The following is a 190,289-nucleotide window of genomic DNA, read 5'->3' as shown; positions in this document are numbered from 1 at the left end:
CGCCAAACTCGCCAAACTCGTCAAACTCGTCAAACTCGCCCAATCAGCCCAATCAGCCCAATCAGCCCAATCAGCCAAACTCGCCAAATCAGACAAACCCACCCAGGAATCGTCATCTCCTGCGCAACCAAGTCTTCCAGCCAACCCCAAACTTTGTCATCACCCCTTGGCTCAACCATTGAGCATCCCACCTTCAAGTCGCATGACATATAAGCCATTGACAACCTACCTTTGGTAAGTTACCAATGGTAGGTCAATCAATCTCGGAGATGATTCCCATGCATACGCTTATCGTTACGGCCCATCCTGACAGCCATTCGCATACGCACGCTGTGGTCACACACCTTGCAGCAGGTATCACGGCGAGTGGTTTGCACAGTGTTGAAATCGCCGATTTAGCCGCTGAGCAATTCGACCCGCGCTTCAACCAGGCGGATTTCGATCAGTTCAAATCAGGCACTGTTTCACCTGCGGATGTGTTGGCTGAACAGCAACGTCTGAACCATGCAGATGCGCTGGTATTGGTGTATCCGATTTACTGGTGGTCGTTTCCGGCACAATTGAAAGGATGGATTGACCGCGTATTTACCCAAGGCTGGGCGTATGACGATACCGGTGAAAAGGTGATAAAGAAGTTGAGGCATCTTCAGGTGCATCTGCTGGCGCTGGGGGCGGCGAATACGCGCACGTATTTGCGACGCGGTTATTTCAGCAGTATGCGCAATCAGATCGATGAGGGGATCTTCGGCTACTGCGGCGCGCCCGTGATCACCAGCGAACTGTTGTTGCCGTCCGATGAGGGTTATCCTGATGCGCATTACGCGCTCGCCCGGCAGTTGGGACAGCGACTTTTCACTTTGAAGGAACCTGCATGAACTCACCAACGCGCCAGCGTATGACCTTTGACGAACGCCGCGAGCAGCTCATCAGCACAGCGTGGAACCTGGTGCGCTCGCACGGCAGTGATGCGCTGACCTTAGGACGGGTGGCGGTCGAAGCGGGTGTCAGTAAGCCCGTGGTGTATGAGCATTTTGGTACCCGCCATGGTTTGCTCGCTGCGCTGTATGAGGACTTTGATGTGCGGCAAAACGCTGTGATTGATGCGGCGATGGCAAAGGCGGGGAGCGAACTGACGGAGCGTGCCAGCACGGTGGCGGCTTGCTACGTAAACTGTGTACTCACGCAGGGGCGCGAGATCCCCGATGTGCTGTCAGCGCTCAACAGCACGCCCGAATTGGCCGAAGTGAAGCGCAAATACCAACTCGATTTCATGGCGAAGTTTCGTCTGTGGTTTGCTGAGGCGAAGCTGCCGCAATCCAGCTTGTGGGGCTTACTGGGCGCGGCAGACGCCATCTCAAATGCCGTGGTGTGTAGCGATATTCGGCAACTGGATGGCGTAAGGGAACTGCAGGGACTGATTGAGGCGCTGGTGCAACGCCATCTTATCTGATGCTGTTCACCAGCCAACTGGCCAATTCGTCGAGTTCCTCCTGTTGCTCCGGAAACGCCGCAATCAGTTCTTGCATGGCAGCCTGCAGGGATTCCGGGCGATACACCACACCTTGTATCCTCATCGCCAGCGTTTCTAACGGTGCGGGGTTGAGGCTGTCGGTGAAAATCTGGCTGCGGGTAATGGTGCCACGCTCAACATCAAAGTGCATTTCTACGCCGCCCCAGACAAAACGTTCCTGCAGCAGGTGCGAGAAATCCGGTGCCTGGCCAAAATTCCACTCCCAGCTGCTCTGTCGGGCAAACTGCTCCTTAAAGCCGGGAAGGTCTGGCAGCGCTTCAGGTGAAATATATTCGGGCTCGCAGGTTTCGTGGTAATGCGTGAAGTAGGCCGCAATCACCTCGCGACACACGTCGGTAAAACTAATATCCGGGATAAAATCCGCGATATTGGCAACGCGTGAACGCACCGACGTGATCCCTTTGGCCTGAAGTTTTTTGATGTCCGGGTTCAGGTAATCAGCAAGACGTGATAGATCGGCGCTCATCAGGAAAGTGCCGTGGTGAAAACCGCGGTCGGGGGTTTCGCGATAGGCGGAACCGGAAATCTTACGCATTTCGCCCTGCACGTTGACCACAATATCATTGCGCCCAGAAGCTTCCGCGTGCATGCCCAGTTTTTCCATCGCCTGCAAAATAATCGCCGTCGAGACGGTTTTATCGTACTCCGGTTTGCCGGCCATAAAGGTGAAACAAGCGTTGCCCAGATCATGAAACACCGCACCGCCGCCGCTGCTACGTCGCGCCAGTTTGATGCCATCTTCTGCCATCCTGCGCGTATTGCACTCTTTCCACGGATTTTGTGCGCGGCCAATGACCACCGTTTCGGCGTTTTGCCATAAAAACAACACGCGCTGGGTAGTGGGCATCTGGCGGAAGATGCACTCTTCCACCGCGAGATTAAACCAGGATCGTGTGAGTCAGAGATCAGCAAACGTAGGGTGGACATGTTTCCTCCAGTTCCTTGAGAAAGAGACATAGCTTACGCGTTACGGAATGGAAAGGTAAGAAAAACGCCCTTCCATTGAAGCGCGTTTTTTACCTCTTATGCCACCACTAAATCACTTAATGGCTGGCAAGAGCAGGCCAGCACATAGCCCTCGGCAATCTCTTGTTCGGTTAGGGTCAGCGTACTGCTGACGCGGTATTCACCGGCAAGCACCTGGGTTTTGCAGCAGCCACACACGCCTTCGCGACAGGCGGCATTTACAGCTACCTGATTGCTTTCCAGCGCCTGCAACAATGAGTCGCCATGGGCTGCAAAGAAGGTTTTCGCTTCAGACAGTTTGCTCACCTTCACGCCTTCACTCGCCGCGGGCGCCGCAGGGGTGAAGAAGGACTCTTTAAAGACGTGTAAAACCCCCATTTCTCGCGCTGTGTTTTCTACCCATTCCATATAGGGTGCAGGACCACAGCAGAAGAGGGTCCGTGCGGTAAGATCCGGGACGGCACTCAGCATCGCCTGTGTTAAGCGCCCAGCCGCAAATCCTGCGCTTGCCTGATTCTCCGCCACCAGCGTGACGGGATAGTTCTGCCACTCATCTGCGAAAATCACATCCTGCGGTGAGCGCACGCTGTAGATCACCTGCACATCCACGTCAGGGCGATGAGCAGCCAGCCAACGGCGCATCGACATCACCGGCGTGACGCCGCAACCTGCTGCCAGTAATAGCAGTTTGTTGCTGGCGAGGGTGTCACAGGTAAATGTGCCCTGGGCATCCGATAGCCACAGGTAGTCACCGCGTTTCACCTGCTGTGTGAGCCAGTTTGACCCAGCGCCGTTTTCAATACGTCTGACGGTCAGTGTGATGTATTCGCTGACGCCCGGTGTTGACGACAGTGTATAGGCGCGCAGTGTCTCCTTTTGATGACCGATATTCACGAGGGCGTATTGGCCTGCGCGGTAGGGATAGTAATCATGGCAAATCAGCGACAGCGTCCAGACATCAGGCGTTTCCTGGTAAATATGATGGACTTGCATGCGCCATGGGCACAGTGGGGTTGGCATGGTCATGGTGTCTCCTATGCGCTCAGCATCTGTTGCATATCTTGCTCAACGGTGGTGACCTGGCGCAGGCCAAATTTCTCATTCAACACGGCAAGCAAGTCCGGTGTCAGGAAGCCGGGCGCAGTGGGGCCGGTGACAATATTAGTGACACCCAGAGACAGCAACGTCAGCAGAATCACAATCGCCTTTTGTTCAAACCAGGACAGCACTAACGAGAGTGGCAGTTCATTGACGCCGCAGCCCAGTTTCTCTGCCAGGGTTACGGCCAACATGATGGCTGAATAGGCATCGTTGCATTGTCCGGCATCCACCAGACGCGGTAAGCCTTCAATGTCACCGAAATTGAGTTTGTTAAAGCGATACTTCCCGCAAGCCAGCGTTAAGATCAGGCAATCTGCCGGCACCTGGGTGGCAAAATCCGTGAAGTAATTGCGTTCACCGCGTGCACCGTCGCAGCCACCGACTAAAAATACGTGGCGCAATTTTTCCCGGCTGACGAGGTCGATCAGCGTGTCGACCGCGCCGAGCAGTGTTTGTCGGCCAAAGCCCACGGTGATGAGATGTTCAATCTCACTGTAAGGGAAACCGTTGAGCTGCAAGGCTTGTGAAATCACAGGGCTGAAATCGTCACCTTCCAGATGATTGACGCCAGGCCAGCCAACGATGCTGCGCGTCCAGATACGATCCTGATACGAGCCAACATGCGGATCGATGATGCAGTTGGATGTCATCACAATAGGGCCAGGGAAGCGCGCGAATTCAACCTGCTGGTTCTGCCAGCCGCTGCCGTAGTTACCCACCAGGTGTTTGAATTTACGCAGTTCAGGATAGCCATGCGCAGGCAACATCTCGCCATGGGTGTAGACGTTAACGCCTGTGCCCTCGGTTTGTTGCAGCAGGTGATAGAGATCTTTCAGGTCATGGCCGGAAATCAAGATGCTTTTACCCGCGACCGCTTTGACGTTGACCTGAGTGGGGGTGGGATGGCCATAAGCATGGGTTTCACCTGCATCGAGGATTTGCATCACGCTGAAATTCATCTGGCCGATATCCATCGCACATTCAAGCAATGCATTCATCTCCGCTGGCCAGGTGCCGAGCCACGCCATGATGGTGTGATAACGTGCGTAGATGGCGTTGTCATATTGACCGAGGACATGCGCGTGTTCCATGTACGCCGCTGCACCCTTCAGTCCATAGAGACAAAGCAGGCGCAGGCCGAGAATGTTGTCACCGATGGCAGCTTTATCGCGGTTGGGGATAAAGGCCGCCGCTTGCCTTTGCAGATCGCCGAGGTCGTCACTGACCAGCTGTAAGTCGGCCATCGGATGTTCGACCTGCGCATGGGCATCGAGCGCCAGGCACAGCGCTTTTAGTGCTTCACGTTTGGCTATCGCTTCACGCGCGTAACCGACGATGCGGATCGGATCAAAGTTGACGTTAGTGAGGGTGGAAAAGAAGGCGCGCGGGGCGAAGCTGTCGACCGCGTGGTCAATCAGGTCATATTCGCGCGCTTTGCAGGCCCATGCAGAAAGTCCTTGCAGCGTTGCAATCAATAGATCCTGTAAGTCGGAAGTTTCAGCGGTCTTGCCGCACATTCCCTGCGCGTAAGAACAGCCGTTAGCCACGGGAGTTCGAATGGTTTGCTCACATTGCACACAGAACATAATCACACCTTGCGTATAAGTTGTATTTTAAATGCATCTTTAAGCTAGGCTTGATTTTGCTGACTGACCAGCGGATTTGCAGGTTACTTAAGGGGAGATTGATTTAGCGCAATTTTGTGCAAGGACATTCTAAACGAGGTTTATTCGCGTATTGATGTGAGTGGCGAAAAGTGCGCATAAAAAACAGGTGCGCAATGCGCACCCGGTATCGGCATCTGTAGGGCCGCCAAGGCGGCGACCGCTGGTTACAGAAGAGATTTCGCGGTGTTCACCACGTTTTCAACGGTGAAACCAAACGCTTTGAACAGCAGCTCTGCTGGAGCAGACTCACCGAAGGTGGTCATGCCCACGATAGCGCCATTCAGGCCAGTATATTTGAACCAGTAATCTGCGATACCCGCTTCGATGGCCACACGCGCTGCCACCGCTTTTGGCAATACTGATTCACGGTAGGCTGCATCCTGCTTGTCGAAAGCATCGGTAGAGGGCATCGACACCACACGTACTTTGCGGCCTTCCTGGGTAAGTTGCTCGTAGGCGGCAACGGCCAGTTCGACTTCTGAACCGGTGGCGATCAGGATCAGCTCTGGCGTGCCTTCGCTGTCTTTCAGCACATAACCACCGCGCACTACGTTGGCCAGTTGCTCCGCGCTGCGATCCTGCTGCGCCAGATTCTGACGCGAGAAGATCAGCGCGGTAGGGCCGTTGACACGCTCGATAGCGTATTTCCAGGCCACGGCAGACTCAACCTGATCACACGGACGCCACAGACTCATATTGGGCGTCACGCGCAGGCTGGCCATCTGTTCTACTGGCTGGTGCGTTGGTCCATCTTCGCCCAAGCCGATTGAGTCATGGGTGTAGACCATAATCTGACGCACTTTCATCAACGCCGCCATACGTGCCGCGTTACGTGCATACTCCACGAACATCAGGAAAGTTGCGGTGTAGGGCAGGAAACCACCGTGCAGCGCGATGCCGTTGGCGATGGCGGTCATACCGAATTCGCGTACGCCGTAATGAATGTAGTTACCGGCAGGATCTTCATTGATGGGTTTAGAACCCGACCACATGGTCAGGTTGCTGGGCGCGAGATCCGCCGATCCCCCCAGATATTCCGGCAGGATCTTGCCAAAGGCTTCAATCGCATTCTGCGACGCTTTACGGCTGGCGATTTTCGCTGGATTAGCCTGTAGATGCTGGATAAATTGTTGCGACTCGGCTTCCCAGTTATCGGGTAATGCATCATTGATACGACGGTTAAATTCCGCCGCCAGCTCCGGGTGAGCCTCGGCATAGGCCGCGACTTTAGCCTCCCACGCGGACTCTTTCGCCTGACCGGCTTCTTTCGCATCCCACTGGGCATAGATTTCTGAAGGGACTTCGAACGGCGCGTGGTGCCAGCCCAGATGTTGGCGGGTCTGGGCAATTTCGTCATCGCCTAACGGTGCGCCATGGACATCATGGGTACCGGCTTTATTCGGTGAGCCAAAACCAATCACGGTTTTGCACATCAGCAGGGAAGGTTTGTCTGTAACCGCTTTGGCTTCTTCAACCGCTTTCTTGATGGCTTCGCCGTCATGACCATCTACGCCGCGCACCACATGCCAGCCGTAGGCTTCGAAGCGTGCTGCGGTATCATCCGTGAACCAGCCATCCACATGACCATCGATGGAAATACCGTTGTCGTCATAGAAGGCCACCAGTTTCCCCAGCTTCAGAGTCCCGGCGATCGAGCAGACTTCGTGCGAAATCCCTTCCATCATGCAGCCGTCACCCATAAACACATAGGTGTGGTGATCGACGATGTCGTGACCAGGTCGGTTAAACTGCGCGGCCAGCGTGCGCTCGGCAATCGCGAAGCCAACCGCATTTGCAATCCCCTGACCCAGCGGCCCGGTGGTGGTTTCCACGCCCGGCGTATAGCCGTATTCCGGATGACCCGGGGTTTTTGAATGCAGCTGGCGGAAATTCTTCAGTTCGCTGAGTGGCAGGTCGTATCCGCTCAGGTGCAGCAGGCTGTAGATCAGCATCGAGCCGTGGCCATTCGACAGGACGAAGCGGTCACGGTTAGCCCACTTAGGATTGTTTGGATTGTGCTGTAAAAAATCGAGCCACAAAACTTCGGCGATGTCCGCCATGCCCATCGGGGCACCCGGATGACCTGACTTGGCTTGTTGAACGCCATCCATGCTTAAAGCACGGATGGCGTTGGCTCTTTCCCGGCGTGTTGACATAAGGTTCTCCAGAGGTAAGAAGTCGGTGATTATTTAGTATGTGAAACTTGTTCGTAGTAACCGATCTTCTCGACTTTGGCGGTGGAGCCGCCACCTTCAAACTCGGAGGCCAGCCAGGCATTGACGATATTTTTCGCCAGTTCAGGTCCGATAACGCGTGCACCCATGGTCATAATCTGGGCATTGTTGCTTTTACGCGCGCGTTCGGCGGAGAAAGTGTCATGACACTGTGCCGCACGTACGCCTTCCACTTTATTTGCCACGATTGCTACGCCGATACCGGTACCGCATAGCAGAATTCCGCGTTCAAATTCATTCTTCTGGATAGCCGTCGCCAGTGCAAAAGCCACATCCGGATACATTGGACGGTCGTTTTGCGCGTCATTGGTGTAATCCGTCACCTGATAATCTTTCTCTTCAAGCAGTTTTTTAATGATGTTTTTCAATTCGATAGCCGCATCATCGGCGCCGATTGCGATTGTTTTCATCGTCATTCTCCAGCAGGGTTTTGTTCTGACGCCTGAACGTTTGTTACGTAGGCGAGAAGATGTTCACTGACAGCCTGCCATAAATACAATCATATGTTCAATGGTTGTTCATATGTTTTGCGTGCTGTTTGGGTGATGAACCCCGTGGCAGGGGCTGATGCCACGCGGATTGCACCGCATTTCTGCGTATTTTTCCGATTCAGGGCCAAAATCAAATCTCATGAGCAGGCTCACATTTTCAATCATTGCAGTTGAGAGATGAGCATTTATACGTGTAGTGTTCATTTGTTCGCATAACGATACCAATGTACAAGAAGACCCCTTGAGGACTCGAACATGTGTCATTTACACCGTACCTCTCAGTACACCTGCAGCCAGCGCTCTTTTGGCGTCTGGTCAACACCAAACAACCGTTTTAACCACGCACGTCACGGAGGTGCGTTATGAGTCAGCAAAACATGACGGCGATTGAGAAATCCGCTATCAGCAAAATCTCCTGGCGTCTGGTGCCTTTCGTGGCACTGATGTTCTTTATTAACTTCCTTGACCGCACCGCAATTTCTTTTGCTGGCCCCAATGGCATGACTCAGGACCTCGGTCTGACAGGTGTGCAGTTTGGTCTGGCATCCGGCATCTTTTTTATCGGTTATATCCTGCTGGAAGTGCCGAGCAACCTGGCGTTGCATAAGTTCGGCGCACGTCGCTGGCTGGCACGCATCATGATCAGCTGGGGTATTGTCTCGCTGCTGTTCACCTGGGTGAGCAGTGTCGAAGGCCTCTATACGCTGCGCCTGCTGCTGGGTATTGCTGAAGCGGGCTTCTTCCCGGGCGCGATTCTTTATCTGAGCATGTGGGTACCGGGACGTCATCGCAGCAAAATCCTGTCCTTGTTCTATCTGGCACAGCCGCTGACCGTGGTATTCGGTGCGCCTCTGGCGGCAGGCTTGATTGAGCAACACGGTCTGTTTGGTCTGGATGGCTGGCGCGTGATGTTTCTGGGTGTTTCCATCCCGGCGATTCTGATCGGTATCGTGGCGCTGTTCTGGCTGGTGGATTCACCGCGTCAGGCGAAGTGGTTAACCGCAGATGAGAAGACCTGGCTGACCAACGAGCTGGAAGCGGAGCATCAGCAGAAGCAGGGCCATAAGAAACACAGCCTGCGTTCAGTGATGGGCAACGGTCGTGTGTGGACGCTGTGCCTGATCTACTTCGGCTTTATCTATGGTTTGTATGCGCTGGCCTTCTTCCTGCCAACCATTATCGGCGGCTTCCAGCAGCAGTTCGGAACCACCTTTAACGTGATGCAGAAGGGCTTGATTACCGGTGTGCCATACCTGATTGCTGCCGTGGTGATGTACTTCTGGTCAAAAGATGCCACCCGTCGTGGTTGCAAAACCTGGCACATCGCGATTCCAGCGCTGGCCGGTGGTATCAGCGTGCCACTGGCGCTGTATATGGATTCACCGTTCACCACCATCATGGTGATCGCGATTACGGCCAGCTCCATCTTTGCTGCCTTGCCTAACTTCTGGACGCTGCCAACGCAGTTCCTGACCGGCGCGTCAGCCGCAGCGGCTATCGCACTTATCAACACCTTAGGAAACGTGGCGGGCTTCTCCGCGGGCTACATCACTGGCGCACTGCATGACGCCACCAACAGCTATGTGTTACCGATGTTCGTGGTCGGTGGCTTCATGCTGCTGTCAGCCGTCCTTATGCTGTTATTGAATCGCCAGCGCCCGCAGTCTCAGCCGACCTCTATCGCACAGGAGCACTAAAATGACGTACCTGTTTAACCAACCTTCAGCCTTTGCTGCTGAACTCATTGAAGGCTTTGTCGCCGCCAACGCCGATAAAGTTCGTCAGGTCACCGGTGGTGTGGTGCGCAGCACGCGCAGCCAACCTAATACGGTTGCGGTGATTGTGGGCGGCGGTTCCGGTCATTATCCGGCCTTCGCCGGGTTGGTTGGACAAGGTCTGGCACACGGCGCAGCTATGGGGAACCTGTTTGCTTCGCCGTCTGCTCAGCAGATCTACAACGTGGCCAGAGCGGCGCATAACGGCGCGGGCGTGTTGCTGATGTTCGGAAACTATGCGGGCGATGTACTGCACTTCGGCCAGGCTTGCGAACGCCTGCGCGCCGAGGGCATTGCCTGTGAAATTCTGGCGGTGACGGATGATATCTCCAGCGCCAGTAAAGACGAACGGGCAAAGCGCCGTGGTGTGGCGGGTGATTTATGTGTGTTTAAAGCGGCGTGTGCAGCGGCGGAAGCGGGCGATGATTTAGCCACCGTGCTTAAGAAGTCACAGCATGCTAACGATCGTACGCGAACTTTCGGTGTGGCATTTGGCGGATGTACCTTGCCGGGGGCCACCCATCCACTGTTTGAAGTTGAAAAAGGGCGCATGGCGCTGGGGCTCGGCATCCACGGTGAGCCGGGCATCAGTGAAACCGATGTGCCCAGTGCCGACGAACTGGCCGAGCTGTTTGTTGAACGTCTGCTGAGCGAAGTGCCTTCCGATGTCAGGCAGATTGAGGGGCAGCGCGTTGCGGTGATCCTCAATGGTTTGGGTTCCGTAAAGTATGAAGAGTTGTTCGTGGTGTATCGCCGCGTGGCACAACTGCTGGCCGCCGCAGGATTGCAGGTGATTCAGCCGGATGTCGGCGAGTTTGTCACCAGCTTTAATATGGCGGGCGCATCGCTGACGCTGATGTGGTTGGATGATGAGCTGGAGACGCTGTGGTGTGCCCCAGCAAACGCACCCGCCTATCGCAAAGGTAGCGTGTTGATCGCGGAACCGTTGAGTGCCGAAGAGCGTGAAGAGAGCACGGAAGAAGCACTGCCGCAGGCTTCTGCAGAGTCACAGCAGAGCGCACAGCGCGTGTTACATATTCTGGAATCAGTGGCCGATTTGTTACAGCGTAACGCGGAAAAATTAGGCGATATCGATGCCGTGGCCGGTGACGGTGACCATGGTATCGGTATGGAACGTGGCGTGCTGGGCGCGGTAGAGAAAGCGCGTGAAGTGGCGACGCGCGGCGCAGGTGCAGGCAGCCTGTTGTGCCGCGCTGCGGATGCCTGGGCAGATAAAGCCGGGGGCACGTCGGGTGCACTGTGGGGCGTCGCACTCACGGCGCTGGGGACGGCCATTGGCGATCAGCAGTCACCGAATGCGCAACGCGTCGCAACCGGTGTACGTGAAGCTAAAGAGGGCATTATGCACTTTGGCAAAGCGAAGGTAGGCGACAAAACCATGGTCGATGTGTTGGTGCCGTTTAGCGACAGCCTTAACGCTGCAGTCGCAGAGGGTGCTTCACTGACCGATGCCTGGTTGGCGGCGGCGCAGGTGGCCGATAAGGCCGCACAAGACACCGCTCAGCTGGTGCCGAAAATGGGTCGTGCGCGTCCGCTAGCCGAGAAAAGTGTCGGTACGCCAGATGCGGGTGCGATTTCACTGGCGATGATCGTCAATACCGTTGGCGATCTGCTAAAAGAACACAAAGCCTCTCAGCAAGGAGCGTAATGATGTCTCAGCCCAAAATCTGGCTCGGCGTCAGCCTGAAAATGTATTTCGGTTACCAGCAGACACTGGACTGGTGCCGCAAAGTCGCCGGATTGGCACAGTTGCCGGCGGTGAAAAACGGTGATGTTGGGTTGTTTGTACTGCCCGCTTATCCGGCTATTCCCGCTGTGGCTGACATTTTCGCAAAAACACCGGTGCGCTTTGGCGGCCAGGATGTGTGTCAGGCTGAGAACGGCGCCTGGACCGGTGAGGTCAGCGCCAGCATGTTGCAGGAACTCGGTTGCTCACTGGCCGAAATCGGTCACGCTGAGCGTCGTCGCCACTTCCATGAAGACAAAGCGCAGATTGCTGCCAAAGTGGCGATGTCGCTGCGACACGGATTAACACCGGTGCTGTGTATCGGCGAAGAGCAGCAGGCCGGGCCGGATCAGGCTATCGCACTGTGCGAACAGCAACTGGCGGAGGCATTGGCTGATGCAGTGCAACAAGGTCTAAAAGGCGAGGTGTTTTTTGCCTATGAGCCGCAGTGGGCGATTGGTGCGCCACAACCTGCACCGGATAGCTATATCCGCGCGGTCTGTTCAGGCCTGCAACAGCTGAAAACGCCGGAGGGTATCACCTTGAAAATTATTTATGGTGGCAGCGCCGGGCCGGGGCTGATTCAGCGTCTGGGGACTGACGTTCATGGTCTGTTCCTGGGCCGTTTTGCCCACGACCCGAATGCACTGGCGCAAATCATTGAAGAGGCCAGCGTGCTGGCGAAGGAGATCCGTTAATGAGCCGTATCGGACTCAGTACTTATGCCTTTTTCTGGCGCATGTCCAGCAAAGTGCCCAACCCGCTGTCGCTGGAGCAGATGCTGCAGCAGACCGCTGAACTGGATATCTCGGTATTCCAGATTTGTGATTATCCGGCGATTGAAAGTTGGTCAGATGAGCAGTTGCAGGACCTTCGCCAACTGGCCGACAAGCTGGGAATTACGCTGGAGCTAGGCACACGTGGCTTAGGCACTGCGCACCTGCGCCGCTATCTGCATATGGCGAATATTCTCGATGCCCATGTCGTGCGTTCAATGTTCTACACCGCCGATCACCGTCCTTCCCTGGATGAAGCCGCAGAACTGATTGCTGCGGTGCTGCCTGATTTCGCTCGCCAGCAGGTACGTCTGTGTCTGGAGACGTATGAGCAGGTCAACAGCGGCGCGATGATGTCGGTTATCAATAAGTTCCTCTCGCCGTGGTTATGTGTGTGTCTCGATCCCGCTAACTGCGTAGCAGGGCTGGAATTGCCTGAACAGGTGATCGCCAATACGGCGGCGCGCGTCGGTAACCTGCACATCAAAGATTTTGCCTTTACGCGTCGTGATGGCTGGGTCGGCTTTACCTTTGCCGGCTGCCTGATGGGCGAGGGCCTGCTGGACTATGACCGGATGATCGCCAGTGTGCGCCCGGCAGAAAGAGAGATTAATCAAATCGTTGAACACTGGTTGCCGTGGCAGGACGATGCCGTGCTGACCTGCGAGCGCGAAGCCGAATGGACGCGCCGCACCGTTGAATTCTTACGTAGTAAACAAGATCAGGAGTTATACAAATGAGCAATGCATTGAAAACCATCACTGTAATTGGCGCAGGCGGCAAAATGGGTATGCGCATTTCTGCCAACTTCCAGAAAAGCGATTACCAGGTGTTTTACGTTGAGAACTCACCGAAGGCGCAGGAACAAGTGACGGCGCAAGGCCGTGAGTTGTCTGATGCTGCTTCCGTTGTGCCGGTCAGTGACGTAGTGATTCTGGCCGTACCGGATATCGTTCTGGGCAAAGTGTCTGAGGGCGTGGTGCCGCAGATGAAGGCCGGTGCGATCCTGCTGACGCTGGACCCGGCTGCGGCTTACGCAAACCTGATCGCGCATCGTGACGGCATCGAATATGCGGTGGCGCACCCTTGCCATCCGTCAGTGTTCCTGGAGCGCTACACCAAAGAAGAGCACGCGGATGCCTTCGGTGGCATCGCGGCTGTACAGCACGTCGCGGCTTCGTATGAAACCGGCTCCGATGCGCAGAAAGCCCAACTGAGCAAAGTCATCAGTGTGATGTACGGTCCGGTAGAGGAAGTGCATTGGGTCACGGTGACGCAGCTGGCCTATCTGGAGCCAACGCTGGTGGAAACCGTGGCCTGCATGGTGGGTGCTTTTATGAAAGAAGCGCTGGATGAGACCGTCAAGCACAGCGGCGTGCCGGAAGAAGCCGCCAAAGCGATGCTGTATGGTCATATTCAGATCGCACTGGCCGTGGCCTTCCGCGCCACCAACCCGTTCTCTGATGCCTGCATGATCGCCATGGAATACGGTCGCGAGAAGATTGTTAAGCCAGACTGGAAGCAGATCTTCGATCAGAAAGAGCTGGATATCGTCATTGCCCGCATGCTGAAAATCGACGCCATTAAGCGTTAAGCGTGATGCAACCTGCGACTCGCCTTGCTGCTGTCTGGCGAAGCGAGTCGTATCAATGATATAACTCCTTCCTTAAATCAGGTGTCACGATACAAGACAGGTAACGGATGGAAAAAAACACGCTTTCTCAGGACTCCGAGCTGCTGACAGAAATTGCGGTGGCCTATTATCAGGACGAAATCACCCAGGAGGAGATTGCGCGTAAGTTTGGGATATCCCGCATTAAGGTTGGCCGACTGCTCAAACGTGCGCGTGAAGAGGGCATCGTCGAAATTAATGTGCGCTACCATCCGGTGTTCAGTACGCGCCTTGAACAACAACTGCAAAGCCGTTTCCCCCAACTACAACGTGCGCTGATTGCCCTGGATTCGCCGGACGATGAAGAGCAGCGTCGTCAGGTGGCGGCGTTAGTTTCAGCCCATCTTGCGCAATCATTAAAAGACAATGCGATTGTCGCTGTGGGTCAAGGGCGCAACGTCGCCGCGGTTGCCGATTATCCCGGTCAGGTGCCGACGCGTAATTGTCTGTTTATCAGTAGTATCGGTGGGACACATCGTCCCGGTGATGCGATTAACGCCGATCATATCAGCCGTCGTCTGGCTAAGAAGTTTGGCGGTATCAGCGAAACCCTGTATGCCCCGGCCTATGTTGAGAACCGCGCACTCCGTGACGCCTTTATGCAAAACGGCACCATCAAAGAGACGCTGGACCGGGCGCGTAAGGCCGATGTGGCGATAGTGGGCATCGGTGATATGAATGAAAACAGCTATATGGTGAAACTCGGCTGGTTTACGCCGCATGAGATCATTGATGCGCACGTGAATCAGGGCGTCACCGGGGATGTTGCGGGTTACGACTTCTTCAATGCCCAGGGGCAACACGTGGATACGGTGATGAATGACCGTGTAATTGGCCTCAGCATCGAAGAGTTACGTAAGATCCCCTGCGTGATCGCTATTGCTTCAGAAAATACCAAAGCCATGGCCATTCTCGGTGCATTGCGCACGGGTGCCATCGATATTGTGGCGACGACAGCACAAAATATTCGGACGATTTTGAGTATGTCGCAGTAGGGTATTATTTCATGGCGGCACCACGCGGTGTCGCTCTTTTATCACCCTCCAATTTTCTTACTGCGCATACTATTACGCCCATTCTCAGCTAACACTCCTTTACTGTCATGTTATCTGAGATTTATTTCAGTCACCCAACCGTCACCCCAGCAACATAAATCCTTCATTTCCCTGAGCTAGCTTACCGCCATTCTGTTTTCAGGACTGCGGATGCATGAGCCACCTTTCGCTACATCACATCACTAAAGCCTGGGGGGAAAAAATTGCCCTCAATGACATTACCTTTGATGCCGCAGAAGGGAGCTTTGTTGCGCTGCTTGGGCCATCAGGCTGTGGAAAATCCACACTACTGCGCACCATTGCCGGGCTGGAAACCGCCGATCGCGGCGAGATCCACTTTAAACACGCTGATATCACCCATTTGCCACCCTCGCAGCGCAAACTCTCGATGGTTTTTCAATCCTATGCGCTTTTTCCACATCTGAATGTCCGCGAGAATCTGCTGTTTGGCTTAAAAGCGCGTGGGGAAGACAAGCAGACATTTGCGAGCCGACTGGATGACGTCAGCAAGCTGATGGAACTGGATAAGTTGCTCGATCGCCTGCCATCTCAGCTCTCGGGGGGCCAACAGCAACGTGTGGCGTTGGGAAGGGCGGTTATCGCGAATAACAACCTGTGTTTGATGGATGAACCTCTGTCCAACCTTGATGCCAAACTGCGCCAAAGCATGCGACGTGAGATTCGTGCCTTACAGAAGAAACTGGGGCTCACCATGCTGTATGTCACGCACGATCAGACCGAAGCGATGAGCATGGCGGACAGTATTATTTTGCTGAATGACGGTCATATCGAGCAGCAAGGCACACCGAACGATCTCTATAACAACCCCGCCACGGTTTTTGCCGCGCAGTTTATCGGCGCGCCACCCATGAATATCCTGCCGTTGCACAACAAAGAGAACCGTCATTACCTGAGCCACTTACAGGCGCCGGTGGTTGAGCATTGCGATGAGGTGGCATTGAGTCTCGGTTTACGAGCGGAAGATATTCAGCTGATTTCACCTGAACATGCGGCGCTTAAAGCCCGGGCAATCAGCTACGAATACATGGGTGCTGATACCTTGCTGGTGTGCCAACTCGCGGGCCTGGCCGATGCCATCACCGTGAAAGTGCCCGGCATGCAGCATTTTGCCGAGGACAGCCAGGTCGGCTTGCAGTGGTCCGCAACCCGTCAATATCTGTTCTCCACCACGACCGGCAAGCGCTGTTTGTCTGCCGAGCAACAGATGTTTGTTTCACAGAAAAAATACGCTGTTTAACCGTTGTTTTTCGCCCAAGGGATAATCATGTCTGCGATTCGTTACTCACGCCTGGCCTCTGCTTTACTGCTCTGTACTACGCTTTCCGCTTTTGCCGCCGATCCGGTTAAATTGCAGATGTACTATCCGATCGCGGTCGGTGGCAAAGTCAGCCACACTGTTGACACGCTGGTGGCTGATTTCGAAAAAGTGCATCCGGAAGTGAGCATTCAGCCGGTGTACACCGGTGATTATGCGACAACAGTCACCAAAGCCCTGACGGCGTTCCGTGGTGGCAATGCACCGCAGCTGGCGGTCATTGGTGACATTGAGGCTTATTCCCTGATTGATGCGGGCGCGATTGTCGCCGCCAGCGATCTGGCAACAGGTGATGAAGGCAAAAAATGGATCGACGGCTTTTATCCTGCCTTCCTGCGTCATATTGACGGCAAAGTGTGGGGCGTACCGTTCCAGCGCTCTACGGTGGTGATGTACTGGAATAAACAAGCATTCGAAAAAGCGGGGCTGAATGGCGACACGCCGCCGGCTAACTGGCAGCAAGTGGTCGAGTTCAGTAAAAAACTGACCATCAAAGATGCCAATGGTGTCAGCCAGTGGGGGATTGAGATTCCCTCAACACCTAACGGCTACTGGAACTTCCAGGGATTGTCTGCCACCAATGGCGGCCGTCTGGATAACGGTAAAGGCACGGCCGTGCATTTCAACACGCCAGGTAACGTTGAGACACTGCAATGGCTGACCGATCTTGGGCAGAAAGAAGAAGTGTCACCGAAAGGCGCTATCGCCTGGGGTACCACACCACAGGACTTTATCAGCGGTAAAACCGCCATGATGGTGACCACCACCGGTAATCTGACCAACGTGCGCGATAACGCCAAATTCCCGTTTGGTGTGGCAATGCTGCCAGAGAAGACTCAGCGTGGCAGCCCAACGGGCGGCGGTAACCTCTATGTCTTCAAAAATGCTTCACCGGAGCAGCAAAAAGCCGCGATGGAATTTATCCGCTGGGTGACGTCACCGGAGCAGGCCGCGCGCTGGAGTATCGCGACCGGCTATGTGGCGACGTCTCCAGCGGCATGGGATACCACGGTGATGAAAGACTACGTGAAAGAGGTCCCTCAGGCGCTGGTCGCCCGTGAGCAGTTGAAGTATGCCCAGCCAGAACTCTCGACCTACAACAGCGTACAGATTCAGGATGCGTTGAACCATGCTGTCGAAGCTGCGGTGACCCAGGCAAAAACCCCGGCAGAAGCGCTTGAGGGTGCGCAGAAGCAAGCGGATCGTCTGTTAAAGTCCTACCAGTAACGGAAGCGCGATGAGCACGATAATTGCCAGTACGCCGCAGCGGCGTCCCGCATTCTGGTCGACGCAGCTTTATGGTTACCTGCTGATTTTGCCAGCACTCAGTTTTTTACTGCTGTTTACGCATTATCCCGCGGTGGCGACGATCTGGGAGAGTCTGTTCAGCGCTTCCCGTAATAATCATCCGGCCCACTTTGTTGGGCTGGATAATTACATGGCGTTGTTGGATGACGATATTTTCATCCAATCGCTCTGGAACAACGTGTTGTATGCACTGATCACCATTCCAATGGCCGTCACGCTGGCTTTGATGATGGCGCTGGCCGTGAACCGACGATTGGCAGCGAATTCGCTGGTCCGCGCGGCGTTTTTTATCCCATCATTGCTCCCCATGATTGCCATCGCCAATCTGTGGCTGTTTTTCTACACTCCGCAGCTGGGGCTGTTGAATAAGTTGCTGGCGCTGTTCTCGCTGCCTGCTGTGAACTGGCTCGGTGAGCCGGGCACATCCCTCTATTGCCTGATGGCGGTTTCTGTCTGGCGTGAAGCGGGCTTCTTTATGATCTTCTATCTGGCTGCCTTGCAGCAGATCGATCCCCGCCTCAATGAAGCGGCAGCGATTGAAGGGGCTTCACGCGGCTACTTTTTCCGTCGTGTGCAATGGCCGCTGTTGATGCCAACGACGCTATTTGTGTTGATCAATGCTTCGATGAACGCCTTCCGCATTGTCGATCAGGTGATTGCCATGACCAACGGAGGCCCCAACAACAGTAGTAGTCTGCTGTTGTTCTATATCTATCGCACCGCATTCAGTTTCTGGGATATGCCTGCTGCTGCGGCCATGACCGTGGTGTTGTTGGTGATCCTCGCGGCGATTGCGCTGATCAAATTTACGTTGCTGGACAAGCGAGCCCATTATCAATGAATAAGACAAACTCGTTGGCTGGCTGGTGCCTCAATCTCATCATCTGGCTGGCGGCGCTGCTCTGGCTGCTGCCGATTCTGGTGGCACTGTGGGTGGCGATCCATCCCGCATCCGATCAGGCCAGTTTTTCGCTTTTCTCGCCGCTGACCTTCGATAATTTTATCAAGGCCTGGCATGCCGCGCCTTTTGCCCGCTACTTCCTCAATACCACGTTGCTGGTGCTGATGATTGTGGTGGTGCAGTTGATTTTAGCGACCATGGCGGCCTATGCGCTGGTGCGTTTCAAAATGAAATTCTCAGGGGTTATCTTCGCGCTGATCCTGCTGCAATTGATGATTAGCCCGGATGTTTTGATTTTGAACAATTACAAAACCATCGGTGCGTTTGGGCTGCGCGATACCTTAACGGGGATAGCATTGCCGTATTTCGCCTCTGCTTTTGCCATTTTTCTGCTGCGTCAGACGTTTAAAAGCATCCCGCTGGTGCTGGAAGAGGCCGCTATTGTCGAGGGCGCCAGCCGTTTTTATATCTTACGTAAGATCTACATCCCGCTAGCCCGGCCGATCTACATCGCTTTTGCCCTGGTGTCGATTAGCTTCCACTGGAATGATTTCCTGTGGCCGCTGGTGATTACCGATTCCGTCAACGTGAGACCGCTCACCGTCGGATTGCAATTGTTCTCGGCGCCAGAGCAGGGCGTACAGTGGGCGCTCATTGGTGCCGCTACCTTGATGACCACCTTGCCGTTACTGGTGCTGTTCCTGATTTTCCAGCGCCAGTTTATTCAGTCGTTCATGCGTGCTGGTATTCGCTAAGGAGTGTTTTCCGTGACTCATCCGCATCCATTGACATTCTTGCAGCGAGAACTCCTCGGCGATGTGGCCGAGCTTTATGCTTTGCCTGATTTACGTCCTGCGATGAGAGATAACGTGCTGCGTTTCGGTGTGATTGCTGACCCGCAGTATGCCGATGTCGAAGCTAATATCGAAAATAACCTCTACTACCGTCATGCTCTTGATAAGTTACCGCAGGCAATTGAAGCCCTGAATCAGCAGTCGCTGGATTTTGTTGTCACGCTGGGGGATTTGGTTGACCGCGATTGGGCCAGCTATGCCGCCATTCTGCCGCTGTATGACCAGTTGGTGCATCCGCATGCGGTGGTGTTGGGGAACCACGATGCGCAAACCCTCGCTCAGCATCTGAATAATCGTGCGGCACTCCCCAAAAGTTATTACGCGTTTCGTTTAGCGGGGTGGCGGTTCATCGTTTATGACGGTAACGATGTCAGTTTGTACTGCAATGCGCAGAATGGTGACGACTACTACCAGGCGGAGAACCTGCTGGCGGAATTAAAGGCGCAGCGACAGCCGCAGGCTCAGCCATGGAACGGTGCCGTAGGGCAGCAGCAGCTGAACTGGATTGAACAGCAATTGATTGAAGCTCAGCAACGGGGTGAGAAAGTGGGGGTGTTTGGTCATTACCCGCTGGCGCCTCACACCTCGCATATACTGATGAACGCCAGTGTGCTGGTGGATCTTCTATCTAGTTACAACATACAATTTTGCTTTTCAGGACATGACCACCGCGGCAACGCTGCATACATCGGTCAAGCAGGGTTTTATACCATGAAGGGCATGCTCGATGGTCCAAGCGAAGTGCCCTTTGCGGTGGTCGAAGTGGATGATAATGGTGTAAGGATTCACGGCTTCGGCGGGGAGATAAGCCGAGGTCTGTGTTAATGCGGTCAGCAGGCGAGACTCATATCGCCTGCGATTTAACTGGCGCGCTTCAGGGGCTGTGGCGGTAACTGTTGCCGGCGACGTGCAATCTCTTCAGCGCGCTGTAACAACTGCTGCAAATCATCCTCGTCAATGTCGAGAAGCTGGCCGTTCTCGAGTGCCTGATGCAAATCATCGCGAGTGATTGGCACTTCAAGCGCCACTGAATTCGTTTTAGGTTCGTTTGCAGCCAGCGGGTGCGGGTAGCGGCGACCCGCAAGATTATTAAAAATGATTGCCAATACAGCAAGACACACGGAATTCAGCAGCACGGGGGAGAGAATAAACTGATATCCCAGTTGCTGAACGCCACCGCCACCCAGAATCGCTGTCAGCGCCACCGCACCGCTAGGAGGATGCAAGCAGCGCAGCTGAAACATCACGGCAATCGCCAGACAAGCCGCAATGCCGCACGCGACGGCGGGATAAGGCACATACTTCGCGGTTGTCACGCCTACCACGCCTGCGACCAGATTCCCGCCAACAATTGACCAGGGCTGCGCCAACGGGCTATTGGGTAAGCCGAAAAGCAGCACTGCAGACGCCCCCATCGGTGCCACAAACCATAAGTTGACCTCACCAAGCAGCCAATGGCTGGTCAGGCTGGTGATCATCAGGCCGAGGCCCGCACCGATGCTGGCCATCACTCTCTGCTTTTTGGCGACCGGCAACGGATGCGGCCAAAGACGGGCAAGGAAAGTCCGCAGCGATGTTATCCAGCTGGCGCGACGCAGGTGTGTCATGAAGGTCATACTCTGTCATAAGAAAACGCGATGGATGGCGATTGTCGCTGATCGATTCCTGAGGAACAACCACAATGTTATTGTGCTGTTACCAAACGGTGATGGGGTTGCAAGCTGGAACAATGATGTTTAACCGTGTCTTACACAACGTCTAAGGTTGTTGTATAGTCCGTTTTTTTTCGGAGGAACCATGCTGCCCAACTCATCCACGCGCCTGAACAAATACATTAGCGAGAGCGGAATCTGCTCACGACGTGATGCCGATCGTTACATCGAACAAGGCAACGTTTTTATTAACGGCAAGCGCGCGACCGTTGGCGCACAGGTCTTTGCCGGGGATGAAGTGAAAGTGAATGGGCAGTTGATCGAGCCGCGTAACGAAGAAGATTTAGTGCTGATTGCGCTCAACAAGCCCGTGGGCATTATTACCACGATGGAAGAGGGGGAGCGCGATAACATCGGTGATTTTGTTAACCATAGTAAACGCGTGTTCCCGATCGGCCGTCTGGATAAAGACTCACAAGGTCTGATTTTCCTCACCAACCACGGTGACCTGGTCAATAAGATCCTGCGCGCCGGTAACAACCACGAGAAAGAGTATGTGGTGACCGTGGATAAGCCGATCACCGACGAGTTTATCGCCGGAATGGCGGCGGGTGTGCCGATGCTGGGTACCGTGACCAAAAAATGCAAAGTGAAGAAAGAGTCGACCTTTGTGTTTCGTATCATCCTGGTTCAGGGGCTAAACCGCCAGATTCGCCGAATGACCAAGCATTTTGGCTTCGAAGTCACAAAGCTTGAACGTACCCGCATCATGAATGTCAGCCTGAAAGGCATCCCGCTGGGCGAATGGCGTGATTTAACCGATGACGAATTGATTGAGTTGTTTAACTTGATCGAGGATTCTTCATCCGAAGACCAAAAAACGCAGCAAAGCCAGGCGAAAAAGAAACCGGCAGCAGCGGCGAAAAAAGTCGCATCGAACGGTGCAAAGATTCCAGAGAAAGCTGCGGCTAAACCCGCAGGTCGTCAGCGTTTCACACAGCCTGGCAGGAAGAAGAAAGGGCGCTAATCGCCATTGCTTCGCCATCACTGATTAAACCCGGAACAAATTTTATAATCTTCTCACTATTTGTTCCGTGTTTATCCCTCCATACTTTTCTTAACAAAGGAGGGAACAATGAACAACGCAAACTGGTTATATGAAATGCAGCATCTCTATGTAGCTCAGCCGCGTCCGGCATGGGTTCCACGCATGTTTTGGCTGACCAAAACGCAGCGTCATAAAATTTTGACGGAACTCTTGCTGCCGCAGGTTAAACAGCGATAGCGCCGCTATTAAGCCGGTTATTGAATGTTCAGAATAACCGGCCCCCATCACTCTTCTTCAGCCACTTTGACCACGGTTTTACCAAAGTTTTTGCCCTTCAGCATATCGAAGAACGCCTGCGGTGCGTTTTCCAATCCATCAATCATGTGCTCGCGATAATGTATTTTCTGCTGTTCGACCAACGGCGTCATCGCCTGCAGGAATTGCGGATATCGATCACCGTAATCCTGGAAGATAATAAATCCCTGCATACGGATTCGGCGCTTCAATATCCCACTCAGGATTTGTGGCGTACGGTCAGGGCCAGCGGGAAGGGTTTTGCCACTATTATAGGTTGAGACCAGCCCACAAACCGGTACGCGTGCGGCGGTGTTCAACAGCGGGAATACGGCATCAAACACTTTGCCGCCAACGTTCTCGAAATAGATGTCAATCCCGTCCGGGCAGGCATTCGCTAACTGTTCAGCAAAATCCTCGCGATGGTGATCGAGACAGGCAGAGAACCCGAGTTTTTCAATCGCGTAGCGGCATTTCTCTTCACCACCGGCAACGCCAACCACATGACAGCCTTTTAGCTTACCCAGTTGTCCGACCGTGGCACCCACCGGGCCCGTCGCGGCGGCGACCACCAGGGTTTCGCCTGCTTTTGGCTGCCCAATATCCATCAGCCCCATGTAAGCGGTGAAGCCGGGCATTCCCAGAATACCCAGCGCCCAGGATGGGTGGGGCAGATCGCCGATTTTCGCCACGCCGCTGCCATCCGAGACGGCATAACGTTGCCAGCCACTGCCAGCCAGCACCCAATCCCCGGTTTTAAAATCGGGATGCTGCGATTCAACTACCTGAGAGACGGTACCACCGACCATCGGCTGATTGAGTTGTGCCGGAGGCGCATAGGATTTACTGTCATCCATGCGTCCTCGCATATAAGGATCCAGTGAGAGGTAAACCGTGCGGAGCAGTATTTCACCCGTTTTAATGGAGGGAATAGGTTGTTCAACAAGCTGAAAATTCTCTTTAACCGGTTCGCCATCCGGGCGCGATGCCAGTAGCCACGCTTGATTGCTGTCAGGTGATTGCGTCATGTAAACCTCTTTACTCAATTGAATCAGGCAAGTGTAGTTGAAAGCTGTTTAAAAGTTTGTCGCAATCTTAAAATGTTGCTATATAATAACAATGAGGTCTTTTTCATATGAATGTTGCTATATAACAACGTCTGGAGGCGTATGCTGCCCGGCATGCAAGATATCGGCATAAAGTGCCAGGAAAAACGTAAAGCGAAAAGGTGGACGCAAGCCACCGCAGCCTTACATTCAGGTGTGCACCGCACAGTGATTTCACAGATTGAGAACGGCCTTTATTCAGGGTCGCTCAAAGTATTGACGTTGTATCTCAATGCGCTGGAATTAAAACTTTCCGTGCAGTCAGCGGGCATACCGCAACTGGATGAACTGGAGGCGCTGTTTAACGATGACTGATTTTAACCAACTGGCAAAACCGCTCCGTTACATTGACGTGTTTAGCGGAGGGCAATACAGCGGCAGATTGCTGCATGAACGGGGGAGTTATAACTTCAGTTATTTTTCTGAAAGGGCGCGCCCCGTATCGCTAACCATGTTGGCGGACAATCGCATCAGCTATAACGGGAGTCGATTGTTTAATATTTTCGAGATGAACATACCTGAAGGTTATGTTCGCTACCATATCGCTGAACGTTTACGCCGTTATGTGGGGAGCGTGAGTGATATGCTTTTTCTCGCATTACAGCAGGATACTGGAATTGGCGCATTATCGTATAAAAGTGAGATCGATTTCCCCCGGCCTTCACCCGAAAAACTGGACGATTTGCTGCGCTGGGATCATAAAGAAAGTGCTTTTCAATATTTGCTGAATAAATACCTACTACAAACCTCCATTTCGGGTGTGCAACCTAAAGTGATGATCAGTACTGAGAATCGCGGCACCGTTTTGTACCCCAATCTTATAGCGAAAACGGGTGATGACGAGTATCCACGATTAGCCGAAAATGAATTTATTTGTATGTCGCTCGCGAAGCTTTGTGGCTTGCCAGTTGCCGATTTTTGGCTTTCTGATAATAAAGAACTTTTTATTATGGAACGCTTTGATATTCAGCATGATAGTCGTCTGGCTATGGAGGATTTCTGTGTGCTATCGGGGAAAACATCAGACCATAAATACAGTGGTTCTTATGAAACCGGTGGGAAAATTGTGAGTTTGTTTACGCGCGATCAGTCCCAGGTTGAGTTGTATTGGCGCTACGTCCTCTTTAGCTGCATGGTAGGAAATGGCGACGCGCATTTAAAGAACTTTTCATTACTGTATGCCAGTGAAAATAATGGATCACCCAAGTTGTCCCCACTCTATGACGTGGTCAATACAGATATTTACCCAACAACAGACAAAGAACTGGCGCTTAAATTAAACAAAAGCAAATCATTCCCCAATCGAGATGCTTTACTGAAATTTGCGCGTGAACTTAAAATCATCAAGCCTGCTGATGTCATTGAACAATTCGCAGATGTCATCAGTGACCAAATAAATAATAACCCGATTTTCGATGATTTCCCTGAACTCAGGGATTCCATCGCCCATTCTCTGACTCGCAGCGTGGCGACTAACGATGTATTTTTAACCACTGACGTCAAACGACCTAAAAAACGAAAAACTGACTCGTTACTTTGATAGCGTTGGGAGGAATATGTCTCCCCAGTGAGCCAGCGCACAAACCCAGACAAAACTTTACGCTGGGAAAACCGCTAACGCATTGAACATAAAACTCCCTTCAACATTTGCACAAACGGTCTCGGGCATTCTCACATAACCGCTCTTTAATCGACTGCGTATACCTATAGCGATGCTATTAACCCAATAGGTGACGCATGACGGTTCAACAATCTTATGATTTAGCAGCAGATCACGACGCGCATATCGCTTCCGCAATCGCTAAGTTTTTCCGCCGTATTATTCCAATGCTGGCGCTGATGCTGATTGTTAACCAGATCGACCGAGCCAACATCGGATTCGTCAAAGCTGAATTACAAACTGATGCGGGTATCAGTGCTGCTGCATTTGGTCTGGGCGCCGGCCTGTTCTTTATTGGCTACGCGCTGTTCGAAGTCCCCAGCAATATGATGTTAAAAAAGCTCGGGGCACGCGTGTGGCTGACGCGCATCATGATCACCTGGGGCATCGTAGTGGTGTTAACCGGTTTTGTGAGCACACCGCTACACTTCTACGTACTGCGATTTTTATTAGGCGTGGCAGAAGCCGGGTTCTTTCCTGGCGTGCTGTTCTATTTCCGCCAGTGGGTACCTAACGCATGGCGAGGTCGTGCCACCGCGATGGTGTTGAGTGCCACCGCTAGCGCCTTCTTGTTTTCCGGTCCGCTGACCGGCGCGATTCTGCTGCTGCATGAAGTGAATGGACTTGCCGGTTGGAAATGGGTGATGTTCCTGGAAGGAGGCGGCTCCATTGTGATTGGTTTGCTGGCCGCGCTGGTACTGGTCTCAAAACCTCAGGATGCCAAATGGCTTAACCCAGCAGAGCAACGTGCGCTGCAAGCACAGTTAGCGTTAGAAGACGCAGCACGTGACGTACATGCTAAAGAGTATGGCCGCTGGGGTTTATTGCGCGATCGCAGCTTGCTGTTCTATTGCCTGATTTTTTTCACCATGACCATGACCGGTTACACCCTGGTGTTCTGGCTACCGCAAATTATCCAGCGCATTCAGGGTTACAACAGTTTTGAGATTGGTTTGCTGACCGCCGTTCCCTGGTTATGTGCCATTGTTGCCTTATTCCTGCTGGGTAAAACCACCGATCGCTATCGCGATAAGCTGGACAAAGGGCTGGGCATTGCCATGCTGATTGCTGCGTGCGGCACCTTTATGGCGACCACCGGGACACCCTGGTTTGGGTTTGTCGCGATGATCGTTGCCTGTATTGGCTCGAAAGTCAGCGCGGCCTTTTTCTGGCCGATGCCGCAAAGCGAATTGCCTGCTTCGATCGCCGCGCCCGGCATTGCCCTGATCAACTCCATCGGCAACCTCGGGGGCTTCTTTGCACCCACCGTGTTTGGCTATCTTGAACTTCATACCGGCAGCACCACCGGTGGGCTGTATGCGCTGACCAGCGTGTCGGTTATCACCGGTGTCTGGCTGCTGCTGCGTCGCAAACCTGTTCCCCCTGCATTCGGTCACACGGAGAGAAACCATGTCCGACACACCAGTCATTAAATCAATGCGCATCGTTCCGGTTGCCGGATACGACAGCATGCTGCTGAACATCGGCGGGGCGCATAACTGCTACTTCACCCGTATTCTGGTGCTATTGACTGATTCAGCGGGCAACAGCGGCGTGGGGGAAACACCGTGCCACGCTTCAACGTTGCAACTGCTGGAACAGTTTCGCCCTCTGATCATTGGCAGCTCGCTGATGCGCGCTAATGCTACGCTCAGTCAACTCTTTGCCAGCGACACGCGGCAGCAGCAGACTTCGCACACCAACGACATTCATATTCCGCAGATGAACCCAGAGAAGTTTTACAACGCGGCAGCGGCCATTGAGGCAGCGTTGCTCGATCTGCAGGGTAAATTCCTCGACCTGCCCGTGGCAGAACTGCTCGCCAGTGGTAAACAGCGAGAGCGCATTCCGGTGTTGGGATATCTGTTTTATATCGCCGATCGTCAACGCACGAATATGCACTACCGTTCGGGTGATGACGAAGCGGATGGCTGGTTCCGGTTACGTCATCAACCGGCAATGGACAGTGCCGCAGTGGTGCGGCTCGCAGAGGCCGCAGTAGAACAATACGGTTTTCGTGACTTTAAGCTAAAGGGCGGCGTCCTGCATGGCGAGCAGGAAGTCGAAACCGTGGAGGCCTTGCTGGCACGGTATCCACAATCTCGCGTCACCGTTGACCCGAATGCCAGTTGGTCGCTGGATGAAGCGATTCGCTTTGGTAAGCAGTTGGCAGGCAAAGTGCCGTATCTGGAAGATCCTTGTGGCGCAGAGCAGGGATATTCCGGGCGTGAAACGCTAGCCGAGTTCCGTCGCGCCACTGGCGTGCCGGTGGCGACCAACATGATCGCCAATGACTGGCGGCAGTTGCAGCATGCTCTGCAGCTCAACGCCATCGACATCCCGCTTGCCGATCCCCATTTCTGGACGATGCGCAACGCTAACGTCGTCGCACAACTGTGTAACGAATGGGGCCTCACTACTGGTTGCCATTCCAATAATCACTTTGATGTTTCCCTGGCGATGGTGGCCCATCTTGGTGCCGCAGCGCCTGGCGATCGTCAGACCGCCTTCGATACACACTGGATATGGCAAGATGGCCAGCAACTCAGCCACCAGCCACCGCAAATCCGTGATGGCTACCTGGAGCTGCCGCCAGGCCCAGGATTGGGCATCGAACTGAATATGGCGCGCGTCGAACAGGCGCATGCACTCTACAACGCACTGCCTGATAAGAACCGCAACGATGCACTTGGCATGCAGTTTTTGATTGATAACTGGCGTTTTGACGCAAAACGTCCGGCTCTGGTTCGCTGAGGAAATTAAATGAAGAAAACCTTTCAGATAGCCACATTACTCACGGCGATGGCGCTCAGCGCACCATTGCTGGCAAAAACCTTTGTTTACGTCTCAGAAGCCGATGACGGCACCATCGCGCGCTACGTACTGGATGAACAATCCGGTGCATTGCAACTGCTAGGTCGTACCCAGGCCGGCGGCAAAGTGATGCCACTGGCGCTGAGTGCCGACCACCAGCATTTATATGCGGCCATTCGCAGCAAGCCACTGCAACTGGTGAGCTGGCAGATCGATCGCGCCACCGGCGATCTTCATCAGAGAGCTGAAGTCCCTGCTACCGCCAGTTATCCGTACATCAGCACTGACAAGCAAGGGCGATTCCTGTTGGGCGCCTCCTACGATGGCGATGTGGTGCATGTCTATCGGCTGGCCAAAGATGGCAAGGTGATAGCGCCGCCGGTTGGCAGTTACAAGACGGGTCATGCGGCACATTCGGTCATTGTTGATGATGCCGGTAAAACCGCCTACGTCGGTAATCTCGGCACTGACCGCGTGTTACAGCTGAAATTGAATGAGGAGGGGGAACTCAGCGCGCTGGGTAACGGTTATGTGAAAACCGCCGATGAAAACGGCCCGCGTCATTCGGTCTTATCGCCGGATCAGCGCTATCTGTATAACGTCGGCGAGATGGGCGGCATCATCACTCAGTTCCGCCGTGAACCGAGCGGCGAACTGGTCAAAGTCAGTGAAACAGCCAATGCAGTAGCCGAGGAATATAAATTGCAACATGGGCGTGAACGTCCAGCGGGCTATAGCGATACCACGCCACGGATCTGGTCAGCCGATATTCATCTGACGCCAAACGGTCACTTCCTGTATGTTACCGAACGGACCAGCAGTACGGTGAGTGGCTACCGCGTTGATCCACACAGTGGCAAACTGACGCTGATTGGCAGCTGGCCGGTTGAGAAGCAGCCGCGCAGCATTGCTATTACCGCAGACGGAAAATGGTTGATTGCCAGCGGTGAAAAAAGCGCGGTGACAGGAAGCTATGCCATTGATGCCAAAACTGGATCATTGAAGCGTGTAAGTGAAGCGCCTGCCGGCAAAGATGCGAACTGGGTAACAGTGGTGAGTAACTGAGTTTCACCCTGCGATGATCTGGCGCAACACTGTGCGCCAGATTGCGCGAAATGTTTTTATGGAGCTGTTGTAATCATTGAGGTTATTTAGAAAAGTGTGATCCAGAACACATTTATCTGACTGATGACAGGCTGTGAAGCAATAGGCTTATAAATCAGAGAGATTCTGTAAAAAAGGGCTGAATTCGTAAATAGTCCATTAGTAACCCTTAATAATTACCCTGTTATTGATTACCTGCCAATATCACCAATTTTGATGCTGTAACAACCTGACATATTTATCGCCGTGAGTAGATTAAATATTCTGGCAGGATACGCCGCACTTAGTGCCGTCTGGTCTCAATACTGTCATGCAGTGGTTTTCAAAAAACGCCGTTTTTTTTGCTGTAAAAACCTGTCTGGCTGCCTTTTTGGCATTGTACTTCTCACTGGAACTCAACCTGGATAAACCCGCCTGGGCCATTACCACGGTTTTCATTGCCTCTCAGCTTTACTCTGCGTCCACCATTTCGAAATCACTGTTTCGTATGCTCGGCACCTTGTTAGGCGGCGTGTTTATCTTCTTTGTTTTTCCCGTCACTGTTGAACACCCCTTACTTTTTAGCTTTGTTATCTCGCTGTGGGTCAGTGTGTGCCTGTATCTCTCCCTGCACGATCGCACGCCGAAAAGCTATGTGTTCATGCTGGCAGGTTACAGCGCTGCCATTATGGGGTTTCCCGAGGTGATGACGCCGCTGTCGATCACCAATACCGTGTTATCCCGTATTGAAGAGATCGCGGTAGGCACAGTGTGTAGCAGCCTGGTGCATGCGTTATTGTTCCCAGTCTCGATGCGTAGTTTGCTGGAACAGAGTGTCAGCCAGTGGTATTTGAATGCGCGCAAGCTGTGCCACGATTTGCTGTCAGGTATTCCGGGCGATAAGTCTCCCGAGCGCGATGACATTCTGACGCGTATGGCGACCAATCCACAGCAAGTGGAAATTCTGATTACGCACTGTGTTTACGAGGGTGATGCCGCGCGCCGTTTGATTCGTCTGGTCAGCGTGCAGTATCAACATCTCTCTTATTTGATCCCCACGCTCACCGCCATTGAGCTGCGTCTGCAGCGTTTATCGGCATTGCAGATTACGTTCCCGGACAACGTCGCGGTGGCGTTTCGTCTGTTTTTGCACTGGCTTAACGATGGTGAAGCCGTTGGCGAAACCAGCGGTATCCAGCTGGAATTAAGCCGTTGTCAGAGTGATATCAACCAGGCCTGGCGTAGCGGGGAGCTGCCGATTGAACACTGCCTGCTGTTTACCGGTTTGCTGGAGCGTATGGCCGACTTCGTGCGCATTGCGGGCGCGTATCAAAGCGTCGGCGGGTTGGTCAGCGATCTCTCGGGTGACACCACACCCGCACGCGGTAAACGCACTCATCGTTTCTATGACAAAGGGCTGATCAGGCTTTCTGCTTTAACCGCCTTTTGCGCGATTTTTGGCTCCTGTTTGCTGTGGATGGGCACAGGGTGGCACGATGGTGCCTCAGCACCAGTGATGGCCGCCATCCTGAGTTCACTTTTTGCCAGTATGGATACGCCACTGACTTCGATGAAATTGTTCGTGCGTGGTGTGATTGTCGCCATTGTTATCAGCGTGATTTATGTGGCGTTGCTGTTGCCGCAGGCGACCTCATTTGAAGCGTTGATTATTTGTCTGGTGCCGGGCTTGCTGATACTCGGCCTGATGATTGCACGTCCCTCAACCAATATGATTGGCATCAGCGTGGCTATCCAGATTCCTGGCTTTATCGGTTTGGGCCATCATCTGAAACCCGATTTGGTCCTGCTCATTAACAACGCCATTGCATCACTGACGGGCGTACTTTTTGCCGTGATAGCCACCGTGCTGATGCGTAACAAACGTCCTTCATGGACGGCGCGGCGCGCGGTTCGTCAGGGCTTACGTGAGCTGTTGCGTTTTATTAAAGAGCTTGAACGTACGGGGTCGTCACTGCTTGGCAGGCAACGTTTTATCAGTTTGATGCTGGATAAGGTCAACGTGGTGTTACCCCGTTTACGGCTCGATCCACAGCCGGATATGTCGACCGCCGGGATGTTATTAACGGAGGTGTGGCTGGGCGTGAACAGCTTTGATTACTACGCCCGACACAAAGATCTGCTGGCAAAACATCAGCTGGACAGTGGACAGATGTTCCACGAGCTCGCCTTGTTCCTGAAACGGCGTCTGAAATCGTTGCAAACCCGACCACACCAGGATTTGCTGGATGAACTCGACTGGCTGTTGCTGCTGCTGGAACGGCTGGCAAAGCAGGATGACGGGTTACTCACACCGCTGTTTCATCTGTTTAGCATTCGTCTTTACCTGTTTCCGCAGCAAGCGTGGCCCGTTGCCACGCCGCGCCAGCTGGAAAGAATGCAGCTGCAGGATTATCGTCAGCGCGCTTATTAACCGTACCAACTGTAACCTTTGGGGACACGGGAGAAACCCGCCTCTTTTAACGCTGCGAGCAGGTTGGATTGTCCGACGGGTCGATCGTTAATCCATTCCAGCGTGAAATGAAGATGCTTTTCGCGGCTTAACGCCTGGCCCAGCGCAACCAGTGCGGCATGAAGATCTTCGTCGCTGTCCTGCGCATGAAAAGTCATCAACTCTTTGCCACCGGGCGGCAGGTAAAGCATGACGCGACCCCTGACGATCACCGCGAAAGCACCCGCGCGGCGCGTGGGTTTGGTTCCCGTGATACTGATCGGCCATGGCAGTGTTAACCCGAAGGGATTGACAGGGTCAATGGCTGATAGCACAACGGGGGCATGCCGCGCTGACTTGTCGGCATCGAGTTGACGCAGTCGATCGATAGCAGAGTTATCAGCAAACTGCGCGGCGCCCATGCCTGCAATAAAACGCCCGCGCAACAGTCGGCCCGCATCTTCCATAGCGCGCAGCACCGGTTGTAGCGCCGGAAAACCACCGGGAATCTGTTCGGCGATTGCGGCACCTCTTGTTATGACACCAAATCGGTCGAGCATATTTTCTGCCATTGACAGCGCGCGTTCGGTGTCGGCAATCGGCTGGCGAGGAATCAACGACCAGCGACCGGCCATAGCGTGAAGTGAGAGTCGTGATTCGACCGGGCGGCTGGCGCCAAAACTGGATCGATTGTGCCGTCCGTGACGTGCACGAACAGGGCGTGGTTTGGGCGTGCTGGCAATCTGGCTGAGATTACGCAGTGCCGACCAGGTATCGATGGTCAGGACTCCGCGCCAGATAAGTTGCCAAAGAGCCTGATACACGTCTGTCGGCTCAATCAGTTCATTGCTATCCATGGTTTCAGTGATGCGAGGCATCAGTTGTTTGACGAACCAACCCGCGCCGTCCTGCATCAGCGCCACTAATCTGCTTTCAATAGGTGACAATGTCACTGAATGATCCATGGCAGGCAAGGTTTCGCTGGCGAATTCACTTAAATGCAGGGAAACCAAGCCGTCCTGTAGGTTTGATGAGGGATGACCGACCCAAATAACCTCTCCCGATGAGAGCAATTCATCCAGCATGGCTGGCTGATAATCCCGAATGCGTGCAGGGAAGATTTGCGATTCCCATAGTGTTACCGGCAGCACCACGCCTGCCAGTTGTTCAACGACGCTCATTACGCCATTCAGACCGGAGAAAGCGCCTTGTGTCTGACGCGCGTTCGCATCACACAACAGCCCCTGGCGCTCAAGCAGAAACGCCACGTATGCGGCCGGTGCAACGGGTTGAGTGGCGTCGCGTGCGGACTGTAACGATCGTACACGCAAGCGGCGAAACACGCTTTCTGCTGCCCACTCCGCGGACTCATCAGCTCCAGAGGCGAGAAAATCGCCTTTAAGTAACTTATTTTGCTGGCGAAGCTGATCCAAAGCTTCATCCACAACGGCGCGGCCGAGGCCAAAGCGTTGAGCCACCTGCAAACTGGAAAATACGGCGTGGGTGCGGGCGTAGCGCCCCAATAGATCCTGCAATGGACGGACGACCGGTTCGAGCAGTGCAGCCGGGAGGCCTACAGGTAACACGCAACCCAGCGCATCGTGCAGACGCACCGCATCTTCAGCCACTGCCCAGCGTGCGATACCCGCAATTGTCACACTGACAATCCGCTGCGCCTGTTGCAGCGCGTGTAAGCCGGGCTCAAGGGGCTCATCGCCATTGAAGCGTGCAACAAGTTCTTCGGTTGATAACGGACCCAGTTCGCGCAGCATATCCACCAGAGCCTCAATACTGCGCGCCTGATACTCCGCCACGCAACGCTGTAACTCCTGTTCAACACGTGCAATCACGGCGGGTTCCAGCAACTCACGCATCTCCGCCTGACCCAGGAGATCACTCAGCAGATTGCTGTCGAGCGCCAGCATTGAAGCGCGTCGTTCTGCCTGCGGTGCATCACTGGCATACATGAACTCGGCGACGTAGCCAAACAGCAGCGGTGCGGCAAACGGCGAGGGCGTTTCGGTGGTGACTTCTGTCAACCGCACATCACCCTGATGTAATCGCGCCATCAGGTGATGCAGCGCAGGCAGGTCGTATACGTCCTGCAAACATTCCCGTGCCGTCTCAATCAGGATCGGGAAGTCTGCAAACTGACGCGCCACTTCCAGCAACTGGCTCGCGCGTAAACGTTGTTGCCAGAGAGGAGAACGTTTGCCGGGATTGCGGCGTGGCAGTAGCAGGGCACGGGCAGCACATTCACGAAAACGAGCGGCGAACAGTGCCGAATGCCCGACTGATGCCATGACGATGCGTTGCAGCTCATCCGGTTCGAATAAAAAGAGCTCGGCACCCGGCACCCGACCGTCGCTATCGGGGAAGCGTGCCACGATACCATCGTCGCTGGCGACCACAGCCGGATCGATCCCCATGATGCGTCCAATGCGTTCTGCCACCGCCAGCGCCCAGGGAGCGTGCACGCGCTGCCCATAAGGGGAGTGCAGGATCACGCGCCAGTCGCCGGTTTCATCCCGACAACGCTCAATCAACAAGCTGCGGTCGGTGGGCAACTCGCCGGTTGCCTGAATTTGTTCTGCGATCAGGTTTTTAATGTTGTGTCGGGCATTGGCGTCAAGACTGTCGCCGGGCAGTGACACCTCATGACTGGCGTGTCGTAAATAGCCGCCAATCGCTTCCCCCAGTGTCGCTGAACGGCCGAGGCTGTCGCCATGCCAGAAGGGCAAACGTGCTGAACGGCCCGGTGCAGGCACCACCACCACCTGATCGTGGGTGATTTGCTGAATGCGCCATGATGTCGCGCCCAGGGTAATGATGTCGTTAATCCGCGACTCATAAACCATCTCTTCATCCAGTTCCCCGACGCGTCGTGCCCCCGTCTGTTCTTCACCTTCAGGCAGCATAACGCTAAACATGCCGCGATCCGGAATGGTGCCACCGCTGGTGACGGCCAGATGCTGCGCACCAGGCCGCCCGGTGAGGGTATTGTTCTGTCGGTCCCAAATGACGCGGGGGCGCAGGTTGGCGAACTCATCGGAAGGATAACGCCCGGCTAGCATATCCAATACGGCGTCAAATGCGTTACGCGGTAACGTTTTGAATGGTTCTGCGCGCCGCACCAGCTCAAACCAGCTGTCGATCTCCAGCGTGTCCATTGAGGCGGCGGCGACCGTATGCTGAGCCAGCAGATCCAGCGGATTGTGTGGCAGCGTTATCGCATCAAGTTCACCCGCCATCATTGAGTCGACGATGACGGCCGCATCCACCAAATCACGTCGGGTTCGCGGCCAGATGATACCTTTGGGTGTGCCACCAACCTGATGACCTGCGCGGCCCACGCGCTGGAGGGCACTGGCAACCGAAGGGGGTGCGCCCACCTGAATCACCAGATCGATATCGCCCATATCAATACCCAGCTCCAGGCTTGATGTGGCGACCACGCAACGCAGCTCGCCCGCTTTGAGCGCGTTTTCAATTTCCAGCCGTTGTTCTTTAGAAACAGAACCGTGGTGGGAGCGAGCCAATAAGTCATTCGGTGTGACAGTGCGTTTCTCTGTGCCGCCGGTAAAGGAACCGTAGGCAAAGGATGCTTCTGGCGCAGTGGGCTTTTCTCCGAGACGACGCGTGTAGAGCTCATTCAGCCTCGCGGTAAGTTTTTCAGCCAACCCGCGAGAATTGGTAAACACCAAAGTGGCGCGATGGCGTAACACCTCATCCAGAATCCCGGCTTCAATATGTGGCCAGATGGATCCCGCGGACAGTGTGGCATCCTGTACTGAACGGCTATCGGGCCGCTGCTGAATATCCGTCATATCTTCAACAGGGACCCTAATGGTTAACGCTAATGGGCGCTGAGCGGGAGGATTAACGATCAGTGTTTCGCGACTTCCGCCAAGAAACTGTGCGACAACTTCAGGTGGTTTTACCGTGGCGGAGAGGCCGATACGCTGCGCAGGGTGCGTTAGCAGCGCATCCAGCCGTTCAAGGCTGAGCGCCAGATGCGCGCCACGTTTGCTGCCTGCGATGGCATGTACTTCATCAACAATCACCGTAGAGATGCCACGCAGCGTGTCGCGGGCTTTTGATGTCAGCATCAGAAACAAAGATTCGGGCGTGGTGATCAAAATATCCGGTGGGCGACGCTGTAATTTTGCCCGCTCGCTGCTGAGCGTATCGCCAGATCGCATGCCCACCTCCAGGGTGATCTCGGCTTCACCGCGTTTGCGCCGCTCGTCAGCCACCCCCGCTAAAGGCCGTTGCAGATTACGCTGAACATCCGCCGCCAGCGCTTTCACCGGAGAGAGGTAAAGAATGCGTGTTCTGTGGCTTCGTTCGGGGAGATCTCCGGCGCTGCGTTCACGAAACAGGGCATCAATTGCATAGAGAAATGCCGCCAGCGTTTTACCAGAACCCGTAGGTGCAATCACCAGACAGTTTTTACCGCTCGAAATGGCTCGCCAGGCTTCCTGCTGTGCGGGCGTCGCCGCTCTAAAGGTGTCGCGAAACCATTGCTGCGTGGCAGCGGTAAACAACGCGAGTGAAGAGGCTGGCATCCAATGTTCCTGCGTTTCAAAGAGGACTTTCAGCAGTGTAGTCTGCGGCATGAATGTGATCAGGTTATATACTTGATGTTTTGGCTGATTTTTTCATCAACAGGAGTGAGAAATGGTGATGTTCAAACGCGCACTATTATTGGCGCTGCTTCCGGGAAGCGTGTTGGCTGCCCCGGTATTTACGCTGCAATCTTCGGATTTTAACGACAGTGCCATGCTGAATAAAACCTTTGCAGGCAACAACAAAAGTAACCCGTCATGCACCGGCGACAATGTGTCGCCAGCTTTGAGCTGGTCGAATGCACCCGCCGGCACCCGCAGTTTTGCACTGATGCTGACCGATCCCGTAGGGGGAAAAGGGTTAGGCGTGACACATATGGTGGCCTATAACATCGCGGCGGATCGCACGCAGTTTGCGCAGGGCGAGTTGAGTAAAGGCGAAGGTTACATCGGAGGTAAGAATTCACCGGGCACCACAAGTTACTACGGTCCTTGCCCGCCGGTGGGAAGTGGCATACATCATTATAACTTCGTGATGGTGGCAACAGATTTGCCGGTAAATCAATTGCCTGGCGGACTGACACATGATGAGTTGATCGCCAAATTGAAAGGCCATACCTTGGGGGCTGCCACCATTGTGGGGCGATTTACTAACGATAAGTAAGTGATACGGCCGCCAGTTGAGGCGGCCGTGACAACGTCACTCCGCAGGGTGGATCGATCTTTCCAGCGTGCCACGGCGATCCCACCGACGTGCAGCTAACCACAGCAATGCGGTGACAAACCAACCAATAATCCACGACACATCATTACCCGCAAATACCCAGGTTAATGAGCCATGGTGCAGCGGATTATCAATAAACGGCAGCTGCACCCATACGCCCAGGCAATACACCACAATCCCAACCCAGTTCCAGCGACCGTAACGGCCATCAGGTTGTGAAAGTGCCGGAATATCGACGCGTCCTTTGGTGATCAGATAAAAATCGGTCAGGCTGATTGCGCTCCACGGAACAAAGAAGGCCAGCAGGAACAACAGGAAATGGGTAAACGACTTGAGGAAGGCCGGTTCGCTGATCAGTGCGATGATGCAGGCTATCGTCACCATCAGCACCACAAACAGAATACGACCACCACGACTGAGAGACGTTTGCTGCCGGAACCCTGACACAATAGTGGTGAGTGACATAAAGCTGCCGTAAGCATTCAGGGTAGTGAAAGTAATCTTGCCAAAACAGATAGCGAAGTAGATCACCATTGCCATGGTCGCGCTACTGCCCAGACCAACGATATATCCCACTTCATTGCCGGAAAACGCCTTTCCTGCAATAGCCGCCACAATCACGCCCAACGTCATTGAGGCCTGTGTGCCTAATACGGTGCCGAAAAACACCGAGCTGAACAGCTTGTTCGCCGATACGTTAGCCGGCAGGTAGCGTGAATAATCAGAGACATAGGGGCAAAATGCTATCTGCCAGGAAGAAGATAGCGAAACGGCCAGCAGGAAATTGGCAATCGTGAAGTGCTGATTTTGCCATACGGCGGACAAATCATGCGTGGAAAGCAGGGTGATAAACAGGTAGGCAAAAGCCAGCACCCCGATGACGCTCGCCACTTTACCCAGCTTGTGAATCACCCGATATCCAAGCACCGCAATCACGACAATGATGGCGCTGAACAGGACCATCCCGGTCGCGTTGCTAACATTAATCAACTTTGCCAGTGCCTGACCAGCCAACACGGTGCCGCTGGCCGAAAATCCGACATACATAATACATACCAGTACCAGCGGGATCACCGCACCATACACACCAAACTGCATGCGGCTGGTGATCATCTGTGGCAAGCCAAGGCGCGGGCCTTGAATAGCATGCAACGACATGATGGCGGCACCAATAATCTGGCCCACCAACAGACCCACAAGCGACCACACCACATCGCCGCCCAGCACCACGGCAAGGGCTCCGGTGACAATGGCGGTGATTTGCAGGTTACCGCCAAACCAGAGTGTGAACTGGCTAAAAGGGTGGCCATGGCGTTCGCGGAGCGGAATGTAATCGATGGAGCGGGTTTCAGACAGGCGCTGGTTTTCACTGCCTGAATAATCGGCTGCAGGTGATTCGGCTGACATAGTTTCCTCGCTGAAACAATGAACGCAGTGCGTTATGTTATTTTTGTTTATCAGTTGTGTTTGCAATGGGCGATACATGTATATACATGTATCGATATTGTCACGCGAGAAACGAAGTTACAAGGCAGCCTGTCATTGGAAAATGTGATGACGCTGGCAAGGTTGTCCAAAAGGAAGGGGCGAGCAGAGCGTCAGCCGCTGTGGTTATTTGTGGCCCTGGGTCCAGGGATTAAAGCCACTTTCCACCGAATCTTGTTTGGCGGGCTCCTCAAGAGAATCGAGGTAGAGCGCTTCCACTTCAGCACGCGCCCAGGGTGTGCGACGCAAGAATTTGAGGCTGGATTTTACGCTGGGATCGTTTTTAAAACAGTTGATATTGATGAGTTTACTGAGTTCGACCCAGCCATATTGTGCCACTAACGCATTAACAATCATCTCGAGCGTCACGCCGTGCATGGGATCTTTAGAAGAGTGAGTCGTCATATTACGTCCTAATTGGCAGGCGGATGATTGGCGGGCAAGATTACAAGAAAGCCGCGCCGGCAGCAATGGTGTAGACTTGAGCTTAGCCATTTACTGAGGAAATAACGCGATGAGCGATAAGAAAATGATTTCAATCGATCAGTTTAATGAAGCCGAACGAATTGAAGTGGATGAGATCTTCAAAGGGTTAATGGAAAAACATCGCCAGCGCAGCGGTAAAGAGCCTGATGCGAAGAAAGAGAAAGAATATACCGCAGACGCGCGTCAGCAAGTGATGACCATTAAGCTAGCCAAAGAAAAAGCCAAAGCGGACAAAGCCAAAAAAACACCGACGCGCCGCAAGAAACCTGAAGCGCAATCTGCCAGCGAAGTCAGTGACTTCAACTGGTCTGCCTCAATTAATAAAGGGCGTCGTTAAGGGTTAACTCAGCAATCCGGCGCCGACATTCACTGACAATCCCAGAATGGCCAGATTGAAAATAAACGATATCACCGATTGCAGCAGCGCCAGCTTGCGCATTTCGGTGGTACCGGTTGCCACATCAGCGGTCTGCGATGCAACTGCGATGGTGAATGAGAAATAGAGGAAATCCCAGTAAGCCGGTTCGTCCGGTTTTTCCGGGAAAATCATGGGTGTGACATCCTGAGTGCGACGCAAATAGTGTTGGTGTGCGTAATGCATGGCAAATGAACTTGGCAGTAATGCCCAGGAGACAATCAACGTCATCGCGGTTAATAGCAGATGTAATACGCGCGGCGTGCCATTGAGAGTTTTTAGTGCCGGGAGTTCGCTCATGATCGCAACGATGCTGATCATGCAGGCCACAATAACCATGCCCAAGACCAACGCGGCGCTCTGATCTTGCATCTGGGCGATACGCTTGATCTCGCCAGCATCGGTACGCAGCATGCGAAACCAGATAAACCACAGATAAAGCCACGCCAGTACATTCCATCCAATCAATACGCGTTGCAACTCGCCCAGTTTTGCAGGCAGTAAGAAATAACAGACGACACCGGCAACAATCGAGATTAACAGACGTAGCCGCGCGAACAGATTTGTGGTGAGAGAAAAGGGCATGATGTCTTTTTTGCTGGGGTTTGAATCAGTTAACTGTAGTTGATGGCAGGAAAAACGCCTGAGATAGCTGTTACGAATCCTATCGGGATTTGAATGCTTGTCGGTTTAAGACGCTGGCTGAACGCTGCATTCTCAGACGTCGCTATGTGAATTCTGAGATTTCATGTGAGGGATTATTGCTAAAGATTGGCGTAGCGACGCCTTAATTTGATGGTGTTTTATACGATTTTTGAAGGCGGATTGATATCTCGCTTAGGCTGGACAGTATCAGCGATCAATAACTAAGTATACGCGAAGGCTACATTAATGGTGTTTTCATGTTTACTTGACGTTTTGGAAATGATTATGTTTACATATAAACTATATTTTATTGGTTTTTATGTAGACTTAATGATGAACAGAATGACCGCCATTACGCAGTTAAACATGTTTGATAAGAAAGGACGTTATGTCTTTACTCTTAGGGATTTAGCCAAAATTTTTTATGAAGATAGCGCGAAAACCCTTAAAGCAGGTTTAAATCGACTAGTAAAAGACGGCATCCTCACACGTGCTATCCGGGGGGTTTACGTTTACGCCTTAGCCAGAAGTAAAGATGCCTACACGCTTGAAAGGGTGGTATTAGCGCTGCGTAGAGGTGAATACAACTATCTTAGTCTGGAATCAGCGTTATCTGCTTATGGTGCTATCTCTCAGATTCCAATGAGCAGAATTACAGTGATGACCACTGGACGTTCTGAAGAGCATAAAACGCCCTATGGCGTTATTGAGTTTACCCATACCAAGCGTTCTCCCGAGCAGATTTTGCAAGACACATACATCGGTGACTCGCCTTTACGACAGGCCACGATGAAGACAGCACTCAGAGATTTGCGGCGGGTAGGGCGTAACCTGCATCTGGTCGATACAACGGAGCTTCAGGATGAATCAGAAGGTTAATTTTGCCGACTTAGTTGGTCAAGCCATGGAGTCAGCTGAACTTGATGGCATGCGAAATGTCGTTGAGAAAGAGCTACTGCATTACGACATTCTATTTTGCCTGGATAAAGAAGGATTACTACAGGACCTTACATTTCAGGGCGGAACATCGCTGAGACTGTGCTATGGCGGCAATCGCTTTAGCGAAGACCTTGATTTTGCGGGTGGTATGGGTTTTTCCAGCGTAGACCTTAAAAATCTCAGGAGTTGTATTGAGGACTACCTCGGCTCCCGATACGGCTTAGAAGTAACGGTAAAAGAACCAGCCGAGCTGAGGAACGAGCCAGGTTATGAAGAGATTAGAATTGATAAGTGGCAAGTATCGGTAACAACAGCACCAGAAAGAAGGGATATGCCAAAACAGCGTATCAAGATCGAAATCGCCAATGTACCCGCATACACCAGAAAACCCATGTCACTGACACGCAATTACAGCGTTTTGCCTGATGGTTACAGCGATACGCTGGTTATGTGTGAATCTCTCAACGAAATTATGAGTGACAAACTTATCTCTCTTGCTGCAACCACAAGGTATATTCGTTACCGCGATCTGTGGGATTTGCCTTGGCTACTGCAACAGAATGCTGTTTATGAAATTGATTTAGTTAAGAAAAAAATTAATGACTATAAAATTCCGCATTATGATGAATTGCTGGCACAACGTATTCAAAGCATTGGTGCAATTGTAGGTGATGGTCGCTTTTACAATGAGATGAAAAGATTCCTGCCACAGCAGGTTTTTGACCGTACATTGGGGCGCCCAGAATTCATCACTTATGCCAGCGGTCGGTTATCGTCGCTACTCGTGTCTCTACAAAACGAGTTGAGAGGTAAAGTCCATGATGAGTCATTTACTCTGTGAGCCATCGAACAGCATGAGAGGTTTGATGGCTTATACGCAATTGAAGCCGGTTAGGTCAGTGCGGGGAAATAACCATTTCCTGTATTGCCATAAACGATCAGCAGGATGTCGATTGGCAGTCGAGACACTCTGGCAGGACAAGACAGTGGAGAGCGGGTGAGCATGGTGTACAGCTTCTGGTGCGCCTTCAGACTCCTTATTTAACATAATATACATTATGCGCCATTTAGTCATCTGGCTAAGATAAGATGACCGCCTCTAATATGCGTGTGTTTTGTTGAGCTGTGCGTTCTACTGGCGCTGCTGGTTCAAGCGCTGAACATTTATGTGAGATGAAATTGAAGGATTTAAACCAGATTGGATTTCCCGTCCGCTACACGTCAGCGATGATGACCTGCCACCGACGGGAAATGATGAATTACTTCTTTCCGTTGCCAGCTTCCCGCGCTTTCAGACGACAGGCTTCGACAACCCAGGCTGAGAAGTTTTGAATGTTTTCGCTCTTCATACTCTCTTCGATTTGATCAATCAGCAGATGTGGGAAACGAATATGTTTTCGTCGGGTTTTGGAGTTTGTCATTTTATCCATGGTGATCCCTGGTCAGTTGTCTCACAAGTTTATTTTTGTATTGATTAAGCATCTGCTCAGGTTGACCCTAAGCAGATGTAAATAAACCAAAAAACAGATCCCTGCTCTTGTTATTGTTTATCGAGCAGTAACCGACTGTCCGCGAGGGAAAGTGGCTGGATCTGATGGGTCACCAGCAGCGTGGTTTTACCCTTAATGAGTTCTTTCAAGCAGTTAAGCACTAATTCGGTATTTACTGCGTCTAGCCCTTCGGTGGGCTCGTCCAGCAACACGATCGGCGCATGGGAAAGATACGCGCGGGCAATCCCAATCCTGCGGGCCTGACCACCAGACAGACGCCCTCCTAACTCTCCCACCAGGGTGTCGAGCCCCAGCGGAAATGCGCGGACTTCGTCGTCTAAAGCGGCGCGCGCCAGTGCATCCCATAAAGCCTCGTCATCCGCATCCGGTGCAACCAGGCGCAGGTTGTCTCGAATCGATGCGTTGAAGAGATAGGTTTTCTGGCCAACCACCGAGATCATCTGACGCAGTGTATCTTCAGAAAGCGTCCTGACCGGACAACCGCCAATAGTGACATCTCCCGCTGTCGTTTCCCAGAATCCCTGCACCAGATTTAATACGGTGGTTTTACCCGCTCCGCTGGGTCCCAAAATCGCCAGGCAATGGCCGACGGGCACGGTAAAACTCAGTTTATCCAGTACGTTGGGAGCATCAGGTGAATAACGCATCGTGACTGAATTAAATGACAGCTCACTGCTTTCCGGTACTGAGCTGGTTTCAGGCAAGACGATCGCCGGTGTCAGTTCGGTCATCGAGAACAATCGGCGTGCCGCTGCGCGCGTAGTGCCAAGGGCGGCAAAGGCAGCGGGCAACCCAGCCACCGCTTCAGTACTCGCCAGTATGGTGAACAGCAACATCACGATTTCACTGGCAGAAATGCCGGTTGCATGGCCAGTGTTAAACAACAGGATAAAGGCAAAAAATAACCCGAGCTGCCCCATTAAGGCGCAAAGCGCCCCGCCGCTGGCGCTAATCCAGGCTTGCCGACGCTGTGCGCTAATCAGTTGCTGAGACAGCTGGCGCAGATGATCGGTTTGATGGCTAACAGCCCCAACCAGCTGTAACTCTGCTAATCCCCGCACCAAATCGGTGGATGCTGCCTGAACGGATGAGCGCACGGTAGTAATCTGGTTGCCACTGGCTTGCGTCAGCGATGCCACAATCCAGGGCACGATCACGCCCGCAAGCATCAGCACCACGGCATCAATCAATGCCACTGAAGGTGAGAACCAGCAAATTCCTGCCAAAATGATGAGCGACGAAATCAGCCCTGCAATGGCCGGCGTCAGAATACGCAGATAGAAATTGTCGAGGCTATCAATATCAGCGCGAAAACGTGCCAGCACATCCCCATCGCGGAAATCCTGCAGTCGCGCAGGCGCAAGATGCGCTAATTGTTGATAGAACCAGACACGTAAAACCGACAACAAGCGCAACGTTGCATCGTGCGTGACTAATCTTTCCAGATAACGCGCGAAAGTACGTAATACCGCAAGGCCACGAATCGCCGCAGCCGGAGTGAAGAACTCCAGTGCCAGAGAGCCTACGCCAGCCAGCGCCATGGAGGTGATAAACCAGCCTGACAAGGCAAGCAGTGCAACGTTGGAGAGAATCACAATCACAGAGAGCAATATCCCCACCGCCATGCGGAAACGCCATGGGCGCGCCAGGCGCAAGAGATGGCAAAGATCCTTCATGCAAGGTCTCCTGTTTGCAGACGCTCGAGTTCAGCGAATACCCCAGCCTGATCGCGCAGTGCCTGCGGCGTTCCCGACTCGACCACACGCCCTTTCGCCAGCACGATAACCCGGTCAGCCGTGGCAGCGATCTCCGTATCGTGGGTGATGATCAAGCGTGCGCTATCCGGTAATGTGTCACTCAACGCGGCAATCATTTGCTGTGCTGTCTGACGATCCAGCGCCACCGTGGGTTCATCAAGAATCACCACCGCTGGCGCACTCAATACGGCGCGCGCCATCGCAATACGCTGGATCTGCCCACCGGACAGCCCTTTCCCACCGTCGCCCAGCCGGTATTCATAGTGCGCCGGCAGTAACTGGATAAACGTGTCAGCCTGAGCCAGCTTTGCTGCTGCTTCAACCTCTGCCTGGCTGATACCTGAACGCGACAACAGGATATTTTCCGCAATCGAACCGGCAAAGAGGGTCGGCCGCTGCGGGAGCCAGCCAATCTGTTGCTGCCATGCGGGAAGATCTAATGATGAAAGATCGCTGCCATCAATGACGATGCGTCCAGAGTTTGGGGTAATAAAGCCCAATAACAGGCGCGATAACGTCGTTTTACCGGCGCCGCTGGTGCCGACAATCGCCAGTGTTTCCCCGCTTCGCAAAGTCAACGAGACATCCGCGACTCCGCCGCCCTCTTCATACTGATAGCTCACGCCTTCCACGTTGATTTCACGCGGTTTTGCCGGGAGTTCGGCGTGGCCTTGCGACGATGCAGGCACTTCAGCATTCAGGATCGCCAGTAGACCTTCCGTCGCGCCAATGGCATCCATTCGGGCATGATAGTGCGTGCCCAAATCGCGCAGCGGACGGAAAAATTCCGGTGCCAGCAACAAGGCAAACAGCCCAGGCAGGAAGCCCATCTCGCCATAGAACAGACGGAATCCAACATACACCGCCACCATCGCGGTGCTGATGGTGGCAAAAAATTCCAGCACTAATGAGGAAAGGAATGCCAGTCGCAACACCTTCATGGTGGTCTGACGATAGCTGTCCGAGATCGCCGCGATAATGTTCGCTTGCCGGCGCGCCGCATTGGTCTGACGAAGCGTTGTCAGGCCAGCAATTACATCAAAGAAGTGGGCACTCATCAGACTGAGTTTGTGCCACTGCTTCAGGCTCATTTTCTCTGCGCCCTTTCCTACGACGATCATGAACAACGGCACCAGCGGCGCGGTGATCAGCATGATCAAGCCGGAGACCCAGTCAAAAGGAAAAAGCGCCACCAGAATGGCTAGCGGCACAATGCCGATGATAATTTTTTGCGGAAGAAAACCGGAAAAATAGGCTTCGATAGCTTCGACGCCTTCGCCAAGGGAGCTGGCGATACTGCCCGTACGTTGATGCTGGCTCCAGGCTGGACCCAACGCAGCGATACGATCTAACAACATGCCGCGCAGTCCCTGGCGGATACGTGCAGAAGCTTCAAATGCAAAGCCCTGACGCAGGATATCGATCCCTGCGCGCAGCAACATCACCACCGGGAGCCACAAGAGATAAGGCAGGAGTGCAGTAAAGTTTTTACCGCCGAGCACAGCGTTGCTGATCAGCCAGGCTAACAGCCAGCACTGTGCAATCATCAGTATGGCATTGAGCGCCGCCATACTGATGGACAGTGAAAATAAACCGCCCGCCTGGCGACGCAGGCTCGAAAGCCAACGTTCCGCCAGGCGGGCTGCCATTCCACTTGGAGGGGAACTCGCAGACATAATGTCTTAGTGTCCCCCGTGACCAACCAGCTTGGAGATACGGCCGCGGAATACCCAGATCTGATACCAGTTATACATCAGCATCACCGGCACAAAACCACCCATGGTCATGGTGAAGGTAATCAGCGAAACCTGTGGGCTGGCGCCCGCCCAGATGGTCCAGGTGCCTGGCACGATCCATGGGAACATGGTCAGTAACATACCGAAGCCCAGAATGAATGCCGCGCCATTGAACCACATCACCGCTGCAAAATCTTTGTCCTTCAGAGTGTCACGACGCACCTGATCAATACAGACCAGTGCGATTAAGCCAAACAGGCCCCAGATCCAGAAATGCGGACCAAACCATTTCGCACGTGCCCAGTCGAAGATCACCGCACTCCACACCCAGGTAATCACCACGGCAGCAATCGCTAACCAGAAAATCACTGCAGTCCAGCGAGCTGCATCCTGACGAATCGGTTCATTTTTCTCGAAGCGAGCACGCACGAACAGTACGCCTGCCAGCGTCATTGCCACACAGGAAGCCACACCGGTCCAGATGGAAAACGCTGAAATAAAGTTAAATGCGCCGCCCACATAGGTTGGAACCCCTTGAGCTGGCGAATCCATCTGGAAACCTTGCAGCAACGCGCCAACGCTCATCCCACCAAAGAAAGTGACCGCGAGGCTGGCGACACCGAAGATGCCGTCAGAAAACTTCTGCCAGAATGGCGAGGCCAGATGACGGAACTCCAGGGCAACCGCACGAGACATAATGCCCCACAGTACCAGCGCCATCGGCACCATCAGATAGCTAAACGCCGAACCGTAAACAAACGGGAAGGTGCCGAACATAATCCCGCCGGCGACGATCAGCCAGGTTTCGTTGGCATCCCAGGTGCCGGCCATTGCCGACATGATCGCGCCACGTTCATCATGGTCGCGGACGAAGAGCGAGAAGATCCCTGCCCCCAGGTCGGCGCCATCCAGCGCGATATATAAAAGAACACTGATACCAAAGGCTAACCACCAGGCGATGATCAGGAAGTGCTGAGTCGAATTAAGCATGTCCATGGATTTCTTCTCCCATCAAACCGGACGGATATATTCAGGATGGTCAGCATGGCCACTGGCAGGCATTTCAAGGTGACCCAAATGCTCATGCCCCTCGCCCGGAATTTTGCTGGTCAAATCAGGACCAATACGCACCACTTTCGCCAGGAACCAAATGGTGCCAGCGACCACCGCAGTTTCAAAGATGGCAAAGCCCACCAGCCAGAAGATCGCCAGACCCAGGGTCATTGGACTCATACCGTCTTCGGTGCGCATCAGGCCATAAACGATCCACGGCTGACGGCCAATTTCGCGCGTCCACCAGCCCGCAATCACGGCGATATAAGGCAGGACCACCATAATAACGGCCAGCGCCAGGAACAGCTTATTGCGCGGAGCCCGCTCAGCGGTCATGCGACGACGTGCAATCAGCCAGACGCCCCAGAGGCTCACCAGCAACATGGCACCAGCAGCGCCTGACATGGCGCGGAAAGCGTAGAACGGCAACACCACAGGCGGTTGCTGATCTTTCGGGAAGCTGTTCAGGCCCGTTACCGTACCGTTCCAGGTTTTGGTTTCAATCAGGCTTAAACCGTGCGGGATATCGATAGACCATGCGAGGCCAGTGCCTTCTTTGTTTGGCCAACCCAGAATATGCCAGGCACTGTTGACGTTACCCGCTGAATCATAAGTATCGTAGTGCCCTTCCATTGCCGCCAGCGCCGCCGGTTTATGTTCCAGCGTTGCTTCACCCAGCACGTCACCCATATAAATCTGAACGGCGGCGACCACGGCCAGCGCCATCAGTGAATACTTCAGGGGTTTCAGGAACAGGTCCACATGACGTTGTTTCAGCACATACCAGGCACAGGTTGCCACCACGAAGCAGAGCGACAACTCAAAACTCGCCAGCAGCATGTGCGGGAAGGCACTGCGCGCATTCGGGTTAAACAGTGCGGCCAGCCAGTCGGTCACAATGAAGATGCCGTTATGCAGTTCAACACCGGTGGGTGTCTGCATCCAGGAGTTAGCCACCAGGATCCACATCGCAGAAAGCGTCGAAGAGAGCGCCACGTTAAAGGTCGCAAACAGGTGCATCCCTTTACTGATCTTGCCCCAGCCAAAAATCATCAGGCCGATAAAGCCCGCTTCGTACATAAAGGCGGTGATGGTCTCATAGCCGAGCACCTGACCAAAGAACGGGCCAGCAGCCTGCGAGAAGCGGCCATAAAGAATACCAAAGGCCATTTCCATGGTGACACCGGTTGCCACGCCAGCACCGAAGTTAACGATAAACAGCTTTTCAAAGAAGCGACACAGGCGATACCACTGCTCATCTTGCTTCCTGACCCACATCAGTTCAGAAATGAACAACAGTGCAGCCAGTCCGATGGTTAGCGGGGGGAAAATGATGTGAATGGATGAAATTAGCGCGAAGTCAATACGCGTGATCAGCGATGTAAGATCGTTACTTAGCATGACTATCTTCTTTTTTTGAGTGACCGAATTAGTTAACGGCAATCCAGCGCCATTTCACGAGTTATGAAGTGAGATTGGTGCATAACAAGTTGAAATCGGTGCCGCACTGTCGTCTTTCTCTTAACTACGAGCAACAACCACAGTATATTTTCCAGACAGATGACGACTGGAGAATAGGTTATTCACTTCGGCGTTCGTTCCGGAGAAAGAACGGGGAAAATAAATCATGATTGTTAACGAAATGTCTGTCGATAACACTTGCAGGCGTAGGTATCGACACCGCTCGTAATAAGAATTTTTCTGTAAATTATTCTATATTTTCGTTTACACAAAGGCATCCTAATTAAAGGGGTAACTTGTAACAAAAAGCAAAAAATCGCGCTATAAATGAATGATTTTCATGTGAATTAAATGTAGCGACACAGTTAACCCAGAAATAAACTTTGATTTTTATCAACTTAATTCAAGGTTTTAGCTTGGTTTTGAGCGTTAATTATGTTGCATTCAAAGGAGAAATCATCAGTGTTCATCCCGTAATGATGCGATTATCTTATTATTTAGCAGGGTTACAATTACCGTAGACATACGGTCAACATCAATAATACGGAATTTTAACAAGCATTGAGTTATTGTATTTTAATAACAGCCAGAATGATTTAATTTAACAAACCAAAAACAATTGTCACTTTTAGAACACTTTATTCCTGCGCCATTAAATCTTTAAAAATCTCTCTATTAAATATACCGACTCGTAACATTAAAGACACACCGTGCGCACACTTGTCACATTAATAATGAATCAGGCGACATTTATTTATGGCAAATAAAGGGCTGGCGAGGCAGAGTGAGTGGGAGCAAGAAATCACGCGCAGAAACGAAAATTTTTGAGAGCGAATGGAAAATGCCGGCAACCCATAAGGTTGTCAGCATAGGAGAACGTCAGCGTGCAGGGTAGTTCGTGTTTTAGCGTGAGGCTGGAATGGCGACCCGTCCGTCAAATAACAGTCGTGCCGTGCGTATCAAGCCGCTTTGCGTCACCTTCCCTGCCTCATCACAGGTCAGCATCACGCTAAACTCACCGCTTGGATGTTCCACCGCCAGACGCTGCTGCCTGTCATCGGTAATCTGCGCGATTCCCTTCGTCACGGAACCGGGGATCAGGCAGGCCGTGGCCACACTCACCGCACCCAATACACCAATAGAAGCGTGACAGCGATGCGGAATAAACGTCCGCGTCGATAGCGCACCGCCATTAACGGGCGGAGCAATAAGGGTCAGTTTCGGCACAGTTCGTTTGGTCACGTCTCCGAGGTTCATCAAAGGACCCGCTTGTAAGCGGATGGATTCCAGACGGGCTTTTAACTCAACGTTGCTTTCAAGCTGCTCGCGGGTCTCCTGGCCAGTGCATCCCACATCCTCAGCACGCAGGATCACCACCGGCATACCGTTATCAATGCAGGTCACCTCAATCCCGTCAAACCGATTACGCGCCTCACCGGTCGGTAACAGCGATCCGCAGCTGGACCCTGCAATATCCTCGAATTGCAGAATTTGCTCTGCACCAAAACCTGGTACGCCGTCTATCTGCGTATCGCCCTGATATTCCACCGTGCCATCGGGCGTGGCAAGTTGCGCCACCGCGATTTGCCCGGTGTTAACCATAAAGATGCGCACGCGCGTGATGTCATGCTGTGCGTTTATCAGGCCTTTCTCGATGGCAAACGGCGCCACGGCGGCAAGAATGTTGCCGCAGTTCTGTCCATAATCGACCACCGCTTGATCCACGTTAACCTGTGCAAACAGGTAATCGACATCGGCATCACAACGCGTGGACGGAGAAATAATCGCCACTTTACTGGTCAGCGGATCGGAACCGCCGATGCCGTCAATTTGACGTGGATCCGGTGAACCCATGACGGCCAGCAACACGCGGTCTCGCTGCGTTCCCGCTTCCGGCAGATCGCTGGCAAGGAAACACGCGGCTTTGGAGGTGCCGCCTCGCATCAAAACACAGGGTATCAGCGTCTGTTTCATAGTGAACTCTTTTGCAGAGCATCCAGAGACTCCACGTAGCGCAATCCCTTCTCCGCTAACGTGCCACGCATCTGATAAATATCCAGTCCAAGCTCTCCGGCAGCCAGTCTTACTCGCTTACTCTCCTCATTGGCGACCCGCTGCTGGGTTGTCCCGGCAACAGTTATCGCCTCTGCTCGCGGCACAATCACTACGCCATCATCATCGGCAACCACCATATCGCCAGGATAAACCAGCTGACCGGCACAGATAATCGGCACATTCACCGAACCCAGCGTGGCTTTTACCGTTCCCTGGGCGAACACCGCACGTGACCAAACCGGGAAACCCATCTCACGCAGAGTCTGGCTGTCACGGATACCGATATCGCCGACCAGCGCCACCACACCGCGCGCTTTAAGCGAGGTGGCCAGCAGATCACCAAAGAAGCCATCATGGCAATCCGAGGTCGGTGCCACCAGCAGTACATCGCCAGGCTGACACTGTTCGACGGCAACATGAAACATCCAGTTATCCCCGGGAGAAACCAGCACCGTGACCGCACTGCCGGCTATCGATACGCCCTGCTGGATCGGTCGTATCCGGACATCAAGTAGACCTTGTCGCTGTTGCGCTTCGTGGACGGTTGCCACTCCGGCACGGGCGAACTGCGCGATCAGAGCGGAATCGCCCCGCTCAATCTTCGTAACAACAATGCCTTTCTGGTTCACCGCGATCATGAGAGATCCTCCGTTACCCGTGGGAACAGGCTCTGATAGCCTTCGCCGTGTGTGATGACGCGCGTCGAAGCAATCCCCGTATTACGTTTGGCCTGCACGCCCCGCTGTAGCGCCACGCGCGTGTAGTATTCCCACAAATGTTCCTGCCCGGCCATGCACTGAATCGCCTGGTATTTCTTTTCCCAAACTGAGGTGATATCCAGCAGCACATCCGGTTTCCACAGGCATTGTTCAGGTTGATGCGGTTCAAAACAGTAAACCGGCGGCGCGCCGATAATCGGTTCTCCCGGACGATACCCTTCTGCCTGCGCAATGATGCGTGCTTCCTGCGTAAGATTCGCCGCCAGCGGATGATCGTAGTTATAAGGATCGGCAATCGAGTGCGTCAATACAAAGTGTGGCTGCACGCGGCGAAACACATCGGCCAGGCGGAACAGCGTATCCTTATCTGCGCGTAGGGGATAATCGCCAAGATCGAAGAACTCAATGCTCGCTCCTAACACATCCGCGGCCCGTTCGGCCTCGGCCTGCCGGTGCTGCTTAACGGTCTGCTCGGTCATGTTGCCTTTGCGCCACAGTTTTGCCGACTCACCGCGCTCCCCGTAAGAGAGGCAGACAACGTGCACGTCATAGCCGCTCGCACTGTGCAAAGCGATAGCACCGCCTGCGCGCCAGACAAAGTCAGCGGAATGGGCACTGACCACCAGGGCACTCTTTTTCACTGTGTTTTCCATTGTGTTCCCCTTCTGTTGCGTTTTTTTCATCCTGACACGCAGCATCCAGACCGAATAATGCCTTTCGTTGTGCGAGCTATGATTTTTATTTATGTTGTGATCATTATCAGAGGCTCAGGAGCAGAAGGCATGCTGGCAAGTGAAGACGCTAACCACATTAAAATCATGCAGCTAAGATCACTTTGTATGATTGCCGAACGGGGAACTGTCTCGGAGGCTGCAGGAGATTTATTTCGCACGCAATCGGCAGTGACGCGATCGATACGTGATCTGGAACACACTCTGGCGACGCCTTTGTTTGAACGTCATGCCAGCGGGATGCTGCTCACCGAGAAGGGAAAATGCGTGCTACCCCGCGCCCAGCGCGCCCTTCAGGAACTCAAACAGATACCCGCACTTCTCGCCCGATTTAAACAGCGCGAATCTATGCGTGATGAAGCCGAACCGATTTGGTTGTTCAACGTCAGACGCCTGCAGATATTTTTACGGCTGTTTCATCTGCAGCACACGCAAAGCGTGGCCAGCTCGCTGGCTATCAGCCAGCCCGCCGTCAGTGCCGCGTTAAAGGTGCTGGAGAAAGGGGCCAATATCGTGCTGTTCCAGCGATCCCCGCGAGGCATGCAGCCGACGTCCGCCGCACGTGAAATGGCGCCACATATCAGCCGCGCCCTGAATGAAATTCGCCATATCCCGGAAGATCTTGCCGCTCAGCAAGGGGTTTTGCAGGGCACCGTTCATATTGGTGCCCTGCCATTGTGTCGCAGTGTGTTATTGCCCCGCGCGATCACCCGCTTAGTGACGGCACATCCGGCAATCAAAGTCGTGACCAATGAAAGTGCCTTTAGCACGCTGATTACCGAACTCCGTGCAGGTGACGTTGATCTGATTGTCGGTGCCTTACGTCATGACAGCAACGTTAATGATATCGATAATCGCCGGCTGTTTAGCGAAGAGCTGGTGCTGCTCGCCAGGCCACAACATCCATTAGTGGGTCGAGCATTAAGCGCTGCCGATCTCGTTGACACACAGTGGATTTTGCCGCGTGAAAACAGCCCGGCCCGCCATCTGTTAGAACACGCCTTTGCCACATTGGACATTCCGGCACCCAAACCGGTGGTGGAGAGCGGTGACCTGGCGATCGTGCGCGGTTTATTAATGGACTCCGATATGGTGGCAGCCGTGTCATGGCACCAACTGGAGTACGAATTGAAGTCGGGCACGCTCAAACCTTTATCCTTTCCTCTGCCCGATACCCGTCGTGATATTGGTATTACATTGCGCGCGGGTGCGCTGCATTCCCCGGCCACGCTGGCACTGATTAAGTGCATCAACGCCGAAGCTCATACAACAGCGACCTAAACGAAATTCATACAATGTTGGTACGCCGTTCACTCATATCCCCCTTTCCAGCGGTCAGCACAAACCCGAATTTAGACCGTGGATTATGACAGCTCGCTCACAATATAAACGTAACTCATACCGCTAAAAGCCTTTTTTGACAGACAGTCTGCGGCACGGTGCTTACCGTTGAGTTGGATGAGTTAATCATGACTCGTCATTCAATAGACTTTGCGTGCCCGTAGAGAGAGCGAACGTATGAATACAAATAAGCTGGTCGACATCAAAGCCTGGATTGATTCACGACCCATTTCCGCCTTTCAATGGCGCGTGTTATTTCTCTGCCTGATCATCATTATGTTCGACGGTTACGATGCCGCCGTGATGGGATTTATTGCGCCGGCGTTGATAGAGCAGTGGCATATCTCACGCGCCGCAATGGGGCCGATTCTGGGGGCAGCGATGTTTGGCGTGGCGATTGGCGCATTGATCGCCGGTCCTTTGTCCGATCGCTTTGGCCGTAAAAAAATCATCCTGCTTGCGGTACTGATGTTCTCCGCTTTCAGTCTGATCTGCGCCTTCGCCACCACGCCGCTGCAAATGGCGATGATGCGATTCATTGCCGGGCTCGGGCTGGGCGCAGTCATGCCCAACTGTGTCACGCTGCTGGCAGAATATATGCCTGAGCGCCGTAAGGGCGTGATGATTACCCTGATGTTCAGCGGCTTTAATATCGGCTCCGGGCTGGGTGGATTTATTGCGGCGGCGTTGCTGGCGCACTATCACTGGAATGCTGTGCTCATTTTCGGCGGTGCACTGCCGCTGCTGCTGCTTCCCTTGTTAAGTTATCTGCTGCCTGAATCTGCGTTGAATTTGGTGGTGCGCCGGGCGCCACGCGCGAAGATTGCCGCGTTGCTTAATCGCATGGGCGGCCAGTTTCAGCAGGATGCGGCGTTCGTGCTCAACTCTCCTCGGATCCATCGTAACAGCACCATTTCACAGCTCTTCCACCACGGTTTTGCCCGCGGCACGATCATTTTGTGGGTGACCTACTTTATGGGATTGTTTGTGATTTATCTGCTTAACGGCTGGCTGCCGACCATTATGCGCTCGGGCGGCATTTCCCTTGAACAGGCGGCCATTCTGGCGGGATTGTTCCAGTTAGGCGGTCCACTTGGCGGTATTCTGGTGGGTGCATTGATGGATAAGTGCAACGCCAGAGTGGTGATTGGCGTGGTCTATCTGCTGGGTTGTCTCTGCTTGTTAGCACAGGGCATCTTCGCGTTTTCCGGGGTGGCTCTGGGCGTATTCATTTTCGTTATCGGCACGTGTATTAATGGCGCACAGAATGGTCTGCAGGTTTATTCTCCTGCGTATTACCCTACTGAAATACGCGCCACCGGCGTGAGCTGGATGCACGGCATTGGCCGCACCGGTGCCATCCTCAGCTCTTCGATTGGCGGATTGCTGATGGGTGCGTTCCCGGCGCAGTCGGCGATTTTCTATATTCTCGCTCTACCCGCTTTACTGGCCGCGATCAGTATTGTGCTTCATCGTAACGTTTCTCTGTCTCTGAAAATAAAGGGCGCAGCGCTGGATGACCTTCCGGCGCTGTCACAAACTCTCAATAAATAGGATTGGCATCATGACATCTCAATCTTCTGAACCCTGCTTCGATATTGCGCATCTTGCTCACGTGGAGCTTTACACCGACAAGTTTGAAGAGAGCCTTAACTTCTTTGTGAATGTCTATGGCTTAACAATCACCGCGCAGGACGACGAGCACGCCTGGCTGCGCGCCTGGGATGATTATGAGTTTCACAGCCTGAAACTCACGCGTCATCACACTACCGGTGTGGGGCACATTGCTTATCGCGCCGCTTCGCAGGCTGCGCTGGAACGGCGTGTTGCGGCGATTGAAGCGAGCCCCTATGAAGTGCTCGGTTGGGTCAACGACGATCAGGGCCACGGCCAGGCATTTCGCTTTACCGATCCCTTTGGCCACATTTTTGAGATCTATTACGACACGGTCCGATATCAGGCACCTGACGATCAACGTCCGTCGCTGAAAAACCTGTCCCAGCGTTACCATGCGCGTGGCGCCTGTCCGCGCCGTCTCGATCACCTCAATCTGTTGGCTGCCGATGTCAGTGAATTCAAGCGCTTTATGGAAATTTGTTTAGGCTCCCGCGTAACAGAGATGATTCAGCTGGATAATGGCCGCATTGGTGGCTGCTGGTTCACCATCAATAATAAAACCTATGATTTGGCCTGTACCGAAGAGCACGGTGGCGGCAACGGGCGACTGCATCATGTGACCTACGCCACCGACACGCGGGAAGACATTCTGCGCGCGGCCGACATCTTCCTGGAAAACGGCGTGCACATTGAAACCGGCCCACACAAACATGCCATTCAGGGCACATTTTTCCTCTATGTCTGGGAACCGGCAGGAAATCGGGTTGAGCTGGCCAATTCCGGCGCACGTCTGATTCTGGCGCCAGACTGGCAGACCGTGGTCTGGACGGAGAGCGAGCGTAAGAAAGGCCAGGCGTGGGGCCTGAAGACCATTGAGACCTTCCATACTCATGGCACACCGCCGATGCCCACGCAAAATCATTAACCCTTCAACAGAACATCGGATAGCGATGCTGTCCGATGCGTCATTACTTTTCTCCATAGTTATCAGTGGAAAAAATCACAGCACAGCGCTTATCGCTCCTCTAGGGTAAATCTCCCCTACAAGGAGAAAATAACGTATGAGCCTCATGACTTACGGCAACCGCCGTGACTTTCTTTCCGCTGGCATCAAACTGACGGCGGCAGGCACGCTGCTCGGCGCCGGATTAAGTGGCCGCACAGCTGTAGCGGCAGCCTGTGCGCCTGAAAACCTGACGCATATCGATGTTAGCCACTATCTGTTGCGCAATGTACGCCTCGAAGAAGGCTTTGTGCGCCATAAGGGCGTCATCACCGCCACGCGCACCGGTTTGTACGATATCGAAATCAACGGCGCGCAAATCACGGGCATCCACGCCGCGGGATTCAGCAGCACCCTCCCCGCCTGGGATGCGGCGGGACACGTCCTGCTGCCCGCAACGCGCGATATGCACATTCACCTCGATAAAACCTTTTATGGCGATGGATGGCGCGCTCCGCTGCCGCGCAAAAGCGTTATCGATATGATTCATCAGGAGGAGCAGATTCTTCCTGAGATTGTGCCGACCTCCGAAATGCGTGCCGAAAAGCTGATTGGCTTACTGCAGTCCAAAGGCAGCACCGCAGCGCGCAGCCATTGTAATATCGACCCGATCAGCAAGCTGGATGGGTTGGCGCACTTACAACAGGCGATTGAAAAGCACCGTCAGGACTTTACCGCGAAGATTGTCGCCTTCCCGCAGCATGGGCTGTTGCGTTCAAACGTTGAAGGCATGATGCGTGAAGCGATGAAAATGGGGGCCAATTTTGTCGGTGGCCTGGATCCGACCAATGTCGATGGTGCGATGGAGAAGTCACTAGATACGATGTTCAGCATCGCATTGGATTTTGCTGCGCCGGTGGATATCCACCTGCATGAAACCGAGCCGCACGGCGTAGCCGCGATACGCTATATGCTGAAAACGGTGCGCGAGAATCCGCAGTTAAAAGGAAAAGTCACCCTCAGCCATGCGTTTGCGCTGGGCACGTTATCGGGCAGTGAACTGGATGCGATGATTGAGGAACTCAAAGCGCAGCAGTTTAGCATCGCGACAACCGTGCCGATTGGTCGCGTGATCATGCCATTGCCGCAACTGCGTGCGGCGGGTGTTCCTGTATGGTCCGGCACGGATACCATTGCCGACCACTGGCAACCCTTTGGCAGCGGCAGCATGCTGGAAAAAGCCAATGTCTATGCGCAGTTGTATCGTGGCCCGGATGAATTCTCATTGAGTCGTGCTTTGGGTATTGCCACCAATGAGGTGCTGCCGCTGAATAGCCAGGGAGAACTGCAGTGGCCGAAGGCACAGGACAGCGCAACGATGATGCTGGTCGCGGCGAGTTGTTCTGCAGAAGCCGTGGCGCATATTGCACCGGTGATGGCGACATTCCATAACGGCAAACAGGTGTTTGGCCAGTTAAAGAAAATCTAATGGAAGAATAAAGACGATGTTATAAAAGAATTTATTTCGCCGCGCATTCATTGCGCGACGAAATAGATCAGCAGAATGAATCAACGGCTCACTTCATGACCAATCAAACCACCGATGGCCGCACCACCCAGCGTACCAAAGGTACTGCCGCCGGTTAATACCGCACCACCCACTGCACCGACACCCGCACCAATCGCCGTATTACGACCACGATGCGACATGCCACAAGCGGTAACCGATAAACAAACTAAAGCGACAATGGCAAAACTGCAGCTGCGTTTTAAAAGCATCGAAATCCTCATTACCATTAAAAAATGGAATGCAATTGTTTTTAATTTGATTGTTGTTAAGACACCAAATCGTTGGCGACTTGCACTGCTCGTCGGCGCTAATTTAAGAGGATTTGTGAAACGGCGAAAGGTAAAAATTCCTATTTTCGGGCGGTACTGGCGAAGCGGTGGGAAACCAGCCGATGCAGCCTTTTCAGGGCATTGAGAGGCGTTTAAACCTGCGGTGCTTTACTGAGAATCCATCCCTTGACTGCCAGCCTACCAACTAGTAGATTAATGTTTATTCAGCTGACTTTAGCGACATATTTCAGGGGGCAATGTGAGTGTGATTCATTTTCCTAACCAACATCCTGTTTGCCGTTCTTCGGCTGCTGAATCAACGGAATCGGATAAACAAACCCTTCGCGACTTTGCGTTAAATATTGCCGCGCAGTTACGCGATGACCCTGAATTAAATAAACAGGCGCCTTATCTGGTGGATAAAGTGATTTTGTTGCTGATGAAAGAGTCGCGAGGCTAAATCTCCGCGAGGCAATTAGGCGGTAATAACCAGATTGTTCAACACCGGTTTAATCATGGGTAAAAACAGTTCGGGGTTATTAAACGCGCGCGCGGCTATCATGGCACCGTGCACCGTGGCCATCAGCGATTTGGCTTCCCTTTCCGCTCCTTCACGCAGAATAAACACCCCACGCTTTTCCCCCTTCTGCAACACACCGGCCAGCCACGCGGACAGATCGGCGAAATGTCCGGTCACTTCAGCCGCCACTTCTTCCGGTAAGGTCGGCAGTTCCACTGCCAGCATCACGCAAATACAGAACGGCGAGCTGTTTTCCTTAATGCAGGTAGCCCAAAAATTCACATAACCGTTCAGCTCAGCCAGCGGATCATCACTGAAATGCTCACTGGTCGCGGCCATTCCGGCTCGCGCCTCCTCACGATAATCATTGACCACGGCCAGCACCAGATCGGCTTTGCCAGGAAAATGATGATGAATACTGGCTTTACGGATTTGCACGCGTTCTGCCAAATCGGCATAGCTGAAACTTTTATAACCACCCGCAGTGAGCAATTCTCGGGTGTGGTTAATAATTTCAGTGGCTTTAGGCGAACGTTCAACGGTCATGCAGGGCTCCAGCAGCAAAGATGAAATGGCTGCAAATCAGTAAATTGGCACTGAACCTACTGACCTGCAACCGGGATGTCAAGGCGCTTCAGAACGCTTACGGCGGCCGGTCATACTCCTGAATACGCCATCACGCAGAATCAGCGCATGGAACAACGCGGCAGCAAGATGCAGCATGACCGTTATGAACAAGGCTAAGGCCACCCAGCTATGCAGCGGGCGCAACCAGGCATAGAGATCATTACTGATCGGCGTGATGGGTGGCAGCACCAGACTGCCTCCCAGACTGATCGGATAGCCTGCTGCCGACAGCATCGCCCAGCCGATTAGAGGCTGCGCCAGCATCATTGCGTACAATGCCCAATGCGAAAGGTGTGCCAGCGCTTTTTGCCCGTTTGATAACGTCTCCGGCAAGGCCGGTTTAGCGGTGGTAAAACGCAGCCACAATCGCACCACCACCAACAGCAATATCATTAAGCCCAACGGCTTATGGATCGCCACGAGCAAGCTGTGCAGTGACGATACGGTGGCGACCATGGCCACACCGATAAACAGCATGGTCATAATAGCGGCAGCCATCAGCCAGTGAATCGCGCGCAACGCCGGATGGAAAGTCTCTGTGTGTTTCATCAGTGTGCTCCTGCCTGTTCACGGGTACGGGCGTTGTAGGATTTGGCATAAGCCGATGAACGTGCATTGAGGATCGGATCGTCTGAAGCGGTGATACCCTCTGGCAGAATCAGCGGATCGTAATTGATGTCGTTACAGGCGCCCTGCTGCTGTGGCGTGGTTTGGTTGATGGTCAGGGTTCCCGCATTGATGGTCTGCCGGTCCGCTGGCCAGGCAATCGAAGCATCTCTACTGCTGTCCTGCGCATCAGCGACGGTGATAATCAGATCCCATTGCAGCGCCCCTTTAGCAAGACGTTGTTGCAGATCGCTCTGCAGGAAGTTGCTGTCATTCTTATCCGCAGCACTGATTGGCTGATACTCGCTGTGCGGTACCATGCTCCAGCGAACCACGTGGCTCTTACCGGCCGAATCAACAAAGTTAAAGGTATTGAGGCTGTTAAAGCGATCGCTCGCCCAACTCGATGAAGGCACATACTGTTGCGCCCAGCCGAAGAATGGTTTGATTTCGGGATGTTTTTGAACGAAGGCCTGAATTTTCGCGGGATCGGGCTTACCTGTTTTCGCATCGGGCAGCGTGGCGATTTGCAGATCGTAAAACCCTTCCACGCTCTTCACCGGAAACATCGGCATGGCATTCATCCCAGTACGCCACTGCTGACCATCTTTTTGGTAAAACGCTAACGCCATGCTGCGCACCGGCACGGCATAATCCGGGGCGTTCGGATTGCCACCGGCAATAGCAAAGCGCCCGATCACCGGGGTTTCGCCCGGTGCAAACAGCCCGGCACGCGACAGCACGCTGGCTTTGCCGTTAGCGGCAAAGCTGCCGTTTATGCAGACGCCTTTGGCATGATTGCGTCGGTAGCCGGGATGCTCCCCGCCTGATTTTTGTAGCACGGTAATGAGCTTATCGGAGGTCAACTTATCCGGTGTTAACCAGCCGCCAGCCCAGAGAAATAATGCGATGACTATCAATGGTACCACTGCAATAGCGGCCAGACGGATGAGTGTCTGGCCGGTCGAAAGAGAAGGCTTGTTCATAGGTTCGCTCAACATTGCATAAATTAAGACAAGGCACTTACCCGAGCCGAATGAATAGCGCGTGGTAATCAACTGCGCCGTCCTGGTTGACGGTGGCAGGTGCAGAGCAATCAATCTACTAGTAGGTAGATTATATTGTCAAACGCATTTGCACAGGCAGAAGCCCCACTGTCGCGGCCGACAGTGAGCACCTCCGGTTATCTGAGGGAATAAATTCGCAGGGGTAATCAAACTTCTTCGCGTGGGGTTGTGTGGATCTTCATGGGCGCAACCACGACGTTCACGCCCAGATCCTGCATCCGTCGCAGCACAGGCACCGGCGTACCCTGGTTAACAATCACCACATCGAACTCGCTGAGATGGGCAAAACGATGCAGCGCCCGGCGTTCAAATTTGGTGTTATCCATCATCAAAATACGTTTCTGTGCAGCATCAAACATCGCTCGTTTGGTTTCGACGGTTTCAGCTGACTGATGAAAGACGGTGTCATCAATGATCGCAGACATACTGACGAAGAACACATCGGCGCGCAGACTGGCAATCTCTTCTCGCGTCATGCGGCCCATAAACGCATTGCACCAGTGATAAAACTGACCGCCTAATCCCATCAGCGTGATATCGCGCCCGTTGCGTAACTCATTCATCAGCGTCAGTGAGTTGGTGATCACCGTTAACGGGGCGCGCGCGTGTAGCAGGCGAGCCATCTGCAATACCGTGGTGGAATCATCAAGGAAAATCGCCTGTCCTGGCTCCAGATAAGTGGCAGCCACTTCAGCGATGGCTTGCTTCTCTTCCAGTTGACGCGTCGCACGGTAGATATCGCTGGACTCGACCAGGCTGGTAGGCGTAGCAGAGACCACCCCACGCGACTTATGCAGCAATCCGCGTTCGACCATCTCATCAATATCACGGTGCGCGGTCATCAGACTGATGCCGAAACGATCGGTGATATCTTCAATGCGAATTGCGCCTTCTGCCATCACGGCTTCCGCGATCAACTGGCGTCGCGCCAACTGCCGCGCCTGACGACTGTCGCTGGGTAAGGGTTCGGCCATGAAGACGTTAAGAGAAGAGTCCTGCGGGTTGTGCGCCATATTTCGTCCAGAAAGTGATGCAGAAATGCGGGTTCCAGGTGATTACAACGCGGAAACGCGCCTTTTGCAAATGATGTGGTGTTTGGACTCACGAGAAGGGTTACAGCGACGCACCGGAGTGCGTCCGTTGAGCAGTGTGCGGCCCGAAAGCCGCACGTCATGCATTACTGCTTCAATACAAACGGTGATACGAAATTGCCCGCGTTCTCTTTGGTGATCAAAATGCAGTCAAACAGCTGTTTTTCCGATGCTGCGCCGGTTTTACCGGTTTTCAGGAAGCTATCCGCCTGCTCTACCGCTTTCTGCGCGAACTGCGCCACGGGCTGCATCACGGTATACGCCAGCGTACCGGCTTTTACGGCATCAACGGCATCCGGCGAGCCATCAAAACCACCCACTTTGATCTGGTTCAGCTTGCCGGCTTCTTTCAACGCGGCAATCGCCCCCAGCGCCATTTCATCGTTGCCGCTGATCACGCCTTTGATATTCGGGTTAGCCTGCAGCAGTGACTGCATCTTGTTGAAGCCCTGGGTACGGTCCCAGTTGGCGACTTCCTGACCCACTTTCTTCAGCGTCGGGTACTGTGACAGCACGGTATCAAAACCATTGGCACGCGTTGCTGCGTTGTTATCGGATGGCGGGCCCACTAATTCAACATAGTTGGCGGTATCGCCCACCTGTTTCACCCACTCCATTGCGCCCACCGCCGCGCCCTGCGCATTGTTAGAAACCAACTGCGCTTTGGCCAATCCGCTCTGATTCAGCTCGGCGTTAATGATAAACACCGGGATGTTCGCCGCGATGGCTTTTTTCACTGAACCGACAGAACCGTCGGCGTTAGCCGGATCAAGAATGATGGCCTTGGATTTGTTGGTGATCGCCGTATCAATCAGCTGGCTTTCGGTGTTGGTATCACCTTTGTGCGCGCTGACTTTTGCGCTGTAGCCAAGTTTTTCAGCCGCTTTTTGCGCGACCTGGCCTTCTGTCAGCCAGTAAGGGTTGGAAGGATCGTTGACGATGATGGTCATCAACCCGTTATCCGCCCAGGTCGGTGCAGCGAAGGTGGTGATAGCCATCGCTGCGGCAGCAATAAACAGACGTTTTGTGAACATAGGTGCTCCGTTATTATTTAGGGTACAGGTTTTACGGATAACCGCGCGCTGCCAGACAGCGCGCGTGAGTTAGCGACTGCGTTTGCCGTATTGCAGGGTGTTGAGCAATACCGCCAGCACAATCACGGCGCCAGTGAACACCGTCTGCCAGTAGGCAGAAACGCCGATAATCACTAAGCCATCAGAGAGAAAACCGATTACAAAAGCGCCCAGCAGCGTGCCGCGCACATTACCGCGACCACCGGTCAGGGCCGCTCCGCCAATCACCACCGCAGCAATCGCGGTCAGTTCATAGGTGGTACCCGCCGTTGGGCCGGCAGAGGTGAGCTGTGAAGAGAGCACCAGTCCCGCCATCGCGGCACAGATACCCGACAAAACGTAAACGCTGATCTTGATGCGTTTCACCGGCACGCCGGAAAGATCGGCAGCGCGCTCATTACCACCAGAGGCATAGAGCCAGCGGCCAAACGCCGAACGACTCAGCAGGAAACCACAGGCCAGTGCTACCACACCCAGCACCAACACACCGACGGGGATATTGAAGATGCGATTGAAGCCAAGCCAGTCAAAGCCGGTGTTGCCCAGCGCATCACTTCCAGAGAGTTTGTTGTAGGTCAGACCATTGGTGATCAGCAATGCGATACCGCGTGCCACATACATGGTGCCGAGCGTGGCAACAAACGCCGGAACGCGGAACCAGGCAATCAGCACGCCATTCACCAATCCCACCAGCGCGCCAATCACCAGCGTTAATATCGCCACCGCCCACACCGGCAGATACAGCACCACGCCCAGCGCTTCAAGGTTGATGCCCTGCATCATAAAACCGGCCATCACCCCGGCCAGACCCAGCGTCGAGCCCACGGACAAATCAATCCCGCCATTGAGGATCACCAGCAGCATGCCAATCGCCGGTAAGCCAAAAATCGCCACGTGCGAAGCCATGGTCAGGAATTTGGCGCCGGTAAAGTAGTTAGGCGAGAGCAGGGAAAAGGTGGCAATAATCACCAGCAGCGCAATAAAGGCGCGCCCTTCCAGCAGCAATCGCGCCAGATTGAGACTTTTATCGGCCTTCTTTTTGCTCGCGACGGGCGGCGAATCCAGCGTGTGTGTTCTGTCTGTCATACCGTTTGCTCCGTTTTTCATGTCATGCCACCAGAGACTCGCCTGAAGCGGCCATAATGCGTTCTTTGCTCACGCTGGAATCGAAGATGGCGTTAATGCGCCCTTTGCTCATCACCACAATGCGATGCGCGATACTCAGGCATTCCCCCACTTCCGAGGTGGTGTACACCACCGCCAGCCCCTTTTTGGCGTTTTCCGCCAGCAGACGAAACACTTCCGCTTTGGCGCCGATATCGATGCCGCGGCTGGGTTCATCCAGCAGGATCACTTTTGGACGGGTGGCCAGCATTTTGCCGATCACCACTTTTTGTTGATTGCCACCGGAAAGCGAACCGATGGCCGCCTCACCGCCAGCGGTTTTCACCGTGACGTTGCGAATACTGTCTGTCACCAGCTGCTTTTCACGCCGGGGTGACAGCACCAGACCGCGCACAAATTCGCTGATACTGGCGAGCGACAGGTTTTCGCCCACTGACATGGTTTGCACCAGACCGTCGCGTTGCCGATCTTCCGGTACCAACGCAAGGCCGATTTGAATGCGCTGTTGAATGGTTAAGCCGCTGACATCGGTGTCTTGCAGCAAAATGTGTCCCTGGCTTTGATGAATACGCCCGGCGATACACTCCAGCAGTTCGGTGCGCCCCGCGCCCATCAGGCCATAGATGCAGACAATTTCACCGGCTTTCACTGCCAGCGAGAGGTTATCCACCAGCCGAATCCCGGTTTTGCTTTTCACCGTCAGGTCTTGCACGGTCAACGCCTGGGCGCCAAAGTCATACCCTTGCGGGGGCGAACCCAGGTTAAAGTGGTCGCCCACCATATTGCGCACGATCCATTCGAGATCGATCTCATCGCGTTTCGCGTACGCGGTCATCACGCCATCACGCAGTACCACGGCGCGATCGGTGATCTCCAGTGCCTCTTCGAGATGATGTGAGATGTAAACAATGGCCACGCCCTGACTGGTGAGATCGCGGATCACCTGGAACAGCACCGCCACTTCCGCGGCACTGAGCGCCGATGTCGGTTCATCCATGATCAGAATCTGTGAATTCACCGACAACGCGCGGGCGATTTCGACAATCTGTTGTTGGCCCAGACGCAGGTTTTCCACCGGCGTCAGCGGATCAATTTCCTCCTCCAGTGCGGCCATCAGATGGGCGGTTATGCGGGCTTCTTCCGCGTAGTCCACCCCACCCGGCTTCATGATTTCGCGCCCCATGAAGATGTTGTCGCGCACGTTCATGTTGGGAGCGAGATTCAGCTCCTGATGGATAATCGAGATGCCGCAATCGCGTGCTTCAGTGGCGGAGCGAAACACTTTCTCTTCGCCGTTGTAGAGAATTTCCCCGGATGTTGGCGTAATCACGCCTGACAAAATTTTCATTAGCGTGGATTTGCCTGCGCCGTTTTCACCAAACAACGTGGTGACTTCACCGCGACGGATCTCAAAATTCACGCCCTTGAGTGCATGGGTCGATCCATAGATCTTGCTGATGTTGCGCGCTTCAAGGATCACTTCGCCTTTTAGTAGCGCCGGGTTAACGTTGAACGGTTTCATTTCACCTCCAGACTGACTGGCGTCACCATCCAGTTATTCGGCGCGAGCAACCGGAACACCCCCACCACCTGCACGGTTTTACCGGGCAGCGCATCGCGATCCAACTTATCCAGTACTTTGGCTTTCATGGCGCGATTGATCGCCGAACCGGCGTTTTGATACTCAATCTGGTTGGTAAAATCACCGAACTGGATTTTTCCGCTGGCATCACGCAAGTCGGTGCCGGTGATAGCCGGGCCCGTTTGCAGGCGAATCACATTTCCTTCCGGCAAGCCGACCACTTTCAGCGGGAAGATGCCCATCTGCCCTGACTGAACCACACCCTCCAGCTTGACGGGGATGACCGGAAGCGGCGAACCCACACCGTATTTTTGCACCGCTTCCTGTTGATTGGCTTTCAATGCATCGGCGAGGGTTTTTGCATCCACCGCCCGCGCTTCAACATCCTGCTGAATACCGGGGAAGGTTTTCTCCCCGTAGCTATCCGGCGAGAAACCTTGCTCTTGCACATCTTGCCCGGAACCGATTTTCACCACTTTGGTGTCAATGGCCATGGCGGCAATCACCGCAACCACCACAACACCGATGATGCTGTAGCGGCGAATGCGCTTTCGGGAGAGCTGCTGTGCCAGCATTGAGACATCGGACATAACGTGACCTCTCACTGTTATCTGCTGCGATAATCGCCGCATTAAATGTTATAAATGTGATAACTCTTGTGATGAGGATTGTGCTGATGTGACTAAATTGTCAACAGAGGGTTCACGAATTTTTCAGGAGCGCGATCTGGATCGCTAAATTCACACCTTAGCGCCTTTCCAGCTAATAAAGGCCCGCCATACAAGCCTTCTTCTTGTGATATCTCATTTCACCCTGTCGTGTACCACCGCCATTTTCGTGATCAAACTCGCTAACTGAAGTGAAATTTATTCGTTTTATCGAAAAATAATACACGAGATATGTTATCTCCATGGGAAGTGGTGTAAGACATTATTTAGCAAATTCATCACAGGGAATTAACACGACGTGATGGTTCAACTTTTCTTCCCTTCGGAGGTGTACGTGGGTAACAGCGATATCATTCTGGGTCTGGATTCCGGCACCTCCGTGGTGAAGGCGGTGGCGTTTGATCTGGAAGGCACACAGCTGGCGTGTGCCTCCGTGCGTAACCGCTATTACCGCAGCGAAGGCGGTGCCGCGCAGCAATCCATGACGCAGACCTGGCAAGATGCCGTGGACGCGATAAAGAAACTGGGCGAGCGTGTGGAAAACCTCTCTTCCCGCGTGGTGGCCGTGGCTGTCACCGCACAAGGGGATGGCACCTGGCTGGTCGGTGCCAACAACCAGCCGGTGGAGGATGCCTGGATTTGGCTGGACGCGCGTGCGGCACACACCGTCGATGCTCTAAACCAGCACGCCCTTGCAGCCGAGCGGTTTAAGGCCACGGGCACCGGGCTGAATACCTGCCAGCAGGGTTCGCAGATGGCGCATATGGACCAGCACTTTCCGGATCTGCTGGCGAACAGCGAAGTGGCGCTGCATTGCAAAGACTGGCTTTACCTCAATCTGACGGGCGTACGTGCCACCGATCCTTCTGAGGCCAGCTTCACCTTTGGTAACTTTCGCACCCAGCGTTATGACGACACCGTCATCGCGGCGCTGGGACTGGAACATCGCCGCCATCTGCTGCCCGAAATCATTGATGGCACGCAAATCACCCATCCATTGACCGCTGAGGCCGCTGCCCTCACCGGCCTGCGCGCGGGCACACCGATATCGCTGGGTTATGTGGATATGGCGATGACCGCGCTGGGCGCAGGCGTGCACACCGGCGAAGCCCATACCGCCTGCTCAATTGTCGGCTCTACCGGCGTGCATCTGCGCAGCGTGACCATTGATGAGGTGTGGCTGAATCCAGCGCAAACTGGCTATGTGATTCCGCTGCCCTGGCCGGGCTATGTGACGCAGGTGCAAACCAATATGGCATCTACCCTTAATCTCGACTGGCTGTTGAATGTGGCCAGTGAATTGCTGAGCGGATTCGGCTGTGAAATCGATCATGCGCGGCTGGTGGCACATATCGACCAGTGGCTCAACAAAGCCGAACCCGGCACCCTGCTGTTCCATCCCTACATCTCGATTGCCGGTGAACGCGGGCCGTTCGTCAACGCCGACGCGCGCGCCAGCTTCACCGGACTTAACTATCAGCACAATTTTGCCGACCTGGTGCGTGGTGTGATTGAAGGCATCGGTATGGCTGCGCGTGATTGTTATCAGGCGATGGGCAGCACCCTGCCGGGTGAGATTCGTCTCACGGGCGGTGCGGTGCGTTCCCAGCCGCTACGCCAGATCCTCTCTTCCTGCATTGGCGCGCCGGTGCGTATCAGCCAGCGTGATGAAGCCGGTGCAGCGGGCGCCGCGATGATGGCAGCGGTGGCGATTGGCGCCTATCCCTCCATGGCGCAGTGCGTGGAAACCTGGGTGCGCCCGCTGCTGGATGCGCCTGAACCGCCTTCCGCTGAACTGTCGCAGCGTTATAACCAACTGTTTCCCCATTATCAGCAGATCCGCAGCGATCTCCCTGCCGCCTGGCATGCACTGAATAAGTTTTAAGGAGTACACCATGAGTGAAAATACGCTGGATCTGTTTGTCATTGGCGGTGGCATTAATGGCGCGGGCATCGCACGTGATGCGGCCGGGCGCGGCTTGTCCGTGATGATGTGTGAAAAAGACGACCTTGCACAGGGGACCTCCTCGCGCTCGGGCAAACTGGTACACGGCGGGCTGCGCTATCTTGAATATTATGAGTTCCGCCTGGTGCGTGAGGCGCTGATCGAGCGTGAAGTGTTGCTGAATGCCGCGCCGCACATTATCTGGCCGATGCGCTTTGTGTTACCGCACAGCCCGTCCGATCGTCCGGCGTGGCTGGTGCGTCTGGGGCTGTTCCTTTATGACAACTTAGGTGGACGCAAAAAGCTGCCCGGCACGCGATCGCTCGATCTGATGCGCGATCCTGAAGGCGCACCCCTCCTCGATAGCTACAGCAAAGGCTTCGAATACTCCGATTGCTGGGTCGATGATGCCCGCCTGGTCGCACTCAATGCGGTGGATGCCGCGGAGCGCGGCGCAACGATTTTGCCGCGCACCCGCTGTATCTCCGCCAAACGCATCAGCGGCAAGTGGGAAGTGACCCTTCAGGATGCGGCCAGCGGCGCGCAGCGCACGGTATTCGCCAAAGTGCTGGTGAATGCAGCCGGGCCGTGGGTACTGGATATCGTTAATCAGGTCACGCAGACCAAAAGCAATCGCAGCGTGCGGCTGGTTAAAGGTTCACACATCATCGTGCCGAAATTCTGGGAAGGCCAGCAGGCGTATCTGGTGCAAAACACTGATAAACGCGTCATTTTCATCAACCCTTATGAAGGCGATAAAGCCCTGATCGGCACCACCGATATTCCGTGGCAGGGCAAAGCGGAAGCGGTGACCGCGGACGACAGTGAGCAGCAGTACCTTATCGATGTGGTCAATCGCTACTTCAAAGTGAAACTGCGCGCCAGCGATGTGATTACCCGATTCTCGGGCGTGCGTCCGCTGTTTGACGATGGCAAAGGTAACCCTTCTGCCGTCACGCGTGACTACGTGTTCGATCTCGACGATCAGCAAAACGCCCCGCTGCTGCATGTGTTTGGTGGCAAAATTACCACTTTCCGTAAACTGGCAGAACACGCTATCCAGAAGCTCGCGCCCTTCTTCCCCAATATGGGAGAAGACTGGACACGCGAGGCCACTTTGCCGGGCGGTGATATGGCAAATGGCGATTTCGAGAGTTTCCTTGAGCAAGTGAAAACGCGCTGGCCATGGTTACCGGCGCCGCTACGCAAACACTATGCGCGCCTGTATGGCACGCGCATTGAGAAAGTGCTGGGTCACGCTCGTGAGCTCAACGATCTGGGCCGCCATTTCGGCGCGCAGTTATATGAAGCCGAAGTGCGCTACCTGGTGGAAAATGAGTGGGCGCAGCAGGCGGAGGATGTGCTGTGGCGTCGCACCAAGCATCAGTTGCATCTGACGGCAGTGCAGCAGCAGGCCTTTAGTCAATGGTTTGACGCGACCTATGCTGCGGCCGTGCCGCTGCGTAAGGAGGCGTAATCATGCCCTTAACGCTTTCGCTCAATACCAACCCACTGGTGAATCGTTTTGCCGATCCGCAGGATCTGATTCACACCGTGGCACAACAGATCCGTATTCGCGATCTGCAGTTAACTCATGAATTTATTAATCCCGGCTGGCCAGCCGCCACCATCAACCGCATGTCGCGCCAGATGCAGAAGGCGCTGCGAGAAACCGGGGTGCGCGTGACATCGGGTATGACCGGCCCCTATGGCCGCCTCAATCATTTTGGTCATCCGGACGTTGAAGTGCGGCGCTATTACGTTGACTGGTTCAAAACTTTCGCGGATATCACTGCGGAACTGGGCGGCGAGGCGGTCGGATCGCAGTTCGCCATTTTCACCCAGCAGGATTTCAACGACAGGACGCGGCGGGATGCCTTGATCGAGATCGCGATAGACTGCTGGGCCGAGGTGGCGGAACATGCCCAATCCGCCGGCTTGAAGTACCTGTTTTGGGAACCGATGAGCATCGGACGCGAGTTTGGTGAAACCATTCCGGCTTGCCTCGCACTGCAGCAGCGTTTGAGCAGTGAGTCCTTTGCCCTGCCGATGTGGATGATGGCGGATATCGATCATGGCGATGTGACTTCAACCGACCCGCGTGATTACGACCCTTACGCGTGGGCAGAAGCGGTGCCGCGCTACTCGCCGATTATTCATATAAAACAAAGCATGATGGACAAAGGCGGCCACAGACCCTTCACATTGCAGTACAATGCGGGCGGCCGTATTCAGCCCCAGCCGCTGCTGGACGCGCTGGCGCGCGGCGGCGCGCACGATAACGAAATCTGCCTCGAACTGAGTTTTAAAGAGCGTGAACCCACTGACCGCCAGGTGGTGGCGGATATCGCGGAAAGCGTCGCGTTTTGGGCATCTCACATTGATACGGGCGTGCAGGATTTGCATCTGGCTTCCTAAGCCTATTGATCAGGAAATGAAACATGAAACCGGCTCCTTCTCCCGCTGAACGCGATGACTCTTTAGCCCTGCGTGCCGCCTGGCTGCACTACGTGGGCGGCCTGACCCAGGCTGAAGTCGCCAAACGTCTGGGATTACCGTCTGTCAAAACCCATCGCATGATTGCCAAAATGGTCGCGGAGGGTGCGGTGAAGGTGTCGATTGATGGCGATATCATGGCGTGCGTGGCGCTGGAAGATCAGCTGCGCGAAAAGCACGGACTGCGTTTTTGCCACGTTGCGCCTGACCTTGGGGAAGAGGGATTGCCGGTACGAACGCTGGGTATGGCGGGCGCGGATTACCTGCGCAATCTCCTCACGTCGCAGCCTGCGATCACCCTGGGGCTGGGACACGGTCGCACCCTTTCCGCCGCCATTCACCAACTCCCGCGCATTGACGCCCCGCATATGCGCTTCGTTTCGCTGCTGGGCTGTTTGACGCGCAACTATGCGCTCAATCCGCACGATGTCATGCATCGCATTGCCGAAAAAACCGGTGCGCAGGCGTATATGATGCCGGTGCCGTTCTTTGCCAATACTCAGGAGGACCGCGACGTGCTGCTTAAACAGCGCGGCGTCAGCGAAGTGTTTGCCATGGCTGCACAAAGCGAGGTGAAACTGGTGGGGATCGGTACCGTGGAACCGGCCGCGCAATTGGTTGAAGCCGGCATGATTGATGAAGCCGAGATCAACGATATCTCAGCTTCTGGCGCTGTCGGTGAGCTGCTCGGTCATTTCTTTGACGCCAGCGGGCAGATGATTCACAACAGCCTGACGGCGCGCACGCTGTCGGTGGATTTAGAGCTTGCCCACCGCGCTGAGATTGTGGCGCTGGTGGGGGGATTAAGCAAAGTCGACGCGATCCGCGCGGTATTGGCCAGCGGTTTGGTGACGGGATTAATTACCGATGAGTTAACGGCACAGGCGTTAATCGCAGGTTAGAGTGGCCTCCATTCGTCCGCGAATAATCCAAAGACCCAATCGTCCCGCCATTCACCGGCGAGATGATAGCTTTTCCGCAAGGTGCCCTCCTGCTGGAATCCCACTTTTAATAGTGTCCTGCGTGAGGCTTCATTTCCTGCAGTCACAGTGGCAATCAGCTTGCGAAAGCCCAGTTCATTCAGCGCATAACGCGCGATATCGTGAAGTGATTCCGAACCCAATCCTTTGCCTTGAGCCTCTGCTGCCAGTAAAAAACCGACTTCCGCTATACCTGCACCGCGATCAATCAATCCGGTGAGGCCTAACGGCGCAGAGTGCCCCTTTTCTATGATGACCAGACAGAGCCAATGTGCACTGCCTTTTTGCCAGCGTGGCAATCTTATCTCGAACCTGTCACGTCGAATCTCGTCTTCAGGCTGCGGATCGGCCACATAGCGCATCACGCGCTCATCCTGTTGCAGCGAGAGAAAGAATCGCCAGTCATCGGCAGCTAACTGGCGATATTGCAGTCTTTTAGAGGTGATGTTAGGGAACATTGAATCCTTCTTTATGACAATGATGATGGATCCTCACTGGCGGTGCCGCTAAATCAGCGTTAATTCCATTGGCTGCTGGCGTAATATCTCCTGAAACGCCGGGGACAGTTGGTTATCGGTGATCACCTGCTTAAAGGGCAATGTCGGCGCCAGGGAGAAAGGATGTATCTGACCAAATTTAGAGGAGTCGGTGAGCGCGACAGTGTGCGTCTGCTTTTCCATGATCGCGTTGACCACATCGCAGCGCAGCATATCGCGACCGGTAAATCCGGTAACGGCATCCCAGCCGTCGATACCGATAAACGCTTTATGAAAATTGAGGTGCTGAATGCACAAACGCGTCAGCGGCCCAACCACGGACTCACTGCTTTTTTGGAACAGCCCGCCGAGAATGATCACATCACCGCCCTTTTCTCTCAACAATCCAGCGATGTAATGGCTTACGGTAATAATCGTAATATCACCGCGTTCACTCAGTTCGCGCGCCAGCAAAGCGTTAGTACTGCCGCCCTCGATAAACACCGTTTCACCCGCGTTAACCAGCGAAGCGGCGTACTCCGCGAGGCGTTTTTTGACGGCAAAGCGGGTCTGCATACGTGCACCAACATCATCGCTTTCTGGCGCCACGGCAGAACCGTGCACGCGGCGCAGAAAGCCGCCTTTCTCCAGAACATTCAGATCCTGACGCACCGTCACTTCAGAAACGCCGGTAGTTTGCGCCAGTTCATTAACGCTGACGCTGCCGCGTTCGCTGACCAGTTGGATAATGTGCTGATGACGTGCGTTCATAATGCCTGCTTCATTTTAAATTTTACTCAGCTTACCAGAAACTGACTCTAAGCCGAGACTGCGACGACCGTTGCGATTTAACGCGTCCAGGGTAAACCGGTCGTGCCAGTGGGTTTCATAGTCCTCTTTCGGGAAATCACCCGGTGAAGCACCGGTGGCCAATGCCTGAGCAACCTGAGTGGCATAGGCAGCATTCTTCTCGCACAGGGGCGCAGCAGGGATGTACATCACATTGCCCCACCCCTGTTGATCCTCAACCGGAGCAACCGAGTGAATCACGTCACAATGCCACCACACAGAATCACCCGCCTCCATGGCCGGAATCGAGCACAATCCCTCAATCAGTTCCGGATGCCACTGCTGTGAGATGGGCAGCACTTTGCCCGGTGCAACACCGCAAAGCTCATCCTCCGGCACATCTTTTAGCAGTGGACGCAGCAACAGATAAGCCATCGCTTCCGGTACGGGCACCACATGCAGTAATCCCTGATGCAATTGCATATCGGACAGCGCTGTCCATCCCTGGAAAGTGCGGAAAACTGAACATTTGGTGGTCGTACCGGCCTGATATTCGTTCACTTCGGTGCGATGTGCCGCATCCCAGGGATCGTATTGATCGAATTGGTTATTAAAAATTTTGCTGAACACCTGTTGGTAAGCCGGCAGTAACCAGCGTTCCAGCGCACCGGAATCAGTATGCGCGCCCAGCCCTTTTGATGTCGTGCCAGGTAAACGACGGCGAATACGATCGGGGTAGATAATGCTGACATCAGGGTCAAACCAGCGCGTTCCGTTGGATTCGAAGGTCCACAGGCGATTCAGGAAGGATTGGGTTTGTGCCATGGCGTCGCTCTGGCGCGCAGACATCTGTGCTTCGCTCCAGTAGATCGGGTAAATTTCAGGGCGTGATGCATCGAGGCTGCCAAAAAAGTTGTCACCCGGCCCCTTATAGACTTCATCGAAATCATTTTTATCAAGGTATTCCAGCATTGACGCATCCCAGCCCAGCGCCTGCTCGCGCGTAAAGGTTTGCCTGACCACCACACACCCGCGACGACGAATGTGATCCTTCACTTCATCGGAAATGCGCCCAGCGGCGATGTCATCCCAACGTACCTGTGGCCATGCCGTGCCGTTTCGCGCTTCTTCCTCGCGTGCCGCAGCAATTTCGCTGAGGATTTTGCTTCTGACCTGCTCAAACAGGCCCTCAACATCGCCGATTTGCGCTCTGAGCACTTGTTTCATCAAGCGGATATGGTGCTTTGCATCTTCAGGTTGTTGTAAAGAGGTAAAAGATGTATTCATGTTGTCGCTCCGATTGTTTCGAATGAAACTAAACTAAGCTTCATTCATAACAACCTGGCGATATTTCACCTAACCTCAGCGCACGATTTTATGAAATACATCACAAAAAACTGAGAAAAACGCCCAATCGAAAGCGCACCAGAGTGGCTCTCCGGTGCCGGGAAATGAAGAGAAATGACGGGAAATAAAGAGGAAGAAGACGGTGGTGTTTGCGAACGAAATGGCCGGGTAGGTGCTATTCCAGCCAGGCGTGATAACGCTGATGGAGTTCAGCCAGGTTTTTTACATTGAGTTTGCGCATTGCAGACTGTTTTTGGCTGCTAATGGTTTTAATACTTTTGTCTTTGGCAACAGCAATATCCGTTACGGTACGGCCGCGATAGATGGAGCGGATGATCGTTCTTTCCGTGGTACTGAGTGAAAGCATCGCTTCTTCATACATTCTCGATGAGAATACCTGTCGAAGAGATGAACCCTTTTGCGGTGCAGCGGGTTTGACTTCAAATCCCCAAACTCGATGTTCAAGTACTGCCGTCACCGCATCTTCAACCTCGCGCTGATTGCTTTTCCTGTTTAATATCGCTTGCACACCTGATTTTTTATATTTTTGTAATAGTCTGATATCCGATACGCGGGTTAAAATGATGACAGATGCCGTGGGCAAGTAAGATTTTATCAGCATAGAGATAACATCTGCATTGCCAACCTCAGTGTCGATAATAATCAGATCCAAATCTCTATCAATGATGTTGATCTGTTCATCATGGGTCTGGATGGGATGGTGAGTCACCGTCACAGCATTCAATGTTGTCAACATGGCGCGAATACCATAGTAGGTGATTGCGCTGGGTGTCATAATAGCGATATTTTTATTTTTGAGTTTGCTTGTTGTTATTTTAATGACGCTATGCATTGTTGATATTCCTCAATTGTAATCACGCCAATATGCAATTATTACAGATTCATCTGATCGATATTATCCGATGCCATGCGATTAATCCGATGCGCATATTATTCGCTAGATTGAAGGCTTTCAATACGCTGGCGTAAATGTCACTTAAAAGTCACCGATATGAGAATTATTTCCCTATTAATCATAGGGATAAACCTGTGACAAGGCTGTTACCTACCTGAATGGCATCATCAGAATGCCCTTTTGTCAGACCGTGTTATAATCAGCCGAATGAAAAGTGTGCGTTGAAGATGCACCATGGGGACCAGGCAGAAGTGACCATTATTTTTTTTACCGATACCGGTCTGATCAGGCTGGAAGATAAAGAGATTATTCTTAGCAGGCAAAGTAAACTATGCCTGACGTACATGTGTGAGCATGAAGGTAATATCGTTTCCAAAGAAGCCTTACATGACGCCTGCTGGAAAAATCATGGGGCTGTGGTCTCCGATAATACTGTACGACAAACCCTTTTTCGCATCCGTAAATCACTCGCTTCACTCGATGTGGAAGGCGAAATTCTTGAAACACTGGGATACATGGGATATCGCTTAAAACCCGGTTGCATTACCCTGGTATCAGACTCACAAAATTATTCGTTACCGGAATGCCAGGATAGTGTGAATCAAAAGCAAGAGACATCAGCGTTCTCTGTTTCTGATACATCAAAATCAGCCGTTAAGAATAAACCGGCGAACATAAAATTAAGGGTACTTACGCTGCTGCTCTGCTGCCTGTTCTTTATCGCGGGCGCTCTGATTCGTGGCCAACAACTTATCCACCCATTGCGATATGGCGAATCACTCCAGCTAAATGGGCACACCATTCTGTTTTCTCAATACGTGGAAAATGACAAACATGAGTCGGCAACGCGCGTGAATTACTGGCTTAACAAAATGCAGGTTTCCATTACGCCGCAAAGCAAAATCTACATTAATGCCGATCGTGGCAACGCGATTAATTTCTTTGTGTGCAATGGCGAAATTGAACTGGCGACAACCTTTTGCCAGACATTTGCGGTTATCGGGAGAAACCATCCATGAGAATGGCTTTTTCTGCGGCATGTTGCCTGTTGGCATTGTTGCTGGGTTGGTTTTCGCTGCCCTATTTTGTACGACCATTTTCTGGCGATTGCCGGACCGAGACGTTTATTATCTATGATGAACCAGACCGGACCGTGGTAAGCCATGGCTATTGGGATATATTAAGCGGCAGTCGTGAAGGCCATCTTAATGCTTATCTGGCGTTTATGTAACCGCAGGGGTTGGAAAGCAGAATGAGTGTCGATCGCACTGTGAACCTGGATTATGACTACCACTCCGATTCCGTTACGGTATCCACCCGCAAATCTTTTCGCATTGCGGGTCCCGATACGCAAGACCCCGCTGTCGGGAAATATATTGATCCGTTGGCAGACGAGAATTTCACCGCCCGCATCTACCTGTTTAAAGTGGGAAACCAGGTCATTTCTGGCTTCCATTATCGGCCGCTTAACCGGTGTTTGAAACCTGGGTTTTGAGGCGAGTAAGACCGGTCGATCATTTGTTCTGGTAAAGATCCCAACGGTTGCCGTACAAATCCTCAAAAACCACAACCGTGCCATACTCCTCTTCGCGGGGTTCTTCACAGAAAGTGACACCATTGGCTTTCATTTGCTGGTAATCACGCCAGAAGTCGTCCGTTTGTAAAAACAGGAACACGCGGCCGCCGCATTGATTACCAATAAACCCTTGCTGGCGCTCATTCGATGCCTGCGCCAGCAGCAAATTACAATCGCTCTGCGGATTAGGATTGACCACCACCCAGCGCTTGCCCGGCTGCGGGGTATCTTCGATTAAATGGAACCCCAGTTTTTGCGTATAGTATTCAATCGCGCGGTCATAATCATCGACCACAATAGCGACGTAACCCATGCAACGCTTTTGTGTTCTCATTCTGGTCTCCTTTATATTCTGACGCGGAATCTCATATCAAAATCTACAAATAAAAAGCAGACCGAAGTCTGCTTATTCTCTTCACGCATTGCCACCCGCGACTTTGCGTAATGCCACCACTTCGGCGTGTTCTAGCAGCGGTTCAAGATCCGCGAACAGTTTAACGATGTGCGGGGCATTCAGGTGCTTATCCAGTAATTCCTGGCTCGCCCACTCTTCGGTCCAGACAAAGCGGCGCGGATTTTTGCTATCGATGTTGAGCTGATAGGTCATACACCCTTCTTCGCGCAGCGTCTCTTCAATAACACCACGAAATAATTGCTCAGCTTTATCTTCGCAACCCGGTTTTGCCGTTAGCAGTGCCACTACAGGAACGGTCATTTTCATCTCCCTTTTAAATAAAATAAGCCAAGCCAAACTAACGCAGCTTATTCCTGTTGTCAGTCTGAAAACGTGCGTTGCCTGATATGCCAGGTTCACGCCATAATTGCGAAAATAACGCAAGGAGTGTTGCATGCCAGAACTGTCAAGTTGGTTAGCGTTTTCATTGGTGGCATTGGGATTGGTGCTAACACCGGGCCCCAATATGATCTACCTGGTTTCACGTTCGCTGTGTCAGGGCAAACGGGCGGGTTATATTTCCCTCGGCGGCGTGGCGTTAGGTTTTGTGTTTTACATGCTGTGCGCGGCGCTTGGCATCACCGCCTGGCTATTGGCGGTACCCTGGGCCTATGACGCGTTGCGTTTCGGTGGCGCACTCTATTTACTGTATCTGGCGTGGCAGGCACTCAAGCCCGGCGGCCGCTCGCCATTCGCCGTGCGCGATCTCCCTGCCGACAATCCGCGTAAATTATTCACCATGGGTTTCCTCACTAACCTCGCCAACCCAAAAATCGCCATGATGTTTCTGTCACTGTTACCGCAGTTTATTAGCCCGCATCACGTTAGCGTGCTGACGCAGTCGCTGGTATTGGGCGTCACCCAAATTGTGATTAGCCTGACGGTCAATGCGATTTTCATTACTACTGCTGGCCAGGTGTCGACATTTTTACTGGCACGCCCCAGCTGGCAGCGTTTGCAGCGCTGGTTGATGGGGACGGTGTTGGCGGGAATGGCCGTCAAACTCGCTCTTGATGCACGAAAGTAGCGTGCCCTTTAACGTGGCGCGCCGGGGCGCGCCCATTCGTTCGTTAATGACTCAACGCCTGAATGATGTTGTCCGCTGCCATAACGCGATCGTCATTTGGGAACCATTTATTCGCCAGCATAATCACCGCAATTTTCTGTGACGGAATAAACACCGCGTAGGTCGAGAAGCCATTAGTCGAACCGGTTTTGTTATACCACGCCTGTTGTGGCGCAGCCTGCGGTGGCGTGATCAACGTGGCCGACATCCCTTTCATGATGCGCTGGCCGCTGTTGCCGTCCACCAACTGCTGGGCTGAAACGGGCAGCGGATAGTATTCCCACATCATCGCCTGGGTAAACGCGTCGGTTTTGTAGTAGCCCTGATGCGTGGCGTCAATCGCCTGCTGCCACTCCGTCGCCACCTTCTGTTCATCGAGTTGGATCGCCAGCCAGCGAATCAAATCCGCTGATGTCGATTTTAGTCCATAGGATTCCGCATCCAATGGGCCTGGCGTCACACGCACTGGCTTGTCTTGCTTGTTATAACCTTGCGCATATTGGCCCATCGCCGACGCGGGCACCTGAATATAAGTGTGATGCATGCCCATTGCAGGCAACAGTTGCTGTTCCATCGCGCGGATAAATGGCTGATGTAAACTTTTGGCGGCGATCATGCCGAGCATACCAATCCCAAGATTGGAGTAGACACGCTGGGTGCCCGGCTGAGCCGGTGGCTGCCAGTTTTTGTACCAGTTCATCAACTGCTGCTGATTGGTGACATCGTCGGGAACAAACAGCGGCGTACCCGATGTGTGGGTCGCGAGGTTAAGCAGTGACACCTGATCAAACGCACTGCCCTTCAGTTCCGGCAACCAGGTGCTGGCTTTATCGCTAAATTGCAGTTTTTTCTGCTGAGCAGCATAACTCGCCAGGGTGGCGGTAAAGGTTTTGCTGAGGGAGCCAATTTCGAACAAGGTCTGCGCGGTAATCGGCTGCCGGGTCTCTTTGGATGCCACGCCGTAATTGTAAAACTCGGTTTTGCCGTCGTGCAAAATAGCCACCGCCATGCCCGGAATCTGATACTGCTCCATCAACGGTTTAATAATGGCGTCAGGTGAAGGGGTTTGTGCGAAAACGCTACTGCTGGTCAGCAAGCCAATCGCACCGACGATCTTCGAAAAATTCATGATAATCCCTTAATTTTAGTTAAGTCATTATTTTGACACGAAACTAATTTCAGCTCTAATTCAGTTACGACTGCGTCCTCACACTTACACCGTCTTTGTGAGAGCAATCACAACTTTTGAAAATCCCATTAACGATAACTCCTTTTTACGTCAACGATTTAAATCTCACAATACGCTTTACCGCTACGGGTATGGGAAAGGTGACACTCTTTCTTATTCAGGCGTGATCAGTCACATCTACCACAGCAGGTGTACTCGAAATGGCCGCGAGCCGGGGAGCAATCCATGGAGAATAATGCAACACGCGAGCAGCGACTCAGTGCTTTACGACAACGCACGTCGACACCGGTGCTCATTATTGGTGGCGGCATTAACGGCATCAGTACCTTTCGCGAGCTGGCATTACAAGGTATTCCAGCGATTCTGGTAGAAAAAGGTGACTGGTGCCAGGCGGCCAGCGGTGCCTTATCGCGCATGATCCACGGCGGACTGCGCTATCTGGAAACCGGCGAGTTTGCGCTGGTCAAAGAGTCGGTGATTGAGCGCGACCGGCTGCTGAAAAATGCCGCGCACTATGTTTTTCCGCTGCGCACCACCGTCCCGATCGATAATCTGGGGGGTGGACTCATCAATGCCACGCGGCGCTTTCTGCGTCTGAGCGATAAGCCCACGCGGCGTGGTGCACTGCTGATCAAAACCGGCCTCAGTCTTTACGATGTTTACACCAAACAGTACGGCTCCATGCCGAAACATCAGGTACGCGCCGAGGCGGCTACGCGCGACCGCTGGCCTGGGTTCGCCCCCTGGGTGAAATACAGCGCCAGCTACTACGATGCCTGGATCAGTGCACCGGAACGACTGGGTTATGAATTGATAGAGGATGCTGAGCGCGCCTGTCCAGACGCACTGGCGCTGAATTATCTGCAACTGGTGAGTGCCGATGGCGAATCTGTTACCTTACAGGATGCACTCAGCGGTGAGCACTTTACTATGCAGCCGCATGTACTGGTGAATGCCGGCGGCGCGTGGATAGATCAGCTTAATCATCGTCTGGCGCCCTCTGGGCATTTCACCAAACTGATTGGCGGGACTAAGGGTTCGCATCTGATCATCGATCACCCCGAACTGTTACAGATGCTCGATGGGGAAATGGTCTATTTCGAAAACCAGGAAGGTCGCGTCTGCATCATGTTTCCCTGGTTTGGCAAGGTGCTACTGGGTTCAACGGATATTCGCGTTGACGACCCGGATAGCGTGGTGTGTGAGGAAGAGGAAAAAGCCTATATTCTTGAGTCGCTGCGCTTTGTTTTCCCTGACGTCGTGGTGCCGGAATCGTCCATTCTGTACACCTTCTGCGGTGTGCGTCCACTTCCGGCCAGCGACGCCAAAGTTAACGGTCAAATCTCTCGCAATCACTCGCTGGTGCTGCTGCCTCCCGCTGCCGCACATACTTACAGCCTGCTTTGTCTGGTCGGTGGTAAATGGACTACCTTCCGTCAGTTTGGTGAAGAGGCAGCGGACCGGGTATTGCGTCTGATCGGAGAAAAACGCCGGGTATCGAGCGGCGATCTGCCGATTGGCGGCGGCCGCGATTTCCCAGCACCTTCCGGGCAAACCGCGTGGCTTACCCAGCTCACACAGCAGTATTCCCTGCCACTGTCCCGCGTGTCGCAGTTAGTCCGCCGTTATGGCAGTCGTGCTCTGCCGATCCTGCACGTAATCCAGCAACAGGGTGAACAACCGCTGCAACATCATGCAGGTTATAGCGCGCTGGAACTCCGTTACCTCATTGAGCATGAGCAGGTTCAGCAGCTGGAGGACTTACTGGTACGCCGCACCTCGCTGGCGATTTGCGGCGAATTAACCCCCGCACTGGTAGCAGAAATTGCTGAACTGATGGCCGACTTGCGCGGCTGGAACGCCACTCAACGACAACACCATTTACAAAGCAGCTGCGCCAGTCTGGCGCGTCAGCACGGTCTGACCGGTCTTAACCCCACTCTTTTTCAGGAGGAAACACGCCATGTTAGTCAGCAATAAAGTCCGCATGAATCGTCTGTTTCAACACGGCAAATGCCTTGATGTGGCCATCGACCACGGCATTGCTAACGAGCCTGATTTTCTGATTGGGCTGGAAAATATTGAGGGGGTAATGAAAAACCTGATTGCCGCACAGCCGGACGCGATTCAGGTGAATTACGGCCAGGCGGATCTGTTGCAACAGGTCGCAGGCCGTAAGCCAGCATTGGTGATGCGTACGGATGTCGGTAACGCCTACAACGTGGCACGCCATCGTGAGATGTGGGCGGTGTTGCACAACCCTGATGAGCCCATCCTCGCTGCATTGCAGATGGATGCGGCTGCAGTGGTGGTGAATCTCTATCTAATTCCTGATGAACCCGGCATTTTCCGCATGTGCGTGGAGAATATCGGCCGTCTGCGCCAGGCGTGCGATCGTTACGCCATGCCGTTGATGATTGAGCCTCTGGTGATGGCCCCCGCCGGACAAGGTGCGGCTTATGGTTCACTCGGTGATGTCGGGAAAATCGTGCCGCTGGTGCGGTTGGCGCGAGAGCTTGGCGCTGACATCATCAAAGCCGATCCAACGGAAAATGTAGAAGATTTTCACCGCGTCGTGGAAGCAGCGCGCTGCCCTACGCTGGTGCGAGGAGGCGGTAAAGGTGAACTGGCACCGGTACTGGCGAAAAGCGCTGCGTTAATGGCACAAGGTGCCAGCGGTATGGTGTACGGCCGGAACGTGTATCAACACGATAATCCGTCTCGCGTGGTGAAAGCGCTGATGGCGATCATCCACCAGGGCGCCAGCGGCGCGGAAGCCCTGGACATTTATCAGCAGGGTTGAGTTTTACCTGCACCGGCGCTTAAGCGGTGCGCCGTCTTCGTCTGTGAATCGGAGTCGGATATGAGTCAACTTCTCGGCATAGATGCCGGAAACACCATGATCAAAGCGGTACTGTTTGATCTCAGTGGCCGCGTGCTGTCGGTTGCCGAATGTGCGGGAGAAACCCACCAGCCGCAGGAAGGTTATGCGGAGCGTCCGGTAGAAGATATCTGGCACGGGGTCAGCGTGGCTGTCACGCGCTGCCTGCAACAGGCGGGCAGCGCGGCGAATGAGGTGATTGCCGTGGGCGCGGCGGGTCACGGTAACGGTCTGTATGCACTTGATAAGCAGCAACAGCCCTTGTTCGGCATTCAATCTATCGACCATCGCGCCATGGAAACCGTGCAGGATCTGGAAGCCAGCGGTGCCGATAAAGCCATCTATCAACTTTCGCTGCAGAAGCCCTGGCCCGCCGCCACGCCTGTGCTGATAAGCTGGATCAAACAACATCAGCCCGATCGCTGGGCGCAGATCGGCCATTTGTTGTGTGCTAAAGATGTCATCGCCCATTTCCTCTGCGGGGCTATCAGCGCTGAGGTTTCCGATGCCGCCGGGGCTGGATTAATCGATTATCGACAGCGCAATTACAGCCGCGAGTTGATGGCGCTGTATGGCATTGAAGAGGCACTCAACCTGCTGCCGCCTCTGCGCGAGTCTTGTGCGGTGGTCGGACACGTGACCGCGCGCGCCGCGCAACTCACCGGATTACCGTCAGGCATACCGGTGGTGGCCGGCATTTTCGATGTGGTGGCCAGCGCCATTGGTTCTGGCGTGGTGAAAACCGGTGAGGCTTCTATCGTCGCAGGCACCTGGAGCATCAATCAGGTGGTGGTCGATAAACCGGATTACCAGCGGCCCGTGTTTATGAATTCAATTATTGAAAATGATCGTTTTATGGCGATTGAAGCCAGCGCCACTTCGGCCGCCAATCTCGACTGGTTCCTGCGTGAGTTCGATGATGGCCGCGCCGGCAGCGGCGCGGCGCACAGCAGTGATAACGTGGCCCATGTTGATCCCAACCCGCAGTTGCCGCTTTATCATCCTTACCTCTATTCCGGTCGTAAATCTGAGCCCGCAAAAGCGGGGTTTTACGGATTGAGCGGCTGGCATACGCGCGCGGATATGCTGTTTGCGCTGTTTGAAGGCGTGATATTTGCCCATCGCGCGCACATCGATCGCTTGCGCGCGGCAGGGATCCCGTTTACCCACGCAATCCTCTCGGGTGGCGCGGCGCGAAGCTGTATCTGGCCGCAAATGTTTGCTGATGTGTTAGGGATTCCGATTCGCGTGGCGGAGTGCAAAGAGACTGGCGCACTGGGTGCTGCGCTTTGTGCGGGCGTCGGCGTGGGTGTCTGGCCCGATCTGGCCACGGCGGCACAGCACGCAGTACTCCTTAATCCCGGCGAGTTACAGCCACGCCCGGAACGCTTTGCGTTTCATGACGCACGTTATCGGGTGTTCAAAAGGCTGGAACTGGCGATGAGCGAAATGTGGCATGAAGTCGGTTGAATTAACTGGTTATTTTTATGCCAGGCGGTAATGTTGTGTTCTCGTCGAATTCAATAAGGATAGCGTCGTGCAGATCAATCAACTACCGTTTGGCATTACCGACTGGAGCACCCTCGAAACCGAAAAACATCCGGGCGACAGCGGGTTTGCGCTGTGGCGCACTCAGCGTTTTGGCGATATTCGTGTGCGTATGGTGGAGTATTCACCGGGTTATCTCGCCGATCACTGGTGCAGCAAAGGTCATATATTGCTGTGTCTGGAAGGCGAAATGATCACCGAACTGGAAGATGGCCGCACTTTTACTTTGACGCCGGGCGTGAGTTATCAGGTTGCCGATAATGCCGAAGCACATCGTTCCTCCACGACACACGGTGCGAAGCTATTTATCGTCGACTAGCTCCCGGGCCGTGGCTATGCACTGCGGATCTTCATACCGCATACGGTAGTCTGAGAAGATAATGCGCGGTTTATTCTGACTAATCCGCTGTTGCTGCAGTCATCGCGTTAACCCTTTCTACGCGCTTCGCGTTTGATCACCGTATCAAGAACGCAAATCCGTAAGTTGCGGGCACCGACGTATTGACGACGTCAGTGCCCGCGTCAGGATCACTTCGCCATGGCGTACGCGGCGGTGAGATCGACGCGCTGCCAGAAGGATTGCTCAGCATTACCCGACAACGGATAACCGTTTGGCAAGGCGGTTTTCACCATCAGGCGACGAATCTGCGCGTCAGACAGATGCGGCAGCGCCGTTTTCAGCAGGATCTCTGCGCCCTGCGGTATCTGAACCGGCGTATTTTTCACATTGGCTTTGGGCAGATTGTAGCTCATCGTGAAACGATAGAACTGCTTCATATCCGGCGCGCGGTAAGGATCGTCCTTGCCGGTAGAACGTGCGCATTCAGCCAGTGAGGTGCCGCACTCTTTCTCTAACGCGGTACGCAATTGATCGCGCGCCTCTTTGAACAACACCTGATAGCGAGCATCGTTAAGGTAGGTCGCCACGTTGCGCTCTGCCACCATGCGTGAACCCATCACGTCCAGCGGATAATGCACGCCCAGCACCAGACGCGAATAACCATAACGCGCGCCGCGTGTCACCAGCGCTTCAAAGCGTTCTGGCACCATTTCGGCCATCAGCAGCGCATCGGTATAACCGGTATTGGTGTGCCCGCTGGGGAACGATCCACCGTCCGCGGTATAACGCACATTGTCTTTCACCACCACATCATCCGGTACCAGATGTATGGTGTTGCCTTCATGCAGGAACGGGCGCGGGTAGTTGAAATGTTTTTTAGCGGCGCTGGTGCTGACCTCACTGGCTTTAATCAGCGCAGCAGCTTTATTGATTTCACCTTTGTCATAAGCCGCGATGAAAGCTTTGCCGAGACGCGGCCCCATCGCATCAGACAGGAAATAGAGCGAGCTGATCGCTTCCGCATCCTGTAACGCCTGATGGCGCATGTTCTGCGTGGCATTCAGGTTGATATCGGTCACGGTGGCGCGGTTAGCCGTTAATACGCTGTCCGGCAATGTGCTGAAACCTGATAACAGCGCGATGCCAGCCTGCTGATTTTGCTTCACGTTGAAATCGTAACCGCTGCTTTTGAGCCACGCTTTGTCTGCCTGCGTGCTGGTCTGTTTGGCTTTTTCCAGTTGCTCACGTTTCAGTGTCGCACTGTCACCTTGCAGCCAGGCGCGCTGAGCCTGTAGCGACTGCTGTTCCAGCTGCGTATAGCCTGGGGTTGAACCGGTTGACGTTTGCGCGGCCAGTGCAGCTGCCTGCGGCAGCGTTGCCGCATGAGCTTGTTGAGCGAGCAGTAAAACCGTTGCAATCAGTGTATAGCGGGTTTTCATTATTTTCCCCTGTTATCAGAATATTACCTTGCCGGGGAAACACGCTAGCACCCTGTTATGACAGATTTATTTCATTTATCGGCACTCGTTCGAACAGTTTTGTACGCAAATTTGTGCGAGCGATCCACAGCCACCGCCGTTGTCATTTTTGCATTGCGACTGCTGGATGTAGCAATTTTGCTGACAAGACGAGAGGTCGCATTTGGCGGCAACCGGCGTCAACTGCGCCACCGGCACTTTCTTATCCGGTTGCCATTGGGTTTGCGCTATCGCACCGGCACTGAACAGCATGACCAACACCATTATCCACTTCATATGACGCTCCTCGCGAAAAGGTTCTACATAGTATGGCGTCTCCTCTGCCAAACGCCATATTGCAACATTCGATTCACCTTCGGCTTTTGGCGCCCTTTTGTCGTGCAAATTGTTGCGCGATAACGGTGCAGTACACACTTTGCGGAATCAAATATAATTTATTTAAATCAATGGAATACACAATAAGCACGCGAAGAAAACTTAATGGTACGAAAGTTGCAGGAGACATCAGGTAGACAAAGGAGACAGTGATGAAAGCGATTGTGATTGGAGCGGGTATAGGTGGCATGAGCGCGGCGATTGCGCTGGAGAAAGCGGGATTCGAGACCGCCGTATTTGAAGCGGTTAAAGAGATGAAGCCGGTCGGCGCGGCCATCTCTATCTGGCCCAACGGCGTAAAATGCCTGAACGCGCTCGGCATGAGACAGCAACTGCGGGCTCTGGGCGGCAATATGGCGTTTATGGCCTATAACGACGCGCACACTGGCAGCACCCTGACCCGCTTTAGCCTGTCACCCCTGGTGCAGCAGGTGGGAGAATACCCTTATCCAGTGGCACGCGCCGAGTTGCAGGCGATGCTGATTGATACTTATGGTCGCTCGCGTATCCAGTTTGGCAAACGCGTGACACAGGTCGAGCAAAGCGCCACGGGCGTGACTGCATGGTTTGATGATGGCAGCCAGGCGGAAGGCGATTTCCTTGTCGCTGCTGACGGTACGCATTCCGTGATCCGCCACTATGTGTTGGGAGAACATGTCGAACGACGCTACGCCGGCTACGTTAACTGGAACGGTTTGGTCACCGTCGATGAAAGCATCGCCCCAGCCGATCAGTGGACAACCTTTGTTGGCGAGGGTAAGCGCGTCTCGTTGATGCCGGTGAGCGGCAATCGCTTTTACTTCTTCTTTGACGTGCCTTTGCCCAAGGGCTTAGCCGAAGATCGTTCCACTCTGCGGCAGGATCTGAAGAATTACTTCAGCGGCTGGGCCGATCCGGTGCAGCGTCTGATCGACACTATCAATCCCGACACCACCAATCGGGTTGAAATTCACGACATTGAACCCTTTAGCCGTTTCGTCAAAGGTCGTGTGGCCTTGCTCGGCGATGCCGCCCACAGCACCACGCCGGATATCGGCCAGGGCGGCTGTGCCGCGATGGAAGATGCGGTGGTGCTGGCGCAGACGCTGGCCTCGCATTCGCTGGGTATCGAAGATGGATTGCAGCGCTACGAGGCGCGCCGCGTGGAACGCACCAAAGATTTGGTGCTGAAAGCACGCAAACGCTGCGATGTAACGCATGCGAAAGATGCAGAAGTGACCGCTGCGTGGTATGCCGATTTGAAAAACGAAACCGGCGAGCGGGTGCTGGCCGGGATGTGTGACACCATTGAAGGTGGCCCGTTGGGTTAATGCCAGGGCGCACCGCCAGGAATGACCCCATACTCGTTGGAACGATGTCCAACTTTCGGGGTTCACTTCTCGCCGTGCGCCCTGCTTATCACGCCTCTTCTAAACCGCGATTCTTCAGCATCGGGCCAATCTCCGGTGCTTTTCCACGCCATGCCAGCCACAGATGTTGCAGATCGCTGCTGTTACCGCGTGAAAGAATATGATCGCGGAACTGCTGGCCATTCTCGCGACTCAACCCGCCACGTTCGACAAAGGCCTGGTAACCATCATCGGCTAACATCTGCGTCCAGATATACGCGTAATAACCGGCCGCATACCCTCCGCCCCAGATATGGCGGAAATAAGTGGAGCGATAACGCGGTGGTACGGTCGCTAACGCGATCTGCTCTGCCGCCAGCGCCTGTAGTTCAAAGTGACTGACATCCTGCGGATTGTCCTGCGTGGTCAGCGAATGCCATTGCAGATCCAGCAACGCCGCCGCCAGCAGTTCGGTCATGTCGTAGCCCTTGTTGAACTTAGATGCGCGCACCATCTTCTCGCGCAGTTCCACGGGCATCGCATCGCCACTCTGATAATGACGGGCATAGTTGGCGAACACTTTTTCATCGCTGGCCCAGTGCTCGTTAATCTGCGAAGGGAACTCGACGAAATCGCGTGGCGTAGCGGTGCCGGACAGGCTTGGATAACGTTGAGTCGCAAACAGTCCGTGCAGCGCATGGCCGAATTCGTGGAACAGTGTGATCACCTCATCCCAGCTGAGCAACGCAGGTTGCCCAGCCTGCGGTTTGGTGTAATTGCAGACGTTGTAAATCACCGGTTTGGTGCCAAGCAGCGTCGTCTGATCAACGAAGTTGCTCATCCAGGCGCCGCCACTTTTGTTATCACGCTTGTAGAAGTCGGTATAGAACAACGCAAGTGGCGTATCGTCAGCATCGAAGATTTCATAAACGTTGACGTCCGGATGATACACCGGTAGATCGTGACGCTGCGCGAAGCGAATACCAAACAGCTGGCTGGCGGACCAGAAAACGCCCTTTTCCAGTACGTTATTCAGTTCAAAGTACGGACGGATTTGGCTCTCATCCAGGGCATATTTGGCTTTTCTCACTTGTTCAGCATAGAAATTCCAGTCCCAGGCGCGCAGCGGAAAATTGTGGTGCTGCTGCTCAATGATCTGCTGGATGTCCGCGGCTTCTCGCTCGGCGCGGGCCCGCGCCGCCGGGACGATATTACGCATAAACGCAAAAGCAGCATCCGGCGTTTTCGCCATCTGATCCTGCATACTCCACTCCGCGTAAGTATTGAAACCCAGCAGTTTCGCCTGTTCTGCGCGCAGCTGCGCCATGCGTAACACAATCGCACGCGTATCGTTTTCATCGCCCTGTTCGCTGCGCGTCAGTGCCTGATTGAATAAGGCTTCACGCGTGGCACGCACCTCCAGCGACTGCAAGGCGGGCTGTTGCGTGGTGTTTTGTAACGGCAGCAGCCATTCGCCGTGTAATCCACGCGCTTTCGCTGCGGCTTTAGCATGGGCTAACTCTTCTTCACTCAATCCTGCCAGCGCCGCCACACTGCTCACCGTATACGCGCCCGCTTTGGTCGCCGCCAGTAGCTTGTTGCCAAAACGGGTGCTCAGCGTGGCGAGTTCCTGATTACAGGCACGCAGCTGAGCTTTATCTGCATCGCTCAGACTGGCACCGGCCAGCTGGAAGTGCTGCCAGGTGACTTCCACCAGACGCATCGACTCCGCATCCGGGCAGGCAGAACCGCGATGCTGGTACACGCTGTCGAGACGGGCAAACAGCTGGCTGTTCAGATGGATCTCATCACTCAGCGCGGTGAGTTTAGGGGTGATTAGTTCATCCACTTCCTGCAACAAATCACTGGTGTTCGCCGACGTCATGGCCCCAAACACCAGATTAACGCGGTTTAGCAACTGCCCGCTGCGCTCCTGGGCTTCATAGGTGTTGGCAAAAGTGGCCGGTTCAGGATTATTGGCGATGGCGGCAATTTCCTGACGTTTTTCTGCGATACCCGCTTCGAGAGCCGGGAGAAAATCGGCTTCCTCAATCAGGTCAAAAGGCGGAGTTTGGTAGGGCAATGCACTGACGGTGAAAAACGGATTGGCTCGTGAAGTCATTATCGCTCCTGATAATCAGCAACGCCGCAACCAGTGCGGCGGGATGCTTCTATCCTGGCAGTTTCAACGTCACTCAACAACCGCTCTGCTGGTGCTGATACACAGAGATGATTTCGCCCGCCACTGCCACGGCAATTTCGGCTGGCAGTTTGCCTTTGACATCCGGCAGACCGAGCGGGCAGCGCAGCCGCGCCACTGCATCCGCCGCGATCCCTTTGCCTTCCAGCCGATAGCGAAAGCGCTGCGCTTTGGTCGCAGAACCAATAACGCCGGCATAGCGAAAATCACCGCGCCGCAAAATGGCTTCACTGAGCGCCAAATCGAGCGGATGGTCGTGGGTCATCACAATGAAATAGCTGTCCGGTGCGGCCTCTTTGACGCAATCGATCGGGTCTTCCACCTGACGCACGGTGACGCCCGGTGGCACATGGCGAAACTGGGCGGCGCGGCTATCGATCCAGGTTATGTGACAGGGTAACGTTGCCAGCAAGTTAACCAGCGCCTGCCCGACATGGCCCGCGCCATACAGCTGGATTTCAGGCTGCTGTTGCATCAGCGGTTCAAACAGCAGCGTGGCATGCCCGCCGCAGCACTGGCCGAGCCGCGCGGCCAGGGCGAACTCTTCACTGCGCGGCTGCTGACAACGCTGCTCCAGCATGTCGCGCGCCAGCGCAATGCACTGATATTCCAGGTGGCCGCCGCCGATGGTGAGATAAGTTTTGCTGGCGCTGACCACCATTTTACTGCCGCGATCGCGCGGTACAGAGCCGCGTTGGGTCAGCACGGTGACTAAAACGCAGCTCTCACGTTTCTCTCGCAAACTGTGCAATACAGCGATCCAGTCATGATAAATCATCATCCGCTCCTGAGAGGCGCTGCACGCCCCAGAAAACGCGCTCGGGCGTGGCGGGGGCATCCAGCTGCGGATGGCGGCGATAGTTATCCACGCTGGCAACCGCGTCCTGTAATGCACACCACACCGCAATGCCCAACATAAATGGCGGTTCACCCACGGCTTTCGAGTGGAACACCGTGTCCTGAGGATTTTTGCGATTTTCAACCAGCGTGACGCGCAAATCATGGGGGACATCGCTGATGGCGGGAATTTTGTAACTCGCCGGGCCGTCTGTTAGCAGCTTGCCCTGATCGTTGCACACCAACTCTTCGCAGGTTAACCAGCCCATGCCCTGCACGAAACCGCCCTCCACTTGCCCGATATCCAGTGCCGGATTGAGCGAAGCACCGACGTCATGCAGGATATCCGCACGCAGCAAACGGTATTCGCCGGTTAAGGTATCTATCAGCACTTCACAGCACGCTGCGCCATAAGCGAAGTAATAGAAGGGTTTGCCACGCCCGGCGTTGCGGTCGTAGTGGATGCCAGGCACTTTGTAAAATCCGGTGGCGGATAACGGCACCTGATTCAGCCACGCCTGCTGCGCCACCTGGGCAAAGGTAAAGTGCTGCTCGCCCACGCGCACAATCCCATTGCTGAAGGAGACGGCGTCGGCCAGGCACTGGTGCTGCTGACAGAGCATCTCTGTCATGCGATCGCGCAATATCTGCGCGGCGTTTTGCGCGGCTTTGCCGTTGAGATCGGCGCCGCTGGAGGCCGCCGTCGGTGAAGTATTAGGGACTTTACCGGTATCGGTTGCCGTGACCTGAATCTGGCTGATATCGATTTGCAGCACTTCCGCGACAATCTGCGCCACCTTGGTGTTCAATCCCTGGCCCATTTCGGTGCCGCCGTGATTGAGCTGCACCGTGCCATCGGTGTAGATCAAAATTAAGGCACCGGCCTGATTAAGGAAGCTAGAGGTGAATGAGATACCAAATTTCACCGGCGTTAAGGCCAACCCGCGTTTCATAAAACGATGACTGGCGTTGAACGCTGTGATGTCCGCGCGGCGTGTCGCGTAATCGCTGCTGGCTTCAAGCTGTTCCGTTATCTCCATCAGCAGATTATCTTCCACCTGCTGATGGTAATGGGTGATGTTGCGATCCTGCTTGCCGTAATAGTTGCGCTTACGCAGTTCGAGCGGGTCCAATCCGCGCTCGCGGGCGATATGGTCCATGATCTGCTCAATCGCCACCATGCCCTGAGGCCCGCCAAAACCGCGATAGGCAGTATTAGACGCCGTGTGCGTACGGCAGCGATAGCCGGTGATCAGTGCATCACCCAGATAGTAGGCATTGTCTGCGTGAAACATCGCACGATCGACGATCGATCCGCTCAGATCGAGGGAGTAGCCGCAGTTTCCCGCCAAATCGATTTTGACACCACAGAATCGACCTTCATCATCAAAGCCCACATCGTAACGCACAAAGAAGGGATGGCGCTTACCGGTGATACGCATATCATCGCGTCGCGCCAGACGCATTTTTACCGGACGCCGCGTCTGGCGCGCGGCAATCGCACACAGGCAGGCCACACCCGCAGCCTGCGTCTCTTTACCGCCAAACCCGCCGCCCATCCGGCGCATATCAATGGTGACTTTGTTCATGGTGATGTCCATCACCTCGGCCACCAGCTTCTGCACTTCCGTCGGGTTTTGCGTCGAAGAGAAAACCTGCAGGCTGTCGTCTTCGCCTGGGATCACTAACGCGGTCTGGGTTTCCAGATAGAAATGCTCCTGGCCGCCAATATGGAATTCCCCCTGAATGCGATGTGGCGCACGCGCCAGCGCTGCATCAGCATCACCCCGTTGATGAACGTGCGGTTGCTGCACAAAGTGACGCTGTTCCAGCGCCTCGCGCAACTCCAGAATCGCCGGTAAAGGCTGATATTCAATGATGGCGGCGGCGGCACCGGCGCGCGCGGCTTCGGGTGAATCCGCTGCCACCGCAATCACAATTTGCCCGAGATACTCCACGCTATCCTGAGCCAGTAAGGGATCGCCCGGCTCCAGCGGGCCGACATCATTCAGGCCCGGTACATCGCGCCAGGTCAGTACGCTCACCACGCCGGGTACGGCATAGCAAGGCTGCACATCGATATGCGTGATACGTGCATGTGCATGATCACTAAGACGTGGGCAGAGATGCAGCAGGCCAGGCAGATCCGGCCTGTCATCAATGTAGATTGCCTCGCCCGTAACGTGTTTATCGGCGCTTTCATGCTTCTGACTGCGGCCCACGCCGGTTTTCATGTCGCTGGCAAACTGTCTTTTTAACAACGTTTCGCTTAATGCAGGTCGGTTATGAGACATAGCGCGCCACCTCTGTAATGGTCAGTTCGCCACAGGTATGTGCGTAATAACGACGTAGCAAATTGCGTGCAACCTGTAAGCGGTAGTCGGCGCTGGCGCGGAAATCGCTGAGCGGCTGGAAATCCTGGCTGAGCGCCGCGCAGGCTTGCTCGATGGAAGCGGGGGTCAGTGGCTGACCGATCAGGGCTGCCTCGGCTGCGATTGCCCGTTTCGGCGTTGCTGCCATCCCGCCAAACGCCAGCCGCGCCTGCTCTATCACGCCATCCTTGCACTGAATGTTGATGGCGATGAACACCGCCGAAATGTCATCATCCAGACGCTTTGCCACTTTCCACGCCACGAAATCAGGTGACACCGTCACTTTCGGGATCACTATCGAACGAATAAACTCTCCTGGCTGCATCACGGTTTGCCTGTAGCCAGTGAAGAACTGGTCCAGCAGTACTTCACGTAGACTCTCCCCCTGCTGCAACACCAGGCGCGCATTGAGTGCCAGCAGCATGGGCGCACAATCTCCGATGGGTGAGGCATTGCCGATATTGCCGCCGAGCGTACCCTGATTACGAATCTGCAATGACGCAAAGCGTTCCAGCGTGGCACTGAAGGCAGGAATTTTCGCCGCCAGGAAGTGATAACAATGATGAAGCGGCGTAGCGGCCCCCAGATGAATCTCTCGATCATCTTCAGAACAGACGCTTAATTCCTCAACCTGTTCCAGCGCAATCAACAGCGGTAAACGTCGATACTGCTGGGTAATTTGCAAGGTGAGATCAGTACCGCCTGCCAGCAGTCGCGCTTCAGGATACTGCTGATACAGTGCCGCAAGCTGCGCCAGGGTTTTAGGGACGAAACAACGACTGCCATCGGCTTCCAGTATTTGGACTTCCCGATGATTCAGCGCCTTTAAGCGCTGTACCAGTGCGGTTTCATCGGCTTTAAAGTTGTCTTCTGTGTGTTGCTCACAGGCTTGCTGTGCGGCGGCCATAATCGGCCGATAACCCGTACAGCGGCATAAATTGCCAGCCAGCGCTTGTTCGGCCTGTGGCTGGTTCCAGCCCTGAGTATTTTTCTGCAAAGTGAACAGCGACATGACAAAGCCAGGCGTACAGTAGCCACACTGTGAGCCGTGACAATCCACCATTGCCTGCTGCACGCTATGCAGTTCACGGCCCTGCTTCAGATCTTCCACGGTGATCAGCTGCTTGCCCTGTAAGCTACTCACCAACGTCAGGCAACTGTTGATGGCTTGATACTGCATGCGCCCCGCCACCACTTTTCCCAACGTTACCGTACAGGCGCCGCAGTCACCTGATGCGCAGCCCTCTTTGGTTCCCCGCCGCTGTTGATGGCTGCGCAGATAGTTAAGCACGGTCAGATTCGGGTCTAAGGCCGTTTCGGTGACCAGCCGATTATTCAGCAGGAACTGGATCATGCAGTGACCTCCTCACGATCGCGCTGCCACACCGGTTTACCGCTGACCCAGGTTTGCGCAATGTTGCGGTCGTCTCCCAGCGTCATCATCACAAACAAGCGTTCCCAGATATCTTTGCTGTTGGCGCTACGCAGTTTTTGCAGCGGGGAAACCGCGGGATCGATCACCACGAAATCCGCTTCTTTACCGGGATTGAAATTGCCAATTTTGTCGTCGATATCCAGCGCATGCGCGCCACCCAGCGTTGCGTGATAAAAGGCTTCGCAGGCGCTGAGCTTGTACTGCTGTAACTGCCCAACTTTGTAGGCTTCCCCTAGCGTTTGCAGCATATTGAAGGTGGTGCCGGCGCCCACATCCGTTCCGATGCCCATGCGCACGCCCTGCTGCCAGCAGCGTTTAATATTAAACAGGCCACTGCCGAGGAACAGGTTCGACGTCGGACAAAAGGCGATAGAGGAATCCGTGTCGTGCAGGCATTGCCACTCGTTCTCTTCCAAATGCAGACAGTGAGCAAACACGCTGCGTTTGCCGGTGAGCTGATGATGATGATAAACGTCGAGGTAACCATCCCGCGCCGGGAACAGCGATTTGACCCAGGCGATTTCCTGCTGATTTTCACTCAGATGCGTATGCAACCAGGTATCCGGGAACGCTTCGCGCAGCTGACGGACTTTTTCCAGCAGTTCTGGCGAGGAGGTCGGCGCGAAACGTGGCGTCAAGGCATAGCTCAGACGACCACGCTGATGCCAGCGTTCAATCAGTTCACGTGAATCCTGATAGCTCTCCTCCGGCGTTTCTGTCAGATACTCTGGTGCGTTGCGGTCCATCATCACCTTTCCGGCAATCAGACGCATATCCAGCTGTTGCGCGGCATGAAACAGCGCATCGACCGATTGTTTGTGCACCGTGCCAAACACCAACGCCGTGGTGGTGCCGTTAGACAGCAATTGTTGCAGGAAGAAGGCCGACATCTTTGCTGCGTGCTCCGGACAGTGATACTGACTCTCGACCGGGAAAGTATATTGGTTCAGCCACTCCAGCAGCTGTTCGCCGAATGCGCCAATCATCTCGGTTTGCGGATAGTGAATATGGGTATCAACAAAGCCCGGCACGATCAGCTTGCCGCGCAGATCGATGACCGTGGCGGCATCAACGCGCCCTTCTGCGATCTCCCAACTTTCAAGCGACACCACCTTACCCTCGCGCAATGTCAGCAAGCCGTCTTCGAGGTAGCGCGCATGCGCAGCGATATCATCGGGCTGAGAAGCCAGTGCGGTGAAATCAAAAAAGCTGGCGCGCAGTAGCGTTTCAGAGGCGTAAGGCATAACGGTTCCTTGATAAGTAAAATTGCAATGAGTTGCCTTAAAGGTGTATTGCAAACGCTATGCCAACGCGAAAATTAGATAATGTTGTTACTTTTCAATGTGTTGTTCATTTTTTTTGTAGCGCCGAAACCGTTTCTGAATCGCAATCGAATGCGCAACCGTTTGCTCACATTAGCAACCGATTGCTGAGTGATTTTGTTCCCTATCGAACAGAAATATTTGATGAGATATAGCCATAGCATTGGTTTTTATGCGCCATTGCGGTGCGGTGTTGCACGCTTTCCGTGCAGAAGATTTCCTCGCGGGGCAAATATTGAATAGCTTTAAAATTATCCTGGAATTGGCTGCTGCCATTCCGTGTCATCTCATCCTTCTCACTACAGTTTTATGCTGGGTTACCGATAACAGATACGTATTCGGAATTTTCAGTGACGCAGGACGCATTCTGGAAAAATAAACCTCAAATGTGATCCAGTTGGGTGGAAGGTCAATCATGTTAAAAACATTACGCTCGCGTTTAATCGCTATCAGCGTGGTTATTACGGCAGTATCCCTTATCGCACTTGCCACTTTTACTTACACCACCGTGCGTGGCAAGACACTTGAGAGCATTGATGAGCGGATTGGGCAGCTTTCGCGGATTCATGCCGCCGAACTGGCTGGCTGGGCAGCAGAAAAACAACGTATCACCGGATCGATCAAAACGGCGTTTGGACGTCACGACGATGCTGTTCCTTTTCTCCGTGCTGCGATCGAAGCAGGCGAGTTTGATGATGCCTACATCGTCTATCCTGAGCCGCATTCCCATGTGTTCGTGCACCCTATGCCAGCAACCTATGATGGCAGCCAACGTCCGTGGTATCTGGAAACCGTCAAAGCCGGCCATCCGGTGTTACTGGATCCGTATGTCGATGCCTCAACGGGCAAGCTGACTATTACCTTTGCTCAGCCGATTGTGGATAACGGTAAAACATTGGGTGTAATAGGCAGCGATTTGCACCTCGATACCGTCTCCAATACGGTGAGTGCCATCCATCCACTTGAGAAGAGTTTTGCCTTCCTGGTCGACAGCAGCGGTAAACTGATTGCCACGCCGCAAGCAGATCTGATTCTCAAGCCAGTGACCGAGTTATCACCTTCACTCGATATCAACACTATCCATCATCTGGCCAGTAATGGCGGTCATGCCGAATTGACCATCGGTGGCGAACAGCAGTTTGTTTACGCGTCTCCCGTTAAAGGGACGCCATGGTCACTGGTGATCGCCGTTGATCGTAATGAAGTGACGGCATCACTGACGACATTACAGCGTGAAAGCATCCTCATTACTCTGGTGAGTCTGATTATTACCGCGCTGATTGCCGGGCTGGTATTCAACCAGCAGTTGCGTCGTCTGGCCATTTTACGTGACGCCCTGGAAGACGTGGCTTCAGGAGAAGGTGACCTGACGCGTCGCCTGGATGTGCGTGGCGGAGATGAACTGGCGCAGATATCAGCGGCGTTCAACCGTTTTGTTGAAAAACTCTCGGGCGTGCTGCTTCGTGTGCGTGAAGGTGCAAACAACATCGCGCTTGCCTCCAGTGAAATCAGTGGCGGTAATAATGACCTGGCCTCTCGCACCGAGGAGCAGGCATCGAGCCTGGAAGAAACGGCAGCTACGTTAGAAGAGCTGACTTCAACGCTGAGCAATACCGCTAATAATACCGAGCAGGCACGCCAGTTTGTCAGCGGCGTAGCCACGGCGGTCAGAGATAACGGCACCGTGATGAACGCTGTATCCTCACGGATACAGGAGATTTCGAACGATTCGCAGAAGATGTCCGAAATCATCAAGGTGATTGATGGCATTGCATTCCAGACCAACATTCTCGCACTGAATGCCGCTGTTGAGGCTGCGCGCGCCGGAGAATCAGGCCGAGGCTTCGCGGTGGTCGCCAGTGAAGTCCGCAGTCTGGCTCAGCGAAGCGCAGGTGCTGCGCGCGAGATCAAGACACTGATTGATGACACGGTTTCACGCGTGACTTCAGGCAGAGAACTGGTCGTCAAAGCCGATCAGGGTATGACCAGCATTGTGTCTGATATCCACAACATGACGCAGTTGATTGAAGAAATCGCCCATGCCAGCCGCGAACAGAGTGAGGGTATTGGTCAAATCAATATCGCAATGGGACAAATTGACACCACCACGCAGCAGAATGCAGCGTTGGTTGAAGAGTCCGCCAGTGCCGCCCTGTCGATGTCAGAGCAGGCTGCAGTAATGGCAGAACTGGTCAGCACGTTTAAATTGATGGATAGCACTGATGCCATGACACCGAAATCTGAAAGTTTCGTCAAAAAGCCGGTTCTCTCCCCGCTAAAATCGCGCGCAGCGCTGGCAACAGCGGGTACCTCATCAGAGGATAACTGGCGTTCCTTCTGATTCACTGAGCCAAACAGGCACCTGGTCTCGGGGTGATAAACTTCGATGCCAGGCTTGCTTTCCTTCATGACGAGGAAACAACAAACTTAATCCGGTGATGAATTGAATACCTCTCACCGCCAGCCAGATAGCACACGTCAGACTCGGCAAGTAATAAAAGCAGCTGCATGCCTTGATTCAACCAAATCAGGCAACCTGTTAGCATGAATTGACTCACGTAACGCAGCGCTGCGCCCGTGCCTCCTCCCTTCGCAAAGCCAGATTGTTGTGCATGTTAAATGCCCTCCACGGTGGCTAATCCCACATTTATCGCAACGCACAAAGACCATGAGCCTGCATAGATGGTTTATGATGTATACGGTTTATGGATTGGAGAGCTGAGTGTAGCCGGGTAAATTTGCTCAACCGGGCACTCGCAAAATGATCATGCTTCCCCCGCCCATAACTCGTAGAGTTTCATTGTTGGTTTTTTAAATTTAAAATCAATTGGTTAACATTGACGTACAATTGTTTAAGGAACAGTGAGATGATTATTTTTGTCACTGGCGCCACCGCCGGTTTTGGTGAAAGCATCACCCGTCGCTTCATCGCTAATGGTCATAAAGTGATTGCCAGCGGACGTCGCGCAGAGCGTCTGAAAGAGCTGAAAGATGAGTTGGGTGCCAACCTTTACACCGTTCAGTTGGATGTGCGTAATCGCGCCGCTATCGATGAAGCTATCGCTGCGCTGCCCGCAGAGTGGCGTGATATCGACGTGCTGGTGAATAACGCCGGTCTGGCATTAGGGATCGAGCCCGCGCATAAAGCCAATATTGAAGATTGGGAAAACATGATCGACACCAACAACAAAGGTTTGGTGTACATGACGCGTGCCGTGCTTCCCGCCATGGTGGAGCGCAATGTCGGTCACATCGTTAACATCGGCTCCATCGCTGGCAGCTGGCCTTATCAGGGCGGCAACGTTTATGGCGCGACCAAAGCGTTCGTGCGCCAGTTCAGCCTCAATCTGCGTACCGATTTACACGGCACCGCGCTGCGCGTCACCGATATCGAGCCGGGCTTAGTGGGCGGCACCGAGTTTTCTAATGTGCGCTTCAAAGGCGATGATGGGCGTGCAGATGCCGTTTACGAAGGCACCACCGCGCTGACAGCGGAAGATGTCACTGAAGCGGTATATTGGGTCACGACACTGCCTAAACACGTCAATATCAATACGCTGGAAATCATGCCGGTCTCCCAGACGCTGGCAGGTCTGAAAGTGCATAAAGGCTGATTATTGTCATGGGGCGCACAGGTTGCGCCCTTCACTTACGCCCGGCCCCAACCGGCAACAATAATTAACATACCGCTAAACGCCACCAACGCGCCAACCCAATCCCACGTACTCAGTTTGACGCCATCCACCACTCGCAGCCAAATCAGCGCCGTCACAACATAAACACCACCGTAAGCCGCGTATACCCGGCCGCTTGCCGCCGGATGGAGGGTCAGTAGCCAGACAAACAGCGCCAGACTTACTGCTGCAGGAAGTAATAGCCACGCGCTCATTCCCTTCTTCAGCCACAGCCACGGCAGGAAACAGCCAACAATTTCGGCAATTGCAGTCAAAAAAAACAGCAAAGTGGTTTTCACCAGCATAGAAAATCTCTCTCTCGCCTAAACAAAAGGCTCACCGCTGGTGAGCAAAGTTGCAGCGATGATATACTAGCCCTCATGGTTGTAACAGCCGGGTTTCTGGCTGTGCTGGTGTTAACTAAAGGAAATCACAATGAAAAACCTGTTTTCTCTCCTGCTGACTGTGACGTTAACCTGCGGTGCGCTGCTGACTGCACCGCTGGCATCGGCCCAAACTGACCGCTTGATCATTGAGAATGGCAACAGTGCTTCCAGCAACGAAGCCGCGCGTCAAAGCAAAGAGCAGTGGAACGACACCAAAAATCTGCGCAATAAAGTGAACACGCGCGTGGAGAAAGAGTTCGATAAAACCGATAAGGCTTTTGACACCCGTGATAGCTGCGAGAAGAGCTATAACGTCAATGCGTATTGGGAACCGAACACCTTGCGCTGCCTTGATCGTCGTACCGGCCGTACGGTCGCACCTTAATTCGCTGTTGCTGCTATAGTTTTCAAGGGAATTCAGAACCAAGGAGAGTGTGATGAAAAAGCGTAATGCAGTGATGTTGATGGCAATGCTGGTGTTACCGGTGCTGGCACAGGCTTCCTGTGAAAGTGTCAAAGCAGATATCAGCAAGAAAATCGTCAGTAATGGCGTGGCCGAATCAGACTTCACGCTGGATATTGTGCCTAACGATCAGGCCGATCAAGCGGGCGGTCAGGTGGTGGGTCACTGCGAAAACGACAGCCAGAAAATCGTGTATAAGAAAAACGGCCGCGACAGCGAAAGTGATGTCCCGGCTAGCGCAGGCAGTTCACAGGATGCCCCTGCGCAGTAACACTGAATGGGCGGCTGATGGCCGCCCTTTTTCATTCCGCTTCAGGCCGCTGGCGCGGCATTAACCACGCAATCCACAGCGTCAACATCGCAATGGCTAGCGCCACCACAAATACCCAGTGCAGCGAAGCGGCGATCTGATCTGTCCACTGATGTAACGTCGATTCGGACAGTGACTGGCGGCTTTCATGTGACATGATTTGCTGCATCGGATCGTGAGCCTGCGGCAGACGCTGAGCAAGATTGAAGTTCAGTACCGCCCCCATCAGCGCAGTACCAATCGCCGAACCCAGCATTCGACTAAACATAATTGACGCAGTGCAAATGCCACGAATATCGTAATGGGCATGGTTTTGCACCGACACCAGGAAGGTGGTGCTGGTCATGCCCATACCCGTGCCAATGACAAAGGCAGTCAACCCGGCTTGCATAATTGAACTGTCGGCTCGCAACAGCAGTAGCAGCGCGCTGCCCGCAATCAATAACATGGCTCCCAGCTGCGCGGTAAAGCGATAGGACGTGACTAACATCAAACGACCACTCAGCGTGCTGGCTAACGGCCAGCCAATCGACATCATCGCCAGCGCACTCCCCGCCTGCAGCGGTGTACCGCCAGTAATACCCTGAATCCACGTTGGCAGAAAAGCGCTGATGCCCATCATGGTGGCGCCAATGATCAAATTACCGGCATTGCCTGCCAGAATGAGACGGCTACGCCAGATGGCGAGAGGAAACAGCGGCGCCTCAGCACGTTGCTCGTGCTGCTTTAACTGCCAGCCCGCCAGAAGCGCTAATAATAAGAAAGCCAGCAGCCAATAGCCAAGGGCATCCGCCTGCAATAGCGCAACCAATAACGCGGTGACGCAGATCATCAGCCAGCAGCTGCCGGTAAGGTTCAGGGTTGCCCCTTTGTGATGTTCACGCGCCGGTAAAAAGCGCGCTAACAGCAGCATGGAAAACAGGCCAATCGGCACGTTAACCCAGAAAATCACCGACCAGTTAAAGTGCTGTACCAGCCAGGCTCCGCTCAGTGGCCCAATGATAGCCGCGACACCCCAAACACTGGAGAGCCAGCCCTGCACATTGGCTCGTTCACGCGGAGAATAGATGTCAGCCACAATGGTGCTGGTGAGCGGCATAATCGCACCTGCCCCCAGCCCCTGAAAGGCGCGGAACAGTATTAACCACGTCATGGTGTGCGCAAACCCGCACAATATCGAACCCATCAGGAACAGCGAGACGCCAATGAAGAAGAGCCGTTTGCGGCCCCACATATCAGCGAGCCGTCCATACAGTGGTACGCTCACCGCCTGCGTCAGCAAATAGATCGAGAAGACCCAGCCAAACTGCGAAAACCCACCGAGTTCAGCAATGATGGTCGGCATCGCGGTCGCCACAATGGTGACTTCAATCGCAGCCATAAACATGGCTAGCATGCAGGCGATAAGGATCCAGTGGCGATGTTCCGTGTTCAATTCTGCACTTTCAGTCATACGTCTCCCTTTTTTCTCTCAAGGCTAGCTGATTTTCCATCAGACGAGTTTCCTCTGTGTGCGCCTGCAATGTGACAATGTCACTCAATTCGATGAATTTTTTTTATTGTCAGATGATGCCTTGTTTCATGCGGGTTAAGAAGGTTTTACCCCCTTTTCTATCTGTCTGATTTTGCCGTAAAAACTGGCGCACTGCGCTAAGTATTGCTATAGCTTTTAACAGCAATTTCCAGTTATTCACTGGAAAAGCAGCATCTAACAGTCATTTTATCTGCAATTTGATGCGGTTCAGGACTTTCGTATGTGATGCTTTCTTCACTACACCCTCAACCGTGAAATGACATAACAAGATCGAGCAATTTGTCGAATCAGGGAGACTCTCGCATGCACAATGCATCGCTCATCAGTAGAGCCGGGCTGGCACTGCTGGCTATCGTCGCGGTGATTGCCCTGCTGGTTTGGGGAATCGGGCTGAATACGCTGCGCGACCGGCAAGAAGACTTAATCTATCTCGGCCAACAGCATCTGTTTTTAGTGTTTTGGTCAATGTTTTTTGCTTTGCTGATTGGTATTCCGAGCGGGATTTTACTCAGCCGCCCGTTCGCCCGCCGTTGGGCTGAATATGTGATGCAGATCTTTAACGTCGCAAATACGTTGCCGCCGCTGGCGGTATTGGCACTGGCGATGGTCATCGTCGGGATTGGTGATCGACCTGCGCTAATCGCCCTGTTTCTCGCCTCATTGCTGCCGATTGTGCGTAATACCTTTGCCGGTTTGAGCGCGGTGCCGCCGTCGCTGATTGAAGCCGCCAACGGTATCGGCATGACCAAATTCCAGCGTCTACTTCAGGTGGAAATTCCCAATGCCCTGCCGGTGATTCTGGCGGGCGTACGCATCGCGACTGCCATTAACGTGGGAACAGCGCCGCTGGCGTTCCTGATCGGTGCCAGCAGCTATGGTGAACTGATTTTCCCCGGCATTTACCTCAATGACTTCCCAACGTTGATCCTTGGTGCCGTGGCCACCGCCCTGTTTGCACTGATCCTCGATTTGCTGCTGGCAGCCCTCGGACGTTTCCTCAGCCCGCACTCTGCGGCTTAACACAAGGAGCTAAGTGATGGGTATCACGTACAACTTAACGCGCTGGATGAAGCACTCCGCGCTGGCACTGGCCGCCACACTGGCCATCAGCCAATCCGCCGCTGCGGCCACACCGATTGTGATGGCAACGAAGAGCTTTACCGAACAGCACATCCTGTCTGCTATGACCGTGCTCTGGCTGCAAAAGAAAGGTTTTCAGGTGGTCCCCAAGACCAATATCGCCACGACTATCGGCCGCAATGCGATGATCAACAAGCAAATTGACATGACCTGGGAGTACACCGGTACTTCGCTGATCATCTTCAATCACATCAACAAACCGATGTCCTCAGAAGAAGCCTATAAAACCGTCAAACAGCTCGATGCCAAACTGGGGCTGATCTGGCTTGACCCCGCGCCAATGAATAATACCTATGCATTTGCTATGCAGCATGACCGTGCAAATAAAGAAGGCATCAGCACCATGTCACAGCTGGTGGCGAAGCTGGAGCAGGTGCGCAAAACTGACCCAGACCACAACTGGAAACTCGGTCTCGATTTAGAGTTTTCTGGCCGCTCCGATGGTCTTAAGCCATTACAGAAAGCCTATAACATGCCGCTGGATCGCCCGCAGATTCGCCAGATGGACCCGGGATTGGTGTACAACGCGGTACGCGATGGCTTTGTCGATGCGGGCTTGATTTACACCACTGACGGACGAGTCAAAGGCTTTGATCTCAAGGTATTGGAGGACGATAAGCACTTCTTCCCGAGTTACAACGTCACGCCTGTCGTGCGCCAGGATGTGCTGGAAAGCCATCCGGGATTGGATGCGGCCCTCAATCAACTCTCACCGCTGATCACCGACGAAGCGATCACCGAGATGAATAAACGTGTTGATATCGATCACCAGTCACCGCAGCAGGTGGCGCGTGATTTCCTTCAATCGAAAAACATGCTGTAAGGAGGCGTCATGGAGACTTTGCATTACATCATGAGTAACTGGCACACCCTGATGGCGTTAACCTGGCAGCATACCTGGCTGGTGCTGGTGGCGGTGGGATTCGCCATCATCGTTGGCGTGCCGTTAGGTATTTTGATTGTGCGTTTCAAATGGCTGGCAACGCCAGTGCTCGGTATCGCCACCATTGTGCTGACCATTCCGACCATTGCGCTGTTTGGTCTGATGATTCCGCTGTTTTCCATGATCGGTCAGGGTATTGGTGCTTTGCCCGCTATTTGCGCGGTGTTTCTCTATTCCCTGCTGCCGATTGTGCGTAACACCCATACCGCACTGGAGAATTTGTCACCGGGCTTGCGTGAAGCTGGCCGCGGTATTGGCATGACCTTCTGGCAGCGCCTGCGCTGGGTGGAGATTCCCATGGCGCTGCCGGTAATCTTCGGCGGTATTCGTACTGCCGTGGTGATGAACGTCGGCGTCATGGCGATTGCCGCAGTGATAGGCGCAGGTGGATTGGGCTTACAGCTGCTGGATGGTATCAGCGGCAGTGACGTGCGCATGCTGATTGCGGGCGCACTGATGATTTGTTTATTAGCGATTGTGCTTGATTGGCTACTGCACCGTTTGCAGTCGGCGCTGACTCCTAAGGGGATTCGATAATGATAAAACTGGAAAACCTGACGAAAACCTTTACGCAAAAGAACGGCACCGCGTTTAACGCCGTGGATAATGTCAGCCTGGAAGTGCCTGCCGGAGAGATGTGTGTGCTGCTCGGCCCTTCCGGTTGCGGCAAAACCACCACGCTGAAGATGATCAACCGTCTGATTCCTGCCAGCAGCGGTAAGATATTGATCAACGGCGAAGACACCAGTGGGCAGGATACCGTTACGCTGCGTCGTAATATTGGCTATGTAATTCAGCAGATTGGTCTGTTTCCCAATATGACCATCGAAGAGAACATTACAGTGGTACCGCGTATGCTGGGCTGGGATAAAAAGCGCTGTCGCGAACGGGCGACTGAATTGATGAGCATGGTGGCGCTCGACCCCAGCAAATTCCTGCATCGCTATCCACGAGAGATGTCAGGCGGTCAGCAGCAGCGTATCGGCGTGATCCGCGCGCTGGCGGCTGATCCACCGGTGCTGTTGATGGATGAACCTTTCGGTGCCGTCGACCCGATCAACCGTGAAGTGATTCAGAATGAATTTCTCGAGATGCAGCGTCAGCTGAAAAAAACCGTGATGCTGGTGAGCCATGATATCGATGAAGCACTCAAACTGGGCGACCGCATCGCGGTGTTTGGTCAGGGCAAGATCGTGCAATGCGCCAGTCCCGACGAACTGCTGGCGAAACCGGCCAATGATTTCGTCGGTTCCTTTGTGGGCCAGGACCGTACGCTGAAACGCCTGCTGCTGGTGCAGGCAGGCGACGTCACCGATCAACAGCCGACCATCACCGTTAAGCGCAGCACTCCGTTGCAGGAGGCTTTCGCCACTATGGATGACAACGATATGCGATCGGTCACCGTGGTGGATAATGATGGCAAGCCGCTGGGGTTTGTGAAACGTCGCGAAGCGCGTAATGCCACCGGAAGCTGCGAGGAGATGCTGCATACCTTCAAGGTGACGGGCAAAGCGGAAGAGAACCTGCGCGTGGTGCTATCAAAGCTGTATGAGCACAACACCGTCTGGATGCCGATCGTGGATGAGGAAGGTCGCTACAGCGGTGAGATTTCGCAGGACTATATCGCGGATTACCTCAGCTCAGGACGTACGCGCCGTAGGTTGAATCCTTAGCAAACGCACAATGGCTGAATCTTAAGGAACAGTGCACGACAGCCCGAATGCAGATAAACCGCAAAACAGCTGAATTTTAGGGCAAATCGCACGAAAGTCCGAACGTAAACAAACCGCACGACAGCTGAAACGTTGGAAGAGGCGGCAGAGGAGTAAAGCGTCCTGCGCCAGGGATGGCGCGGGCCGAGCCCCAGGGATGGTTTACGGCGTCTTTACGATCTGCCGCCTCTTCCGACGTACGCACCGACTCACAGTCAGTGGTTTAGATTTCCACCTCTTCCGACTTACGCACCGACACTCACAGCCAGTGGTTTTGATCCCCACCTCTTCCGACTTACGCACCGACACTCACAGCCAGTGGTTTTGATCCCCAACTTTCCTAACGCAAAATCAGTGATTTTCCTCTACCGCCCCGATAACCCGATCATCCCCCCGCTCCGATGGCAGCACAATATTCAACAGCATCGCAAGAATGCCACCCGTGGTCACCGCATGACCAAACAAATTACTCACCAATGATGGCAACTGTTTCAACACCTCGGGTACCGCTTCCACACCTAAGCCAATGCCAAATGACACCGCGACGATTAACATCTCACGGCGGCCCAACGGTGATTGCGTCATCACACGAATACCTGCCGCCACCACACTGCCAAACATCACCAGGGTCGCGCCACCAAGGACCGGCGCAGGGATTTGCTGCAGCACATTGCCGATCACCGGAAACACGCCCAATAGCAATAACATCAAGCCAATCACCATGCCAACATAACGACTGGCTACGCCGGTCATCTGAATCACGCCATTATTTTGCGCAAAAGTCGTGTTGGGGAATGCCGAAAACATCGCGGCGAACAGGCAGCTCATACCATCTGCCAGAATGCCTCCCTGCAAACGACGCTGAAAACCTTCACCCTCAATCGGTTGTTGTGAGATCAGGCAATTCGCTGTCAAATCCCCTACCGCCTCAATCACGCAAATCACCGACACCAGCGCAATCGGCACGAAAATGCTCCAGCTAAAATCAAAGCCAAAGCGGAAAAATGAAGGCAAAACCAACCAGGAGCCGGAGGCCATCGGTTTGATGGGCAGATGGCCGGTCAATGCCGCCGCCAGACAACCCACGGCGATGCCTGCCACCACCGCAACCAGTCGCATCCAGCGATTTTGGGAACGGTTGAGCACAATGATCACCAGCAGCGTCAGCGCGCCCAGCGCCAGATTCCCCGGAGCGCCAAAGTCAGCGGCGTTATGCCCGCCTGCCCAATCGGTGATGCTAACTTTAATCAGGCTGATACCGATCAAGGTAATCACCGTGCCGGTCACCACTGGCGTCAGCACTTTCCTCAGCGGCGCCACACAACGGCTGATCAACATCGGAATAAACGCTGCCACGAAGTTGCAGCCCATGATCATCGCCATCACAGCTTCCGGTGAACCGCCCTGCGCTTTCACCATCAAACCACCGGACAAAATGACACCCAGAAAGGCAAAGCTGGTGCCTTGCAGGCAAATCATGCCCGCCCCAATCCCCATAAAGCGACGCGCCTGCAGAAACGTCCCTAAACCGGAAACCAGCAAAGACATGCTGATCAGATACGGAATGTAAGTCTGCAATCCGAGGATTGAACCAATAATCAGTGGCGGCGTAATGATCCCCACCACGCTGGCAAGGACGTGCTGCAACGCAGCGAAAAAGGCGGGAACAGGACCAATACGGGCATCAAGCCCATACAATAAACCTTTTGGGGAGTGTGACATAAGTGTGCTCCGGCAGAATATTCATCAGCTGGGCTGATGCATGATTCACGCCATTGGCACTCATAATGAGGAAAAATTTTATAACAGAATGAAAATAATAGGATTTAAGTAGGATGTTCTCGGATGCTGAATCCGAAACCTTAGATTCAGCCACCGATCATTTGCATCACTTCGTTTCATCCTGCCGCAAGCTGCGCACTGTCATCGTGCATCAGTGTCTCGTCCAGCAGAGAAATATCCAGATAACCGCTCAGCTCGCGCTGCTCAGCACGGGGCAAATAAGGCAACTCCCCCAGCAGTGGCGCACCCAGCTTTTCACGCAGGACATCAATAATTTCAGCGTAATGCGCTAACCCCGGATTAATACGATTGGCGACCCAACCCGCTAAAGGCAGACCATCGCGTGCAATGGCATCGGCGGTCAGTAAAGCATGGCTAATGCAACCTTCCTTAATGCCCACCACCAGGACGACCGGCAGTTGTTCCTGTTGAACCCAACTGGACAACGGTTGCAGATCATTCATCAAACTGCGCCATCCACCGGTTCCTTCCACCACTACCCGCGCAGCCTGACTTTTTAACTGCTCAAGGCAGCGGCTCAGTAACGGATAATCCATTCGCACCGATGCGCTGGTACTGATTTCATCTTCTTCCAGCGTAATGGGATTCACCGCAGGGTACGGCAGTTCAAGACCCGACGCCTGCTGCAACAGCAAAGCATCCTTATTACGCAACCCGTCAGGCGTGTGCTGTGCACTCTTGGCAACAGGTTTGTAGCCCGCGGCACAGAGGCCCGCTTTGGCAAAACACTGCAGCAGTGCGCGTGACACGACGGTTTTACCCACCGCAGTGTCGGTACCGGTGACAAAGATTGTTTTCACCTTACTCCTCCTTCGTTGAAGCGATGTGTAACCTGCGAAGAAGGCAGTTTAAGGAAATGTCTCGGATGGCAGATTGCGTTAGCGCAAACTTAAGGCGAGCAGTGATTAGCCCTGCAACAGTTTTACCAGCAAATGACCGCTATAAAGTGAGTCTTTGATCAGCGCGGCGGCACCAAAAGTACCCGGATCGCTAAAGCTGGTAGGGGCAAGTTGGATCTCATGACTGTACGCAGGTAACGCCTGCTGACGAATAGTGCTGCTGACGGCAGGAAACAGCACATCAGCGGCTTGATTAAGCGGAGAACCAATCAGGATTTGTTGTGGGTTGAAGATATTCACCATCATTGCCAGCATGCGACCAATGTGGTGGCCCACCCCGGCAATGACGTCACGCGCCAGCCGATCGCCTTGCTGTGCAGCGGCACATAAACTGGCGATGGTCAGGGGTTCACGATGCAGCAAACTGTCGGGTTGCGAAGACAAACGCTGTGCAGCCAATTGCAATAAACTGCCGGTGCTGGCTACGGTTTCCAGACAGCCATGATTGCCGCAGTAACACTGCTGGCCGTAAGGATCGATCTGCGTATGCCCAATTTCTACCAGCGCACGACCACGTTTGTGCAAAAGCTGGCCTCCGCTGATCACGCCCGCGCCTACCGTTTCATCAATCACTATCTGAATCACATCCTGCGCACCGCGCGAAGCACCGAACAGCGCTTCGGCCAGCGTCCAGGCGGAGATGTCATGTTGCACAAATACGGGTAAACCCGTGAGCGAGGAAAGTGTTTCACCTAACGGCATTTCCTGCACGTCATAGCCCGGCATGCGATGCACCACACCTGATGCCGCGTTAATTAAACCGGGTAAGGTGATGGCAATCGCGGTAAGACGCTCAAGTTTGTTTTGATGGCGGACGAAGAACTCATTGACCCTATTCTGCAGTGTTTGCAGCAGCGGCTGGTCAGCGCTGGCAGGCAGGGGTAAACGATCTTCCTGCAACGCACGGCTGCTAAGATCGCGCAGCGTCAGCGTGATCTGTCCCGGTTGAATTCGTATGGCAAGATAGTGCCAGGCGAGCGTATCCAGAATCAAACCAATGGCCGGGCGCCCTCGGCTGCCCGGCTCCTGGAATTCAGTTTCCTGCACCAGATGCGCATCGAGCATTTCCCGCACGATTTTGGTGATGCTGGCAGGCGCCAGCTGGGCACGTTTAGAAAGCTCAATACGCGAAATCGGGCCGTAATGGTCAATCAGTCGGTAAACCACGCCTGCGTTGGTCTGTTTTATTTGGTCAATGTGGCCAGGCTGACTGTCCAGATTCACGCCCTGCTCCCGGATATTTTCGCGCTTCTAAATAAACAGCAGCTATGGTGATGCAGATTGGCAGGCAGCGTCAAATATTTGATTAGAAATGTGATTTATCGCACATAAAGATCGGGCCATTGATCATCAGACGATTTAAATTTCGGCATTCTGCATCATCAATTGCATCATATTGTGCATTTGCGCAGTGGGTTGCCGCGTGGCTGACCAGACCAGCCAGACTTCAGAAATGGCATCGTGCTCTTGCAGGGGAATCCACACCACATCAGCCAGTCGCGCACGTCGAAATGAGGCCGGCAATATGGAAACACCCAATCCGGTTGCGACCAGACCGAGAATCGTCATCGCCTCGCCCACCTCCTGAGTAATAAAGGGTTTGATTTGATAACGGTGCAGCAGCGCCAGTGTTTCCCCGTACAGCGCGGTCCCCCCCTGCGGATCAAAAAACACGAAGGGCTCGTTGGCCAGTGCCTGAATGGAGATCGATTCGGCATCCGCCAGCGGATGTGCCCAGTGCACCAGCGCGCACAACGGCTCGCGTAGCAGTACCCGATGCTGTAAATCGCTTGGCAACGGTGTGTTGCGCATCACACCTAAATCCAGCCGACCTTCGTGCAGCGGTGCTAACTGCTGACGCGTGTTATTTTCCTGCATCGAAATGTGCACTTCCGGCCAACGCTGACGAAATTGATAAAGCGCATCGGAGACCAGACCGGTGAAAGGTGCGGAAGAGGTGAAACCAATGCGCAGCTCGCCTTCCTGTCCACTGTGCACACGCGCAGCCCGACTGGCGGCTTGTTCAACCTGCAGCAGAATGACGCGCGCATCCTGTAAAAACAACTGACCGGCAGGTGTGATCTGCACGCTGCGATTGGTTCGGGTAAACAGCTGTGCACCAATCTCCTGCTCCAGCTGCTGAATCTGTTGGCTGAGCGGCGGTTGGGAGATATTTAGCCGCTGTGCCGCGCGGCCAAAGTGCAGCTCTTCCGCAACGGCGATGAAATAACGCAGATGGCGAAACTCAACATTCATACTTTAAACGTCTCATTTGAGATTATTAATATATTGTACAACCTATTCCCATTTTCCTACAGTAATCAGACCGTTTCTCATCTAAGGATATTCCGTGAGTCGCTCTTCCCAGGCAGTGACAATTCATGAAGACGAGTTGTCCGTTCAGCCTGCTTCAACCGTCGCCCCCTCAGAATGGATTGAGCGTGGTTCACCGCAGTTTATGCGTGTCACTCTCGCATTATTCTCCGCAGGATTGGCCACCTTCGCACTGCTGTATTGTGTTCAGCCGATTCTGCCCGTGCTGTCGCAGCAGTTTGGCGTCTCTCCCGCTGAGAGCAGTATTTCACTGTCACTCTCCACGGGATTGATGGCGCTGGGCTTGCTGGTGACCGGCCCGCTCTCCGATGCCATCGGGCGTAAATCAGTGATGGTCACTGCCTTGATGCTCGCTGCCATCTGCACCCTGATTTCGGCCACCATGACCAGCTGGCAAGGCATTCTGATGATGCGTGCGCTGATTGGTTTGTCTCTTAGTGGCGTTGCGGCGGTCGGTATGACCTATTTGAGTGAAGAGATTCATCCCCGCGTGATTGCCTTCTCGATGGGTCTGTATATCAGCGGTAACTCCATTGGCGGCATGAGCGGTCGCTTGCTGACCGGCGTGCTAACCGATTTCTTCTCATGGCGTGTGGCGATTGGAGTGATCGGTTGCTTTTCGCTGGCGGGCGCACTGATGTTCTGGAAGATTTTGCCGGCGTCACGTCATTTCCGTCCCGCCTCGTTACGTCCGCGCAGCTTGTTGATTAACTTCCGGCTGCACTGGCGCGACAAAGGGTTACCCTTCCTGTTCGCAGAAGGTTTCCTGCTGATGGGCGCGTTTGTGACGCTGTTTAATTACATCGGCTACCGTTTGTTGAGCGCACCCTGGTCGTTGAGCCAGGCGGTGGTGGGCCTGCTGTCGGTGGTTTATCTGACCGGTTCGTGGAGTTCTCCCAAAGCGGGCGCGATGACCAGTCGCTTTGGTCGTGGACCGGTGATGATTAGCGCCACGGCTATTATGCTGGCAGGACTGTTGCTCACCGCTTTTCATTCTCTCTGGCTGATACTGCCTGGTATGATGCTGTTTACGGCGGGCTTTTTTGCGGCGCACTCTGTCGCCAGCGGCTGGATTGGTCCGCGCGCGCGCCGCGCTAAGGGCCAGGCCTCGTCACTCTATTTGTTCAGCTATTACGTGGGTTCCAGCGTGGCGGGCACGTTAGGCGGTGTGTTCTGGCACAGCTATGGCTGGACGGGCGTGACGCTGTTCATCACTGTGTTGCTGTTGCTGGCCTTGTTCGTCGGCTGGCGTTTGCAGTGCCGAAAACTGTAATACCTTTCATCTAAACGACGGGGCCGCTGCGCCCCGCTTCTCGCTTAAGCCGTCAGAATCGCGCTTTCAAATAGTCCCACTTAAAACAAAACGACAATTCGTCGCTATAATCCTTTTTATTCCAACAATAGTTAGATTTTCTTTTTTCACAGCAATGAGGACGTTAGATGCAACTCTATTATTACGTCGATAAGCACGCAGGCTATAACGACAATCATGTGGTACATGCAACAGGCTGCCCGTTCCTCCCTTCTGATGGTGCACGGCGCTTTCTCGGGACTTTCTACACGGCCACTGCCGCCATTCAACAAGCCCGTAAATTTTATTCCAGTGCGATGGGATGCGAGCATTGTTGCCCGGTGGCGGTAAAAAAAAGCCTGACCACTCAGCATAGCGTGGCGCTAAAACACATGGTGCAACTCTGATAATGCTGGTCTGACAATCGCGTAGCGCTTAAGGCGTGTTGTTAAGTACGGCTGTCACATCGTTCTCATAAAGAAACAGCCGACTTCCTCATCACGAGATCGTAAAGCGCTACGCCTTGATGGTTCTTGCCTGCTTTCACCCTTTAGGCAAAAAGCAAGAATTGATAATAACCTCAGGCTATTAACCTGGCCTTCAGCGATAAAAAATATTCAGGAATAAAAACGGTCTATATGGTTTTCATCCGCTCATTAATGCTCCACAATAGCCCCAATTTGTGATGCAGGTCACTTAACCGGGCTCGTTTCGCCCCCTCACTCGCTGTCAGATCGATTTGAACCCCATGCAACCAACTACCGTCTCACGTAAAACAGCCTGGCTACGCGTTGTGCTGCTGGCGATTGCCGCCTTTGTTTTTAATACCACTGAATTTGTCCCTGTTGGCCTGCTGTCGGATATCGCGGCGAGCTACGCCATGAAGACCGCTGATGTCGGTATTATGCTGACCATTTATGCATGGGTCGTTGCGCTGTTATCCCTGCCGTTAATGCTGCTGACGCGCAATATTGAACGCCGTCTGCTGCTGTCGGTGTTGTTCATTCTGTTTATCGCCAGCCATGTGCTTTCGTCCGTAGCATGGGATTTCACCTCGCTGGTGATTTCGCGCATCGGCATCGCACTGGCGCACGCGGTGTTCTGGTCGATTACAGCGTCACTCGCGATTCGTGTTGCACCGGCTGGCAAGAAAACTCAGGCGTTGAGTATGCTGGCAACCGGTACCGCATTGGCGATGGTGTTGGGCGTGCCCATTGGCCGTATCGTTGGGCAATATCTCGGCTGGCGCACCACTTTCGGCATGATCGGCTTGTCAGCGTTGGTGCTGTTGATTTTGCTGGTGCGGATACTGCCACGGCTGCCGAGCGAGCACACTGGCTCACTGAGTAGCGTACCGATGCTGTTCCGCCGTCCGGCGCTGGTGGCAATGTATATTCTGGTGACGCTGGTGGTTACCGCGCACTACACCGCTTACAGCTACATCGAACCCTTTATGCAGGTGGTCGCGAATGCGGATGAGAACTTCACGACCTTACTATTGTTGCTGTTCGGTTCCGCCGGGATTATCGGCAGCGTGCTGTTCAGTACGCTGGGCAACAAATTCCCCTCAGCGATGCTACTCGCCGCAATTGGCATCATCACGCTGAGTATGGGGCTTTTGCTGTTTGCCGCCGTGCGCCCGGCAGCCATTTCGCTGCTGTGTATTTTCTGGGGCATGGCAATGATGATGATAGGCCTGGCGATGCAGGTTCGTGTGCTGTCACTGGCACCGGATGCTACCGATGTGGCGATGTCATTGTTCTCAGGCATTTATAACATCGGGATTGGTGCGGGTGCCCTGCTGGGTAACCAGGTCAGCCTGCATATGAAAATGTCGGATGTGGGTAACGTAGGTGGGTTAATTGGACTGGTTGCGTTGTTCTGGTGTATCACCATCTTCCGTCGGTATCCGCAACTCCGCTCTAACGGATAATTCGCTTCACGACCAGGGGCACACATCGGTGCGCCCCTGCGCCATTCTTTGCGCTTTGGTGATTAGTTATAAATTACCGCTGTGCCATTTAGCTTGTTGTTGCCAGAGGTCGAAGTGATGCGGAACGACTTTGCTCCGGCAGCACTCGCCTTCTCCGATAGCTGATGCTCCAGTGAAGTCAGGTTAGTGCTACCTGATGCACTGACCACACCAATTTGCTGCTGGTTCAATGGTGCCTGATTCACTAATTCGGCAGCCATGCTACCAAACGCGATGGATGACAGTGCGACTGCGGCTAATACCATTTTGATGCTTTTCATGATCGTCTCTCTTATGCAGATGAAAGGGGTCGGCTGAATTAAGTTAACAACCGTTAATTAAATGCTAGCGCCGAAGCGGGTATCTCGTCAACCATTTTATTAACGGTCGTTATTTTATTTGAAAGTGGCGTGATTATGGGCTTTAGCGCCCTTTTTCACTTATCGAAATGAGTGATGTGCCGCAGGTAAAGCACAAACGGGCAAAGTGAATGAGGGAGAATGTCGGCTGCGCTTGCATATTTAGTTAGCGATCGGTAATTTAATCACATGTTCTTCATGCAGTGAGGTGTCCCTATGACGCAAATGACCGACACGCTTAATCGCAAAACGCGTGGTCGCCCCAAAGTATTTGATCGCAACGATGCGCTGGATAAAGCATTAATGTTGTTTTGGGCACACGGTTATGAAGGCACCTCGCTGTCAGATTTGGTGAACGCGACGGGAGCGAAAGCGCCGACGCTCTACGCGGAGTTTGAGAATAAGGAAGGCTTGTTCCGCGCAGCAATGCAGCGCTATATCGACACTTTCAGCGCGCAGCGTCAACAGGTGCTTAACGATGAAACACTCGATGTCAAAGCCGCGATTGAAGCCTATTTTCGTGCCACTGCAGCCTGTTTTACCGAATGCGATAAGCCCGCTGGCTGTTTCTTTATCTGCACGTCCAGTGCGCTCTCTTCAGGCTCAGACGAGATTGCACAGATGCTGGCTAAACAGCATCATGCGCAGGAACGGGCTTTGCAGCAATTTCTGGATGGCCGACAGCAGCGCGGTGAATTGCCGCAGTGTGCCAACAGCGGTACGTTGGCCAGCTATCTGGCCTGCATGTTGCAAGGCATGTCGGTGCGCGCCCGTGAAGGCGCAAGTCGTGACGATCTCGACGGATTAGTCGATACGCAGATGGCCATCTGGCCCGCTCTGGCAGGCTACTGCGCGTTAAACGCGTCATAACATGCTGACCCGTGATGTTTTCTCATCCTGAAGTCAGGTGCGACCTTCAGGCCGCCCCTGACTTTGACCAAAGTGCCATGTTTGAAAGCCTTACGGCATAAAAAACATCGGTTTCAACGCCTGGCTGATCGGGCTGTTGTTCGTATTCGATGGCATCAGGTCTTTCATAGATGCCCACCAACGCTGGCACACTTCCGTGTTAGTGACCGCCTCCCAACGCGCTTCTGATTCAATCTCCACGCTGGCAAACAATAAATTACGCTCCGCATCGAGCCAGATCGCATAATTGTGCGCGCCGTGGGCTTTCAACGTCTGCTCCAGCTCAGGCCAGATCGGTGAATGGCGACGCAGATATTCATCATGGCAGTGCGCATGCACCTGCATCACAAAGGCTTTACGCAACATCGCTGCGCTCCGCATCCAATGCCGCCTGCCACGGATGCACACTGAAGCGTTCACCGAGTGCCACCAGCTGTTCGGTGGTGATGCTCTGGCGAATCCCGCCCATCGACAAGGCTTTGACCACCACTTCTGAAGACTTCTCGGCCGTGTCGATCAAGCCAAAAGTTTCATCCAGATTCGGACCGGCACCGAAAATGCCGTGGAATGGCCACATCACCAGGCTGTGTGATGCCATGGCATCGGCGGTGGCTTGACCAATCTGATCGGTTCCCGGCACCATCCACGGCAGGATACCGACGCCATCCGGGAACACCACCAGACATTCGGTGCTGCCTTCCCATAGCAAACGCGTGAAACGGGCGGAATCCAGATTCACCACGTAACTCAACGCCATAAAATTGGTGGCATGGCAGTGCATAATCACGCGGTCAGCCCCGTTGGATACCTGCTTACGCACGCTGTGCGACTGGAAATGCGCCGCCAGTTCCGAGGTCGGTAACCCGCCGTTGCTGAGCCCCCAGTGGATTTTGTACGACAGCCCTTTGTCGTCCACCTGTAACAGCGCCAGACAATCGGCGGGATCAAGCTGAACGTTACGGAAGAACTTGCCAGACCCGGTGACCAGGAACCAATCGTTGGCCAGGGCCGGTGCCGGTTGGGTTAACTCAATACAGCGCGGTTCGGCATAAAAATCAGCTGACCAGGCCTGCGCTTCTTCTGGCAGCAAACGCAGGCTGACATTGCCGCCATTGCGCTCATCCCAGCCTTTCAGCCACATATCACTGGTCGCCTTCACCATGTCCTGAACGAATGAAGAAGAGAGAATATTTTGCATGGTCGATCCCTTAACGTAGACGCAATGTTTGTTGTTCATAGTGACGCACGTCGCTCAGCCAGCTGGCATCGGCGGGCACATCATGGCGCAGACACCAGGCTTCCCAGACCGCCTGCCAGGGTAACGATTTCTGCTCTTCCAGCAGCGCCAGCCGCGCGGTGTAATCCCCTTCCTGCTCACATTTCCGCAGCTGATCGCTGGGTTCCAGCAGTGCGCGCAGCAGCGCTTTTTTGGCGTTGCGGGTGCCAATCACCCAGGCTGCGATGCGGTTTATCGAGGCGTCAAAGAAATCCAGGCCGATATGCACTTTGTCGAACAGTTTATGGCGGGCGATCTCCGTGGCGATGGCCTGGGTTTCATCATCGAGCAGTACCACATGATCGCTATCCCAACGTACCGGGCGGCTGACGTGCAGCAGCAAACGCGGCACATACAGCATGGCAGTGGATATCTTGTCGGAAATCACTTCGGTTGGATGAAAATGTCCGGCGTCTAACGTCAGCGCCGTTTGACGGCTGGCGGCGTAGCCGAGGCAAAACTCGTTGGAGCCCACGGTGTAACTCTCCGCGCCGATACCGAACAGTTTGCTCTCCACCGCATCGATATGATGACGGGGGTCGAGCTTCTCACTGATCACCTCATCCAGCGCGCTGGCCAGACGCTCGCGCGGTGCCAGACGATCGATGGTGAGGTCTTTCATGCCATCCGGCACCCAGATGTTCATCACCGATGGCGTCCCGAGCTGTTCACCAAAGTGCGCTGAAATACGGCGGCTGGCTTTGCAGTGGTCGATCCAGAACTGGCGAATCCCTTTATCCGCATGGGACAGCGTAAAGCCGTCGGCGCTCAGCGGGTGCGAGAAGCAGCTGGGGTTAAAATCCAGTCCTAACTTGTTGGATTTCGCCCACTCTACCCAGCCGCTAAAGTGCTTCGGCTCAATGGCATCGCGTTCAACCGGCGCATCGCTTTCCAGATAAATGGCGTGCAGATTAAGGCGTTTGGAGCCGGGGATCAGTGACATTGCTTTCTCAATGTCAGCGCGCAGTTCATCTGCATTGCGAGCGCGCCCCGGATAGTTACCGGTAGCCTGAATGCCGCCCGTCAGTTCGCCATTCGGGTTTTCAAAGCCACGAACATCATCCCCCTGCCAGCAGTGCATGGACACCGGGATGCCATCCAGTTTCGTCATGATCTGGTCCACATCAATACCCAACGCCGCGTAGCGTTGTTTCGCCAGTTCAAAGGCTTGTTCAATCAGCTTTGTCATATGCAAGTTCCTTAGCAGGTTGGCTCAGTGCCGCAAAGCGTGCCTGATGGGCAGCGAAGATGCTGGCATTCTGAGGTACAAACGTTTCTAACGGGAAATTCTTGTCGATGCAGCGGCGCAGCTCGGCCACATCGCGCAGTTCACCTAACGCCATCAGCTGACAGCCGACATTACCGAGCGTTGAGGCTTCAATCGGACCGGCCAGCACCGGCATTTCGCAGGCATCGGCGCATAACTGGTTCAATAATGGGTTCTGACTGCCACCGCCAACCACATGTAACTGGCGAATCGGTGCTCCGCGCAGGTTGCCCAGTTCGCCTATCACCTGGCGATACAGCAGCGCCAGGCTGTCGAAAATGGTGCGCGCCAGCGCTGCAGGGCTTTGTGGAATCGGCATGTGCTGCTCGGCGCAGGCGTCCTGAATCTCCTGCACCATGCTGGCAGGATTGATAAAACGCGGATGATTGGGATTGATCAGGGCACGACAGGCAGGTTCATTTTCCGCTGCGTCAATCAATGTGCAGAGATCTGAAATGTGCAATTCACCGCAAACGCGCTGTAACAACCACAGGCCCATGATGTTCTTCAACACCCGATAGCCCTCCGCGCCTCCTTCATTGGTGATGTTGGCATCGAGCGCAGTGCGGCTTACGCAGGGTTGCAGACTTTCTATGCCCATTAAGGACCAGGTGCCAGAGCTGAGATAAGCGGCGTCGTCTTGCATGAGCGGCGTGGCCAGCACTGCGCTGGCGGTATCGTGCGTGGCAACGGCCACGACCGGAATTTTTTTACCGCTGGCATTGATCCAGTTGCCTACGGTATTGCCCGGTGCAGTCGGTTTGCCAAACCAGTCGGCTTCGATCCCTGCCCACGACAGCAACTCGCTATCCCACTCGCCAGTTTCAATGTTCAGCATCTGCGTAGTGGTAGCGTTGGTGTACTCCCAGTTCATGTTGCCGGTCAGACGATAATGCAGATAATCCGGGATCATCAGTGCATGTTTGACCTGTGCCTGCCAGTCCGGCTGTTGCTGGTGCAGCGCACGCATCTGATACAGGGTATTGAAGGGCAGAAACTGGATACCTGTGCGCTGGTAAATGGCGGCTTTGCCCAGCTCATTGATCGCTTGCGCCATCACTCCATCGGTGCGCGAGTCACGATAACTGACCGTTTCGCCAATGCGTTCTCCGTTGGCATCCAGTAGCACCAGATCCACGCCCCAGGTATCAATGCCGATGCTATCCGGCACGATGCCCTCATCATCTAATTGCGCCAATCCTGCGCGAATCGCCTGCTCAAGGCTGTCGAGATCCCAGCAGTCATAACCGGCGCGACGAATACGCTGATTGGCAAAACGGCACACTTCACGCAGGGTGATGCGCTGGTTAGCAGAGGTCCATTGCGCGAGCATCACGCGCCCGCTGGATGCGCCTAAATCAATGGCAACAATGTTACGCATACTCATGGCGTTTCTTCCTGTGATGAGATGGCCATAGCGTATAAATACAGGCGCCTCGCCACCTTCCCCTTACTGCCAGCGCGTGATAGTCGCTGGCAAGCTGGCAAAGATGATCGTGAGAAAGCTCACAGAACCTAGGAACAACAGAGTTGTGAGCTTTACCGCAATTCCATCAATCACCTGGCCGATCTTGAATAATTCGCCATTTTCCTGCGCTGTGCGGTTTAAATTTCAAGGTAAGGTGCACAGCGCCTGCGTAGACTCGGTTACAAAATTGTTAATCGAGAGGCGCATCATGACCGTTCTGCACAGTGCTGATTTCTTTCCGGAAGGAAACTACGCGATTGCCATTGAGCCGCGCGTACCGCAGCAGGCCTTTCCTGAGCATCATCATGATTTCCATGAAATCGTACTGGTTGAGCAAGGTTCCGGTATTCACGTGTTTAACGGCCAGCCGCAGACCCTGTGCGCCGGTTGCGTGTGCTTTGTACGCGATCACGATCGCCATCTGTATGAACAAACAGAGAACCTGTGCCTGACCAATGTGCTGTACCGCAGCCCGGCAGCGTTTCGTTTTCTCTCAGGTTTACAGTCATTGCTGCCCGGAGATGAAAACGGCAGCTATCTGTCGCACTGGCGTATCAATCACAAGGTGATGGCGCAGGCGCTGCAGATTGTGACGCAGATGAAACAGCAGGAGGTCTGGTCGCTAGAGCGTCAGGCGCATCAGGAACAGTTGTTCTTGCAACTGCTGGTGCTGTTGCGCGAAGCCGGTCACAACGATCAGGCGCAGGATCAGGAAGCACGCCTGCATCGGTTGCTTGACTGGCTCAATGAGCACTACAGTGATGATATTGAATGGGATGCGCTGGCCGACCGCTTCTCGCTTTCGCTGCGCACCCTGCATCGCCAGATGAAGCAGCAAACCGGCAATACGCCGCAGCGCTACCTGAATCGGCTGCGTTTATTGCAGGCCCGGCATTTATTGCGTCATAGCGATATGCGCATAACGGACATCGCCTATCAGTGTGGATTCGGTGACAGCAACCACTTCTCCACGCTGTTTCGGCGGGAATTTGGCTGCGCGCCCCGAGCGGAGCGCCAGCAGATGTTGTAATTGGAGTGGTTACCATGTCGCTGATTTTGACGCGCGAAGACTATTTCCCGGCCACCAATCTGCCGATTGCGGTGGCCGAACGCATGCCTCAGCCCTCCTTCCCACCGCATCGTCATGAATTCAGTGAAATTGTGATCGTCTGGCGCGGTAACGGCTTGCACGTGCTCAATGACCGCCCGTGGTTGATCACCTGCGGCGATGTATTCTATATCCGTGACAATGATTGCCACAGCTATGACAGCGTCAACGATCTGGCGCTGGATAACATCCTCTATTGCCGCGATCGCTTTCGCCTGAGTCTGGACTGGAGCCAGCTGCTGCCCCCGCAGGACGATGATGCACCAGGTTGCTGGCGCTTAACCACGCGCGGCATGGTGCTGGCACGAGGGGTAATCAGCCAGCTGGAACGGGAAAGCCGTAAAAGCGATTCGTTGTCGATTCAGCTCTCTGAAGCCCTGTTCCTGCAGCTGGCGTTGATCTTGCGTCGCCATGGTTATGCCGCCGACCGTCCATGGGCGCTGCCGGAAGGTGAACAGCTTGATTTGCTGATGTCTGCCTTACAGGGTGCACTGCATCGTCCGTTCGACTTAGCCGATTTTTGCCAACAAAATGAATTAAATGAGCGTGCACTGAAGCAGCTGTTTCGTCAGCAAACCGGCATGACAGTTGGCCACTACTTGCGACAACTGCAATTATGCCAGGCAAAATATTTGCTGCGTACGCAGGATGGGTTAATCAGTGAAGTGGCCGCACGCTGCGGCTTTGATGACAGCAATTACTTCTCGGTGGTGTTTACGCGGGATACGGGTTTGACGCCGAGTGCCTGGCGCCAGCGCTTTCTCCCGCAACGCACATCACTGACCGATAAAATAAAAGCCTGATGCACCTTGCCGTGCGTCAGGCTTTTTACAGCAAGGCGAGTTAATTAACCGTTGGCCATGCCTAATCCAACGATGTTGGCCGCGATGATGATCACCACACAACCCAACGACAGCACGCGAACCGGGCGCTGCCCTACTGCTTTCCACTCTTTCAGCACCAGGCCGACTAATCCGCCGCACAGCACATACAGGCTCATGTGCAGCATCCAGCTGACAAAGTCATATTGCGCAGGGATTTTCGCGTGGCCCCAGGCATAGAAGAAGAACTGCAGATACCACATGGTGCCACCGAGCACGGCGAATGCCACGTTGGCCATTAGCATCGGTTTTGCCACTGAAAAATCGCGGCGTACCGACAGTTCCGGTTTGATCGCCAGGCGGATAAAGCAGTAGGCCAGATTCACTAACGCGCCGCCGCCCATGATCACCACATAGCTGGGTAAGGCCACGTACAGCGGATTGATGCCCAGGTTAACTGCCGCTTCATGCATCGGTTTCGCCGCATCCATCGCGAAAGACATCCCGGCTGAGAAGATGCCGCACAGTACCGCCAGCACCAGCCCTTTCTTCAGATTAAACTCTTCTGCATTGATGCCGAGTGCTCGCTCTTTCAACAAACCGGCACGTGAAACGATCGCCACACCCACCAACGCCACCAGTACGCCTAGCAACGTCATTCGTCCGCCCGGCGAGCTGAACAGCTCAACAAAGCGTCCCTGCAACAGCGGAGTCATCAGGGTGCCCACCACGAGCGTGATACCGATGGCGATACCAATGCCCATCGACATGCCGAGATAGCGCATGGTCAGGCCATAGTTAATATTCCCGACGCCCCACATGGCACCAAACAGAAACACCGGCAGCAGTTGCGAGAGGCTAAAACTACCGTAATACGCCCAGAAGTTGGGCAGCAGCACCGCGCTGACCGCCCAGGGCAGAATCAGCCATGACATCACGCCGCCGACTGACCACATTGTTTCCCATGACCACTTTTTTACCTGCTTAAACGGAGCATAAAAACATGCGGCACTGGCGGCACCCACCAGATGCCATAAAATACCGGCAAGAATGGCACTGTTCATTGTTATTCCTTCGTAAGGTTGAGGCCCACAGGAAACTGACAGTTTCCCGATTAGCAGCAGTCTACGGTGCGCAGCTTTTCATCAGCCTTTGGATGGCTGCCGGAAAGCGCGCGGTGCTGGCAAAATTCGGCGGGTCTTCAACATGAGGATCACAAAATTGCATTTGCAGGCATCAATCGGGCTGGTTTTTATAAGTCACTTATTATTGGGGATATTTTTTATTTTTGTTGTGTTGATCGACACAGTTTTTGACTGACTGCCAGCCTGCTGTTTAACATGGCAGTCACACAAAGCCGCCCGATGAGCTTTCCCCGACGTGGCGAATTCCGTATAACGTTGGAAAAATCATCGCAACGAAGGAATGAGATGAATAGCAAAAGGTTGACGCTGCTGTTGTCGCAGCCGGTGAGCCGCGTGATGCTGGATGATATCCGCGCCATTGTGCCGCCTCAGGCGTTGAACGTTTTCATTAATGGATTGGATGAAGAGCGTTACGCCACACTTGACTGCATCCAGAGCGAAGAGAACTGCGCCCTGCTGGCTTCGGCCATCGTGGTGTGGCGTCAACTCGGTCATATTCACCGCATTCGTTATCAGAAAGGCGAACATCTGCGCGAGGTGGATGACGCCAGCCAATTTCAGCTGTTCAGTATGATGAAAACCCATCGCGCCATTGTTCAACTCGCTTAACGATCAGGATATCTATGAAAATCGGATTGCTCTTCCCTATTGCCATCATCATTGCTGGCGTCAGTTTCCTCGCGTGGTTTATCGCCAGCGGCGCGGCGGTGCCGGGTTCCTGATCTTTCTGCATAAAATTTTTTCTTACTAACACGCTGAATACGCGGCATTTCATCAGGAATGCTGCGTCTGTCGTATCGTTCTTCCCTTCTCTGCCATCCCGTCATCCGCTCTGGCACTGACAAAAAGGTGCTACACCTTGATCTGTTTCACTCTCGATTCACACCATGCTAACGAAACCGATCGCGGAGACCCTACAGATGACAACACACCATCAACACTACATTAATGGCGCGTTTGTAAACGATCAGAACGATAAGTGGATTGAGGTCATCAATCCAGCGACTGAAACGCTGCTGTCGCGGGTGCCGCAAGGCACACAGCAAGATGCAGCACAGGCGATTGCAGCGGCAGAAACAGCACAACCTGCCTGGGAAGCATTGCCCGCCGTTGAGCGCGGTAACTGGTTGCGTAAAATTGCTGCTGGTATCCGCCAGCGTGAAGCCGAACTGACGGCCACCATTGTGGCGGAAGGCGGTAAAACTCAGGGGCTGGCGCAGACTGAAGTGCTGTTCACCGCGGATTACCTCGACTACATGGCCGAATGGGCGCGTCGTTATGAAGGTGAAATCGTCAATAGCGATCGCCCAAATGAAAATATCTTCGTGTTCAAGAAAGCCATCGGTGTCACCACCGGCATCTTGCCCTGGAATTTCCCTTTCTTCCTGATTGCGCGTAAAGCCGCTCCGGCGCTGATTACCGGCAACACTATCGCCATCAAACCCAGTGAACTCACCCCTAACAATGCAGCGATTTTTGCGCAGATCATTCATGAGATCGGCCTGCCGAAAGGCGTGATCAATTTCGTGTTTGGCTATGGCCCCGAAGTCGGTCAGGAGATGGCCGCCAACCCGAAGGTCGGTTTAGTGAGCCTGACCGGCAGCGTGGGTGCGGGCATTGCTACGATGCAAGCCGCCGCGAAAAACGTCACCAAGGTGTCGCTGGAACTCGGCGGTAAAGCGCCAGCCATTGTGATGGATGATGCGGACCTGGATCTCGCTGTGAAGGCCATTGTCAGCTCTCGCGTAATCAACACCGGGCAAGTGTGCAACTGTGCGGAACGCGTGTACGTCCAGGAAGGCATTTATGATCGCTTCATCAGCGCACTGACTGCAGCAATGAAACAGGTGAAGTTTGGCAACCCAGCCGAGCAAACTGATATCGACATGGGCCCGCTGATCACCGCCGCCGCACTGGAACGCGTGGAGCAGAAAGTGGCCAAAGCGGTGTCTGAGGGCGGAAAAGTGGTTCTGGGTGGCAAGCGCGTGGGCGATAAAGGATTCTACTTCGAACCGACGATCATTACCGGTGTGCGTCAGGAGATGGAGATCATGCGCGAAGAGATCTTTGGGCCGGTATTACCGGTGATGACCTTTAAAACTCTGGATGAAGCCGTCGCGCTGGCTAACGATTGTGAATATGGCCTGACTTCTTCGATCTACACGCAAAATCTGAACACGGCGATGATTGCGTTGCGTCAGTTGAAGTTTGGTGAGACCTACATCAACCGCGAGAACTTCGAGGCGATGCAAGGGTTCCATGCGGGTTGGCGCAAATCGGGTATCGGTGGTGCAGATGGACGTCATGGACTGGAAGAGTATCTGCAAACCCACGTGGCCTATTTGCAGTTTTCCTGAGTGAAGTACCTGGCTGGATAAGCTGCCAGCCAGGCATTGCCATGAGGTGAACTGCACCAGGAATGGCGGCTTTTGAAGGCTGCGCAATGGCACGCGCAGCCACACTTCTTCTTCACTATTTAAGCTGTTCGCTTTCAGGTACGGCGCAACTCAATCGTCTTTACGCGATGCGCTTCTGACTGCGCAGTAAGGCTAATCCACTCAGTACCGACATCGCCATCAGGTAATAGCCTGGCGCGAGGCTGGTGCCAGTGGCACTGATCAACAGCGTACAAATCAGCGGTGCAAAACCACCAAACACCGTCACCGCGACGTTATAGCTGATCGCCATCCCGCTGGCGCGAGTACCAATGGGGAACAGGTCGGCCATCACTGAAGGGACCGTCGAGAAATAGATCGATTTCAGCAACGCCATCCAGCACACCAGAATGATCAAGGTGGTCGGCGTGGTGTGATTCACCACCAGCTTAAACGCCGGATAAATGGTGACGATTAGCATGATCAGCGAGCCCCACATCAACGGCACGCGGCCCACGCGCTCCGCTAACAGCCCCATCAGCGGCGTCACCACCGTCAGGATCACCCCTGCCAGCAACGTCGCGGTGAACGCGGCAGAACCCGGCAGATGCAGGTTTTTGGTAGCGTAAGTTGGCACGTAGTTGAGCATGTAGTTCACGGCGGTGGAGATCACCATCAGGCCAATCGCCAGCAGCATCAGCTCTTTTTGACGACCAAACAGACGCTTGAGCGGAGCGGCCTCAGGCGCTTGCGCTTCAAAACTGGCAGGCTCATGCACATGACGGCGGATATAGATGCCCAATGGGCCAATCAGCAGCCCGAAGGCAAACGGGATACGCCATCCCCAATCCTGAATCTGACTTTCCGTGAGGATCTGCGTCAGTCCCAGACCAAACGCCGAGGCCAGCAAGGTACTTGCGCCCTGGGTGGCAAACTGCCAGCTGGCGATAAACGCCCTGCGCTCCGGGAAATGCTCGACCAGAAACGCTGTCGAGCTACCGAATTCACCCCCCGCCGAGAAGCCCTGCACCAGACGCGCCAGTAAAATCAGCAGCGGCGCTATCAGGCCAATGCTGGCGTAACCAGGCATAAAGGTGATGACCGCGCCACCCAACATCATCAGGTTGATCGACAGCAGCAGCGCCTTTTTACGCCCGTGGCGATCGGCATAGTTGCCGAGCACAATCGCGCCCAGCGGACGGATCAGGAACGAGACGCCGAAGCTGCCAAAGGTCAGCAGCAAGGAGACGGAGGGATCGCTGGTAGGGAAGAACGCATGGGCAATGTAGCTGGCAAAGAAGCCATACACCGCAATATCAAACCACTCCAGCGCATTGCCGATACAGGTGGCAAACAGCGTTTTATGCAGATTCGGTTTGGTGCTGCTCAATGGGGCAGCTGTGTTAAGCGTGCTCATGCAGCACCTCCCGCGTGCTGACGGTGTTTAGCCACCAGCTCGCTACCTTGCTCGCCGAGATCCCACAGCAGGCGTGTCATAATTTGCAGACCTTCACGCGCAATCGACTTCAGCATATGTTCGTTGACGCCATGCTGACCGCAGGCCGGGTAAGAGTGCGGCACCCACAATGTCGGCAGTCCGAGAATGTCAGAGAACACTTCGTTCGGCAGTGAGCCGCCGAGATTCGGCAGCAACGCCGGTTTTTTGCCGCTGGTCTCTGCCATGCTCGCCAGCACCCAATCCACCAGCGGATCGGTAGGATCGAGTCGCGTGGCCGGTGACCCGCGCATAAACTCCACTTTCACGTAGTCAAAACCGTGCTGCGCCAGATGCTCGCTCACATGCTGGGCCAGGTTTTCCCAATCGGTGCCGACCACAAAGCGCAGTTGGCACACCGCCGTGGCTTCACCGGGAATCGCATTCATCGGACGTGCCGGATTGCCCGTCAGGAATGCGAGGACTTCCAGCGTATTCCAGCCGTAGAGTCTTTCTGTCGGAGAGAGCGCCGGCTCGCCCCAGGCGGTATCAATCTCGGGATCCCCTGGCATCCCGCCCACTTCGATGTCGCTGAGGATGTCGCGCACTTGTTGAGTGAGAGAGTCAGGTTTCAGCGCCTCAACCTGCAGCACGCCCTTTTCGTTCACGAGGCAAGCAATGGCGTTGGCTAACTGAGTGCCTGGATTGGTCAATAAGCCGCCCCAGTTACCGGAGTGATAGGCGTTGTCACGCGCGGTAACGGTGAGTCGGAAGTTCACCGCCCCCCGGGAGCCAAGGAACAGGGTTGGGCGCACCGCATTGAGACGCGGGCCGTCAGAAGCGATAAACAGATCGGCTTTCAGCAGTTCAGCATGATGCTGACACAGCTGAGCCAGACCCGGCGAGCTGATCTCCTCACCCATCTCAAACAGCATTTTGCAGTTGAAACCGAACCGTCCACCGCGTGCCTTGAACACCTGTTCGAGTGCTGCGAGGTTCACGCAGTGCTGGCCTTTATTATCCGCGCTGCCACGGGCGTACCAGCGGTCGCCCTCTTCCACCAACTGCCACGGCGATAACCCCTCACGCCAGTTTTCGTCGTCACCGAACACCACATCGCCATGTCCGTAACTCAACAAGGTCGGCAGTGCCGGATCTTCGATGCGTACCGCCACCAGGAATGGGCGATGGGCGGCTTCAGGGTTGTCGATAAAATGTAAGGTGAAGCCCAGCGCGATGAGCTGTGGGCCAATCTCATCCTGCAGGTAACGCTGTAATTCGTTGTCGCGATCCTGGCGCTGGCTTTCGGTGCGTTGCGCCACACGTCGAGCCAATGTTTCCTGAAATTCCCCGCTGTCGAACCAGGCGGTGGCTTGTTGTACCGCTTGTTGTGCTGTCATGTTTGCATGTCTTTTATTGGTATTTTGGTTTTGTCATCTTTGCGGAAACCTTGCTTTGCCACAATTATCAATTTATCGAGTATGATTTGCTTTTTTGGCAAAGCTCCGCTGCCCGATTTCGAGGCATGCACCAGTATGAGGCATCCGCATGATAAGCAATGAAATCCGCTATTTCCTGGCCGTTGCCAATACCGGTTCGCTCAGCGCGGCCAGTGAACAGCTGTTTGTGGCGGTGTCTGCCATCAGCAGACAAATTCAGCGACTGGAAAACCAGGTGGGCGTGCCCCTGTTTGACCGGCATGCGCGCGGGATGGTGCTGAATGAAGCCGGTGAAATTTACGCCCATCACGTACGCAAAACGATGCTGGAGATGGAGTACGCGCTGGCAGAAATTAAGGGGCTGAAGGCCGTGCGACGCACCCTGATTCGCGTGGCCTGTACCGATGGATTAGCCTTTACGCTGCTGCCGCGCATGATTGCCGCCTTCCGTGAGGATAATCCCGGCGTGCTGTTTGATATCAAAGTGGCAAGTACGCAAGGTGTCGCTGAACTGCTGCGCAGCGGCGAGTGCGATTTGGCACTGCAATTCAGCCTGCACGCTGAACGCGGCGTGGAAGTCATCGGTTCCTGGCCCGCCCCGGTGCTGCTGGTGATGCATCAGAGCCATCCGCTGGCCAGCGCCGCACACGTGACCCTGAACGATGTCAGCCACTATCCGCTGGCTTTGCCACAGCAAAACACCACCGTGCGCCAGCTGTTTGAGTTGGCAAGTCATATGAGCGGCAATCTGATTGAACCGGTGATCACCTGCGATACCTTTTCAACGCTGTTCCACTTTCTGTTGCGCACACCGCTGGCCCTGACCATTTGCAGTGCCTTTACTGTGTTACAGGAAGCGGAAACGCATGGCTTGATATTGCGCTCGGTGGGGATCGATCAATTGAGTCAGCGCAACTTGCAGTTACAGGCGCAATCAGGGCGACCTCGCAGTGCCGCCCTGAATGTGTTTATGACGTTTTTACTGCAGCAAATGAACGCGCTGGAGGAGCCATTGCGTCAACGCTGGAAGCCTTGATACGCCACGCGCGCTCAACACAATGTGCCGCCTTTTAGCGGCACTTGCCCGTCATCAGTTCTTAATATCGACCGGATAGAAAATGTGTTTACCAAACGGATCGACGGTATATCCGCTCACCGTTTTGCGCACCGGCTCGAAAATCGTTGAATGGGCGATCATCACCGCAGGCATTTGATCGTGCATGATCTGCTGTGCTTCACGATACAGCGTGACGCGCTTGTCGTGATTTTGCTCCGCGCGCGCTTCAGTAATGATCTTCTCGAACGGCTGATAGCACCATTTGGAGGAGTTGGAGCCGCCATTGGCCGAGGTGCAACTGTAGAGCGGGCCAAAGAAGTTATCCGGATCGCCCGTCGCCGTGGTCCAGCCCATCAGCGCCGCCTGATGCTCGCCGCCCTTCACGCGCTTCAGGTATTCACCCCACTCATAACTGACGATATTGGCTTTAATGCCCACCTGCGCCCAATCGGCCTGAATCATCTCCGCCATTCGTCGCGCGTTTGGATTATAAGGGCGCTGCACCGGCATCGCCCACAGCGCGATTTCAGTGCCGGGTTTAATGCCTGCTTCCTGTAGCAGCGCTTTGGCTTTCTGCGGATCATAATCGTAATCCTTCAGATCCTTATCTGCACTCCAGACATCCGGCGGCAGAATATTTTTCGCCACCGTGCCAGTGCCTTTGAATATCGCGTCAATAATCGCCTGCTTGTTGATGGCCATCGCCAGTGCCTGGCGGACTTTCACGTTATCCAACGGCGCTTTGGTGGTATTGAACGACAGGAAACCGGTGTTGAGCCCCGACTTCTGCTCCAGCGTCAGATCCGGGTTGCTGCGCATTTTTTCCAGATCGGCAGGATTCGGGAACGGCATCACCTGACACTCGTTTTTCTCCAGCTTGGCATAGCGCACCGAGGCGTCCGGGGTGATGGAGAAGACAATGCGATCCAGTTTCGCTTTACCCTGCCAGTAATCCGGGAAGGCTTTGTAGAGGATGCGTGAGTCTTTTTGATATTGCACCAGCTCAAAGGGACCGGTGCCGATCGGCTCCATGTCGACTTTCTCTGGTGTGCCCGCTTTTAGCATCTGATCGGCATATTCCGCAGAGTGAATGGAGGCGAAGTACCAGGCCAAATCTGCGAGGAACGGCGCTTCCGCATGCGCCAGCGTGATGCGCACCGTATTGTCATCCACCTTCTCTATATTCTTGATCAGCTTCGCCAGTTCCAGGCTATCGAAATTGCTGTAGTTGCCACCGGAGACGTTGTGGTAGGGATTTTTGGCATCCATCTGACGCATAAACGAGAAGATCACGTCATCGGCATTCAGGTCGCGAGAAGGTTTAAACAGTTTGTTGCTCTGGAATTTAACCCCTTTGCGTAAGTGAAACGTGTAAACCGTGCCGTCCGGGCTGATATCCCAGCTTTCAGCCAGACTTGGCACCAGTTCCGTGGTGCCGGGCTTGAAGTCCACCAAACGGTTGAAAATAGGCACTGCGCTGGCATCAACGCTGGTACCTGAAGTGTAAAGTTGCGGATTGAAATTCTCAGGCGAACCTTCAGAACAGTAAACCAGCGTTTTTGCCGATACCCCGCCTGCCACCGCTAAACACAACGCACTGAGTGTGAACTTTGCCATCATCTTTTTCATTGTGATCCTCGTTTTTGTTGACTTCCATGAGCCCGCATCGGTATTTATTGATAAATAACACGATTTATCCGAGGTGTGTAATGCACATCGCGCAAAGCTAATAAGGAAATGTGATGACAGACCAACTCGCTCGCCAACTGACCCAACGTTTTTACCGTTATCTGGCGGTTTCCAGCCAGAGCGATGCCAAATCCACCACGCTGCCCAGCACCCCTTCACAACATGCGATGGCGGAGCTGCTAGCGCAGGAACTGCGTGAGTTTGGGCTGCAGGATATCGTCATCGATCAGCATGCGACGGTGACGGCGGTGAAACCGGGCAATCGACCAGATGCACCACGCATCGGCTTTATTACCCATATCGACACGGTGGACGTGGGTTTGTCAGCGGATATCCACCCGCAAACCCTGACGTTTAACGGCGATGATTTGTGTCTGAACACGCAGCAGGATATTTGGCTGCGCGTAGCGGAACACCCGGAGATTGCGCCCTATCACGGTCAGGAGATCATCTTTAGCGATGGCACCAGCGTGCTCGGCGCCGACAATAAAGCAGCGGTGACGGTGGTGATGACGTTGATGGAGAATCTGAAAGGCGATCATGGCGACATCGTGGTGGCATTTGTACCGGATGAGGAAATTGGGCTGCGCGGTGCCAAAGCGCTGGATTTGGACACTCGCTTTAATGTCGATTTTGCCTGGACTATCGATTGCTGTGAGCTGGGCGAAGTGGTGTATGAGAACTTTAATGCGGCGGCGGCGGAACTGGTGTTTACCGGCGTGCCGGCGCATCCGATGTCCGGCAAAGGCGTGCTGGTTAATCCACTGCTGATGGCGCACGACTTCATCTCACGTTTCGATCGCCTGGCCACGCCAGAGCATACCGAAGGACGTGAAGGCTATATCTGGTTTAACGATATCAATGCCAATGCCAGCCGTGCGGTGCTGAAGGCATCGATTCGCGACTTTGATTTACTGGGTTTCGATCAGAAAAAACAGCAGTTGGTGGAAGTCGCAGATGAGATCGCCGCGCTTAACCCCACCGGGCATGTTTCACTCACCATTAACGACACCTACAGCAACATCAGTAATGCCATTGGGGAAGATCGTCGTGCAATTAACTTGATATTTGCGGCGCTCGAACAAGTGGGTGTGGAGCCGAAAGTCATCCCGATGCGCGGCGGCACAGACGGTGCGGCTTTATCGGCAAAAGGATTGCTGACACCGAACTTCTTTACCGGCGCACACAATTTCCATTCACGCTTCGAGTTTTTACCAGTGCCGTCGTTTGTGAAATCGTATCAGGTAGCCGAAGCGCTGTGTTATCTGGCGGCGAAATAAGCCCGATCCTTACCGGCAGATCTTAACGCTGTCAGCGGCCCGGCAACCGCTGAGAGGCGATGCCACCGACTCCGACGTAAACGAAAAAGGCTGCCATGAGTGAACAATGGCAGCCTTAATTTAATCCGGTTTTAACGGAGCAGCGCGCCAGTATGGCGCTTGATGTTATTTCGCAGCGGTCACATCAATGCCAGGGAAGAATTTCGCCGCCAGCTTGGTGATGGTGCCGTCAGCCTGCACTTTTGTGATAGCCGCATCCAGTTCACCTTTCAGCTTGGCATCACCTTTACGCAGACCAAAACCGATACCTGAACCGAGGATGGTGTCATCTTCAACCGGCTTGCCGACAAACGCGAAACCTTTGCCCTGTGGCTTATCAAGGAAACCAGACTGGCCTGCAGCAGACATCACCAGCGTGCCATCAAGGCGGCCCGCGACCATGTCGTTATAAACCTGGTTCTGGTCCTGATAAGAGGTCACGGTCACACCCTGCGGCTCCCAGTGCTTCTTAGCGTAAGTTTCCTGGATAGAACCCTGCAACACACCGATGTTTTTGCCTTTCAGCGACTCGGCAGTTGGCAGCAACTTCTCACCCGCTTTGACGATCAGCATGGTGGGAATGCGGTAGATAGGTTTGGTGAAATCGATGCTTTTAGCACGCGCTTCGGTGATATTCATCGCCGAGTTGATCGCATCAAACTTTTTCGCCTGCAGTGCCGGGATCAGCGCATCAAAGCTGCTTTCCACCCACTTACAGTCAAAGTTACCGACCTGGCAAATCGCTTTGCCCAGTTCGATATCAAAACCTTCCAGCTCGCCCTGTGCGTTGCGGCTTTCAAACGGCGGATATTGTGACTCCAGACCGTAGCGTAAGGTTTCCTGTGCCAGTGCGTGTGCTGAGGTCAGCATACCCAGCGCCACAAACAGTGCGTTTAATTTTTTCATTATTCTTCCCCTAATTACCCTTTAACACGGCACAGCGCTTCCGCGCCAGCCTGCAGTGTTGCGTCGTCTTTCGCGAATGACAGGCGAATTAATTTATTGTCAGTGCCGTCCATATAAAACGCCGACAACGGAATGGTGGCCACACCATGATCGACGATGAGACGTTTTACCATTTCACTGTCGCTTTCGTCACTGAAATGTCCGTAACTGGCCAACATAAAGAAGGATCCCGCGCTCGGCAGCAGCTTAAACGGCGAATCTTGCATCAATGACAGCAGACGATCGCGTTTTTCCTGATAGAACGGTGACAGCTGCAGGTAGTTTTGCGGATTCTGCAGATAGTGCGCAAAACCCACCTGCATCGGTGTATCGGCGGCGTACATCATGAACTGATGCACCTTTACAATCTCTTCCATCAGCGCGGCCGGTGCCAACGCGTAACCCACACGCCAGCCGGTGACGTGGAACGTTTTGCCAAAAGAGGAAACGATCACGCTGCGTTGCGCCAGTTCCGGATGGGTAGCCATGCCGCAGTGGGCACGACCATCAAACAGAATGTGTTCGTAGACTTCGTCGGACAGCACCACGATATCCGTGTTGCAGGTCAAGGCTGCCAACTGTTCCAGGTCGGCTGGCGTCAGCACCTGTGCACTCGGATTGTGCGGGGTGTTGATAATGATCATGCGGGTGCGCGGCGTGATGGTGGCACGCAGCTCATCCCAGTTAATCGCAAAATCCGGCACCTGCAATTTCAGGCCAATCGGGGTTGCTCCCTGCAAACGTACCACTGGCGCATAGCTGTCGAACGCCGGCTCGAAGAAAATCACTTCGTCGCCAGGGTGCACCAGCGCAGAAATTGCCATGTAAATTCCCTGGCTAGCGCTGCCGGTGATCAACACTTCGCTACCCGCATCGTAGCGCTGGCCATAAAGCGTCTCGACTTTTTCGGCCAGCGCTTCACGCAGCGCGGGTAAACCGGTAAGAGAGGCATATTGGTTATGACCTTCGCGCATGGCTTTAGTGACCAGCTCCACCAGATGCGGATCGCATGGAAAATTCGGCGCGCCCTGCGACAGGTTGATGGCTTTATGTTGTGCCGATAGCTGGCCGATGACGCTGAAAATCGTCGTGCCGACATCGGGCTGTTTGGAAGAGATGTTAACACTGCTATTCAAGGTCATCGTTGCTCCACAAGGTTGCATAACCACGTAAGGAAAGTAGATTTCTATTCAACGGCGTGACGCTTGAGTCGACAAGCGAATTGTTGTCATAATAGCCATGATTAAAAATCATAGCTTGAGGTCATTATGTCCCGCTCTGCACTACCGCTAAATGCCATCCATGCATTTCTGGTCACTGCACGTCATCTCAATCTGACGCGCGCGGCCAGTGAGTTGTGCATTACGCAGGGGGCGGTGAGCCGTAAAATCGCTACGCTGGAAAGCTGGCTGGGATTTCCGTTGTTTGCCCGTCATGCGCGCGGTCTGCATCTCACCGAACAAGGTGCGACATTGTTGCCCGAACTGCAGCAAGGTTACGCCATGCTGGTGAACGCGACAGAGAAAGCCAGCCGCAGCAATGCCTCGATTCGGTTGAAAGCACCGACCTGTGCCATGCGCTGGCTGGTGCCGCGTTTGGTGGCACTGGAGCAACAGCGGCCAGAAATCCACGTGGCGCTCACCACCACGCTGGATCACGCTTCACAGTTGGAAAATTTTGATGCGGCGATTGTGTTTGGCACGCCCCCTGCTGGTTCCATTCGTTTATTTGATGAGCGATTGACGCCGGTTTTGGGCAGTAACGTCACGCCGCCCGTGAGCATCAGCGATTTGGCGAGGTTTACTTTTTTGCATCCCACCAATGATGCTCGCGACTGGCAAATGTGGCTGGCGGATCAAGCGGCGAAGGTGCCGATGGCACGCAATCAGCACTTTGCCACCATGGATCTTGCCATCAGCGCGGCAATTCAGGGCTTTGGTGCCACGGTGGCGGATGTGACACTGGTGCAAAATGATTTGGCGAATGGTCGCTTGATTGCCCCGTTTGCCAACAGCGTGGCCACCGGGGCAGCGTACAGCCTTTTACAGTGTGCAGAACAGGATGCGCCACCGTTCCTGCCGGATCTGGTGGCGTGGTTGTGTCAGCCTCAGAATGAAACCCACTCATCGGCGCTGGCCGACTTCGATTGAGCGACGGGCGTACTGGTTAGCAGCGGCCGGCGCAGAACGGTGCTGGCTGGCGCGGCCTGAGCTTTGCCTGACGGCGCACTGTCCGACAGACGGAATTTCGCGACAGAAGCCTGCAACTCTTCCGTTTGACGCTCCAGCGCACTGGCCGCCGCAGAAACCTGCTCCACCAGCGAGGCGTTTTGCTGGGTCACGCTGTCCATTTCCGTGACGGCGGTGCCGACCTGCGAAATGCCCTTGCTCTGCTCTTCGGAAGCGGCCGCGATATGCTTCATGATCTCATTCACATCCTGTACCGACTTCAGAATATCGTTCATGGTGCTGCCCGCGCTGCTGACCAACGCAGAGCCTTTATCAACACGCTGGACGGAATCTTCAATCAGCGTGGCGATCTCTTTCGCCGCACCCGCACTGCGCTGTGCCAGATTACGTACTTCACTGGCCACTACCGCGAAACCACGACCTTGTTCGCCCGCACGCGCAGCTTCAACGGCGGCGTTAAGGGCCAGGATGTTGGTCTGGAAAGCAATGCTGTTGATCACGTTGGTGATCTCAGCGATTTTCTTCGAACTGCCGGAAATGCCCTGCATGGTGGTGACCACTTCCCCCACCAGACGGCCGCCCTGCTGTGCGGTGCCGGTGGCCGTTTCTGCCAGCGAGCTGGCCTGACGGGCGTTGTCGGCGTTGAATTTCACCGTTGCCGTGAGCTGCTCCATGCTGGCTGCCGTTTGCTCCAGCGCAGCTGCTTGCTCTTCAGTGCGTGAGGAGAGATCGTTATTACCGGATGAAATTTCTGCCGCCCCGCGATAGATATTCTCTGTTCCACTGCGAATGGCGCTCACTGCTTCACGCAGGCTGTCCTGCATCGCACGCAACAGCGGCACCAGTTTGCCGACGCAGTTGCGACCAAAATCCTCTACTGGCTGGCTGAGATCGCCCTGCGCAATCACCGCGAAATGGTTGCGCACGCGCTCCAGCGGTTTCACCAGCATCGCCACCAGATAACGGTCGGTGAACAACAGAATGACAAGGCCGAACACCACGGCAACCAGAATAATCACCTTGGTAATATTGGTGAGTTTATCGACGGTGACACGGGTTTCATCCAGCTTAATGCCTGCGGCTTTGTTGAACGCTTCCGCGCTGGTGCCAAAGGCGCGGCTCAGGGCGGGCGTCACGTTATTGGCCTGTGTGCGGTAAGCTTCAACGGTGCTCTGCTGTGCCAGCGACACCTGCGGCGCAATCCCCTCATCCAGCAATTTCTGCCAGCTGGCGATAACGCTGTTAACCGTTTCACTGTCCATCGGGCCGGGTGCCATCGCTTTGAATTGCACCAGCTGCGCTTTCATACTCTCCAGCGCCTGTTGCACCGGTGCGAATGCCTCCGCGCTCACTGCAGCACCCGATGCACGACCTTCCATCACGCGGGATAGACGCGTCACCACACGAAAATATTGATCGTTGCCTTTACTCAGTACCGTCATCTGATTAACCAGCTCACGGTCTATCTCATTCCCTTCGCCGAGGGCATTGAGAGAATGCACGCTAAATAATCCGACACCGCACCACAGCAGGCAAAACAGCCCGAGAATAGTCAGCATGACGGCGCGAATAGTGAAGTTTTTTAAGATTCCCATACATAATCCCTTGGTGTGAAACGCGTAGGAGGCCCGATAAAATCGGGCATATTGCGTTTATCGGCAGTGGATTGGGAAAATGTAACGGTTTAATAAGCTAATTAATTGCTGTCTGCTTAAGAGGGATGGCTGCCATTGTTATCATTAATCAATCAGTTAACGCGTTATTTGCCTTAAGGATTCATTTGCGCAATTTCACTATTAGCCTGCTCATCAAAGCTTAACGTGGCTGCGCATCATGAGACGAAACAAACGCAGACGCCCACGCATAAAACGCGACTTCAATACCGCTTGCGGTTTACCCTGATCACCGAGGGCGAGTGTCAGATCTTCACGGGGACGCCACACCGGCCAGTCGATTTGGCCCTGCAACTGATAGCTAAACTCACTGGCATCCCGGGCGAAAGTCACCCAATAGGTACTGACCATATCGGCAAAGCGCTTATCTGCGGCAGTGTAATCCCGCTCAGGCAGCGGTTTAAGCGAGGTCAGCGTGTTGAATACATAGGGGATTTCGTTGCCGTGCCAGGTGCCATGTGGATAGAGGTCGCGGGCATTCTCTGACACATAGTCGAACCAATATCGCCAGGCAGGCATGCCAATACTGTGTTGAGACTGCGCCACCAGTAATGGGATCACAGTAAACGCCATGTCTCGCGCCACTGACCGGCCCAGTAAGGTATCGTCGTGAATATCGTATAGCCATTTCATCAGGCCATAGCTCAGGCGATTTTTGCGACGAATTTGCTGTAACACCGTTGCAGGATCCACACCAAAATAATCCAGTACGCTGGCTTCATCGCTGTTACTTCCCACCATCAACGGCACCCGATGCTGTTTACCGGCCATAAAGGTTTCGAGCATCGGTTTGGGGAGCACCGCATCACCGCTGATTTCCACCGGACCTAATCCCAGTGGACGTTGCAGCGGCCAGAATTGATCGGCAGGTAACTGACGAAGCTGTTCAGCAGAGGCGTGATCCGGCAGGCCAAAATGCGCGGCAACCTGTTTACCGATCTGTTGCGCCCTCCTGCGCGGCACATCCGGCAGGCTGTATGCACTCTGGACAATGCCTTTGTGGAACAGCCCTTCAGCCAGCGGAGAACAGCACAAAGACAACACACTGCGCGCACCCGATGATTCTCCAAACAGCGTGATATTGTGGCGATCACCGCCAAAGGCAGGAATATTGCGTTGAACCCATTGCAGCGCAGCGATTTGATCCAGCAAGGCAAAGTTATTCACCACCGCTTCTTGCGGGTATTCAGCATCCAGCGCCGGATGGGCGAAAAAGCCAAAGTGGCCAAGACGATAATTGAGCGTGACCACGACGACGCCCTGCGCGGCTAAGGCTTTGCCACGATAGGGATCAAGACTACCTGCGCCGATGGTGAAGCCCCCGCCGTGCAGCCACACCATCACCGGCAAGGGACGGGAGGGCTCAACGTCTGGTGTCCAGATATTCAGGTACAGACAATCCTCATTGAACCGACCCGGATCGCCGCCACCCACTGCCATGCAATAATCCCGGTTTTGCCAACTGGCATCCCCCCATTGCGTGGCTTCACGTACTTCTTGCCAGGGCGCAACCGGCTGTGGCGGACGCCAGCGCAGTGCGCCCACGGGCGGTGCGGCGTAAGGTATTCCCTTGAAGACAAAAAGATCATCGTCAATCAGGCCTCTGAGCTCACCCTCTGCGGTCATGATCCTCAGACGTCGTTCGTTTTTCATCTCGGGTTCCCAGATCAAGCTTGGTTCCATTATTTGCAGGCCTTGAGCGAATGTCCATGTTCTGAAAGCATTTGCAGATTAAGCCGAATATGCTTTCGATCCATTGAACATCTCCATCAAATTTTTTGGCTAACCCTGGCATGGCGTATTGCTTTAAGGTTACAAGTTAACCTGGCGAGACGGAGAAGCGCGATGTTTGGTGGTATCAACCAGATGTTCAATCGGATGAGCGATCACCCGGACTTTGGTAAACTGCTGTTACGTCTGACGTTTGGCGGCCTGCTGCTGTTTCATGGCGAATTCAAAGTGATGCATGGCGTCGACTGGATCGCCCATCTGCTGGCCGTTAAAGGCATGCCAGGTTTCATCGCTTACGGTGCTTACATCGGGGAAATAGTGGCACCTGTTATGGTGATCATCGGTTTAATGACGCGCCCTGCGGCCTTCATTATCGCGGTGAACATGGTTGTTGCGACCTTGCTGGTAAAAATGGGCGCAGTCTGGCATCGCACAGATGTTGGCGCCTGGTCTCTGGAAACAGAGGCTCTTTATCTGCTTGGCGCACTCGCCATCATGTTTTTGGGTGCCGGGAAGTACACGCTGGTGCGTGATTCGCGCTTGCAATAAAAATCAAAAGAAATGAAGCCGGTCTGCTGAAGTGGTGATACCACTTCACAGACCGGTTTTCTTATGCCGCTAACGGATACCGCAACGTGCCAGGCTGCGCTGCTGCATCTGTTGATACAACGCCATCTCATCCTGCACCGCTGCGCCTAACGCGGCTTCAAAATCCGCCCTGCTGGCATTGCCCGCGCTGCGTGCGTGCGTTTCGTCGCCCAAATTAGACTGGAATATCCCCGCTGCACTCACTGGCAGGAAATCTTCATACACAATCGGTTCTGCCTGCACCCGTCCCTCAGCGAGAAGTTGGGCCAGAGTTTCCCCCATTTGCGGAGGATGCTGGATGCCCTTAGCGGTCAAACGATAGCGGAACCACGCCAGTTCCTGTTCACGCAGGGCTTCTTCATCATCAGGGAAATCACGAAACACTGCGCTCAGATGCTGTTGATGATGCTGGTTATCGCTGCCGGTGCCTGCTTCCGCCAACAGACGGTCGTACAGTGTGCGTCCTTTGGGGGTCAGTGCCGCGCCGCGCTGCTCAATCTCGCCAAAGCGCGCAGTATGGGTGCCGGGAGTGCCGTCATTAAAATGCACTGCCTCTTCCAGCGCTTTAAAACTGGTTTGACGTAACAGGATCGGCACCTCGCGCCGTGGTGGCCCCTCAATGAGGGTTTTGGGATCGATGCCGCGCGCGGGCATCAAGGTTTGCACGCGATCGATATCCAGCGTGCGCGGCGTCAGATGGTTGATGTGGCACCCCTGGAAGCACACCACATCGGCGATCAATCGATGTTGCTGACTCAGTGCCCGATAGGTCAGGCTGTCCACGGTGGTGTGGGCATGCCAGCGGAAGGTTTCCAGCGCCTCTTTGACAAAACGCGCTGCGTCCGCAGCATTTAAACCGCCCTGCTGTTGATGTTGAGCGATCAATGCGCGACAACCCGGCGTGAAAATATCGCGTGCGGCCAAAATAGTTGCGGCTTTTTCCCTTAGCGCGGCGTCATCAATCAGTTCCAGCCGTAACAGAGAGGTAAACACGCGGAATGGATTGCGGCGCAATGCGCTGTCGGTGACCGGACGGAACGCGGTGGAGTGAACCGGCACTCCCGCTTGCGAGAGATCGTAATATCCCACCGGTTCCATCCCCATCACCGCAAACATCTGGCGCAGTGTGCTGAGTTCTTCTGCCATTCCCACGCGAATTGCACCGTGACGTTCCACACTGAGTCGGTCCAGTTCATCGGCGGCGGCGAGACGGTTTTTTAAAGTGGGTTGTGCTTCCAGCGTACGTTCATTCACGGCCGTGACCAGTTGCGTCAGGGTGCCATATTGCGGCACTTCCTGTTGATACATACTGGACATCGCTTGCGAGAACAGCGTGCGAATCGCATCGCTGGTGAGAAAGTTTTCCATGGTCATCACCTCGGCGTTAAGGGTTGTTGCTAATGTAGATCAACCCTTTATCACCGTGGAGGAATTTCGTGGAACTGTGATCGCCCTGTCACTCAGCCCGGTCTGACGGGTCACCAAAGCGGCATTTCAGGGCCAGCATGATCGTGGTGAGCACCGCTGGAATCGCCAGCAACAGGAAGATTTGGCTGAACGACCACCCGAGCGAAAGGAGTTCTGCGCCGACAAAAGCACTCATAATCGCGCCGACGCGCCCCACACCGTGCATCCAACTGGAACCGGTCGCACGCGCGTGCGTAGGGTAATAGCTGGCCGACAGCGCATTCATGCCGGTGTTGGCGCCGTTAAAGCAGAAGCCGCTAAAGAAGGCGATGGCACTCATTAATCCCACTTCCGCCGGAGAGAAGCCGAGCGCGACAATCGCAATACCGCCACAGAAGTAAATCGCCGCCAGCGCGATATTGGCATTGATGCGATCCATCAGCCAGCCAGCAAACAGCGAACCTACCGTGCCGCCCGCCTGGTACATCGCCGTAACGATGGCGGCTTCCGTCACCGACATTCCCAGCGTGTTGATCAGCGAGGGCATCCAACTGCCAATCAGATAGACGAGGAACAGCCCCATAAAGTAGCCGCCCCATAACATCAGGCTGCCGAAGAGATAGCGCCGGGACACCACCGTCGCCACTGCGCCACGCCGCACGACAACCTGTTCAGTGGACTGGTAATGGCTGTTCGGCTCAACGACGCCAGGCAGCATGCGATCCAAAATGGCATGAATACGTGCAGCAGGTGCGCGACGGCTAATCAGGAAGCGCACGGATTCCGGTAAGCCGCGCAGCAGGAAAGGCAACACAATCAGCGGCAAGACGCCACCCATCAACATCACGGAGTGCCAGTCATAGCGAGGCAACAGCCAGGAAGCCGCAAATCCGCCCGATGCGGCACCAAAGGTGAAACCGCAGAACACCACGGTAATGATGAAGGAACGTCGACGCTCCGGTGCATACTCTGCTACCAGCGTGCCAACGTTAGGCATAGCTGCACCGAGGCCAAGGCCGGTGAGAAAACGGAATAACATCATTTGATCGATGTTTTGCGCCATGGCGGTTGCCAGCGTCCACAGGCCAAAAAAACCCACGCTGAGCAGTATCATCACACGCCGCCCGTAGCGATCGGCCAATGGCCCCGCCACCATGGCACCTAAGGCCAGGCCAATCAGCGCGGCGCTGATCACCATGCCAAGCTGATGATTAGTGACGCCCCAACTGGCTTTCAATGTCGGAGCGATAAAGCCCATCAGCGCGATGTCCATGCCATCCAACGCAACAACGATGAAGCACAGCGCAATCAGGCGTTTTTGCCAACGGCTAAGCGCACTCTGATTAATCAGCTGGCGAACATCTACGGCTTCAACGGTGGTCACGGATCAACTCCTGCACATTCATCGTTTAATCATCAGTTTTGGTAAAAAAAACGGCGCTAATGATAGCTCATCGTTAACAATAACGGGCAGGATTTTTAGGTGTAAGTGAGAATTATTCAAATTATGCGAGATTAAGCGCTTGATATTGCAATAGGTGATAATTTTGCACTGACGCTGATTTTTACTAATTCGATTTAAAACAGCAGGTTAGAAATTTTAGGGTTTTTGTTAATATAATTTTGCAGTGAAGTTAACATAATTCCAGTTTTCCCATTGCCGCCATCAGGTAAAAGTCATTATGTTTGAGGCTATGGACAAAAATTCCCTTTTCAATCAGCGCATTCGCTTGCGCCATTTACACACCTTTGTTGCGGTTGCGCAGCAAGGCACGTTGGGGCGCGCGGCAGAGACACTCAATCTCAGCCAGCCTGCGCTCTCAAAAACCCTGAATGAGCTGGAAGAACTGGCTGGTGCGCGTCTGTTTGAACGTGGCCGTCTCGGTGCCCAGTTAACGACGCTCGGCGAGCAATTTCTGGTCCATGCGGTGAAAGTGCTGGATGCACTTAACCATGCGGGACAAAGCTTTAACGCCCCACAACCAGGCCGACCGGTGGTGATTCGCCTCGGCGCGCTCACCACCGCGGCAATGGGCATGCTGCCACAGATTCTCGATCGCTTTCATGAGCAACAGCCGAACACCACGGTACAAGTGGCGACATTACACAATAATGTTCTGCTGGCTGGGTTGCGCGCGGGTGAGTTTGATATTGGCATTGGGCGCATGGCCGACAGCGAAATGATGGCGGGTCTGAGTTATGAATTGCTATTCCTTGAGTCGCTTAAACTGGTAGTTCGTCCGGAACACCCGCTTCTCAGTGACAACGTCACGTTATCCCGTGCGATGCAGTGGCCGGTGGTGATATCGCCGGAGGGCACTGCCCCGCGCCGTATCGCTCAACATATGCTGGACGAGCAAGGTTGTGCGCTTCCCGCTAATTGTGTTGAAACCTCATCCACTTCGCTGGCGCGTCAGCTGGCCCTGCGTTATGACTATGTGTGGTTTGTCCCTTCGGGCGCCATCAAGGAAGATCTTAGCCACAATGCCGTGATTGCACTGCCGATTAACTCTCCAGGGCCGGGAGAGCCGGTGGGGATTATCACCCGCAGCGGCAGTCATCTCAGCCTGAGTGCCGAAGTGTTGCTGGCGACCATTCGCAAATTTCACACCTGATTAGCGACTGCGTTTGGCGTGGCGCTCTCGATTATCCAGCCGCGCCTGATCCGTTTTTCTTAAACTGACATACAACGCCCCGGCACCCCCGTGCTGGGGCTGCGCCACGCAAAAGCTTTGCACCTCGTCAAACTGCGTCAGCCAGCGTGCCAGATAACTGCGTACGATATTGGCATGCGCTTCATCATCACGGCCTTTGCCGTGGATAATCAGCAAATTGCGGAGCCCCTGCTTGCGTGCCTGCAGCATGAAACTGAACAATGACTTTCGACAGGTTTCTACCGGCTGACGCAGCAGGTTCAGGCTGGCGTCCAGGGAATATTTCCCCAGCCGCAACTTATCCAGCACACCTTGTTGAATCCCTCCTGTTTTGTATTCCAGCGGAGTCGTCAGCGGGATGATGTCAAGAAAGCCCCGCGTGAGGAAATTTTCCTGTTCGTCATCGGCTTGCGTCGGGCGCGGCGCTTTGGTTGAAGGGGAACGCAACCATTGAGTATTGGCACAATCTTTCAGTGGCGTCACATCGCCCATGGCATCCCGGAAAAGGTCTTCATCGTCTAGGTTCATGGTGTTTTCTCACGCCTGGTGGTTTGCTGAGCGCAGGTTGCCGCTCAAAAACAAAATAGTAGCAAAGGATTTTTGGCATCACATCTGTCACTTTTTGCGCTGAGACAAGTTGTGACCAGATGTAAATATGGCAACAAAACGTTCCAGGTCAAAAAATAATGTCAGGCAAACCTTGCGCAAACTCAGGTATACCCTACGTTAGTGGGGGTTTACGGGGAATTACTGCTCGGATGAGTTCCCTTAACGCGTAAAAATGTTAAAATTGACGGCAGTCAATAATCATCGAGCGTACCTATATGATCCCGGAAAAACGCAGCATTCGACGTATTCAGTCTGGCGGTTGTGCCATTCACTGTCAGGATTGCAGTATCAGCCAGTTGTGTATCCCTTTCACACTGAACGAGCATGAGCTGGATCAGCTGGACAATATCATTGAGCGCAAAAAGCCGATTCAGAAAGGTCAGACGTTGTTCAAAGCCGGTGATGAACTGAAATCGCTTTATGCTATCCGCTCCGGCACCATCAAAAGCTATACCATCACTGAACAGGGTGATGAGCAAATTACCGGTTTCCATCTGGCTGGGGATTTAGTGGGCTTTGATGCGATTGTCGGCGCGCACCACCCCAGTTTTGCTCAGGCGCTGGAAACAGCCATGGTGTGTGAAATTCCTTTCGAAACCCTTGACGATCTTTCCGGTAAAATGCCGGCACTGCGTCAGCAGATGATGCGTCTGATGAGCGGTGAGATTAAAGGCGACCAGGACATGATCCTGCTGCTCTCGAAGAAAAACGCGGAAGAGCGTCTGGCGGCGTTTGTCTGGAATCTGTCACGCCGCTTTGGTCAACGTGGCTTTTCTCAACGCGAGTTCCGTCTGACCATGACGCGTGGTGACATTGGTAACTACCTGGGACTAACCGTAGAAACCATCAGCCGCCTGCTGGGTCGCTTCCAGAAAAGTGGCATGCTGGCAGTGAAAGGCAAATATATCACCATCGAGAACCATGCGTTGCTGGCAGAACTGGCGGGTCAGACTGAACAAGCTGCGTGATTCTATGCCGGGTCGATAAATGTTAGTTTATTGATCCGGCAACAACTTTTCCCCTTCTGCCCCGCGCCAACTTAGGCTATCTTTAATCCAACTTGCTTTGGTTTGAGGAGATTGCCCTATGTCCCGGTACCAAAATATTCTGGTGGCGATTGACGCCCAGCAGGACGATCAACCCGCGTTACGTCGTGCGGTGTATCTGAATCAACGTATCGGCGGAAAAATCAAAGCTTTTCTGCCTATCTACGACTTCTCCTATGAAATGACTACCTTGTTGTCGCCTGATGAACGTTCCAACATGCGTAAAGGCGTCATCAGTCAGCGTACTGAATGGATTCGTCAACAGGCCCACGCCTATCTTGAGGCGGGTGTTGATATTGAAATTAAAGTGGTGTGGCATAATCGCCCTTATGAAGCGATCATTCAGGAAGTGATGGCGCACCAGCACGACCTGGTGTTGAAAATGGCCCACCAGCACGATCGCCTCGAAGCGGTGATTTTTACCCCAACTGACTGGCATCTGCTGCGTAAATGCCCTTGCCCGGTGTGGATGGTGAAAGATCAGCCATGGCCAGAGGGAGGCAGAGCCGTTGTGGCGGTCAATCTGGCCAGTGAAGAGCCCCATCACGATGAGTTAAACCAAAAGCTGATTCGTGAAACGGTGCTGCTGGCTGATATGGTCAACCATACTGAAGTGCACCTTGTCGGTGCTTATCCCATCACGCCAATCAATATCGCTATTGAACTCCCCGACTTTGACCCCAGCGTGTATAACGATGCGATTCGCGGACAACATCTGGTGGCGATGAAAGCGCTACGCCAGAAATTCTCCATCGGCGAAGAGTTTACGCATGTGGCAAAAGGCTTGCCGGAGGAGGTGATACCGGATATCGCCTCTCATCTGGAGGCGGGGATTGTGGTACTCGGCACCATCGGCCGCACTGGCCTTTCAGCCGCATTCCTCGGGAATACCGCAGAGCAGGTTATCGATCATTTGCGTTGTGATTTGCTGGCAATCAAACCGGACGATTTCAAATCGCCGATTGATTATGACGATGAAGAAGACGAAGACGATTAAAACAACAAAGGCGACCAGATGGTCGCCTTTTTTAATCGCAATACAGATTACAGCGCGCGCAGGATACCTTCTACACTCGCCTTCGCATCACCAAACAACATTTGCGTGTTGTCTTTGAAGAACAGCGGGTTCTGCACCCCGGCGTAACCGGTATTCATTGAACGTTTAAACACGATAACGTTCTGCGCTTTCCACACTTCCAGTACGGGCATACCCGCGATTGGGCTGCGCGGATCTTCCTGCGCCGCCGGGTTAACGGTGTCATTGGCACCGATCACCAGCACGGTATCGGTATCGCTGAAATCATCGTTAATCTCGTCCATTTCCAGCACCACGTCATACGGCACTTTGGCTTCAGCCAGCAACACATTCATGTGGCCAGGCAAACGACCGGCAACCGGATGGATCCCGAAACGCACTTTGATGCCACGCGCACGCAGTTTCTCGGTGATTTCCGCCACCGGGTACTGCGCCTGCGCCACCGCCATGCCGTAGCCAGGCGTGATGATCACTGACGTTGAGCCTTTCAGCAGTTCTGCGGTGTCTTCTGCCGTGATTTCACGGTGTTCACCCTCTTCTTCGCTTTCGCCACCGACACTCACATCGGTGCCAAAACCACCCGCAATAACGCTAATGAACGAGCGGTTCATCGCCTTACACATAATGTAGGACAGAATCGCACCCGAAGAACCCACTAACGCACCGGTGACAATCAGCAGGTCATTGCTGAGCATAAAGCCCGCCGCCGCCGCTGCCCAACCGGAGTAAGAGTTCAGCATCGACACCACAACCGGCATATCCGCACCGCCAATGGAGGCGACCAGGTGCCAGCCGAAGACCAGAGCAATGACGGTCATCAGCAGTAAGGCAACCACTTGTGAACCGGTGCTATTCGTCTGCACAAACCACAGCATAAGCAGGAAAGAAACCACCAGCGCAGCCAGATTCATCTTATGACGATGTGGCAGCATCAGCGCTTTAGAAGAGATCTTGCCGCGCAGTTTGCCAAACGCCACGATAGAACCGGTGAAGGTCACCGCACCGATAAAGATGCCAAGGAACACTTCCGTCAGATGGATATTTTCCATCACCGGCGCCAGACCGGGTGCATGATCGAGGTAGCTGTTGAAGCCCACCAGAACGGCAGCCAGACCCACGAAGCTGTGCAGAATCGCCACCAGCTCTGGCATTTCAGTCATCTCGACTTTCTTCGCCAGACGCACACCGATTGCGCCACCGATCACCATCGCCAACAGAATCCACGCCACGTTGCCGCTGTTGGGACCAAAGATGGTCGCCAGCAGCGCAATCGCCATACCACTGACACCAAAGATGTTACCCTGCTTAGACGTCTCGTGTTTTGAGAGGCCGGCCAGGCTGAAAATAAACAGAATTGCGGCAACAATGTATGCTGCAGTCACTAATCCGCCAGACATGTTGTTACCCCTTAATTCTTACGAAACATTTTCAGCATGCGCTGGGTGACGGTGAATCCACCGAAGATATTGATGCTGGCAATCAGTACAGCGACGAAGGCCAGGAAAGTCACCCAACCGCCGTGGCCCATTTGCAGCACCGCACCCACCACAATAATGCCGGAAATGGCGTTAGTGACGGACATTAATGGCGTATGCAATGCATGGCTGACGTTCCACACCACGTAGTAACCGACGACGCAAGAGAGCGCGAAGACCGTAAAGTGGGACAGGAACTCAGGCGGTGCCACGTTGGCCAGACAGGCGAACAGCACCACAGCCAATGCCAGCAACAGATATTTGCGCCACGGTGAAACCGGTTTGGCTTCCACTTTTGCTTTTGGCTCAATGGCTGCCTGCGCGGCTTTCGGCGCCGCTGATACCTGAATTGGTGGTGCTGGCCAGGTGACTTCGCCTTCACGAATCACCGTGACGCCGCGCACGACGACGTCATCGAAGTCGACGGTGATTTCGCCGTTCTTCTCTTTGCACAGCAGTTTCAGCAGGTTAACCAGGTTAGTGCCATACAGCTGAGAAGATTGCGTTGGAAGACGGCTAGGCAGATCGGTATAACCGATGATCTTCACACCGTTGCTGGTTAAAGTCACCTGATCGGCTACCGTGAGATCACAGTTACCGCCGGTCGCTGCCGCCAGATCGACAATCACGCTACCCGGCTTCATGCTGGCAACCATTTCAGCGGTAATCAGCTTCGGTGCCGGTTTGCCTGGGATAAGCGCGGTAGTGACGATGATATCGACTTCTTTCGCCTGCGCGGCAAACAGTTCCATCTCCGCCTTAATAAAGGCTTCTGACATCACTTTGGCATAGCCATCGCCACTGCCGGCTTCCTCTTCGAAATCCAGCTCAAGGAACTCGGCGCCCATACTCTGCACCTGTTCTTTCACTTCTGGGCGTGTATCAAACGCACGCACAATCGCACCGAGACTGCCCGCCGCGCCGATCGCTGCCAAACCTGCCACACCCGCGCCGATAATCATCACTTTCGCCGGTGGTACTTTACCGGCTGCGGTGATTTGCCCGGTAAAGAAGCGGCCAAATTCATGCGCAGCCTCAACAATGGCACGGTAACCGGCGATGTTCGCCATGGAACTCAGTGCATCCAGCGCCTGGGCACGGGAAATACGGGGTACAGAATCCATCGCCATGACGGTGACGTTACGCGCGGCCAGTTTCTCCAGCAGTGCCGGATTTTGTGCTGGCCAGATAAAGCTCACTAAGGTGCTGCCCGCGCGTGTCAGTTCGATCTCCTGATCGTCTGGCGCATTCACTTTCAACACAATGTCAGACTGCCAGACACTTTCGGTGTTGCTGACTGTGGCACCAGCGGCGATAAAGCTCTCATCGTCAAAACTTGCGCGAATACCAGCGCCCTGCTCGACCGTGACGCTGAATCCCAGCTTGATCAGTTGCTCAACGGTCTTTGGCGTTGCAGCAACGCGCGACTCATTGGCTAACCGCTCTTTGGGTATCCCAATTAACATACTGTTTCCTTTCAACAATTAAAGGATGAGGTTCTGTAAGTAGCACAAGCCCATAAGGCTGAAACAGCGTTTCAGCTTTTTATGAGCAAAATGCGCAATGTAACAAATTCTTTATAACCTACTGAAAATGTGAAAAGTGATCCACAGCGATAACGCGCACTTATGACATTCACACTAATATTCAGATGCAAAGATTGAATGCCACGTTTTGCCACTAGTTTTGCGACATAATAAAAAATATTCTGCTGCGCAAAATCGTGTCATGTCGAATTTAGTGTTTTTAAAAACCTTTATTTAACAATACTTTAACTATTATGATGCTATGTGTTACCAGAATAAGTGGTAAAGCGGTCAAAAAAAAGCCATAGCATAGGTAAATGACATGTCGATGAATAATTTGCGGAGATTGTCAATCTTATGCGCATAAATTGGCTGAGACAGGTTGATTATTACATGCAATAATCAGCGGCTAATCTGTTATACATCAAGAGTCCAGCACGTTTTCGTACTCATTTTGCGTAAGGCGAAGGATCATTTTTATGAAGCTGAAGAACACCATTCTGGCGACCACCTTGTTATCACTGTTGGCAGCAAATGCATTTGCCGCCAAAGAGTTGACGCCAGAACAAGCGGCCGCGTTGAAGCCATTCGAACGTATCAATATCAGCGGTCGTTTTAATGCCATTGGTGATGCCACTGATGCCATCTCAAAAGCAGCCGATGAAAAAGGCGCTGACTCCTTCTATGTGCAGGGCATCAATGACACCAACGGTAATGGTGGTAACTGGCGCGTAACAGCAGACCTGTATAAAGCCAATGCACCTAAAGCGGATGACACCACCCAATATCGCATGTTCAATGGTGTTAAAGAGCTGCCTAAAGCAGAAGCGTATCGTTTAGAGCCATTCGATACCGTCTCTGTCAGCGGTTTCTTCTCAAGCCAGCCAGACGTAAATGATGCCATCGCCAAACAGGCAAAAGACAAAGGTGCTGCATCCTTCTTTATTGTGCGTCAGGTTGATGCCAACAACGGCGGTAACCAATACATTACTGCTTATGTTTACAAAGCTGATGCGCCTGAGCGTAAGGTACAAAACGTCTCCGACTCCATCCCAGCAGATTCAGAAGCAGGTAAAGCGGCGCTGGCAGCTGGCGGTGCGGAAGCGAAAAAAGTGGCTATCCCGGGTGTTGCCTCTTCCGATACACCAAGCCGTAGCGTAGGTCGCTTCTTTGAAACGCAAAGCTCTACCGGGCAGCGTTACACGGTGAAACTGGCCGATGGTCGTAGTGTGCAGGAAGTTAACGCCATCACGGCCGCACAGATGCAGCCGTTTGATACGGTGACTTTCTCTGATCACTTCGGCACACCGACAGAAGTGTCTGAAGCCGTTGCCAAACGCGCTGCAGATAAAGGCGCGAAGTATTATCACATCACTCGTCAGTGGTCGAGCCAGAGCGGCGGTAACCTGACTGTGACTGCCGACCTGTTCAAGTAATAGTGATGCGGGGCGAGATGCGTCGCCCTGCTCATCTGTTTGCATAGTCTGTGCGCAGATCTGCATAATCCTGCATTGCCTTCCCTTTTCGCTCTCCGTAAAATCCTTCGCCTGTTTTCAGGGCATTCCGTATCAAAACCGGCCAATTGCCACGTTACACTCCAGCGGAATCGTCACTACCCAGCATACTCTGCTGTCCAGGAATGGTGTTTTGGATAAAAAATTAGGTCTGAGCGCGCTCACCGCGCTGGTACTCAGCTCCATGCTCGGTGCGGGTGTATTTAGCCTGCCGCAAAATATGGCTGCCGTCGCCGGTCCCGCTGCACTGCTGATTGGCTGGCTGATCACCGGTGTCGGCATCCTGTTTCTCGCGCTGGCCATGCTGCTGCTGACGCGCTTAAAACCCGAACTGGACGGCGGGATTTTTACCTATGCACGCGCCGGATTTGGTGAGTTAGTCGGATTTTGTTCCGCATGGGGTTACTGGCTCTGTGCGGTCATCGCCAACGTTTCTTATCTGGTGATTGTCTTTTCGGCGCTGAGTTTCTTCACCGATTCGCCTGACCTCGTGGTATTTGGCGATGGCAATACCTGGCAAGCGATGCTCGGTGCATCGGTACTTTTATGGCTGGTGCACTGGCTGGTGTTACGAGGCGTGCAAACAGCTGCCAGCATCAACCTGCTCGCTACCCTGGGGAAACTGGTACCGCTGCTGCTGTTTGTGGTGTTGGCTTTGCTCGCATTTAACTACGATCGCTTCCACTTTGACTTCAGCGGCGTCGCGCTAGGCCAGCCACTGTGGCAGCAAGTCAAGCAAACCATGTTGATTACCTTGTGGGTCTTCATTGGTGTGGAAGGCGCCGTGGTAGTCTCCGCGCGGGCACGTCATAAGAAAGATGTGGGACGCGCCACCATGCTGGCGGTTATCGCGGCACTGCTGGTTTACTTACTGGTGACCCTGCTTGCACTGGGTGTGGTGCCGCGTGCAGAGCTGGCGCAAATGCGAAATCCCTCCATGGCCGGCTTGATGCAGCATCTGTTGGGGCATTGGGGTAATACGGTGATTGCGGTGGGTCTGATTATTTCCGTGTGTGGCGCATATTTAAGCTGGACAATTATGGCGGCAGAAGTCCCTTTTCTCGCTGCACAGCAAGGGGCTTTCCCCCGCAGCATTGCGCGACAGAATCGTCACAATTCGCCAGCCGCTTCGTTGTGGCTCACCAACGGCAGCGTGCAGGTTTGTCTAATCCTGATTGCGGTCACTGGCGCGGATTACAATACGCTGCTGACCATCGCGTCAGAGATGATTCTGGTGCCATATCTGCTGGTGGGTCTGTATTTAATTAAAGTGGTTCGCGGACAAAAAAATCCGTTGGCGATGTCGGTCGGAGTCGGTGCCAGTGCTTATGGATTCTGGCTGCTTTATGCTTCAGGTCCGCTGCATCTGCTGCTGTCTGTGGTGCTGTACGCGCCGGGATTACTGCTGTTCCTGTACGCGCGACGCGGCGGCCGTGGCAAAAAAGTGCTGTCACAACTTGAGCGCATCGCGATTGGATTACTGATTGCGGCAGCACTGCCAGCGATGTGGCAGCTTACGCAGTAATTAGTGAGGTTGAACCGGGATTGAGACGCACAGCAGGTCATCCTGCTGTGTCAGATTCAGCACTTTACGGTATTCCTGATGAATTGCGTCCAGCTGATCTTCTGACAACGGATAAGGCAGTTGGATGTCAAAACGGCTGATGTGCTGTTGTTCCGCGAGGGTAATCAGTCGTGCGATATTTATCTCGTCACTGACCTGCGTTGAAATGATTTGTAATGCTAATTCTTTCAAATGATCGTCACTTGCGGCTAAGCCGTGAGCGGACTTGCGCGTGACCATGCCAAAAATCGGCATCACGCCGTAAATAGCGTCAACGAAACTCCAGCGTTTTTTGCAGGAAGCAGAAAGAAAATCGCTGTAATTGAAGCAGATGCGGTCACTGTATCCGGCTGAAGCCAGCTCTTTATCAGACACCCTCGCACTCCTCCTGGTTTTCGTTACGGTTCCGAACCTTGCGCTACAACGCGCCGCTAATAATGGCACATTTCACGGTAAACATACCAGTCAGCCAGGGATATTTCGTGCGATAGCGTAGAGCTCAGGACCAGGAAAAGTTATGCTGATGCCATTCTCATCACTCGCAGTGAAATATGAACAGAATTGTCTATGTGGAAGATGAGCCGGAAGTCGGCGAACTGATCGCCGCCTACCTTGGCCGCCACGATATTGAAGTGACTGTAGAAACGCGCGGTGACCGCGCTGAAGCCACGATTCTCAACGCCGATCCCGACCTGGTGCTGCTGGATATCATGTTGCCTGGCAAGGATGGTATGACCGTCTGTCGCGATTTGCGTGCGCACTGGTCTGGGCCGATTGTGCTGCTGACATCGCTGGACAGCGACATGAACCACATTCTGGCGCTGGAAATGGGTGCCAATGACTACATTCTGAAAACCACACCGCCCGCTGTTTTGCTGGCACGTTTGCGCCTGCATCTGCGTCAGGCGCAGGGTTCCCAGCCCGAAGTCGCGCCAGCCATTCAGAGTTCGCAACGGGTGCTGCGTTTTGGTTCGCTGACCATTGACTCCCTCAATCGCCAGGTCACGCTGTTTGATGAAAACATCACCCTCTCCACCGCCGATTTTGATCTGCTGTGGGAGCTGGCCACGCATGCAGGCCAGATTCTGAATCGTGATGCGTTGCTGAAAACCTTGCGAGGGGTGAGCTATGACGGCATGGATCGCAGTATTGATGTGGCGATATCCCGCCTGCGCAAAAAACTGTATGACAGTGCCACCGAGCCGTTTCGTATCAAAACCATCCGCAATAAAGGTTACCTGTTCGCGCCTCAGGCCTGGGATACCCGCTCCGCATGAGAAAACTCTTTATCCAGTTCTATCTGCTGCTGTTCGTCTGCTTTCTGGTGATGACCTTGCTGGTGGGGCTGGTCTACAAGTTTACCGCTGAGCGTGCGGGCCGCCAGTCAATGAACGATTTGATGGCGAGTTCGCTGTTTTTAATGCGCAGTGAATTGCGCGAGATTCCCCCGCGTGACTGGAATAAAACCATCCGCAATCTCGATCTCGATCTGTCGTTTGAGCTGCATATCGAACCGATGAGTAAATATCAGCTGGATGAGCCTGATATGCGCCGCCTGCGCGCCGGTGAGATCGTCGCACTTGACGATCAATACACCTTCCTGCAGCACATACCGCGCAGCCATTATGTACTGTCGGTCGGCCCGATCCCTTATTTGTTTTATCTGCATCAAATGCGCATTCTGGATATCGCGCTGCTGGCGTTTATCGGTATGTCTTTGGCGCTGCCGGTGTTTATCTGGCTACGACCGCACTGGCAGGAGATGCAGCGGCTGGAAAAAGCCGCGCAACGTTTTGGTCGCGGTGAGTTGGATGTGCGTACCCATTTTGAAAGTACCTCTAGTCTGCACAGCCTCGGCGTGGCGTTTAACCAGATGGCGGACAATATCAATACGCTGGTCGCCAGCAAAAAACAGCTGATTGATGGCATCGCCCACGAGTTAAGGACACCGCTGGTTCGACTGCGCTATCGCCTGGAAATGAGCGATAACCTCAGTGACGCCGAGTCCGCTGCGTTGAACCGCGATGTCGGCCAATTAGAGAGTCTGATAGAAGAGCTGTTGACCTATGCGCGCCTCGACCGCCCGCGTGTCGATCTCAACCTTCAATCGTTTGATTTGGCGCAGTGGCTGCGAGTGCATATCGAAGATGTACAAACCATGAATCCGCAGGCACATATCGCCCTGGATATTCCGCAACTTGAGAATGTGGGATCCGCCGATACCCGTCTGATGGAGCGCGTTCTGGATAATCTGGTGAACAATGCGCTGCGTTATGCCCAGCAGCGGCTGCGCGTGAGCCTGTGGTTTGACGGCGCCATCGGTAATTTACAGGTCGAAGATGATGGGCCGGGTATCCCCCCCGAAGAACGCGCGCGCGTGTTCGAACCTTTTGTTCGTCTCGATCCCAGTCGGGATCGCGCGACCGGTGGCTGCGGGCTTGGGCTGGCAATTGTCCACTCCATTGCCCAGGCACTACAGGGACATGTCACTATTGAGAGCAGTCCGCTTGGTGGCGCCTGCGTTCGCTTCTGCTGGCCGGTTGATCTACCCTTGCGAGATATTTCGCCCCGTTTACCGTCATAAGGAGCTTTAATTGTGACTTCTGCTTATCAGGAACTTAGCAAAACTTTCCAGCGCCTGGCGCGCTTTGGCCACCTTGGGGCTATCGCCGGTGTCGATATGCAAACCACGATGCCACCCGGCGGCAGCCAGGCGCGTGGTGAAGCCATGGCGGAACTCAGCGTGTTTATGCATGAACTGTTGACCGATAAACGCCTCGGCGACCTGTTCGATGCCGCTCAGCAGGAATCGTTGAACGATGTTGAGCAAGCCAACCTGAGCGAAATGCAGCGTGCCTGGCAACAGGCAACGATTCTGCCCGCTTCATTAGTCGAAGCCAAATCGCTGGCCGGTTCGCGTTGTGAGCATGCCTGGCGCCAACAGCGCCCCGCCAATGACTGGCAAGGCTTCTCAGCTAACCTGAAAGAAGTGGTGAAACTCAGCCGTGAAGAAGCACAACTGCGCGCCGATGCACTGGGTGTGTCTCGGTATGACGCGCTGCTGGATGTGTTCGAACCCGGCATGACCAGTGCGCAACTCGACAGTACCTTTGGCGAGTTGAAAAGCTGGCTGCCCGCACTGCTGCAAAAAGCCGTCGAGAAGCAACAGAGAACCGCCATCGCGGCGCCGGTGGGTCCCTTTGCCATTGAAGCGCAAAAGCAACTCGGTTTGAGTGTGATGAAAACTCTGGGCTTCGATTTCAACCATGGCCGCCTGGATGTCAGCGCTCACCCCTTCTGTGGTGGCGTGCCAGAAGATGTGCGCATTACCACACGTTACAATGAGAACGATTTCCTGAGTGCGATGATGGGCGTGATCCACGAAACCGGCCACGCACGTTACGAGCAGAATTTACCGCAGCAATGGCGTGGACAACCGGTGGCACATGCGCGATCGACCGCCATGCATGAATCACAAAGCCTGTTTATGGAGATGCAGTTGGGCCGCAGCAAGGCGTTCCTGCAGCATATTCATCCGCAGGTCGTCGCCCTGATGGGTGACCAGCCCGCATTGGCGCTGGATAACTTTGTTCGTCAGACACAACGCGTGAAGCCGGGCTTTATCCGCGTGGATGCCGATGAACTGAGCTATCCCGCTCATGTGATCCTGCGTTACGAAATCGAACGTGCGTTGATTGAAGGCGAGATTGAAGTTGATGACATCCCCGCGCTGTGGGATGAGAAAATGCAGCAGTCTCTGGGAATGGATACGCGTGGCAACTACCGCGATGGCTGCATGCAAGACATTCACTGGACCGATGGCGCCTTTGGTTACTTCCCAACGTACACGCTGGGTGCCATGTACGCCGCCCAGCTGTTCCAGGCGGTGAAACGCGCTATCCCACAAGTGGATGATCTGATCCGTAACGGAGAGTTGCAGCCGGTGTTTGATTGGTTACAGCAGAACATCTGGCAGCACGGCAGCCGCTTCCCGACGCAGCAACTGTTGGTGAATGCCACGGGTGAAACACTGAATCCGCACTATTTCCGTCAGCACCTTGAACAACGCTATCTCTCTGAGTAAACTGCGCGGCGGCCTGATGGGCCGCCCTTTTCACTTCCTTTACCCGCCTTTGTACATTCCGTTACACGCCGATACCAATGCCTCACGGAAAGACCGAATTGTTTTTCATATAGTTCTTTCACCGGCCCCGCAGTGGGCTACACATGAAAAAATAGTTCGAGGATTTTGCGATGAAAAAATTAGTTGCACTGGTGATCGCCGCTGCTATGGGTATGTCTTCTGTTGCTTTCGCTGCTGAGACCACTACAGCTGCTCCGGCTGCTGCCGCTACCACTACCGCAGCACCTGTTGAGCACAAAGCAGTTCATCATAAGAAAGTTGCCCAGAAAGCTCAGGCTGCTAAGAAACACAAAAAAGTAGCGAAGAAAGCGCCAGCTGCTCAGAAAGCTCAGGCTGCTAAAAAGCACCACAAAAAAGCCACCAAGCCAGCTGCACAGAAAGCCCAGGCTGCTAAAAAGCACCACAAAAAAGCAACCAAGCCAGCTGCACAGAAAGCCCAGGCCGCTAAAAAGCACCACAAAAAAGCAACCAAGCCAGCTGCACAGAAAGCTCAGGCTGCTAAAAAGCACCACAAAAAAGTAACCAAACCAGTTCAGAAAGCTCAGGCTGCTAAAAAGCATCACAAAGTGAAAAAAGCGGCTAAATAAGTCGGCCTCTTAGCGCCAACACCGCATTAACGATTGAAAACACCCGGTTATGCCGGGTGTTTATTTACTGGAGTAGCGAAAAATGGTGCGTCGCTATCGCTTCGAAATTATCCTGATTGTGATGATCCTGTGCGGCATTGTTGCAGCCAGCTTTTTTATCTAGTCGTTGTAGCGTGCTGATTACTCCAATATTTCTCCCTTTTTTCCCGCTCTCCGACTATAGTTATCGCTCAAGCGTGATGACAATAACCTCTTCTTATTCTCGCCATTGAGAGAACTATGCGCCTGGCTATCCTGTTACTTGTTGGAATTTTCAGTTTTAACCTCGCAGCACATGCCGATGATGAAGATGGGCCAAGCCCGGAAGACATCAAGACGCTATTTTTTGGTAAAGACCACCGCAAAGCCATTACGGATGTGAGTGCCGCTCCCTGGGATGCCATTGGCCAGCTGGAGACCGAAAGTGGCAACCTCTGCACGGCAACCCTGATATCCGCGCATCTGGCATTAACCGCTGGACACTGCCTGCTCGCCCCTCCGGGTAAATTTGATAAACCGGTGGCGCTGCGTTTTATGTCAGGTGCTAAAGGCTGGCGTTACGAAATACATGATATTGATGCGCGTGTAGAACCTTCACTGGCGCGCAGGCTACAGGCCGATGGTGAGGGCTGGATCGTGCCACCGGGCGCGGCACCTTACGATTACGGGCTGGTTATTTTGCATAATCCGCCGTCGGGTATCGTACCCATCCCCTTATTTGACGGCTCACGCAGCGATTTAACCGATGCGTTGAAAACCACCGAACGCAAAGTGACACAAGCCGGTTACCCGGCGGATCACCTCGACACGCTCTATTCTCACAGCGACTGCCTGATTACCGGCTGGGCGCAACGTGCCGTGCTGTCGCATCAATGTGATACGTTGCCCGGTGACAGCGGATCGCCTCTTCTGCTGAAAAGTGGTGATGGCTGGAAACTGATTGCCGTGCAAAGCTCTGCACCCGCTCCGGCGGACCGTTATCGCGCGGATAACCGTGCCATCGCGGTGACGTCGTTTAAAGACAGTCTGGAAGCGCTGGCGAAATAAGATTTTGCCACTGAATCGCTCACCTTCTTCGCGCGAGAGTGTTTCATGCGCAGTCAGCGATATTTCACTCACAGAGGCGCAGAAATAGCGCCTCTGTGCTTTTGTTGACTCAGCTAATTTGCTCCATCGCCTGCAGGATGCGCTTATCAGAGATGGGATAAGGTGTGCCCAACTGCTGAGCAAAATAGCTAATCCGCAACTCCTCTAGCATCCAGCGAATCGCCTGAACTTCAGCATCATCCTGACGCTGCGGGGGCAGTTTATTGCGCCATGTCTGCCACGCCTGCTCTGTGGCTTGCACTTTCAACATGCGCGCACGGTCGCTGTAGGGGTCTGACGGCAATTTTTCAAGGCGGCGCTCGATGCCCTGTAAATAGCGCAACGTATCGCCCAGGTGCTGGTAACCATTCCCGGTGACAAAGCCGCGGTAAACCAGTCCGCTCATTTGCGCTTTAATATCAGACAGTGCCAGCGCCAGCGTCATGTCGACACGACCTTTCAGGAATTTGTTGATATTGAACACGCTGGTCAGAATCTGCTCGACCTGTTTGGCGATAGTGACCACGGTTTCGTTCAATTCAGCACGCACTTTGTCGCGCAGCTGCTCGAAGTTCTCTTGTTGCCATGCCGGACCGCCCGCTTCCGCCATCAGTTTGTCGACACCACAAGCGATGCAGTCATCAATCAGATCCAGCACTTTGCCGTAAGGATTGAAGTACAAGCCGAGTTTAGCTTTGTTGGGCAGTTTCTCGTGCAGATACTTGATTGGCGACGGGATGTTCAGTAACAGCAAGCGACGCTGACCTCGCCACATCATCTTTTGCTGCTCAAGCTCGTTGTCGAACAGGCGAATGGCGACACTGTCTTTCTCGTCGACCAGTGCGGGCCAGGCTTTAACCTGATAGCTGCCGCGTTTCTGCTCGTAACTTTGCGGCAAATCACCAAAGCTCCAGATGTGCAGTCCGCTCTGCTCCAGCCCATCGTCCGCGACTTTCGACAGCGTTTCCTGCACTTTCCCTTTCAACACCTGCTTAAGCTGATGCAGATCTTTGCCTTCCTGCAGCTTGCGATTGTGTTCATCCACAATGCGGAAGGTCATTTTTAGGTGATCGGGCACCTGATCCCACTGCCAGGCTTCCCGATCAATGGTCACCCCGGTCATGCGGCGGAACTCGCGCTCCAGCGCATCGAGCAGCGGTAACTCCATCGCTTTCACACAACCGAGGAAAGCTTCCGCGTAGTTCGGTGCGGGCACCAGATTACGGCGCGTCGGTTTTGGCAACGATTTAATCAGTGCAATCACCAACTCACGGCGCACACCGGGGATCTGCCACTCAAAACCGCCCTCTTCAATCTGATTCAGCAACGGCAAGGGAATGTGAACGGTAACACCATCGGCATCCGCGCCGGGTTCAAACTGATAGCTCAGTTTCAGCTTCAGATTGCCCTGATGCCAGAAGTTCGGGTAATCAAGCTGGCTGACTTTATCCGCGCCATCTTTGATCAGCATCTGCTTATCAAAACTCAGCAGGTCAGGATTGTCTTTGCTCACCTGTTTCCACCAGCTATCAAAGTGGCGTGCGGAGACCACATCAGCGCCAATGCGACGGTCGTAGAAAGCAAATAGCGTTTCATCATCCACCAGAATGTCACGCCGACGTGATTTGTGTTCCAGATCTTCCACTTCACTGCGTAATTTGAGGTTGTTACGCAAGAACGCATGGCGCGTTTGCCAGTCGCCTTCCACCAGCGCGTGACGGATAAACAGCTCACGACTGAGTGGCGCATCGATGCGACTGTAGTTGACCTTACGCGCCTGCACGATTGCCAGCCCGTAAAGCGTGACTTTCTCTGTCGCCATCACCGCACCCTGGGCTTTCTCCCAGTGCGGTTCGCTGTAGCTACGTTTAATCAGATGCTGGGCCAGTGGTTCAATCCATTCGGGATCGATACGTGCGGCCACGCGGCCCCACAAGCGGCTGGTCTCCACCAGTTCCGCGACCATCGTCCACTTCGGCGGCTTCTTAAACAGGCCGGAGCCAGGGAAGATGGAGAAGCGGGCGTTACGCGCGCCGGTGAATTCCTGCTTCTCATTATCTTTCTGACCAATGTGCGACAGCAATCCGGTCAGTAAGGCGCAGTGCACTTCACGATATGGCGCGGGTTCGCTGTTAACCGGCATGCCTTGTTCGCGTACCACCTGACGCAACTGCGTGTAAATATCCTGCCATTCACGCACGCGCAGATAATTGAGGAAATCGGTTTTACACTGGCGACGGAAGTGATTGCCCGACAGGGCTTTTTGCTGCTCCTGCAGGTAATTCCACAGATTCACAAATGAGAGGAAATCCGACTCTTTGTCAGCAAAGCGCCGGTGTTTTTCATCGGATGCCTGCTGTTTATCACTCGGGCGCTCGCGCGGATCCTGAATCGATAAGGCCGCAGTAATGATCATCGCTTCACGCACGCAACCGAACTTTTGTGCTTCCAGCACCATGCGTGCCAGACGCGGATCTACCGGCAATTGCGCCAACTGGCGGCCAGACGTCGTCAGCTTATAGGTTTCATCTTCACTCAGCGTGATGGCACCTAACTCTTCCAGCAGTCGCACGCCATCCTGAATATTGCGCTTATCGGGCGCTTCAACAAACGGGAACGCGCCGATATCACCCAGGCCAAGCGCGGTCATTTGCAGGATAACCGACGCCAGATTAGTACGCAGAATTTCCGGATCGGTAAACGCCGGGCGACTGAGGAAATCGTCTTCAGAATAGAGACGAATACAGATCCCTTCCGACACACGTCCGCAACGTCCTTTACGTTGATTGGCGGAAGCCTGAGAAATTGGCTCGATCGGCAGACGCTGCACCTTAGTACGATAGCTGTAGCGGCTAATGCGCGCCGTACCGGGATCGATAACGTACTTAATCCCCGGCACCGTCAGTGACGTTTCCGCCACGTTGGTGGCCAGCACGATACGGCGCCCGCTGTGCGACTGGAATACACGGTTCTGCTCGGCATTCGACAGACGCGCATACAGCGGTAGGATTTCGGTATGCGGGATATCGCGCTTCATCAGCGCATCGGCGGTATCGCGAATTTCACGCTCGCCACTCATAAAGATCAGAATATCGCCGCGGCTTTCCTGACCTAACTCATCTACGGCGTCAAAAATCGCCTGCAGCTGATCGCGGTCGGTATCGTCAGCGTCTTCCACCATTGGGCGGTAGCGCACTTCGACTGGATAGGTTCGGCCTGAGACTTCAATCACCGGCGCATTATTGAAGTGGCGCGAGAAACGCTGCGGGTCGATGGTCGCCGAGGTGATGATCACTTTTAAATCGGGGCGGCGCGGCAGCAGCTCACGCAAATACCCCAGCAGAAAATCGATGTTCAGACTGCGTTCGTGCGCTTCATCGATGATGATGGTGTCATATTGCAACAACTGACGATCCTGCTGGATTTCCGCCAGCAGAATACCGTCGGTCATCAGCTTCACCTGGGTGGTGTCGCTGACCTGATCGTTAAAGCGCACTTTGTAGCCGATAGTGCCGCCGAGCGAGGTTTCTAACTCATCGGCAATACGGTTGGCGACCGTACGCGCGGCCAGTCGGCGTGGCTGCGTATGACCAATCAACCCTTTCACACCCCGTCCGAGCGCCAGGCAAATCTTCGGCAGCTGGGTCGTTTTCCCTGAACCGGTTTCCCCGGCCACTATCACCACCTGATGATCGCGAATCGCCTCAGCGATTTCTTGCTGCTTTTGACTGACCGGCAGGTTTTCCGGGAAAGTGATGCGTGGCGTGGCCGCCGTGCGTTGGGCTATGCGCTGTTCAGCGGCAGCAAATTCAGACTCTAATTCTGTCGCAATACCTTGCTGCGCGGCTGGATTTTTCACCTTCGCTGCGCCATGCAGGCGACGTTGCAAACGCTGGCGATCGCGCAGCGTCAGATTATCGAGCCGCGACCAGAGCGGCGCCAAAGAGGACGTTTGGGATGATGACATAGTGATGAGTTACCTGTTGTCGCGGCGAGCCTGGCAAAGTGCGCTCTATACCGGCTGAAATTTCCCGGCGGATTCAATCAATTATTGCCCGGCATGATAGCACACTCTGGAAAACCTCACCTGACCGGACGTGCGACCTTATTCAATAATTTCGAACATAGGTCTCGAAATATTGCGCTTTTACCTCGCGGAGGAACTCCGTAGAGTGTAACGCATTGAGCGGTAAGCTAACCGCGTAACGCACAGGAAAATACCATGAGCAAAGTTTTAGTTCTGAAATCAAGCATTCTGGCCGGTTATTCTCAGTCAAACCAACTGGCTGACTTCTACGCTGAAGAAGCGCGCGCCAAAGGCAATGAAGTGACCGTTCGCGATCTGGCTGCTCAGCCAATTCCGGTTCTGGATGGCGAGTTAGTTGGCGCACTGCGTCCTTCCGATGCTCCGCTGTCTCCACGTCAGCAGGAAGCCCTGGCACTGTCTGATGAGCTGATTGCAGAACTGCAAGCGCATGACACTGTGGTTATCGCCGCGCCAATGTACAACTTCAACATCCCGACTCAGTTGAAAAACTACTTCGACCTGATCGCTCGTGCTGGCGTCACCTTCCGTTACACCGAAGCGGGCCCGGAAGGTCTGGTCACAGGTAAACGTGCCGTGATCCTGTCCAGCCGTGGCGGTATCCACAAAGATACCCCAACCGATCTGCTGACCCCATACGTGAAATTGTTCCTGGGCTTCATCGGCATCACCGATGTGAACTTCGTGTTCGCGGAAGGTATTGCTTATGGTCCAGAGGTGGCAACGAAAGCGGCTAACGACGCCAAAGATGCCATCAAGCAAATTGTTGCTGCGTAATCTTAAGAACGTGATGAATACCCGAGAATAATGGGTATGATGCCATCTTTGCCGGGCCTGAGTGCCCGGCTTTTTTATGGCTGTTTATTACCCATTTTGGCTTTACTTACGTAACCACTGCCCGTTGATGCCGCGCACATATTCCCCGCTGCCCGCGCGACTCACCAGTTTCTCACCTGCGATACGTGCCACTTCGCTGGTAGTGAGATTATTCTGCTGCGCGACGCGCTGATATTGCTGCGAACGGCCATCGTTAATCCGTTTCACCAGCGCCAGCGTTTCATCGTCTTGCTGACGCGCCGCCACATAGCCACTGAGTGTTTCACCGACGCGCCCCTGCTGCCGCGCTTCATCCAGCGTCAGTGCCCAGGCTGAAGGCACCAGCAGCAGCGCCAGCAACCATGCCATCGCTTTTGATTTCATCATGCCGCTCCTCAAAACAGGCCGCTTTGGTTTTTCAGCAACGCTTCCACATCTTTATCGACCTTGATGTGGATTTCATGTTCGATCTTCACGTTCATATTGATGGTGATCGGCTCTTTCGGTGCCGCCACTTCAATGCGCGGCACGCAACCGATCAGCGGCAGCCCAGCTGCCAACACCAGCAATGCCCTGAGGCTCATGGTTGGGGATCCTTCTTCGATGGCAGGGTGGCATTTTGTTCCACCCAGGATTGCAAATTATCGCCAAAGCGCAGGCTGCGCCACAGCTGGAACAGATTTTCCTGATGCCGATAGTTGAGATTGATTGATTGTCGGCGATTACTAAACTGACTGGTGCCTTTCACTTCGGACTGCATCGTAAGATTGCCGAAATTATCGAGATCTAATGTTGCCCACGAACGGGAAATCTCCATGTAGCGCAGCCAGTCCATGGCGGCTCCCGCAGCAAAATTATTGCTGACGATGGCATCGGCCATATCTTTGTCCATTCGGAACGTCAGCGGGCCGCTATTGGCAATCCAGCCTTTCTCAATCAACCATTGTGGATTATTCACCCACAGCGGCAGCTCGCCATTCACTTTGCCCGACATGGCAAACTGCTTCGGTTTGATTGCCGTGATCAGCCTGCTGAGGTCAATCTCGCGCAGTGAAACGCGCGCGGGCTCATGCTGCGGCATCCTCAGCTCTGGCATGCTGACATGACCGCCCAGCAGATCGAGATTGACGTTGCTCAGCGTGAGCGGCTGGCGCTCCTGCCATGGATAGTGACCCTGCAGATCGGCGGTAATGTTCTGCAAGGCAAACTGATTTTTGACCTCGGCGATGCGCAGTGAAACCGGACCACGCCGCCCTAACTGCCATTGGTGATCCTTGAGGCGGAATGGCAGCGTGAAGTCGATGCCATTGATTTCGCTGTCCGGCATCCACACGCTGCCTTGTTTCACTGCCCAGAAACCACCGGCTTCGAAGCCCTGTTGGGTGGCCGCAGAAAACGCCATTTGTGCCCGCAGTTCACCTGACTGAATGCGCATCTTCAAATCGCTGCTGAGCAGCGGCTGGAACACGGCTAATGACTGCGCGGGCCACCAGGCTTCACCACGCAGACGTTCACCATCCCAGCGACCGTGAACCCGCACCGGGCCGATATCCTCAGCAGTCAGTTGTCCACGCCAGATAAAGCGACTCGGATCGCTGCCTTTGGCCTCAAAGCGCAGTTCTGAAGGCGGCAACCAGCCGCCATAGCTAAACTGCGTCTGACCGGATTTCAGGGTAAAACCCCCGTTGAAAGCCGGATGCGCAACGTCTCGCTGCCAGCGCACCGGTGCGGTCAAGGTCAGGCGCGGTTTATCAACCTGCACCATGCCATAAGCCAGTTGATCAAAACCGGTGTTGAGTGTGTCCAGGCTGATTAACGTATCCTGCCAGCTGCCCGTGCCCTTCACATCCCATTTGGCATTGAGTGGCTGCATCAATCCATCGCCCCAGTATCGCCAGTTCCAGCGTCCGCTGTCTGGCAAAAAATCGCTGGCGCGGCCATCAAGATGCAGCGTGAAGCGACCAAAGTTGGGATCGTGTGCCTTTAAAATGGCCTGCAGACGGCCATTAATGCCGCGCGAAGCCAGCGTGACACCCGCCAGCGGCCAGCGCGCTTCGTCCACTTCCAGCGTCGACAGCAAGCGTCCACGCAGGCGCAGCAGTGCGCCTTGTTTGAACGTGATTTGCGGGTCAGTCAGCATGCCGTGTAGCATTCCCGGCATACTGCCGAATAACTGCAGATCGGCAAACTTACTTTCGCCGGTTAGCTGGAACGGTAACGCGCTGTCAGTCAGGCTCAATGTGCCCGGCCCGACACTCAGCACCAGGTTTCCCTTACCTCCGCGCCCCGTGGTGAGCAGGTTAAACCGTCCGCTGACTTGAGTGTTTTCCAGCCCCTGCTGCCAGTGCTCCAGCGTGAGCGCCAGACCGCCCGACAAAGGCTGATCGGCTAGCGGCCAGCGCCAATGTCCCTGGGTGATACGAATCTGCTGTGCATCGACCTGCCACGGTAACTGTAACAAAGGCTGATCGTCGCCCTGTTGATTAATCACCAGTGTGCCCTGCTGCTGCTGCCAGTTAAGCGTCAATGCCAGTGGCTGCGGCCACTGCGCCAGATTGACGTCGCCGCTGAGTTCGCCCGCAATCGGTAACCCATTGGCAAAGGTGGGAAGCGTTAACTCTCCGTGCAAATCGAGCGGTTTTGGCAGCAGAGGATGGCTGAGCTGGAATTGTGCGATCTGCAGTTGCTGCCCTTGCAAACGCGCATCAACCTGGAGGTTATCGCCCTGATAGTGCAACTGCTGGACGGTTTTATCGAAGCTGAGGTCAAAACGACCGGCATATTGCTGCCAGGGTAAAATACTCAGTTGCTCCAGATGGATATCAGCGCCCGGCAGCATCTGTTGCCATTCGGCCAGGCTGCGCGGCGCACCACTGGCATCGCTCTGTGGCAGGGCTTGCAGGCAATCACTATTAAGCTGCACGTCCTGTGCACTGAGCTGCCAGCGTTTATCTTGCCAACCCAGCGCCACATCTTTTACCGTTGCCAGTTCGCAATCACTGGCCAGATAGCGTACCGCCGGAAAATGCACGCCGCCGTGATGCCAGCGCGGTGAGCCATTGAGCTCCACGCGGGTATTTTCCGGCAGCCAGATCCCCGCCAGACGCGGCAACCATTGCGTCAGCGTCAGCAATAATCCCAACAGCAGCAGTATCAGCGCCAGTAGCGCAGCAAGTGTTCGACGGAGGCCCCGCGACATGGCAGTTAACTATCCTGTTCTTTACGCAATCCTGACGGAGATGATGTCATGTTATGCCCGGCAAATGAAGGTGTTACCTGTATAGCCTGGCTGAAGATCAGCAAAATGATGTAGAAAACGTTATTCTGTGAGGACACCGACGTTGCATTTTTCAGGAGCGAAATAATGAAAGTTGCGGTTTACAGTACCAAACATTACGACCAGAAATACCTCGAACACGTCAATGCCAGCTTTGGATTTGAGCTGCAATTTTTTGACTTCCTGCTCAGCGAAACCACCGCCAAGAATGCCGCCGGCTGCGATGCCGTGTGCATTTTCGTCAATGATGATGGCAGTAAAGGGGTGCTGGAGGAGCTGGCAGCACTGGGCGTGAAAACGATCGCGTTACGCTGTGCCGGGTTCAATAATGTCGATCTTGCCGCAGCCGAAAGTCTGGGCCTGCAGGTGGTGCGTGTACCGGCCTACTCGCCGGAAGCCGTGGCGGAACATGCGGTGGGATTAATGATGACGCTGAATCGCCGCATTCACCGCGCCTATCAACGCACACGTGATGCTAACTTCTCACTGGATGGGCTGACCGGCTTTAATATGCACGGCAAAACGGCCGGTGTCGTTGGCACCGGTAAAATCGGCGTGGCAACCTTGCGCATCCTGAAAGGCTTTGGCATGCGTTTACTGGCGTTTGACCCTTATCCAAACGCTGCGGCACTCGAACTGGGTGTCGAGTATGTCGACCTCAAAACGCTGTTTGCCGAATCCGATGTGATTACGTTGCATTGCCCAATGACGCCGGAAAATCATCATCTGTTGAACGCGCAAGCCTTTAACCAGATGAAAGATGGCGTGATGATCATCAACACCAGTCGTGGTGGCCTGATCGACTCACAGGCAGCCATTGATGTACTTAAGCAGCAAAAGATAGGTTCGCTGGGTATGGACGTGTATGAAAATGAACGCGATCTGTTCTTTGAAGATAAATCGAATGATGTGATTCAGGACGATGTGTTCCGTCGCCTGTCAGCCTGCCATAACGTGTTGTTCACCGGCCATCAGGCATTTCTGACCGCCGAAGCCCTGACGGCGATTTCCGAAACCACGCTCAGCAATTTAAGTCAGCTTGAACGTGGCGAAACCTGCCCGAATCAGGTGAAAGCGTAAAGATGCTGCGCCTGCCTCAGCGGGCGCACTGCCCACCCATCAGCGCCTGCTCGTCACAACGACGGCCGTTGGCTAACTGGCACATGCCAATACGCGATCCATCCAGCTGGCGTGAAAACGCCAACGTTCCCCCGGCATTACTGCAATTCACTTCGGCCATGGAGGCCATCACAACATGTGGTTGAACGTGTGCTGCGGTAGCCTGTTGCGGTGGTTCGTCATCACTGTTGCTGCTGCAGGCAGAAAGTAACAGTGCTGCACCGGCCAGCAGTAAGGTAGCGGCTTTCATCGGTCGGGCTCCGGGGAGTTGGGCGTAAAAGAGCCACCAGCATATGTCAGGTAGGTTAAGGGATCGATAGGCGACACAGCTTTTTACAAATTTTTTTATCGCCTTTTGCAAGCAGAATTATCCTGATTGGATCTGAATAGCCTTTTTCACCGAAACAATCCTATTTTTCAATGCGTAAGGAGGAATCATGCTAACGGACATGTTGATCCGTATTGCGCTCGCCGGCATTTTGGGTGGGCTGATTGGTCTCGAACGTCAGATGCGCGCCAAAGAGGCCGGTTTACGCACCCATATTTTGGTGGGTATCGGTAGTGCCATGTTTATGCTGGTATCGAAATATGGCTTCGCCGACATGCTTGATAGTGATCACGTGGCGCTCGATCCCAGCCGAATTGCGGCGCAGGTCGTGAGCGGGATGGGCTTCCTGGGTGCCGGGACCATCATCATTCAAAAACAAGTGGTCAAGGGTTTAACCACCGCCGCAGGCTTGTGGGTCACCGCAGCGATTGGCCTGGTGATTGGTAGCGGCATGTATGAAATTGGTATCTATGGCACGGTGTTAGCGCTGGTGGTGCTAGAGACCTTCCGCCGCATCAGCCATTGGCTGATCGGTCGCCATCATACCTTGATGGTGCACCTCAAACCCAAAAGTGTGCCGCTGGTGTTGCTGGTGCTGCAACGCGAAAATATTCGCTATGGTCATATCGCCGTGGTGAATCGGGATGAAGAAAACGGCCTGTGTGAACTCAGCGTAGAGGTGACATTGTCACGCAATGCCGCAATTCACGCTATTTACGATAAAGTGATGGAGATCAAAGGCGTTCAGTCACTGGAAATGATGTAAAAACCGACAACTTTAGATGGCAGTGCGTTCACCTGTCTTCACCACACAGATGAAAAAGTCCTGTTAACCCCCTTTGCTAAACTGAATCATTACCCCCGTAAAGTTTCGGGTTTCTCAGCGTAGCAAAGGACGATTTATGATTACCGTCGACGGCAACGGTGCGGTGGCTTCGGTGGCTTTCCGCACCAGTGAAGTGATCGCCATTTATCCCATCACACCCAGCTCCACCATGGCTGAACTGGCCGACAGTTGGTCTGGCGAAGGTCGCCGCAATATCTGGGGTGATATCCCCCGCGTGGTGGAGATGCAGTCAGAAGGCGGTGCGATCGCCACCGTGCACGGTGCATTGCAAACCGGCGCCCTTTCCACCACGTTCACGTCATCACAGGGCTTGCTGCTGATGATCCCAACACTGTATAAACTGGCCGGACAGTTAACGCCGTTTGTTCTGCATGTCGCAGCGCGCACTGTTGCCACGCATGCGCTGTCGATATTTGGCGATCACTCCGATGTGATGGCCGTTCGCCAGACCGGTTGCGCGCAGTTGTGTGCCTCCAGCGTGCAGGAAGCCCAGGATTTCGCACTGATTTCACAGATGGCTTCACTAAATAGCCGCGTGCCCTTTATTCACTTCTTTGACGGCTTCCGCACCTCACATGAAATCAACAAAATCGTGCCGATCAGCGATGAAACGCTGCAGGCATTAATGCCGAAAACCGCGATTGCCGCGCATCGTGCACGCGCACTGACGCCGGATCACCCAACGATCCGCGGCACCTCTGCCAACCCTGACACCTATTTCCAGTCGCGCGAAGCCACCAACCGCTGGTATGACGCCTGCACCGGCCATGTTGAAGCCGCTATGGACGCCTTTGCTGCTGAGACAGGCCGCCGCTATCAGCCGTTTGAGTATTATGGCCATCCGCAGGCTGAGCGCGTGATAGTGATGATGGGATCGGGTTGCGGCACCGCCGAAGAGGCGATTGACGTCCTGTTACAGCGCGGCGAAAAAGTGGGATTGGTAAAAGTGCGCCTCTATCGCCCCTTCTCTGCGGCACATTTGATCAACGCGCTGCCTGCTTCCGTTCAGCGCGTGGCGGTGCTCGATCGCACCAAAGAGCCTGGCGCACTGGGTGAACCACTGTTTCTGGATGTGATGACCGCGCTGGCTGAAGCCTTTAGCCGGGGTGAACGCCCGACGCTGCCGAAGGTGATTGGCGGACGCTACGGTCTATCATCGAAAGAGTTTGCCCCTGATGCTGTGCTCGCCGTGTTCCGTGCGCTGCAACGTGAACAGCCGCCTGCACGTTTCACCGTGGGTATTTATGATGATGTCACGCACTTATCGCTGCCGATGGAAGCTAACATCGTGCCAAACCAGGCACGACTGGAAGCGCTATTTTACGGCCTCGGCAGTGATGGCAGCGTGAGCGCCAGCAAAAACAATCTGAAGATCATCGGCAATGCCACGCCGTGGCATGTGCAAGGCTATTTCGTCTATGACTCGAAAAAAGCCGGCGGCCTGACCGTTTCCCATCTGCGCGTCAGTGAGCATCCCATCCAGTCAGCCTATCTGGTGCAGCAGGCGGATTTTATTGGCTGCCATCAACTGCAATTTATCGACAAGTATTCGATGCTTGATCAGCTAAAACCGGGCGGCATTTTTCTGCTGAACACGCCTTATGCCGCCGATGAAGTCTGGTCACGCTTGCCGCAGGAAGTACAGAGCCAGCTCAACGATAAACAGGCACGTTTCTTTGTTATCAACGCGGCGCGCATCGCGCGTGAATGCCAGCTTGGCGCGCGCATCAATACCGTGATGCAAATGGCATTCTTCCAGTTGACGCAGATCCTGCCCGGCGACAGTGCCTTAACGGAACTGCAAAATGCCATTGCACGCAGCTACAGCAGTAAAGGCGAGGAGCTGGTGCAGCGTAACTGGCAGGCCCTGACAATGGCACAGCAAGCGCTGGAAGCGGTGCCGCTGCAGGCGGTTGATCAGCACAGCCCGCACCGTCCGCCGGTGGTATCCGACAGCGCACCGGATTTTGTCAAAACCGTCACCGCTGCCATGCTGGCGGGCTTAGGCGATAAACTCCCGGTGTCAGCACTGCCGCCGGATGGCACCTGGCCCGTCGGCACCACGCAGTGGGAAAAACGCAACATTGCGGAAGCGATCCCCATCTGGCAACCCGACCTTTGTACGCAGTGTAACCACTGCGTAGCAGCATGCCCACACGCGGCGATTCGTGCCAAAGTCGTCGCGCCTGAGGCACTGGATTCCGCACCGGATTCCCTCGCCTCACTGGACGTCAAATCGCGCGATATGCGCGGCCAAAAATACGTGTTGCAGGTGGCGCCTGAGGATTGCACCGGCTGTAATCTCTGTGTGGAAGTGTGCCCAGCCAGCGATCGCCAGCATCCGGAAATTAAAGCCATCAACATGCAGTCCCGCCTCGAGCATGTCGAAACTGAAAAAGCGAATTACGATGCGTTTCTTGCGCTGCCGGAAATCACTGCGGAACAGCTGGAGCGTATTGATATTCGAACATCGCAGCTGATCACCCCCCTGTTCGAGTACTCAGGTGCCTGCTCCGGCTGCGGGGAGACGCCGTACATTAAATTGCTGACGCAGTTGTATGGCGATCGCCTGTTGATTGCCAATGCCACCGGCTGCTCATCCATTTATGGCGGCAATCTCCCTTCCACGCCTTACACCACCAACGCAGAAGGACGCGGCCCAGCATGGGCAAATTCTCTGTTTGAAGATAACGCTGAGTTCGGACTCGGCTTCCGCTTGAGTGTCGATCAGCAAAAACAGCGCGCGCTCCGTTTGTTAGATCAGTGCGCGCCGCTGTTGCCTGATGACTTAGTGGCGGCACTTAAACAAGAGAATGTACTGACATCGCTACGTCGTGAGCAAATTGCGCAACTGCGCCAGCAGTTGTCTGCCTCATCATCAGCGCACGCTGGCGAATTGCAGGTTATCGCCGATGCGCTGGTTGAGAAATCGGTCTGGCTGATTGGCGGTGATGGATGGGCCTATGACATCGGCTATGGCGGTCTTGATCATGTAATGAGCCTGAGCGAAAACGTCAATGTGCTGGTACTCGATACCCAGTGCTACTCCAATACCGGCGGACAAGCCTCCAAAGCCACGCCGCTCGGTGCAGTGACCAAGTTTGGCGAGCAAGGCAAGCGCAAAGCACGTAAGGATTTAGGCGTTGCCACCATGCTTTATGGACATGTGTATGTGGCCCAAATCTCGCTGGGCGCGCAGTTGAATCAGACGGTGAAAGCGATTCAGGAAGCTGAAGCCTGGCCCGGCCCATCGCTGATCATCGCCTACAGTCCGTGTGAAGAGCACGGCTACGATCTTGCCTATAGTCATGAGCAGATGCGATTGTTGACCACCAGTGGATTCTGGCCGCTGTATCGTTTTGATCCGCGTCGGGCCGAGCAAGGCAAAGCGGCACTGGCGCTGGACTCTCGCCCGCCCACCTCGGTGCTGGAAGAGGCGTTGATGAACGAGCAGCGTTTCCGCCAGTTGCAAACCCGTGAACCGGAAGCCGCTGCGCAGCTATGGCAGGAAGCAACCGAAGCCGCCAATCAACGCTATCAGAGACTGGCGGAAATGGCCGGTAAAGCAGAGAAAAGTGACTAAATGAATCAAGCCCGGCGCGCGGGCCGGGCTTGATATTTCAACAGGGTTGAAGCTGAATGATCGCCATTTCAACCGCGCGATTTGGCGAGCCGGTGAGTTCCCGATAGCGCAGTTGCAGATTGCGCAATTCCGTCGCTACCACCTCTTTTTCTGTTGCTGATCCGCGCTGCGCCAGCTCGAGATAACATTGCCCGACTAGCCGGCACGCTTCTTCAAAAACCATGTCGTACGTTTGCATCTACCTCTCCTCACCTTTAGAAACTAAAGAAAACACTTCATCCATCCTGTCAGGCAGCGATGCGCACAATCTTTACCCAGATCAATAAATGGGGAGATTGTTCTGGCAACGTGTGCGGTTTTATCGCAGGAATCCGTGAAAAGAGATCACATCAGACTGGCATTCGCCTGCGCAATCCGTACCATACGCACTCATGTGATAGGGGTTTATTGCCGCTGAAGCTTCATTCAGCCGCCAACGGCCCTTGCGTTCATTTTCAAGCGTGAAAATAATGTGTTAAAATCAATAAGTAACGATGAAATAACTATATAATCTGAACAAATTAGACAGTTACTGCAAGTTCTTGGCAGTATTGGATATTGATGATATCTAAGTCGGTTAAAATATCGTGTAAGTGAGCCGTTCTATACTAAACATCAATGACAATGCCCCATTTAGTACTCTGAAATAGATCTTTGCCCCTGATTCTGCCCCCGTTTAGCTCCCTGGATGGATCGTTAGCTCCCCCGATCGCTGAATTATTACTCTTTATGTAACATTAAAACTACGTGCGCATCCGTCACTTTTGTCATGTTGTGCCAGGCTTAAAGTCGATTCCTCATAAATGGAGATTAAAATGAATAAAGTTGCCTGGATCGCAGTAATGTTACCTCTCAGTTTTGGCACTTATGCCGAAACTGGCGGATTTGAAGCGGGTAAAACCCCACCCCCTCAGAGCAAAGAAGATGCAGGTTACAAAGGATCCGAAGACACCTCGGAAACACCGGTCACACTGACCAAAGATTTCCGCCAGGGCGGTTATGTCACTCTTGAGGGTTACATCGTTAAAAAAGTGAAAGGCGACATTTATCAGTTTCGTGACAGCACGGGCACGGTGAATATTGACGCTCCAGTAGCTACCTTCAAAAGCAAAACCTTCAATTCTGAAGATAAAATTCGCGTCAGTGGCAAGGTGTTTGGCAAAGGTAAAAATGCGCATTTAAAAGTTTCACGCATAGACGAACCCTGAAAATTACCCGCATGCTCCTGCTCATTCCGGGCAGGGGCCTGAACCCATTAAGAACATGCGCTATCTCAAATGGCTAGAGTGTGCATCCATATATCCCGTCGTTCAAAGCATGACTTCGCCAGCACACACCGAATAAGTTCAATATTACTTTCAATAAACATCCATCCCTCACGCTTAGATTACATGATGGCAAACCTGGTTTTTAATGATTGCGAATCTGACTATAGCAATTTGATTACAGGATTTTTGATTGTTTAACTTTGATCTTGGGGAAGAGGTAAGCTTCACTCGGTTAAACTAATTATTTCATTGCGTTAGGCCATTAACATCGCTTAGATTTGTCTGTGTCATAATAGGCATTATCTTAATAAAATTATTTAGTCATGACTCAATCTTCCCGCTTCGCATGCAATCCCATTATCTCGGTCTAAACTGTGTTTATCGCTACCACTTTCCTGTGATATCGATAAAACTCCGTTTGATCATGATTCGCACTCTTTGTGCAGGCCCGGCTCGCCACCAGCTCCGGGCTTTTCTTTTAAATGAAGATTCTCATACACTTCTGTTTTTGAATCTTTCAATGATTCTAAAACGAGCATTCACGGAGCATTTTGAAAGATAGAATCAATACAGAGACGCTGTACATAAACCAAGCGCTCTTTTCCACTTGATGAGGATTTAGCATTTGAATGCATTTCTGCCAGGTTCAATGCAATTCTTCCGGCTTGAATTGTGTTTTTTTAATGACTGTCAGCCGATGCAAGTATTATGTTTTTTTTACTTTCAGGCAATTACAGTGGTGCACAATAACCATATTCACTACACGTTCACCTGCCCCTGACGGGTGTTTTTTGTACTCAACTGGGAATGATTGCATCACTACATGCAATAAAATGTAAGATGCGTGATATCAGAAAGTACAATCATTATCCCAAAATTTGCCCGCTATTGAACTCACCCGTAGTGCGATCTTTCTTCCTGCATGGTCTACAGTTGTCGGTAAATAAAATTCCTCCTGAATGAGAAAACAGGTCCGTATGAGATACCTGACGATTCCTGCGTTAACGACGGTGCTTTTGCTTGCAATAATTTTTCTGATCCAGGCACAATGGATTTCCATGATGTGGTAAAACGTCTTATCATGGCAGAACAATAAAAAGAAAAATGATTACCAGACACTCTCCGCACAGGCTGAACTCAAAGGCATTCTGTGTTTTTTTGCGTCAAAGCCTGTAAACCTCAATGAAAAGTCAATTTTCATGCTGTTAATGTTCGCACAAGATTACTTCAGTTAAAGTCAAAGGATTCTCTATCCGAATTATCTTATCTAGCGCTTTGAGTGTCTTTCTTTTGACTTTTTTGCACTGCCCCCCTAACCGAATCACCTTCTTCCAGCCACCATCAAATGTCAAAACATCAACTTTTCTCACTCTTTATTGCCGCTTCGCTAGCGTTTAATCAGTTCCAGTCTATTTTCAATAGGTCGCCTTTTACTTCCCTGTTTAGACGACAAAACTCTTATTGGAAATGTTTGGCATACATTGATGCCGCCCGGGTGACTGGATTCTCCCGGGCTTTTTATTTACTGCACCAGATTGGCGATCCATCTTGCCCTTTTATGGCCGTGACCTCATGCGTTACAACGCCAAGGATAGCCATATCTTCCAGTAAATTTTCTTCCAGAATCAATCCTTCATCCGTTATTACCCGGTGTGGATGTGTGTATAGGTTTCCCCACTCATACATCAGTGACATATCCAGCAAAACCATATCCCCATCTCGGGCCGGAGTCGTTCATCAATGATGCAGGTCCGCCCCTGAAACTTAAACAAATAACATGTTGAGCTTGTGGGTAGCAGCTGCTGCAGAGGATTTAGTCAAAACGTCACCTCGCAACGGGCAGGTCCGAAAAGCGGGTTGTGTACGCCGGGGACAACATTTCCCGCTTCATGGCCCATGTTTTCTGCATTCCCTGTCCTGCAAACCCTAATTTCCCCTTCCCGCTCTGGTTAAGGCCGTCAACAACTCGCATCAGCGCATCACTGTTGGCCTGTGGTTTGTAGTCCTCCAGTACGCGGCAGTTACGGTCCTCCGTCAGGTTCATAAATGCTTCGTCGATCGAGTAAATTTCGACGGACGGCGCCATGTCTTCCAGCGTCGTCATCACCCTGTTGCTCATGTCCCCATACAGCGCATAATTCGAGCTAAACACATGGACCTTATGACGCCTGAACTCATCCTTGAGCTTGAAGTACGGTGCCCCCATAGGCAGTTGCAGAGCTTTCGCTTCTGCCGATCGCGCGATGACGCAGCCATCGTTATTCGACAGCATCACCACTGGCTTACCACGCAGATCAGGCCTGAACACCATCTCGCAACTGACGTAGAAGGAGTTCACATCCACCTGGGCAAACATTAACGGCCCATCGCCTTATTGGAGTGTCTGACCACACCGGAGATCTCAAACTAATCAGCATCGGGGATCGGGATAATGGCGAGTGCAGCATTCATGGGTTTGTGATGCAGGAATGGCCGGGTCATCAGTTGCTTCACGGTGAACTCGCCGGCAATCGCTGCCACGGTGATATCCCCATGCTCCGCGCTGACGGAGCTGTCTAACACCAGCATGTCACCATCGTTAATACCACCCTCGATCATAGAATCACCACTGACCCGGATGAAGTAGGTCGAACAGGGATGGCTGCCCAGCAGATTATTAAGGTCTAACCGCTGTTCGACATAGTCCTGAGCCGGCGAAGGACAGCCACACGGGACTCTGGCAATAAAAAGCGGTAACTCCAGTATGGCGCGAATTTCCGCTAGTCTAAAAAACTCCATAAAATCGCCCTGATAAGAGCTGTATATATAAACAGTAATCGTAAACAGCAGACTCAATCAAAGCGGGCATGAATACTTTTTCCAATGGTGTTGTGGGTAAAGGGGATTTAATGTCAGGTGTGCGGAGTGTTTCTGTCTGCTGGGGCGGAAATCATGAGCGCGAAAATGATAGTTTTGAGCACATTTCAGGCCGTCTTAAACAAAAGATAATCAGCAATAAGCGCTGGCCGCTTCGGTTAAATCTCTGAAATTAAGTTTTTTGATTGTTAATCAGTATGCTTTATTGGAAATTACTGGAATTTTATCGCTTTTGTTAACACATCCTACCACCCTCAAATTAATGGACTATGGTATGAGGGCCAGTCGTTGACTGGCAGCACTGCACACAGGATGCGTTTCATACGAGAGAGACATTCCTTAGCCACTGCTTTTTGGCCCGCCTTGTGCGGGCTTTTTTTAGCTTACTCCCCCCTGCACCACGCGGTTGATAACGGGCAGCCCACAGGAGTGGCGTTTCGGCATGGAGGCTTACAGTCTATTTCAACTCCATGTAAAACCCCTGACTTCGTTCTTCGGCTACGCTTTTAGTCTCTGAAATGTGCATTACGCTTAGTGAGCAAAATGCCTGTGCGGGAACGCTGGGACAAAAATGGAGCGTGCTCAGTAGGTGAATCATCAGTACGCAGCCTTGGTGATTTCAGTGATGACCGACATGCTACCGGCATGGCTTCGTATTTTGACTGTGTACCGTCTGGTTGGCTGAGGTGACTTATAGATTTTTCACCAGGATCCGTTGTCATACTGAATATTGTGGCCATCACCGTGCTCACGATAGGCTTGTCAAAGTTTCTGAACGGTTTTTTGATATACCTGCCCCTGCGCTCTGCAGGCAGTAAAATTCAGGAGTTTCCATCAGGCTGACATTATCAATTTAGCGGTTCGTGGTGGATGTAGGCAGGTTTTCATCGATTCAAATTCTCGTGTTATGACACGCAGGAGATTGAACATGCGATACCTGATTATACCGGCTGACACCACCGTGCTGGTTCTGATGGTTATCTTTCTGTTGTAAACCCGGTAGGGACCCACGCCCTGGTGACTCGACGCATCAGAGCGGGCAAATAAAAACTAAAATTTAGTAGTCAGCACTCTGCATGAACCGGATTCAAGGCTGGTTCATGCTTTTTTTTATGTAAACAAAAATACCACCGATATGTTGGCGGGTTTCAGCCTGTAACCGGTTCATCCGTTGGGATTGAACACCTGGAAAGCCCTCTCCTCCCCCTCCCGAAGGGAAATATCCCTGAAGGTCGTTGTGTGCATCTGGATCCATTTGTTGGCGGCACGTAGCGAGTAGCGCCAGTTCAGACGATTGAGTTCTTCGACAAAATCGAGTGTCCTGATGGTATAACGGCCAGCGGCATCGCGTTTAACCGCCAGCCTGAAAGCAATCATAATCTCGTAGTCGCGAGGCATGTCGAAACCCTCCTGTTACCACTGTGTTTACATACAGCATTGATCAGTTGGTGATGCTGTTCAAGCCGTACCGCTTGAGACTTTGTAAGCTGATTGAATGCTATAGGAATTTAGACGTGTAGGGCATTTGATAATGGATATACGGTATGGAAAGGATCTCAATAGCCCCTTTCGGCGGTGGGTAAATCCGTAACCGGGAAGGAATGTTAAATATCGGGAGTTTATATGAAAAATCACCAAATTCAGATTATTTAAAGCGTTGAACCGCTTATTCTCAACAATTGAACTAAGCTGAACGTCTGCACAGTGAATGGCATCTGATAATTCAGGCCGAAAAGCGCTTAGTAATACAACATATTGATGATAAGGATTTTAATTAATGGATGATGTGGATCTGGCTCAGGAACGTGAAGAAGCGCATTTAGCGGCCTCTTTGTCTGCCCGTAAGCCGCGCCTGGTAAGCCGAAATGGTAACTGCATCTGGTGCACTTATGAGGCAATTGTGGCTAACACCGCTTTTTGTTCTGCAGAGTGTGGCGAGGACTATCACAAGCATCAGCGCGAGATGAAGCAGAGAATTACTGGTGATTGAATATCTTGATAAGCATTCACCAGAAACTCAAACACTCATATACGTTGCTTATCTCAAATTATCTGCCATGCGGTTAAAAAGCTCTTTCGTTAAGGCGATGGAGCAATGCCAACAGGAATGATATCATATTGAACGATACTTATTCTGAAAAGCGAATTTATGCCCGTATGGAACGGGTTTAAATGGCCTTACCCAAATTTCAAATCAAAAAATAAATTTGGCTCCTGAACTTTGACAGATTAAATAAAAACCCTACGCTTAATTAGCAACATATCGTTGCTTTACCATGGGCAGGAAATTATGAAAAATTTATTAGGCGGGATGTTCATTATAGCGAGTTTGGTTACATTGGCGGGATGCCAGCATGAAAGCCCTGCGGTGGGTAACGATGGCCGCCCACATGCCCCAAGTAATGAGTCGGTGCCCGGTGGGCCATTAGGTAAAGGCCCCGTCGGACAACCACAGAGTTAATAAAAACTCTTAGACTACAATGCTTAAGCGCATGAATGCTTTTGTTATGCAGGAAAAGCGTATTGGCCTGCTGTGACTCGATGCGTCACAGCAGGCCTGAAATGGTTATAAAAGATTATCTGATACACTCCGCAGCGACTGCAGATATAAGCAATCTGTGTTTTTTTAATTTTAAGATCAGCAATTTTTCAGTTACATACTAAACGGGTCCCGTCCTCAACGGGACGCCATCAATTTAAGGCAAAACTTCTGCTGCCCGGAAATTCATCCGGGCTTTTTTATTTCTCCGCGCATGGCTAATCAAGACCTTGATACTCTTGGGCACTACTGGCCTTTTAAAATCTTGGCACAAAACATATCTTGTTTCCTGTGAGTGGCATTCTGAGCCTATCCACTTAAAAAATAATTTGATTTCAATCATACTTTCAGAACGTATCAAAGCACTTCAATACGTACTGAGGAGGTTTCAAACACCAGGGCCGGGTAGGTTCCTAACTTGGAAATTCAGTGTCTGCATGATCATCTTCGAGTTGCTGATAAGTGATGGTGGCAATATCAAAGGACGTTCGAATTTTATCAAAAATACTTTTTCACACTTTTGAAAAACCCTACTCCATAGCATCAGGACGAATGAATTTAAAATGACCGAAAAAAACATCATTTTTTAATTGAGACGGACCCAATAAATTCTATTGAATCTGGCTTTTAAATTCGATTAACCTGATTTGAAATGATTTTAAAAATCCATTTGGCATTACTGCTGCCCGCTGAGTCTTTTTCGATAGTAAATGACTGTGTTTAGTCGGCTCTTAATTCTGAAATTGGCGTGGTTTATCACTTTTCCCATCGGGGGTCAACGGTGTTCCGATTATAAGCTTTAAGAGCATCCAGCAAGGTACTCCACTGGCGGGCCTGGTAAGGTTTGTCATCTCTCAGGTTAATTCGCATATGCTGTACGGTAGAATCTACCTGCCTTTTGGCTTCCAAAAGACTCAAACCCGACTGATGTGCCGCGGCTATTTTTCTAATCTCAACAACGTAAAGTTGCAGATCAAATCCGTTTTCTCTCATTGACTTCACCACTCACTGCTAATTATTTGAATATTTAATAGCAGAAAAAATCAAAAAATAAAGCGAAGCCGTGAATTTAAAAGTTTAGCTTCTGGATAAACTATTAGATGCGCACTTTATTTATCTTTACGCTTTACTTGAATGTAATCAATTAGTTCAGCATTAACGGCCATTCACTCAAACCTCACGAGATTGATTTAATCATAAATAATTTGAATCATTAATACTCAATTCATCGAAGAATTTTTGTGAAATCATGCTGCTATATAAGGGAGATTTCATTAGCAATGAAAAAGAAATGTACAATTGATGTCAACTTGTATAACTTTGGGCCGCGGCTATCGCCGCATGTAACGAATGGTGCATTGCATCACCTCTGTAAGTGTTTATGGATTTCCACTTATAGAGGTTTTTTTTAGTGTTAATCAAAAACGCTTACTTTCTCTAATTTCTGGTTCATTTGTCCCCGTACGGGTCATGCTTATGGTCTTCACTATCGTCGCGCGTGCGTCGAATTTCAGCGTGTTCATTAGGATTATTCTTTGCGGTATGGTTGTCTTCTTCATAGGCATGACCCGTAATAGGATTGGCTTCAGGCAGTCCCTTGCGTGTATAACATTCTTTAGTGTGTTTACCGTTACTTGTATGGACGCCCATAATTAACCTTAATGCCAGGGTTAATTAATGGCAGTGCAAATCTTGCACTCAATGTGGTTATTTTAATTACATTCAGAATTAACATCTGGATATGCAAAATTTTTGGAAGTCTCCCTGAATTAACAGTGTTAGTCAATATAAACAAGCTCAGCTTTCAATCTTAAATTCGCTACATGAAAATTTTCCATCCCAAATTTCATTAGAACGGCTTAGCAAGAAGTCGTTAATAACGCGTCAATCGATTGCCACTTCTTTTACCTCACTCAGATTTCGACCACGCCTCATCATCTTTTCGTTATGTCGCATATCACCCAATAATTTAGAAATCATTACAATAAGATAATTTTTATTGATCTACATCCAGCGATACATTAAAGGAATTTAAGTAAAGACAAAAGATTCCCTTACGGAAATCTGCTTATACAGCTTGAAAAGGCCCTGTCGTTTTCCTCACGACAAATCATTTTTTCTTTCTTAAGAGTTGTCAATGAAAAAAAGTAAAATATAAAAAACCTTCCGCGCTGCAAAAATCATTTTTCACTCCATAATTAAAATGTCTAAACATGGAGAAACAAATGAAGAATCCAACTCTGTTACAGGCATTCCACTGGTATTACCCTGATGGTGGTAAACTCTGGCCCGAACTCACCGAGCGAGCGTCAGACTTGAATGAATCTGGAATAAACATGGTCTGGTTACCCCCTGCCTATAAAGGCGCAGGGGGCGCAACTTCTGTGGGATACGACACTTATGATCTGTTCGATTTGGGAGAATTCGACCAGAAAGGTAGTATTTCAACAAAGTATGGTAATAAAGAAGATTTACTCAGAGCTATCAGCTCATTGAAAAATAATGATATTGCCGTTTTATTAGATGTTGTTGTTAATCATAAAATGGGGGCTGATGAAAAGGAGGCAGTTCAGGTAAACAGAGTGGATGAAAACGACCGCACGAAAATTGATGAAGAAGTTGTTAGCTGCGAAGCCTGGACACGCTATACCTTTCCGGCCAGAGCGGGAAAATACTCTCAATTTATGTGGGATTTTAAGTGTTTTAATGGTGTAGATCACATTGAAAACCCCTCAGAGGATGGGGTATTTAAGATAGTTAATGATTATACGGGAGAAGGTTGGAATCAGCAGGTTGATGAAGAAATGGGTAATTTTGATTACCTTATGGGCTCAAACATCGATTTCAGAAACCACGCAGTAACTGAAGAAATCAAATACTGGGCACGCTGGGTTATGGAACAAACGGGTTGCAACGGTTTCAGACTTGATGCAGTTAAACATATTCCCGCCTGGTTTTATAAAGAATGGATCGAGCATGTGCAGGCTGTTTCAGACACCCCTCTGTTCATTGTGGCAGAATACTGGTCTTTTGAATTAAATAAACTACAACAGTATATTGAGCAGGTTGAAGGGAAAACAATGCTCTTCGATGCACCTCTTCATATGAAATTTCATGAGGCATCAAAACAAGGTAGTGATTATGATCTGAGTCGAATTTTTGAAGGCACATTAGTTGAAGCCGATCCTTTTCATGCGGTCACGCTGGTTGCGAATCATGATACTCAGCCCCTTCAGTCTCTAGAAGCCCCGGTTGAAGCCTGGTTTAAACCACTGGCGTATGCGCTTATCTTATTGAGAGAAAATGGCGTTCCCTCAGTATTTTACCCGGACCTCTTTGGAGCAGACTATGAAGATACGGGTAATGATGGTGAAACTCATCGTGTTGACATGCCAGTCATAGATAAACTCGATAAGCTACTGCTGGCACGTCAGCAATTCGCGCATGGTGTTCAGACGTCCTGGTTTGATCATCCAAACTGCATTGCATTCAGCCGGAGTGGTACGGCGGAACAACCAGGATGCGTTGTGATAATGTCAAATGGTGATGATGGGGAGAAAACGCTTAATCTCAGTGAATCCTTAGCTAATCGGGCCTGGCGAGATTATCTTTATAACTCCGATGAAGTTGTTAAAACTAATGAATCGGGAGAAGGCGTGTTTAGATGTAAAGCAGGTAGCGTAAGTGTCTGGGTGCTTGAAGAATTTGCTCCCTGATTCACTATTTTTAAGACCTGAATTGATGTGCCGGCAGAATTCATACTGCCGGCAAAATTTATCTGGTGGAAAGCTGATATTCAGGATGTTTTCCTGCCAGCAGTAGTAAAAATTCGTATTCTCCCTGACTGAGTTGAGCAGGTTTCGAAAGCGACTCCTTCATTTGCCACACTCTCAGACTCAGATTAAATCTTTCGGCTGCATTAGCCTGTGTCATACCCGCTTCAATGCGTAAGCTTCGAATATCATGCTGGACGGACATTACCGGTACAAAGTTGTTTTTCATCATAACTTATCTCTGGCGTTGGTCTTTGGTGTGTGTAATGGTCAAAGAAACTTTATAAAAAATCCACTTTCAAATATTTAATGCTCATAAAATCTAGTTATGGAAAATTAACGCTTCGCTTATATTTTCACCCGCCTCGCTTAATCCCCGTCTCTATATCAGAAACATCCCATAAATAGTTTTAGACATTTATTAGGGAATATTCTGCTTTTTAGTTTAATCAAATCATTCAGAATCTGACCCCCAATTGGCCCCAATTAAATCAGAAAAATTTTTTCATATGAGGTTAGTCATGAAAGACCCGATTCAACGTCGCATCCCCCATGATTTGACGCAGGTAATAATTAACGAGCACTGGCAAATAACCTACTGGACTCTTACGCTCCAAACCACTCAGGAAAGGCTGACCAGAGCTATCAGGGAAGTAGGTTCAAATACAGAACAGATACGTGCATGGCTCAGGGATCATCCCCCTCTCATAACACCCAAGACCATGATTTAATTATCTGTAATTAAATGAGATTTTATTAGCAATTAAATCAGTTATCCCATGGCGTAGGTTAATGTGTCTTACACTTGATTGGTTGCCGGTAATGCGAAATGAATGATGGTCTTAGCCATGTCTTCGGTTCTGCTATTGAGCCTTACGGCTGAGCTGGCAACATGCCTGACCAATGTGGAATTTTGCTGTGTGACCCTTTCGAGATCGGTTACTGCCTGCGTCACCTGAATGATCCCTTTGCTCTGTTCATTTGAAGCATAAGATATTTTCCTGATGAGTTCATCAACTGAAAAAACGCATTGGGTCAACGCTTCCATAGTGTTCCCGGCACGATCTGCGACCTCTTTGCCTTCATTCACACGAGAGAGAGTTGCATTGATTAACGCTTCAATTTCTTTGGCTGCACTTGCGCTGCGCTGTGCAAGTGTACGAACTTCTGTAGCAACAACAGCGAATCCTCTGCCCTGCTCTCCTGCCCGCGCTGCTTCAACGGCAGCGTTTAACGCCAGTATATTTGTCTGAAATGCGATACTGTTAACTGTGGCGGTAAACTGCCGTATTTTTTCGGCTTCCTCGGTAATACCATTCATCATGAGCCCAACTGAGTTCACCAGCGTTTCGCCTTCTCCGGTTATGTATGCCGCTTTCTCTGCAAGACTGCTTGCTTCATCAGCACTTAATGCATTTTGCTGAACGTTTGCACTCAACTGGGTAATACTATGGGCTGTCTTCTCTAAGGAAGATGCCTGTTGAGTAGTCCTGCCAGAGAGGTCAGTATTGCCCGCTTCGATGTCTTCAGCCTCACGCTTCAGCAGGTCCGTATTTTTCTTGATGGAAAGTACAGTTAACAAAAGACTGTCTTGCATGGTTTTCACTAGTGGTACCAGCTGTCCTACACAATTTCTACCCAAATCTTGCAATGGATTAGTCAGTTCGCCGGAAGCAATTCCTCTGAAATGTTCCCTTAAGGTTGTCAGAGGCTCAACGAGGTGCACGACCAGAAAACGGTCGCAGAACACTAGTAACACAATGATAAATAATGAGGCAACGGTGAAAGCTAACTCAAGTTTTTGACGATCATTATTGAATGCATTCTCTTTATCAGCCAGTTTCTCCTGAAGGAATTCCAAACGCTCTTTTGATACTGAATTAAAATTTATATCAGAACCTGTCAAGGCTGTTCGAAATTCATTCCAGTCTGGTGTAGCAGGAACTTCTCCTGCCAGGGTTCTCTTTAAGGAATCGTCACCTGAATTCATCACATTACCTGCTCGGGTCAGAAAGATAAGTTGAGCAACCAACTTTCCTTCACGCTGCGTTTGTTTATGTAGATCTCTTAAGATTTCTGAACCATATAACCCAGCAAGAGCAACAACAATAAAAGCGGCAACAAGAATGCACTGCACTACCCGGCGAATAGTAAAGTTTGTAAGAAATTTCATTTAATTACCTGGTGTTGTGATTAATTTAGAAAAAAATAGTAACCATAAAAATTATTTTCGTAGCGTGCTATTAGATTGCGCGCAAATGCGTTCTCAGTTAGAGTCTGGCAGGCATTTAAAAAAAAGGAAATATTCCAGCAAGAAATATTTTTCTCAAACAGATAGACCCTTTTAATTAAACTAAAAAAAACAGGACGAACTCGATTGACCGTCTATGATGGTGAAAGAGACAACAAAATGCTTAGTCTTCACTCAGTTTATAGCTTCTCCTTCCGGTCGGTTATTTTTCTTACACTTTTACGTTCCGGTTATTTGACCCGGCACGGGGGATTTATGAATAAAAATTTAAATGCTATTAATGAACGTCATAAGCGTGCGCTTGAAGCCCTTCTCGCCCCTGATGAAGAAAGGGACAATGTCCTGAGGAAATTTGTACATTTAGCCAATCAGGCGCTGGGTATTCCTGGGAGCTTCATTTCAGTTTTAGATGAGGAATTTCAATACATACGGGCCTCGCATAATTTCTCACTGAAACACTCAAAAAGAGAAGAGTCTTTATGCCAACATGTTGTTGATGGCGACAGTGCACTCATCGTTTCAGATACATGGCTTGATGCTCGTTTCTTAACCCACCGCTTTGTTACTGGTGAACCTTACATTCGTTTTTATGCTGGCGTTCCGCTTAAAGATCGAGAAGGCCAAGTATTAGGTACTTTTTGTGTTACTGATCGTGAACCACATCCCTTCAGCGATACGCAGCTCGCAACGCTGAAACAGCTTGCTGAGTTAGTAATGTCATTTCTGGAAGCCTGGCATGCTACCGGTTTTAATGACCCTGTTACTCACTTGCCTAACCGCTCACGATTAATCAGCGATATGCAGTCGCTCGCTGCAGAGGGAGATAAGTTCAAGCGTCGTCTGATTATTATTGATTGCCTGAAAATGGCACATGCTTATGACTTAGCTAAAACAGTTGGAATGATGCCGGTTGAAGAACTTCTCAGGGATATAGCTATAAAATTGCCTCGCCGGTTACGTCCTCAAAACGGTGAGATGATTTATGCGATTTCCACTGGACGCTTCGCCATTCTGGTTCGCGACGAAAGCCGCCTGGACGCCTCGTGGATTGCCGGGCGTATGGAAGGCATCTGTGCAGAATTAGGTAATGGGATATCAATTACCCTCACTTCCCATGCGGGCCAAACGGATTTTACGGCAATTTCATCCAAAGCCTATGATGTCGTTCGCCGTGCTTCGGCTGCACTTGAGGAAGCGATCGATAAAAACTTACCTTCAGTCATTTATAAAGAGTCAGAAGAAATAAAACATTCGAATGATTTTACGCTTATGAATGAGCTTTCTGATGCAATACGTTTTGATAAGGGCCTGTACCTTGTATATCAGCCTAAAACTTGCCTCAAATCGGGTCAGCCCGTCGGCCTTGAGGCGCTGATACGGTGGACACATCCTGTCAGAGGTGAACTATCACCCGCTGCTTTTGTACCAATGGCTGAACAAACGGATCTACTGCATGAGATGACAGAATGGGTGATTGACACGACGATAGCCTGCCTTAAGCGACTCAATCGACAAAATATTCAATTGCCCGTCACAATAAACGTCAGCCTTAACGATTTCGCAAAAAGCAATTTTGCAGAGCTACTGGAATCGAAAATGCTTAAGGCCCGATTACCTAATAACCTCCTGGGAATTGAATGCCTTGAAACTGAGCGGATTATTGAAAATGCACAGGCACTATCCGGCTTGCATAGACTTTATGAAAAAGGGTTTAACATATCTCTGGATGATTTTGGGACAGGTTACAGTAACATCAGTTATCTGCGACGTATGCCGCTGGATGTAATAAAACTTGATCGCTCACTTATATCGGGTGTACTCAAAGATGCCTCAGCGCTCATCATAGCGCGCAGTATTATCAAAATGTTAAAAGAGCTGGATTATACGGTGCTTGCGGAGGGTGTAGAGGACGCTGAAGTAGCCACTCTTCTGAGTGATTTTGGTTGCGACCAGGCTCAGGGGTATTTTTTTGCTAAGCCGCTATCTGATCCTGAACTGGACATATGGCTTCACAGACGCTTGTGGAACTGAAAGCACAAGTTCAGTTAACGATACGCCTGCTCCGACTTAGCAGCACATGACTCCATTAACTGTGTTGCTAATGTTCATTTTGAGAGATTATGAGATTCATCCTAATCGTGTTCATCACCGAAGCGCACTATAATGTTATAGCTTAATACAGATAATTAAGCACCCCCCGGGGGGATGAGTAAACTTTAAGAATCGGTCATCAAACCAACTTTTAAATCCAGCTTTCAACCCGCTATTGCGGGTTTTTTCTTGGTCGTAAAAAACCTCAAGATAATTTTAACTTAATCACACAATTCGTGTTTTTTAACTGAATCTTATGATTGACGACTGAAAGAAAAAAAGAAATTGAAATATTATTTAACAGCATGAAAATTCGAGTTTGCAAATAGCTGTTATTTTTACCCTCCTTTGTTGCTTGAAGGTGCGACACAATGAAAAATTTCATTGCATGTAACCAAAGCACTGGTTAAATTATTAAGGATTTATTGCGAGGGATGGCTGATATGAAACTTGCTCAGAAACACTTTAGATTGTTATCAATAATCAAAGAGAGAGGATCAGTCCCCTCTTCTGTCAAACCCGCTGTGAGAAAAGAGTTGTCAGATATGGGGCTTGTTGAGTTTCTTTTGGGCGATGAATGGATGCGTGAAAAAGAGCGATACAAACTTACTTCGCGCGGGAGAGAAATACTGGATGATTATGACCTTAGTCTGGCTGAAAATGCGTTTAAAAGTACCTGTCAGGGAAAACGTAAGTCCAGTTAAAAGTTATTGATTAATGTATTTCATCAAGTATTCAAAGATAGTCATACACTCCCCTTAATAGTTAAATACCAGTAAGGTAGTACCGATTATCGTAAACACGTCTCCAGAAATCATACTAACTAAAAACTATCGAGAATAACAACAAGCTATTTTTGCTCAAACATATTAAGAATTTCTGCATAATATATTGCTTCCATTGGACATGTGACATTTTCAAGCCTTAACAATAGTCGCGATATCATGGCACGTCTGTTGACACAACGGCGCTCACGTAGCAATTCATGCACCAGTTCACCAACCATAATTTCTGTAGAGGGCAACACTAACTTTTGACTATTTTTATCGCTTTCATCAAGATAATGAATATTCATCTCATTTCCAATAAACTCAATTAATACTTCATAGACTATAGATCATATGCCCAGAATGGCCTTACTGAAATCAGGTCATATTTAATTAAATTTTAAATAATTGACATACTTCACATATTTTCGATCGATTTATTAAGTTCATTCCATACCAATCAAACAACAACCACCTCTTATTTAACCACTGAATAAGCGAAACATTGAATGCTTAATTGATTAAATTTAATATTTGGCCACAGAAATTCTTATCTGGACTGAAAATCACAATGCCAGTTTCACTTCAAATCTTTTTTAAGTGATTTTAGCAAATTCCAGTTGAGCTAACTCCTACAAATCTCCTCTATGCATTGCTGTAAAGCATCTTTAGCAACATTAATACCTTATTCAGCTTTGAACTAAATCCTTTGTCGGAAAGGCTTAATTTTTTTTATAACCTAAGAAGTGCTTTAACGTTGTAACCTGGAATGTAAAAACACCGCCACTTCTGGCGGTGTTTTTGATTAATGTGGTATTTCTGATACTTCTTTGACTTCCTGCTTATTAATCTGTTGCTTAACGCCGTTAGCATCAGTGTAACCTAGCAATCCTGCTTCAGTCTCTTTAGGCTTACCATCGCTGACAATTGTTCTACCATCATTAGTATGAATGGCATAACTTGTCCGGGTACAGCCAGTTAAAGCCGACAGCGCGATAAGCGCGGCTAACATTGAGAAAGTGATTTTTTTCATAGACTGTTCCTTATCAATTATCTAATTCACTCATGTTGGTGATTTTATCGCGGTTGATTTGTTCAGTTCGTCCTGACTGGGCATCTTTGTAAGATACTAAGCCCGTATCACTGTCGATTTGAGGCTTACCATCTGTCACGATGGTACGACCGTCTGTAGTCTTAATAGCCTGATTTGAAGAACAGCCCGTAACTGAAACTGCGAAAGCTGAAGCAATTAACAGGAAACCTATGCTTTTTTTATTCATTACTTATCCCTCTTTTTGAAAAAAGTTTATTCTAACTGTTCAATAATAGATGGTTTTCAGCAATCTGCGCCAGTATTGTGCTCATACCCCACGATATGCAAAAGAGATATGCAGACTAGGGTGTCCGTTTTTTATCTTTTTCACGATCCAGTCTGCATTCAATACATTAAAGTACCATCAAATTCTGATAGTACTTTAACTTGCATCTGGCGGTGGTTCGTCTTAATGAGCTTTAAGCAGGTCTGATACGCCGGACGTAGCTATTTGTTGAGTAAGAGACTACCAGAGTTGAGTTAGAGGCCAAGTCGTGACACTAACCTGTTCGAAAATTTGATTTTTCCATTATGAGCATATTTATATGCTGATTCATGTGCTAATGGGTGATCATTCTCATATTGTTTGGATCTTAGGATGAAGATGTAGAATTTTAGAATGCAAAAAATTAACTTACGCTAGGGTTTAGGGACTGATAGTGTAGATTGGTAGAAACGAGGAGCAACCAGTCTTCAGTTATGTAATTCAGGCTGCGCTCACTGGCTTCATCCATAGACCTTTCTTTTCTGAAAGAGCCCTGGTGATCGGTTCAGAAAGGTCTACCTCGCATGTGAGCTTATCAGACTGCCAATAGCGTTCGAGTGTCAGCCTGCCGGTAAGGTCACATGTACAATCCATGGTTGCTAAAATTTTATGCCGGGCCACATTACCCTGCATAGTCGGTACAGAACATACGACTGCCGAAAAATAGAGCTTCTCATCGAACAGTATCCACATACGACACGTTTCATGCTCAATGTTCCCGAGCATTTCGAAACGACGGTAAACCGTACTGGTGCTGTAAGACATAGGGATGACGTTCATTTTTATGAATCACTCAGGTGCGAATAGTAATATTCATGAACACGTTGACGAGTATTCACCCGACACGATATGTATAACTTTATGTTTAGAATATTTTTTTGAATCTTTCTACCCCTTCAATACTATATGGCGATTTTTTAATCAGTTACTTGTACTTAACACCTGCCATACCCATTCAAACAAGCGTGTAAAATATCACTCTTTTTGAGTTATGCAGCCGCTTTTGGAATAGTTTTAATACAACTATCGGTGACATCTTAACGCTGGCATAACCCTCCAATCTCATCGTTCCAGCAATTTTGATAAGTGTTGAATAGTGAACTTCTCATTGAAAAAGGTAAGTCTGATATCTGCATCTTTTCCAGCCATATTTGATAATCGAAGTGACTGCACTGTTAGTGGACTGGTAGCTTAGGATAATTCTCATTCAGTCTATATGCGCGTCAAATATCTTAGAGCATAGTTGTCTCGCAGGCCTTTAAAGATAGAAGCTAATCAGGAAAAAAATTAATTTTTGACAAACCAGTATTATGAACTAGTTTCAATCCGGCCGGGATTGTTCCGGCTTTGGGTGAAATGGAAACTGAATCTTTTCCCGGGAATTGTCCCGGGATTTTTTTTGCACTTAAAAAACTGGCTATTTTTTACCCATTCCATGATCGTCTGGTAAAGGAAACCAATGCGATACCCGATACTGCCTGAATGTAGCGTCGCCAGGCATGAGAATATGAGTAAAATTATTAAATGCTGCCTCATATTTTCCGCTACCCACCCCCTCATCCGTACATATGGCGACAACCTGACCGTCTGCGGGCTTTTCTAATTCATAATCAATCCAGTTCATACATTCTCCAGTTTAGCTGGTTTAAATATGGACTGGCTTTCCGCTTCACGCAAAGTGAAGGTCAATTTTAAGATAAACGGAAAACCGAATTCTGATTTTCGTGCCTATGGGCGATAACCACACTCTCAGTTACTCGGGGTGAATGTGATGTGCTGAAAACTTATTCGCCGTGGGTGCTATGATCACAATATGTAAAATCCTCTTTACGGAAGGGCTTCGCTTTACGCATATCTCAGACTAAAGCGACATGGATTGTTGCATTTCTGGGGCATCGGGAGGCAACGGGCGCCGTACTATTACGGAAGAATGAAAATACGCGAAGGAGATGGCCATGATCTGGATTGAACAGGGTTTGTATCAAAGGGTGGAAGAGTTGCCATGCGGCCCGCGGCCTCTGCCGATGCTGAGCGGGTTCAACCTCACAACGGCCTATCGGGCGCTGGGGTGCTTTAACCCGTCGGAAACGTCTGACGCTTATTTCATTCTTTCCAACGACCGCGACGAGGTCTGGTT

General features: G+C 52.9%; 167 protein-coding genes and 3 pseudogenes. 87 read left to right on the top strand and 83 right to left on the bottom strand.

The genetic code is table 11. The annotated features are described in order from the left end of the window. The 3 genes from VH86_RS26145 to VH86_RS15330 all read left to right on the top strand — a co-directional run. Positions 1-238 (top strand): hypothetical protein (locus tag VH86_RS26145; RefSeq protein ID WP_231647229.1); only part of this gene is annotated, 238 nt, incomplete at its 5' end. 40 nt (positions 239-278) lie between these two features. Then, entirely contained in the window at positions 279-875 is a 597-nt protein-coding gene (locus VH86_RS15335; protein WP_045833434.1) for an NAD(P)H-dependent oxidoreductase, read from the top strand. Continuing rightward, positions 872-1,450, top strand: coding sequence for a TetR/AcrR family transcriptional regulator (locus VH86_RS15330; RefSeq protein WP_045833433.1), 579 nt, complete (start codon positions 872-874; stop codon positions 1,448-1,450). The genes VH86_RS15335 and VH86_RS15330 overlap by 4 nt, the downstream gene beginning before the upstream one ends. On the opposite strand, the pseudogene VH86_RS15325 reads toward VH86_RS15330, so the two are convergent. The 5 genes and pseudogenes from VH86_RS15325 to VH86_RS15305 all read right to left on the bottom strand — a co-directional run bounded on the left by VH86_RS15325 (position 1,443) and on the right by VH86_RS15305 (position 7,909). Further along, a pseudogene (locus VH86_RS15325) lies at positions 1,443-2,458 on the bottom strand (lipoate--protein ligase A). The gene VH86_RS15330 and the pseudogene VH86_RS15325 sit on opposite strands and share 8 nt — an antisense overlap. A 96-nt stretch (positions 2,459-2,554) precedes the next feature. Further along, on the bottom strand, positions 2,555-3,523 hold the full coding sequence (gene hcr, locus VH86_RS15320) for an NADH oxidoreductase (RefSeq protein ID WP_045833432.1): 969 nt from the start codon (positions 3,521-3,523) through the stop codon (positions 2,555-2,557). Positions 3,524-3,531: 8 nt separating this feature from the next. Then, entirely contained in the window at positions 3,532-5,184 is a 1,653-nt protein-coding gene (gene hcp / locus VH86_RS15315) for a hydroxylamine reductase (RefSeq protein WP_045833431.1), read from the bottom strand. Between the two features lie 245 nt (positions 5,185-5,429). After that, the gene (gene tkt / locus VH86_RS15310; RefSeq protein ID WP_045833430.1) at positions 5,430-7,421 is read right to left on the bottom strand and encodes a transketolase; all 1,992 of its coding nucleotides are present in this window, start codon (positions 7,419-7,421) and stop codon (positions 5,430-5,432) included. A 29-nt stretch (positions 7,422-7,450) separates the two neighbouring features. Continuing rightward, the gene (locus tag VH86_RS15305; RefSeq protein WP_038647043.1) at positions 7,451-7,909 is read right to left on the bottom strand and encodes an RpiB/LacA/LacB family sugar-phosphate isomerase; all 459 of its coding nucleotides are present in this window, start codon (positions 7,907-7,909) and stop codon (positions 7,451-7,453) included. A gap of 443 nt (positions 7,910-8,352) precedes the next feature. Between VH86_RS15305 and VH86_RS15300 the strand changes: the two genes are divergently transcribed. The 11 genes from VH86_RS15300 (at position 8,353) to VH86_RS15250 (ending at position 20,239) form a co-directional block, all read left to right on the top strand. Then, positions 8,353-9,687 (top strand): MFS transporter, encoded by a 1,335-nt coding sequence (locus VH86_RS15300; protein WP_038647041.1) that lies wholly within the window; start codon positions 8,353-8,355, stop codon positions 9,685-9,687. 1 nt (position 9,688) lies between these two features. Continuing rightward, on the top strand, positions 9,689-11,434 hold the full coding sequence (locus VH86_RS15295; RefSeq protein ID WP_045833429.1) for a dihydroxyacetone kinase family protein: 1,746 nt from the start codon (positions 9,689-9,691) through the stop codon (positions 11,432-11,434). A gap of 2 nt (positions 11,435-11,436) precedes the next feature. After that, on the top strand, positions 11,437-12,210 hold the full coding sequence (locus VH86_RS15290; protein WP_045833428.1) for a triose-phosphate isomerase family protein: 774 nt from the start codon (positions 11,437-11,439) through the stop codon (positions 12,208-12,210). Further along, a complete protein-coding gene (locus VH86_RS15285) occupies positions 12,210-13,028 on the top strand; it encodes a sugar phosphate isomerase/epimerase (RefSeq protein WP_045814290.1) in 819 nt (272 codons plus the stop codon). The genes VH86_RS15290 and VH86_RS15285 overlap by 1 nt, the downstream gene beginning before the upstream one ends. Further along, positions 13,025-13,882 carry a phosphogluconate dehydrogenase C-terminal domain-containing protein gene (locus VH86_RS15280; RefSeq protein ID WP_045833427.1) on the top strand — a complete coding sequence of 286 codons (858 nt, stop codon included), beginning with the start codon at positions 13,025-13,027 and terminating at the stop codon, positions 13,880-13,882. The genes VH86_RS15285 and VH86_RS15280 overlap by 4 nt, the downstream gene beginning before the upstream one ends. 107 nt (positions 13,883-13,989) lie before the next feature. Beyond that, positions 13,990-14,955: a sugar-binding transcriptional regulator gene (locus VH86_RS15275; RefSeq protein ID WP_045833426.1), complete on the top strand. Its 966-nt coding sequence runs from the start codon at positions 13,990-13,992 to the stop codon at positions 14,953-14,955. A gap of 214 nt (positions 14,956-15,169) precedes the next feature. Continuing rightward, the gene (locus VH86_RS15270; RefSeq protein ID WP_045814289.1) at positions 15,170-16,273 is read left to right on the top strand and encodes an ABC transporter ATP-binding protein; all 1,104 of its coding nucleotides are present in this window, start codon (positions 15,170-15,172) and stop codon (positions 16,271-16,273) included. 27 nt (positions 16,274-16,300) lie between these two features. Next, positions 16,301-17,578: an ABC transporter substrate-binding protein gene (locus VH86_RS15265; RefSeq protein WP_045833425.1), complete on the top strand. Its 1,278-nt coding sequence runs from the start codon at positions 16,301-16,303 to the stop codon at positions 17,576-17,578. Between the two features lie 10 nt (positions 17,579-17,588). Beyond that, a complete protein-coding gene (locus tag VH86_RS15260; RefSeq protein ID WP_045833424.1) occupies positions 17,589-18,500 on the top strand; it encodes a carbohydrate ABC transporter permease in 912 nt (303 codons plus the stop codon). Next, positions 18,497-19,315 (top strand): carbohydrate ABC transporter permease, encoded by an 819-nt coding sequence (locus VH86_RS15255; protein WP_045833423.1) that lies wholly within the window; start codon positions 18,497-18,499, stop codon positions 19,313-19,315. Before VH86_RS15260 ends, VH86_RS15255 begins: the two co-directional genes overlap by 4 nt. A gap of 12 nt (positions 19,316-19,327) precedes the next feature. Further along, complete coding sequence (locus VH86_RS15250) at positions 19,328-20,239, top strand: metallophosphoesterase (RefSeq protein WP_156150597.1); 912 nt, start codon at positions 19,328-19,330, stop codon at positions 20,237-20,239. A gap of 35 nt (positions 20,240-20,274) precedes the next feature. On the opposite strand, the gene VH86_RS15245 is transcribed toward VH86_RS15250, so the two are convergent. After that, the gene (locus tag VH86_RS15245; protein WP_045833447.1) at positions 20,275-21,021 is read right to left on the bottom strand and encodes an HPP family protein; all 747 of its coding nucleotides are present in this window, start codon (positions 21,019-21,021) and stop codon (positions 20,275-20,277) included. 190 nt (positions 21,022-21,211) lie between these two features. Here VH86_RS15245 and rluF point away from each other — a divergent pair, with 190 nt between their 5' ends. After that, entirely contained in the window at positions 21,212-22,093 is an 882-nt protein-coding gene (rluF, locus tag VH86_RS15240; RefSeq protein ID WP_045833421.1) for a 23S rRNA pseudouridine(2604) synthase RluF, read from the top strand. 108 nt (positions 22,094-22,201) lie between these two features. Continuing rightward, on the top strand, positions 22,202-22,351 hold the full coding sequence (locus VH86_RS25780; protein WP_156102798.1) for a hypothetical protein: 150 nt from the start codon (positions 22,202-22,204) through the stop codon (positions 22,349-22,351). Between the two features lie 47 nt (positions 22,352-22,398). Here the strand turns inward: VH86_RS25780 and VH86_RS15235 are convergent, their stop codons facing one another. Further along, the gene (locus tag VH86_RS15235) at positions 22,399-23,436 is read right to left on the bottom strand and encodes an NADP-dependent oxidoreductase (protein WP_045833420.1); all 1,038 of its coding nucleotides are present in this window, start codon (positions 23,434-23,436) and stop codon (positions 22,399-22,401) included. Between the two features lie 111 nt (positions 23,437-23,547). On the opposite strand from VH86_RS15235, the gene VH86_RS15230 reads away from it, so the two are divergent. The 6 genes from VH86_RS15230 (at position 23,548) to VH86_RS15205 (ending at position 31,502) form a co-directional block, all read left to right on the top strand. Then, positions 23,548-23,829 carry a helix-turn-helix domain-containing protein gene (locus VH86_RS15230; protein ID WP_369800336.1) on the top strand — a complete coding sequence of 94 codons (282 nt, stop codon included), beginning with the start codon at positions 23,548-23,550 and terminating at the stop codon, positions 23,827-23,829. Beyond that, positions 23,822-25,054, top strand: a complete 1,233-nt coding sequence (locus tag VH86_RS15225; protein WP_045833418.1) for a type II toxin-antitoxin system HipA family toxin — start codon at positions 23,822-23,824, stop codon at positions 25,052-25,054. The genes VH86_RS15230 and VH86_RS15225 overlap by 8 nt, the downstream gene beginning before the upstream one ends. A gap of 197 nt (positions 25,055-25,251) precedes the next feature. Beyond that, on the top strand, positions 25,252-26,607 hold the full coding sequence (locus tag VH86_RS15220) for an MFS transporter (protein WP_045833417.1): 1,356 nt from the start codon (positions 25,252-25,254) through the stop codon (positions 26,605-26,607). Further along, entirely contained in the window at positions 26,585-27,928 is a 1,344-nt protein-coding gene (locus tag VH86_RS15215) for an enolase C-terminal domain-like protein (RefSeq protein WP_045833416.1), read from the top strand. The genes VH86_RS15220 and VH86_RS15215 overlap by 23 nt, the downstream gene beginning before the upstream one ends. 9 nt (positions 27,929-27,937) lie before the next feature. Continuing rightward, positions 27,938-29,053, top strand: coding sequence for a beta-propeller fold lactonase family protein (locus VH86_RS15210; protein ID WP_045833415.1), 1,116 nt, complete (start codon positions 27,938-27,940; stop codon positions 29,051-29,053). A gap of 349 nt (positions 29,054-29,402) precedes the next feature. Next, positions 29,403-31,502 carry an FUSC family protein gene (locus tag VH86_RS15205; protein ID WP_045833446.1) on the top strand — a complete coding sequence of 700 codons (2,100 nt, stop codon included), beginning with the start codon at positions 29,403-29,405 and terminating at the stop codon, positions 31,500-31,502. Here VH86_RS15205 and VH86_RS15200 read toward each other — a convergent pair. Further along, on the bottom strand, positions 31,499-36,088 hold the full coding sequence (locus VH86_RS15200; RefSeq protein ID WP_045833445.1) for an ATP-dependent helicase: 4,590 nt from the start codon (positions 36,086-36,088) through the stop codon (positions 31,499-31,501). The genes VH86_RS15205 and VH86_RS15200 overlap by 4 nt on opposite strands. A 112-nt stretch (positions 36,089-36,200) precedes the next feature. Between VH86_RS15200 and VH86_RS15195 the strand changes: the two genes are divergently transcribed. Next, complete coding sequence (locus tag VH86_RS15195; RefSeq protein ID WP_045833414.1) at positions 36,201-36,752, top strand: YbhB/YbcL family Raf kinase inhibitor-like protein; 552 nt, start codon at positions 36,201-36,203, stop codon at positions 36,750-36,752. Between the two features lie 36 nt (positions 36,753-36,788). Here VH86_RS15195 and VH86_RS15190 read toward each other — a convergent pair whose 3' ends face one another. Together VH86_RS15190 and VH86_RS15185 are read right to left on the bottom strand one after the other, a co-directional pair. Further along, positions 36,789-38,219 carry a cytosine permease gene (locus VH86_RS15190; protein ID WP_045833413.1) on the bottom strand — a complete coding sequence of 477 codons (1,431 nt, stop codon included), beginning with the start codon at positions 38,217-38,219 and terminating at the stop codon, positions 36,789-36,791. Between the two features lie 204 nt (positions 38,220-38,423). Further along, positions 38,424-38,702: a VF530 family DNA-binding protein gene (locus VH86_RS15185; protein ID WP_045833412.1), complete on the bottom strand. Its 279-nt coding sequence runs from the start codon at positions 38,700-38,702 to the stop codon at positions 38,424-38,426. 109 nt (positions 38,703-38,811) lie between these two features. Here VH86_RS15185 and VH86_RS15180 point away from each other — a divergent pair, with 109 nt between their 5' ends. Beyond that, positions 38,812-39,120 carry a hypothetical protein gene (locus VH86_RS15180; protein ID WP_038647003.1) on the top strand — a complete coding sequence of 103 codons (309 nt, stop codon included), beginning with the start codon at positions 38,812-38,814 and terminating at the stop codon, positions 39,118-39,120. Positions 39,121-39,123: 3 nt separating this feature from the next. Here the strand turns inward: VH86_RS15180 and VH86_RS15175 are convergent, their stop codons facing one another. After that, a complete protein-coding gene (locus VH86_RS15175) occupies positions 39,124-39,783 on the bottom strand; it encodes a DUF1345 domain-containing protein (protein ID WP_045833411.1) in 660 nt (219 codons plus the stop codon). Positions 39,784-40,176: 393 nt separating this feature from the next. Here VH86_RS15175 and abiEi point away from each other — a divergent pair, with 393 nt between their 5' ends. Continuing rightward, on the top strand, positions 40,177-40,722 hold the full coding sequence (gene abiEi, locus VH86_RS15170; protein WP_045833444.1) for a type IV toxin-antitoxin system AbiEi family antitoxin: 546 nt from the start codon (positions 40,177-40,179) through the stop codon (positions 40,720-40,722). Then, on the top strand, positions 40,706-41,623 hold the full coding sequence (locus tag VH86_RS15165; protein WP_045833410.1) for a nucleotidyl transferase AbiEii/AbiGii toxin family protein: 918 nt from the start codon (positions 40,706-40,708) through the stop codon (positions 41,621-41,623). The genes abiEi and VH86_RS15165 overlap by 17 nt, the downstream gene beginning before the upstream one ends. 418 nt (positions 41,624-42,041) lie before the next feature. On the opposite strand, the gene VH86_RS25150 is transcribed toward VH86_RS15165, so the two are convergent. The 8 genes from VH86_RS25150 to VH86_RS15130 form a co-directional block, all read right to left on the bottom strand. Further along, positions 42,042-42,212: a YlcI/YnfO family protein gene (locus tag VH86_RS25150; protein ID WP_072050617.1), complete on the bottom strand. Its 171-nt coding sequence runs from the start codon at positions 42,210-42,212 to the stop codon at positions 42,042-42,044. Positions 42,213-42,322: 110 nt separating this feature from the next. Further along, positions 42,323-43,969, bottom strand: a complete 1,647-nt coding sequence (cydC, locus tag VH86_RS15160; RefSeq protein WP_045833409.1) for a thiol reductant ABC exporter subunit CydC — start codon at positions 43,967-43,969, stop codon at positions 42,323-42,325. Continuing rightward, on the bottom strand, positions 43,966-45,699 hold the full coding sequence (gene cydD / locus VH86_RS15155; protein WP_082082867.1) for a thiol reductant ABC exporter subunit CydD: 1,734 nt from the start codon (positions 45,697-45,699) through the stop codon (positions 43,966-43,968). Before cydD ends, cydC begins: the two co-directional genes overlap by 4 nt. A gap of 33 nt (positions 45,700-45,732) precedes the next feature. Next, a complete protein-coding gene (locus tag VH86_RS15150) occupies positions 45,733-46,782 on the bottom strand; it encodes a cytochrome d ubiquinol oxidase subunit II (protein WP_034823522.1) in 1,050 nt (349 codons plus the stop codon). A gap of 15 nt (positions 46,783-46,797) precedes the next feature. After that, positions 46,798-48,240 (bottom strand): cytochrome ubiquinol oxidase subunit I, encoded by a 1,443-nt coding sequence (locus VH86_RS15145; RefSeq protein WP_045833407.1) that lies wholly within the window; start codon positions 48,238-48,240, stop codon positions 46,798-46,800. A 963-nt stretch (positions 48,241-49,203) separates the two neighbouring features. Further along, positions 49,204-50,274 carry a 4-oxalomesaconate tautomerase gene (locus tag VH86_RS15140; RefSeq protein WP_045833406.1) on the bottom strand — a complete coding sequence of 357 codons (1,071 nt, stop codon included), beginning with the start codon at positions 50,272-50,274 and terminating at the stop codon, positions 49,204-49,206. Beyond that, on the bottom strand, positions 50,271-50,993 hold the full coding sequence (locus tag VH86_RS15135) for a 4-carboxy-4-hydroxy-2-oxoadipate aldolase/oxaloacetate decarboxylase (protein WP_045814269.1): 723 nt from the start codon (positions 50,991-50,993) through the stop codon (positions 50,271-50,273). The genes VH86_RS15140 and VH86_RS15135 overlap by 4 nt, the downstream gene beginning before the upstream one ends. Further along, the gene (locus VH86_RS15130) at positions 50,990-51,727 is read right to left on the bottom strand and encodes a PIG-L deacetylase family protein (RefSeq protein WP_045814268.1); all 738 of its coding nucleotides are present in this window, start codon (positions 51,725-51,727) and stop codon (positions 50,990-50,992) included. The genes VH86_RS15135 and VH86_RS15130 overlap by 4 nt, the downstream gene beginning before the upstream one ends. A gap of 129 nt (positions 51,728-51,856) precedes the next feature. Here VH86_RS15130 and VH86_RS15125 point away from each other — a divergent pair, with 129 nt between their 5' ends. The 4 genes from VH86_RS15125 (at position 51,857) to VH86_RS15110 (ending at position 57,195) form a co-directional block, all read left to right on the top strand. Then, positions 51,857-53,086 (top strand): LysR substrate-binding domain-containing protein, encoded by a 1,230-nt coding sequence (locus VH86_RS15125; RefSeq protein WP_045833405.1) that lies wholly within the window; start codon positions 51,857-51,859, stop codon positions 53,084-53,086. Between the two features lie 237 nt (positions 53,087-53,323). Beyond that, positions 53,324-54,700: an aromatic acid/H+ symport family MFS transporter gene (locus tag VH86_RS15120; protein WP_045833404.1), complete on the top strand. Its 1,377-nt coding sequence runs from the start codon at positions 53,324-53,326 to the stop codon at positions 54,698-54,700. A 10-nt stretch (positions 54,701-54,710) separates the two neighbouring features. After that, positions 54,711-55,688, top strand: coding sequence for a VOC family protein (locus VH86_RS15115; protein ID WP_045833403.1), 978 nt, complete (start codon positions 54,711-54,713; stop codon positions 55,686-55,688). Positions 55,689-55,824: 136 nt separating this feature from the next. Beyond that, positions 55,825-57,195 (top strand): amidohydrolase, encoded by a 1,371-nt coding sequence (locus VH86_RS15110; RefSeq protein WP_045833402.1) that lies wholly within the window; start codon positions 55,825-55,827, stop codon positions 57,193-57,195. Positions 57,196-57,275: 80 nt separating this feature from the next. On the opposite strand, the gene VH86_RS15105 is transcribed toward VH86_RS15110, so the two are convergent. Next, entirely contained in the window at positions 57,276-57,485 is a 210-nt protein-coding gene (locus VH86_RS15105; RefSeq protein ID WP_038646981.1) for a glycine zipper 2TM domain-containing protein, read from the bottom strand. Here VH86_RS15105 and VH86_RS25910 point away from each other — a divergent pair. Both VH86_RS25910 and VH86_RS15100 read left to right on the top strand, forming a co-directional pair. Beyond that, entirely contained in the window at positions 57,415-57,690 is a 276-nt protein-coding gene (locus VH86_RS25910; protein ID WP_197080224.1) for a hypothetical protein, read from the top strand. The genes VH86_RS15105 and VH86_RS25910 overlap by 71 nt on opposite strands. A gap of 114 nt (positions 57,691-57,804) precedes the next feature. After that, positions 57,805-58,005: a hypothetical protein gene (locus tag VH86_RS15100; RefSeq protein WP_038646979.1), complete on the top strand. Its 201-nt coding sequence runs from the start codon at positions 57,805-57,807 to the stop codon at positions 58,003-58,005. A gap of 15 nt (positions 58,006-58,020) precedes the next feature. Here VH86_RS15100 and VH86_RS15095 read toward each other — a convergent pair whose 3' ends face one another. From VH86_RS15095 to VH86_RS15060, 8 genes are all read right to left on the bottom strand, one after another. Next, positions 58,021-58,611, bottom strand: a complete 591-nt coding sequence (locus tag VH86_RS15095; RefSeq protein ID WP_045833401.1) for a TetR/AcrR family transcriptional regulator — start codon at positions 58,609-58,611, stop codon at positions 58,021-58,023. A 78-nt stretch (positions 58,612-58,689) separates the two neighbouring features. Continuing rightward, entirely contained in the window at positions 58,690-59,241 is a 552-nt protein-coding gene (locus tag VH86_RS15090; RefSeq protein WP_045833400.1) for a cytochrome b, read from the bottom strand. Further along, positions 59,241-60,284 (bottom strand): catalase family peroxidase, encoded by a 1,044-nt coding sequence (locus VH86_RS15085; protein WP_045833399.1) that lies wholly within the window; start codon positions 60,282-60,284, stop codon positions 59,241-59,243. Before VH86_RS15085 ends, VH86_RS15090 begins: the two co-directional genes overlap by 1 nt. Before the next feature lie 227 nt (positions 60,285-60,511). Further along, the gene (locus VH86_RS15080; protein WP_038646971.1) at positions 60,512-61,378 is read right to left on the bottom strand and encodes a DeoR/GlpR family DNA-binding transcription regulator; all 867 of its coding nucleotides are present in this window, start codon (positions 61,376-61,378) and stop codon (positions 60,512-60,514) included. Positions 61,379-61,542: 164 nt separating this feature from the next. Beyond that, positions 61,543-62,490, bottom strand: coding sequence for a D-ribose ABC transporter substrate-binding protein (locus VH86_RS15075; RefSeq protein ID WP_034823484.1), 948 nt, complete (start codon positions 62,488-62,490; stop codon positions 61,543-61,545). Positions 62,491-62,559: 69 nt separating this feature from the next. Next, entirely contained in the window at positions 62,560-63,615 is a 1,056-nt protein-coding gene (locus VH86_RS15070) for an ABC transporter permease (protein ID WP_045833443.1), read from the bottom strand. Positions 63,616-63,637: 22 nt separating this feature from the next. Beyond that, complete coding sequence (locus VH86_RS15065; protein ID WP_045833398.1) at positions 63,638-65,176, bottom strand: sugar ABC transporter ATP-binding protein; 1,539 nt, start codon at positions 65,174-65,176, stop codon at positions 63,638-63,640. Next, complete coding sequence (locus VH86_RS15060; protein WP_045833397.1) at positions 65,173-65,826, bottom strand: DUF2291 domain-containing protein; 654 nt, start codon at positions 65,824-65,826, stop codon at positions 65,173-65,175. The genes VH86_RS15065 and VH86_RS15060 overlap by 4 nt, the downstream gene beginning before the upstream one ends. A gap of 379 nt (positions 65,827-66,205) precedes the next feature. Between VH86_RS15060 and VH86_RS15055 the strand changes: the two genes are divergently transcribed. The 4 genes from VH86_RS15055 to VH86_RS15040 are packed head-to-tail and all read left to right on the top strand — an operon-like array spanning position 66,206 to position 71,247. Continuing rightward, a complete protein-coding gene (locus VH86_RS15055; protein ID WP_231647231.1) occupies positions 66,206-67,789 on the top strand; it encodes an FGGY-family carbohydrate kinase in 1,584 nt (527 codons plus the stop codon). Positions 67,790-67,799: 10 nt separating this feature from the next. Beyond that, positions 67,800-69,326 carry a glycerol-3-phosphate dehydrogenase gene (locus tag VH86_RS15050; RefSeq protein ID WP_045833396.1) on the top strand — a complete coding sequence of 509 codons (1,527 nt, stop codon included), beginning with the start codon at positions 67,800-67,802 and terminating at the stop codon, positions 69,324-69,326. Between the two features lie 2 nt (positions 69,327-69,328). Beyond that, a complete protein-coding gene (locus tag VH86_RS15045; protein WP_045833395.1) occupies positions 69,329-70,267 on the top strand; it encodes a sugar phosphate isomerase/epimerase in 939 nt (312 codons plus the stop codon). Positions 70,268-70,290: 23 nt separating this feature from the next. After that, entirely contained in the window at positions 70,291-71,247 is a 957-nt protein-coding gene (locus VH86_RS15040) for a sugar-binding transcriptional regulator (RefSeq protein WP_045833394.1), read from the top strand. Here VH86_RS15040 and VH86_RS15035 read toward each other — a convergent pair. The 4 genes from VH86_RS15035 to VH86_RS24720 all read right to left on the bottom strand — a co-directional run bounded on the left by VH86_RS15035 (position 71,244) and on the right by VH86_RS24720 (position 74,790). Then, positions 71,244-71,783 carry a GNAT family N-acetyltransferase gene (locus tag VH86_RS15035; RefSeq protein ID WP_045833393.1) on the bottom strand — a complete coding sequence of 180 codons (540 nt, stop codon included), beginning with the start codon at positions 71,781-71,783 and terminating at the stop codon, positions 71,244-71,246. The genes VH86_RS15040 and VH86_RS15035 overlap by 4 nt on opposite strands. Positions 71,784-71,831: 48 nt before the next feature. Further along, the gene (locus VH86_RS15030) at positions 71,832-72,572 is read right to left on the bottom strand and encodes a DNA-binding transcriptional regulator YciT (protein WP_045833392.1); all 741 of its coding nucleotides are present in this window, start codon (positions 72,570-72,572) and stop codon (positions 71,832-71,834) included. 15 nt (positions 72,573-72,587) lie between these two features. Further along, positions 72,588-73,877 (bottom strand): DUF1479 domain-containing protein, encoded by a 1,290-nt coding sequence (locus VH86_RS15025; protein ID WP_045833391.1) that lies wholly within the window; start codon positions 73,875-73,877, stop codon positions 72,588-72,590. Positions 73,878-74,112: 235 nt separating this feature from the next. Further along, a complete protein-coding gene (locus VH86_RS24720; protein WP_052696622.1) occupies positions 74,113-74,790 on the bottom strand; it encodes a LuxR C-terminal-related transcriptional regulator in 678 nt (225 codons plus the stop codon). A 314-nt stretch (positions 74,791-75,104) separates the two neighbouring features. Here VH86_RS24720 and VH86_RS15015 point away from each other — a divergent pair, with 314 nt between their 5' ends. From VH86_RS15015 to VH86_RS25770, 3 genes are read left to right on the top strand one after another with little or no spacing between them, the layout of a single operon-like run. Beyond that, positions 75,105-75,872: a winged helix-turn-helix domain-containing protein gene (locus tag VH86_RS15015; protein WP_197080221.1), complete on the top strand. Its 768-nt coding sequence runs from the start codon at positions 75,105-75,107 to the stop codon at positions 75,870-75,872. Continuing rightward, positions 75,869-76,084, top strand: a complete 216-nt coding sequence (locus VH86_RS25775; RefSeq protein WP_156150595.1) for a hypothetical protein — start codon at positions 75,869-75,871, stop codon at positions 76,082-76,084. The genes VH86_RS15015 and VH86_RS25775 overlap by 4 nt, the downstream gene beginning before the upstream one ends. Before the next feature lie 21 nt (positions 76,085-76,105). Then, complete coding sequence (locus tag VH86_RS25770) at positions 76,106-76,348, top strand: hypothetical protein (RefSeq protein WP_156150594.1); 243 nt, start codon at positions 76,106-76,108, stop codon at positions 76,346-76,348. 19 nt (positions 76,349-76,367) lie between these two features. Here VH86_RS25770 and VH86_RS15005 read toward each other — a convergent pair whose 3' ends face one another. Together VH86_RS15005 and VH86_RS15000 are read right to left on the bottom strand one after the other, a co-directional pair. Continuing rightward, a complete protein-coding gene (locus VH86_RS15005; protein WP_038646949.1) occupies positions 76,368-76,763 on the bottom strand; it encodes a VOC family protein in 396 nt (131 codons plus the stop codon). Positions 76,764-76,844: 81 nt separating this feature from the next. Further along, on the bottom strand, positions 76,845-77,144 hold the full coding sequence (locus VH86_RS15000; RefSeq protein WP_045833388.1) for a putative quinol monooxygenase: 300 nt from the start codon (positions 77,142-77,144) through the stop codon (positions 76,845-76,847). 133 nt (positions 77,145-77,277) lie between these two features. On the opposite strand from VH86_RS15000, the gene VH86_RS14995 reads away from it, so the two are divergent. Beyond that, complete coding sequence (locus tag VH86_RS14995; RefSeq protein ID WP_045833387.1) at positions 77,278-77,910, top strand: LysE family translocator; 633 nt, start codon at positions 77,278-77,280, stop codon at positions 77,908-77,910. 43 nt (positions 77,911-77,953) lie between these two features. On the opposite strand, the gene ampC is transcribed toward VH86_RS14995, so the two are convergent. Then, positions 77,954-79,081, bottom strand: coding sequence for a class C beta-lactamase (gene ampC / locus VH86_RS14990; protein WP_369800339.1), 1,128 nt, complete (start codon positions 79,079-79,081; stop codon positions 77,954-77,956). A gap of 282 nt (positions 79,082-79,363) precedes the next feature. Here ampC and VH86_RS14985 point away from each other — a divergent pair, with 282 nt between their 5' ends. The 4 genes from VH86_RS14985 (at position 79,364) to VH86_RS14970 (ending at position 83,886) form a co-directional block, all read left to right on the top strand. After that, complete coding sequence (locus VH86_RS14985; RefSeq protein ID WP_045833386.1) at positions 79,364-81,118, top strand: glycerol-3-phosphate dehydrogenase/oxidase; 1,755 nt, start codon at positions 79,364-79,366, stop codon at positions 81,116-81,118. Then, on the top strand, positions 81,102-81,941 hold the full coding sequence (locus VH86_RS14980) for a class I fructose-bisphosphate aldolase (protein ID WP_045814247.1): 840 nt from the start codon (positions 81,102-81,104) through the stop codon (positions 81,939-81,941). Before VH86_RS14985 ends, VH86_RS14980 begins: the two co-directional genes overlap by 17 nt. A 60-nt stretch (positions 81,942-82,001) precedes the next feature. After that, complete coding sequence (locus tag VH86_RS14975; protein WP_045833385.1) at positions 82,002-83,489, top strand: FGGY-family carbohydrate kinase; 1,488 nt, start codon at positions 82,002-82,004, stop codon at positions 83,487-83,489. A 67-nt stretch (positions 83,490-83,556) separates the two neighbouring features. Next, positions 83,557-83,886: a DHCW motif cupin fold protein gene (locus VH86_RS14970; protein WP_045833384.1), complete on the top strand. Its 330-nt coding sequence runs from the start codon at positions 83,557-83,559 to the stop codon at positions 83,884-83,886. A gap of 209 nt (positions 83,887-84,095) precedes the next feature. On the opposite strand, the gene VH86_RS14965 is transcribed toward VH86_RS14970, so the two are convergent. Both VH86_RS14965 and VH86_RS14960 read right to left on the bottom strand, forming a co-directional pair. Further along, positions 84,096-85,346 (bottom strand): phosphatase PAP2 family protein, encoded by a 1,251-nt coding sequence (locus VH86_RS14965; RefSeq protein WP_045833383.1) that lies wholly within the window; start codon positions 85,344-85,346, stop codon positions 84,096-84,098. 75 nt (positions 85,347-85,421) lie between these two features. Then, positions 85,422-85,661, bottom strand: a complete 240-nt coding sequence (locus VH86_RS14960; protein WP_038646933.1) for a hypothetical protein — start codon at positions 85,659-85,661, stop codon at positions 85,422-85,424. Between the two features lie 251 nt (positions 85,662-85,912). On the opposite strand from VH86_RS14960, the gene hpxO reads away from it, so the two are divergent. Continuing rightward, positions 85,913-87,070: an FAD-dependent urate hydroxylase HpxO gene (hpxO, locus tag VH86_RS14955; protein ID WP_045833382.1), complete on the top strand. Its 1,158-nt coding sequence runs from the start codon at positions 85,913-85,915 to the stop codon at positions 87,068-87,070. 88 nt (positions 87,071-87,158) lie between these two features. Here the strand turns inward: hpxO and dcp are convergent, their stop codons facing one another. The 5 genes from dcp to guaD form a co-directional block, all read right to left on the bottom strand. Beyond that, positions 87,159-89,210: a peptidyl-dipeptidase Dcp gene (gene dcp / locus VH86_RS14950; protein ID WP_045833381.1), complete on the bottom strand. Its 2,052-nt coding sequence runs from the start codon at positions 89,208-89,210 to the stop codon at positions 87,159-87,161. Between the two features lie 73 nt (positions 89,211-89,283). Beyond that, positions 89,284-90,066 carry a xanthine dehydrogenase accessory protein XdhC gene (gene xdhC, locus VH86_RS14945; protein ID WP_045833380.1) on the bottom strand — a complete coding sequence of 261 codons (783 nt, stop codon included), beginning with the start codon at positions 90,064-90,066 and terminating at the stop codon, positions 89,284-89,286. Then, positions 90,053-92,419 (bottom strand): xanthine dehydrogenase molybdopterin binding subunit, encoded by a 2,367-nt coding sequence (gene xdhB / locus VH86_RS14940; protein ID WP_045833379.1) that lies wholly within the window; start codon positions 92,417-92,419, stop codon positions 90,053-90,055. The genes xdhC and xdhB overlap by 14 nt, the downstream gene beginning before the upstream one ends. After that, positions 92,409-93,851, bottom strand: coding sequence for a xanthine dehydrogenase small subunit (gene xdhA, locus VH86_RS14935; protein WP_045833378.1), 1,443 nt, complete (start codon positions 93,849-93,851; stop codon positions 92,409-92,411). The genes xdhB and xdhA overlap by 11 nt, the downstream gene beginning before the upstream one ends. Further along, positions 93,848-95,176: a guanine deaminase gene (gene guaD / locus VH86_RS14930; protein WP_045833377.1), complete on the bottom strand. Its 1,329-nt coding sequence runs from the start codon at positions 95,174-95,176 to the stop codon at positions 93,848-93,850. The genes xdhA and guaD overlap by 4 nt, the downstream gene beginning before the upstream one ends. Before the next feature lie 493 nt (positions 95,177-95,669). Between guaD and VH86_RS14925 the strand changes: the two genes are divergently transcribed. Then, the gene (locus tag VH86_RS14925) at positions 95,670-97,595 is read left to right on the top strand and encodes a methyl-accepting chemotaxis protein (RefSeq protein WP_072050615.1); all 1,926 of its coding nucleotides are present in this window, start codon (positions 95,670-95,672) and stop codon (positions 97,593-97,595) included. A gap of 526 nt (positions 97,596-98,121) precedes the next feature. Further along, complete coding sequence (gene ydfG / locus VH86_RS14920) at positions 98,122-98,868, top strand: bifunctional NADP-dependent 3-hydroxy acid dehydrogenase/3-hydroxypropionate dehydrogenase YdfG (RefSeq protein WP_038646916.1); 747 nt, start codon at positions 98,122-98,124, stop codon at positions 98,866-98,868. 35 nt (positions 98,869-98,903) lie between these two features. On the opposite strand, the gene VH86_RS14915 is transcribed toward ydfG, so the two are convergent. After that, the gene (locus VH86_RS14915; RefSeq protein WP_075564075.1) at positions 98,904-99,233 is read right to left on the bottom strand and encodes a YnfA family protein; all 330 of its coding nucleotides are present in this window, start codon (positions 99,231-99,233) and stop codon (positions 98,904-98,906) included. Positions 99,234-99,363: 130 nt separating this feature from the next. On the opposite strand from VH86_RS14915, the gene VH86_RS14910 reads away from it, so the two are divergent. Together VH86_RS14910 and VH86_RS14905 are read left to right on the top strand one after the other, a co-directional pair. Further along, on the top strand, positions 99,364-99,699 hold the full coding sequence (locus VH86_RS14910) for a DUF1283 family protein (RefSeq protein WP_045833376.1): 336 nt from the start codon (positions 99,364-99,366) through the stop codon (positions 99,697-99,699). A 52-nt stretch (positions 99,700-99,751) separates the two neighbouring features. Next, a complete protein-coding gene (locus VH86_RS14905) occupies positions 99,752-100,048 on the top strand; it encodes a DUF1161 domain-containing protein (protein WP_038646911.1) in 297 nt (98 codons plus the stop codon). Positions 100,049-100,079: 31 nt separating this feature from the next. On the opposite strand, the gene VH86_RS14900 is transcribed toward VH86_RS14905, so the two are convergent. Then, complete coding sequence (locus VH86_RS14900; RefSeq protein ID WP_045833375.1) at positions 100,080-101,540, bottom strand: MDR family MFS transporter; 1,461 nt, start codon at positions 101,538-101,540, stop codon at positions 100,080-100,082. Between the two features lie 384 nt (positions 101,541-101,924). Here VH86_RS14900 and VH86_RS14895 point away from each other — a divergent pair, with 384 nt between their 5' ends. The 4 genes from VH86_RS14895 to osmV are packed head-to-tail and all read left to right on the top strand — an operon-like array spanning position 101,925 to position 105,377. Continuing rightward, positions 101,925-102,641, top strand: a complete 717-nt coding sequence (locus VH86_RS14895; protein WP_045833374.1) for an ABC transporter permease — start codon at positions 101,925-101,927, stop codon at positions 102,639-102,641. Between the two features lie 46 nt (positions 102,642-102,687). Further along, on the top strand, positions 102,688-103,584 hold the full coding sequence (locus VH86_RS14890; RefSeq protein WP_197080222.1) for a glycine betaine ABC transporter substrate-binding protein: 897 nt from the start codon (positions 102,688-102,690) through the stop codon (positions 103,582-103,584). 9 nt (positions 103,585-103,593) lie between these two features. Continuing rightward, the gene (gene osmW / locus VH86_RS14885; RefSeq protein WP_034823432.1) at positions 103,594-104,241 is read left to right on the top strand and encodes an osmoprotectant ABC transporter permease OsmW; all 648 of its coding nucleotides are present in this window, start codon (positions 103,594-103,596) and stop codon (positions 104,239-104,241) included. Then, positions 104,241-105,377, top strand: coding sequence for an osmoprotectant ABC transporter ATP-binding protein OsmV (osmV, locus tag VH86_RS14880; RefSeq protein WP_045833372.1), 1,137 nt, complete (start codon positions 104,241-104,243; stop codon positions 105,375-105,377). Before osmW ends, osmV begins: the two co-directional genes overlap by 1 nt. 390 nt (positions 105,378-105,767) lie before the next feature. Here the strand turns inward: osmV and VH86_RS14875 are convergent, their stop codons facing one another. The 4 genes from VH86_RS14875 to VH86_RS14860 form a co-directional block, all read right to left on the bottom strand. Continuing rightward, a complete protein-coding gene (locus tag VH86_RS14875) occupies positions 105,768-107,138 on the bottom strand; it encodes a nucleobase:cation symporter-2 family protein (RefSeq protein WP_045833371.1) in 1,371 nt (456 codons plus the stop codon). Between the two features lie 176 nt (positions 107,139-107,314). Next, on the bottom strand, positions 107,315-108,019 hold the full coding sequence (gene bioD, locus VH86_RS14870; RefSeq protein WP_045833370.1) for a dethiobiotin synthase: 705 nt from the start codon (positions 108,017-108,019) through the stop codon (positions 107,315-107,317). 105 nt (positions 108,020-108,124) lie between these two features. After that, on the bottom strand, positions 108,125-109,342 hold the full coding sequence (locus VH86_RS14865; protein WP_045814227.1) for an ROK family protein: 1,218 nt from the start codon (positions 109,340-109,342) through the stop codon (positions 108,125-108,127). A gap of 135 nt (positions 109,343-109,477) precedes the next feature. Continuing rightward, positions 109,478-110,374: a LysR family transcriptional regulator gene (locus tag VH86_RS14860; RefSeq protein ID WP_045833369.1), complete on the bottom strand. Its 897-nt coding sequence runs from the start codon at positions 110,372-110,374 to the stop codon at positions 109,478-109,480. A gap of 94 nt (positions 110,375-110,468) precedes the next feature. Here VH86_RS14860 and VH86_RS14855 point away from each other — a divergent pair, with 94 nt between their 5' ends. From VH86_RS14855 to VH86_RS14845, 3 genes are all read left to right on the top strand, one after another. Beyond that, a complete protein-coding gene (locus VH86_RS14855) occupies positions 110,469-111,725 on the top strand; it encodes an MFS transporter (protein WP_038646894.1) in 1,257 nt (418 codons plus the stop codon). A 167-nt stretch (positions 111,726-111,892) separates the two neighbouring features. Next, the gene (locus tag VH86_RS14850) at positions 111,893-112,150 is read left to right on the top strand and encodes a hypothetical protein (protein ID WP_038646892.1); all 258 of its coding nucleotides are present in this window, start codon (positions 111,893-111,895) and stop codon (positions 112,148-112,150) included. A 341-nt stretch (positions 112,151-112,491) separates the two neighbouring features. Next, positions 112,492-113,676: a sugar transporter gene (locus VH86_RS14845; RefSeq protein ID WP_034831177.1), complete on the top strand. Its 1,185-nt coding sequence runs from the start codon at positions 112,492-112,494 to the stop codon at positions 113,674-113,676. A 62-nt stretch (positions 113,677-113,738) separates the two neighbouring features. Here VH86_RS14845 and VH86_RS14840 read toward each other — a convergent pair whose 3' ends face one another. Then, a complete protein-coding gene (locus tag VH86_RS14840; protein ID WP_038646891.1) occupies positions 113,739-113,996 on the bottom strand; it encodes a YdgH/BhsA/McbA-like domain containing protein in 258 nt (85 codons plus the stop codon). A gap of 294 nt (positions 113,997-114,290) precedes the next feature. Between VH86_RS14840 and VH86_RS14835 the strand changes: the two genes are divergently transcribed. Next, positions 114,291-114,944, top strand: a complete 654-nt coding sequence (locus tag VH86_RS14835) for a TetR/AcrR family transcriptional regulator (RefSeq protein WP_045833368.1) — start codon at positions 114,291-114,293, stop codon at positions 114,942-114,944. A 90-nt stretch (positions 114,945-115,034) separates the two neighbouring features. Here VH86_RS14835 and rhaM read toward each other — a convergent pair whose 3' ends face one another. The 4 genes from rhaM to rhaB are packed head-to-tail and all read right to left on the bottom strand — an operon-like array spanning position 115,035 to position 118,913. Continuing rightward, complete coding sequence (gene rhaM, locus VH86_RS14830) at positions 115,035-115,349, bottom strand: L-rhamnose mutarotase (protein WP_045833367.1); 315 nt, start codon at positions 115,347-115,349, stop codon at positions 115,035-115,037. Beyond that, a complete protein-coding gene (gene rhaD, locus VH86_RS14825) occupies positions 115,339-116,181 on the bottom strand; it encodes a rhamnulose-1-phosphate aldolase (protein ID WP_045833366.1) in 843 nt (280 codons plus the stop codon). Before rhaD ends, rhaM begins: the two co-directional genes overlap by 11 nt. Before the next feature lie 10 nt (positions 116,182-116,191). Further along, the gene (locus VH86_RS14820) at positions 116,192-117,448 is read right to left on the bottom strand and encodes an L-rhamnose isomerase (protein ID WP_045833365.1); all 1,257 of its coding nucleotides are present in this window, start codon (positions 117,446-117,448) and stop codon (positions 116,192-116,194) included. Beyond that, complete coding sequence (gene rhaB, locus VH86_RS14815; protein WP_045833364.1) at positions 117,432-118,913, bottom strand: rhamnulokinase; 1,482 nt, start codon at positions 118,911-118,913, stop codon at positions 117,432-117,434. Before rhaB ends, VH86_RS14820 begins: the two co-directional genes overlap by 17 nt. 289 nt (positions 118,914-119,202) lie before the next feature. Here rhaB and rhaS point away from each other — a divergent pair, with 289 nt between their 5' ends. Both rhaS and rhaR read left to right on the top strand, forming a co-directional pair. Then, a complete protein-coding gene (gene rhaS / locus VH86_RS14810; protein ID WP_045833363.1) occupies positions 119,203-120,024 on the top strand; it encodes an HTH-type transcriptional activator RhaS in 822 nt (273 codons plus the stop codon). Between the two features lie 14 nt (positions 120,025-120,038). Beyond that, entirely contained in the window at positions 120,039-120,905 is an 867-nt protein-coding gene (rhaR, locus tag VH86_RS14805; RefSeq protein WP_045833362.1) for an HTH-type transcriptional activator RhaR, read from the top strand. A gap of 44 nt (positions 120,906-120,949) precedes the next feature. Here rhaR and rhaT read toward each other — a convergent pair whose 3' ends face one another. Next, positions 120,950-121,987: an L-rhamnose/proton symporter RhaT gene (rhaT, locus tag VH86_RS14800; protein ID WP_045833361.1), complete on the bottom strand. Its 1,038-nt coding sequence runs from the start codon at positions 121,985-121,987 to the stop codon at positions 120,950-120,952. A gap of 366 nt (positions 121,988-122,353) precedes the next feature. Between rhaT and VH86_RS14795 the strand changes: the two genes are divergently transcribed. The 3 genes from VH86_RS14795 to aldA all read left to right on the top strand — a co-directional run bounded on the left by VH86_RS14795 (position 122,354) and on the right by aldA (position 124,425). Then, positions 122,354-122,677, top strand: coding sequence for a hypothetical protein (locus VH86_RS14795; RefSeq protein WP_038646873.1), 324 nt, complete (start codon positions 122,354-122,356; stop codon positions 122,675-122,677). Between the two features lie 14 nt (positions 122,678-122,691). Continuing rightward, positions 122,692-122,790, top strand: coding sequence for a YoaK family small membrane protein (locus VH86_RS25765; protein WP_141399000.1), 99 nt, complete (start codon positions 122,692-122,694; stop codon positions 122,788-122,790). A 198-nt stretch (positions 122,791-122,988) separates the two neighbouring features. Continuing rightward, positions 122,989-124,425: an aldehyde dehydrogenase gene (gene aldA / locus VH86_RS14790; RefSeq protein ID WP_045833360.1), complete on the top strand. Its 1,437-nt coding sequence runs from the start codon at positions 122,989-122,991 to the stop codon at positions 124,423-124,425. A gap of 160 nt (positions 124,426-124,585) precedes the next feature. Here the strand turns inward: aldA and VH86_RS14785 are convergent, their stop codons facing one another. Then, positions 124,586-125,860, bottom strand: coding sequence for an MFS transporter (locus VH86_RS14785; protein ID WP_045814217.1), 1,275 nt, complete (start codon positions 125,858-125,860; stop codon positions 124,586-124,588). Continuing rightward, positions 125,857-127,278, bottom strand: a complete 1,422-nt coding sequence (locus tag VH86_RS14780) for a M20 family metallopeptidase (protein ID WP_045833359.1) — start codon at positions 127,276-127,278, stop codon at positions 125,857-125,859. Before VH86_RS14780 ends, VH86_RS14785 begins: the two co-directional genes overlap by 4 nt. Before the next feature lie 148 nt (positions 127,279-127,426). Between VH86_RS14780 and VH86_RS14775 the strand changes: the two genes are divergently transcribed. Beyond that, positions 127,427-128,353 carry a LysR family transcriptional regulator gene (locus tag VH86_RS14775; protein ID WP_038646865.1) on the top strand — a complete coding sequence of 309 codons (927 nt, stop codon included), beginning with the start codon at positions 127,427-127,429 and terminating at the stop codon, positions 128,351-128,353. A 54-nt stretch (positions 128,354-128,407) separates the two neighbouring features. Here VH86_RS14775 and VH86_RS14770 read toward each other — a convergent pair whose 3' ends face one another. Continuing rightward, positions 128,408-130,003: an ABC transporter substrate-binding protein gene (locus VH86_RS14770; RefSeq protein WP_045833358.1), complete on the bottom strand. Its 1,596-nt coding sequence runs from the start codon at positions 130,001-130,003 to the stop codon at positions 128,408-128,410. A gap of 113 nt (positions 130,004-130,116) precedes the next feature. Here VH86_RS14770 and pepT point away from each other — a divergent pair, with 113 nt between their 5' ends. Further along, positions 130,117-131,343: a peptidase T gene (gene pepT, locus VH86_RS14765; RefSeq protein ID WP_045833357.1), complete on the top strand. Its 1,227-nt coding sequence runs from the start codon at positions 130,117-130,119 to the stop codon at positions 131,341-131,343. A 165-nt stretch (positions 131,344-131,508) separates the two neighbouring features. Here the strand turns inward: pepT and VH86_RS14760 are convergent, their stop codons facing one another. Together VH86_RS14760 and VH86_RS14755 are read right to left on the bottom strand one after the other, a co-directional pair. Then, a complete protein-coding gene (locus VH86_RS14760) occupies positions 131,509-132,288 on the bottom strand; it encodes a transporter substrate-binding domain-containing protein (protein ID WP_045833356.1) in 780 nt (259 codons plus the stop codon). A gap of 14 nt (positions 132,289-132,302) precedes the next feature. Then, a complete protein-coding gene (locus VH86_RS14755; protein ID WP_045833355.1) occupies positions 132,303-133,469 on the bottom strand; it encodes a methionine aminotransferase in 1,167 nt (388 codons plus the stop codon). Positions 133,470-133,595: 126 nt separating this feature from the next. Here VH86_RS14755 and VH86_RS14750 point away from each other — a divergent pair, with 126 nt between their 5' ends. Continuing rightward, on the top strand, positions 133,596-134,477 hold the full coding sequence (locus VH86_RS14750; RefSeq protein ID WP_045833354.1) for a LysR substrate-binding domain-containing protein: 882 nt from the start codon (positions 133,596-133,598) through the stop codon (positions 134,475-134,477). Here the strand turns inward: VH86_RS14750 and VH86_RS14745 are convergent. Then, positions 134,435-136,111 carry a methyl-accepting chemotaxis protein gene (locus VH86_RS14745; protein WP_045833353.1) on the bottom strand — a complete coding sequence of 559 codons (1,677 nt, stop codon included), beginning with the start codon at positions 136,109-136,111 and terminating at the stop codon, positions 134,435-134,437. The genes VH86_RS14750 and VH86_RS14745 overlap by 43 nt on opposite strands. A gap of 213 nt (positions 136,112-136,324) precedes the next feature. Then, complete coding sequence (locus VH86_RS14740) at positions 136,325-137,842, bottom strand: carboxylesterase/lipase family protein (protein WP_045833438.1); 1,518 nt, start codon at positions 137,840-137,842, stop codon at positions 136,325-136,327. 192 nt (positions 137,843-138,034) lie between these two features. On the opposite strand from VH86_RS14740, the gene VH86_RS14735 reads away from it, so the two are divergent. Continuing rightward, the gene (locus tag VH86_RS14735; RefSeq protein WP_045814209.1) at positions 138,035-138,469 is read left to right on the top strand and encodes a DoxX family protein; all 435 of its coding nucleotides are present in this window, start codon (positions 138,035-138,037) and stop codon (positions 138,467-138,469) included. 69 nt (positions 138,470-138,538) lie between these two features. Here the strand turns inward: VH86_RS14735 and VH86_RS14730 are convergent, their stop codons facing one another. Continuing rightward, positions 138,539-139,876: a VOC family protein gene (locus VH86_RS14730; RefSeq protein WP_045833352.1), complete on the bottom strand. Its 1,338-nt coding sequence runs from the start codon at positions 139,874-139,876 to the stop codon at positions 138,539-138,541. Positions 139,877-139,964: 88 nt separating this feature from the next. Further along, a complete protein-coding gene (locus VH86_RS14725) occupies positions 139,965-141,299 on the bottom strand; it encodes an aromatic acid/H+ symport family MFS transporter (RefSeq protein ID WP_045833351.1) in 1,335 nt (444 codons plus the stop codon). Positions 141,300-141,609: 310 nt separating this feature from the next. Here VH86_RS14725 and VH86_RS14720 point away from each other — a divergent pair, with 310 nt between their 5' ends. Further along, positions 141,610-142,530 (top strand): LysR substrate-binding domain-containing protein, encoded by a 921-nt coding sequence (locus VH86_RS14720; RefSeq protein WP_034830936.1) that lies wholly within the window; start codon positions 141,610-141,612, stop codon positions 142,528-142,530. Here the strand turns inward: VH86_RS14720 and smrA are convergent, their stop codons facing one another. After that, positions 142,531-143,097 (bottom strand): DNA endonuclease SmrA, encoded by a 567-nt coding sequence (gene smrA, locus VH86_RS14715; protein WP_045833350.1) that lies wholly within the window; start codon positions 143,095-143,097, stop codon positions 142,531-142,533. Between the two features lie 296 nt (positions 143,098-143,393). Between smrA and VH86_RS14710 the strand changes: the two genes are divergently transcribed. Both VH86_RS14710 and uspE read left to right on the top strand, forming a co-directional pair. Further along, entirely contained in the window at positions 143,394-144,146 is a 753-nt protein-coding gene (locus VH86_RS14710; protein ID WP_034830913.1) for an FNR family transcription factor, read from the top strand. A gap of 118 nt (positions 144,147-144,264) precedes the next feature. Beyond that, positions 144,265-145,221 (top strand): universal stress protein UspE, encoded by a 957-nt coding sequence (gene uspE, locus VH86_RS14705; protein ID WP_034830915.1) that lies wholly within the window; start codon positions 144,265-144,267, stop codon positions 145,219-145,221. A 47-nt stretch (positions 145,222-145,268) separates the two neighbouring features. Here the strand turns inward: uspE and pntB are convergent, their stop codons facing one another. Further along, entirely contained in the window at positions 145,269-146,657 is a 1,389-nt protein-coding gene (pntB, locus tag VH86_RS14700; protein WP_038646844.1) for a Re/Si-specific NAD(P)(+) transhydrogenase subunit beta, read from the bottom strand. Positions 146,658-146,668: 11 nt separating this feature from the next. Then, entirely contained in the window at positions 146,669-148,201 is a 1,533-nt protein-coding gene (pntA, locus tag VH86_RS14695; protein WP_045833349.1) for a Re/Si-specific NAD(P)(+) transhydrogenase subunit alpha, read from the bottom strand. Positions 148,202-148,740: 539 nt separating this feature from the next. Between pntA and ydgH the strand changes: the two genes are divergently transcribed. Continuing rightward, complete coding sequence (gene ydgH, locus VH86_RS14690; protein ID WP_045814202.1) at positions 148,741-149,697, top strand: DUF1471 family protein YdgH; 957 nt, start codon at positions 148,741-148,743, stop codon at positions 149,695-149,697. 211 nt (positions 149,698-149,908) lie between these two features. Then, positions 149,909-151,300, top strand: a complete 1,392-nt coding sequence (locus tag VH86_RS14685) for a basic amino acid/polyamine antiporter (RefSeq protein ID WP_045833348.1) — start codon at positions 149,909-149,911, stop codon at positions 151,298-151,300. Here VH86_RS14685 and VH86_RS14680 read toward each other — a convergent pair whose 3' ends face one another. Beyond that, complete coding sequence (locus VH86_RS14680) at positions 151,301-151,714, bottom strand: hypothetical protein (protein ID WP_045833347.1); 414 nt, start codon at positions 151,712-151,714, stop codon at positions 151,301-151,303. 176 nt (positions 151,715-151,890) lie between these two features. On the opposite strand from VH86_RS14680, the gene rstA reads away from it, so the two are divergent. The 5 genes from rstA to VH86_RS14655 all read left to right on the top strand — a co-directional run bounded on the left by rstA (position 151,891) and on the right by VH86_RS14655 (position 157,156). Next, entirely contained in the window at positions 151,891-152,616 is a 726-nt protein-coding gene (gene rstA / locus VH86_RS14675; RefSeq protein WP_038646832.1) for a two-component system response regulator RstA, read from the top strand. Beyond that, positions 152,613-153,923: a two-component system sensor histidine kinase RstB gene (rstB, locus tag VH86_RS14670; RefSeq protein WP_045833346.1), complete on the top strand. Its 1,311-nt coding sequence runs from the start codon at positions 152,613-152,615 to the stop codon at positions 153,921-153,923. The genes rstA and rstB overlap by 4 nt, the downstream gene beginning before the upstream one ends. Before the next feature lie 12 nt (positions 153,924-153,935). Continuing rightward, on the top strand, positions 153,936-155,423 hold the full coding sequence (locus VH86_RS14665; protein ID WP_045833345.1) for a carboxypeptidase M32: 1,488 nt from the start codon (positions 153,936-153,938) through the stop codon (positions 155,421-155,423). Positions 155,424-155,593: 170 nt separating this feature from the next. Then, entirely contained in the window at positions 155,594-156,070 is a 477-nt protein-coding gene (gene asr, locus VH86_RS14660) for an acid resistance repetitive basic protein Asr (protein ID WP_045833344.1), read from the top strand. Positions 156,071-156,349: 279 nt separating this feature from the next. Next, complete coding sequence (locus tag VH86_RS14655) at positions 156,350-157,156, top strand: serine protease (RefSeq protein WP_038646829.1); 807 nt, start codon at positions 156,350-156,352, stop codon at positions 157,154-157,156. A 109-nt stretch (positions 157,157-157,265) separates the two neighbouring features. Here the strand turns inward: VH86_RS14655 and hrpA are convergent, their stop codons facing one another. After that, positions 157,266-161,162 carry an ATP-dependent RNA helicase HrpA gene (hrpA, locus tag VH86_RS14650; protein WP_045833343.1) on the bottom strand — a complete coding sequence of 1,299 codons (3,897 nt, stop codon included), beginning with the start codon at positions 161,160-161,162 and terminating at the stop codon, positions 157,266-157,268. A 255-nt stretch (positions 161,163-161,417) separates the two neighbouring features. On the opposite strand from hrpA, the gene azoR reads away from it, so the two are divergent. Next, complete coding sequence (gene azoR / locus VH86_RS14645; protein WP_034821315.1) at positions 161,418-162,017, top strand: FMN-dependent NADH-azoreductase; 600 nt, start codon at positions 161,418-161,420, stop codon at positions 162,015-162,017. 102 nt (positions 162,018-162,119) lie between these two features. Here the strand turns inward: azoR and VH86_RS14640 are convergent, their stop codons facing one another. The 3 genes from VH86_RS14640 to VH86_RS14630 are packed head-to-tail and all read right to left on the bottom strand — an operon-like array spanning position 162,120 to position 165,255. After that, the gene (locus VH86_RS14640; protein WP_045833342.1) at positions 162,120-162,440 is read right to left on the bottom strand and encodes a YdbL family protein; all 321 of its coding nucleotides are present in this window, start codon (positions 162,438-162,440) and stop codon (positions 162,120-162,122) included. Between the two features lie 11 nt (positions 162,441-162,451). Continuing rightward, entirely contained in the window at positions 162,452-162,640 is a 189-nt protein-coding gene (locus tag VH86_RS14635) for a YnbE family lipoprotein (protein WP_013509194.1), read from the bottom strand. After that, positions 162,637-165,255, bottom strand: coding sequence for a YdbH family protein (locus VH86_RS14630; protein ID WP_045833341.1), 2,619 nt, complete (start codon positions 165,253-165,255; stop codon positions 162,637-162,639). Before VH86_RS14630 ends, VH86_RS14635 begins: the two co-directional genes overlap by 4 nt. 165 nt (positions 165,256-165,420) lie before the next feature. Here VH86_RS14630 and VH86_RS14625 point away from each other — a divergent pair, with 165 nt between their 5' ends. Beyond that, positions 165,421-166,413, top strand: a complete 993-nt coding sequence (locus VH86_RS14625) for a 2-hydroxyacid dehydrogenase (protein WP_045833340.1) — start codon at positions 165,421-165,423, stop codon at positions 166,411-166,413. A gap of 16 nt (positions 166,414-166,429) precedes the next feature. Here VH86_RS14625 and VH86_RS14620 read toward each other — a convergent pair whose 3' ends face one another. Then, complete coding sequence (locus VH86_RS14620) at positions 166,430-166,702, bottom strand: DUF333 domain-containing protein (RefSeq protein ID WP_034821326.1); 273 nt, start codon at positions 166,700-166,702, stop codon at positions 166,430-166,432. 187 nt (positions 166,703-166,889) lie between these two features. Between VH86_RS14620 and VH86_RS14615 the strand changes: the two genes are divergently transcribed. Together VH86_RS14615 and nifJ are read left to right on the top strand one after the other, a co-directional pair. Continuing rightward, positions 166,890-167,546 carry an MgtC/SapB family protein gene (locus VH86_RS14615; RefSeq protein WP_045833339.1) on the top strand — a complete coding sequence of 219 codons (657 nt, stop codon included), beginning with the start codon at positions 166,890-166,892 and terminating at the stop codon, positions 167,544-167,546. A 136-nt stretch (positions 167,547-167,682) separates the two neighbouring features. Further along, on the top strand, positions 167,683-171,210 hold the full coding sequence (gene nifJ, locus VH86_RS14610; RefSeq protein ID WP_045833338.1) for a pyruvate:ferredoxin (flavodoxin) oxidoreductase: 3,528 nt from the start codon (positions 167,683-167,685) through the stop codon (positions 171,208-171,210). A gap of 37 nt (positions 171,211-171,247) precedes the next feature. On the opposite strand, the gene VH86_RS14605 is transcribed toward nifJ, so the two are convergent. Beyond that, positions 171,248-171,448 (bottom strand): DUF2767 family protein, encoded by a 201-nt coding sequence (locus VH86_RS14605; RefSeq protein ID WP_034821329.1) that lies wholly within the window; start codon positions 171,446-171,448, stop codon positions 171,248-171,250. Between the two features lie 616 nt (positions 171,449-172,064). Between VH86_RS14605 and VH86_RS14600 the strand changes: the two genes are divergently transcribed. Continuing rightward, positions 172,065-172,457 (top strand): YgiW/YdeI family stress tolerance OB fold protein, encoded by a 393-nt coding sequence (locus tag VH86_RS14600; RefSeq protein ID WP_045833337.1) that lies wholly within the window; start codon positions 172,065-172,067, stop codon positions 172,455-172,457. A 1,885-nt stretch (positions 172,458-174,342) separates the two neighbouring features. Here the strand turns inward: VH86_RS14600 and VH86_RS26370 are convergent. From VH86_RS26370 to VH86_RS14585, 4 genes and pseudogenes are all read right to left on the bottom strand, one after another. Next, positions 174,343-174,489 carry a DUF4113 domain-containing protein gene (locus VH86_RS26370; protein ID WP_369800338.1) on the bottom strand — a complete coding sequence of 49 codons (147 nt, stop codon included), beginning with the start codon at positions 174,487-174,489 and terminating at the stop codon, positions 174,343-174,345. Between the two features lie 27 nt (positions 174,490-174,516). Further along, positions 174,517-174,873, bottom strand: a pseudogene (locus VH86_RS14595) (DNA polymerase V subunit UmuC); the annotation flags it as partial. Positions 174,874-174,923: 50 nt separating this feature from the next. After that, positions 174,924-175,295, bottom strand: coding sequence for a translesion error-prone DNA polymerase V autoproteolytic subunit (gene umuD, locus VH86_RS14590; RefSeq protein WP_045833336.1), 372 nt, complete (start codon positions 175,293-175,295; stop codon positions 174,924-174,926). A 1,242-nt stretch (positions 175,296-176,537) separates the two neighbouring features. Continuing rightward, a complete protein-coding gene (locus VH86_RS14585; protein WP_045833335.1) occupies positions 176,538-176,771 on the bottom strand; it encodes a hypothetical protein in 234 nt (77 codons plus the stop codon). Positions 176,772-177,150: 379 nt separating this feature from the next. On the opposite strand from VH86_RS14585, the gene VH86_RS14580 reads away from it, so the two are divergent. Both VH86_RS14580 and amyA read left to right on the top strand, forming a co-directional pair. After that, positions 177,151-177,363: a DUF2116 family Zn-ribbon domain-containing protein gene (locus tag VH86_RS14580; RefSeq protein ID WP_038646805.1), complete on the top strand. Its 213-nt coding sequence runs from the start codon at positions 177,151-177,153 to the stop codon at positions 177,361-177,363. A 2,774-nt stretch (positions 177,364-180,137) separates the two neighbouring features. Further along, positions 180,138-181,628: an alpha-amylase gene (amyA, locus tag VH86_RS14570; protein WP_045833333.1), complete on the top strand. Its 1,491-nt coding sequence runs from the start codon at positions 180,138-180,140 to the stop codon at positions 181,626-181,628. 58 nt (positions 181,629-181,686) lie between these two features. Here amyA and VH86_RS14565 read toward each other — a convergent pair whose 3' ends face one another. Beyond that, positions 181,687-181,914: a hypothetical protein gene (locus VH86_RS14565; protein WP_045833436.1), complete on the bottom strand. Its 228-nt coding sequence runs from the start codon at positions 181,912-181,914 to the stop codon at positions 181,687-181,689. A 280-nt stretch (positions 181,915-182,194) separates the two neighbouring features. On the opposite strand from VH86_RS14565, the gene VH86_RS14560 reads away from it, so the two are divergent. Beyond that, positions 182,195-182,416, top strand: coding sequence for a DUF3606 domain-containing protein (locus tag VH86_RS14560; RefSeq protein ID WP_369800337.1), 222 nt, complete (start codon positions 182,195-182,197; stop codon positions 182,414-182,416). A gap of 68 nt (positions 182,417-182,484) precedes the next feature. Here the strand turns inward: VH86_RS14560 and VH86_RS14555 are convergent, their stop codons facing one another. Beyond that, a complete protein-coding gene (locus tag VH86_RS14555; RefSeq protein WP_045833332.1) occupies positions 182,485-183,858 on the bottom strand; it encodes a methyl-accepting chemotaxis protein in 1,374 nt (457 codons plus the stop codon). Positions 183,859-184,191: 333 nt separating this feature from the next. Here VH86_RS14555 and VH86_RS14550 point away from each other — a divergent pair, with 333 nt between their 5' ends. Both VH86_RS14550 and VH86_RS14545 read left to right on the top strand, forming a co-directional pair. Further along, positions 184,192-185,967, top strand: a complete 1,776-nt coding sequence (locus tag VH86_RS14550) for a GGDEF domain-containing phosphodiesterase (protein ID WP_045833331.1) — start codon at positions 184,192-184,194, stop codon at positions 185,965-185,967. A 494-nt stretch (positions 185,968-186,461) separates the two neighbouring features. After that, a complete protein-coding gene (locus VH86_RS14545) occupies positions 186,462-186,731 on the top strand; it encodes a hypothetical protein (protein WP_045833330.1) in 270 nt (89 codons plus the stop codon). Between the two features lie 146 nt (positions 186,732-186,877). On the opposite strand, the gene VH86_RS25760 is transcribed toward VH86_RS14545, so the two are convergent. From VH86_RS25760 to VH86_RS14525, 4 genes are all read right to left on the bottom strand, one after another. After that, positions 186,878-187,102 carry a hypothetical protein gene (locus VH86_RS25760; RefSeq protein WP_156150593.1) on the bottom strand — a complete coding sequence of 75 codons (225 nt, stop codon included), beginning with the start codon at positions 187,100-187,102 and terminating at the stop codon, positions 186,878-186,880. A gap of 497 nt (positions 187,103-187,599) precedes the next feature. After that, positions 187,600-187,827, bottom strand: a complete 228-nt coding sequence (locus VH86_RS14540) for a YgdI/YgdR family lipoprotein (protein WP_038646791.1) — start codon at positions 187,825-187,827, stop codon at positions 187,600-187,602. 13 nt (positions 187,828-187,840) lie between these two features. Then, positions 187,841-188,074, bottom strand: a complete 234-nt coding sequence (locus tag VH86_RS14535) for a YgdI/YgdR family lipoprotein (RefSeq protein ID WP_045833329.1) — start codon at positions 188,072-188,074, stop codon at positions 187,841-187,843. Between the two features lie 1,495 nt (positions 188,075-189,569). Continuing rightward, a complete protein-coding gene (locus tag VH86_RS14525) occupies positions 189,570-189,776 on the bottom strand; it encodes a hypothetical protein (RefSeq protein WP_045814180.1) in 207 nt (68 codons plus the stop codon). Between the two features lie 331 nt (positions 189,777-190,107). Here VH86_RS14525 and VH86_RS14520 point away from each other — a divergent pair. Then, positions 190,108-190,289: pseudogene (locus tag VH86_RS14520) on the top strand (hypothetical protein); the annotation flags it as partial.

Source organism: Pantoea sp. BL1 (genome assembly GCF_000963985.1).
Lineage (GTDB): Bacteria > Pseudomonadota > Gammaproteobacteria > Enterobacterales > Enterobacteriaceae > Pantoea > Pantoea rwandensis_B.
This window is presented reverse-complemented; position numbering and strand designations above follow the sequence as displayed.

Bases quoted from the DNA above. Each gene is read 5' to 3' on its own strand.
- VH86_RS15335 (WP_045833434.1), top strand. From the start codon at position 279: ATGCATACGCTTATCGTTACGGCCCATCCTGACAGCCATTCGCATACG.
- VH86_RS15330 (WP_045833433.1), top strand. From the start codon at position 872: ATGAACTCACCAACGCGCCAGCGTATGACCTTTGACGAACGCCGCGAG.
- hcr (WP_045833432.1), bottom strand. From the start codon at position 3,523: ATGACCATGCCAACCCCACTGTGCCCATGGCGCATGCAAGTCCATCAT.
- hcp (WP_045833431.1), bottom strand. From the start codon at position 5,184: ATGTTCTGTGTGCAATGTGAGCAAACCATTCGAACTCCCGTGGCTAAC.
- tkt (WP_045833430.1), bottom strand. From the start codon at position 7,421: ATGTCAACACGCCGGGAAAGAGCCAACGCCATCCGTGCTTTAAGCATG.
- VH86_RS15305 (WP_038647043.1), bottom strand. From the start codon at position 7,909: ATGAAAACAATCGCAATCGGCGCCGATGATGCGGCTATCGAATTGAAA.
- VH86_RS15300 (WP_038647041.1), top strand. From the start codon at position 8,353: ATGAGTCAGCAAAACATGACGGCGATTGAGAAATCCGCTATCAGCAAA.
- VH86_RS15295 (WP_045833429.1), top strand. From the start codon at position 9,689: ATGACGTACCTGTTTAACCAACCTTCAGCCTTTGCTGCTGAACTCATT.
- VH86_RS15290 (WP_045833428.1), top strand. From the start codon at position 11,437: ATGTCTCAGCCCAAAATCTGGCTCGGCGTCAGCCTGAAAATGTATTTC.
- VH86_RS15285 (WP_045814290.1), top strand. From the start codon at position 12,210: ATGAGCCGTATCGGACTCAGTACTTATGCCTTTTTCTGGCGCATGTCC.
- VH86_RS15280 (WP_045833427.1), top strand. From the start codon at position 13,025: ATGAGCAATGCATTGAAAACCATCACTGTAATTGGCGCAGGCGGCAAA.
- VH86_RS15275 (WP_045833426.1), top strand. From the start codon at position 13,990: ATGGAAAAAAACACGCTTTCTCAGGACTCCGAGCTGCTGACAGAAATT.
- VH86_RS15270 (WP_045814289.1), top strand. From the start codon at position 15,170: ATGAGCCACCTTTCGCTACATCACATCACTAAAGCCTGGGGGGAAAAA.
- VH86_RS15265 (WP_045833425.1), top strand. From the start codon at position 16,301: ATGTCTGCGATTCGTTACTCACGCCTGGCCTCTGCTTTACTGCTCTGT.
- VH86_RS15260 (WP_045833424.1), top strand. From the start codon at position 17,589: ATGAGCACGATAATTGCCAGTACGCCGCAGCGGCGTCCCGCATTCTGG.
- VH86_RS15255 (WP_045833423.1), top strand. From the start codon at position 18,497: ATGAATAAGACAAACTCGTTGGCTGGCTGGTGCCTCAATCTCATCATC.
- VH86_RS15245 (WP_045833447.1), bottom strand. From the start codon at position 21,021: ATGACACACCTGCGTCGCGCCAGCTGGATAACATCGCTGCGGACTTTC.
- rluF (WP_045833421.1), top strand. From the start codon at position 21,212: ATGCTGCCCAACTCATCCACGCGCCTGAACAAATACATTAGCGAGAGC.
- VH86_RS25780 (WP_156102798.1), top strand. From the start codon at position 22,202: ATGAACAACGCAAACTGGTTATATGAAATGCAGCATCTCTATGTAGCT.
- VH86_RS15235 (WP_045833420.1), bottom strand. From the start codon at position 23,436: ATGACGCAATCACCTGACAGCAATCAAGCGTGGCTACTGGCATCGCGC.
- VH86_RS15230 (WP_369800336.1), top strand. From the start codon at position 23,548: ATGTTGCTATATAACAACGTCTGGAGGCGTATGCTGCCCGGCATGCAA.
- VH86_RS15225 (WP_045833418.1), top strand. From the start codon at position 23,822: ATGACTGATTTTAACCAACTGGCAAAACCGCTCCGTTACATTGACGTG.
- VH86_RS15220 (WP_045833417.1), top strand. From the start codon at position 25,252: ATGACGGTTCAACAATCTTATGATTTAGCAGCAGATCACGACGCGCAT.
- VH86_RS15215 (WP_045833416.1), top strand. From the start codon at position 26,585: ATGTCCGACACACCAGTCATTAAATCAATGCGCATCGTTCCGGTTGCC.
- VH86_RS15210 (WP_045833415.1), top strand. From the start codon at position 27,938: ATGAAGAAAACCTTTCAGATAGCCACATTACTCACGGCGATGGCGCTC.
- VH86_RS15205 (WP_045833446.1), top strand. From the start codon at position 29,403: ATGCAGTGGTTTTCAAAAAACGCCGTTTTTTTTGCTGTAAAAACCTGT.
- VH86_RS15200 (WP_045833445.1), bottom strand. From the start codon at position 36,088: ATGCCAGCCTCTTCACTCGCGTTGTTTACCGCTGCCACGCAGCAATGG.
- VH86_RS15195 (WP_045833414.1), top strand. From the start codon at position 36,201: ATGGTGATGTTCAAACGCGCACTATTATTGGCGCTGCTTCCGGGAAGC.
- VH86_RS15190 (WP_045833413.1), bottom strand. From the start codon at position 38,219: ATGTCAGCCGAATCACCTGCAGCCGATTATTCAGGCAGTGAAAACCAG.
- VH86_RS15185 (WP_045833412.1), bottom strand. From the start codon at position 38,702: ATGACGACTCACTCTTCTAAAGATCCCATGCACGGCGTGACGCTCGAG.
- VH86_RS15180 (WP_038647003.1), top strand. From the start codon at position 38,812: ATGAGCGATAAGAAAATGATTTCAATCGATCAGTTTAATGAAGCCGAA.
- VH86_RS15175 (WP_045833411.1), bottom strand. From the start codon at position 39,783: ATGCCCTTTTCTCTCACCACAAATCTGTTCGCGCGGCTACGTCTGTTA.
- abiEi (WP_045833444.1), top strand. From the start codon at position 40,177: ATGAACAGAATGACCGCCATTACGCAGTTAAACATGTTTGATAAGAAA.
- VH86_RS15165 (WP_045833410.1), top strand. From the start codon at position 40,706: ATGAATCAGAAGGTTAATTTTGCCGACTTAGTTGGTCAAGCCATGGAG.
- VH86_RS25150 (WP_072050617.1), bottom strand. From the start codon at position 42,212: ATGGATAAAATGACAAACTCCAAAACCCGACGAAAACATATTCGTTTC.
- cydC (WP_045833409.1), bottom strand. From the start codon at position 43,969: ATGAAGGATCTTTGCCATCTCTTGCGCCTGGCGCGCCCATGGCGTTTC.
- cydD (WP_082082867.1), bottom strand. From the start codon at position 45,699: ATGGCAGCCCGCCTGGCGGAACGTTGGCTTTCGAGCCTGCGTCGCCAG.
- VH86_RS15150 (WP_034823522.1), bottom strand. From the start codon at position 46,782: ATGGACATGCTTAATTCGACTCAGCACTTCCTGATCATCGCCTGGTGG.
- VH86_RS15145 (WP_045833407.1), bottom strand. From the start codon at position 48,240: ATGCTAAGTAACGATCTTACATCGCTGATCACGCGTATTGACTTCGCG.
- VH86_RS15140 (WP_045833406.1), bottom strand. From the start codon at position 50,274: ATGAAACAGACGCTGATACCCTGTGTTTTGATGCGAGGCGGCACCTCC.
- VH86_RS15135 (WP_045814269.1), bottom strand. From the start codon at position 50,993: ATGATCGCGGTGAACCAGAAAGGCATTGTTGTTACGAAGATTGAGCGG.
- VH86_RS15130 (WP_045814268.1), bottom strand. From the start codon at position 51,727: ATGGAAAACACAGTGAAAAAGAGTGCCCTGGTGGTCAGTGCCCATTCC.
- VH86_RS15125 (WP_045833405.1), top strand. From the start codon at position 51,857: ATGCTGGCAAGTGAAGACGCTAACCACATTAAAATCATGCAGCTAAGA.
- VH86_RS15120 (WP_045833404.1), top strand. From the start codon at position 53,324: ATGAATACAAATAAGCTGGTCGACATCAAAGCCTGGATTGATTCACGA.
- VH86_RS15115 (WP_045833403.1), top strand. From the start codon at position 54,711: ATGACATCTCAATCTTCTGAACCCTGCTTCGATATTGCGCATCTTGCT.
- VH86_RS15110 (WP_045833402.1), top strand. From the start codon at position 55,825: ATGAGCCTCATGACTTACGGCAACCGCCGTGACTTTCTTTCCGCTGGC.
- VH86_RS25910 (WP_197080224.1), top strand. From the start codon at position 57,415: ATGCCACAAGCGGTAACCGATAAACAAACTAAAGCGACAATGGCAAAA.
- VH86_RS15105 (WP_038646981.1), bottom strand. From the start codon at position 57,485: ATGCTTTTAAAACGCAGCTGCAGTTTTGCCATTGTCGCTTTAGTTTGT.
- VH86_RS15095 (WP_045833401.1), bottom strand. From the start codon at position 58,611: ATGACCGTTGAACGTTCGCCTAAAGCCACTGAAATTATTAACCACACC.
- VH86_RS15090 (WP_045833400.1), bottom strand. From the start codon at position 59,241: ATGAAACACACAGAGACTTTCCATCCGGCGTTGCGCGCGATTCACTGG.
- VH86_RS15085 (WP_045833399.1), bottom strand. From the start codon at position 60,284: ATGAACAAGCCTTCTCTTTCGACCGGCCAGACACTCATCCGTCTGGCC.
- VH86_RS15080 (WP_038646971.1), bottom strand. From the start codon at position 61,378: ATGGCGCACAACCCGCAGGACTCTTCTCTTAACGTCTTCATGGCCGAA.
- VH86_RS15075 (WP_034823484.1), bottom strand. From the start codon at position 62,490: ATGTTCACAAAACGTCTGTTTATTGCTGCCGCAGCGATGGCTATCACC.
- VH86_RS15070 (WP_045833443.1), bottom strand. From the start codon at position 63,615: ATGACAGACAGAACACACACGCTGGATTCGCCGCCCGTCGCGAGCAAA.
- VH86_RS15065 (WP_045833398.1), bottom strand. From the start codon at position 65,176: ATGAAACCGTTCAACGTTAACCCGGCGCTACTAAAAGGCGAAGTGATC.
- VH86_RS15060 (WP_045833397.1), bottom strand. From the start codon at position 65,826: ATGTCCGATGTCTCAATGCTGGCACAGCAGCTCTCCCGAAAGCGCATT.
- VH86_RS15055 (WP_231647231.1), top strand. From the start codon at position 66,206: ATGGTTCAACTTTTCTTCCCTTCGGAGGTGTACGTGGGTAACAGCGAT.
- VH86_RS15050 (WP_045833396.1), top strand. From the start codon at position 67,800: ATGAGTGAAAATACGCTGGATCTGTTTGTCATTGGCGGTGGCATTAAT.
- VH86_RS15045 (WP_045833395.1), top strand. From the start codon at position 69,329: ATGCCCTTAACGCTTTCGCTCAATACCAACCCACTGGTGAATCGTTTT.
- VH86_RS15040 (WP_045833394.1), top strand. From the start codon at position 70,291: ATGAAACCGGCTCCTTCTCCCGCTGAACGCGATGACTCTTTAGCCCTG.
- VH86_RS15035 (WP_045833393.1), bottom strand. From the start codon at position 71,783: ATGTTCCCTAACATCACCTCTAAAAGACTGCAATATCGCCAGTTAGCT.
- VH86_RS15030 (WP_045833392.1), bottom strand. From the start codon at position 72,572: ATGAACGCACGTCATCAGCACATTATCCAACTGGTCAGCGAACGCGGC.
- VH86_RS15025 (WP_045833391.1), bottom strand. From the start codon at position 73,877: ATGAATACATCTTTTACCTCTTTACAACAACCTGAAGATGCAAAGCAC.
- VH86_RS24720 (WP_052696622.1), bottom strand. From the start codon at position 74,790: ATGCATAGCGTCATTAAAATAACAACAAGCAAACTCAAAAATAAAAAT.
- VH86_RS25775 (WP_156150595.1), top strand. From the start codon at position 75,869: ATGAGAATGGCTTTTTCTGCGGCATGTTGCCTGTTGGCATTGTTGCTG.
- VH86_RS25770 (WP_156150594.1), top strand. From the start codon at position 76,106: ATGAGTGTCGATCGCACTGTGAACCTGGATTATGACTACCACTCCGAT.
- VH86_RS15005 (WP_038646949.1), bottom strand. From the start codon at position 76,763: ATGAGAACACAAAAGCGTTGCATGGGTTACGTCGCTATTGTGGTCGAT.
- VH86_RS15000 (WP_045833388.1), bottom strand. From the start codon at position 77,144: ATGACCGTTCCTGTAGTGGCACTGCTAACGGCAAAACCGGGTTGCGAA.
- VH86_RS14995 (WP_045833387.1), top strand. From the start codon at position 77,278: ATGCCAGAACTGTCAAGTTGGTTAGCGTTTTCATTGGTGGCATTGGGA.
- VH86_RS14985 (WP_045833386.1), top strand. From the start codon at position 79,364: ATGGAGAATAATGCAACACGCGAGCAGCGACTCAGTGCTTTACGACAA.
- VH86_RS14980 (WP_045814247.1), top strand. From the start codon at position 81,102: ATGTTAGTCAGCAATAAAGTCCGCATGAATCGTCTGTTTCAACACGGC.
- VH86_RS14975 (WP_045833385.1), top strand. From the start codon at position 82,002: ATGAGTCAACTTCTCGGCATAGATGCCGGAAACACCATGATCAAAGCG.
- VH86_RS14965 (WP_045833383.1), bottom strand. From the start codon at position 85,346: ATGAAAACCCGCTATACACTGATTGCAACGGTTTTACTGCTCGCTCAA.
- VH86_RS14960 (WP_038646933.1), bottom strand. From the start codon at position 85,661: ATGAAGTGGATAATGGTGTTGGTCATGCTGTTCAGTGCCGGTGCGATA.
- hpxO (WP_045833382.1), top strand. From the start codon at position 85,913: ATGAAAGCGATTGTGATTGGAGCGGGTATAGGTGGCATGAGCGCGGCG.
- dcp (WP_045833381.1), bottom strand. From the start codon at position 89,210: ATGACTTCACGAGCCAATCCGTTTTTCACCGTCAGTGCATTGCCCTAC.
- xdhC (WP_045833380.1), bottom strand. From the start codon at position 90,066: ATGATTTATCATGACTGGATCGCTGTATTGCACAGTTTGCGAGAGAAA.
- xdhB (WP_045833379.1), bottom strand. From the start codon at position 92,419: ATGTCTCATAACCGACCTGCATTAAGCGAAACGTTGTTAAAAAGACAG.
- xdhA (WP_045833378.1), bottom strand. From the start codon at position 93,851: ATGATCCAGTTCCTGCTGAATAATCGGCTGGTCACCGAAACGGCCTTA.
- guaD (WP_045833377.1), bottom strand. From the start codon at position 95,176: ATGCCTTACGCCTCTGAAACGCTACTGCGCGCCAGCTTTTTTGATTTC.
- VH86_RS14925 (WP_072050615.1), top strand. From the start codon at position 95,670: ATGTTAAAAACATTACGCTCGCGTTTAATCGCTATCAGCGTGGTTATT.
- ydfG (WP_038646916.1), top strand. From the start codon at position 98,122: ATGATTATTTTTGTCACTGGCGCCACCGCCGGTTTTGGTGAAAGCATC.
- VH86_RS14915 (WP_075564075.1), bottom strand. From the start codon at position 99,233: ATGCTGGTGAAAACCACTTTGCTGTTTTTTTTGACTGCAATTGCCGAA.
- VH86_RS14910 (WP_045833376.1), top strand. From the start codon at position 99,364: ATGAAAAACCTGTTTTCTCTCCTGCTGACTGTGACGTTAACCTGCGGT.
- VH86_RS14905 (WP_038646911.1), top strand. From the start codon at position 99,752: ATGAAAAAGCGTAATGCAGTGATGTTGATGGCAATGCTGGTGTTACCG.
- VH86_RS14900 (WP_045833375.1), bottom strand. From the start codon at position 101,540: ATGACTGAAAGTGCAGAATTGAACACGGAACATCGCCACTGGATCCTT.
- VH86_RS14895 (WP_045833374.1), top strand. From the start codon at position 101,925: ATGCACAATGCATCGCTCATCAGTAGAGCCGGGCTGGCACTGCTGGCT.
- VH86_RS14890 (WP_197080222.1), top strand. From the start codon at position 102,688: ATGAAGCACTCCGCGCTGGCACTGGCCGCCACACTGGCCATCAGCCAA.
- osmW (WP_034823432.1), top strand. From the start codon at position 103,594: ATGGAGACTTTGCATTACATCATGAGTAACTGGCACACCCTGATGGCG.
- osmV (WP_045833372.1), top strand. From the start codon at position 104,241: ATGATAAAACTGGAAAACCTGACGAAAACCTTTACGCAAAAGAACGGC.
- VH86_RS14875 (WP_045833371.1), bottom strand. From the start codon at position 107,138: ATGTCACACTCCCCAAAAGGTTTATTGTATGGGCTTGATGCCCGTATT.
- VH86_RS14860 (WP_045833369.1), bottom strand. From the start codon at position 110,374: ATGAATGTTGAGTTTCGCCATCTGCGTTATTTCATCGCCGTTGCGGAA.
- VH86_RS14850 (WP_038646892.1), top strand. From the start codon at position 111,893: ATGCAACTCTATTATTACGTCGATAAGCACGCAGGCTATAACGACAAT.
- VH86_RS14845 (WP_034831177.1), top strand. From the start codon at position 112,492: ATGCAACCAACTACCGTCTCACGTAAAACAGCCTGGCTACGCGTTGTG.
- VH86_RS14840 (WP_038646891.1), bottom strand. From the start codon at position 113,996: ATGAAAAGCATCAAAATGGTATTAGCCGCAGTCGCACTGTCATCCATC.
- VH86_RS14835 (WP_045833368.1), top strand. From the start codon at position 114,291: ATGACGCAAATGACCGACACGCTTAATCGCAAAACGCGTGGTCGCCCC.
- rhaM (WP_045833367.1), bottom strand. From the start codon at position 115,349: ATGTTGCGTAAAGCCTTTGTGATGCAGGTGCATGCGCACTGCCATGAT.
- rhaD (WP_045833366.1), bottom strand. From the start codon at position 116,181: ATGCAAAATATTCTCTCTTCTTCATTCGTTCAGGACATGGTGAAGGCG.
- VH86_RS14820 (WP_045833365.1), bottom strand. From the start codon at position 117,448: ATGACAAAGCTGATTGAACAAGCCTTTGAACTGGCGAAACAACGCTAC.
- rhaB (WP_045833364.1), bottom strand. From the start codon at position 118,913: ATGAGTATGCGTAACATTGTTGCCATTGATTTAGGCGCATCCAGCGGG.
- rhaS (WP_045833363.1), top strand. From the start codon at position 119,203: ATGACCGTTCTGCACAGTGCTGATTTCTTTCCGGAAGGAAACTACGCG.
- rhaR (WP_045833362.1), top strand. From the start codon at position 120,039: ATGTCGCTGATTTTGACGCGCGAAGACTATTTCCCGGCCACCAATCTG.
- rhaT (WP_045833361.1), bottom strand. From the start codon at position 121,987: ATGAACAGTGCCATTCTTGCCGGTATTTTATGGCATCTGGTGGGTGCC.
- VH86_RS14795 (WP_038646873.1), top strand. From the start codon at position 122,354: ATGAATAGCAAAAGGTTGACGCTGCTGTTGTCGCAGCCGGTGAGCCGC.
- VH86_RS25765 (WP_141399000.1), top strand. From the start codon at position 122,692: ATGAAAATCGGATTGCTCTTCCCTATTGCCATCATCATTGCTGGCGTC.
- aldA (WP_045833360.1), top strand. From the start codon at position 122,989: ATGACAACACACCATCAACACTACATTAATGGCGCGTTTGTAAACGAT.
- VH86_RS14785 (WP_045814217.1), bottom strand. From the start codon at position 125,860: ATGAGCACGCTTAACACAGCTGCCCCATTGAGCAGCACCAAACCGAAT.
- VH86_RS14780 (WP_045833359.1), bottom strand. From the start codon at position 127,278: ATGACAGCACAACAAGCGGTACAACAAGCCACCGCCTGGTTCGACAGC.
- VH86_RS14775 (WP_038646865.1), top strand. From the start codon at position 127,427: ATGATAAGCAATGAAATCCGCTATTTCCTGGCCGTTGCCAATACCGGT.
- VH86_RS14770 (WP_045833358.1), bottom strand. From the start codon at position 130,003: ATGAAAAAGATGATGGCAAAGTTCACACTCAGTGCGTTGTGTTTAGCG.
- pepT (WP_045833357.1), top strand. From the start codon at position 130,117: ATGACAGACCAACTCGCTCGCCAACTGACCCAACGTTTTTACCGTTAT.
- VH86_RS14760 (WP_045833356.1), bottom strand. From the start codon at position 132,288: ATGAAAAAATTAAACGCACTGTTTGTGGCGCTGGGTATGCTGACCTCA.
- VH86_RS14755 (WP_045833355.1), bottom strand. From the start codon at position 133,469: ATGACCTTGAATAGCAGTGTTAACATCTCTTCCAAACAGCCCGATGTC.
- VH86_RS14750 (WP_045833354.1), top strand. From the start codon at position 133,596: ATGTCCCGCTCTGCACTACCGCTAAATGCCATCCATGCATTTCTGGTC.
- VH86_RS14745 (WP_045833353.1), bottom strand. From the start codon at position 136,111: ATGGGAATCTTAAAAAACTTCACTATTCGCGCCGTCATGCTGACTATT.
- VH86_RS14740 (WP_045833438.1), bottom strand. From the start codon at position 137,842: ATGAAAAACGAACGACGTCTGAGGATCATGACCGCAGAGGGTGAGCTC.
- VH86_RS14735 (WP_045814209.1), top strand. From the start codon at position 138,035: ATGTTTGGTGGTATCAACCAGATGTTCAATCGGATGAGCGATCACCCG.
- VH86_RS14730 (WP_045833352.1), bottom strand. From the start codon at position 139,876: ATGGAAAACTTTCTCACCAGCGATGCGATTCGCACGCTGTTCTCGCAA.
- VH86_RS14720 (WP_034830936.1), top strand. From the start codon at position 141,610: ATGGACAAAAATTCCCTTTTCAATCAGCGCATTCGCTTGCGCCATTTA.
- smrA (WP_045833350.1), bottom strand. From the start codon at position 143,097: ATGAACCTAGACGATGAAGACCTTTTCCGGGATGCCATGGGCGATGTG.
- VH86_RS14710 (WP_034830913.1), top strand. From the start codon at position 143,394: ATGATCCCGGAAAAACGCAGCATTCGACGTATTCAGTCTGGCGGTTGT.
- uspE (WP_034830915.1), top strand. From the start codon at position 144,265: ATGTCCCGGTACCAAAATATTCTGGTGGCGATTGACGCCCAGCAGGAC.
- pntB (WP_038646844.1), bottom strand. From the start codon at position 146,657: ATGTCTGGCGGATTAGTGACTGCAGCATACATTGTTGCCGCAATTCTG.
- pntA (WP_045833349.1), bottom strand. From the start codon at position 148,201: ATGTTAATTGGGATACCCAAAGAGCGGTTAGCCAATGAGTCGCGCGTT.
- ydgH (WP_045814202.1), top strand. From the start codon at position 148,741: ATGAAGCTGAAGAACACCATTCTGGCGACCACCTTGTTATCACTGTTG.
- rstA (WP_038646832.1), top strand. From the start codon at position 151,891: ATGAACAGAATTGTCTATGTGGAAGATGAGCCGGAAGTCGGCGAACTG.
- rstB (WP_045833346.1), top strand. From the start codon at position 152,613: ATGAGAAAACTCTTTATCCAGTTCTATCTGCTGCTGTTCGTCTGCTTT.
- asr (WP_045833344.1), top strand. From the start codon at position 155,594: ATGAAAAAATTAGTTGCACTGGTGATCGCCGCTGCTATGGGTATGTCT.
- VH86_RS14655 (WP_038646829.1), top strand. From the start codon at position 156,350: ATGCGCCTGGCTATCCTGTTACTTGTTGGAATTTTCAGTTTTAACCTC.
- hrpA (WP_045833343.1), bottom strand. From the start codon at position 161,162: ATGTCATCATCCCAAACGTCCTCTTTGGCGCCGCTCTGGTCGCGGCTC.
- azoR (WP_034821315.1), top strand. From the start codon at position 161,418: ATGAGCAAAGTTTTAGTTCTGAAATCAAGCATTCTGGCCGGTTATTCT.
- VH86_RS14640 (WP_045833342.1), bottom strand. From the start codon at position 162,440: ATGAAATCAAAAGCGATGGCATGGTTGCTGGCGCTGCTGCTGGTGCCT.
- VH86_RS14635 (WP_013509194.1), bottom strand. From the start codon at position 162,640: ATGAGCCTCAGGGCATTGCTGGTGTTGGCAGCTGGGCTGCCGCTGATC.
- VH86_RS14630 (WP_045833341.1), bottom strand. From the start codon at position 165,255: ATGTCGCGGGGCCTCCGTCGAACACTTGCTGCGCTACTGGCGCTGATA.
- VH86_RS14625 (WP_045833340.1), top strand. From the start codon at position 165,421: ATGAAAGTTGCGGTTTACAGTACCAAACATTACGACCAGAAATACCTC.
- VH86_RS14620 (WP_034821326.1), bottom strand. From the start codon at position 166,702: ATGAAAGCCGCTACCTTACTGCTGGCCGGTGCAGCACTGTTACTTTCT.
- VH86_RS14615 (WP_045833339.1), top strand. From the start codon at position 166,890: ATGCTAACGGACATGTTGATCCGTATTGCGCTCGCCGGCATTTTGGGT.
- nifJ (WP_045833338.1), top strand. From the start codon at position 167,683: ATGATTACCGTCGACGGCAACGGTGCGGTGGCTTCGGTGGCTTTCCGC.
- VH86_RS14605 (WP_034821329.1), bottom strand. From the start codon at position 171,448: ATGCAAACGTACGACATGGTTTTTGAAGAAGCGTGCCGGCTAGTCGGG.
- VH86_RS14600 (WP_045833337.1), top strand. From the start codon at position 172,065: ATGAATAAAGTTGCCTGGATCGCAGTAATGTTACCTCTCAGTTTTGGC.
- VH86_RS26370 (WP_369800338.1), bottom strand. From the start codon at position 174,489: ATGCGAGTTGTTGACGGCCTTAACCAGAGCGGGAAGGGGAAATTAGGG.
- umuD (WP_045833336.1), bottom strand. From the start codon at position 175,295: ATGGAGTTTTTTAGACTAGCGGAAATTCGCGCCATACTGGAGTTACCG.
- VH86_RS14585 (WP_045833335.1), bottom strand. From the start codon at position 176,771: ATGCCTCGCGACTACGAGATTATGATTGCTTTCAGGCTGGCGGTTAAA.
- VH86_RS14580 (WP_038646805.1), top strand. From the start codon at position 177,151: ATGGATGATGTGGATCTGGCTCAGGAACGTGAAGAAGCGCATTTAGCG.
- amyA (WP_045833333.1), top strand. From the start codon at position 180,138: ATGAAGAATCCAACTCTGTTACAGGCATTCCACTGGTATTACCCTGAT.
- VH86_RS14565 (WP_045833436.1), bottom strand. From the start codon at position 181,914: ATGAAAAACAACTTTGTACCGGTAATGTCCGTCCAGCATGATATTCGA.
- VH86_RS14560 (WP_369800337.1), top strand. From the start codon at position 182,195: ATGAGGTTAGTCATGAAAGACCCGATTCAACGTCGCATCCCCCATGAT.
- VH86_RS14555 (WP_045833332.1), bottom strand. From the start codon at position 183,858: ATGAAATTTCTTACAAACTTTACTATTCGCCGGGTAGTGCAGTGCATT.
- VH86_RS14550 (WP_045833331.1), top strand. From the start codon at position 184,192: ATGAATAAAAATTTAAATGCTATTAATGAACGTCATAAGCGTGCGCTT.
- VH86_RS14545 (WP_045833330.1), top strand. From the start codon at position 186,462: ATGGCTGATATGAAACTTGCTCAGAAACACTTTAGATTGTTATCAATA.
- VH86_RS25760 (WP_156150593.1), bottom strand. From the start codon at position 187,102: ATGAATATTCATTATCTTGATGAAAGCGATAAAAATAGTCAAAAGTTA.
- VH86_RS14540 (WP_038646791.1), bottom strand. From the start codon at position 187,827: ATGAAAAAAATCACTTTCTCAATGTTAGCCGCGCTTATCGCGCTGTCG.
- VH86_RS14535 (WP_045833329.1), bottom strand. From the start codon at position 188,074: ATGAATAAAAAAAGCATAGGTTTCCTGTTAATTGCTTCAGCTTTCGCA.
- VH86_RS14525 (WP_045814180.1), bottom strand. From the start codon at position 189,776: ATGAACTGGATTGATTATGAATTAGAAAAGCCCGCAGACGGTCAGGTT.